Origin of the sequence: Bradyrhizobium guangzhouense (assembly GCF_004114955.1) — a bacterium.
Taxonomy (GTDB): Bacteria; Pseudomonadota; Alphaproteobacteria; order Rhizobiales; family Xanthobacteraceae; genus Bradyrhizobium; species Bradyrhizobium guangzhouense.
The window spans coordinates 6,550,001-6,779,241 of the sequence record NZ_CP030053.1; the positions used below are offsets into that span (position 1 = coordinate 6,550,001).

The following is a 229,241-nucleotide window of genomic DNA, read 5'->3' on the forward strand; positions in this document are numbered from 1 at the left end:
GCCTCTCAGCGCCAAGGCATCCACCGAACACCCTTAAGGCACTTGATTGCTCTCATTATCAATGTCCACACACTCGGCAGAATGTTGTCTGTACGATTGCCAAGAGACCGAAATCTCTAAGGCACGCGCCCTCGATGAACGCTACGTACAGCCGGACAATGATTAGAAAGACCAGCTTGCTTCGTAAGATCGTTCCGATAGCGAGGCGGTCAAGCTTCGCTAAAAGGATCATTTTACAACTCGAGAGCCAACCTTGCGGTCGGTCATGAGCGCCGAAAATGATCCGGAGATAATGAAGGATTCGCGCAGCAATCTGCCACACGACCCAACTCGGATCGATCTCCTCTTTACGATGTCAGAAAACACGCATCTTGCTGTCTATCCAGACTAGCAGGATGCGAAGTGATGTTTCGCGGACGACGGTGCACAATCAGTCGATGATCAAACCATCTGGTGGAGCCAGACGGGATCGAACCGACGACCTCATGCTTGCAAAGCACGCGCTCTCCCAGCTGAGCTATGGCCCCGTAACCAGAAGACGAATGCTCACTCGATGAGTGTGGTGGGCCTGGGAAGACTTGAACTTCCGACCTCACGCTTATCAAGCGCGCGCTCTAACCAACTGAGCTACAAGCCCCTAACGCATATCCCGTCAAGGACCCCGGATCCTGCTGCGTGCAGGCCCAGCGCGTGTTCGTCCGCGAAGAAAGAGAAACGTAGACGGCGAAATCCCGCCAATGGAGCTCAACGATCTGGCGATCTGTTGGCCCCTGATGTTTCTAAAACAGCTCGATAGAAGCAAGCTTCTGAAGAGCCATCCTTAGAAAGGAGGTGATCCAGCCGCAGGTTCCCCTACGGCTACCTTGTTACGACTTCACCCCAGTCGCTGACCCTACCGTGGCCGGCTGCCTCCTTGCGGTTAGCGCACCGTCTTCAGGTAAAACCAACTCCCATGGTGTGACGGGCGGTGTGTACAAGGCCCGGGAACGTATTCACCGTGGCGTGCTGATCCACGATTACTAGCGATTCCAACTTCATGGGCTCGAGTTGCAGAGCCCAATCCGAACTGAGACGGCTTTTTGAGATTTGCGAAGGGTCGCCCCTTAGCATCCCATTGTCACCGCCATTGTAGCACGTGTGTAGCCCAGCCCGTAAGGGCCATGAGGACTTGACGTCATCCCCACCTTCCTCGCGGCTTATCACCGGCAGTCTCCTTAGAGTGCTCAACTAAATGGTAGCAACTAAGGACGGGGGTTGCGCTCGTTGCGGGACTTAACCCAACATCTCACGACACGAGCTGACGACAGCCATGCAGCACCTGTGTTCCAGGCTCCGAAGAGAGGGTCACATCTCTGCGACCGGTCCTGGACATGTCAAGGGCTGGTAAGGTTCTGCGCGTTGCGTCGAATTAAACCACATGCTCCACCGCTTGTGCGGGCCCCCGTCAATTCCTTTGAGTTTTAATCTTGCGACCGTACTCCCCAGGCGGAATGCTTAAAGCGTTAGCTGCGCCACTAGTGAGTAAACCCACTAACGGCTGGCATTCATCGTTTACGGCGTGGACTACCAGGGTATCTAATCCTGTTTGCTCCCCACGCTTTCGTGCCTCAGCGTCAGTACCGGGCCAGTGAGCCGCCTTCGCCACTGGTGTTCTTGCGAATATCTACGAATTTCACCTCTACACTCGCAGTTCCACTCACCTCTCCCGGACTCAAGATCTTCAGTATCAAAGGCAGTTCTGGAGTTGAGCTCCAGGATTTCACCCCTGACTTAAAAACCCGCCTACGCACCCTTTACGCCCAGTGATTCCGAGCAACGCTAGCCCCCTTCGTATTACCGCGGCTGCTGGCACGAAGTTAGCCGGGGCTTATTCTTGCGGTACCGTCATTATCTTCCCGCACAAAAGAGCTTTACAACCCTAGGGCCTTCATCACTCACGCGGCATGGCTGGATCAGGGTTGCCCCCATTGTCCAATATTCCCCACTGCTGCCTCCCGTAGGAGTTTGGGCCGTGTCTCAGTCCCAATGTGGCTGATCATCCTCTCAGACCAGCTACTGATCGTCGCCTTGGTAGGCCATTACCCTACCAACTAGCTAATCAGACGCGGGCCGATCTTTCGGCGATAAATCTTTCCCCGTAAGGGCTTATCCGGTATTAGCACAAGTTTCCCTGTGTTGTTCCGAACCAAAAGGTACGTTCCCACGCGTTACTCACCCGTCTGCCGCTGACGTATTGCTACGCCCGCTCGACTTGCATGTGTTAAGCCTGCCGCCAGCGTTCGCTCTGAGCCAGGATCAAACTCTCAAGTTGGACTTGAACTTTGAACCGGCTGATCACAACGTTTGACGAGGTCCCACCATTGTCGACCGAAATCGACTTGCTGTCTGCGATTCACATCGCGGACAACGATGGTGTTTCCTTTGAAACGTGTACCGCCGAAGTCTTTCGTCCGGTCTCGATCAGAAAAGCCGAAGCTTTCCCGAAGCGAGACCCGCAAGGACTCCGCCGTCCACGTTTCTCTTTCTTCATCTTCACTTGTCAAACAGCACGGGACCGTGGAGGCCCCAACCTTCCGGAGTGGAAGGGTTCCGACACCCTTACCGACGTCGAATGACTCCAACCGATTGTGTCGGCTGTTGTGTCACTCAACAAGGTGAGGAGCATCAGTGGCGCGTTCGCTCGCCTTGGTCAGTGACCCGGCGGCGCCGCGCTCAGTGGTTGGGGTTATAGGCCCCACCTTCCGGGCTGTCAACGCCAATCGTCAACAAATCGTCGCACAGTGGATCGTCGTGAAAAATCGAGCGATTCCAGCCAATTAGAGGGGCGACGAGCGAGCGGCGCCGCTCCGCTCGGCAAAAAATCTGAAAAAAAGTTTGGCCCCCAGCGCCCTCCCGAGGGGCCCGGAAGGGGCTCCCCAGGGTGTGTCGGAAGCGGCCTTGCGCGCCCCCTGGGCCCAAGGCCGCTAAGGCTCCCGCGACCGGCCGTTCAGGAAACTTTTTCCATGGGGGGCGCCGTACTAGAGCCACAATCCCGCGGCGTTCTGGTATGACACAAGCTTGAATCGCGGGGTGCCAGTGGGGGCTGCCAGCGATTTTCATGGGGTTCAGAGAAGGCGATCTGACGATGACGCGGCCTTCTTCGGACATTCGAAAGACATCGAGAGACCTTCACCTGTCTAGCTGTTCGTAATTTCGGCCGGGCCTCATCCGGGGCCTTCTGAGTGCGAGCACCTGTGCGATAAGGCTTTTTCCGCGATGCCCCTGCAAGAGGGCGACCGGGGAGAGGCTGGGAACGCGAAGGGTTCGGGTCGTTGATTGGGGGACTTGGGTTGAACCAGAGGACGTCACGCGGCGCTTACGGGCGTGAGACCGGGATCATCGATCTCGGCCACGAGCCGCCGCTGTCCGTCGATGGTTCCGAGGCCGCCGTCATCGATCGCCGTCGCGTCTCGGTGCAATGGTTCAGCGGCACAATTCTGACCGGACTCTGCGGCGCGGCCCTGATCGGCGGCGCCGTTTTCGCATCTCTCGACGGCGAAATGACCTTCGCCAAGGTGCCGGAGCGGGTCGAGGGCGCTCTGCGTGGCGCGTTCGGCGCGGCCGATCGCACCGCGACGCTGCACAAGAGCGATCGCCTGCCGCCGCCCAGCGACTCCACCGCCTCGCGCAACATCGTCCGCGTCTCGACGGTTACCCGCGTCGGCAACCGCGACGTGATGCGGGTGCGCCCCTTCATCCGGATCGCCGGCAATCTGTCGATGACGACGAGCGATCTGTCGGCGAAGATTCCGCCGTTCAACGCGCAGCGCATGCTGACCGACGTCGGCTCCGATCCGAAGACCGCGACCGACGATCCGAACAATCCCGAAGCCGTCGAGCCCGACGCCGAGGTGTCGTTCGTCACCAAGGATCTCGCGCCGGTGCTGCCGAAGGCCAAGATTTCCGCGGTGGTGGCGCTCGACGACATCCTGATGCGGGTGCGCGATGCCGCCAATTGGCGCGGCAATGGCGGGGTGCGCTACGCCTCGCTCGCCAACGCGACCGCCGACGTCTCCAGCGCGGCCGGCGCATCCGACATGAAGATGGCCTACGCCACGGAAGCCTCGTCGTCCGATCCCTATGCCGGTTTCGAGACCCGCGTGGTGCCGGAAAACGTGACGCTGCTGCCGAAGACCAAGGAGCAGATCACCGGCGGCAATCCCACCGGCGAGCGCGTCCATCTCGTCAAGAAGGGCGACAGCGTCGGCTCCGTGCTGCGCGATCTCGGCGCCACGGCCGAGGAGATCAAGGCGATCACGGCAACGCTCGGTCCCCGCGGCCGCGACGGCGGCCTGAAGGAAGGCGAAAAGCTTCGCATCCTGATGGCGCCGGCGAGCCCCGGCGCAAGGTTGCAGCCCTACCGCGTCGTCGTCGCCAACGACACCGTGGTCGAGGCGGTGGCGGCGCTGTCCGATCTCGGCAAATACGTCGCGGTCGACGTCTCCAGCATGAACACCGTCGCCGACGCCACGGCCACCGCCAGCAGCGAAGACGATGAGGACGATGACGGCAGCGGCGTGCGGCTCTACCAGAGCATCTACGAGACCGCGATGCGCAACAAAGTGCCGATGCCGGTCATCGACGACATGATCAAGATCTACTCCTACGACGTCGACTTCCAGCGCAAGGTGCAGCCGGGCGACTCGTTCGACGTGTTCTATGCCGGCGAAGACGAGGGCTCGGCGGCGGTCGACAAGAGCGAGGTGCTGTTCGCATCCCTCACGGTCGGCGGTGAAACCAAGAAATATTACCGCTACCAGAGCCCCGACGACGGCGTCGTCGACTATTACGACGAGACCGGCAAGAGCGCGAAGAAGTTCCTGGTCCGCAAGCCCGTCAACACCGCCATCATGCGCTCCGGCTTCGGCGGCCGCCGCCATCCGATTCTCGGCTACGTGAAGATGCACACCGGCGTCGACTGGGCCACCGCCTATGGCACGCCGATCTTCGCCGCCGGCAACGGCGTGATCGAGAAGGCGCAGCTCGAAGGCGGCTACGGCAAATACGTCCGCATCAAGCACAACAACGGCTACGAGACCGCCTACGGCCACATGTCGGCGTTCGCCAAGGGCATGGAGCCGGGCAAGAAGGTGCGGCAGGGCCAGGTCATCGGCTTCGTCGGCTCGACCGGCCAGTCGACCGGCCCCCATGTCCACTACGAAATCCTCGTCAACGGCCGCTTCGTCGACCCGATGCGCGTGAAACTGCCGCGCGGCCGTTCGCTGGAAGGCGCGGTGCTCGCCAGCTTCGAAAAGGAGCGCGACCGGCTCGACGCCATGATGAGCGGCCGCAACGGCGCCATCGCCCGCATGTCGGACGCGACGGGTGGGCCGTTGCAGGTCACGAACCGGTAAATTTCTTCAGATCAGACAACAAAAAACGCCCCGGAGAGGCATGGCCTTTCCGGGGCGTTCTTCATGTCGTGTCGGGCATCAGTTCAGCTTGCGCTTCGACACCGGCGCTTCGAATTGGGCAATCTCCGCGGTCTGCGGCGCCTTGCCGTTGAAGGTCAGCACGTTGCCCTCGGACGAGATTGCGACGCTGTCGCCATCCCTGACGTCGCCGGCCAGGATCATCTCGGCGAGCGGATCCTGCAGGTAGCGCTGGATCACCCGCTTGAGCGGCCGGGCGCCGTAAGCGGGATCCCAGCCCTTGGCGGCGAGCCAGTCGCGCCCCGCAGCATCGAGCGTCAGCACGATCTTGCGATCGGTCAAGAGCTTCTGCAGCCGCGCGAACTGGATCTCGACGATTCGGCCCATCTCGCTCCGCTGCAGGCGATGGAACAGGATGATCTCGTCGACGCGATTCAGGAACTCGGGCCTGAAGTGTCCCCGCACCATCCCCATCACCTGATCCCGCACGGCCGAGGTGTCCTCGCCCTCGGGTTGATTCACCAGATATTCCGAACCGAGGTTCGAGGTCATGATGATCAGCGTGTTGCGGAAATCGACGGTGCGGCCCTGGCCGTCGGTCAGCCGGCCGTCATCGAGCACCTGCAACAGGACGTTGAAGACGTCGGGATGCGCCTTCTCGATCTCGTCGAACAGCACGACCTGATAAGGCCGGCGCCGCACGGCTTCGGTGAGCGCACCGCCCTCATCATAACCGACATAGCCCGGAGGCGCGCCGATCAGCCGCGAGACCGAGTGCTTTTCCATGTACTCGGACATGTCGAGGCGGACCATCGCGGTCTCGTCGTTGAACAGGTACTCCGCAAGAGCTTTGGTCAGCTCGGTCTTGCCGACGCCGGTGGGCCCCAAGAACATGAACGAGCCGGTCGGCCGGTGCGGGTCCTGCAGGCCTGCACGCGAGCGGCGCACGGCGGTCGCAACCGCTCGCACGGCCTCGGCCTGGCCGACGACGCGCTGTCCGAGCTGCTCCTCCATCTTCAGGAGCTTCTCTTTCTCGCCCTCCAGCATCTTGTCGACGGGCACACCCGTCCAGCGCGAGACCACCTGCGCGATGTGGTTGGCGGTCACCGCCTCCTCCATCATCTCACCTGAGCCTTCGCGCGCCTCGATGTCGGCGAGCTGCTTCTCGAGCTGCGGGATCCGGCCATAGGCCAGCTCGCCCGCCTTCTGGAATTCGCCGCGCCGCTGCGCGTCGGCCAGATCAACGCGCAGGGCGTCGAGCTCCGACTTCAGCTTCTGGGCATTGGAGAGCTTGTTCTTCTCCGCACTCCAGCGCGCCGTCAGCGCCGCAGACTTCTCCTCGAGCTCGGCGAGTTCCTTCTGGAGCGACTCCAGACGCGACTTGGAGCCGAGATCGCTTTCCTTCTTGAGCGCCTCCTGCTCGATCTTGAGCCGGATGATCTCACGGTCGAGCGAATCCAGCTCTTCCGGCTTGGAATCGACCTGCATCTTCAGCCGCGCCGCGGCCTCGTCCATGAGGTCGATCGCCTTGTCGGGCAGGAAGCGGTCGGTGATGTAGCGGTTGGACAGGGTCGTGGCGGCCACGAGCGCGGAATCGGTGATCCGCACGCCATGGTGCTGCTCGTACTTGTCCTTCAGGCCGCGCAGGATCGAGATGGTGTCCTCGACCGAGGGCTCGCTGACGAAGATCGGCTGGAAGCGCCGCGCCAGCGCCGCATCCTTCTCCACGTGCTTCTGATACTCGTCCAGCGTGGTTGCGCCGATGCAATGCAATTCGCCGCGGGCGAGCGCAGGCTTCAGGAGATTGGACGCGTCCATCGCGCCGTCGCCCTTGCCCGCGCCGATCAGCGTGTGCATCTCGTCGATGAACAGGATGAAGCTGCCCTCACTGGCGGTGACCTCCTGGAGCACGGCCTTCAGCCGCTCCTCGAACTCGCCGCGGTACTTCGCGCCGGCGATCAATGCGCCGAGGTCGAGCGACAGCAGCTTCTTGTCCTTGAGGCTCTCGGGCACGTCGCCGTTGACGATGCGCAGTGCGAGGCCTTCGGCGATGGCGGTCTTGCCGACGCCGGGCTCACCGATCAGGACGGGATTGTTCTTGGTTCGGCGTGACAGCACTTGAATCGTGCGACGGATCTCCTCGTCGCGGCCGATGACCGGATCGAGCTTGCCGTCGCGCGCAGCCTGGGTCAGGTCGCGGGCATATTTCTTCAGCGCATCATAGGCGTTCTCCGCCGTCGCGGAATCCGCGGTGCGGCCCTTGCGCAGCGCCTCGATGGCCGCGTTGAGGTTCTGCGCCGTGACACCGCCCTTGGCGAGGATGCTGCCTGCCTCGCTGGTCTTCTCCAGCGTGAGGCCAAGCAAGAGCCGCTCGACGGTGACGAAGCTGTCGCCCGCCTTCTCGCCGGCCTTTTCGGCCGCGTCGAAGGTGCGCGCGAGCTCGGGCGCGAGATAAATCTGGCCGGCACCGCCGCCAGAAACTTTCGGCACCTTGTTGAGGGCGTCCTCGGTCGCCTTCAGGATTGCACGGGAATTGCCGCCGGCGCGGTCGATCAGGCCGGCAGCCAGCCCGTCATTGTCGTCCAACAGCACTTTCAGGACGTGAAGCGTCGAAAACTGCTGATGCCCCTCGCGCACCGCAAGCGACTGCGCGGACTGGATGAAGCCCCTGGAGCGTTCGGTATATTTGTCGATATTCATGGTCTTTTCTGTCCCTCGGCCTGCCCTTGGGGCCCTCTAAGGCACCCCAAACGGCATCTTCATTGGGTTTCCGCCTGATGCGTTGACGTTCCTCAACCAGCAAGCGGTCGTTATCAGCCGACGCTGGCGCCGGCCTGATCCAGATGTGGGAAGCGTGCCTTCGGATCGGAAGAGGCGCGTTCACAATTTCGTGCGCTCGGCAGCCGGCTTGGCGGGTACCGGTCGAATCCCCTAAGTAGGCCCATGAACTTTAGCTCAGAGCCACCCGGCCCGATCGCCAAGATCACCGGCCTTTACCGCTACCCGATCAAGGGCCTGACGCCGGAATCCCTGCCCCGGGTGCCCTTGCGGTCGGGCCAGACCCTGCCCGCCGACCGCCGCTATGCCATCGAGAACGGCCCCAGCGGGTTCGACCCTGAAGCCCCCGAGTGGAAGCCGAAAATCCAGTTCCTGATGCTGGCGCGCAATGAGCGCCTGGCCTCTCTCGACAGCCGCTTCGAGGACGCGACCAATCGCCTGACCATCCGCAAGGACGGCCAGATCGTCGCCAGCGGGGATCTCGAGACCGTAGCCGGGCGCGCGGCGATCGAGGCCTACTTCACCGAAAATTTCCAACCCGAGCTGAAGGGCCCACCGAAGGTCCTGTCCGGCCGCGATCACAGCTTCTCCGACGTCGCCCGCAAGGTCGTGTCGATCATCAATCTCAACAGCGTCCGCGCCATCGAGACCATGCTTGGTGGCATCGCCGTCAACCCGCTGCGCTTCCGCGCCAATCTCTACGTGGATGGATGGCAGGCCTGGTCCGAACTCGAGCTGGTCGGCCAGACGCTCGCGATCGGACAGGCACGGCTGAAGGTGGTGAAGCGCATCGTCCGCTGCCCGGCCACGAATGTGGACCCGGTGACCGCGAAGCGCGATCTCGAGATACCGCCGACGCTGTCGCGCCATCTCGGTCACATGGACTGCGGCATCTATGCCGAGGTGGTGGCCGACGGCGAGATCGGCGTGGGGGATGCGGTCGCGGTGGAGCAGCCGACACTGGTGTGAGCCGACGGCTGCTCAACACACTCCGTCATTGCGAGCGCAGCGAAGCAATCCAGGAATGCATCCGCGGAGACAGTCTGGATTGCTTCGTCGCAAGAGTTCCTCGCAATGACGGCGCTAATTCGGCATCACATACGCATAGATCCGGCCGCGCGAGATCGGGGCTTCGCGGACACGGTTGCCGTTGTTGCCGGAGATCATGATCGGATTGCCCTGCGCGTCGATGCCGGTGATGATGCCGACATGACCACCGCGACGACCGCGCGACATCACCGCGATGGCGCCAACCTGCGGGCCGGAGACGCGTGTACCGTAATGCGCAAACGAGCTCGCCATGTCGGAGCCGGTGCCCTGATGCCCGGTCTTCTGCAGCACCATGTTCATGAAACGCGCGCACCATAGGCTGCCGCGCCCCGTGGGGTTGCCGCCGAGATAGCGCCGCGCCTCGGACACGAGGCCTGAACCACCGCCGAAGCCGCTCGTGCCGGCGCCGCCGCCGCTGTTGGCACTGGTGCTCGGATCATAGCTGGCCTGGGTGTTGGCGAATCCACTTGCCTGCAACGCCGCCGCGCTGCGCTCGAAGCGCGAGCTGCGGGCCGAGTGCCGGTAGTGATGATGATGTCTGCTGGCGTGATGCACATGAGCGTGCCGCTCTGCGCTGTGACGATGATGAGGCCGCGCCGAGGCCGGAGAAACGAACGCGGCAAAAGCCGCGAAGAACATCGCCAGCGCGACAACACGACGCGACAGGCGAGACGCAAACAACTCAACCATTCTTCATCCTTCGTTGACACCCCCACTTCCCAAAGTCGGCCCGTGCGATGGCCAACATCGATAGGGCCGTTAAGCCGTCCGATGTGGCGAGAAAAAGACGCGGCGCCCGCGAATAGCTGCGATGATTTGGCGGCAATGCTCTGATCGAGCTGCCTTATTGCGGACATCTGCATTAACTGCGATCCTGAGATCACGGCTCGAAGAGAGGGAAACGGTTAATGCCCCACGCCACGACCAGGGACGATGTCCGCATCTATTTCGAAGAGGCTGGTCAGGGGACGCCGATCATTTTTCTGCACGAGTTCGCGGCTGACTACACCAATTGGGAGCCGCAGATGCGCTACTTGTCGCGCGGCCACCGCTGCATCACCTATTCCGCACGCGGCTACGCCCCGTCTGACGTGCCTGATGGCGAGGTCTATACCTACAAGCACTTCTATACCGACGCGCTCGCGGTGCTCGATCATCTCGGAATCGAGCGCGCGCATCTCGTCGGCCTCTCGATGGGCGCGTACTCGTCGCTTCAGATCGGATTGAATGCGCCGCAGCGTGCGCTGTCGATGACGCTCGCTGGCGTCGGCTCAGGTTCCGAACTCGAGACTCTCGACGCCTGGCGCAAGCAGTGCCGCGCCAATGCCGAGCAATTCGAGACGCTGGGCTCTGCGGAAGTCGCAAAGATCACGCGCGAGGCACCGAGCCGGATTCCCTTCCTGGTGAAGGACCCGCGCGGCCATGCGGATTTTTATGTTGCGCTGGCGCGGCATGATGCCAAGGGTTCTGCCAACACGATGCGCGGCTTCCAGGGCGGCCGGCCGTCGATCTACACGCTGGCGGATGCGATCAGGAAGGTGGCAACGCCGGCACTGATCATCTGCGGCGACGAGGACGATCCTTGCATCGGCGCGAGCCTGTTCCTGAAGAAACACCTGCCCGCGGCGGGGCTCGCGATGTTTCCGAAGTCGGGCCATGTGCTCAATCTCGAAGAGCCCGCGTTGTTCAACGAGAGCGTGGAGCGGTTCGTGACACTGGTGGAAGCGGGACGCTGGCCGGTGCGCGATCCGAGGTCGCTGGTGGCGCATTAGTCGGCATTCCGGGATGCGCCGGCAGGCTCCGGCCCGGAATCCATTCAGCCACAGAAACTGAGGCGCAATGGATTCCGGGCTCGATGCTTCGCATCGCCCCGGAATGACGGAGGCTATTACTTCCCGCCGCGCGTGAGCAGAAACACACCCTGCTCGCCGAACAGATTCCACACCCACCAGGGCAAGCGCAGCCGCAGCGGGCGGCCGTAGAGATCGAGCGCTTCGGCGCGCTCCATCTTGACGTGGATCTCGTCGCAGAGCTCGACGAAATCCTTGATGGTGCAGAAATGGATGTTGGCGGTGTCATACCAGCTCGCCGGCAGATTCTCCGTGCGCGGCATGTGACCGCCGATCAGGAGCTGGAGGCGCATCCGCCAGAAGCCGAAATTGGGGAACGAGACGATGGCGCGGCGGCCGATGCGCAGAAGGTTCTCCAGCACGACCTTGGGCTGACGCGTCGCCTGCAGCGTCTGCGACAGGATCACGTAGTCGAATGCGTCATCAGGGTAATTGACGAGGTCGGTGTCGGCATCGCCCTGCACCACAGCGAGGCCCTTGGCCACGCAGCGATTGACGCCCTCACGCGACAGCTCGATGCCGCGGCCGTCGATGCCGCGGGTCTCCAGCAGTTGAAGCAGATCGCCGTCGCCGCAGCCGACGTCGAGCACCTTTGAGCCCGGCTTGACCATCTCGGCGACCAGCAGATGGTCGGCGCGAAATGGGCCCGACTGGTCGCCCGCAAGGCCATTCAGAGGCAGCACTTCCTGTACAGACATTGCGAGCCGTCCTCGTTAGCCATTCTTGCCGGTGAGCCCGCGCGCCTTGCCTGCCGACTGCAGGAAGGCGCGCGAAATGTCGAAGAACTCAGGCACGTCGAGCAGGAAGGCGTCGTGGCCGCGATCGGTCTCGATCTCGGCGAACGACACCCGCGCGCTCGACGCATTCAACGCGTGCACCAGCGCGCGTGATTCAGAGGTCGGGAACAGCCAGTCGCTGGTGAAGGAGACCACGCAGAACCGGGTCTCGATCCCCGCGAACGCTTTCGCAAGCACGCCACCATGGTCGGCGGCGATGTCGAAATAATCCATCGCGCGGGTCAGGTAGAGATAGGAATTGGCGTCGAAACGCTCGACGAAGGACGAGCCCTGGTAGCGCAGATAAGACTCGACCTGGAAATCGGCGTCGAACGAGAAGGTCGGCAGCTCCCGGTCCTGCATGCGCCGGCCGAACTTGCGATGCAAAGCGGCGTCTGAGAGATAAGTGATGTGCGCGGCCATGCGCGCGACCGCGAGGCCGCGATGCGGATGGATGCCCTGATCGGCATAGGCGCCATTGTGCCAGTCGGGATCGGCCATCACGGCCTGGCGGCCGAGCTCGTGGAAGGCGATGTTCTGCGCCGAGTGCCGCGTCGAACAGGCGATCGCGAGCGCGGAATAGACGCGGCTCGGATAGGCCGCGGTCCATTGCAGCACCTGCATGCCGCCCATCGAGCCGCCGACGACGGCGAACAGCGTGTCGATGCCGAGCCGGTCGATCAGCATCGCCTGCGCGCGCACCATGTCGGGAATGGTGATGACGGGGAAATCGAGGCCCCACACCTTGCCGGTGGCGGGATTGATCGAGGCAGGCCCGGTCGAGCCCATGCAGCCGCCGATCACGTTGGAGCAGATGATGAAATACTTGCTGGGATCGAGCGGCCGGCCGGGACCGACCAGCGTCTCCCACCAGCCTGATTTGCCGGTGACCGGATGCACATTTGCGACGTGCTGATCGCCGGTCAGCGCATGGCAGATCAGCACGGCATTGGAGCGATCGGCGTTGAGCTCGCCATAGGTCTTGTAGGCGATCTGGAACGGGGTGAGATCGACGCCGCAATCGAGCCGCAGCGGCTGGTCCGCGCCGAACAGCGCGACCTCCGAGCTCGGATGATCGACCTCATGCGACCGATCGTCGGCACTGATCGTGGGACTTGGGATCGTAGGACTTGGGACAGACTTGACGCCAACCATCTCTGACCATCGACCTCGTTAGCGATCGGACTTTCTGATCGCGACTGACATCAGGCCATGAAAAACCCGGCCTGAACGATAGGTTCGGCCGGGATCGAAAGCGTCCCCGGCCTGTTTAGCGAGTTTTTTAACGTGGCTGCAAGCCGGCCGGCTCAAATGACCACGGAACGGGCAAAAACCTACTGGCTTGGGCCGAATTCGTCAAGTCGCGGTCTGGCTTCGCCAAAATCGTCTCTTAACCGGCAGCCTTGCAGGACGTCATTTCTCTTTGCTTTCGCCGGCCTGACTGCCTAATCAGGACATTCTCCGCAGCCTCGCAACCGCCCAGTCAGATATGTCCCAACGTCCGCCCGCGCCACCATCGCTCCAGGAATTGCGCAAGGAGATCGACGCGATCGACGAGGCCATGCATCGCCTGTTGATGCAGCGCGGCGACATCATCGACCGCCTGATCCAGGTGAAGCAGACCCAGGAGGTCGGCTCGGCGTTCCGGCCCGCGCGCGAGGCCTCGATGATGCGCGAGATCGTGCAGCGTCATCGCGGCATTCTGCCGCTCGACACGGTCGAGAGCATCTGGCGCGTCATCATCTCGACCTTCACCTATGTCCAGGCACCGTTCTCCGTGCATGCCGACATCTCGGCAAGCGAGCCGGCGATGCGCGATTCCGTGCGCTTCCATTTCGGCTTCACGGTGCCTTACGTCGCGCATTTCAGCGCGCAGGCGGCGGTCGAGGCGGTGGCGAAATCCAAGGGCGACCTCGCGCTGGTCTCGGCGACCTCCAGCCGCACACCGTGGTGGCTGGAGCTGGAAGCGATGGGCGCGCCGAAGATCATCGCGCGCCTGCCCTTCGTCGAACGCGCCGACCATCCGGCGTCGCTGCCCGTGTTCGCGATCTCGCGCGTCGCCGACAGCGCCGTCGTGACGGAGGTCGAGACCTTCAGCGTGCGCGTATCCGGATGGAATGCCGAAGTCGCGCGGGCGCTGTCGCCGCTCGCCGACATCGTGGCGGTGCCGGATACCGCCTTTGACGGCGCGGCGCTGCTGGTTTCGGTTACGTCAGACACCAGCATCGACAAGATCAGGGCTGGCCTGATCGAGGCGGGAGCCTCGGTGCGCTCCACGGCCCTCGTCGGCAGCCACGCAACGCGCTATACGGTGACCCCGACCGGGCCAAAATCGTAAATCGCGTACCGCCTAAGCTACTTTCGGAGTTGAAGATGTCCCGCCCCGTGCCGAATCCCGGCATTCTCGATATTGCGCCCTATACGCCCGGCAAGACCCCGGTGCCGGAGCCGGGCCGCAAGGTGTTCAAGCTCTCGGCCAACGAGACGCCGTTCGGACCCTCGCCCAAGGCGATCGAGGCCTTCAAGCACGTCGCGGATCATCTGGAAGACTATCCTGAGGGAACCTCGCGCGTGCTGCGCGAGGCGATCGGCCGCCACTACGGCCTCGATCCAAACCGCATCATCTGCGGCGCCGGCTCGGACGAGATCCTCAATCTGCTCGCCCACACCTATCTCAGCCATGGCGACGAGGCGATCTCGACCACGCACGGCTTCCTGGTCTACCCGATCGCGACCATGGCGGTCGGCGCCAAGAACGTCGTTGCGGCCGAGAAGAACCTCACCTGCGACGTCGACGCGATCCTGAAAGCGGTGACGCCGAAGACGAAGCTGGTCTGGCTCGCCAACCCCAACAACCCGACCGGGACCTATATCCCGTTCGACGAGGTCAAGCGCCTGCGCGCGGGCCTGCCCTCGCACGTGCTGCTGGTGCTGGATGCCGCCTATTGCGACTACGTGTCCCGTAATGACTATGAAATGGGGATCGAGCTGGTCGCCACCACCGAGAATACCGTGGTGACGCACACCTTCTCCAAGATCCACGGCCTCGCCGCGCTGCGCGTCGGCTGGATGTTCGGCCCCGAGCACATCATCGACGCGGTCAACCGCATCCGCGGTCCCTTCAACGTGTCGACGCCGGCGATGTATGCCGCGGTCGCCGCGATCGAGGACACCGCGCATCAGGCGATGTCGAAGCAGTTCACCGAGACCTGGCGCAACTGGCTCAGTGAAGAGATCACCAAGCTCGGGCTGAAGGTGACGCCCGGCGTCGCCAATTTCGTGCTGATCCACTTTCCGCAAGAAGGCAAGACGTCCGATGCGGCCGATGCCTATCTCACCAGGCGTGGCCTCGTGCTGCGCGCGCTGAAGAACTATGGCCTGCACCATCAGCTGCGCATGACCATCGGCACCGAGGAGGCCAACCGCCTCGTCGTCGACGCCTTGCGCGACTTCATGGCCGGCAAATGAGCGTGGACCCGCACTTCCAGCGCGTCGCCCTGATCGGCTTCGGCCTGATCGGCGGCTCGATCGCGCGCGCTGCGAAGCTTCAAGGCCTGGCCGGCGAGATCGTCACCACCGCGCGCTCGGAGAAGACGCGTGCGCGGGTGCTCGAGCTCGGCATCGTCGACGAAGTCGTGGCGACCAATGCGGAAGCGGTGAAGGATGCCGATCTCGTCATCCTCTGCATACCCGTCGGCGCCTGCGGGCCGGTGGCGCAGGAGATATCGGCGCATCTGAAGCCCGGCGCAATCATCTCCGACGTCGGCTCGGTCAAGGGCGCTGTCGTCAAGGACATGGCGCCGCATCTGCCGAAGGATGTTCATTTCGTGCCGGCGCACCCGGTGGCGGGCACCGAGCATTCGGGTCCGGATTCCGGCTTCGCCGAGCTCTTCATCAACCGCTGGTGCATCCTGACGCCGCCTGAAGGCACCGACACTGATGCCACCGCGCATCTGCGCGCCTTCTGGGCGGCGATGGGCGCCAAGGTCGAGGTGATGACGCCGGATCATCATGATCTCGTGCTCGCCATCACCAGCCATCTGCCGCATCTGATCGCCTACACCATCGTCGGCACCGCCGACGAGCTGGCGCAAGTGACGGAGTCCGAGGTGATCAAATTCTCGGCCGGCGGCTTCCGCGACTTCACCCGCATCGCCGCCTCCGATCCGACGATGTGGCGCGACGTCTTCCTCGCCAACAAGGACGCGGTGCTGGAGATGCTCGGCACCTTCACCGAGGATCTTGCAAAACTCACTCGCGCGATCCGCCGCGGCGACGGCGAGGCGCTGTTCGACCATTTCACCCGCACCCGCGCCATCCGCCGCGGCATCGTCGAGATCGGCCAGGATTCGGCCGCCGCCGACTTCGGCCGCCAGCACGGGCAGCTCGGCAAGAAGCAGGGCTAGAAGCCGATCAGAACAGCGGCGGGATCTGGCCGACCTTGAACGGGCCGAGCAGCACGGCGCCGTCGACGAATTTCAGCGGGAAGCTGCGCGCCTTCTTGCCTTCGAGCGTGCTCTCGGTGCCGATCGCGTTGATGCCGGCGGCAACGCCGGCATTGGCGTTCTGCTTGATGACCTTGCCGAGGCCGGGAACGGCACGGTCGAGCGCGCCGAAGAGATTGTTGAGATCCTGCGACTTCACGCCGGGCGCGACGCGGTCGAGGGTTGCCTGGGGCACGCCCTCCTCCAGCATCTTTTCGATGCCGAGCGCCGGGATGACACGTTCGAGGCCGGTCACGGTCATCTGCAATTCGCCGTCCAGTCGGCCATTGGCCGAGAGGCCCAGCGTGCCGGCCGCGACCGCGATCATCTCGCCTTGCTGGATGCGCGACTGCACGATCTCGATATGACCGCCGGCGGCCTGGATCTCACGGAAGCGCTGCGGCCAGGGCTTTGGCGTGAGATCGGAGAGGCCCGTGATCTTGGCGCGCGTGTCCGCTTCGAACGGCTCGGCGAGCAAGGGATGAACACCCTGGATGCTGCCCTGCGAGACCTGGAGCACGGTCTCGATCACAGGATGAGCCGACGTCGATCCATCGGCGAGACGCCCGTGCAGCTCGATCTGCCTGGCGCGCGCAAGCGGCACCTGCACGGAGCCATCGAGCCTGTTGAGGCTGGGATCGTCGAACACGATGGAGGCGCGCTCCGGGATCGCCGGCAAGCCAATCACGCTGCTGCGGCCCTTGCTCCAGTTCACCACGAAGGTGTTTTGCGTCACGCCGTCGACCAGCGTGGCGGGCGCCGTGAATTCCGCAATGACGTGCTTGGGATCGTAGATCTGCCCGACGACCAGGATGTTGTCGAGCTTGGCCGTGAACGGCGTCTTGCTCGCATTCTGCGAGACCAGAGCGACGCTGGCGCCGGAGCACCGGACCTCGAAGCGGAACGGGAAGCCCGCGATCGAGCGCTTGGCGCAATCATAGATGCGGCCGGCCTTGGCCTCCTGCGCGCGCCAGGCATCGACGGCGGTCCCGGCCTGCGAGGCCGCATAGAACCAGAAGCCGCTCCAGGCGACCGCGAGGATCAGGAGGAGGACGGGGGCAATGAAGAGCCCCCAACGGGAGCGCCGGCCTGCGGCAATGGTCATATCGGACATGCGGCGACCCTTTGGCCCGAGATTTTGTCAAATGTAAGCGAGGCTGGGCTCTGACAAAAGGCGGAGAATTCGCTTCGCTTGGACGCGTGGTTCTGGTAGCCGTGCCCGAAATGTCCGAAATCACCCTTCCCACCATCACATCAGCCAAGGGCGACCTCTGGGTGTTCGGCTATGGCTCGCTGATGTGGCGGCCGGGCTTCGAATTCGAGGAGCGCATTCCGGCGCGGCTGGTCGGCGAGCACCGCGCGCTCTGCGTCTATTCCTTCGTGCATCGCGGCACGCCGGAGCAGCCGGGCCTGGTGCTGGGGCTCGACCGCGGCGGCGCCTGCCGCGGCATCGCCTTCCGTGTCGCCGAAAAGAACCGCGCCGACGTCGTCGCCTATTTGCGCGCGCGCGAGCAGGTGACATCGGTCTATCGCGAGGTGATGCGCTCGGTCTGGCTGGAGAACGAAGCGCGCGAGCGTGTCTCGGCGCTCGCCTATGTCGTCGACCGCGGCCATGTGCAATATGCCGGCCGGCTGTCGCTTGCCGAGCAGCACCGCCACGTGCTCCAGGGCCACGGCCAGTCCGGCGCCAATCGCGACTATGTCACGGCGACCGTGAAGGCGATCGAAGCCGAAGGCTTTCGCGACACGCAATTGCATCAGCTCGCAATCATGCTGCACGGCGAGGCGCATTCATCGCACGCGTCGGCTCCCGACGAAAACCGGGATAGCCGCTGAAGCGAGATCGCGTCACGTTCGATCGGCGTCGGTGACCACCTCTCCCCGACGGGGAGAGGTCGGATTGCTTTGGCGCGCCATCGCGCGCCTGAGCAATCCGGGTGAGGGGCGCGGCACCCAATGAGACCAGATCCCCTCACCCGGACCGCATCTACGATGCGATCCGACCTCTCCCTACGGGAGAGGTGTTCCGAGCCCCGCGGACTACATCGATTCAACAAAAAATATTAGCTCCCCGACGGAGCATAGCTCGGCGCGCTGCCGATCGACTGCTCCTGCTCTTTCCGACCGGCTTCGACAAGGCGGCCGGTCGCATCCTCGATCACGGTTTGCACGCGCGACAGAAACTCATCCTTGGGCAGGCCCGGCGGCAGCGGATCGAGAAACTCCACCACCAGCGTACCGGGATAGCGCATGAAGGTGCGGCGCGGCCAGAACAGGCCGGAGTTGAGCGCGATCGGCAGGCATTGCACGCCGCAGGATGAATAGATCTGCGCAAAGCCGGTCTTGTAATCCGGCGGCGCCCCTGGCGCGCGGCGGGTGCCTTCGGGAAAGATGACGAGCTGGCCGCCGCCGCGCACCGCCTCGCGCGCGCGCCGCGTCATGTCGAGCAACGCCTTCACGCCGGCCTTGCGGTCGATCGCGATCATCCCTGTCTTGACCAGGAACTGACCGAACACCGGGATCTGCATCAGCTGGCGCTTGAGGATGAAGATCGGGCGATGAAAGAAGCCCGGCAGCACGAAGGTCTCCCAGAACGACTGGTGCTTGGCGACGATTACCAGCGGCCCTTGCGGAATCTTCTCCAGCCCACGGAATTCGACCTTGATGTTGCAGACCACGCGCATCAGGAACAGCGTCGCCTTCGCCCACCATTGCGCAACCGTCAGCATGGCGCGCGGCGGCAACGCGAAGGTCGGCAGCGCCACGATCGCAAGGCACACCAGCACGGCGTAGAACAGCACGTTGAACAGCAGCGAGCGCAGGAAAATCAGGAACATCAAGAATCCGATCAATTGGCCTGTGCGGTGGCGGGCCGCCTGGATTGCAGGCCAAGAGGCTGCTCCGACATCTCGGGCGAAAGGTCAATCCCGAAATCCTCCAGCCGCACCCTCACCTCGGCGGCGATGTACTTGACATATTCGGACAACAGCAGCCGCAGGGTCGAGGCCGAGGTCCACCACGGCTCCTCGCGCCATTTGTCACCGACCACCGCGAAAGGAACCAGCGTCGTCTCCGGCATCGCATGCGAGAATTCCACGAGCGCGCGCGGCATGTGATAGTTCGAGGTGACCACGATCAGCGATTTGAAGCCGCGCCCCTCGGCCCAGCGCCGCGCCTCCGCCGCGTTGCCGCGGGTCGTGAGCGCGGTGCGGTCGAGATCGACGCAGCAGGTCATGAAGGACTGGTTCTCCGGCAGCGTGCGGGAGATATCGTTCGCCGTCGAGGTCGGGTGCACGCCCGAGATCAGGAGCCGCTTGCCGTAGCCGGCCGCGAGCAGCTCCATCGCGTCCGAGACCCGCGAGGAGCCGCCGGTGAGGACCACGATGCCGTCAGCCTTGCGATCCGGTGCGACCTCCGCGCCGCGCAATTGCGACAGGAAGGCGATGAAGCCTGCCGCCGCGCCGACAAAGACGAACGCGATCGTCGACACCACGGTCGCACGGAGCCAGCCGCGCGGCAGTTTCGGCGATCGGTCGTCGGTCGGCGAGGTCATGTGATGTCGGTGATCCCTTCCCCGGATGATTTTAAGACGTTTTGAGGCGAAGTGGAGTCCGGTTTCTTCACCCTCTCTCCTTGTGGGACCCCTTGTGGGAGAGGGTGGCTTCGCGAAGCGAAGCCGGGTGAGGGGTCTCTATCCTCACGAATAATCGTGCGAGGGGAAAGAACCCCTCATCCGGCGCTTCGCGCCACCTTCTCCCACAAGGGGAGAAGGGAAGACAACAAACGTCAATCCACGTCATTCAGCGTCGCGAACAGGGTTTGGCGCGAGGCGACCGCGGTGATTGCGCCGATCAGGACGGCCTGCACCGCGAGCACGACATAGCCCGAAGGCCGAAGCGAGAAAGTGCCGAGCAGCGCCGCGAACTGATCGCCGACCGGGGTGCCGGAGAACCAGCCGGCGATCGACTCGGAGAAACCAAACAGCAGCATGGCGACGCCGCCGCCGATGACGCCGCCTTCGAGACCGAGCCGGAGGAAATGCCGCAGGAAATGATTGGCGATGTAGCGGTCGCCGGCGCCGACGAAATGCAGCACTTCGACGATCGGGCGGTTCGCGGCCATCGCACCGCGGGTCGCGAACGAGACCGAGATGATGGTCGCGACGATGACGAGCGCGAGAATGCCGATGCCGGCAAACACGGTGGCGTTGGTCATCGAGCGCATCCGTTCGATCCAGGCGCGGTGATCGTCGACGCTGGCGCTCGGCGCCACCTGCGTCACGCGGGCGCGCAGCGCGGCGAGGTCGAGCGCGGTGCCCGGCTGCACGCGCGCGATGATCATGCGCGGCACCGGCAAATCGTCCATCGAGAGGCCGGTGCCGAGCCAGGGCTCGAGCAGCTTGCCGCTCTCCTCCTTGGTAAAGGGCTTGACCTCGACAATACCCGTTTGCGCGCGCATCGCCTCGGTGACGGCGACCGTGTCGCGCTCGATGTCGCGTCCGGATTGCGGGCGGACCTGGATGGTGATTTCGCTCGCGACATCCGACTGCCATTCCGCGGCCGAGGCGCTCACCAAAAGCACCGTGCCGGTCGTCATCGAGGCCAGGAAGGTCATGATGGCGACGACGGCGACCAGCGCGCGGCCGTGGATCGAGGCGCGCGGCACGATCGGCGACAAATTGCGCGCCCTGGCCGGCAGCGGCGGACGCTCCTGTCCGAGGTCGACCAGCACGCCGCGCTCGTCGGTCCTACTCATAGACGTGCAGCCGGCCCTGATGCAGCACGAAGCGGCGGGCTTCGTACTGGTCCATCAGCGCGATGTCGTGGGTGGCGATGATGACGGCGGTGCCTGACTTGTTGAGCTCGATGAAGAGCCGCAACAAGCGTCGCCCGAGCGTCGGATCGACGCTGCCGGTCGGCTCGTCCGCGAGCAGGAGCTGCGGCCGCGAGATCACCGCGCGCGCGATCGCCGCGCGCTGCTTCTCGCCGCCCGACAGGATGGGCGGCAGCGCATCCATGCGGTCGCCAAGGCCAACCCAGCGCAAGAGGTCGATGACCTCCTTGCGGTAGCTGGATTCGCTGCGGCCCATGACGCGGAACGGCAGCGCCACGTTCTCATATGTCGTCATATGATCGAGCAGGCGGAAATCCTGCAGCACGATGCCGATGCGCTTGCGCAGATCGGCGATCTCGTCCTTGCCAAGCTGGGAGATGTCGTGGCCGAACAGATTGACGAGGCCTCGCGTCGGTCGGTGCGACAGGAACAACAGGCGCAGCAGCGACGTCTTGCCGGCGCCGGACGGGCCGGTGAGGAACTGAAAGGAATGCGCCGGGATCTGGAAACTGAGGTCGCGCAGGATCTCCGGCCCCAGACCGTAACGCAATCCGACATTTTCGAACCGAACCAAAGCTCAGCTCCGTTCGAGGGGACTCGAGGCCGCATCGCCAGCGAGGCTTCGCCGCATGCGATCGAGGGGTTGTGCGACCGTTATGGTTTCCGGTTCGTTAACGGTCGCCCTGTAGCATCCCCGGCAGCATCCTTAGAAGTCCCTTCTCGAGAGAACCTTTAGCATCGGGTTCCCCACGAGGAGGTCATCGTCGAGGCCGTCCATGCATATCGTCTGCCCCCATTGTATGACATCCTACGCCATCAAGCTTGCGAGCCTTGGGGCCAATGGGCGGACGGTCCGCTGCTCCCGCTGCAAGAAGACCTGGATCGCCCATCCCGAGGACGCCATCGAGGAGGCCGCCGTGCCGGCCATGGCCGCAGCCAGCCAGGCCGACGACCAGTCCGACCTCGCGGAGCAGTGGAACAGCTACGCCAATGACGATAGCGCCACCGAGACGCCGGTGGTCGACAGTCCCTCGATCGCCAGCGACTGGCCGACCGAGGATGCCGCGGAGGCCGAGGACGAGTGGTCGGCTGCGGCCCGGGCCGCGGAAGAGGAAGTCGTCGGCGCCCGGCACCAATCCTGGTTCAGCGGCCTGTTCAGCCGTCGCGGAGCCAGGGTGAGCCGGCCGCAGCCCGCGGTCGCCCCGCGCAAATCTTACTACGGCTTGCCGATCACCTGCGCCGCCATGGGCGCGCTGGTGATGGCATTGGTGATCTGGCGCGGCGACATGGTCCGCCTGCTGCCGCAGACCGCGGCTTTCTACAGACTCGTCGGGCTGGAAGTGAACCTGCGCGGGCTCGCCTTCAAGGACGTCAAGCTCTCGACCGAGACCGTGGACGGTAAGCAGGTGCTGGTGATCGAGGGCGTGATCGTCGGCCAGGGCAAGAAGCCGCTCGATATTCCCAGGCTCCGCTTCGCCGTACGCGACGCGCAGGGCGCCGAGATCTACGCCTGGAATTCGGTGCTGGAGCAGACCGTGCTGCAACCCGGCGAGCGCGCCTTCTTCCGCTCGCGCCTGGCCTCGCCGCCTCCGGAGGGCCGCAATATCGACGTTCGCTTCTTCAACAGGCGCGACATCGCCGGCGGCAGCGTATAATCAGCCTGCAAACGTCCCGCACGGGAGGATTCGTCGCAGGAATCGTCCCAAGGATCGTCTCATGCCAAAAGTGTTGATCGCCGACGACGAGGATTCGATGCGCCAGCTGGTGGCGCGCGCCATCGCCATGGACGGCCACGAGACCGTCACCGCCCAGGACGGTGCCGAGGCGCTGGAGATCCTGACCCGCGAGGACGGCGCGTTCGATCTGTTGCTCACCGATATCCAGATGCCCGTCATGGACGGCATTGCGCTGGCGCTTTCCGCTGCGCGCGACTTTCCCGACCTGACCATTCTCTTGATGACCGGCTTTGCCGACCAGCGCGAGCGCGCGTCGAATTTGAACGCGCTGGTGCATGACGTCGTGACCAAGCCGTTCTCGGTCGCGGATATCCGCACGGCGGTGGCGGATGCGCTTGCGGCGAAGAAGGGATGACGCGAGGGTGTCGCCACACATTCTGACGTCATGCCCCGCGACCCGGCTACGCCAAGGCTTCGCCGAGGTTGCGGTCCAGGGGCGCCGAAGCTTTAGCGAAGGCGGCAGGCGGGGCATCCAGTACGCCGCGGCCTCTCGATTCAATCACAACTGACTCTGGAATACTGGATCGCCCGATCAAGTCGGGCGATGACAGCGAGATTGTGGTGAGAGGTGCAAGCCAGTTGTAACTTGCGTAACGACTTCGCCACTCAAAAATCCTTCAGCAGCCGCTCGATATAATCGAGCTCGATCTGCGGACGCGAGGGGTCGCTGAGGCGGCGGCGGAGTTCTTCCAGAATGCGGCGGACGCGCTGGACGTCGATCTCGCCGGGGATCCTGACCGTGTAATCGTCGCCGAATTCGTGGCCACGCAACGGACGGCCGAGCGGGTCGGTCTGGTTGCCGCCGCTCTGCTGGCGACCGGCACGGTTGCCGGGACCGTCGCCCTGGCCATCGCCGTCACCCTGCTGCATCGCCTCGGCCATCTTCTGCGCACCCTTGCGCATCGCCTCCAGGGCCTTGCCCTGGGAATCCACCGCGCCGTCGGCATTGCCTTCGCCGAGCTTCGAGCCCGCATCACCCATGGCATTGTCGGCGGAATCGAGCCCGCCATCATCATCGCCCTGGTCGGCATCCTGATCGCCGTCCTGGCCGGACTGCGCCTGATCGCCTTGCTGGCCTTCCTGGCCCTTTTGTCCCTGTTGGCCTTTCTGGCCCTTCTGCGAGAGGCCGCGCTTGGCCATTTCGTCCTGGAGCTTCTTCAGTCGATCGCGCAGCGCCTGCTGGTCCTGCTGCAGGTCCGACATCGACTGGTCGCCCTGCTGCTGCTTGCCGCGCATCCGATCGCGCCGGGAATCCTGGCCCTGCTTGTAGGTCTTGTCCCGCAATTGCTGCTGCTTGCGGATCATGTCGCCGAGCTCGTTGAGCGCCTGCTCCATGTCGCTCTCGCCGGATTGTCCCGGCTGCGCCATCTGGAGGCCCTCCAGCATCTGCTGGAGCTGGTCGAGCAGCTGCTTGGCCGCATCCTTGTCGCCCGAGCGCGACAAGCGCTCCATGCGGTCGATCATGTTCTGCAGGTCCTGCTGGCGCAGGATCTTGGTGTTGGGATCGAGCGGACGCGCGAGATTTTGCGCATCCTTGTTGTTGCGGAACTGCTCGGCAAGCTGGCGCATGAAATTGTCCAGCGCCGCCCGCAGATCCTGCGTGAGCTTCTTGATCTCCTCGTCGCTGGCGCCGCGGTCGAGCGCCTGCTTCAGCGCGTCCTGCGCTGCGCGGAGCGCCTTTTCGACGTCGGAGATGTTGCCGTCCTCGATCGTCACCGCGAGCGCCCACAGGCTCGCCACGACCTCGCGCAGCGCATCATCGGTGCGCGCCGCCTCAAGCTGCCGGGTGACGCTGTAGAGGCCGAGATATTGCCCGATCTCCTGCGTGAACAGTTCGGGCGCGATCATCAGCGCGTCGAGCGCGGTGTAGACGTCGGAATTCTTGTTGGCGTCGAGCGCGAGGATGCGGCGCTGCTCGATCAACGCGCGCGCGAGCGGCTTGGTGAAGAGCCGCTCGGGCAAACGCATGTTGAACGGCTCGCTTCGCGCCTCGTTGCCGGCCTCGTCCTTGGCCGTGAGCGTCAACGTGACATCGGCACCGGCGTAAGGATCCTCGCTGAGATCCTTCACCGTCTGACCGACACCGTTACGGGTGCGCGCATTGGGCAGCACCAGAGGAAATTGCGGCGGCTGGAACAGCGGTCGCGCGGCCGTCTTGCCGTCGCTGCCCTTGCCGGCTTCATTGGTGCGCGCGGCGACTTGCGCCTCGGCGCCGGTGACGCCGTAATCGTCCTCCATCTTGTAGACGAGCTGAAGTGCGCCGCGCGCCTGGCGCTCCGGATCCTTGGCGAGCGCGATCGTCGGCGGGCGGTCCGGCGTCGCCGCAAAGGCCCATTGCGGCTGACCCGAGGGCGCCCGGACATGCGCGGTGCCGTCGCCGGTGATGGTGAAATGCTTTTCGTTGGTACCCTTGGGCGCAGCTTCCTTGGGCTCGGCCTCCTTGAGGCCACCGGAGACCACGACATCCAGGCTGCCGCCGGACGAGCGCACGATCAGGGTCGAGCCGGCGGGAACGGCAAGCGGGCCCGAGGCCGGAAGGGCTGCGGCCTCCTTGTTGGCGGCCGACAGGATCACCGGCGGCTTTCCGGTGTAGAGCGGTGGCGTGACCCAGGCGTCGACGCGGATATTGGTCGGCGCCAGCACACCATTCCAGTCGAACGCCGCGCCGAGCCGCATCGCGCGCTCGTCGCCCGCGGCAAAGAAGGTCGCGACCAGCATCACCATCACCAGCGCACGCAACGCCCAGGGATCGTGGATGGCGAGGCGCGGGTGCGGCAATCCGGCGCGGATGCGCTTGAGCGAGGCCAACGTACGCTCGCGCTGCGCCTGCCAGAGCGCCAGCGCAACCGGATCCTGCGAGGTCAGCGTGTCCGTCAGCGTGGTGGCAGGACGGTGGCGAATGCCCGAACCGCGGTCGAGCCGGGCGAGCGCCTCTTCTCGGCTCGGCCAGCGAAACCGAATCAGCGGGAACAGGGCCGCAGCCGCTAATCCTGCGAAAATCACGAGACCAATGGCGCGGGCGACAGAGGGCAGCGCCAGCCAGAGACCGGCCCAGGACACCACCAGAAACAGGCCCGCAACGGTAAGAACACGCGCCAAGCCCGGCCAGGCACGCTCCCACGCGATGGCATAAGTGGACCGCTCGAGGGCCTGCGCCAGCTTCAGCCGCGACAGAGCATCGCCATCACGGATCGGGTCTGACGGGTCGGGGGTGACGCCGTTCAATCAACTCTCCAGGTTGCCCGGTAGAGCGAAGCGTACCACAACGGCAGCACTGAGGCATCCGTTCCTGTACGGGAGACACCCCTTTTCCCGCATAACACGAGGACGTGACTGGCGATGGGCAACCCCGTAATTTCCGCGGCGCCAATCCCGAGATGAATACCCAAGGGGAATAGAGGAAACGCCATGGACAAGAAGATGCACGACAAGGGCCTGGAAGTCCGCAAAGCGGTGCTGGGCGAGGCTTATGTCAACAATGCACTCAAGAACGTCGACGACTTCAACCGTCCGTTTCAGGAGATGCTCAACGAATATTGCTGGGGCACGGTGTGGGGCCGCGAGGAGCTGCCGCGCAAGACCCGCAGCATGCTCAACATCGCGATGATCGCGATCCTCAACCGCCAGCACGAATTCCGTGCGCATCTGAAAGGCGCGCTCACCAACGGCGTCACCCGTGACGAGATCCGCGAGATCCTGATGCAGGTCGCGATCTATGGCGGCATGCCGGCCGCCGTCGACAGCTTCCGCATCGCGCGCGAGGTGTTCGCGGAGATCGATGGGAAGGCGTGAGGGAGCACGAGTGAGAGAGGCAACCTGCCTCCCTCGTCGTCCTGGCGAAAGCCAGGACCCATAACCACCGACAGATGTGATGCGAAGGCTGCTGGTGACCACCGCGCTCAACGGCTCCTCCCCGGGGTAATAGGTCCTGGCTTTCCGCCAGGACGACACCGAGGGTGCGTGGCGCCGATCAACAAACAACAAACAAAGGAAACACCATGGACATTGGATTCATCGGCCTCGGCAACATGGGCTTCCCGATGGCGCGGCGGCTGATCGAGGCCGGCCACAAGCTCGTCGTGTTCGACACTCGCAAGGAGGCCGTCGACAAGCTGGTCGCACGCGGGGCGACCGCTGCGACGTCGCCAAAGGATGTCGCCGACAAGGTCGAGACGGTCATGGCGAGCCTGCCGTCGCTAAAAGCTTCGCTCGCGGTAGCCACGGGGGCGAACGGCGTGATCGAGGGCAGCCGAATCAAACGCTTCATCGACCTCTCGACGATCGGCTCGGCGATGGCTGCGAAGATTCACGGCCTGCTCGCACAACGCAACATCGTGCAGATCGACTGCCCGGTGTCGGGCGGCGTCGGCGGCGCCGAGAAGGGTACGCTGGCGGTGATGGTCTCAGGGCCGAAGGCGGAGTTCGAGCTGCTCAAGCCTGTTCTCGACGTGATCGGAAAGGTGTTCTTCATCGGCGAGAAGCCGGGCGCTGCGCAGACCATGAAGCTCGCCAACAATTTCCTCTCGGCCACCGCCATCGTGGCGACGTCGGAAGCCGTGGTGATGGGCGTGAAGGCCGGACTCGATCCCGCCGTGATGATCGACGTCATCAATGCGGGCTCGGGCATGAACACCGCGAGCCGCGACAAGTTTCCGCGCTCGGTGCTGCCGCGCAGCTTCGACTTCGGCTTCGCGACCGGCTTGATGGTGAAGGACGTGCGGCTGGCGCTGGAGGAGATGAAGCAGCTCGGCCTGTCGATGGAGGTCGCGGACGCGGTCGGACGTCTCTGGGAGACCGTGATAGCAGCGGAAGGCGCCGAGTCCGATTTCACCGCGGCAATCAAGCCGATCGAGAAGAAGGCCGGAGTCGTGGTCGGCGGCAAGGGCGGTGGCTTGGCGGGGAAGTAGCGCCGCCTTCTCCGCGGTCGTCCCGGACAAGCGAAGCGCAGATCCGCGACCCATACCCACCGGGAGATCTTTGGCGACGACTCGGAGTGGGGAGCTTTGCCCCACACTTTGTCCTGGGGTTATGGGTCACGGCGTTCGCCGGGACGACACCTCGTTTGTTGAGGCCGCATCGCACCTCACCACCACCTGCATCTCGCAACCGGCGCGCGAGAACATCAATCATCTCGCGACACGATGCTTCATCCTTGAGTTGTATTTGATGTAGGCTATCCTGTCCTCTCTACGACTACAAAAAAATCAGGGAGGACGGAATGAAGCGTCATCGACACTTACTTGTCGGTGCGACCACGGCCCTGTTTGCCTGTGTCGCACTCGGCACCTCGCCCGCCATGGCGACGGCGTGCACCAATCTTCGATCTCTGCAATTCCAGCACACGGTGATCAATTCGGCTGACGACAACACGACGGGCACCTTCGTCCCGCCCGGTGGAAGCGCGATCACCGGCCTTCCCGCGTTCTGCCGCGTCACCGCAACCCTGATTCCCAGCTCGGACTCCGCGATCAAGATCGAGGTCTGGCTGCCTGAAACGAAGTGGAACGGCAGGTTCCTCGGCACCGGCGGCGGCGGTTTCCAGGGCTTGATCACCTACAACGAGCTCGCCATCGGCATCCAGGCCGGCTTTGCTTCGACCAACAGCGATCTCGGCACGGGATCGTCCGGATGCAATCCGCTGTTCTGCGGCTCGGCCGGCAACATGGGCAACCAACTCGCCGCGGAGTTCGGCGATCCGACGGCGCCGTCGACCGGCCTGTTCGGACATCCCGAGCGGATCAAGGATTTCGGCTACCGCGCGATCCATTTGATGACCGAGCGCGGCAAGGAGATCGCCAGCGCGTTCTACGGCCATCGATCGCAGCGCGCCTATTTCGCCGGCTGCTCCACCGGCGGCCAGAACGCCCTGATGGAGGCGCAGCGCTTCCCCAACGATTATGACGGCATCCTCGCCGGCGCTCCCGCCTTCAATCGCACCCACCTGCATATGGCCGGACTCTATGGCTGGCAGAACGCGCATGCGAGCCCCGGCCGGCTCATCCAGCCCGGCCAGATGACGCTGATCAACCAGGCTGTGCTCAAGCAATGCGTCGGACAGGACGGCGGCGCCAAGACCGATCAGTTCCTGACCGATCCGCGCGATTGTCACTTCGATCCGAAGGTCCTGCTCTGCACCGGCGGCAACGCGCCGCCGGCGTGCCTGACCTCCGATCAGGTCACGACCATGCAGCGCTATTACGCCGGCACGCTCGATCCGGTGAACGGACAGCTCGTCAATCCGGGCTCCGAGCGCGGCAACGAGACCGACGACATCCTCGCGCTTGGCCTCGCGTTCCAGGAGCAACTGCCGGAGCCGGCCTTCGACGGCCTGTTCTACTGGGTGTTCGGGCCGAGCTTCGGCTATCCGGGAAGCACGACCAACTTTGCCAATTTCGATTTCCACCGCGACATCGACAAGGTCGACGATCAGCTCGCCGCGGTGCTGAACGCGACCAGCACCGATCTCGGCGACTTCCGTGCCCATGGCGGCAAGCTCTTGATGTACCACGGCTGGGCCGACCCGCTGATCCCGTCACAGAGCAGCATCAACTACTTCCTGGCTCTGGTCGGAAATGAGGGTCCAGGATCTCAGCAAGGCGCCCAGCCGGTCGGCTTCTTCGGCGGCAATCCTGCGCTGCAGCGGACCCAAAGCTATGCGCGTCTGTTCATGGTGCCCGGCATGTACCACTGCTCCGGCGGCCCCGGCCCCAACTCGTTCGATGCGCTGATGCCGCTGGTCAAATGGGTCGAGGGTGGCACGGCGCCGGAGACGATCCTCGCCACGAAATACGTGGCCGATACGCCGCCGGCGGTGCAAATGACGCGGCCGCTCTGCGTCTTCCCGAAAGTCGCGAAGTACAACGGCAGCGGCGACACGAATAACGCAGCGAACTTCACCTGCGTCGCCGACGAGACCGACTTCAATCAGAAGCCGGCTCCGAAATACGGGCCGTAACACATACGCTGCGTCGGCGAGCTTGAGCTCGCCGGCGCCCTCACAGCCACGGCGCTGGCTTATCCATCGCTATCAGCTGCTCGACCTCGATGCGCGGGCGGACCACCGCATATTGATCGCCCTTGACCAGCACCTCCGGCACCAGCGGCCGCGAGTTGTAGGTACCGGCCTGCACGGCGCCGTAGGCGCCTGCGGTCATGATGGCGATGAGATCGCCCGGCTTCGGCATTGCCAGCGTGCGGTCGAGCGCGAGATAGTCGCCGGTCTCGCAGACCGGGCCGACGACGTCGGCCACGATGGTCGCCGCACCCATGGCCGGCTGCGTCACCGGCACGATGTCGTGATGCGCCTCGTACAGCGTCGGACGGATCAGGTCGTTCATGGCGGCGTCGATGATGACGAAGTTCTTGCCGTCGCCCTGCTTCACATAGATGACCTTGGCGACCAGGATGCCGGCATTGCCGACGATCATGCGGCCCGGCTCGAACATCAGCGTGCAGCCGAGATTGTGACTGACCCGCTTGACCATGGCGGCGTAGGCATCGGGCGCCGGCGGCGCCTCACGGTCCATGTAATAGGGAATGCCGAGGCCGCCGCCGAAATCGACATGGGAGATGTTGTGGCCGTCGCTGCGCAAGGTCTGCACGAAATCGGAGAGGATGCGGAACGCCGTCTCCATCTTGGAGAGGTCGGTGATCTGGCTGCCGATATGCACGTCGGTGCCCGTGACCGCGATGCCGGGCAGCTTCGCGGCGCGGGCGTAGACCTCGCGCGCGTGCACGATCGGAATGCCGAACTTGTTCTCGGACCTGCCGGTCGAGATCTTGGCATGCGTGCCGGCATCGACGTCAGGATTGACGCGGATGGAGATGCGCGCGGTCTTGCCCATCTCGGTTGCAAGGCGCGACAGCAATTCGAGCTCGGGCTCGGATTCGACGTTGAGGCAGAGGATGTCGGCAGCGAGAGCGGCGCGCAGCTCGTCTTCCGTCTTGCCGACGCCGGAAAACACGATCTTGCTGCTGGGGATGCCGGCGGCCTGCGCACGCTTCAATTCACCTCCTGAGACCACGTCGGCGCCGGCGCCGAGCTTGGCGAGTGTGCGCAGCACCGACTGGTTGGAGTTCGCCTTCATGGCGTAGCAGACCAGCACCTTCTCGCCGGCAAAGGCTTCAGCGAAGACGCGGTAGTGGCGCTCCAGCGTCGCGGTCGAATAGCAATAGAACGGCGTGCCGATTGTCGCGGCCAGCTCGGACAGGTTCACCTCCTCGGCGTGCAGCACGCCGTTGCGGTAGTCGAAATGGTTCATGGCGTTGGCTCAGCTATGCCGGCGCGTTACCTGCCGGCTGGTTCGTCCAGGAGCGGGTCGAGGATAAACGATTTCTTCCTGCCCTTGGTCGCCGCCGGCGGCGCGTCGGCGCCATAGGTCGGATTGAACACGCTCGGCGTCTTCTGGGCTTCGGTCTCTGTGTCGGTGGGCGCGGCGACGTTGGCCGTGGAGGCACTGGAGGCGGTCGGCGGCAGGTCGAGCGGGCCTCTGCGGCCACAGCCGGCGAGCGCGAGCGCCGTCAGGCTAAGGACAATGATGGCCCACCCCGAGCCGGCCGGGCGAAACTGTGACGTCACGACGAAATCCCCACTAAGCGGCCGCACCATACAGAGATTGGCCCCCGCTGGCGAGTGCCGGAAGGCCACGGAGGTCCGGCGAAATTTCGGCCTTCAGCCCAATTTTCGCTCTTTTTCCAGCCGCTTGGCCCAGGCCTTGGCCTGTGCCGTCACGTTCTTCGGTGCTGTGCCACCGTAGCTGGTGCGGCTCTTGACCGACGATTCGACCGAGAGCACGCCGAGCACGTCCTTGGTGATTTTGGGCTCGATCGCCTGCATCTCCTGCAGCGGCAGCTCATGCAGCGCCACGCCGCCCGCGGCGGCCTTGGCGACGATGCGGCCGGTGATATGGTGGGCCTCGCGGAACGGCATTTTCAGCGTCCGCACCAGCCAGTCGGCAAGATCGGTCGCGGTGGCATAGCCCTCCCCCGCAGCAAGCTTCATCTTGGCCTCGTCAGGTACGAGGTCGCGGACCATGCCGGTCATGGCGCGGATCGCCAGCGACAGCGCGGCAAAGCCCTCCATGGCGCCCTGCTTGTCCTCCTGCATGTCCTTTTGATAGGCGAGCGGCAGGCCCTTCATCACGATCAGGAGGCCGTTGAGCGCGCCGATGACGCGGCCGGTCTTGGCGCGGACGAGCTCGGCGGCGTCAGGATTGCGCTTCTGCGGCATGATCGAGGAGCCGGTGGTGAACTTGTCGCTGAGGCGGATCATGCCCACCAGCGGCGAGGTCCAGATCACGATCTCCTCGGCAAAGCGCGACATGTGCACGGCGCAGATCGAAGCCGCCGACAGCGTTTCCAGCACGAAGTCGCGGTCGGAGACTGCATCGAGCGAATTCGCCATCGGGCGATCGAAGGCCAGCGCCTTCGCGGTGGCATGACGGTCGATCGGGAACGAGGTGCCGGCCAGCGCGGCCGCGCCGAGCGGCGATTCATTGAGCCGCTTGCGCGCATCCTGGAAACGGCCGCGATCGCGCGCGGCCATCTCGACATAGGCGAGCAGATGGTGGCCGAAAGTGACGGGCTGCGCGGTCTGCAGATGCGTGAAACCGGGCATCACGGTTCCGGCGTGTTCCAGCGCGCGCCCCACCAGCGCCTGCTGGAACGCGGCAAGCGCCGCATCGGTCTCGTCGACGATGTCGCGGACATAGAGGCGGAAGTCGGTCGCGACCTGGTCGTTGCGCGAGCGCGCGGTGTGCAGCCGGCCGGCGGCGGGCCCGATCAGCTCCGACAGGCGGCTCTCGACATTCATATGAATGTCCTCGAGCGCGCGCTTGAACGCGAAGCCGCCCTTGCCGATCTCTGACAAAATCGTGTCTAGACCCTTGCCGATATTTTTCGCATCAGAGGCCGTGATGATGCCATTCGCGGCAAGCATCGCGGCGTGGGCCTTGGACGCGGCAATGTCCTGGGCATAGAGGTGACGATCGACATCTATGGAGACGTTGATCTCTTCCATGATCTCATCGGGACGTTCCGAGAACCGGCCGCCCCACATCTTGTTGCTCATGATCCCCTGCTCACGCCTTGCCTTGCCGCATGTTTGCCGGCCGAGGCCAGCCGTATTAAGAGGCCCCTGATAGCCATATCTGCGACCGGATGACAAACGATATGCTCGACCAGAAGCCCTCCGCCACGCGCCGGATCCCCATCGTCATCGCCACCGTGGTGATCGGTGGCCTCGCCGGCTTCGCCGCGCTGTACGGGCTTGGCCTGAACCGGGCTCCGTCGGGCGATCCGAGCTGCAAACCGGCGGTGGCAACGGCCCAGAAGATCGCCCCGCTCGCCCGTGGCGAGGTGGCGGCGCTGACCATGGCGAGCGCCCCCCTGAAGCTGCCGGACCTGACCTTCGAGGACGGCGACGGCAAACAGAGGAAACTGTCGGATTTCCGAGGCAAGACCCTGCTGGTCAATCTCTGGGCCACCTGGTGCGTGCCCTGCCGCAAGGAGATGCCGGCGCTGGACCAGCTCCAGACCAAGCTGTCGGGCCCTGACTTCGAGGTGGTGGCGATCAATATCGACACCCGGGACCCCGAGAAGCCGAAAAATTTCCTGAAGGACGCCAATCTGACCCGGCTCGGTTATTTTACCGACCAGAAAGCCAAGGTTTTCCAGGATCTTAAGGCGATAGGCCGGGCGCTGGGCATGCCGACCTCGGTGCTGGTCGACCCGCAGGGATGCGAGATCGCGACGATCGCAGGTCCGGCGGAGTGGGCGAGCGACGACGCGCTCAAGCTGCTTCGGGCAGCGTTAGGCCCGGCTGCTGCGTCGCTTTAATTAGGCCGAGACGTTGAGGTTGCCGCCGACGCCAGCGCCAACATTGGCAAGGGAAGGCTGACCGGCGCCCAGCAGCGTCAGGACGGCGGACTTCTCCGCATCCGCGTTCTGCTTCATCAGCGTCGCCGAGATATTCGACTGTAGCGCGCCTTGCTGAGAGGCCAGCATGGTGCTGACCATCGCCATCGTGTCCATTACGCACACCCTCGTACCGGCGCGAGCCTAGGCGCGAGGGGTTAACACGACATGAATTGTCACAAGATCGATTTACCGCGTCGGAACCGGCTTGGCGCCGCGGTAGTCGTAGAAGCCACGCTGGGTCTTGCGGCCGAGCCAGCCGGCCTCGACGTATTTCACCAGCAGCGGGCACGGCCGGTATTTGGAGTCGGCGAGGCCCTCGTGCAGCACCTGCATGATCGACAGGCAGGTATCGAGACCGATGAAATCGGCAAGCTCGAGCGGGCCCATCGGATGGTGGGCGCCAAGCTTCATCGCCGCGTCGATCCCCTCGACATTGCCGACGCCTTCGTACAGCGTGTAGATCGCCTCGTTGATCATCGGCAGCAGGATGCGGTTGACGATGAAGGCCGGGAAATCCTCGGAGACCGCGACCTGCTTGCCCAGCTTGGCGACGAATTCCTTGGAGGCCTCGAAGGTCTGGTCGTCGGTGGCAATGCCGCGGATCAGTTCCACCAGCTCCATCAGCGGCACCGGATTCATGAAGTGAATGCCGATGAAGCGCTCGGGCCGGTCCGTGGCGGCGGCAAGGCGGGTGATGGAGATCGAGGAGGTATCGGAGGCGACGATCGCCTCCGGCTTCAGCACCGCGCAGAGCTCGTGGAAGATCTTGCGCTTGACCTCTTCCTTCTCGACCGCGGTCTCGATCACGAGATCGCAATCGGCGAGGTCGTCGAGCTTCTCGGCCAGCGAGATGCGCGCCATCGCCTTCGTCTTGTCGTCCTCGCTGACGGCCTTCTTGGAGACCTGGCGCGCCAGATTGCCGTTGATGGTGGCCATGCCGGACTTGAGGCGGTCAGCCGAGACGTCGTTGAGCACCACGTCGAAGCCGGCCAGGGCCGCGACATGCGCGATGCCATTGCCCATCTGACCCGCGCCGATCACGCCGACCTTCTTGATCACTGCCGCCATAATGTCATCCACCGGAACGGCGCGCATATCGCGCCCTGCCTAATCCCCCGAGCCGGGAGGTCCGATTTAATCAGAAGCTCGATTAGATCAGAATCCTGGCCCGAAACCTAGATTGGATCGCTTCGAAGGCGTGCCCCACGCCAAAGAAAACGCCTCAGAAATGAAACACCGGCCGGAGTTTATACCTCCGGCCGGTGTTTTTATCGCGTTTTACTTGCCGAGCTTGCCGAGTTCGGCGGTCAGCTCCGGAACCGCCTGGTAGAGGTCGGCGACTAGGCCGTAATCGGCCACCTGGAAGATCGGCGCGTCCTCATCCTTGTTGATCGCGACGATCACCTTGGAGTCCTTCATGCCGGCCAGATGCTGGATCGCGCCGGAAATGCCCACCGCGACGTAAAGCTCGGGGGCCACGACCTTGCCGGTCTGGCCGACCTGCCAATCGTTCGGCGCATAGCCGGCGTCGACCGCCGCGCGCGAGGCGCCAACGCCGGCGCCGAGCTTGTCGGCGAGCGGCTCGATGTACTTGGCGAAGTTCTCGCGGCTCTGCATGGCGCGGCCACCGGACACGATGATCTTGGCCGAGGTCAGCTCGGGACGGTCGCTCTTGGCGACTTCCTCGCCGACGAAGGTCGACAGGCCAGGGTCCGCCGCTGCCGCGACGCTCTCAACCGGCGCGCTGCCGCCGGCAGCTGCCGCCGCGAAGGTCGAAGTACGGACCGTAATGACCTTCTTGGCGTCCTTCGACTTCACCGTCTGAATGGCGTTGCCGGCATAGATCGGACGCTCATAGGTGTCGGGCGCGACCACCTTGATGATCTCCGAGACCTGCATGACGTCGAGCAGGGCTGCGACGCGCGGCATCACGTTCTTGAAGCGCGAGGTCGCGGGCGCGACGATCGCGTCGTAGGACGGGGCCAGCGAGACGATCAGCGCGGCCAGCGGCTCGGCGAGATCGTGCGCGTAGGCTTCGCCTTCGGCGACCAGCACCTTGGCGACACCGGCAAGCTTCGAGGCCGCCTCGGCCGCAGCCTTGGTGCCCTGCCCGCCACCGGCGACCAGCACGTGGACGTCGCCGCCGAGCTGGGAGGCCGCGGTCAGCGCCTTGTTGGTGGAGTCCTTGAGGACCTCGTGTTCGTGTTCAGCAATCAACAGCGCAGTCATCAGAGCACCCCGGCTTCGTTCTTGAGCTTCGACACCAGCTCGGCGACGTCCTTCACCTTGACGCCGGCCTTGCGGCCCGCGGGCTCAGCCGTCTTCAGAACTTCGAGGCGTGCCGCGACGTCGACGCCGTAATCGGCGACGGTCTTCTCAGCGATCGGCTTCTTCTTGGCCTTCATGATGTTGGGCAGCGAAGCATAGCGCGGCTCGTTGAGACGCAGATCGGTGGTGACGATCGCCGGTCCCTTGAGCTTGACAGTCTGCAGGCCGCCGTCGACTTCGCGGGTGACCTTGAAGTCGGAGCCTTCGACTTCGAGCTTCGAGGCGAAGGTCGCCTGCGACCAGCCGAGCAGCGCGGCCAGCATCTGACCGGTCTGGTTGCTGTCGTCGTCGATCGCCTGCTTGCCGAGGATGATCAGGCCGGGCTGCTCTTCTTCAGCAACCTTCTTGAGGATTTTGGCGACGGCGAGCGGCTCCACGGTGCCCTCGGCCTTCACCAGGATGCCGCGATCGGCGCCCATGGCGAGACCCGTACGGATCGTCTCCGACGCCTGCGCAGGTCCGATGGAGACCACCACGACTTCGGTCGCCTTGCCGGCTTCCTTCAGGCGCAGCGCTTCCTCGACCGCGATTTCGTCGAAGGGGTTCATCGACATCTTGACGTTGGCGAGTTCGACGCCCGATCCATCGCCCTTGACGCGGACCTTGACGTTGTAATCGACCACCCGCTTTACCGGCACTAAGACCTTCATCGATCCTCTTTCACTCAATTTGGGAGGGGGGTTATTCAACTGGCGCGGAACCTAAAGGCCTGATCCGGCCCGGTCAACGCGCGAAGGGGCCTAAATTTAGCCCCCTGAAATGCTGATCTCAATGGGTCAGCGATTCTGGCCCGGAACCCAGAGCACGTCGCCGGCACCATCATGGTTGGCGGCGCGGCTGGCCACGAACAGGAAGTCGGACAGGCGATTCATATACTGAATGCCAGCGGCGCCGACCGTCTCGCCGGGCTGCGCGGCCAGTTCCACCATCACCCGTTCCGCCCTGCGGCAAATCGTGCGCGCGACATGGAGGTAGGCGGCGGCCGGCGTGCCTCCCGGGAGCACGAAGGAGGTGAGCGGCGCAAGCTTGTCGTTGAGCGCGTCGATGTCGTGCTCGAGCCGCTCGACCTGGCTCGCGACCACCCGCAGACGCTCGGCCTTTTTGGTTCCTTGGCCCTCCCGCTCCGGCACGGCGAGATCGGCGCCGAGATCGAACAGATCGTTCTGGATGCGGCCGAGCATCGCATCGAGCACCAGTGCATCCTTGGTGTGAAGGCGCACCACGCCGATCGCGGCATTGGTCTCGTCGACGGTTCCGTAAGCTGTGATGCGCAGATCGTATTTTGGACGGCGCTCGCCTGACCCCAGCGCTGTCGTGCCGTCGTCACCGGTCTTCGTATAGATGCGGTTCAGAACAACCATGTTTACCGCCCCATCGCCCAGACCGCGATCATGGCGATGACGATCGCGACGAACTGGAGCAGCACGCGCAGGCGCATCAGCTTCTGCGATGTGTTCGGCGAGCCGCCGCGCATCATGTTGACGAGGCCGAGCAGCAGCACCACCGCCACGGCGGCCACGGCGATCGGCAGGATGAAAGTACTGAGGAGAGATGCCATTGGAGGGTGATAACACCGTGTGCGGCGCTTCGCCATGGCGTCGCGGCAACCGCCGTCATTCCGGGCGCGCGCAGCGCGAGCCCGGAATGACGGCGGGGCGCTTCGCGATCTGGCTTTTCCGTCAATAATATCAGATGGTAGGGAGATGATTTCCGGTCCGTGCAAATTGCCCGGCTTCTTTGCCTCTCCCCGCGCGCCGGGCGAGCGAATGACAGCTGTCGTGTAGGTCGCGCTTGAAAGCCATCCGCACCATCTATGTCATCGTAGAGGACGCCTTCTACACGTTCCTGGCCGACGACGGCTGGGCGATCGCGAGCCATATCGCGCTCTCGACACTGATGGCGCTGTTCCCGTTCCTGATCGTGCTGACCTCGCTGGCCGGCTTCTTCGGCTCCAAGGAGCTTGCCGACCAGGCAGCCGGGCTGATGCTCGAGGTCTGGCCGAAGCAAGTGGCCGATTCCCTATCCGGAGAGATCCACGACGTGCTGACCACGACCCGCACCGGGGTGCTGACGATCGGCGCGGTGCTGTCGGTCTATTTCGCCTCCAACGGCGTCGAGGCGCTCAGGGTCGCGCTCAACCGCGCCTACGCGGTGGTGGAGATGCGGCGCTGGTACTGGCTGCGGCTGGAATCGATCGGCTATACGCTGGTTGCGGCCTTCACCGCGCTCGCGATGGCGTTTCTGATCGTGCTCGGCCCGCTCTTCATCGAGGCGGCGCGGCGCCATATTCCGCTGTTCGTCGAGTCCAATGAAAGCATTCTCACCTGGCTGCGCTACGGCATCACCATCGGCGCGCTGGTGGTGGCCCTGTTCATCCTGCACGCCTGGCTGCCCTCGGGACGGCGCACCTTCTTCCAGATTCTGCCCGGCATCGTCTTCACCATGGTGGCATCGCTGATCTCGGGCATCGTGTTCGGCCAATACCTGGCGCGCTTCGCCAACAATTACGTGACGATGTATGCGGGGCTCGCCTCGGTGATCATCGCCCTGGTGTTTCTGTATTTCATTGCCGCGATCTTCGTCTTCGGCGGCGAGCTCAACGCCGCGATCATCAAGTCCCGACTTCCTCACGGCGTGTCGCTTCAAGCAGCGCAGTCGCTAAAGCCCGCGGGGACACAGGCTTGACGAGGAAGGCGTCGGCGCCGGCCTCGCGCGAGGCCGCCTCGTCCTCGCCACGACCGGACACGCCGATGATCGGGATCCGAGCCAGCGGCGCCTGCATTGTCCTGATACGCCTGATGGCCTCGACACCGTCGATGCCCGGCAACACCATGTCCATCAGCACGACATCGAAGCCGCCCTGCGCAAGCCGGCTCACCGCATCCTCGCCGCGTCCTATGAACTCGGCATGATGGCCGAGCTCGGTCAGGATCGTGTTGAGCACGACGCGGCCGAACGGATTGTCCTCGACGCTGAGCACGCGCAGTGCCGCCAGCGCCTCCACCTCGCCGCCTTCGGTCTTGCGTGCCTTGGTCGGCCCGGCCGCATCGAGCGTGACGGTCAGGGTGAAGGTGGCGCCGCCGCCCCGTCGCGGCGCCACCGTGATGTCGCCGCCCATCGCGCGGGCCAGTTGCTTGACCGAGGACAGACCGAGGCCGGCACCGCCGAAGCGCGAGGCGATGGTGACATTGGCCTGGGTGAACGGACGGAACAGGCGCTTGATCTCGGCCATGGTCAGCCCGATGCCGCTGTCGGAGACCGAGAAGGCGACACCGACCCGGCGCTTGTCCTTGGCTTTGCCGCTTGTTTTGCCTTTGGCCGGACGCCAAGGCGCGGCCGAGATGGCCACAGTACCCTGCTCGGTGAATTTGACCGCATTGTCGATCAGGTTCTCGAGTGCGGCGCGGAGGCGAACGGGATCGCCGACCACCAGACCCGGAAGCTTGTCGGAGATATCGACCTCGGCCTGAAGGCCCTTGGCAGCGGCGCGACCGGCGAGCGAATCGCCGGTGCTGCGGGCGAGCGCGCGCAAATCGAACAGATCCTGCCGCAGTGTGGCGCCGCTCTTGCCGGCGCCCTTGCCGGTCTTGGCGGCATCGACGAACAGCGTGGCGAGGTTCGCCAGATGCTCGGCACCGGCCTTGATCGTATCGGCCCAGCGCCGCTCGCGCTCGCCAAGGTCGGAAGTCGAAAGCAGGTCGCTGATCGCCAGAATGCCGGTCAGGGGCGTTCGGACCTCGTGGGCAAAAGCAGCGAGCGCCGCCTGAATCACATCGGGCTCGACATTCCCGTTGCTACGCCTGCGCACATGGCCAACCGCCCCGGACCGCTTCCGAGGCGGTCGCCTGGACTTTCGCGTCGTGCGCGCTGCACGCGTTCTCGCCGCCATAAATCCCCTTCGAAGTATCCTCTTCGAACCCCCGGGCTCAAAGGTGAGCATGGCACGACGGCCGCCCCGGAGTCACGGCGCTGCCGTGCTAACCCCCAGAGAAACTTAGCCTAATCCCACGGTCGTGCGGATGCCGGCGGGCGAGACGCCGGCCGCACGCAATTCCCGGAGGCCAGTCGAGCGATCCGATTTGGACAGCTTCCGGCCATCGGTGCCGCGAATCAGGCCGTGATGGCGGTAGACGGGCTCGGGGAGGCCGAGCAGAGCCTGAAGCAGCCGGTGGACCGAAGTAGCGTGAAACAGGTCCTGGCCCCGTACGATCTCGGTGACGTCCTGGAGCGCGTCGTCGACCACCACGGACAGATGGTAGCTGGTCGGCGTCTCCTTACGGGCCAGGATCACGTCACCCCATGCCTCCGGCCACGCGGAGACCGGGCCATGCTCACCGTCAGGTCCCTCACCCAATTCGTTCCAGGCCAGACCGGAGACCTGCCGGCAGGCCGCCGCCATATCGAGGCGCAAAGCGTAAGGCGCGCCGGAGGCGATCAGGCGCGATCGCTCGCTGGCCGGCAGCGATTTTGCGTCGCCAGGATAGCGCGGCGCACCGTCGGGGTCGCACGGCCATGGCCCATCCGCCTCGCGCGCGACGACCAGCCGCGCGATCTCCGCGCGGCTCTCGAACGCGGGATAAACGAGGCCGAGCGCGGAGAGCTTTTCCAGCGCGGCGCGATAGGCGGCGAGATGCTCCGACTGCCGCCGCACCGGCGTCTCCCATGTGATCCCGAGCCAAGCCAGGTCTTCGTAGATCGCGATCTCATATTCCGGCCGGCAGCGCGTCGTGTCGATGTCCTCGATGCGGAGCAGCAGTCGTCCGCCGGTCTCGCGCGCGCGGTCGAAATTGAGCAGCGCCGAATAAGCGTGGCCGAGATGCAAATGGCCGTTCGGGCTGGGGGCAAATCGGAAAACGGGTGGCGGCATTTGGCAAGATCTCGTCATGGCCAAGACTCTGTTACGATAGGAGATGGATCCGCGGGTCAAGCCCATGCGTGAAAAGTAGAGCGACGATGACCATCCACCTCGAATCTCAGTCCGACCTCGAAGAAGCTGTGCACGCGCTGGTCAAGCGCGATCCGCGCCTCAAGCCCGTGCTCGAGATCGCGGGCATGCCGGCGTTGCGGCGGCGCGAGCCGGGCTTTGCGGGGCTTGCGCATATCGTCTGCGGGCAGCAGCTGTCGACCGCGAGCGCGGCGGCGATCTGGGGACGCCTGTCCGCGGCCTTCGATCCGTTCGACCATGAGGCGGTGCGGCGCGCCCGCGCCGACCGGCTGGGGCGGCTCGGACTATCAGCGGCCAAGATCAAGACGCTGAAACATCTCGCGCGCGAGATCATCGCCGAGCGGCTGAATCTCGACGTGCTCGCCGAAGAGGATGCCGATGCCGCGCATCACACGCTGGTCTCGCTGCCCGGCATCGGACCGTGGACCGCCGACGTCTATCTCTTGTTCTGCCTCGGCCATGGCGATGCCTGGCCCGCCGGCGACCTCGCCGTGCAGGAGGGCATCAGGATCGGCCTCGGCCTGAAGGCGCGGCCGACGGAAAAGCAGATGGCACCGCTCGCCGAACCCTGGCGCCCGCTGCGTGGCGCCGCCGCACATCTGTGGTGGAGCTACTACCGCGCCGTGAAGAATCGCGAGGGCGTCATCGCCGGCGAAACGAAGGCCGTTTCAAACAATGTTGCTGTTGCAAAGCGCGCAACCGCCAAGGAGAAGATGCCGGCGCGGAAAAAGCCGGGACCTTCACCATGACATCGACCGACTTCGTCGTCGCACGCAACGATCTCGCGCAATACAAGCTGATCGAATGCACTCTTCCCGATGCAGCGCTCAAGGCGCATTCCGCCTGAGCAGGGCCATATGCTTTCCCTGCTCGGGTAAAGCGCTTTTGACGCCGATCGAACCGGTATAGCGTCAACCTCAGAGGAAACGCCGCGAAGACGGCCACGAGGTCGCGCATGCTGGATCGCACGAAAGATATGGCCGTGTCCGCGCAAGCCTGGCTCGATGAGTTCGAGCGCGATCTGGGCCAGCCCGATCGCGTCGCGCTGAATGATCTCTTCCTGGCTGACTGCTTTTGGCGCGATGTGCTGGCGCTGAGCTGGAACCTGCAAACGCTTGCAGGCCGCAATGCAGTCGCTCAGGCGCTGACAACGCTGGCGCCCAAGGCGGCGCCACGCAGTTTCAAGATCGCGCCAAACCGCGCGGCGCCGCGCTGGGTGACGCGCGCGGGCACCGCCAACATCGAAGCGATTTTCAGTTTCGAAACCGCGCTCGGCCGAGGTAGCGGCATCGTCCGGCTCGTGCCTGACGTTGCCGACAGCGATCGGCTGAAGGCCTGGACGCTGCTCACCGCGCTCGAAGAGCTCAAAGGCTTCGAGGAACAGCTCGGCACCTCACGGCCGCGGGGGCAGGCCTATTCGCGCGATTTCCGTGGTCCGAACTGGCTCGATCTGCGCAACGCCTCGCGCGACTATGCTGACCACGATCCGGCCGTGCTGGTGGTCGGCGGCGGCCAAGCCGGACTTGCGATCGCAGCGCGGCTGAAGCAGTTGCAGATCGACACGCTGATCGTCGATCGCGGGGCGCGGATTGGAGATGTCTGGCGCAAGCGTTATCACGCACTGACGCTGCACAACCAGGTGCAGGTCAATCACATGCCTTACATGCCGTTCCCGCCGAGCTGGCCGACCTACATCCCCAAGGACAAGCTCGCCAACTGGTTCGAGGCTTACGTCGAGGCGATGGAGCTGAATTTTTGGACCGGCACCGAGTTCGAGGGTGGCGCCTATGACGAGACCGGGGGCCGCTGGACGGTAGCGCTGCGCCGTGCCGATGGCAGCCCGCGCACCATGCATCCGCGCCATGTGATCATGGCGACGGGCGTCAGCGGCATCGCCAACATCCCTGACATTCCGACGCTCGATCGCTTCAAGGGCATGCTGCTGCATTCGAGCCGTTACGAGGACGGCGAGACCTGGACGGGGAAGCGCGCCATCGTCATCGGCACCGGCAATAGCGGCCACGACATCGCGCAGGATCTCTATTCCAGCGGCGCCGAGGTGACGCTGGTGCAGCGCTCGCCGACGCTGGTCACCAATATCGAGCCGTCGGCACAACTGGCCTACGCGACCTACAATGACGGCACGCTCGAGGACAACGATCTGATCGCCGCTTCGATGCCGACGCCGCTGGCGAAGAAGACCCATGTGATGTTGACCGAGCAATCGATGGAGCTCGACAAGGAACTGCTCGACGGCCTTCGCAGCGTCGGCTTCAAGCTCGACTTCGGCGAGGGCGGCACCGGCTGGCAGTTCAAATACCTCACCCGCGGCGGCGGCTATTATTTCAACGTCGGATGCTCGAACCTGATCGTCGAGGGCGCGATCAGACTGAAGCAGTTCGAGGACATCGAGAGCTTCACGGAAGACGGCGCGCGGATGAAAGACGGCACGGCCATGCCGGCCGATCTCATCGTGCTCTCGACCGGCTACAAACCGCAGGAATATCTGGTGCGAAAGCTGTTCGGCGATGCGGTCGCCGACCGTGTCGGCCCGGTCTGGGGCTTTGGCGACGGCTTTGAGCTCCGCAACATGTATGCGCGCACGAAGCAGCCCGGCCTTTGGTTCATCGCCGGCAGCCTCGCGCAATGTCGGATCAACTCGAAATTCCTGGCGCTCCAGATCAAGGCGATCGAGGAAGGGATGTTGGGGCGGTCGTGACTACAGCCGTCATTCCGGCGCGCGCGTCAGCGCGAGCCCGGAATCCATCAACCCACAAAATGTGCTGCAAAATGGATTCCGGGTTCACGCTTCGCGTGCCCCGGAATGACAGAAGGAGAGACCACCCATGCCAGCCATTCTCGGCACCGGCGAGCACCGCTACCGCGTCGTCGAAAACTTCGCGAAACTGCCCGACGGCTGGCAGCTCACCGACGTCGCCTCCGTCGCGGTCGACAGCAAGGACCGTGTCTATGTCTTCAACCGCGGCGAACATCCGATGGTGGTGCTCGATCGCCAGGGCAATTTCCTGCGCAGCTTTGGCGAAGGCCTGTTCGCGCGCGCGCACGGCCTGCACATCGATGCCGACGACAATCTCTACTGCACCGACGACGGCGACCACACTGTGCGCAAATGCACCATCGACGGCAAGGTGCTGCTGACGATCGGCATCCCCAAAAAGCCGGCGCCCTTCATGAGCGGCGAGCCGTTCCATCGCTGCACCCACACTGCGCTGTCGCCGAAGGGCGAGATCTATGTCTCGGACGGCTACGGCAATGCACGCGTTCATAAGTTTACGCCGGACGGCAAGCTGATCAAAAGCTGGGGCGAGCCCGGCACCGACCCCGGCCAGTTCAACATCGTGCACAATATTGCCACCGATGCCGACGGCTGGGTCTATGTCGCCGACCGTGAGAACCACCGCGTGCAGGTGTTCAATGGCGAAGGCAAATACGAAACGCAGTGGAACAATCTGCATCGGCCCTGTGCGCTGTGCCGTTGCGGCGGAAGCAAGAGCCCGACCTTCGTGATTGGCGAGCTCGGCCCCGGCCTCGACGTCAATCGCAATGTGCCCAATCTCGGCCCGCGGCTGTCGATCGTCGATGCCAAGGGAAGGCGCATCGCGCGGCTCGGCGGCGAGGAAGGCGCGGGCGTTGCGAGCGGCAAATTCCTCGCGCCGCACGGCCTGGCCGTTGATTCGAGGGGCGACATCTATGTCGGCGAAGTCGGCGTCACCAACTGGAAAGCCAGCTTTGGGGACCGGGACATGCCGGCGGAGGTGCGCGCGACGCGGTGCTTGCAGAAGCTGGAAAGGGTGCCGGAGTAACTGCTGCGGCAAAGCCCCAAGAGAAAAGCTCTCCCGCGCCAGCTCCCTGCCGCCCGTCCGAAAATCGCGGCGTTTCTGGGCCTTTTGCCACCCTGCCGCCGCATTGCATGCACCTGAATAAGTCGCTCAACGGGCTTCACAATCCCGTCACGCTGCATGTAGTATGTCAGTACATGCTGCTTCGCAGCGTATATTGGAGGCCGGGAGCGTTACTTGAACGCACATGTCTCGCAAGGCAGTTGGCCGGTGCTGGTCCTGAACGCGGACTTCCGGCCGCTGAGTTACTACCCACTGTCTCTGTGGTCGTGGCAGGACGCGATCAAGGCGGTGTTCCTCGACCGCGTCAATATCGTCGCGCATTACGACCAGGCGGTTCACAGTCCCACGCTGCAAATGCAGCTGCCGAGCGTGGTTTCGCTCAAATCCTTCGTCAAGCCGACGACGCATCCCGCCTTCACCCGGTTCAACGTGTTCCTGCGCGACCGTTTCGCCTGCCAATATTGCGGCTCGCCCGAAGACCTCACCTTCGATCACATCATCCCGCGCAGCAAAGGCGGCCAGACCACATGGGAGAACGTGGTCGCGGCGTGCTCGCCCTGTAACCTGCGCAAGGGCAATCTGACGCCGGCGCAAGCAAAAATGTTTCCGCGCCAGAACGCGTTCGCGCCGACCGTGCACCAATTGCACCGCAACGGCCGCCTGTTCCCGCCGAACTATCTGCACGACAGCTGGCTGGACTACCTCTACTGGGATACGGAGCTGGATCCGTAGGACAGCGCGCTGCGTCGTCTTTCGCCGGCGCAATCCGGGTCCGACGCAGCGGTCGCGGCAGGCGTTCCGCCGAAATCCTTCTTTAATCGTTACCGTCCCTTAAACCTCCGATGGCAGTTTGGCCGGGATCTGCGGACCTGCATGCCGCCGATCGGTCAGGGTCGGGTCGTCGCTCATGTTTGCCGAGGCGCTGGAAGCGGTTCAATTGTCGTCATCGAAGCGGACCGCCTATGTCCGCTTCGTGATGGCAGCGCTGGCCGTGATGGTGCTGTTCAAGACGTTGAGGTTTGGGCGCTGGGGCGTCTTGCAGATCCGCGAACTCTCCGATTTCGACGCCTTCTACATCGCCGCACAGCAGGTGTGGCGCGGCCAGGTCGATCTGGTCTACCGGTTCGAAACGCTGATGAAGCTGCAGGCCGAGGCCGCGCACGGAGCGACGGGCTTCATGCCCTGGACCTACCCGCCGCAGTTCAACCTGCTCGTGGCACCGCTCGCGCTGCTGCCGACCGGCATCGCCTACCTCCTGTTCATCGCGGCAACGCTCGCGGCCTACCTCCTGACGCTTCGCGCCATTGCAGGGGCGAGTTTCGCGCATGTCCTGGTCGCACTGTTTCCGGCGCTTGCGATCACGATCGGCGGCGGGCAGAACGGCTTTCTCACCGGCGCCCTGGTCGGCCTGGTCTGCCTCAACGTGGAACGGCGCCAGCTTGTCGCCGGTCTCGCGCTGGGTGCGATGGTGGTCAAGCCGCATCTGGCCATTGCTGTCGGCGTCTACATGCTGGCGACACGCCGCTGGATGGCACTCGCGACCGCTGCTGCGGTCGTGCTGGCGAGCTCCGTCGTCTGCACAATGGTATTCGGCTGGCAGATCTGGACCGCATGGCTCGGCGCGATCAGGGAATCGGCGAGCTTTCTCGAGCAGGGCATCTATCCGCTGCTGCGAATGATCTCGACCTACGCGGCGCTTTCCCGTGCGGGCGTTCCGCCGGCTATTGCCTTCTGGGCGCAGGCGGCCGTCGCGAGCCTAGCGCTGGGCGCGGTGGTGCTTGCCGTCCGGCTCGGCGCGGCGCGAAACATGTCTCCCAGATTTGCACTCGGCATCACCGCCATGGTCTCGGTGATGATCAGCCCCTACGCCTATGATTATGATCTACCCATGGTCGGCATAGGCCTCGCCATGCTGCTTCCGAATCTCGCGCTGCTCGCGAGCGCGCGCGAACGCAGCGTCATCTATGGGCTGATCCTGCTCGCCGGCGCATATGGCATGCTTCAATCGGCGCGGCTGGCTGCGCAGTTCGGCGAGGAACAGGCTTATCTTGCCGGACTGACCGACAGGTTTGCACCGGCCCTCGGCGGCTTTGCGATGATGGCCCTGCTGGTCCTGCTGCTGCGGTTGCTCTGGCGCGGAATGCAGTCGGCGGCCGTGCTACCCCAAGCCGCAGAGGCCGCGGAATAGCGGCCATGGCGTCCGCTGCAGAGCCAGCATCACGCCGCCCCGCGACGGAACCGGAACGGCCGGCACCCGTTCAATTGGGAGCCCATCCGGCGGCGAACGCCGCCGGGCAACCCCAGGGAGGCACGCCATGTCCGCAGCCGAGAAGGATCATGTTTACAAGATCCTGGAACTGGTCGGATCGTCCGAGACCTCGATCGAAGATGCCATCAAGAACGCGGTCAGCCGCGCGTCCAAGACCATCCGCGAGATGAAATGGTTCGAGGTGGTGCAGACCCGTGGCCACATCGAAAACGGTACGGTGCGTCACTACCAGGTGACGCTGCGCGTCGGGTTTACGCTGGAAGGATGATCCCGGCTTGCCTCGACATCAGGCCAGGTCGACGCCGCGCCGCTCCGGGATCAGCATGAGCAGCGCGACGATGTCGACGAGGTAGAGCAACGCAAGACCTGCGATCGCGGTCGGAAAGCCGTAGGCAGCACTGACGATGCCGACCACCAGCGGGCCGAAGCCGGCGACCGCCCGGCCGATGTTGAAGAACACGTTCTGCGCGGTGGCGCGCGCCGCGGTCGGATAGAGCTCGCTCATGAGCGCGCCGTAGCCGCCGAGCATGCCGTTGACGAAGAAGCCCATCACGGCGCCACCGACCAGCAGCGCACCGGCGGATGTCAACTGCGAATAGACCACCACCATGATGGCCGCGCCCAGCATGTAGGTGAGGAACGCGGGACGACGGCCGAAACGGTCGGCCGCATGGCCGAACAGGAAGATGCCGAGCGCCATCCCGGCAATCGTGACCGCGGTCCAGAGCGCCGATTGCGTCAGGCCATAGCCGAACCGCGTCGAGAGATAGTTCGGCAGCCAGATCATGATGCCGTAATAGCCGAAATTCTGCACCGAGCAGAGGATGATCATGCCGATGCCGGTCCGGGTCGTCTCCGCATCGGCCACGAGCGCACGAAGCGACGAGCCGGCATCCGCCGCCTTCGCCTTTTGCGCGATGAAGACGTCAGGCTCGGGCAGCTTGCGCCGGATCACGTAAGCGATCGCCGCCGGAAGCACGCCGAGCGCGAACATGCCGCGCCAGCCGATGATCGGCAGCAGCACCGGCGTTACAAGCGCCGCCATGAGCACGCCGAACTGCCAGCCGAGCCCCACATAGGACGTTGCCCGCGCGCGCTTGCTTGCAGGCCAAGCCTCCGCCACCAGCGCCATGCCGATGCCGAACTCGCCGCCGAGACCGATGCCCGCGACGGCCCGGTAAGCCAGCAGGTCCCAGTAGCCCTGCGCCAGCGCGCAGAGGCCGGTGAAGATCGCGAACAGGACGATGCTCCAGGTCAAAACCCGGACGCGGCCAAGCCGGTCCGACAGCATGCCGAAGCCGAGGCCGCCGACAACCGCGCCGACCAATGTTCCCGTTACCAGCGAGGCCGCCTGCGGCTGCGTGAGATGGAGGTCCTTCGAAATCGCCGTCAGCATGAAGCCGAGGATGAGGAGGTCGAAACCATCCATGGCATAGCCGAGCGCCGATCCCCACAGCGCCCGGCGCGCTTCGGCATCGCGGTCGGTCACGGCCGCATCAATCGCGCCGAGAGTGACGTCCTGTAGCTGGCTCATACGTCCCCCCTACGCCGGCCGGTCCCTTGCGATCAAGGCCTCCGAGGACCTATGCACCGCGCAACTTCAGGCCAGATGACACGCCACGAAATGCCCGCCCGCGCCTTCCTTCAGCTCCGGCGCGCTTTCCGCGCAGCGCGGCTGGGCGATCGGACAGCGGGTGTGGAAGTGGCAGCCTGACGGCGGCTTCATCGGGCTCGGCACGTCGCCTTTGAGGCGGATGCGGTTGCGCTTGAGCTTGGGATCCGGCACCGGCACGGCAGAGAGCAGCGCCTTGGTGTAGGGATGCTGCGGATTGCGATAGAGGTCGCTCGCCTTCGCCAGCTCGACGATGCGGCCGAGATACATCACCGCGACGCGGTCGGAGATGTGCTCGACCACCGACAAATCGTGCGCCACGAAGAGATAGGTGAGGTTCAGCTCGGCCTGGAGATCTTCCAGGAGGTTGATGACCTGCGCCTGGATCGAGACGTCGAGCGCCGAGACCGGCTCGTCGCAGACGATCAGCTTCGGTTCGACCGCGAGCGCGCGCGCGATCACGATGCGCTGGCGCTGGCCGCCGGAGAATTCGTGGGGATAGCGGCGCATATGCTCCGCCTTGAGGCCGACCTTGACCAACAAGCCCGCGACGCGGTCCTCGCGCTCCCTGGAGTTGGCGGCGAGATTGTGGATGGTGAAGGCCTCGCCGAGGATCGAGCCGACCGTCATGCGCGGATTGAGCGAGGCGAACGGATCCTGGAACACGAGCTGCATGTTCCGCCGCATCGCGCGCAGATCGTTGCCGCCGAGCTTGCCGACGTCCTGACCGTCGAACATCACCTCGCCGTCGGTCGGCTCGATCAGGCGCAGCACGCAGCGCCCCGTCGTCGACTTGCCGCAGCCGGATTCGCCGACGAGACCGAGCGTCTCGCCGCGATCGACCGAGAAGGACACGCCGTCGACCGCATAGACGGTGGCGACCTGGCGCGACAACAGGCCACCGAGCACGGGGAAATATTTCTTCAGGCCGCTGACGCGGAGCAAGGGCTCGCTCATGCCGCGCCTCCCAGCTGCGGATCGCCGAGATGACAGGCCATCCGGTGGCCCGGCGCGATCTCCCGCAATAGCGGCTCCTTCGCGGTGCAGACGTTCATGGCGAACTTGCAGCGCGGCGCGAAGCGGCAGCCGACCGGCGGATTGATCAGGATCGGCACCGTGCCGCCGATCGCCTCCAGCCGCGTCTTGTGCTCGCTGTCGAGATCGATGCGCGGGATCGAGCGGATCAGCCCCTGGGTATAGGGATGGCGTGGATCGGCGAACAGAGCGTCGACGCCGGCCTCCTCCACCACCTTGCCGGCATACATCACGACGACGCGCTGGGCTGTTTCGGCGACGACGCCCATGGCATGGGTGATCAGCATCACCGCCATGCCGAAGCGCTCCTTCATGTCCTGGAGCAAGTCGAGGATCTGGGCCTGGATGGTGACGTCGAGCGCGGTGGTCGGCTCGTCGGCAATGATCAATTTGGGCTTGCAGGCCAGCGCCATCGCGATCATCACGCGCTGGCGCATGCCGCCGGAGAACTGGTGCGGATAGTTGTGCACACGGCCTGCGGCGTTCGGGATCTGCACCAGCTTCAGCATCTCGATGGTGCGCTCGAGCGCCTGCTTCCTGGTGACGTTCTCATGGCGGCGCAGGCTCTCGGCGATCTGTTCACCGACGGTGAGCACCGGATTGAGCGAGGTCATCGGCTCCTGGAAGATGAAGCCGATCTCCTTGGCTCTGATGTCGTCGAGCTGCTTGCTCGTCAACGGCACCAGGTCGCGGCCCTCGAAGATGATCTCCCCGGCCGCGATGCGGCCCGGCGGCATCGCAATCAGCTTCAGGATCGACATTGCAGTCACGGTCTTGCCACAGCCTGACTCGCCGACGACGCAGAGCGTCTCGCCCTTGTTGATGGTGATGTCGACGCCGTCGACGGCCTGGAGGATGCCATCATCGGTTGAGAAGTGGGTCTTGAGACCCTTGATCTCGAGCAACGGCACCATCAGATCACCCGCCGCGCATCGAGCGCATCGCGCAGACCATCGCCGATGAAGTTGATGGCGACGACCGCGACGAAGATCGCGCCGCCCGGAAACAGGGCCCAATGCGGGCCGATATCGAGGAAGTCCTTGGCGTCGAACAGCAGCCGACCCCAGGTCGGGGTATCAGGCGGGAAGCCGAGACCGAGAAAGGACAGTGTCGATTCCGCGATGATGGCGGCGGCGACGTCGATGGTGCCGGCGATGATCACCGGGCCGAGCGCATTGGGCAGGATGTGCTTCACCACCTGCCGCACCGGGCTGGCGCCGAGCGCACGCGCGGCCTCGACGAACTCCTTCTCGCGGATCGACAGGAATTGCGCGCGGACGAGACGCGCCACCGGCATCCAACGCAGACCGCCGATCACGAGCACGATCAGGATGAAGATGCCGCCCTCGGGACCGAACATCGCTTTCAACCCGTCCCGAAACAGATAGATGAGCATCAGCAGCAGCGGCAGCTGCGGCAGTGACAGGAAGAGGTCGGTAAGCCACATCAGACCGTGCCCGAGCGCGCCGCGCGACATGCCGGCCAGCGCGCCGACCAGGGTGCCGATGAAGACCGACACCAACATCGCGGCAAGCCCGACGGCAAGCGAGATGCGCCCGCCATAGATCATGCGCGCGAGGATGTCCTGGCCGAGATCGTCGGTGCCGAAGGGATGGGCGAGCGACGGCCCCTGTAGACCGGCGACAATATCGATGTCGTCGATCTTGACGCGCCAGATGAAGGGGCCGACGACGACTGCGAGAATCAGCACGAGAAGCAGGAAGGCGCTGACCACGGCGAGCTTATGGCGGCTATAGCGCCGCCACGTCTCGCGCCAAGGCGAGTAGACGCCCCGCTTAGCGGAGGGAGATGCGAGGGTCAAGCCAGCCATACAGGACGTCCGCGATGAGATTGAACAGCACCACAAGGCACGCGAAGACGAAAGTGACGGCCATCACCACGGGCGTGTCGTTGGAGAGGATGGAGGAGATCAACAGCGATCCGATGCCAGGGATACGGAAGATCTGCTCGGTGACGATGGCGCCGCCGAACACCGCAGGCATCTGCAGCGCGATCAGCGTGACCACCGGAATCATGGCGTTGCGCATCACGTGCTTGACGATGACCTTGGCTTGGCCGAGGCCCTTGGCGCGCGCCGTGGTGACGTAGTCGAGCCTGACAACGTCGAGCATCGCCGAACGGACAAAGCGTGTCATCGATGCCGCCTGGAACAGGCCGAGCACGGCCACCGGCATGATGGCCTGACGGATCATCTCCAGCACCCAGTGGATGCCGGTGGCGTTGATGTCGGTGGTGTAGACGAAGGGCAGCCAGTCCAGCGTGACCGAGAAGATCAGGATGAACAGGAGACCGGTGAAGAAGGTCGGCAGCGAGAAGCCGATGAAGGCGAGCGTGTTCGCGATCTGGTCGAACAACGAATAGGGCTTGGTGGCGGCGTAGACCCCGACCGGGATCGCGATCAGGAGCGCCAGGACCTGCGCCGAGCCGATCACGTAGAGCGTGGTCGGCAGGCGCTGGAGGATCAGCGTGTCGACGTCCATCCTGCTGACGAAGGAGAAGCCCCAATCGCCATGCGCCATGGCAAAAAGCCAGTGCAGGTAGCGAAGATAGATCGGATCATCGAGGCCGAACCTGGCCCGAAGTGCAGCCTGCACTTCGGGTGGCACGTTCGGATTTGTCGCCAACTCCGAAAACGGATCGCCGGGCGCAAGAGCCAGCACGAAGAACAGGACCGCCGAGATGCCGAGCAGGCTCGGAATAGCGATCAGAAGGCGACGCAGGACATACTGGCTCATGGGGGAAGAATCCCGTCTATGCCCGCGCGATCAAGCTCCCCTGTACCAGTCCTGGATGTTGTCGGTCCGGTTGGCCCAGCCCGAGATGACCGGCTGCAGCGTGGTGGCGCAGGCATCCACCGTGAGGCGGTGCATCACCGGGATGAACACGGTGTCCTGCCACAGCATGTCATTGCACTTGATGTAGAGCGCGGCTCGCTTGACCGGGTCGATCTCGGTCTCCGCCGCCTCGATCGCAGCGTCGTAATCCTTGTTGACCCAGCGCGGGAAGTTCTGCCCCTGCCATTTGTTGTCTTTGGTGGCCACCTGGCTCGAGATGTAGCGCTTCATGTGCAGCGCCGGATCCGGCTGGGTCATCGGGATCTGGAACTCCTCGATGTCGGTGTAGAACTTCGAATAGGTGTCGGGATTGGCGACGTCGGAGGAGAAGAACACCGAGGCGACGACCGATTTCAGCTCGACGTCGATGCCCGCCTTCTGGCAGGCCTGCTTGACGATCGCTTGAGTCTTCTGACGCGGACCGTTGATCGAGGTCTGGTAGACGAACTTCAGCTTCTTGCCGTCCTTCTCGCGGATGCCATCGGCACCGGCCTTCCATCCGGCCTTCTCGAGCAGCGCGATCGCCTTGTCGACGCTGAACTCCCATTTGGTGTTCTTGGAGACGAAGTCGTCGGGACCATTGAGGTAGTTCGCGGTGGTGCGACCGGCACGGCCGTAAATCGCCTTCTTCACGGACTCGCGGTCGACGAGCAACGCGAGCGCCTGACGCACCGTGGGGTCCGACAGGGTCGGATGCTTGGTCTTCATCGAGGACCGTTCACCATCGACCTCGGTGTTCGGATCGGTGAAGTTGATCGCAATGAACTCGATGTCGCCGCCCACGGCATAGGTGGTCTTGCCCTTGCCGCCCTTCTCGAGACGCAGCAGCACTTCGTCCTCGACCTGCATGTTCCAGGCGAAATCGAATTCGCCGGTCTGGATCACCGCTCGCGCCGCCGAGACGGCATCGCCGCCTCCCTTCATCTCGATGGTGTCGAAATGCGGACGGTTGGGCATGTGGTAGTCGGGATTGAGCTCGCCGCGGATCAGGTCGCCCGGCTTGAACTCCACGAATTTGTAGGGGCCGGTGCCGACCGGAGCCAGATTGGCCGGCGCTTCGCGGGACTTCGATCCTTTGTAGTCCGCAAACAGATGCTTCGGGAGAACGCATCCATAGGCGCCGACAAACGCATTGGCCCAGAACGGCGTCGGCTTGTCGAACACAAGCCGGATAGTCAGGTCATCGATCTTTTCGACCTTCAGGTCGCTGTAGGCCGTGATGGAGACCGCCGCCGTGGCGGGGTCGTTGGCATAGGCCCAGGTAAAGACGAAATCGTCGGCCGTCAGGGGTTTGCCGTCGTGCCATTTGACACCGGGCTTGATCTTCCAGGTCACCGACTTGCCGTCGGCGGTAAGGCCGCCATTCTTGATCGACGGGATCTCGGCCGCGAGAATCGGATTGAGCTGGCCGTCGACATCCCAGCTGGCGAGCGGCTCATAGAACAGGCGCGAGCCGTCCTGATCCTTGGTGCCCGTCGCGAAATGCGGATTGAGCAGGGTCGGCCCCTGCCACCACAACAGCTTGAGCGGCCCGCCGCCACCTCGCTTCGTCGGCGGATACGGCGACGGGCTCTGGGCCATGGCGACATCGCCGATGGCGAGGATCTGGTTCGCCATGGGGGCAGTGAGACCGACGGCGGCAAGGCGCTGAATGAAGGCGCGGCGATCCATCCGCCCGTCCTTCACCTTCCCGATCATCGAACGCAGTTCTTTGTCCAGCATGGTTGTCCCCCGTCTGGTTCCCATATGCTTGCGGGCGGCCGCGGAACGGCCGCCGGGTTTTGGCTGCGGTAGATGGCACACTGATTAGGCCGCACGTCAACTGCGGCCGTGTGTGTGCAAACGATGTTCTGGCTGTCTGTTGGGCAAAACCTCGTTCCGCAGCCCAACGGTTCGGCATTCCAGCGTCAAAATCCGCTGGAAACCTAGTTGCACTGCGAAAAATTTGTTCGCGAGATCAGACGAAGTATCGAGATGGAATTCTACGCTACGGACATATCGAGCGGCGGCGCGACGTGATCCGGCAGCGGGCAGACATAAGGTGTCTTCGCCGTCCGCTTCGTGAGATCGGCCTTCGCGGCCTTGATCAGTTCCGGCTCGGTCAATGCCTTGATGCCGAGGCCGGCCATGGCCTTGGCCGCCTGCACCATCGCCTTATGGGCATGCCCGCTCTTGCCCTGCGCCACCACCTGCCAAGTGTGGAACGGCGTGCCGATTGCAACCGTTGGTGCGTGAACCTGCACGGTCGGCACCACCCAGCTCACATCGCCCACGTCGGTCGAGCCGACCAGCGGGTTGCGCTTGGCATCCAGCGGCACCAGGAAATCGGCCAGCGGCCGATCCGTCGGCTCCATGCCGATCGCGTAATAGACCGACGCGATGTCCTTGTCGGTGAGCGTCGCGCGGATCTGGCTGGCAAAGCCCTTGTCGGTGTCGTCGAAATGCGGCGGTCCGAGCTCTTCCATGACCCGATGCAGCGCCTGCTCCAGCGGCGTATTCGGCAGGATGTTGGAGACCGCGGAGATGATCTTCATCTCGACCCTGGTCTCGGTCATCAAGGCCGCGCCCTCCGCGATCTTGCTGACGCGCCCGACCAGCTCGTTCATGCCAGGAAGATCACGGGCGCGAATGGAATAGCGCACGCGGGCATGGGCCTGCACCACGTTGGGCGCAATGCCGCCGGTGTCCAGCAGCGCGTAATGGACGCGCGCATCGCTCGGCATGTGCTCGCGCATGTAGTTCACGCCGACATTCATCAGCTCGACCGCGTCGAGCGCGGAACGGCCGAGATGGGGCGAAGCTGCCGCATGCGAGGTGCGGCCGGTGAAGATGAAGTCGGCACGGGTGTTGGCAAGCGACGGCGTCACCGCGACTTCCCAGAAACTGTGCGGATGCCAGGTGATGGCGATATCGGCGTCCTCGAACGCACCCGAACGCACCATGAAGGCTTTGGCCGCGCCGCCCTCTTCCGCCGGGCAGCCGTAATAGCGCACGCGGCCGGGCACCTTGTTCTCGGCGAGCCAGTCCTTGACCGCGGTCGCAGCGAGCAGCGCGGCGGAGCCGAGCAGATTGTGGCCGCAACCATGACCGTGACCGCCGGTCTCGACCGGACGGTGTTCGGCGACACCCGCCTCCTGGCTGAGGCCTGGCAGCGCGTCGTATTCACCCATGAAGGCGATGACCGGGCCGCCCTCGCCCCATTCGCCCATCACAGCCGTCGGAATGCCCGCCACCTTCTCGGTGATGCGGAAACCCTGGTGGCGCAGCTCAGCGAGATGCTCGGCGGAGGAGCGCGCCTCGGTGTAGCAGACTTCCGGCATACCCCAGACCTTGTCGCTGAGATCGATGAAACGTCCCTTGATCGTGTCGATGCCACGCCAGATGTCGCTGCGGTTATCCATTGCTTTGGTCCGTGATCTCTTGGTCCAACGAAGCGGCAATGGTTAGCAGCTTCATTGAACCCCGCCTAGCATCTCGCGGGACACCAGCCATGCGACCGGTGCCGGATCGGGCAACCGCCACCGACTTTAGGCGAACAATTTCTGTCAACTTTGGAAATCGGCGTCACGACACCTGGAATAGTTGCGGTCAAGTCTTTCAAGATGGCCTCCTCCGGCCTAAATTGTGCTTGCTTCGCGCGTTGTTCCGCAGCCACAGCGGAGTGATGCTCTCAGCCAGGAGAACTCCATGACCGTTCTGACCGAATGGAGAGTGCCACCGGCCAATCAGCCGCGTGCGAGCGACTACGGCTTCGATCTGGACCGTGCGCTCGCTTCCGTCGTCGGCCTGCACGCCATCATCCCATCGGACGCCTTCAGCGCGGAAACGCTCGGCACCGAGCGGGCCGGCAACGGGGTCGTGATCGATGATGGGCTGGTGCTCACGATCGGCTATCTCATCACCGAGGCGGAATCCGTCTGGCTTCATCGCGGCGACGGACATGTGGTGGAAGGACACGTGCTCGGTTTCGATGCCGTCACCGGCTTCGGCCTGGTGCAGGCGCTCGGCCGGCTCGACATCGAGCCGCTGCCGCTCGGCTCGTCGGCGGACGTCAGGCTCGGCGACCGCGTCGTGGTCGGCGGCGCCGGAGGCCGGACGCGATCGGTCGCGAGCCAGATCGTCGCCAAGCAGGAATTCGCCGGATACTGGGAGTATCTGCTCGACGAGGCCTTGTTCACCTATCCCGCCCATCCGAATTGGGGCGGCACGGGACTGATCAACGAGCGCGGCGAATTGATCGGCATCGGCTCGCTCCAGCTCGATCGTGAACGCGGCGGCAAGGCCGAGCACGTCAACATGGTCGTGCCGATCGACCTGTTGAAGCCGATCCTCGACGATCTCCGCAAGTTTGGCCGCGTCAACAAGCCGGCACGGCCATGGCTCGGGCTCTATTCGACCGAGATCGACAACCGCGTGGTGGTGATCGGGATCTCCGCCAACGGTCCGGCTGCTCGCGCCGAGCTCAAGACCGGCGACGTCATCCTCGCCGTTGATGGCGAGAAGGTCACGACCCAGACCGCCTTCTACAAGAAGATGTGGGCGCTTGGCGCCGCCGGCGTCGACGTGCCGCTCACCGTACACCACCAAGGCAGTGCGCATCATGAAGGCGTCACCTTCGACGTCACGGTAACCTCGACCGACCGCTTCAAGCTGTTGAAGGCGCCGAAGCTGCACTGATCCAGTCAAAGGAAGCGGAAATGACCGAGGCCGTGGTGGACGACATCGTGGCCGTGCTGCCGCCATTGCTCAACGCGCTGGAAGCGCTAGGCTACTTCGCCCGGCATTTGCATCCGCCGGCTTTCGGCTCGGTCATGAACGCGATCGGCACGCCTGATGACGTGCTGCAAACCGCGCGCGCTGCGATTGGAGAATGGCCGGAGCAATTCGCCGGGCTGCGCGAGCGGCTCGATCTCGCCTGCAACGAGGCGCTGTCGGCCTTTGCCGGCATCCGCGACGTCGAGCGCGGCAATGGCGATCTCGGCGCGGTCTTCCGCGCGCTGCGCCATCTGCCTCGCGCGCAGGAGGCGCTGTATCCGCTGTCGACACAATTTCCGCCGGTCAGCAACTTCTTCCTCAACGCCGCCAATCGCGAGAATGGAGCGTTGCTGTCGCGGCTGGGGGCCGGGGCGAGCGAAGACACCGGCATCTTCCATGATCACAACGAGCCCGGCAGCCGGGGCGGCTTCTCGGTCTATGTGCCCGAATATTACACGCCCGATCGCGCCTGGCCGCTGGTGATTGCGCTGCACGGCGGCAGCGGCAATGGTCGCGGCTTTCTGTGGAGTTGGCTGCGCGACGCACGCAGCTTGGGCGCGATCCTGGTGGCGCCGACGGCGACGGGGCAGACCTGGGCGCTGATGGGTGATGACACCGACACGCCCAATTTGATGCGCATCCTCGAAACCGTACGCAGCCGCTGGACCATCGATGCCTCGCGCATGCTGCTATCTGGAATGAGCGACGGCGGCACCTTCTGCTATGTCAGCGGCCTCGACGGCGCCTCGCCCTTCACCCATCTTGCTCCGGTGTCCGCGACGTTCCATCCGCTGATGGCGGAGATGGCCGACGCTGAGCGACTCAAGGGCCTGCCCGTCTTCATCACCCATGGCAAGCTCGACTGGATGTTTCCGGTGCAGACTGCGCGGCAAACGCAAGCGGCATTGACCGCCGCTGGCGCCGATGTCTTCTATCGCGAGATCGACGATCTCAGTCACACCTATCCGCGCGAGATCAACGCCGAGCTGCTGCAATGGCTGAACGCGGGATGAACGAGGCGTCCTCGTCGGCGCCGCACTGTCGCGGAACCATCGCTCCGGGCCGACGTTATCCGCCCGACACACCGGAGGGTTCGCCATGCAGACTTTTCTCGGAATGATCCTGGGCGCGCTGCTGCTCGTCTGCGGCGTCTATATCTATGATTCCATGCAGACGTCGTCAGTCGCCAATGGCGAGGTCGCGATCGCCAATCGCACGATCGTGAACTGGGACGTCGCGAAGGCCGATTGGGACCTGCTGCGCGATCGCGCGCACAAAGACTGGGTCCGGATCTCGTCGAAGTAATTCGATCCGCCAGGCATGAACAAGGCGCCGTCGCGGGTTCGCGGCGGCGCCTTCGTCTTGGCTAGGACCGGCGCATGGCGATATTCAGTTCATCTTGGCCTTGCGGGCGTCGGCGATGACCTGCTCGAACTCATTGATGGTGAGCACGCCTGGAACGCGGTACTTGCCGACGATGAAGGACGGCGTGCCGTTGAAGCCGAAAGCTTCGGCCTGCTCGTTGTTGCGCTTGAGGATCGCGTCGATGTCCTTGGCGTGCGCGCCGAGGTCGCTCTTGAGACGATCCATGTCGACGCCGGCCGAGGCAAGCAGCTCGTTGATGCGCGATTCGGTCAGGCGCGAGCTGACGCCCATCATGGCGTCATGGGCCTTGTGATACTTGTCCTGGTATTTGGCGGCGAGCGCGATACGGGCGGCCGTCACCGAGACCGGCCCGAGGATCGGCCAGTCCTTCAAAACGAGCCTCACCTTGCCATCGTCCTGGATGACCTGGCGCAACTCCGGCTCGAGCTTGCGGCAATAGGGGCAATTGTAGTCGGACCACTCGATGATGCTGATGTTGCCGTCGGGATTGCCGGCAACGGGAACGTCGGGATCACGCAGCACCTTGGCTTCGGTCAGCACCTCGTCACCACCGGTGGCCGCACGCGCCAAAGTCGTCCCGGCCCACGCGAAGGCACCCGCGCCCATCATCGTCAGCGCCGTTCGGCGCGTCGGGATGAGTCTCTTATTCCTATATCCAGCCATATCTCGTCCCGTTTCGGTCCCATCTCCGCAAATACGCGTTGAGACCTCCAGTTGTTACGTCTCATATAGAGTGTCGCGGGGACGATGTCATCGCACCAGCAGCGTGACCATCAGGGGGACCAGGAACGAGGTCACCAGAGCGTTCAGACTCATGGCAATGCCGGAGAAAACGCCGGCGATCTCGTCGACCTGGAACGCGCGGGCTGTCCCGATACCATGTGCGGCGAGCCCGGCAGCAAAACCGCGGGCGCGGAAATCGGTCACGCCGGTGCGATTCATCAGCGGTGTCACGATAATGGCGCCCATGATCCCCGTGAGAATCACCGCAACCGCCGTCAGCGATGGATCCGCGTGCAGGGATTCCGCGATGCCCATGGCAACGCCCGCCGTGACCGATTTCGGTGCTAGCGACAGTACGACATCGCGTGGGAGGCCAGCGAGTTCCGCCAGCAGCACGACCGACACCACGGCCGTCACCGAGCCCGCAACCAGCGCGACCAGCATCGGCACGATGGATGAGACCACGCGCTTGCGGTTCTCGTAGAGCGGCACGGCGAGCGCGACTGTGGCGGGCCCGAGCAGGAAGTGCACGAACTGCGCGCCTGCGAAATAGGTAGTGTAGGAGGTCCCTGTTACCAGCAGGAACGCACCGATGATCCACATCGCGTGCAGCACCGGATTGGCGAACGGATGACGCCGCGTCGCCAGCGACACGGCATCCGTGGTCGCATAGACCAGCAGCGTCACCGTCAGCCACAGCAGCGGTGATTGCGACAGATAGACCCAGAGAGAGAACGAATTGTCCTTCATTGGACGTCCTGTTGTCGCAACAGACGGCTGACCAAGCGGAAGGTCAGGACGGTCACCAGCAAGGTCACGACCACCGAGGCCGAAAGGATCAGAATGATGGCAACGCCATGAGAGGCGAGCAGATCGAGCTTTTGCACGACGCCGACGCCGGCGGGCACGAACAGCAGCGACAGATGCGCCAGCAGCCCCTTGCTCGCGGTCTCCACGCCGTCGTTCCGCAGCGGCCCGCGGGCGAGCAGTGCATACCGGTCGCGGCCGAGCAGCAGGATCAGAAGCAGGAGCAGGCCGAGCACGGGCCCCGGCAGCGGCAGGCCGAGGCTACGGACCACGGCCTCGCCGATTAATTGGCAGAGCAGGAGAAGGCTGAGACTCGCAAGCATGACGCATCAAGGAATGCGCCGCAGGGCTTGTCAATGTTGCTAGAGTCGGGCCGCGCGCGGTTCGAGCGAAGCTCTTGCGCGAGGCAACATCGCCATCAGCGTGCCGGTCATCGCGGCGATCTGCGTGGTCTTGCCCTCATGTTCGGCAAAAGCTCTTGCTTCGCAGAAGGTGAGCGTACGACCGGGCTTGACCACTTCGGCCTTGAAGACGAAGCGTTCGCCGCGGGCGGGTGCGAGCAGCGTGGTCTTGAATTCGACCGTGAGGATATCGGCCTCCGACGGCATCAGGCTGAAGGCGGCGACGCCGCAGGCGTTGTCCAGCCCCGCGGTGATGATGCCGGCATGGACAAAGCCGTTCTGCTGCGTGAAGGCGGCCGAATGCAGCATGGCGAGCTCGACCTCGCCTGGCGCGAGGCGGACGATCACGATGCCGAGCGTACGCATCGCCGGCTGTCTCTCGAACATCGCGATCGCCGCCGCGCGATAGCCGGGGTTCTTCGGCTCGAACGCAGCCATGTCTCAGGCCTCGACCGGTTCGACAAGATATCGCAGCGCGGTCTCGCGGATGGCTTCCGCGAACGGGGCGGATTTGCGCAGGCCGCGGTCCATATGCACGGCCGTGATCTCGCAGAACGCAGCGATCTCGCCGGTCTCGGCGTTGGTCATGTCGTGCCGGAAACGGATCGACTTGTCGCGCAGCTCGAGCAGGTGACTGCGGACCTGGACGATGTCGCCGGCGAGCAGCTCGCGCCTGTAGGTGATGTTCTGCTGCACCGCCGCCATGCCGCGACCGGACGAACGCAGGAAGCTTGGCGTCAGTCCGAGCCGGGCGAACAGATTCCAATTGGCCTCGTCGAATTTGCTGACATACCACATGATGTTCATGTGGCCGACATGATCGCATTGCCAGGGATAGACCGTGCCGCGATAGGTCGCCTCCTGCTCCATCATCAGCCCCCCCGCGCGCGCGTTCTGATTTTGATACGGTAGCGTATCAAGCGCCGATCGCGTTAGCAATACGGCAGCGTATCAAGAACCGGTGAGGCTTCCTTCATGAACGACGGCAAGGGCGACGTCTGGGTCGAGGCAGGGTTCAAGGAGCTTGCCCGCGCAGGTGTCGAGGGTGTCAGGGTCGAGGTGCTCGCCAAGAATCTCGGCGTCACCAAAGGCGGCTTCTACCGCCGCTTCGCGGACCGCGCCGCGCTGCTCGAGGCCATGCTGCTGCACTGGCGCGAGGGCCGCTCGGCCTCGATCGCCCAGCAGACAAGCCTCGATGGCGAAGCGCCCCGCGAGCGGCTGAAGGCGGTGATCCAGCTCTATTCCGAGCGGCTCAATCCTGAAGGCATGGCCATCGAGCTGGCAATCCGGCAATGGGCGCGTTCGGACGAGAGCGCCGCGGCGGCGGTCGCAAGTGTCGATGCGGCGCGGCTCAGTCACGTTGCCGAACTCTATCGCGCGACCGGCCTTGCGGCCGAGGAGGCCGAGGCGCAGGCCTTCCTGTTCTACTGCTTCATCTTTGGCCAGAGCCTGTTGTTCGTCGAGCGCGGCCCGCGCAAGCGGTCTCAGCTCGTGGCGAGATCGGCCGAGAAACTGCTGGACTGAAACAAGAGGCCGGAGCTTGGCTCCGGCCTCCGCGTCATCACGAAGCTCAGGCGGCGCCCTTCAGCTTCTTGTTGCATTCGCTGTAATAGCCGCCGCCCTTTTCGATCCACTTCATGCCACCATTGCCGTTGGTGGTCTTGTTGGCATTGTACTGATCGACGCACGTGTGGAGGCGAGCCTTGCCGGCGGTCTCCTTGGCGTATTTCGGATCGACGGCGTTCGGGAAGATCGCCGGGCCGGCCGGCATGGTCGGCGCCGGAGCAGCAGCCGGGGCGGCTTCCTTCTTCGCCGTCGTGGTCGGCGCAGGCGGAGGTGCCGCCGGTGCAGCTGCGGTCGGCGCAGCAGCAGGCGTCGCATCGGCGCCGCACTGGGCCTTACGGAAGTCATTCCACTTCATGGTACCGAGCGAGCCGTCCTTCTTGGCGGCCTGATATTTCGCGCTGCACTCCTGCGAGGTCAACGCCTGGGCCGGTGCGCTCGCCACCAGCGCGGCAACGCCCGTTACCGCAATTGCACACAACAATTTCGCTTGAATGGTCATCCTTGGTCTCCCTCAGGGAAGCAAAACGAGGATTGCTATCCTAGCGTGCCGGCGACTTCGGACAAGGAAGCGATGGTGGTCGGGGCCAAAATATAGTGGCCGCTCCGTTCGGGTTATTCATGTGGCGTTCAGCAAGGCGGGCCGACGTTCGCGACCCTCCGCAACTCTCGCAAGAAGAGCCACATCATGACCCTCGCCTCCCGTCTTGCCGTCGTCGCGATCGCCTCCCTGTTCGCCACCGGCACCGCCTTCGCGCAAACAGCGGCGCCGGCGGCCAAGACCGATGCTGCCACCACCACCGACAAGAAGGCGCCGAAGGAGCACTCGGCCGAATCGCTGGAATGCTCCAAGCAGGCGGACGCCAAGGGCCTGCATGGCAAGGAGCGCAAGAAATTCCGCTCCGAGTGCATCAAGACCGCGAAGGCCGGCGGCGCTGCTGCGCCTGCGCCCGCCGCCGACAAGAAGTAAATCCGTCACAATCCTTTCCTCGCCTTCGGCGAGAGGCGTACGCATTGCGGCATGACGTGCCTGCAATTGTGCGCCTCTCGCCGATTTGCGATAAGGCGGCGTGAAGCAAATCACCGCCTCCCTTCCGTTCGTATGGCCGAGCCGTGCCAGGGTTTTGAGCACTGCGGAGACGCTTATCATCGGCGCAGCCGGTGGACTGGCGTTCCTTGCCCTGGGCTTGCCGGGCGGGTTGATCTCCGGATCGATGATCGCGGTCGGGATCGCCGCGATTGCGGGACGTCAGCTCTCGGTACCGCCGCTCCTGACCCAGACCGTGCTGGTGCTGCTCGGCATTTCGCTCGGCTCGGTCGTCTCGCGCCACCTGATCCAGCAGGTCAGCGCCTATCCGCTGACCATCGGGCTTCTGGCGCTGGCGACCTTCTGCTCGACCTTCGGCTCCAGCTATTACCTCCAGCGCGTCCATGGCTGGGACCGCACCTCGGCCTTCCTCGCCGGCAGCCCCGGCGCGCTCTCGCAGATCACCATCCTGGCGGTCGAGCGCGGCGCCGATTTGCCTGGTATCGCGGTGGTGCAGACCATGCGCGTGATTATCCTGACCGCGGCGCTGCCGATGGTTCTTGCGATCGCAGGCCTCGCGCCCTCCGCCTCGCCGTCTCTGACGGCAACGATCGCCTCGCCGCTCGATCTTCTGGAACTGGTTGGCGCTTCGCTGGCGGCGTCGCTGGTGCTACGGCTGATCAGGTTTCCGGCAAGCTGGATGTTCGGGGCGATGATCGCCTCCAGCGTGCTGCACGGCGCGGGCTGGGTCGATGGCGGCCTGCCGAACTGGGTACGCGGCGTGTCGCTGGTCGGCATCGGCGCACTGATCGGCAGCCGCTTTTCCCGGATGCGGATCAAGACGCTGGCCGGCCACATCAATGCTGCGCTCGGCTCATTTGCCGTAGCGATCGCCGTCTCAGCCATCTTCGTCGGCATCGTCGCACTCACCACGCAGGTGAAGTTTTCGGACGTCGTTGTTGCCTTCGCGCCCGGCGCGATGGACGCGATGCTGGCACTGGCGCTCACGCTGCACATCGACCCGATCTTCGTCGGCGCCCATCATCTGTCTCGATTTGTGTTCGTGACGATTGCGACGCCCGGCATCGTGCACCTGTTCGGCCGCACGCAGGACGACGTGGACGACTAGCCGCCCTTTGCGGCCGTCTGTCCCTTCAGCGCGGCAATCTGCGCCTCCAGCTCCGCAATCCGTTGATCCCTCGCGGCCAGCGCCGCCGCGACATCCGGGGCGTCGAACTTTTGCGGAATGTGCTGCGGGCAGTTGGTGTCCCAGGCCGCGATCTTGAAGAGAATCACCTGCTCGGGCCGGGCTCGATAGCCCTTCGGCATCAGCGCGTCCGTCAGCGCATCGTCATCCTCGACAACGCGCGCCTCGCCCCAGATCTTCACCCGGCGACGGTGGGCGTAATCCATCACGAAGATATAGGCCTTTGGGTTCTCGGACAGATTGCCCTGGGTCAGATATTGCTGGTTGCCGGCATAATCGGCGAAGGCCAGCGTCTGCTTGTCCAGCACCTTCAAAAACCCCTTCGGACCGCCGCGATGCTGGATATAGGGCTGGCCGTCGGCCGAGGCGGTGGCAAGGTAGAAGCTGTTGGCTTCAGCGAGGAAAGCCTCGAGGTTCTCGTCGACCTCGGTGCGCCAGCCGCGCTGCTCGACGCGGCCATAGGCCTCGCGCGAGCCCTTGCGCGCCTGGATCGCCTTCACCGCGGGGGTGAAAGCAACGTCGCTTGCATAGGTATGAACTGCAGTCATCGGAATATCTCCTGAAAATTCCGGCGCATCTCTGCGTATCTCCTGGCGTAAAATGGACCTTCCAGCGTTCAGAACAATCAGACGGCTTGACACTTCATAATTGCAATATATGCAATAATGCTCATGGACCGCCTTGATGCCATGCGCGTCTTCGTCACCGTCGCCGATATGCACGGCTTTGCGCCGGCGGCACGTAAGCTGCGGCTGTCGCCTTCGGCGGTAACGCGACTGATCGCAGCGCTGGAGGACCATCTCGGCGCGCGGCTGCTGCAGCGGACCACGCGGCAGGTGAGGCTGACCGACGTCGGCACACGCTATCTGGAACGTGCCCGTCGGATCCTTGCCGATGTCGAGGAGGCAGACGGCTCGGCCCGGGAGGAGCGCAACCGGCCGAGCGGGCGGCTCGTGGTATCGGCGCCGGTCGGTTTCGGCCGGCTGCATGTCGGCCCCGTGATGACCGACTATCTCAAGCGCTATCCCGAGGTGGCGGCCGAGCTCAGGCTGTCGGACAACCTCGTCAACCTCGTGGAAGACGCCGTCGATGCCGCGGTGCGGATTGGTCATCTCGCCGATTCCTCGCTGGTCGCGCGCCAGGTCGGCGAGATGCGGCGGGTCACGGTAGCAACGCCGGGCTATCTCAAGCGCCACGGCGAGCCGAAGACGCCGGAGGCGCTGGCCGGCCACCAGACCATTCTGTTCGGTCCAGCAACGGCGTGGCGCTTCGCGCAAGACGGCCGCGACATCGAGGTGACGCCGACCCCGCGTTTCACCAGCAACAGCGCCGACGCCGCCCTGCAATATGCCGAAGCCGGGGGCGGCATCACGCGGGTGCTGGCCTACCAGGCAGCCGAGGGCCTCAAGCGTGGGCGGCTGAAGATCCTCTTGGCGAAATACGAGCAGCCGGCGCTCCCCATCCACATCGTCTACCCGACCTCGCGCCTGCTCTCGGCCAAGGTGCGCGCCTTCATCGATCTCGTGGTGGAGAAGACCCAGTGGAAATTTGGCTAGGCTCAGCCGTTCTTTGGCACCACGCGGAACGTCCCGCTCGCCCGCGCGATCGCAGCGCCGTCGGCCTTGATCAGGCTCTGGGCAAAGCAGATCGTCTTGCCTGACTTGATCACGTCGCTCTCGATCGAACACCATTGGCCGACCTCGGCGGAGCCGACGAAATCGATCGAGAGCGAGACCGTCACGAACGAGGTGGTCCAGCCTGTCGCCTGTGCGCAGCTATAGCCCATCGCGTTGTCGGCGAGCGCTGTGATCAGGCCGCCGTGGATCAAGCCACGGCCGTTGGTGTGCGGCCTTGCCAGATGGAGGCCAATGACGACGGAGCGGTCGGTCTTCTTTGCGTAGAGCGGCTCCCAGGGTTGGGTGAGCGGGCTCTTGCGGGAGAGCGGCTCGAAGCCTTCGGGAATGGCGATGCTGGTCATGTGCGTCTCACGTTGCCGATTGCCAGCATTGAACGCGATGGACGTGACGGACGCATCAATTACAAAGTTTTAAACGGAGTTTGCGCGCGTGTTTGAAACCGACGGCGCCGCCGCCTCGGCACCACTGTCATCGCCCGCGAAAGCGAGTGATCCAGTATTCCAGAGGCGGCGCGGCCAGAATCGAGAAGCCGCAGCCTACTGGATGCCCCGCTTTCGCGAGGCATGACAGCGAGGGTCAGAACGGCAGTCCCACATAGTTCTCCGACAGTGACGTCATGGCGGCCTGCGACTGCGTGACATAGTCGAGCTCGGCGAGCTGGATGCGCGCGCCGATGCTGCCATTGTCGGGGAATTTGTGCAGCATCGAGGTCATCCACCAGGAAAACCGCACCGCCTTCCAGACGCGCGCAAGCGCCCTGGCGGAATAGGCATCGATGCCGGCGCTCGATTTCTCGTCGTAGAACTCACGGAGCGCACCTGACAGGTAATGCGCATCGCTGGCGGCGAGATTCAGCCCCTTGGCCCCGGTCGGCGGCACGATGTGGGCGGCATCGCCGCACAGGAACATTTTGCCGAAGCGCATCGGCTCGGCGACGAAGCTGCGCAAGGGCGCGATGCTTTTCTCGATCGAGGGGCCCGTGACGAGGCTGTCGGCCGCCTCCTGGTCGAGCCGGCGCTTCAACTCGTCCCAGAAACGATCGTCCGGCCACTGATCGACATGGTCGTCGAGCGAGCACTGCACGTAATGCCGGCTGCGCTTCATCGAGCGCATGGTGCAGAGCGCAAAGCCGCGGGCATGGTTGGAATAGATCAGTTCGTGGCTGACCGGCGGCGTCTCGGACAAGATGCCAAGCCAGCCGAATGGATAGACCCGCTCGAACTCCTCGACCGCCGTATCAGGCACGCTGGCGCGGCTGACGCCGTGAAAGCCGTCGCAACCGGCAATGAAATCGCAATCGAGCGTGTGGGTGACACCATCCTTGAGCCAGGTTACACGCGGGTGACTGCCGTCGAAATCATGGGGCTGCACGTCCTTGGCCTCATAAACGGTGGTGAGACCGGCGGCCTTGCGCGCATCCATGAGGTCGAGCGTGACCTCGGTCTGGCCATAGATCATCACCGTCTTGCCGGTGGCGGCCTTCATGTCGATGCGGTGACGACGGCCGGCAAAGGCGAGTTCGATGCCTTCATGCAACAGGCCTTCGGCATGTGCTCGTGCGCCGGCGCCGACCTGATCCAGCAGTGCAACAGTCCCTTCCTCGAGAAGGCCCGCGCGGATGCGACCGAGCACGTAATCCGGGCTCTGCCGCTCGAGAATGAAATTGTCGATGCCGTATTGGTGCAGAAGTTGCCCAAGCAGCAAGCCCGCCGGCCCGGCCCCGATGATTGCGACTTTTGTCCGCAATACTTGCTCCTCCCGATCCTGTAGGCTTTCGCCGCGGCTCGCTTGTCGCGTTGATCCGCGCAGGATAATTATAACATATAACGGTTGGGCAAAAGGGGAGGCTGGTCGCCCGGGCAGCGGCAAATCCATGCGACATCGCTGACTTAGATGACGCAGCAGATCCGGCTTGAACGCGCCGGCCAATTAGATAACATGTTAACTAACGAGACCGGGCCATCGAAGCCCGCCGTCACAAAGAGGGAGAGAACGAGATGAGGAAGGCCTGTCTGGCTTTGCTGCTGGCAGCAAGCGTGAGCCCTGCGTTCGCGCAGGACAAAACTGTTGACCTGAAAGTCTCGCACTGGGTGCCGGCGTCGCATCCCCTGCAAAAGTCGCTCGAAGACTGGGTTGCAGCAGTGAACAAGGATTCCGGCGGCACCATCACCGGCAAGGTGTTTCCCGCCCAGCAGCTCGGCAAGGCGTTCGACCATTACGACATGGCGCGCGACGGCATTGCCGACGTCACTTACGTCAACCCCGGCTACCAGCCCGGCCGCTTCCCGATCATCGGTGCCGGCGAATTGCCGTTCCTGATCTCGGATGCAAAGGGTGGCTCGGAAGGTCTGGACGCCTGGTACCGCAAATATGCCGAGAAGGAGATGAAGGACGTCAAGTACTGCCTCGCCTTCGTCCACTCGCCTTCGTCCTTCCACTCCCGCACCAAGAAGATCGTGATGCCGGAGGACGTGAAGGGCATGAAGATCCGCCCCGCGCACGCCACCATGGCGAATTTCGTGACCTCGCTCGGCGGCACCAACGTGCAGTCGTCCGCGCCTGAGGTGCGCGACATCATCGAGCGCGGCGTCGCCGACGCGGTGACCTTCCCCTGGGGTTCGCTGGTGCTGTTCGGCATCGACAAGGTAACCAAGTACGACATGGACGCGCCGCTCTACACCACGACCTTCGTGTTCGTGATCAACAAGGACAAATACAATGCGATGTCCGACAAGCAGAAGGCCGCGATCGACAAGAACTGCTCGACCGAGATGGCCGGCGTGGTCGGCGAGTATTGGGGCAAGTTCGAGGACGGCGGCATCGACAAAGTGAAGGCGGAGTCGGATCACGAGGTCTACAAGCTGACTCCGGACCAGACCGCCGCCTGGAAGAAGGCCGCCGAGCCGCTGGTCAAGACCTGGGGTGAGGGCGCCAAGAAGGCCGGCATCGATCCCGACGCGGCGCTTAGCGAGCTGAAGGCGTCGCTGAAGAAGTACAACGCGCTGGCGGAATAGTTTCCGTCGAAACAGAGGCGGCGGCGGGAATCGTTCCGCCGCCGTTTTCCTGCAAACTTGAGGACCCTTCACCCATGAAGCGCTCATGGATGGACCGCGTGATCGATTCGATCGAATGGATCGCCGCCGCGTTCGTCGGCATCGTCGCGCTCGACATCTTTCTGTCGGTGCTGCTGCGCAACACGCTGAACTATTCGATCCCCGACTCCTTCGACATCGGTCGCATGCTGCTCGGCATCCTGATCTTCTGGGGTATCGCGGCGACCTCCTATCGCGGCACCCACATCACTGTGGACCTCGTCTGGGGCAATGTCGGACCGCGCTACCAACGCTGGATCGACGTGTTCGCGACGCTGGTACTGTTGTTCGTCGTCACGGTGCAGACCTGGACGCTGTTCGACAAGGTGCGCGGCACCTACAACGACAATGTCGAGACCTTCGACATGCACATGCCGACCTGGCCGTTCTTCGCAATCGCCTGGATCGGCGACGTCTCGGCCGTTCTGCTGATCGCGATCCGCACCTACCGACTGATCTTCCATCCTGAAGAGATGCACGACCCCAAGTTGAAGGCGACCGAATAATCATGAGCACCGATGCCGTCGCCGTAATCGGCTTCATCTCCCTTTTCGCCTTGATGCTGCTGCGCGTGCCCGTCGGCATGGCCATGGGTCTCGTCGGCGTGTCCGGCTTCTCCTATCTGGTCGGCGCAACGCCGGCGCTGAAACTGGTCGGCCAGACCTCGATGCGCACGGTCACCGACTACACGTTCGGCGTCATCCCGATGTTCCTGCTGATGGGCTCCTTCGTCAGCAACTCCGGCATGAGCCGCGAGCTGTTCCGCGCCGCCAACGGTTTTGTCGGACACCTACGCGGCGGGCTCGGCATCGCGACCGTCGGCGCCTGCGGCGGCTTTGCCGCGATCTGCGGCTCCTCGGTGGCGACCGCCGCGACCTTCTCCGCCGTTGCCTATCCGGAGATGCGCCGCTTCGGCTATCCGCAATCGTTTGCCACGGGCGTGATCGCAGCCGGCGGCACCCTTGGCGCGATGCTGCCGCCCTCCACCGTGCTCGCCGTCTACGGCATCATCACCGAGCAGGACATCGGCAAGCTCTTCATCGCCGGCATCATCCCCGGCCTGCTGGCGATGACCATGTACATGATCACGATCTTCCTGATCGGCTATTTCCGCCCCGACTTCCTGCCCAAGGGCAAGGTGCTGCCCTGGCGCGAGCGTTTCGCCGGGCTGAAAGACATCTGGGCGCCGGTGCTGCTGTTCGTGTTCGTGATCGGTGGCCTCTACGGCCTGCCGTTCCTGCCGCGTTTCACCCCAACCGAGGCCGGCGGCGTTGGCGCGACCGGCGCGTTCATCATCGGCGTGGTCACGGGACGGCTCGATCGGGAGAAGATCCTGGCTTCGCTGCTCCAGGCGACGCGCACCGCGGCCGCAGTGTTCACCGTGCTGATCGGCGCACTGATTTTCGGTTATTTCCTGACGGTGACGCAGACACCCCAGAAGGTGACCGAATTCCTCACCGGTCTCGGCCTTGGCCCTTACGGCGTGCTGGCGCTGATCATGATGATGTATCTCGTGCTCGGCTGCCTGATGGACGCCATGGCGATGATCATCCTGACCGTGCCGATCATCTTCCCCGTGGTCACGCATCTCGGCTTCGATCCGATCTGGTTCGGCGTCATCATCGTGATGACCGTCGAGCTCGGCCTGATCCATCCGCCTGTGGGCATGAACGTCTTTGTCATCAAGAGCGTGGTGAAGGACGTCTCCTTCTCCACGATCTTCAAGGGCGTGATTCCGTTTGTAGCGACGGATCTCGTGCGCCTGGTGATCCTGATCGCCTTCCCGCTGCTGGCGACTTGGCTGCCGACGCGAATGATGGCGCACTAGCGAGGCGAAGCGATGACCACACCGACGCTCGAGACCAAATACGTCTTCACAATCACGGCGAAGATTAGCGACGTCGTCACCGTCGGCGAGACCGGCATCGGCGTCCGCCGCATCATCCCGATCATCGGCGGCGAGGTGAAGGGCGCGATATCAGGCAAGGTGCTCCCCTTTGGCGCCGACTTCCAGACCATCCGGCCCAACGAGCTGATCGATCTCGAAGCCAAATACGCGTTCGAGACCGACGACGGCGCAATCGTCTATGTCGAGAACAAGGGCATGCGCTTCGGCCCGGTCGAGCTCTTGCAAAAGCTCAAGCGTGGCGAGCCGGTTGATCCAAAGCTGATCTATTTCCGCACCGTGCCAAGATTCGAGACGGGGGACGAAAAGTATCGTTGGCTGATGGAGCACGTCTTTGTCGGCTCAGCGGCACGCCATGCTGATCGCGTGGTGATCGACGTTCATCAGGTGGTGTAACAACGTATCGACAAAATCTCTCGATGTGTATAAATACACACCATGAATTGCCGGGAGATTATCTCGGCCCTTCAAAGGGATGGCTGGGTCCAAGTGGCTCAAAAGGGGAGCCACGTGCAATTCAAGCACCGGTCGAAACCGGGCCGCGTGACCGTCCCTCATCCGAAGCGAGATATGCCGTTTGGAACTCTGAGAGCATCGAAAAGCAATCCGGCCTGAAGCTGAGGTAAGCGCCGTGCGTCATTATATCGGTTTGATCCACAAGGATACCGACAGCGATTTCGGAGTATCTTTTCCCGACCTGCCTGGAGTCGTGACCGCGGGAACCACGCTCGACGAAGCGCGCGATATGGCCGAGGAAGCACTGGCACTTCACCTGGAAGGCATGGCTGAAGACGGGGAAGCGATTCCCGAGCCATCATCGCTTGAAGCGATCATGTCGGACCCTGAGAACCGATCAGGCGTGGCCATTCTGGTTTCGGTCAAGAGCGACCAGCCAAAAATCGTGCGCGTCAATGTCACCCTGCCCGGTGACATCCTCGAGCAGATCGACAAATACGCCGAGACGCATGGGTACACCCGTTCCGGCCTGCTCGCTCAGGCTGCCAAGAAGATGATCGCGGAAATGGCCTAAGCCCTTCTCGCACACCATACTGGCCCATCTCGCGCGTCAGCGCCGCCTTTGCACATGCCATTGCGAGGCGCAGCATATTGACTCCTCCCAAATTCGTTATACAACATAACTATTCTGACAAGGACGCAAATGACACAGGGAAACGCCGAGACCGCTGGCGCGGGCGCCTCCGGGCTGCTTCAGATTGAGAGGGTGAACCGGGTTCTGACCGTGGGTCTGAACCGGCCGGCCAAACGCAATGCGCTCAATGACGGCATCATCCTCGAAATCGGCGAATGCTTTGCGTCCCTGCCCGAGGATATCGGTGCGGTGGTCATTCACGGCCTCGGCGACCATTTCTCCAGCGGGCTCGACCTCTCCGAGCTTCAGGACCACGACGCCACAGGCGGCCTTCTCCATTCCCAAATGTGGCACCGGGTGTTCGATCGCATCCAGTATAGCCGCGTCCCCGTCATCGCTGCGCTCAGGGGCGCCGTGATCGGCGGCGGGCTGGAGCTTGCCTGCGCGGCGCATATCCGTGTCGCCGAACCCTCGACCTATTTTGCCCTGCCCGAGGGGCAGCGCGGCATCTTCGTCGGCGGCGGCGGCTCGGTGCGGCTGCCGCGACTGATCGGCGTCGCCAGGATGATGGACATGATGCTGACCGGGCGCGTCTATAGCGCGACCGAGGGCGCATCCTACGGCTTTGCGCAATATGTCACCGAGGCCGGCAACGGGCTTCCCAAGGCGCTGGAGCTTGCGACCAAGATCGCGTCCAACGCACCGCTGACGAATTTCGCCGTGCTACAGGCACTGCCGATGATCGCGGAAGCCAATCCGCAGACGGGCCTCTTGATGGAATCGTTGATGGCCACCGTTGCGCAGAGCGACAAGGAAGCAAAGCGCAGGATTCGCGAATTCCTCGAGCACAAGACCGCCAAGGTGAAGCCGAAATCATGAGCGTGCAGCCGTCCTCTTCCAGCACAGAGCGCGGCGCGAGCCATTCTCCGCTGCGGCCCATTTCGTTCGGCGATCCCGTCGTCAATATCGAACGGCGCGACGACGGCACGATCTATCTGCGGCCGAAGCAACCGTTGGGCAACTATCCCGTCCGCATCACCGATCGTCTGCATCACTGGGCGACGACGACGCCGGATCGCATCTTCATGGCGGAGCGCGAAGGCGGCCGCGGCTGGCGCAAGATCACCTATGCCGAGCTACTCACCGCGAGCCGGCATATCGCCTCAGGCCTGGTCCAGCGCGGCCTGTCGGCGGAGCGGCCGGTCGTCATCCTCTCCGGCAATTCGATCGACCATGCGTTGCTGGCCTTCGGCGCCTTCTATGCCGGCATTCCATTCTGCCCTGTATCACCGGCCTATTCGCTGGTGTCGAAGGATTACGGCAAGCTCGCATATTTGATGAAGCTGCTGACGCCGGGCCTCGTTTTCGCCGAGGATGCCGAAAAATTCGCGGATGCGCTCGCCGCCAATGTCTCGCTCGGCACCGAGATCGCAGCGTCCTACGGCCATGTGCCGGGCCGCGACGTCACCCTGCTCGCCGATCTCGTGGCAACGCCCGTTCGCAGCGACCTCGATGCGCTGCATGAGAAGATCGGCCCCGACACGATCGCTAAATTCCTGCTGACGTCGGGCTCGACAGGCAATCCCAAGGCCGTGATCAACACCCAGCGCATGATCTGCGCCAATCAGGTGATGCTGCGCGAGACGCTTGCCTTCCTCAAGGACGAGCCGCCTGTCATCATCGACTGGTTGCCCTGGAATCACACCTTTGGCGGCAACCACAATATCGGGCTGACGCTCTACAATGGCGGCTCGATGTATCTCGATGCCGGCAAGCCGATACCCGGCGGCATCGAGGAGACCGTGCGCAATCTCCAGGAGATTTCACCGACGGTCTATTTCAACGTGCCCAAGGGCTATGAGTCGCTGCTGCCTTATCTGCGCGACGACCAGGGCCTGCGGGCAAAATTCTTCGACCGGCTACATGCGATGTTCTTCTCCGGCGCTGCGCTGTCGCCGTTCGTGTGGAACAGCCTCGACGAGCTTGCGGTGAAGGAAAAAGGCTACCGTGTGCCGATGCTCACCGGCCTCGGCGCGACCGAGACCGCGCCATTCTTCATGTCAGTCAATCCGCGCACCAGCCGCTCCGGCCATGTGGGCCTTCCCGTTTCGGGCAACGAGGCCAAGCTGGTGCCGAACAACGGCAAGCTCGAAGTCCGCGCCAAAGGGCCGAACGTGATGCCCGGCTATTGGCGCCAGCCCGACATCAGCGCAAAGTCCTTCGATGAAGAGGGCTTTTACAAGATGGGCGACGCGCTCAAGCCCGCCGACGCTGACGATCTCAACGCCGGCTTCGATTTCGACGGTCGTGTCAGCGAGGACTTCAAGCTCGCGAGCGGCACCTGGGTCAGCGTCGGGCCTTTGCGGGCGCGCCTCACCGCGGCCTGTGCGCCGCTGGTGCGCGATGTCGTCATCGCCGGCATCAACCGCGACGAGGTGTCCGCACTCGTCGTCCTCGATCTCGACGGTTGCCGCCTGGTCAACCCGACGCTGCCATCAGACAATCTCACCGTCACCGCGCGCGACCGCCTGGTGCGGGAGGCTTTTCGCGAGCGACTGACGCGCTTCCTCAGCCAGGCCACCGGCTCCTCGACGCGTGTCACGCGCGCGATCCTGATGGACGCACCGCTCTCGATCGACAAGGGCGAGGTTACCGACAAGGGCTCGATCAACCAGCGCGCCGTGCTCGAGCATCGCGGCGCCCTGATCGAGGAGCTCTACGCTGCCAATCCGTCTGACCGTGTGATATCGGTCGGCTAAGAATTTATCGAAGGAGAACGCCATGTTGTTGAAGGATCAGGCAGCCATCGTCACGGGCGGCGCATCGGGACTGGGCGCTGCCACCGCACGAAAGCTGGCGGCGCAGGGTGCCAAGGTCGCGGTCTGCGATCTCAATGCCAAGCTCGCGGAGACCGTTGCCGCCGAGATCAAGGGCGTTGCCGTCACCTGCGACGTCTCCGACGCGGCCTCCGCAGAGGCTGCGATCGCGCAGGCGACCAAGGCCCACGGCCCGGCCCGCGTGCTGGTCAATTGCGCCGGCATTGGCGTGGCAAAACGCGTGGTCGGCCGCGACGGCCCGATGGCGCTCGCCGATTTCGACAAGGTGATCAAGGTCAACCTGATCGGCACTTTCAATATGTTGCGCCTCGCGGCGACCGACATGTCCAAGCTCGAGCCGCAGCCGTCGGGCGAGCGCGGCGTCATCATCAACACGGCCTCGGTCGCCGCCTATGACGGCCAGATCGGCCAGTCGGCCTACTCGGCCTCGAAGGGCGGCATTGTCGGCATGACCTTGCCGATCGCGCGCGAACTCGCCCAGTTCGGCGTTCGCGTGCTGACCATCGCGCCCGGCCTGTTCCTGACGCCCCTGCTCGCCAATCTGCCGCAGGAAGCGCAGGACTCGCTCGCCGCCGCCATCCCGTTCCCGCGCCGCCTCGGCAACGCCGACGAGTTCGCCGCGCTCGCGCTGCACATGGTCGAGAACTCCTATCTCAACGGCGAAGTCGTGCGCCTCGACGGCTCACTGCGCATGGCGCCGAAATAAGGCGCTCAACGCATGTTCGTGAACCGGCGCGACGTCCAGATCCAGTGGGGTGACTGCGACCCCGCCAACATCGTCTATTATCCGCGTTATTTCGCGATGTTCGACGATTCGACGTCGACGCTGTTCGAGGTCGCCGGCTTCTCCAAGCAGGACTTGGTCCGCAAATACGGCCTCGTGGGTATTCCCATGGTCGACACGCGGTCCAAGTTCTACATCCCCTCGACCTATGGCGACTGGATCACCATCGAAACGCGGATCGAGAGCATCAAGCGCTCGAGCTTCGAGGTGAAGCACAACGTCTACAAGGGCGAGGCGCTCGCCATCGAAGGTTTTGAGACACGCGTCCTGGTCGGCCGCGACCCCGTTAACCCCGACAGACTGAAATCGGCACCATTCCCTCCGGAAATGGTAGCCAAATTCACAGGGAGCTAGTCCGGAGCTAATCGCCGCATCGCCAAAAGACGGGGCTGAATTCATCCCCGATTTCTGCTTTCAAAGAAAAACGTCAAGGGAGGAATTGATGAAACGCTTTTACCTGACTGCCGCCATCGCGGCAGCAACGCTGGCGCTGCCGGCTTTGCCCGCGCTCGCCCAGACCAACGAAATCACCATCGGCATCAGCGTGACCACCACCGGTCCCGGCGCCGCCCTCGGCATTCCCGAGCGCAACGCGCTGGAATTCGTACCCAAGGAGATCGGCGGCGTGCCGCTGAAGGTGATCGTGCTCGACGACGGCGGCGACCCGACCACCGCGACCACCAACGCGCGTCGCTTTGTCACCGAGTCCAAGGCCGACATCATCATGGGCTCCTCGATCACTCCGTCGTCGATCGCGATCTCCAACGTGGCGAACGAAGCCGGCATTCCGCATTTTGGTCTCGCGCCGTTCCCGATCACGCCCGAGCGCGCCAAATGGTCGGTGTCGATGCCGCAGCCGATCCCGATCATGGGCAAGGTGATCTACCAGCACATGAAGGCCCACAACGTGAAGACGGTCGGCTATATCGGTTACTCCGATTCCTATGGCGACCTGTGGTTCAACGACTTCAAGGCCCAAGGCATTCCGATGGGCATGACCATGGTCGACGAAGAGCGCTTCGCCCGTCCCGACACATCGGTGACCGGACAGGTGCTGAAGCTCGTCGCGGCTAACCCTGATGCCATCCTGGTCGGCGCCTCGGGCACGGCCGCGGCACTGCCGCAGACCGAGCTGCGCGAGCGCGGCTATCAGGGCCTGATCTACCAGACCCATGGTGCGGCCAGCATGGACTTCATCCGCATCGCGGGTAAGGCCGCCGAGGGCGTGCTGATGGCGTCTGGTCCGGTGATGGACCCGGAAGACCAGCCCGACAGCGCCCTCACCAAGAAGCCCGGACTGGCGCTCAACGCCGCTTATGAAGGCAAATACGGCCCGAACAGCCGCAGCCAGTTCGCAGGCCATTCCTACGACGCTTTCGAGGTGCTGAAGCGCGTCATCCCGACCGCGCTGAAGACTGCCAAGCCCGGCACGCCGGAATTCCGCGAGGCCATCCGCCAAGCCTGGCTGACCGAAAGGGACATCGCGGCAAGCCAGGGCGTCTATAACTTTACCGAGAAGGATCGCTATGGCCTCGACGACCGCTCGCGCATCCTGCTCACGGTCAAGGACGGCAAATACACGCTCGTGAAGTAAGCAGCGCCGATCTCCGATACGACGAGAGCCGGCCCATCGGGCCGGCTCTTTTCTTTGCGTCCAGCACGCTTGCGTCAGGCGGCCTGGCGCTGCGGCATCCAGGCGAACTCCGGATAGTAAGTATCCATCATCCGGTCCACATAGGCGGTAAGGTTCGGAAATCCTTCGGCGCGGTCGCGCAGGCTGGACTCGAAGAACGGCGTCAAGATGCCAGCGAGCGCGCCGAACGCGGTCGCATCGACACCGCTGGGCTTGTTGCCCATCAGATAGGATTTGTCGCCAAGCTGCACCGACAGTGCGAACAGCGAACGCACCGCGAGATCGACATCGTCGTCAGGTCCGTGGCGACCAAGACCGGACAGCAGGTAGTTCTCGGCGACGCGGAACTGCGCATCCTCTCGCAGTTTCTCGCGATTGTGCTCCGGCGCACCGTCGAAAAAATGCGCGGGCCCCTTGGCAAAATTGACCGGATCGACCCAGCGTGCGCCGATCAGCGCCCAGTAGACGTGATGCTCGATCATGCGCTCGAACGCCCAGGCCTGCGCGCGCTCCGCCAAGGAGAGGCCTGCGTCGAAGTCAAAACCGTAACGGCGCTCGATATGAGCGCGGATGAAGGTCGAATCGGCTACAGCCTCGCCGCCATCGTCGATAAAAGGCAGCTGCCCCTTGGGGGACGCCGGCGGCATGGCTCGCTCTTTCCGGTAGGGCAGTCCGGCCATCTTGAGCTGCACCTCGGTCTTTGTGACGAACGGGCTGATTTCCGGGAGGCCGAAACCGGTGCCAAAGCCGTAAAGCGTGATCATGCGAGCTCTCCTGAACCTGCCGAAAGAGTTGACGGAACTTAGTGCCGGGCTGCTGCCACCATGGTGGCAGCAGCCGTGATATCTTCTGCGAAACGGGCCCCCCGCCAGGCGCGGCCCATCACGTGGCTGACCAACGCGTCCGCAGCCTGGACCAGCGAACGTGCCACCACGGTTGCGATCGCGAGGCGGAGGTCGACGGCAGTGAGTTCGAGCCACGTGAAGCGGCCGAAGACCCTGGCATGCAACGAGGCCTGCGCTCGCCACAGCGGACCAGCCAGGCCAAGATGGAGTGGAGTGATCATGGACAAACCCTCTTCAGTCGATGTGTCGTCCCGGTATAGAACTCCCCTGCTGCCAACATCCTGTCAGCAGCCGCGCGCCGATTTCTGATCCGCCGTTCGATGAGAGAATTGTCATGAGACGCGCCGACCGGCTGTTTCAGATCATCCAGGTGCTGAGGCGCACCCGTAAGCCGCTGACGGCGGACGCGATTGCGGCTGAGCTCGAGACCTCGAAGCGCACCATCTATCGCGACATCGCAACGCTGATGGGCCAACGCGTGCCGATCCGCGGCGAAGCCGGCATGGGCTACATCCTGGAAAAAGGATTCGACCTGCCACCTCTCATGCTGACACCCGACGAGATCGAGGCGGCGGTGCTGGGCGCGCAATGGGTCGCAGGCCACGCCGATTCCGCGCTGGCACGCGCGGCCGAAGATTTGATGGCCAAGATCGCCGACACCGTGCCTGAGCGGCTTCGCCCCTTCGTGCTGGAGCCGGCGAGCCGGGCGCGGCCAAGCTGGAACAGGGAGCCTGATCGTCTGGACATGGCGCGCACGCGCACGCAAATCCACGAAGGCAAGAAGATCATGCTGCGCTACCGCGACGAGCAGGGTCGTCCCAGCGAGCGCATGATCTGGCCGATCTCGGTCGGCTATCTCGAAGCCGTTCGCCTGCTCGCAGCCTGGTGCGAGCTGCGCAGCGACTTCCGCAGCTTCCGCACCGACCGCGTCGTGGAGGCGACCTATCTCGACGAACGATATCCTGAAAGACGCGACGTGCTGCGCGCGAAATGGCGGCAGAGCCTGGTCTGGGGCCCGCCGAAAGACACATGACGCCGATGGAAGAGATCGATCAGTCGAGCTGCTGCCAGAGCTGCGGCGCCTGCTGCGGCTATTCGCAGAACTGGCCGCGCTTCTCGATCGAGAGCGACGAGGAACTTGCGTTGATTCCTTCGGGCCTCGTCAACGAGCGCCAGTCCGGCATGCGCTGCGAAGGCGATCGGTGTTCGGCGTTGCAGGGAAACATCGGCAAGGCGACCAAGTGCGGCATCTATGCGGTGCGGCCGGAGGTGTGCCGCACCTGCATGCCTGGCGACGCCGAATGCGCGATGGCGCGACGGAAATTCGGGCTGCCTCCGATAGAGACCGCTTAAGCGGGAACGGCTTCGCTGATCTCGTCGTCGATTTCATCGTCCAGCGGTGCGAGCACCGAGAGCGGCTTGGTCGACAGCGTGATCGGCTTGCGGCCCCCCGACAGCGACGGAGACGATTTGGCCGAGCCTTCGCGCGACAGCGCATAGAGCGTCGAGCCGACACGGCCACCGTTCTCGATCAGGTCGCGCTCGCTGCAACTGCTCGCGATCGCGACGGCCAGCGAGTGCAGATGGCTGCGGCGATAGCAAAACAGCGCCAGCCTGGCGCGGACGTCAGGGGAAACACTCTCAACCAACCTCGGCAGGCCGCTTTCATTGGCGCGGTACATCTCGCCAAGAAGCTCGTCGCGAACCGGGCAGAAATCGCTTTCAAAAGCGTCGCGGCTTGAAAACATTGCAGTTCTCCCTCGTGTCAGGAAGATGCCGCGCAATTCTCTAATGAAAGGTTAACCACCCTGGGCGGTAGTCACCCGGTGTCCTTGCTCTTATGCCGCGAATCAGAGCGCGCCACCCCTACCGGGTTGAGAACGGGGTCGACGGCGGGCGTTGCGGCCGTCCGTCAAGATCCCCGCCAATGGCGGGCACCTCGGGATGGAGCTCTCAGCCTCAATTCGCCGCCATGAAAATGGAGAGGCCGAACCCGGTCAGGTGGTGCAGCGCCTGGTCGACACCAATCAGGGTCCAGAACCAGGGGTGCTCCTGATTGACGCCGAAATTGGCCGAGACAAATCCCTTGGCGCGATCGATCGTGATGTGAATGACGAAGTCGATCAGCGCCACGAACCAGAATTTCGGCGCCACGATCAGGATCAGCGGCAGCGCAACCGCAAAGTGAATCAGGCAATGCACCAGAAGCGGCAGAGCCCAACCGTGCTTCTGGTCCTTGCCATGGGCCATCCAGGCCGTTTGCAGGACGAAATCGGCGATGATGTGCTTGAAGGTCAGAAGCAACATCCAGCCAATGAGCGCTTCAACCGGAACCGCCGATGACAGAGGTGGAAACGACAAAGCTGACGCCCTCGTTGACTCGAAAGGAAAAAATGGAGCGTTCAGCGCAACTTCTTCTTGGACCCGTCGAACCATCGGGACCGGTGATTTATGACATTTCCCGCGCCGGAATGCAGCCAGGGGGAACCGGAAAATCGTCAAGTGTGGCTAAACGGTGATAGGATGTTCAACCACAAGGGTTGGCCCGAGTAAGGTTACCTCCGGCGCAGAATTTGCTTTCCGGAACTGGAGCGCTATCATCCTGCGGTAGAGGATTATCGATCTTTTTTAAACGCTTACGAAATTTTCTCGCGGGCCGCCGGCGATGGCCGTGCCGCCCGCCATTCAATAAGGCCAGGTGCTGCCATGAGTGCTGAAGGCCCGACCTCGTCGACCGAGCCCCCGCCGCCGCGGCGTCCCAAAGTGATCAAGACCAATCAGCAGCAAGTGTTCTTGTATGTCGTGCTGACCCTGCTGCTGTCGCTGGCGACTGTCTGGGCGGGCCGCACCTGGGTGCACAATTCGGAGACGCTGACTTTTGCTGTTGGCAGCCCCAACGGCGACGAGGCCCTGTTCGCGAACAAGCTCGCCACGCTGCTGAAGAACAACGGCTCACGTTTCCGGATCAAGATCGTCAACAACCCTGACAACGCCAAGGCGATCGCGCAATTCGATCACAGGCAGGCCGATCTCGCCATCCTGCGCACCGACGCCAAGGTGCCGGTGCGCGCACGCGCGCTGGCGCTGTTGGAGCACGATTTCGTGCTTCTGCTTGGTCCCGGCAACAAGAAGATCAAGTCGCTGGCCGAGCTGAAGAAGAAGAAGGTCGCGGTTTTCGCCGACAGCGAGTCCTCGCTCGTCTTCGTCCGCAGCCTCCTCGATATCGCCCCCGACAGCCCCGACGCCGCCAAGATCCAGATGGCACCGCAGGGCACGACCCTGGACAAGCTGTTCGCGCCGGCCAGCGGCTTCAGCGCGGTGATCGCCATCGTCCACGCCTCCAGGGCGGTGCGCGACAAGGCCTACGAGCAGGTCGCCAAGCGTGGCGGCTTCACGCTGAATGCGATCGATGAGGCCAAGGCGCTGGCGCTCAAATTCCCCGGTATTTCCGACGAGACCCTGACGGCCGGCACGCTGTCTGCGTCGCCCGAGATTCCCGACGACGATCTCGACACGATCGGACTCGAATGGCTCCTGGTCGCGCAATCCAAGATGTCGGGGACCACCGCCGGCGACATTGCGCGCATTGTCTACGAGAACAAATCCGCGCTTGGGCTCGACAACGGCTTTGCGACCCACATTGAGCCGGCTTCCGTCGAGAAGGACGCCTACGTGATGGCGCATCAGGGAGCGGCCGACTACATCAACGACGACACCAAGTCGTTCATGGATAAATACAGCGACATGATGTATCTGGGCGCTGCCGCGCTCAGCGTCATCGGCTCGATCTTCGCCGCGATCTACGCCAAGATCACCCGCATCGCGCCGGAAAAGGCGAGCGAGCTCTCCACCGCCATCCTCTGCATCGGCGAGCGCATCGAGCACGCCCATTCGCTGGATCAGCTCGAATGCCTCCAGGACGAGCTTGAGAGCATCTTGCGCGGCGCGGTGATCGGCTTGCGCGACGGCACGATCAGTACCGACGGGCTCGATACCTTCAAGCTCGGTTACGAATTTGTCCGCGACGAGATCGGCATGCGCCGCGACTACCTCAAGCGCCACGCCAACGAGCTCGAGAAGGGCACCCGTCAGGCCCTCCCTCCCCCGCATGACGACACCAATGTCGTGGCGGTGAAGACAGCTCAGAGTGCCTGACCTATCGAACCGCGCCCGGGGCTCCCGAAGGCCGGGTTTTCTGACAAATCGCGGCCGGTCTCCGGCGGAACCGTGTCCCGAAGCAACCGTTGGTTAGGGGCACAACCGGAGAACGCACCATGCGTATGCTCCTTCTCGTCGTCTTGCTGGGGATGCTGGTCGCGGTTGGTTATTTCGCCTATTCGGCCATGTCAGTCGGAGGCGACCCGATCCCGACGGAAGGCTATGTGGCACTGGCGCTCGGAGCGGGGTTTTCCGTGGTCGTCGGCATCGGCTTGATGATGCTGCTGTTCTTAAGTAGCCGCCGCGGCTATGACGAGCCACCACATTTCAAGTGACCGCCTGATCTGCCCAGATTAGCCACCCTCGTCGAAGGCTGGCGCCTGTCGTTGACGGCCCCCGTGCGGACGGGCACTTTGGCGCCGAAGTCCCAACCCGGGGACCGCAAGAGCCAAGACCGAGCCGCCATCCCGCATGTCGAAGCCGATGTTTCCCGCCCTGGCCCAGTTCGTGGCCGCGACCGCCGGCCGCAACATGACCAAGGCGGCCTATGTGGCCGTGACCGTCGGCGTGCTCAGCATGGTGCTGCTGACGCTCGACCCGGCCTATGACACGGCACATCGCTGGGTCGATTTTCTGCTGTGGACCAGCCTCGTCTATTTCGTGTTCGAATGGCTGGTCCGGCTGCGCCATATGGCGCGGCAGGGGCGGCTGGGACTGTATATGTCCTCCTCCGCCGGGCTGGTCGACACCGTCGGGGCGCTGGCCGTGCCGGTCGCGCTCGTCCTCGGCGCCGAGCCCAAGACGGCCTGGTTGCTGAGCGTGCTGTGGGTATTGAAGGTCGTGCCTGGCATTCCCGGCCTGCGCCAGCTCCGCCGCGTGCTCGTGCTGGAATCGGGGCCGTTGCTCAGCGTGCTCGTGATTTTCCTGATGGTGGTCTTTCTCGCCTCCGTCGCCGAGTACTTCCTGGAGCGGGACGTGCAGCCGCAAACATTCGGCAGCGTCCCCGCCGCACTGTGGTGGGCGGTCGTCACACTGACCACGACAGGCTATGGCGACGTCGTGCCAGTCACGCCGCTCGGCCGCATGGTGGCGGCGCTGGTCATGATCTCGGGCCTCGGCGTGTTTGGCCTCTGGACCGGTATCCTGGCGACGGGGTTCGCAGCGGAGACGCGGCGCGATAATTTCCTCAAGACCTGGGAATCCGTCAGCAAGGTGCCGTTCTTCGCGGCGCTGGGCCCGGCGGCCATCGCCGACGTCACCCACATGCTGCGCACCATGGAGCTGCCGGCGCGCACCATGATCATCCGCAAGGGTGCGCAGGGCGACTGCATGTATTTCATCGCTGCCGGCGAGGTCGAGGTCGACCTGCCCGGCAAGAAGGTCCAGCTCGGGGAAGGCGCCTTCTTCGGCGAGATGGCGCTGCTCGGCAACAACATGCGCGGCGCCAATGTGTCGACCACGAAAGTGTCGCGACTCCTCGTGCTCGACCTCGTCGACTTCCGCGTCCTGATGGCACGGCACCCCGATCTCGCCGAAACCATCGACGCCGAAGCCAAACGGCGCACGCTGGAAAACAGGTAGTGGAGACAAGAATGTCGGAGACAGCCGACGCGGCCTCTGGCCCCGTGCTCGAAATCGACGGCGGCCGCGCGACCATCCGCCTCAACCGGCCCAAGCATCTCAACCGGCTTCAAGCCGAAGACCTTGGCGAGCTCGTCCGGGTGTTCGACCGGATCGAGGCCGATCCTGATATCCGCGTCCTGGTGCTGACCGGCACGGGACGAGCGTTCTCGGCCGGTTACGATCTCAACTCGGTCGCCGAGCGGGCGGTGAGTGCCAATGAGCAGCAGAGCGCGGGCTCGGCCTTCGAGGTCGTCGTCAACCGGCTCGAGGATCTCGGCGTGCCGACGATCTGCCGGCTCAATGGCGGTGTCTATGGCGGCTCGACCGACCTCGCGCTCGCCTGTGATTTTCGTATCGGCGTCGACACTGCCGAGATGTTCATGCCGGCGGCCCGGCTCGGGCTGCATTATTACAGGAGCGGCATCAAGCGCTACGTGACCCGGCTCGGCGTCGACAACGCGAAAAGGCTATTCCTCACGGCGCAGAAGATCAGCGCGCCGGAAATGCTGCGGATCGGCTACCTCACCGCCATGGTGGCGGTCGAGTTTTTGGACGAGGAAGTCGACAAGCTCGCCAACATCCTCGCCGGCAACGCGCCGAACGCGATGCGCGGCATGAAGCGCGCCATCAACGAATTCGCCCGCGGTGAGCTGGATGAGCGAGCGGCCGACCAGCGGCACCGCGACAGCATGCGGGGTGACGAGATCAAGGAAGGTATCAAGGCGTTCGCAGAGAAGCGGGCGCCGAGGTTTTGAGGGTCACTTCCGCTTCGACCGCATCGCGCGCGTTTGTACGAGCTTTGAATCGTGCGACAGCGCTTGATAGCGTTCGCCGTCGACAGCGTAGATCGCGATACGGCCTTCCCTGTCGGCATGCACGCCCCAGCCGTAGCGCTTGCCGAGGCCCGAGGCCCGCATGCAGGCCTGCCCCCGCGAGAAGAAGGCAGCGCGGGCGGCGTTCCGTTCCGACTTGGACGCCTTGGCTCCAAGCCCGCGCCCTTGCGCCGAGGTCGCAAAGATCACGTCGTCGGACGTGTACTTGTAAGGCGCGTTCGCGATCATCGCATATTGCAGTCCGGCCACCGTCGGCCGTCCCGCTCGCATCGGCGGCTCCTCACCCGAGCGCGCCGGACAATCCTCAGCAACCCGAATGAACGTGTCGACACAATTCGTCGTATGGATCGGCTTGGTCACGTGAACTTCGAGCCTCTTCATGCTCCCGCAGCCGCGGCATGCTGCACGGCCATCTCATCGTCCGCCGCACTGATGCGCTGGAACGCCGGTCGCAACGTAATGCGCTCGGAATAACGGACGAAGACGTCCTTTTTCGGCACGATGCCGAACATCATGGTCCAGCTGAATGCAACACCCCACAGAATATCGGCGGCAGTCATCCGCTCGCCAAGAAGATAAGGGCCGCCCGCGAGTTGTGCCTCGAGGGCACCCAGCATGGTGTCGTAATCGGCATAGGGCGACTGCGTGATCGGCGCCGGGTCGCGTTGCATAAACTTGTCGATCAAGGCGGGCTCAAAGGAAGAGCCGTAATAGGCGATCCAGCGCAGGTAAGGACCGCGCAGCGGGTCATTGGGCGCGGGCGCGAGGCCGGCCTGAGGAAAAAGGTCTGCAAGATAGATATAGATCGCGACTTGCTCGGTCACGAGCGCCTCGCCGTGCTTGACAGCCGGCACCTTCCCGAGCGGATTGATGGCGAGGTAGGGAGGCCTTCGCTGCTCGCCCGCCTTCATGTTGAGGACGTGGAGATCGTAGGGCGCCCCCAGTTCCTCCAGCAGCACGCGTGTGCCGGTGGCCCGGCTCTGCGGCGCATAATACAGCGTGATGCGGTTCGGATCGGTCATGGCGGGGCCTCTCGTCTAGCCGGCTAGCGATGGAGCCAATCTTTAAACGACGATACCTGACATCTAGTGTCAGGTATGGTTTAAGGGGCCATGCGCGCGAGCCGAATGTTGTCGATCCTCACCACTCTTCAGGCCAAGGGACAGGTCACTGCGCCCGAACTGGCGGAGGCCTGCGAGGTCTCGGTGCGCACAATCTACCGCGACATCGACGCGCTCGCGGCGTCCGGTGTCCCTGTTTATGCCGACCGCGGTGCGGAGGGTGGTTACCGCTTGCTCGATGGTTATCGCGTGCGCTTGAATGGGCTGTCTCAAAGCGAAGCGGGTGCGCTTTTCCTCGCAGGGCTCCCGGGGCCGGCCGCGGCGCTGGGGCTGGATGCTGCGATGATCGCCGCACAGAATAAGCTGATGGCGGCGCTGCCGGCGAATTTGCGCGAAGACGCCGGCCGGATGCAGGAGCGTTTTCATCTGGACGCGCCGGGCTGGTTTGGCGAAACGGAGGAGCCAAAGCATCTGCGCACCATCGCTGGCGCCGCGTTGCGCGGGACATTGATCAAGATTCGCTACCAGAGCTGGCGTGCGGAGAAGCAGCGTCACGTCGCTCCACTCGGCCTCGTGCTCAAGGGCGGCAGTTGGTATCTCGCAGGCCAGGTCGACGGCAGCGTGCGCACCTATCGCATCGCACGCGTGCTTGACTGCAGGGCGCTCGACGACCGCTTCGATCGCCCCGCCGATTTCGACCTCGCAGCTTACTGGCGAGACGCGACGTTGCGGTTAGAGGCCGAGATGCACCCGAACGTCGCGGTCGTGCGGCTCTCGCCATTCGGCGTAAAGCTGCTCGACGCGCTGAGCCAACCCTACGTCAGGGCGCGCACGCAGATTGAAGAAGTCGCTGACGCGGACGGTTGGCGCATCGCCAGAGTCCCGACGGGCAAGACATCATGGCATGCTGCGGCGGAATTGCTGCGGCTCGGTGCCGAAGCCGAAGTGTTGGAGCCCGCCGATCTCCGCGAGAAGATGGCCGAGATGACGCAGGTGATGGCGGCGCGCTATAGCGCGGCGCGCAAAGCCTGACGGCGTCGCATTTCGCCGCGACTGACGAAGCAGTTCTGAAACACGATTCTCACCTCGCCGTGTGAACGCAATCGCACTTCGGCTCGACCGAGAAGCAGGGACACAACACCGGCCTCGCGCCACACTGGAGAATGAGAATGTTTCGTAAGCTTGCACTTGGTCTGATCGCCGCCGGCTCGCTCGGCGCTGCCGCTCTTGCGCCCACCGCTGCTTCGGCCCACGGCTTCCACCACTACTGGGGTCCCGGTTGGGGATTCGGCGGCATCTACGTCAACACCGGCGTCAGCAACTGCTATCAGGAGCGCGTGGTCCAGACCCGCCACGGCGCACGCGTCCGCGTCGTGAATGTCTGCGGCTACGGAATCTACTGAGAACGACTGCTTCGATTGGCGTAACCCCGGCTGCTTCGCGGCCGGGGTTCGTCGTCTCAGCTCGCAAGCGCCGTCTGCGATGGGGAGGAGGCCAGTTCGGCCGCGCTGGCATTGCGCTGCGATATCCATCGCTCCGCGCGCGAACGTCGGAGGGACGGTGCAAAGAAGAAGCCCTGGGCAACATCGCAGCCGATGCGGCGTATGATCTCGAGCGCTTCGGGACTTTCTACTCCTTCGGCCACGACCTTCATGTTGAACGCCTTTGCCAGCGCCACCGACGCGTCGACGATCTTCATCATGTCCTCGTCGGATTCACAGCCTTTGATGAACGACTGATCGATCTTGAGCTCGCTGAAGGGCAGCCGCGCCAGCGCCGCAAGCGACGAATACCCGGTGCCGAAATCATCGATGGCCGTGCCGATCTTCTTGATCCGTAACCGTACCAGGATGTCGTTGGCGCGATCGACGTCGGCCATCGCAATTGTCTCGGTGATCTCCACCGTCAGCGCAGACGGAGGGATGTTCTCGCGGCGCAGGGTCTCCTCGATCCGCTCGGGCAGCGTCAGATCCGACATCAGCGAGCCCGAGATGTTGACGGCGATGGTGAAGCCCGGATTGCGCTCGATCAGCTTGCGGCCCTGCGACATCGCCGATGAAAGGATGCAGTCGGTCAGTTCGCTCATGAGACCGCCTTCCTCGGCAATCGGAATGAAAACCAGCGGCGACACCATGCCGAATTCAGCGCTGCGCCAGCGCGCCAGCGCCTCGGCGCCGATGACCCTCCCGGTCTGCAGTGCGATTTTCGGCTGGAACTCGACGAAAAACTCGCCGGCGGCGAGGCCATGCGCGATGCCGGCCGGCGTGACCGGGAGCAACGGCGAAGCCGATGTTGCAGCCCGGGGCGAGCGCTGCGGCAATTCGAGCGCGCTGCGCAGACGATTGAGATCGAGCGGCTTGGTCAGGCAGCCGCCGACCAACAGCTTCAGACCGTTTGCGACCCGGCGGGTCGCCTTCATGATACGATCATCGCAACCGCTGATGATCACGATCGACATCGCTTTGAGGTTTCGCTCGGCGACGAAGCGCAGCAGCTCCACCCCGTCCCGCTCTCCGAGTGACAGGTCGAGCGCCATGGTCTGGAAGGTTTCTCGGGCCAGGAGTTCGGTTGCAGCCTCGAAGGACGGCGCGACAACGGTGTCGTAGCCGAGCTTCGCACCGATCTTACTGATCAGAACCCGTTGCACCAGATCGTCGTCAACCACCAGAAGACGGCTTCTCGTCGCGCTCATTGCCCATCGCTCCAAACATCGAATGTTTTGATGGACGCAACGCTAGGACAGCGGGCTCACCCGGCCGTGAATACAAAACTGCTAAAACTTTCTCGATCCGGAAGGACTCGTTAGCCATGTTTTATCGGCCAACAGACCATTGATTTCATTTTGTATTCTTGCTTCGCCCGACAGGGATTGGCCGCGTGGTACTGGAGTGATCCTTGCCATCGCTACGTGCGATGAACACGCAGTAAAGCCCCCTATCGAAAGCCGGCAAACGCCCCACAGGCTTCGAAAAAGCCACTCCTCATGCAGCTTTCGCGGGGCCACCCTCCAGCTGCCGACGAAACCAGGCCCAGGTCTCGCGCGTCGTTTGAATATAACCGCGGCCGCGATAGACGATCTCGTCGTCGACGATGCCGTTCAGTTTGGGTAGGGCGTGAAACGGGATCGAGGGGTAGGCGTGGTGTTCGACATGGTAGGGCATGTTCCACGCAATCCATTTGACAATCGCGGCGGTGTAGGTGGTGCGGGTGTTCTGGAAGGCGCTGCGGGTACGCTCGCAGCCTGTGTGCTCGGCCAGGAGATAGGGCCGCAGGAAGAATTGCCCGATGATCAGCGGGACGATCCAGACCTCGAGCAGCAGGGTCGAGGAGAACCACAGTGAGAGCGCGAACAGCAGCACATAGACGAGGGCATAGACGCGTGCTTCGGTCACGATGATGGCGCGCTTGTTCTCGGGGATCCAGGGCACCGTGACCTTGCCGGTGACGGCATGGCCGAGCATGAGACGGAGGCGGCCCGCAACCTGGAGCAGACCGCTATAGGCAAGCGCGATCTGGGTCTCGGATTTCGGCTTCACGCCGACGATCAGCTCCGGATCCTTCTCGGGATCCTGAGTGTAGCGATGATGGTCCCAATGGAACAGGCAATAATATTCGTAAGGCTGCCCGATGATGAAGGCCGATAGATAGCCGACCGCGAGGTTGAGACCGCGGCTCCTAAACGCGGTCTTGTGTGCGGTCTCGTGCAACGCCATGAACAGGAAGGCGACGAGATAGCCCTGTATCGCCATCAGCGGCAACGCCCAAAGCACGCCATGGCTCGAGCTCACCTTCCAGATCAACGACCCAATCAGTACGACCATTGCGTAGTGGCAGAGGCTGCGCAGCGCGCCCTTGAGATCGGAGCGAACCGACAGTTCGCGCAGCATCGCCGGTGTCAACGGCTTCAAGCGGTGGCCGGGTTCTGGAGCGGAAACGGTCGCATCAGTCATGATCAGGGACCTGCATTACTTATTTAGAAGTTCTGCGATCTCGGCCTTGAGGAAGGCCCGGTCGCTCGGATTGTTGACGGGATTGCCGGCGCGGTGGCCGTGCAACGACGGGATCGGATGCAGCACCGCGGATTTTGCATTGATCAGCTTGCCGAGCTCGTCCTCATTGTCGCGCGCATCGAAGTAGCGATCGGTTGCGCCCGGCATCAGCAGCATATGGGCCTTGATCGCCGCCATCGCGCGATCGAGATCGCCGCCGAAGGCTGCGCAGCGGCTGATGTCGCCGCGCTGCCAAATTCCGATCTGCGCCAGCAGATCGTTGGCGTCGCGCCGCGCGAACACGGCGTCCCATGCGCGGACGAGATAGTCTTCCAACGAAGTGAAGCCCGCCTCACGCCAGAGCTCGTCGCGATAAAAGCCGTGCGACATCGCCCAGCCGGCGTAAACGCGACCCATGGCACGATAGCCGGCAATGGGCTTCTCGACGAAACGGCCGTCGCGAAAGGCAGGGTCGCCTGATAGTGCAGCCTTGACGGCTTCCAGAAACACGTAGTTGTACGGCGCGCATCGGCCGCTGCCGCAGACGACCGCAGCTCGCTCGACCATATCGGGGTGAAGCGCGGCCCAGTGGTATGCTTGCATGCCACCCATCGACCAACCGTAAACCAGGGCGAGCTTTGTGATGCCGAAACATTCGGTCAGCAGGCGATGCTGGACCGCAATGGCGTCGTGATAGGTGAGCTGCGGGAATGGCCAGTTGCCCGAGTTTGATGGCGAGGTCGACAGGCCGTTGCCGAATAGATTCGGAATGATGATGAAATAGCTGTTGGGATCGAGCACGCCGTCGGGCCCGATCAGCCACTCGGTGTCGTAATGTTGCGCGCTGAACGAGGTCGGATAGAGAACGACATTGTCCTTGGCCGCGCTGAGCCGACCGTAGGTCTTGTAGGCGAGCTTGAGCGAGGGAAACACCGTGCCGGACTGAAGCACGAAATTGCCGGCCTCAAAGATCTCGTAGTCGCGCTGCCCGGTCATGCGTCTGACTCCCGCTCACACGGCCACAAAACGCGGCCGCCGAAGCAACGATGCATTGATCGTGCCGGACCAGCAAACGCATCGTTGCGTCGCGCCTAATATCTGTACTTATAGTACAGATATTAGCGAAAAGCAACGGCCATCCCGACCGGCTCAGGCGATGGCGGCGATGTATCGCTCGACCGATGCCGCGAAAGCGGCCTTCGCACCGCTGGCGATGTTGCGGCCCCACCAGGCGCCATAAATGCGGTCGAAGGCGAGAGGCTCGACCGCAGCCGCAATCCGCCGCACCGCGGCGGCGTTGAGCGGCATGTAGTTCGGATAGGAGTACATGAAGCTGACGAAGCGGCGATCCATCGTAACCTGCGCAATGTCGCCGGTCAGCAGCACGCCCTTGCCGTCGGCACCAGCCGCATCGTGCAACATGGTCGCGCCGGCGAAATGGCCGCCGGCCCGCAACAGCAGCACATCGTCAGAGATGCGATGCTGATCGCCGCTCCAGTGCACGATGGCTTGATGCGGACGCGTTACCCATTGGCGGTCGTCGGCGTGCAGATAGACCGGCACCCCGCCGAACGCTTCGCTCCAGTCCGCGAGCGCTCCATAGTAATGCGGATGCGAGATCGCGATCGCTGTCAGGCCGCCGATCGATTTGACATGAGCGATCGCCTCCACCGTTGCCAGCGGAATGCAGTCCCACATCACGTAGCCCTCGCCATCGGGGACCAGCAGCGCGCGCTGAGCGATCGCAAAGCCGGGCTCGAGCGCGATGCCGGTGAGGCCGAGATCGTCGCGCCAGACGAGGCGGTGACGCTCTGTCAGCGCATCTCGCGTGAGGAAAGCCTGGCCTTTCCAGTTCACATATTGTCGCTCATCTTCGCAAATCGGGCAGAATGCCGGTGGCTTTCCGGCGTCCGGAAATTGTGCGCCGCAGGTTTCGCAGGTCCAGAGGGGCATAGCGTGATCCAGAACGAGAGGGGACGCCGATGAGGTGACGTCGCGCCCCTCCAATTGCAAGTCTGGAGGAACCAAACGCTGACAGCACATGTTACTTTTCGGACCGCTCCGGCACGCGGCCGGCCATTTCCACCTGCACGAGACTTCATGCGATCGGCAGCATCACGTTCAGCGTTTCGATGACATCGCGCCCGTCCCGCATCTGGCCCCTGTTTGCCGTCAATTTCTTCATGGCCGACATGCAGTCCGGCATCGGGCCGTTCGTCGGCGTCTTCCTGCAGGAGCGCGGATGGGCCACCGGCTTGATCGGCACGGCGCTGACGATCGGCAATGTCGCGGGCATGTTGGTGACGACGCCGATCGGTGGCTTCATCGATTCCAGCCGCAACAAGCGGCTGTGGGTGGTCATTCCCGGAATCTTTGTCGTCCTCGCCTCCGCCATCATCCTGATCTCGCAGAATTTCTGGGCGGTGACGTTTTCGCAAGTCGCGCAATCGCTGGCGAGCGCTGCAATCGTCCCGGCGGTGACCGGCATCACGCTCGGCATCGCCAAGCAAAAGGGCTTCAATGCGCTGAACGGACGCAACCAGGCCTTCAACCACGCCGGCAACATGGTCGGTGCGGCGCTGTCGGGCTATCTCGGTTACGTCTTCGGCTATGTCGCGGTGTTCGTGCTCGCGGCCGTGTTCGGTGCCATCGCAATCGCCTGCGTGCTGATGATCCCGGCAAAGGCGATCGACGACCGTCAAGCCCGCGGCGGCAAGGAGGACGAGAGCAAGAACCCGCCGGATGCCATGTCCGTCCTCCTCAAGCACAAGCCACTCCTGGTTCTGGCGCTTGCGCTTGCCATCTTCCATCTCGGCAATGCAGCCATCGTCCCGCTCTATGGCCTCGCGGCGGTGGCGCAAGAACAGGCCAACGGCCCGAGCTTCGTTGCGACCACCGTCGTCGTTGCGCAGGGCGTCATGGCGGTGACGTCGCTGGTTGCCATGCAGGTCGCGGGAAGGCGCAACTACTGGCCGGTAATCCTGGTCTCCTTCATGTTCTTACCCGTACGCGGCGTGCTTGCGTTCTTCGTGACGGGATGGTGGGGCGTGGTCCCAATGCAGGTATTGGACGGGATCGGCACCGGATTACAGACGGTCGCCGTCCCCGGCATGGTCGCGCGCTCGCTGGACGGCACCGGCCGCATCAATCTTGGCCAGGGTGCCGTCATCACCGTGCAAGGCGTTGGCGCGAGCTTGAGCCCTGCGCTCGGCGGCTGGATTGCACAATGGATCGGCTACGGCCCGACGTTTTTGCTGCTTGGGAGCTTTGGCCTTGCCTCGACAGCCCTGTGGCTGGCGTTCGGCGCGCACGTGAAAAAGTATTGAGGCAACGGCCTTACGGATACTCCACCACGATCTTGCCGAAATGCCCACCCTTCCGCATCAGCCGCAACGCGTCGGGCACGGCATCGAAGCCGAACGCCCGATCGATCGTGGGCTTCATCCCGTTACAGCCGATCGCGGCAGCCATCCCCTCAAACATGCGACGGCTGCCGACGGACAGGCCGATGACGTGCAGGTTCTTGGAGAAAAGGGTCGGGATGGCAACTTGCTGCGAGAAGCCGGAGAGCACACCGATCACGAGAATGGTGCCGCCGACCCTGACAGCCTCGAGGGATTGAGCAAACGTGTCCTTGCCGCCGACCTCGACGACATGGTCGACGCCGCCGGTCCATTCCGCCGCCGCCTTGCCCCACTCCGGCACCGAACGATAATTGATAGTGTGATCGGCGCCGAGCGCCTTGGCGCGTTCGAGCTTCGCATCACTTGACGAGGTCACGATCACGCTCGCGCCAGCGAGCTTTGCGAATTGCAGCGCGAAGATCGAGACGCCGCCGGTACCTTGCACCAGCACCGTGTGGCCGGGCTGCACCTTTGCCTCTTCGAACAGCGCGCGCCAAGCAGTGAGTCCGGCGCAGGGCAGCGTCGCGGCTTCCTGGAAGGAGAGATGCGCTGGAATGCGGCTGACGCCCTCGGCATCGAGCACCATCACCTCCTGCAACACGCCCGGCCGAGTGCCGCCGAGCGCATAGCGGCGGGCAGCCGCCGATACATTTCCATCGATCCAGGATTGGAAGAACATCGGACAGACCCGATCACCAACTGCGACGCGGCTAACGCCGTGGCCAATCGCGATCACCTCACCAGCACCGTCCGAGAACGGGATCAGCGGCAATCGGGTGACGCCGCCGTTGCCCTGGATCGTGAGCAGATCGCGATAGTTCAGTGATGCCGCCTTGATCCGAACAGCAACTTGGCCCGGGCCTGGTACCGGTTCAGGCAGATCGGTCAGCTCCATCCCCTCGATCGACCAGTCACGCGCGACTTGCCAGGCTTTCATGGCGATCACTCCAACTCAGGTGCCGAAGTTCTTCTGGATCGCCTTGTCGAGCGTCTCGCCGCCGACGAAGCGCTGGCGCAGTTCGCGCTTGAGCAGCTTGCCGCTCGGGTTCTTCGGCAGGCTATCCACGAAGATCACGCGCTTCGGCACCTTGAAAGACGCCATCTGGCCGGAGCAATGCCGGATGACGGCGTCCTCATCCAGCTTCTCCCCGGTCTTGATCACGACAATGGCCGTGACTGCCTCGATCCAACGCGGATCAGGCAAGCCGACGACCGCAACCTCGGAAACCGCGGGAATGCGGTAGACCATCTCCTCGACCTCGCGGCTGGCGACATTCTCTCCGCCGGTCTTGATCATGTCCTTGACGCGATCGACCACGGTGATGTGGCCCTCTTCATCGACGGTGGCGAGATCGCCGGAGTGAAACCAGCCGCCCGCGAAAGCCGCCGCGGTCTTCGCGGGATCGTTGTAATAGCCCGACAGCAGATGCGGCGAGCGGTGCACGATCTCGCCGACCTCGCCGATCCCGACGTCCTCCATCGACGTGTTGACCACGCGCGTCTCGACATTGAGCACCGGCTTGCCGGCCGAACCGGCCTTGCGCAACTGGTCCTCCGGACGCAGCACGGTCGCGAGTGGCGCGATCTCGGTCTGGCCGTAGAAGTTCCAGAATTTTACGGCGGGCAGGCGACGCTGCAGTTCGAGCAAGACTTCCACCGGCATGATTGAGGCGCCGTAATAGCCCTTCTGCAACGTCGACAGATCGGTCTTATCAAAGTTCGGCGAACGCAGCATCGCGATCCAGATCGTCGGCGGCGCGAAGAACGACGTGATCTTGTGTGCCTGGATCAGCGCCAGGATGTTGTCGGCAGTCGGCTTGCCCGTGATGACGCCGGAAGCCCCGAGATAGATCTGTGGCCCGAGGAACACGTCGAGCTGGGCGCAGTGATAGAGCGGCAACGCATGCAAGAACTTGTCGTCGACGCCCATGCCGCCGTCGATGATGCAGCTGACATACTGCCACATCACGGCCTCATGGGTCAGCATCGCGCCCTTGGGCAGGGACTCCGTGCCGCTGGTGTAGACGATCTGCGCGAGATCGCGGCTATCGACGGAGGCCTCGAGGTACGAGCCATCGGCATCAAGCAAGTCATCGAAACTGGTGAGTCCCGCGGGCGCGGTGGCGGGATCCTCGCCCGGCAGCCAGATCATTTTCTCGACGGCGCAATTCTTGGCTGATGCGGCGCGGGCCGGCTCGACGAAGTCAGGGCCAGTCACGAGCAGCCTGGCGCCGGAGCTCTTGAGGATGAAATTGATCTCGTCCGGATTGAGCATGAAGTTGATCGGCACCAGCACCGCGCCGATCCGCGCCACGGCAAAGCGCAGCGCCGCGAAGGCATGGGAATTGCGCGAGAGCACGGCAAGGCGATCGCCCTTCTTGACGCCAAGCCCGAGCAGGCCGCGGCCGAGCCGGTTGCAGATCTCATCCATCTCCGCGAAGGTCCAGCTCACGCCGCCGCAGCTCACCGCGAGCCTGGCCGGTTCGCGGCCTGCGGAGCGACGCAAGAGATCGCCGATGGAATGCTCGCGCGCTTTCGAGATAGTGGCTGCAATGTCGCCGGTCATGTGTCCCTCCGTGTGATATCTTGATTTGTTCGATTTCTTGTTTGAAATCTTGCGTCTTGTGGGTTTGCGCCATCTGTGCCGAGCCGCGTAGGCGTGCTCGCTGCCAGCGACGAACCTGACATGCCTCGCGTGTTAAAAGTCCGCTAGCGGCGCCGCAAGTCCGACGGGCTGTGCCCGAACTTCCTGCGAAACGCCGTGCTAAAATAGGACGATGAATTGAATCCCAACTGGTAGGCGACCTCGGTGATCGACAGGGACCGTAACTCGGGACGCGTCAAGACGTCGTAACAACGCTGAAGCCGGCGATCCAAAATCCATTCGGACACGGAGACATCGGTGAGCCGGAAGAGATAGTGCAGGTGCCTGAGCGAGACGCCATTGCTCTTCGCGATCCTCTCCAGCGACAGATCGGCGTCGGTGAGGTGCTCTTCGATCCAGGTCTTGACCGAGCGCAGACGGGCCTGCTGGGCGCTCGCGTCCTCGGAGAATTCATCCCGATCGCCCATATCGAGCGTCAGCGCCAGCACATCCATCAATTCGCAGCCAAGGCGTGTCCTGGCGGTCTCGTCCAGGGACGCACCTTCCGCGGCAAGGGTCGCGCAGAATTCGGCGGCGATCCGCCCGAGACCGCGGCTCGTCGCCATCGTGGTCACGACGGGCAGACGCCCCTCGCTGAAGCGGTCCGAAAATTCCTTGCGAGGGATCTCGAGATAGAGTGACCGGACCCTGCCGACGCATTCGAGATCATAGGCTTCTGACGCCGAGAAAATTGCGCCGACGCCCGGATTCGACAGCAATGTCTGGCCGGCCTGCAGCACGTTGACCCTGCCCTGCTGGACGAATTCGACGTAGTAGCAATCCTTGTCGAGTTTTGCGATGTGCCGCTCGCGCCGCGAGATGCGTTGCTCCGACAGCAGCACATCCGTCATCGTGACCGCACCGAAGTGCGCCTCGCGGATGAAGCCGTGATAGTCGGACCGCTCCTCGGCATTCACGTCGACATGAACGTAGACATCGCAGATGGCGCCTTGCCAGGCGGCATATCGCTTCGATGGCTCCAGATCGTCTGTCGAGAACACCAGGTTCATCGTCCGCCCACCCGTCAAACAGCCATGATGAACGCCGTTTGTGCATTGCACAAGCTGGCTTGTCGGCGAGATTCTAGATCGCCGCCGCCTACACGCAAGACCGGTTTGCGCGGACAAGCAAAAGCTTTGCGCTCCGGAGCAAGCAGGGCTCGGGCATGTGGCCTATGAAGAACAAAAACCGGTCAACGAGCTAGGCAGGAAACGTTCGCTTGCGTCAGGACAGATCAGCTGCTGCGCAATCCGTCGTGTTGCTTGAATGGCGATGCCCGTGAGCGCGACCTGGCCCTCGCCGATCACGACGCGGTACACGCAGCCGATCCAGACCATCGCCGACATCGAGGCGCGGGAACGGCAGCCGTACGATTCCCTGATCCCTGCCCGCAATCTGCATGATCTGTTCGAGGCCACCGCGCGCCTGCACCCGGATCGGCCCGCGCTGACGGTCCTGAACAAAGGCGCACGCGAGCCCGGCGACGTCACGCTGACGCATCGGCAATTGCGCGCGCAGATCACGCGGGCGGCAAACCTCTTTCGGTCGCTCGGCATCGACGTGAATGGGGGTACGATCGCGTTTCTCTGCCCAATCCTGCCGCAGCTTTTCCCAGCTCTGCTGGGCGCCCAGATCGCGGGCGTCGCCAGCTCGATCAACTATCTGCTGAACGAAGATGCCATTGCCGACCTGCTCGGAGCACAGAACGCAGCCGTTCTCGTGATTGCTTCCGAAGCGGCCGACCGTGCGATCTGGACCAAGGCGGCCAATATCGTGAGCCGCGTCGCCTCGCTCAAGACGGTTTTCGTGATGGGAGCGCACGGTCGCCTGGCCGGCCGTGCCCTCAACTTCGACGAGGCGGTCGCGACGATGCGCGACACCATGGACTTCGAGCCATCGCAGGATCGCGAAACGGTCTATGCGCTTTTCCACACCGGCGGCACGACGGGACGACCCAAATTCGTCCGCTTGACACATGGCAACCAGATCCACGCAGCCTGGAGCTTCGCACAGGTTCATGGACTTGATGAGCTGGATGCCGCCATCAATGGCTTCCCGCTGTTTCACGTCGGCGGCACCATGACCGTCGGCCTGTCGATACTGGCGGCTGGCGGCCACGTGATCATTCCCTCGCCCGACAGCCTCAGGAGCCCGGATGCGATCCGCGACTATTGGCGCACGGTCGAGCGGTTTGGCGCGACCATCGTCAGTGGCGTGCCGACCTCGATCGCGGCGCTAGCCGAAGTGCCGATCGGTTCATCCGATATCAGCTCCGTTCGCATGGCCCTTACCGGTGGGGCGGTGGCGCCGAAAGCCGTCAGCGAGAGGTTTGAGGCCCGGACCGGCATCACGCTGTTCGAGACCTATGGCATGACGGAGACCGCGGCGGCGATTGCGTTCAATCCCGGCCGCGGCACATCCGTGCAGGGTAGCGTCGGCTTCCGGGCGCCGTTCGCGCAGACGAAAATCGTCGCGCTAACCGATGCGACCCTCAAGACGGAATGCCCGCCACTCACCAGCGGCCTCGTTCTCGTCAGAGGACCGCAGGTATTTCCAGGCTATCTCGATCCCCAGCACAATAAAGGCGTGCTCACCGACGACCATTGGATTGTCACGGGCGACGTTGGCTATCTCACGGCCGATCAGCGGCTGGTGCTCACGGGCCGCGAGAAGGACCTGATCGTCCGCAGCGGCCACAACATCGACCCTGCCGCCATCGAGGACGTCGCAAATGCCTTCCCCGGTGTCCAGATGAGCTCGGCCGTCGGCATGCCGGACGCCTATGCCGGCGAGGTGCCTATTCTGTTCGTTGTCCCGTCTCCCGGAAAGAATGTCGACATGCCGCAGCTATGCGCGCATCTCGAACGCAACGTCAACGAGCCTCCTGCCAGGCCGAAGCGCGTCGTCCTGCTCGAGGCCCTTCCCGTCACGGCGGTCGGCAAGATCTTCAAGCCTGCACTTCGGGATCTTGCTGTTCAGGAGAAAGTCAGATCCGAGATCGATCGTATCTTCGGTCGGGAGACCGGGGCAGACATTCTGGTCGACAAAGATGCCAGGTTGAATACGCTGGTCACCATTTCGATCTGCTCCAACGACCAAGAGCGGGTGAAGGCGCTGACCGAGAGCCTGACACCCCTTCCACAGACCTATCGCGTCGAGACCCGATCGTCATGACGGACCCGCAGAAGCCGACGCCGAAGAAAGGCAATTTGGGGATGAAGCGCCTCCGGTTCAACCAGCAAGAGATCGTCTTTGCCGTCTTTGCCTTGCTGTTCGTGGTCTTCTCGATCTTCCTGAATGGCTTTTTGACGGCCGAGAACATGCTGACGCTGCTCCAGAACGTGGCAGTGCTCGGTATCCTCGGCCTCGCCATGGCGATCGTCGTGATCGGTCGCGGCATCGACATCTCGCTGATCGCAGCGCTCGCGGTGCCTCCCGGGCTCGTGCTGCAAATGGTGCAGAACGGCCATTCACTCCCCTTCTCCTTGCTGATCGCCGTCCTGATCACCATCGCCTTCGGCGTCGTTAATGGCTGGCTGATCGCCTATGCCGAGGTCCCCTCGCTGTTTGCAACGCTCGCAACAGGCCTGTTGCTCGCCGGTCTCGGGCAAGCCGCCTTGTTCCAGCTCGACGTCGTGCAGTGGAGTTCGGGCATGAACGGCTTCGAGCGGCTCGGTCAGGGCACCATTCTCGGCATTCCCACATCGATCGTGATGTTCGCGATCGCCTGCATCGTGGTTGCCGTCCTGCTGCGCCAGACGCGTTGGGGGGCCTACATCTACGCGATCGGCGACAACCCTTACGCCGCACGTGTCACCGGCATTCCCTCCCGCCCGATCATTGTGCTGCAGTACGTGATCGCGGCCCTGATCGGCTGCTTCGCCGGTCTTGTGATGGCCGCATCGGTCAATTCGATGCCGACGCGCGTTTTCAACTCGACGCTGATCTACGACGTGATCCTGGTGGTCGTGCTGGGCGGCATCGGCCTCTCCGGCGGTCGCGGCGGCGTCTTGAACGTCATCATCGGCACGCTGCTGATCGGCACCATGCTCAACGGCATGACCATCATGGACATCTCCTACGCCGGGCAAAACCTGATCAAGGGCGTCGTCCTGCTGCTGGCCGTCATCACGGACTCCTTCCTGAATCCGCGCAACGAAGAAACGGCACAGCAAGGCGATATCTGAACGACCAACAATAACGAAAATTACAACCAAGGAGGAAGCAATGACCAACCTTACAAAGGCTACACTCGCCGCACTGGCACTCGCGGCACTGACCGCACCGGCCCTGGCCCAGCAGGGCCTGGACGAGCCGTTCCAGAAGCCGTTCAAGGAAGCCCTCGCCGGCAAGACCGTGGCCTATGTGCCGGTGGCGATGAACTTCGATCTCACCGAGGGCTGGTACGCTGGGCTGAAGAAGGAGCTCGAGCCATACGGCGTCAAGTTCGTGATCCGCGATGCCAACTGGAACACCAATGCCGGCGCGCAGGCCGTGACTTCGCTGATCACCGAGAAGCCGGCCGTGATGGTCGTCCATAATCCGGACGTGCAGACTTACGCCAAGCTGCTCCAGCGCGCCGAAAACGAGGGCATCTACGTCATCCAGATCAACATGGGCTCGGCCTATCGCAGCTCCGCCTTCGTCGGCGCCAACTGGGTCGAGATCGGCGAACGCCAGACCGAGGCCGTGGTCAAGGCCTGCGAGGGCAAATCGAACAAGATCGCGATCGTGCAGGGCGCGCTCTCGGCCGCCGCGAGCGCCTACACGCTCAAGGGCGTCGAGAACGTTCTCGCCAAGCATCCGGAGATCAAGGTGGCATCGAGCCAGGCCGCCGACTGGGACGCCGCTAAGGCGAAGGCGATCACGCAGACGGTGCTGAAACAGAATCCCGATCTGTGCGGCATCGTCGGCCTCTGGGACGGCATGGACATCGGCACCGCTGCCGCAGTGAAGGAAGCTGGCCTCACCGGCAAGGTGTTCCTCGCCACCTCGGGCGGCGGCGAACGCAAGGGCGCCTGCGAGCTGGTGAAGTCAGGCGCGTTCGATCTCGACATGAGCTACGACGTGCCGACCCAGGCGGCGCAGATGGCCGGCACAATCAAGTGGTTGCTGTCGTCGGGCGCCAAGCCTGGCTCGATCAAGGGTTCGGAATACACCACGCTGATTCCGATCACCAAGGAGAACGCCGATAGTCCGACGGCCTGCTGGAATCTCAGCGACCTCAAGAAATAGTCCGCTCCAGAGCTCGTGGTCCCCGGGATCAATGCCCGGGGATCTCGCCCTCAATATCCCTGCCCCTGCTGGAATGCCGATGCGCGACACAATCACAAGCCTGCGTTACCGCTACTGGCCTGATCATCTTCTCGGTGAGATCCTGTCCAAGCGGTGGACTGAGACGGCCATCCCGGTCATCCTTCTCTTGATCGTCGGCTTCGCATTCAGCCGGTCCATCGACAACTTCTTGTCGCCGGCGAGCCTCGCCGACACCGCGCGCCAGGCGGGTGAGATCGGCTTCATCGCGCTCGGGCTTGCGCTGGTCGTCATCGTCGGGGGCATCGATCTGTCGGTCGGATCGATCTTCGCACTGACCGATTTCTGCGCCCTCTATCTGCTCGACGTCGCCGGCTGGCCTGTTCCAGCCGTTGTGATCGCGACGCTGCTCTGCGGCGCCATGCTCGGTGCCGTCAACGGAATCCTGGTCGGATATCTGCGGTTGCGCGCCTTCATCACCACGTTGATCACGCTGATCATCTACCGTTCGGCCTACGATCTTCTGATCCAGCGCTACTCCAACGCGATCGCTTCGGCCTTCCCCGATATCCCGTCCTGGGACTTCATCGGCGCCGGTTCTGTTCTTGGCATTCCCACAGTGGCACTGGTCTATATCGTCATCGCGATCTTCGGCCACATCTTCATGACCCGTTTGCGCCCGGGCTGGCACATCACCGCGATCGGCGGCTCGCGCCGCTCGGCCTACAATTCGGGCATTCCCGTTCGTCGCACCATCGCGCTCTGCTACGTCGCGAGTGGTGTGTTGACCAGCATCGGCGCGCTGTTCTTCGCCTCCCGGCTCGGCACCGTCGGCGGCGACATCGGCGTCGGCCTCGAGGTGATCGTGCTGACTGCGACCGTGCTCGGCGGCATCACGCTCGGCGGCGGCAAGGGCTCGGTCGCCAAATCGGCCGTGGGTGTGCTGATCGTGCTCCTGATCACCAACGGCCTCACCACCATGAACGCACGCGGGGGCGTCAACCGCATGGCGCTGGCCGGCATCCTGCTCGTCGCCGCGATGGTTGACATCCGCTGGCAGAAGAACCGGACCCGCATCATCAGCAAGGTCTATGTCGCGCCGACCTACCACGAGTTACCGCCGCCACCGCCGACCGAAATCGGACAAGGTGGACCATTCGAGCAGAACGACAAGCTGCGCGACGTTGAGGCGATCGGCCTTGGCCGGATCGAGGCGCCGGAAGACGTCATCCTCGATCGCCATGACAATCTCTATGCCGGCTCGCGCCACGGCGACATCATGCGCTTCCTCGCGCCGGACTATCAGAAAATGGAGGTGTTCGCCCATATCGGCGGCCAGCCGCTCGGCATGGCCTTCGATCGCGAGGACAATCTCTACGTCTGCATCGGCGGCATGGGGCTTTATCGCATCAAGCCCGACGGCACCGTGGAAAAGGCGACTGACGAGACCAACCGGAGCCTACGCTCGGTCAACGACGACAGCCGTCTGCGGCTCGCGGACGACCTCGACATCACAGATGATGGCCTGATCTTCTTCTCGGAAGCCACGGTCCGTTACGAGATGGACGAATGGCCGATCGATGGCTTGGAGGCACGCGGCAATGGCCGCATCATCTCCTATGATACCAAGACCGGTGCGACACGCACAGAGCTGCGCGGCCTCAAATTCCCCAACGGCATCTGCGTCGCCAGCGACGGCCAGTCGATTCTGTTCGCCGAGACCTTTGGTTGCTCGATCAAGCGCTATTGGTTTGCCGGCCCGAAAAAGGGCGCGGTCGAGGTCGTCATGGACAATCTGCCCGGATACCCCGACAACATCAATCTCGCCTCCGACGGCAATTATTGGCTGGCGCTGGTCGGCATGCGCAGCCCCTCGCTCGACCTTGCCTGGAAGATGCCGGGCTTCCGCCGTCGCATGGCCAAGCGCGTTCCCGTCGACGAATGGCTGTTCCCCAACATCAACACCGGCTGCGTGGTCAAGTTCAACGAGCAGGGCAAGATCGTCGAGTCGTTCTGGGATCTGCATGGCGAAAACCATCCGATGATCACCTCGATGCGCGAGCATCGCGGCTATCTCTATCTCGGCGGCATCCTCAATAACCGGATCGGCCGCTACAAGCTCGACAATGCCGATCCGAATTTCGTCCAATATGACAAGCGGTGGGGGAAGCAGTCGTGATCGCGGCCGTCAGAGACTTCGCCAACCGCTTTCTCGGACGCGGCGACGCAACCATCACAGTGCCATCCTTCGACGGCGCGCTGAAGCCGAACCAGAAGCTTGAAGCCGCCGAGATATTGCTGACCTGCGAGTCGCCAGCGGATCTTGCGACTGACGGCAGCACGCTCTTTATTGCAGACGGCCGGAGGCTGTTGTCGCTGAACGGCGACTCGGCTTCGGAATTGCGCAGCTTCGAGCAGCCGATCTCTGCGCTCTGTGCCCTGCCGGGCGGCGGCCTTGCCGTCGCGCTCGGAGGGCGCGAGGTGCGCATTTACGACGGCCCCTCGGCCGGGCAGCCGAGCGCAACCTTTGCCGATGCGGCGTTCAATGCGATCAATGCGCTCGCTCTGGCGGGTGACAACTCGCTGATTGCGACGGACGGCTCGGCGACATGCAATGTCGACGATTGGGCGCGTGACCTGCTGGAGCTCAACCGCAGCGGCCGCGTGTACCGGCTCGATCCCGGCAGCAGGACCGTGACGCTGATGGCTCAAGGCCTCGGCTATGCCTTCGGTGCCTGCGCCCATGGCAACGCCATGCTTGTCAGCGAGAGCTGGCGCCATCGCCTCGTTCTTGTCTCACCCGGTGCGTCGCCGAAGATCGTGCTCGCTCACCTGCCCGTCTATCCATCACGGCTGTCAAAGGCCTCGGGCGGCGGTTACTGGCTCACCGCATTCGCCGCGCGGACTCAATTGGTCGAGTTCGTCCTACGCGAACCCGGCTACCGCCGCCGCATGATGGCCGAGATCGCGCCAGAATATTGGGTCGCGCCGCGGCTGCGCTCAGGGCGCTCGTTCAAGGAGCCGATGCAGGGCGCGCATATCAAAACCATGGGCGTCATCAAGCCGTGGGCGCCACCGCGCTCCTACGGCCTCGTCATCCGTCTCGATGCGGACGGGCAGCCGCTCTATTCGCTGCACAGCCGGGTCGACGGCATCAACCACGGTGTCGTCGCGGCTGTCGAGCTGGGCGGCGATCTTGTCCTGATCGCCAAGGGACCTGGCCGCATCCTGAAACTGTCCCTTGCCGGCCTTGCCGAGGAGATCAGGACATGAGCGACATCGCACTTTCGCTGCGCAAGGCGACGAAGCTCTACGCCGGCGTCCCCGCCATCGACGGGGTCGACTTCGATCTGCGCCGCGGCGAGATCCACGCGCTGGTCGGCGAGAACGGTGCCGGCAAGTCGACCCTCACCAAGGTGATGGCCGGCGTGGTGACGCTGACGTCGGGGACCATGGCGGTCGACGGTGCCGAAGTCGCGCCGAAGACGCCGCTCGAGGCGCGCAATCTCGGGATCGCCATGGTGTTCCAGGAAAACAGCCTGGTACCGACCATGACGGTGGCGCAAAACCTGTTTCTCGGACAGGAGAAGTTCTACAACCGCCTGCGCGGCATCTACATCGCCGCGCAGCAGTTTCTGCAATCGCTCAATTTCGATGTCACGCCGACCGCGACCGTCAGCGGCCTTGGCGCGGCCAAGAAGCAGATGGTCGAGATTGCGCGCGCGGTCCTGCACCGTGCCAAAGTCATCATCTTCGACGAGCCGACCGCATCGCTGACGCCTGAGGAGAAGAAATATTTCTTCGACCTTGTCCGCGATCTCAAGAAGCGCGGGGTCTCGATCGTCTTCATATCGCACGCGCTGGAAGAAGCGCTGCTGCTCGCCGACCGCATCACGGTGCTGCGCGACGGCAAGCATGTCGTCACCGACGATGTCGCCAAGTTCGACCGCGCCGCGATCGTGCAGGCCATGGTCGGGCGCGACCTCTCCAACACGCTCTATGGCACGCGCAAGAGCAGCGTGCGGCCGGTCGGCGCGCGGGTGCTCACGGTGCAGAACCTGAAGATGGCGCCGATGGTGAAGAACAACTCGCTGTCGGTGTTTTCCGGCCAGATCACCGGCGTATTCGGCCTCGTCGGCGCGGGCCGCACCGAAACGTTCAAGATCGTCGCCGGCGTGCTCAAACGCGACTTCTTCCATGGCGGCGAGATCCTGCTACACGACCAGCCGGTGCGCTACCGCGTGCCGGCGCCGGCGGTGAAGGCCGGCATTGCCTATGTCACGGAGGATCGCAAGGTCGAGGGCTTTTTCGAGACCTCTTCCATCGCGCGCAACATCTATCTCGGCCTGCTATCGAAGTTTCCGCGGGGACGCATGATGCTGTCGCGGCGGGAGACCGATGCGGTCGGCAAGACCTGGATCGAGCGGCTGAAGGTTCGCGCCATCAGCAACGACGGCAAGGTGGTCGAACTGTCGGGCGGCAACCAGCAGAAGGTCGTGATCGCGAAGTCGCTGGTGCAGGAGCCCGAGTTGATCATCTTCGACGAGCCGACCCGCGGCGTCGACGTCGGCGCCATCGTCGAGATCCACGAGCTGATCAACCGCCTCGCCGACGAGGGCAAGGCGGTGGTGGTGATCTCGTCCTATCTGCCCGAGATCATGGCGCTGTCCGACCGCATCCTGGTCTCGCGCCAGGGCAAGGTGGTGGAAGAGTTCTCCGCGCTGGAAGCGACGGAAGAGAAGATCATGTACGCGGCGATCCACTGAGGACGCTTACAGCTTGTGCCCTTTCTGGCGCAGCGCCTCGATCAGGCGTTGCTTCAATTGGTCGGAGGCCTTCTGGCTGACATCCTGGGCGATCTGCGCGCTCGCCTGCGCCAGCGCGTCAGATTGCGCCAGGAACTTCTGTCCGGCCGGTTGGGCGTAGAACGCCTCGATCTGGCGCAACTCGTCCAGTGTGAAGCTTGCGGCATAGATGGCGGCGATCTGGTCGACCATCGCGGTGAAGAATGGCGCGTAGATTTCGGCGCCCGGCGCCGTCATCGCATCATAATCGCGCTCGATCTCCGGCCTGTCCTGCGCCACCACCGGCCGCAGCTTGAGCAGCAGCTGGGGCAGCAGCGTGCGATATTGATCGGCGACCTTCAGCGTCGCCACGAGCTTGCGCGCCGCATTCATCGCCTCCGGCGACGGCGCTTGCGCGAAAGCGCTGCCGACGAGGAGCAGGAGGATACCTGCGATCGCGAGCAAACGTCTGGACATGGACCTCTCCCCTCAGCGGCGCGCCGGCGCGGCAGGCACGATCTCGACGGCGGCGGTTTGGGGGTCTTCGACCTCCGACACTTTTACAAACAGGTTCGGCACACGCTCGGCGCGATCGAGCAGCCAGGCGACGCCGATCATGATGATGATGCCGAGGAAGGAGACCGCGAGCTGCTCCCAGACGCCCTTGGTGTATTGCGTCAGGATCCAGTGCGCGGAGAACGACAGGAACACGCCGAGACAGAAGATCGGCAGCGAATGCTGGCCGCAGAGGATGATCGGACGCAGCCACGCCGTCTGCAGTGCCTTCCAGTTGCGCGGGAGGAAATACGTTACCCAGATCGCCAGCGCCAGGAAATGCGTGAGGCGCAGCATGTCGAGGTCGGTCTTGTCAATCGGGTAGATCGCCTTGATCATCCATTTCGGGATCATCGCCTCGAGCGTATGGATGTGCCAGGTCATCACAATGATGAAGGCGAAGACGAGCCAGGCCGCGGCCAGCGTCATGGCGGCCTTCGACCACACAAATTGGCTGATCTTCTCGATCTGGCCGATGCCGCACCAGGCGGCGAACACGAACATCAGCTGCCAGCAGAACGGATTGAAATACCAGGTCGTGCCCGGCGGGTAGGAGGCGACGTTCCAGTCGAACCAGCGCGACAGCAGGTAGAGCACCACGGACGCCGCCAGCGTCAGGTTCGGCCGGCGCACCAGGCACCAGACGATGAAGGGCGAGGCGAACACCAGCGTGATGTAGAGCGGCAGCACGTCGAGATTGACCGGCTTGTATTTCAACAGGATCGCCTGCCCGATCAGTTCGTCCGGATGCGCCAGGAAATTGAAGACGTTGAACTCGTGCTCGTACATCGGATTGTCGAAGCGGCGCGCGGTGCGGGCGATCTGCGCGGTGAACAGGAGGAACAGCATGATGTGCGCGACGTACATTTCCGCCGTTCGCGTCCACAGCCGCTTCAGCGCGGCGAGGAACCAGCCGCCGGCGATGATCGGCCCGTAGATCCAGCCGACCAGATAGCCGGAAATGAAGACGAAGAACTCGGCGGCGTCGCTGAAGCCGTAATTGCGCAGCGTCAGCCAGGCCACGACGTCGTGGGGAATGTGATCGAGGAAGATCATCCACAGCCCGATGCCGCGGAAGAGGTCGAGCCGCAAGTCGCGCTCGACCGGCGCCAACAGTGCTGCCTGGTCCCGTATGATCATGGCCCCGCCTCGTCTGGTGGGCGTCGCGCCGTCGCGGCGCCGGCGAAATCAGATGCTAAAAAAGATCAATCAAAAGGTCACCTAACCCTGCGGTTAGAGCGCCAACGGTAACCGACCTTGGCGCCCGCGCAAGGGACTTTGTCGTCACAGCGTCCCGGCAGCACGCGCAAAGCTCAGAACAACCCCATGCACAGTAGCTAAATCCTTGCATCGCCAGCAAGAATCGTTCGGCCCGTCGGGCAAGCGCGCGGCGAGCCCGATTCCGCCTCAGGCGAGTTGATCGCCACCGGCGAGCATGCTGTTCAGCATCGCCTCGGCTTTCTCCCGCAGCGGCTTTGCACCGCTTTCCGAGGCGATGGCGATCGCAGCGCGGAGCGCAGCGAGGATCATGGTCCGGTCCTCGCTCGCGGGCGGCGTCACCACGGCCTCGCCGAACAGGGCCTCGGCCTCGAGGCCGGAAAAGCCCTGCTGCCGCGCGGTGTTGCGCGCCTCGCGCAACATGTTCTGCGCCGCCCGGACATCGCCGAGCTGGTTGGTCGCAAGCGCCAGGTAGATCGAGGAGCGCAGCACCGCCGAGGTATAGCCGACGGCGCGCGCCTCTTCGCGCGCTTCAGTCAGCATGCGGCGCGCCCGATCGAACAAGCCCTGCTCCAGATAGGCCATGCCGAGATGGCAGGCGAGCACCGGCACGAACAGCCGGATGCCATGCTTCTGCGCCAGCACAAAACCGTCTTCGAGAACGGTGGCGGCCGCTGCCGCATCGCCCCGGCCCAGCATCAGCCAGCCGCCGCTATAGGCGGCAGCGACGCGATCGTAGGGACGGCCGGTCTCGTCCGCGATCGCGGCGGCCTCGCGCTGAAGCTGCTCGGCGGCGTCGAACTCCCCCAGGACGGTGTGGGTGATGCTACCCATCATGCAGCAAAGGACCAGGAGAGACTGCGGCGTCGTCCCGATCGGCGCACTGGCTGCCGGGCCGGCGAGATGGGCGCCAGCCGTGGCCAGCATCTCTTTGGCGCCACGGTACCGGCCGGCCAGAAAATAGGCCTGACCGAGACCGTATTGCGCGAGATTACGCCAACCGGGATGACCGGAGCTTTCTGCCAGAGCAACGACCTCTTCACCGATCGCAACGGCCTCGACCGGGGCGCCATAGAAGTTCTGGGCGCCGGCCCTTACCGTCATGGCGGCGACCTTCCGTCCGATATCGTCGATCGCGCCGGCGCGCCGTTCGGCCTCTTTTCCCAAGTCCAGCCATTCGGCGACCTGACCGGATGCGATGAACGTTGCCCGCGCCTCCATCCGAAGATCGATGGCGTCGATCTCCCGCATGCGGGTCGCCGGTGTCTTGTCGAGGGCGACCATCGCAATCTCGAAATAATTGGCGGCATCAGCGAAAGCCGAGCGGCCTAGCCATTTTCTTCCTGCGCTTCTGCCGTGGTTGAACGCTTTGTACCAATCCTTGGCCCGCACAGCGTGATAGCAGAGCGTATCGGGCTCATCGGCACGGCTTTCGTCGCTCTCCAGCGTCGCAAGAATGCGCGCGTGAATATCGTCGCGCACCTTCTCGACCATCGATTCGTAGGTCACCTGGCGAACCATCTCGTGGCGAAACTCCAGCGAATCCTCCAATTCGCTGTCGATTCGAACCAGCAGCTCGGCGCGATCGAGAGAGACAAGACAGCCGCGTAAGGCGTCCTCAGGCAAGAGCGAAATGTTCCGCAGCGTGGCCTCGCTCGCACGCGCCCCCAGTGCGGCCGCGACCTGCAAGACGGAGCGCTCCTGCTTCGGCACCCGGTCAAGGCGCGCCGCAATCACACCCTGAATGCTGCTGGGAATGCCGAGCTCGTCGATCGGGCGCACCAGCGCGAGGTCGCCCCATTCGCCGCGCAAGGTGCCGCTGTCCTTCAGCCCGCGGCAGACCTCCTCGATGAACAGCGGCACGTTGGCCGTGTGGGAAATGATCCGGCTCTTCAGATCGGCATTGGTCGCCGAGGACCCGAGCATGTCGGACAACATTTCCAGCCCGGAATCGTCGTCGAGCGGCCGCATCGCGACGACCTCGGCGCGGCAGCGTGCAATCCAGACGGGCATCCCGTTCGGGCGGGTGGTGAGAAGCACGAGGAGGCCGGGCACCGGCAGCGATGCGATGGCGGCCACAACGCCGTCGCTCGCGCGGTCGATCCAGTGCAAATCCTCGAGCAGGAGCAACGTCCGCTGGCGACGAGCCATGGCCGCGACGACGGCACAGCTTGCATCGGAGATCGCGCGTCCCCGCGCGTGAGGCTCCAGCTCGCTCCATCGCTGATTCGAGATCGGCACATCGAGCACCGCGTCGAGTGCGCATTGCTGTATCTCTGGAAGGTTCCTCCTGGGATCTGTCGGACTTTCGGTGCCCTTGGCAATCGTGTCCAAAGCAGTAAGCAAAAACCGCTTGAGCGTGCTGAACGGAGCCCCCTGGAGGTTCGGGCTGCACTCGGCGTCGATCAACCGCCAGCCGTTGGCCTTCTGCGCCTGGGCAAATTCATGAGCGAGCCGCGATTTGCCAATACCGGCATCGCCGAGCAACAGAACCGTCTGACGGGTCGCCCCGGCCCCCTCCGCAGCGCGCGCCAGAAGTGCCCGCTCGGTCGCGCGGTCGACAAAGCGGGAGACGCTGCGCGCCCGTCGCACTCGCCAGCTCGACAGGTCGCTCGCGCCCACAATCCGGTACACCGGCACGGGCTGGCTGAAGCCGCGCAACAACTTGCCACCCAGAAACTCGAAGCGGACATGCCCTTCGGCGAGTGCCTGACAGGCTTCCGACACGTAGATCTGATTCGCCTCAGCCGCCGCCTCGAGGCGCGCGGCCAGATGCTGAGCCGGCCCCCCCATCTCGTAGACCTTGGAGAACTCGCTTGCGACCATGTAAGCGACAACATGGCCGGAGTGGACGCCCACGCGCACCTGAAGCCCTGCATCGCCAAGACCTGCAACACGCCGGACCAGCTCGATCGCCGCATGGCAGGCCAGCGGAGCATGATTGTCGTCCGCAATCGGAGCCCCGAACACAGCCGCAACTCCGTCCCCTAGCTCCTTGCTGACGATGCCTCCGAACTGACGCACCGCACCTCTCATCGCGACCAGGGCCGGCTCCAGGCGCGAGACCGCCTCCTCCGGGTCTAGCTCGGCTATGAGCCCCGTCGAGTCGATGACGTCGGCGCGAAGAATCGTCACGAACCGGCGTTCGCTGTCCGGCTCCGAACGACGCACAGGCTCCCCGCATTTGGAGCACCAGTTATCGCCTGGATCGATCTTCGACTGACACGCGACGCATTGCATTTCTGTGCCTTCCGAGGTCCATGCGCCAGTCTACGTTGATCAGCGCACGCGAAAACCTTGGCGCAAGATTACCTATCGGAAGATTCATGGCAATCGAACTCGAAAGAAGTATCGCAACATCCAGGCAGCCCGTCTGGACGAAGCATGGTTGCGAATGGTAGCTTTTACGCGCGCGAATATGGGGCCGCGCATTCTGGGGGCGCCGAGGCTTTCGTTCCGGCCAACGAGCTTTGCTGGGCTGCACGTTGCCCTGATTAAACAGATCACAGCGAAGGACTGGGCAATGGGCGGACGGACGTACAACGGCAAAGCTTTCAAAGACTTGATGAATAGCAACTACTACCCGCTGAGCAACATGAAGAAGAGTGTGGCCAAACTCAAGGCCTCGGAAGACATTGATCTGCCTACCCTGGAATACGGACAGTACCATCTAATTCTGACGCCGGCTTCGAAGTGGCCGCAAGGCAGTGCCAAATACTGGCACAAGGAGAAGGGCCGGGCTCGCGTCGACCTCAGTACCCAACCCAACACCGCGCCCCTGTCCAAGGACGAGCCCGGCGTCATACCTCTGACCCGGTGCGACCTGCTCGATGCCTGCGTCCGGAAGTGCTTCAACTCCGAGCCGCCGATCCCGATGAAGACCAACATCATCACCCACGCACCGAGCGATGCCTATGCCCATAGGCACGAGATCCGCTTGGAGTGGGAGTACAAGAAGGGCTCGGACAAGCCGACGCTGCTGCATCTGACGATGGTCTGTCCGTACAGGCCAGAGAGGGATTGAGCTTGGGCTGATCCTGGGCCGGCAGATCGACGAAAGGGAGGATTCGTTGCCGCAGCCCGCTCGCCAAACCGCGAAAGAGCTGCTCGACGGACCGATTCTGCCGACGCTGCTCTCACTTGCCTGGCCGAATGCGCTCGGGTTTTCGGCCGGAGCGCTCGTTGCGATCGCCGAGACTTCATATATCGGCAGATTGGGGATCGAAGCGCTGGCCGCGATGGCGCTGGTATTTCCCCTCGTGATGTTGACCATGAGCATGGCCGGCGCAGCCATGGGCGGCGGCGTAGCGGCAGCTATTGCTCGCGCACTCGGTGCCGGCGACCGTGACCGGGCCGAGGACCTAGCGACGCACGCGCTCCTGATTGCGATCGTCTTCGGCCTCGCCTTCATGTTGGGCATGCTGGTCGGCGGCCGGCGATTGCTCGAACTATTGGGCGGCCGGGGCGACGTGCTGGAGCAGGCAACCGCGTATAGCCGAGTTTATTTCGGCGGAGCGGTGCTGATCTGGCTGGTCAATATTCTAGCCGGTGTCTTGCGCGGCACAGGCAACATGAAACTGCCGTCGCTGTTGGTCATCAATTCCGCGATCTGCCAAATCATCCTCGGCCGCACGCTGGGTCTTGGTCTCGGGCCGGTGCCGCAGTTCGGAATGCCGGGCGTCGCGACGGGATTGCTGATTGCCGGAACCACAAATATTGCGGCGATGTGCTGGTATCTGTTCTCTGGCCGAGGTCGCATCGCGCCGCGCCTACGCGGATTTCGCATGCAATGGGCATTGTTTGCCGACATCCTCAAAGTCGGCGTCGTCGCCTGTTTCTCCCCGCTGCAAAACGCACTGATCAACCTCATTCTCGCTCACCTTCTGGCCGCGTTCGGCACCGCTACCCTTGCGGCCTACGGCATCGGCACGCGCCTTGAATATGTGCTCGCGACCATTGCCTTCTCCTTCGGCGTCGGCTCAGTGCCGATGATCGGCGTCGCGATCGGCGCAGGGCGCACGGCGCGCGCTCGCAGGGTGGCCTGGACGACGGGGCTCGTGGCCTTCATCGTGATCGGCGCACTAGCAGGCGCCGTCGCGCTGGTCCCAGACCCCTGGATAAGTCTCTTCATCGACGACGCCAGCGCACATGCCGCCAGCCGGCAATTTCTCCGGACCGTCGCACCTTTCTATGCCCTTATCGGACTGGCCTCGGCGATGTACTTCTCGTCGCAGGGCGCAGGTAACGTGCTTGGCCCAGTGCTGGCGCAGACGGTGCGCCTCATCTTCATCGCGCTTGGCGGCTGGTATTTAATGTCAAAGGCGGCAACCCCAGGAAGCTTCTTCGCGCTGATCGCCGCATCGATGATGTTGCTCGGTACCCTTTCTTGCGTAGCAGTTGCGCTTACGCGCTGGGGACCGAAGGCCGATACGAAGCGTTAGCTGAACTTGGCGAGCGGCGTCCCATTCCTATCGGCAACTCCTCGGCGCGAGGTCGAGCAAGGCGCTGCATAGTTTGCTGACCAGCGATTCCTGATCTGGACAACTCACTCTTAAGTAGTATCATTCCAGTGTCATGCGAGGCGCAGGCTTCAAATCGAGGGACGATAGGCTCTCGTTCAAGCCGAAACGTTTTGCGTGCGGCGTATCTTTTCCACGGAAGCCATCGAAGGGGTCGAATGCATGGGTATGGTAGCTTACAGAGGCCGACCGTTTAGGGACCTGATGAACGCGAACTATTATCCTTTGGAGAACATGAAGAAGAGCGTCAAGAAGCTCAAAGCCTCGCCAAACATTCACCTGCCGACACTGGAATACGGCCAATATCAGCTGATACTAACGCCGAAGAGCAAATGGCCGCAAGGCAGCGCGAAATATTGGCACAAGGAGAAGGGCCGCGCCCGGGTCGATCTCGAGGTCCAGCCGAACACTACGCCCCTATCCAGGGACGAGCCCGACGTCGTTCCGCTGACCCGATGTGCGTTGCTCGATGCCTGCGTCCGCAAGTGTTTCAATTCGGAGCCGCCAATCCCGATGAAGACCAATATCATCACGCACGAGGAGAACGATCCCGGCGCAAACACCCATGAGATCCGACTGGAGTGGGAGTATGAGGGAGACAGCAATACGCCTTCGTTGCTCCACCTCACGATGGTCTGTCCGTATAAGCCAGCGCGCGATGCCCGGGTTCAATCTATCGAAGCCGGCGAAGGTCTGAGCCTGGGCTAGATCGCGGAACCCTTGGATCTAGGCTCGGCGAGAGTCTTCGAAGACATCAAGGCGCGGGCCGGCATGTTACCGGCCCGCTTCTGTCGAACCAGAGGGGATCACTGGAGCGGCGACCGGGCTCAATCGAGCCGCCATTGCTGCCACTGGCCCCGTGCCTCAGGCGGTGGGTTTCGCAAGAGCTCAAAGCCATCGTGCGAGCTGGGCCGCTGGAGCATCTCTACTCGCTAGCGAAGGCCGCCGGTGACGTGAAGTGTCTCGCCGGTGACGTAGGACGCATCGTCGGATGCGAAGAAGGCCACCGCGGCAGCGATCTCCTCGACCTTGCCGATGCGGCCAAGCGGGGTCGTGGATTCGATCCACTTGCGCATGTCGCCCTCGTGCAGGCCCGCCGACACGACGCCTTCTGTTGCGATCATGCCGGGATTGACGGCGTTGACGCGAATCTTGCGCGGCGCGAGCTCCTTCGACAGCACGGCGGAGATCGCATCCACCGAAGCTTTGGTCGCGGTGTACACGGCGGTGTTTGCCGGCGCGATGGTCGATACGCCGGAAGAGATGTTGATGATACTTCCACCACTGGCGTTGAAGTGCTTCGCCGCTTCACCCGAAATCAGCAGCAGGCCGAGCACGTTGAGGTCGAAATGTTTGTGGAAATGCTCGGGCGTGATGGCCTCGAGCGGGGCGAACTCGTAGACGCCGGCATTGTTGACGAGGATGTCGATCGCACCGAACGCCTTCACCGTCTCCGCGACGACGTTCTTCACGTCCTTAGGCTCGGCCAGATTGCCATGGACCGCGACGGCTTTGCCGCCCTTGGCGGTGATGGCGGCGACCACCCGGTCGGCGGCCTGCTTGCTGGAGCTGTAATTGACGGCAACCGCCGCACCCTCGGCCGCGAGCCGGGCGGAGATTTCGGCACCTATGCCCTTGGATGCGCCGGTCACCAGCGCAACTTTGCCTTCGAGTCTCTTGGTCATCGCATGTCTTCCATCGTTCGGCGGGATGCCGATATTCAATAGTTCAATACTAGTGAACCATTGAACTCATTCAAGGGAGGTGCTATATTTTTGAGCATGGCGCAGTTCGTTCACCCGGCGCGGGAGGAGATCACACTGGCCGGGGTGCTTGGCGCGCTGGCCGATCCCATGCGGCTGCGTATCGTCAAGAGTCTGGCCACGCAGAAGGATTGCATGTCGTGCACCGAGGCGGCGCCTTGTCCCGACATGGCGAAATCGACCCTGTCGAACCATTTTCGCATTCTGCGGGAGGCCGGCCTGGTCCGGACGTCAAAGCAAGGCGTCCAGCACCGCAACGTCCTGCGCGAGGAAGACATCAACGCGCGATTTCCGAAGCTGCTCAAGATGATCCTGAGCTTTCCGGAGTGAAGCATTCGCGCTGGACGCGGAGGCTTATTCGCGCGTGGCGAGTGAGGGTTCTTCCTCTTGTGGATTGTCCCGTTGCGGAGACACCCTCTCCCCGACCCTCTCCCGCAAGCGGGAGAGGGAGTATAGTGCCGATGCCGCCGCATCGTGCAACCATATGCGATAACTCTCCCCGCTTGCGGGAGACGGTCGGCCGCAAGCAGCGATCGATTCAACCCAAGCCGTTCCGCTTTAGCTCTCGAAGAAGCCGGGATGCTTCTCCACGAAGGCCTGCAGCTCGCGTGCGACGCGGTCGAGATGGTTCGCCATCTCGCGTCTGGCCTTTTCCGGATTGCGATCTGCAATGCCGCGGAAAATCGCCTCGTGCTCCGTGTAAGTGCCTTTGGGGCGACCCGGCTCGGGCAGCAGCGTGCGGCGAACACGCTCGAGGTGAGTTCGGATCGGGTCGAGAACCTCGCCGACCCGCGCGAGGCTCAGGCTCTCGGTCATCTGGCGATGAAACCTGGTATCGAGCTCGTGGAAGCCTTCGAGGTCTCCACTCGCGATCGCAGCTTTTTGATAAGCGAGATTCTGACCGAGCGTGGCGATCGCATCATCCGACATGCTGGCCGCGCAGACGCCGACGATTTCGACCTCCAGCGCGCGACGCATCAGCATCCACTGCCGGACATCCTCGAGATGAATCTTGGCGACGTAGGAGCCGCGCTGCGGCTCGACCACGACCAGGCCCTCGAAGGCGAGCCGGTTGACCGCCGTCGTGATCGACAGCTTCGACACGTCGAAGCGCGCGCACCATTCGTTCTTGTCGATCGGCGTTTCCGGTTGAAGCGCGCCCGAGACGATGGCGCGCTTCAGCGCAAGATAGGCCTGATCGACTTTCGAGCCGCCGGTGCTGCGCCCGCGCGCCGCCCTCGCGCCGCCACTGAACCCGCCGATTGAATGCATGCTGTGTTCCCCCGGCCGATCTACACATTTCGTTGCCGCGATGCCAATCGCGCGGCCAAAAGGCTTGACGAGCATCAACTGATATAACTAGCATATCAGTCAACAAACAAGATCGTCACCTGCGGCTCGATGTCTTCTCTGGGACCGACGGCACGCCGGGAGGAAAGCCAATGGAGCCACGTTTCGGCGCGCTCGGGGCGGACGAAGAGCGCGGTGCGTCGCGCTCGTCTCGCGTGGTCGAACTCGGCAGCCGCGCCGGCGTGCCTGAAAGCCACGCCGTCCTCCGCGCGGAGCGGATCTCCAAATCCTTTGCCGGCGTGAGGGCGCTCCACGACGTCGACTTCGAGCTGCGCCACGGCGAAGTGCACGCGCTGATGGGCGAGAACGGTGCCGGCAAGAGCACCCTGATGAAAATCCTGGCCGGCGTGCACACGAGCTACGCCGGCACCATTGCGGTCGAGGGCCAGGCTGCGGCCTTCAGCGGCGTGCGCGATGCCGAAGAGGCGGGCGTTGCCATCATCCACCAGGAGCTCAACCTCGTTCCCGAGCTGAGCGTCGCCGACAATATCTTCCTCGGCCGGGAACCGCTGATCGGCGGCGTCTGGATCGACCGGCGCCGGATGGTCAGAGCCGCCGAACGCCTGCTGACGCGCCTTGGCGTCGCCATCGCGCCTGATACCAGGATATCGGGCTTGCGCGTCGGCGAGCAGCAGCTCGTCGAGATCGCCAAGGCGCTGTCGCTCAACGCGCGCATCCTCATCATGGACGAGCCGACCTCGGCGCTGTCGTCGTCGGAATGCGAGACGCTGTTCAAGATCGTGCGTCAGCTCGCAAGCGAAGGCGTCGCGATCATCTACACCTCGCACCGCATCGAGGAGGTGATGGAGCTTGCCGACCGCGTCACCGTGCTGCGCGACGGAAGGGGCGTGGTGACGGCCCCAATCGACGAGCTCTCGCGCGGCGCCATCATCTCGGCGATGGTCGGCCGCGAGATGGCTGCGAACGAGCGCGGCATAGCCGTGAAGGATGGCGCGGTCGTCCTTGCGGTCGCAGACCTGACGCTGGATACGCTCGGGCCGCACGGATGGCGGCGGACGCTGCACGGCGTCAGTTTCGAGCTGAAGCGCGGCGAGATCCTCGGTATCGGCGGCCTGCTCGGGTCCGGCCGGACCGAGATTCTGGAATCGATCTTCGGCGTGGCGCGCGGCTGGCGGAGCGGCCGCATCGCGATCGAGGGTGCGGCGGTCGAGATCGCCTCTCCCGCCGACGCCTATCGTCTCGGCGTCGCGCTCGTCAGCGAGGACCGCAAGGAGCGCGGGCTGCATCTGGCCGCCTCGATCTGCGACAATGTCGCGCTGCCCTCGATCGGCGCGCTCTCGCGATTTGGCCTGCGCGCCTTCGCCAGGGAGCGCGCACTCGCCGCCGACATGGTCAAGCGATTGTCGGTTCGCTGCACCGGCATCGGCCAGGAAGCCGCCGCGCTGTCCGGCGGCAACCAGCAAAAGGTCGTGATCGGCAAGTGGCTGGCGACCGAGCCGCGCATCCTGCTCCTCGACGAGCCGACCCGCGGCATCGATATCGGCGCCAAGCAGGAGATCTACCGCTTGATCTTCGATCTCGCCGCACAAGGGCTCGGCATCATCGTGGTCACCTCGGAAATGCCCGAGCTGCTGCTGTTGTCCGACCGCATCCTCGTGATGTGCGAGGGACGGCAGACCGGGATCCTCGCGCGCGAGCAGGCGACGCAGGAGACTGTGATGCGCCTTGCGGCGCCTGGCATGGCGAACTGGTCGCAGGAAGCCGTATCATGAAAGCCTTGTTCCGCCTGCTCTCCCGCACCAAGCTCTATTGGGGTCTCCTGCTGATCTGCCTGATCGGCGCCCTGATCTCGCCGCACACCTCGTCCGGCCACAACATCTTCCTGTCCTACGGCAATCTGACCGACGTGCTGCGCCAGGTCTCGATCACCGGCCTCGTCGCGACCGGAATGACCATGGTCATCCTGCTCGGCGGCATCGATCTGTCGGTCGGCTCGGTGATGGGCTTTTCGACGGTGATCTGCGCGATGCTGCTGACCAAGCCCGGCTGGACCTCGGCGTCCGTCCTCGGCGTGCCGGCGGCGATCCTCGTTGGCGGCACTGCTGTGGCGCTGGCTGCGCGCTTCGTGTTCTCCGGCCTCGCGCGTGGCCGCGACGTCAGTGCCGGACGGCGACGCGAGATCTCGCTGCCGCGCTGGCAGAGCATCGGCCTGCCGGGATTGCTGGGCCTCCTCGCCGCCGTCGCGATCGGCTGGTGGACGATCAACCAGGTGCCGGGCAAATTCGGCGTTCTCGGCGTGCTGGTGATCGCGCCTTGTCTCGCGATGCTGCTCGGCGGCATCAACGGCCTGTTGATCGTCGCCGGCCGGCTGCAGCCGTTCATCGCCACGCTCGCGATGATGGTCAGCGCACTCGGCATCGCGCGACTGACCGCGGGGTCCGACAATGCAGTGGTGCCCGTCTACACCGGCACCAATGCGACCGAGGCCTTCGAGCTGCTGCGCTCGATGCTGTGGGGCGTGTTGCCGGTTCCGAGCGTGTTCTTCCTCGCGGCGATCTGCCTGTTCGGGGCGATCCTGCGTTTCACCACCTTTGGGCGCTATGCCTACGCGATCGGCGGCAATGTCGAGGCTGCAAAGCTGTCCGGCATCAAGGTCGCGCAGGTGCAGCTCACGGCCTATTTGCTGTCGGGCCTGCTCGCGGGGATCGCCGGCGTGCTGTTCGTCGCGCAATACCGGCAGGGCAAGCCCGACGCAGGCACCGGCCTCGAGCTCGACGCCATCGCCGCCGTGGTGATCGGCGGCACCAGCCTGATGGGCGGCCGCGGCGGCCTCGCCGGCACCTTCGTCGGCGTCCTGATCTTCGGCCTGCTCTCCGACATCCTGCAGCTCCAGAACATCGACTCCAACGTCCAGCTGGTGATGAAGGGCTTGATCATCGTCTGCACCGTGCTGGTGCAGGAACAGAATCTCGGCCAGCTCGCCGCACGATGGCGGCACCGCAAATCGGGCGAAGCACAGGCCGATCCGAGAACGGTCGAAACCCATCGGCCGCCAAGCGCCGCAAAGGCTGAACTCGCAAGGGAGGATCTCGATGAAGCGTCGTGAATTCTTGAAGCTGTCGACCACCGCGGCAGGTGCCGCAATGACGATCTATCTGCCCGCCGGCTGGACGCCGGCCAGGGCTGCCGGCAAGTCGAAAGTCGGTTTCAGCCAGTGCACCACGCTGGAGCCGTGGCGCGTGCAGTTCAACAAGGACATCCAGGCTGAAGCCAAGAACCATCCCGACATCGACCTCATCATCACGGATGGCCAGGACAAGACCGAGAAGCAGGTCGCCGATTGCGACAATCTGATCGTGCAGCAGGTCAACGTGCTGCTGATCTCGCCCAAGGAATCGGCCGGCCTGACCGGCGTGGTCGAGAAGGCCATCGACGCCAAGATTCCGGTCATCGTGCTCGACCGCAATGTCGACACCAAGCGCATCACCCAGTTCATCGGCGGCGACAATGTCGCGATCGGCAAGGCGGCCGGCGAGCACGCCGTGAAGCTGCTCGGCGGTCCGGGCAAGGCCGCCGGCAACGTCGTCGAAATCTGGGGCGGCATGGGCACCCAGCCCGCGCACGACCGCCACGACGGCTTCCACGCCTTCACCGACAAGGAGCCCGGCATCAAGTACCTGCTCAACAACCAGTCGGGCGACTGGAAGCAGGACAAGGCCTACGACATCATGACGACGGCGCTGCGCAACAACGAGAAGATCGACATGGTCTATGGCCATAACGATCCGATGGCCTATGGCGCCTATCTCGCCGCCAAGGACGCCGGCCGCGACAAGGACATCAAGTTCATCATCGGGATCGACGGATTGCCTGATGAAGGCGTCACCTGGGTCTCCAAGGGCCAACTCACCGCGACGTTCCTCTACGCAACGCCAGGCGCGGAAGGATTGAGGCAGGCGGCAAAGCTGCTCAAGGGCGAGAAGCTCCAGCCCGTCATCACCCTGCCGACGATGCTGATCACCAAGGAGAACGCGCCCGACATCCTGAAGAAGAACGGGCTGCTCTGATTTGGCCACACTGAAATGCGTGTTGGAGAGCCGGGTGCGTCGTTGCGCATTCGGCTCTCTGTTCGTCTTGCGGCTGTCTTGCCGCAACAGCTCGACATCAGGCGGTGTCGGCCATTTTCCCCGAGGTTCGACATGAGCGCTGACATCTTCGCCAGGCAGGATGGCGTCTGGCTGAATGAACCGAAACGCTGGACCGCGCAGGGCGACAGCCTCGCGCTCGTCACCGACAAGGCCACCGATTTCTGGCAGAAGACGCACTATGGGTTTTGCCGCGACAGCGGCCATTTTCTGGGCTTTCCGACCGCGGCGGCGTTCACCGCCGAGCTGCGGATCCAGGGCGACTTTCAGGAGCTCTACGATCAAGCCGGCATCATGGTGCGCATCGATGCGCAGCACTGGCTCAAGGCCGGAATCGAGTTTTCGGACGGCCGCGCGATGCTCTCGAGCGTCTTGACCATTGGGCAGTCGGATTGGGCAACCGCGCCCTATGAGCACGATGCCGGCGATTTCCGGATGCGCGTCACCGTCGCCGACGGCGTCGTTCGATTGCAGGCGTCGGCTGACGGCAGGACCTGGCCCCTCGTCCGATTGGCGCCGTTCGCCGCGGCGCGATCCTTTCTCGTCGGGCCGATGGCTTGCACACCGGAACGCGAGGGATTGCCGGTCAGGTTCACGGGATTTTCGCTGAAATCGCCGCTCGGCAAGGATCTGCACGATCTCAGCTAGCGAAGCCACCCTCTCCCGGCGGCGGCCGGCGCCAGAAACACCGCTCGCGCCGGCGATTCAAACCTGCTATGTTTCAACCATAGATTTCGAGCTCGATTTCATTGTAGCCGCGATTGCGGCGGCGAAACGTCCGCGATGGGCGTCCAGATAACTCAAATACCGGTGTTCAGGGCCGAAGGGTAACCGAAGCGATTGATCAGGCGGAAGCGGCCGTCTGCCCTCGAGGCGGATCAACGCCGCACGCAAAACACGAGGGCAGTGCCATGCTGGTTCGGAAGAACGTCTGGGAATTAGGCGGCGACTGGGCTGATCCGATTCTCTGGTATGCGCGCGCGGTTGGCGCGCTGAAGCCCAAGCCGATCAGCGATCGAACCAGCTGGCGCTTCTGGGCCGGCATGCACGGTTACAACCAGGGCCTGTGGGAGTTCTATGGCTACAAGGCGGCCAAGGAAAAATTGCCGGCGAAGGCTGATTTCGACGAATTCTGGCAGCAATGCCAGCATGGCAGCTGGTATTTTCTCCCGTGGCATCGCGGCTATCTGATCGGGTTCGAGAAGCTCATTCGCGCGACCGTCGTCAGCCTCAAGGGACCGGCCGACTGGACCTTGCCCTACTGGAATTATTTCAAATCCGGCCAGAACGGCTTGCCGCCGGCGTTCGGAAGCCCGGACTGGCCCGACGGCAAGGGCAACAACCCTCTCTTCGTCGAACAACGGTGGGGGCCTGACCCCAAGAAGCCCGGCAAGGTCTTCGTCCCGCTCAATGCGGTGAACCTGGATGCGATGGGCATTCACGAGTTCACGGGTGTGGCCAGTGGCGGCGATCGCGGCTTCGGCGGCGTCGACACCGGCTTCGAGCACGGCGGCACCAAGCATGGCGACATCGAAAGCCAACCGCACGACCAGGTTCACGGCCTGGTCGGTGGGGAGAAGATGTTCCCGAAAGCGAGCCCCCGGCCATTGCCCGGATTGATGTCCGCACCGGATACGGCGGGCCTCGACCCGATTTTCTGGCTGCACCATGCGAACATCGATCGGCTTTGGCAAAGCTGGCGGCTGAGCGACCACAGAAACACCGATCCGGAAGAGAGCAGCTGGAAGAAGGGGCCTGCCAGCCACGGCAAGCACCAATTCGTCGTGCCGTTGCCGGACGGTTCACCCTGGGTCTACACGCCGCAACAGATGTCGGACTTTGCCGGCGTAGGCTATACTTACAGCGATTTCTCGCCGGCCGGCACGCCGCTGGCAGCAGTTGCCAGCGCGACGGCGGCACCGTCAGGAGCGGCTACGATGGCGAAATCGACCGGAGCGGCAGTCGAGGTGGTTGGCGTCAGCGCAAAGGCGCTTGCCGTTGCAGGAAACGGTGCGCAGACCTCCGTCCCGGTCGAACCGCAGATGCATGCGAAAGTCGCGAGCAAGATGGCCACCACGGCCGCGCCGGGTGCGCGGGAGGAGCGGGTCTTCCTCAATCTGGAGAACGTGCGCGGCTATTCGGATGCGACCGTCCTGCAGGTCTATGTGCACTTTGCGGGCAAGGACGGCACGCCGTCCGCGGAGCGGCAAGTCGGAAGCATCGGGCTGTTCGGCATCACCAAGGCGACCGAGACGGATGCCGGGCATACGGGCGGCGGCTTGTCCTACGCGCTGAACATCACCAAGCCCTACCAGGAGTTCGCCGGTTCGGCGAATGTCGATCTCGCGAACATCGGTGTTCGTCTGGAGGCCGTCGCGCCGGTGCAGCAGTCGGCCGAGGTGAGTGTCGGCCGCATCAGCATCGTGCGGCAAGGCGACTGACGGCAGCACCATGACGCCCGCGGCCTATGAGCGTCTGCAGATCCGAATCCCGCTTGCCATCGCCGCTGCCGCCGCGTGGGCGGCGGCCGCGCTGTCGCATGAACGCAAGCTCGTCGCTTTCTGCAGCAGCGACGTCTGGACCGCGATATCGCTCGACCAGTTTGCGCTGGCCATCACGTTCTCTTCGCCTGCAAGCCTCGCCGGCGAATGGATGCTGATGGTCGCCGCGATGATGATGCCGATGCTTGCCGGCGCCGTGGGACACGTCCGCGCACGAAGCCTGCCTCGCCGGCGCAAGCGGTCGCTTGCGCTCTTCGTGATCGGATATTGCGCGATCTGGGGCGCTTGCGGCATTCCGATCGTGCTCGCAATGCTGACGCTCCGACTCATGCAGCTGTCACCGGTGGTGACGATCGCGCTGGTGGGAAGCCTAATTCTGATCTGGCAATTTTCGCCCGCGAAGCAACTCTGCCTCAATCGCTGTCACGACCAGCCGCCGCTCGCAGCCCATGGGATCGCGGCGGACCTCGCCGCTCTCGGATATGGCGTCACGCAAGCGATCTGGTGTTGTGGAACATGCTGGGCGCTGATGCTCGTTCCGTTGATGGCGCAGGACGGGCATCTCTTCGCCATGGCCGCAACGAGCGCCTATTTGATCGCCGAACGCCTGGATCCGCCGCGGCGTCCCGCCTGGGAGATACGCTGGCCATCGACCATCGTCAGACTGCTGTGGTTCCGGCTCAGCCTTTGGCGACGCTCGGACAACGCGGGACGTGTCCGAGCCTGATCTGCGGGATCGCCCCGGTTGCACTGGCAAAAAAACCCGGCAATCCGTTCAGATTGCCGGGCTCCATTTGGTTGCGGGGACCCGCAGCAGACGCATCCCAAGACTCCCGCAAATCGTCATTTCTCTAAGCCTTTGAGAGCTAGGTCACTTCACCCATCACGTCGAAGCCCGCGTAGCAGGTGCATTAGAGGTTAGCGACCGAGTTCGTCACGAATCGATGTTGACAACGGCCCTCTGAAAGGACAACATTAGCGTGTATTATGGGCATTGTACTATCACGAGAGATTAAGGGAGAGAAACATGGCTACCGGTCCTCACGTACAATTAAAGCCGGAAGAGATTACCATCGACAAGGACGGGAAAGTGGTGATCAACAACCATTCGTTGTCTTCACAGCTGTCGTCTGAATTGCAGAAGATCAAGAACGGCGGCCCTGTCACAACCGGCTTTATCAAGATCGATATCATTTGTTGATCGTCACCGCGCGTAGACCGCATCGCGCCGGTTAGCCGCTTGCGGTCTGCGACACGCTCAATGCCTTACGACATGACAATAGACTTTTTTCTCGGTTTGCCATCTCGAGGTTCCGAGCATGTTAGATGCTGGCTTTTATCAGACCGATGCTTTCCGCTTTGCGATCAATGATAGAATCCTAGAACTTATCTTGCTCCCTACAGAAGCGTGTAATTTTCGCTGCACATATTGTTACGAAGATTTCTTGCACGGTCAAATGAAAGACGAAATTGTGACGGGGATCAAGGCCCTGATTTCACGTCGGATAAATGATCTCGACTGTTTAAAAATCAGCTGGTTTGGCGGTGAGCCGCTCCTCGCTCGGTCCACCGTTTTAGAAATTTCGAAGCACGGCAATGATTTGTGCGCGGCCAACGGCTTAGTGTTCATATCTGACATCACGACTAATGGAGCTCTACTCTCACGCAGTCTGGTCAACCAGTTGTGGTCTGTGGGGGTGAGAGATTTCCAAATATCACTAGATGGTCCGAAGTATAGACACGATGGCACTCGTCTACGCGCAAACGGGCGGGGATCCTTTGATCAAATCTGGGCCAATTTGCTAGGAATAAAGGAAAGCGGCTTAAGGTTGAACGTGACGTTGCGGGTTCATGTCACCACTGACAACCTTGGAGATATGCCTGATTTTTTTACAGAGCTTGATCGCACATTCCTGAACGAGGACGACCGATTCTCTGTGATCCTAAAGCCGATCGAGCGCCTCGGCGGAAAAAATGATAATGCTATTGGTGTATTGTCGGCTGCGCAACGCAACGACCTAATCGCTACCTTCGGGCAATTGGTCCAGGCAAAAAGGTCATCCAGCGTCACCAAGAAGAACGAAGACCATTTAATCTGCTACGCTGCAAGACCAAATTCCCTCGTTATTAGATCTGACGGCCGAATCGCCAAATGCACAGTAGCGCTTAGAGATCGGCGCAATGTGATAGGAATGCTGTCAGAGGATGGTTTTTTGCAGGTTCAAAACGATAAACTGGCGCCTTGGGTTCGTGGCCTCGCCAGTCTTGATCCTTCGGAGCTAGAGTGTCCTTGGGCCAATTTTCCAATCACTGGATAATTTTAGGATAAACGCTTGCCCCACATCGATGTCGACACAGATCAGCTGGATCAGTGTCGCTCACGGATTCTATCCGCGTGCGCATGCATCATGACGGGGTCTCGCGGGTGGCCAGCGGTCATTTCAGAGCTGGAGCCTTTTCCGCGAAAATGGCAGCTCTTTGTTCTAAGAAATGTTTCTAGCGAATTGGCAACGGCAATGTTGCTTAGTAATACGGGCCTACAGATTGCACCGTACTTGGTTGAAAGCTTTCGGGCGTTTCCGCGTTCTGCTCTAACGGGAGCTAGAGGTTATGCCGCCAACTATGTCACTGCTGAACTATATCGAAGAGCCTGCGGCCAAGAACTTCTTAAGGCAGACATTGGCATCTTTCCTCTCCCTCCAAAAGGATTGGATGCTTTATCAGACTGGGCGAGCGACGCTGTGTCACTTGCTCTCCCGATGTTTGCAGACGTACACCAACAATTTCGACTAGACGCAACATCTTTGGCGCGCTGCGCGTGCCTTTCCGCCATGCGTGAGAATTTGCTAAACGCGGTCGCTTGCCTCCGCTGGTTACGACTGATGGTAGCTAAAGGCGAATTCCAAACCTTCGACAAACAGCTTACACAATATTTGACTCGGCCCGGACAGAGGGGAGACGTCCGCTTTCAACTCTCGATCCTGTATCATGCTAGTGCGCAGACCAGCGATTGATACACCATCTCGTGTTGCCCTTGCGCAACGCGTGCTTGGATGGATCATAGCGCGAAAGGACTTATTCCGCTTAGCGATATCTGATGACGCTAGTCGCGTGCGGCTGGTGAAGCCGCTCGGCGAACTGACCATTCTCGCCGGCACTGCTAAGATGCTGTCCAAGCAAACGATAATTCCTAACGCTCTATCGGACCAGTTACTCCAATTTTGTTGGGACGAATTGAATGGGGGCGATCTGCTTGCCGAACTCATTCGGCGTTATCCATCCTGTCTCATTTTCGTGTCTGTCTATGCCGTGTTATTTTCTAACGGCTTCTTTTGCGAGCGATTGCATGCAGCAATATTAGAGAAGACGAGCGTTAGAGGATATTGTGAAATCGAGCTTCCAGCTTGGCAGCAATTAGATGTAGGAGTTGCCCTCGACGAACTTGGTATTACATCTCCTTGGAACGTTACTGAGCTTTACGAACGTACTTGGCTCGGGCAGAGACTCGAACCTTGGTCTGCATGGCCAGGGGCAGCGTATTCTGTTACTCATACCGTGTTCAGCGTCACACGAATGGGGCGAGCCACCGACAAACTTCCAGAAGCGTCCCAAGAGTATCTTCGTTTATGGATGCCCGTGTGGCAGGTCTTCTACGCCCAGCTGCAACAATTTGACTTACTTTCTGAGCTCGTAGCGACAGCACATTGCGCAGGCTTTCAATGCGACGACGTCGACTTTTTTGAGATTCTTAAATCGCATCAATGCAAGGATGGACATATCCCCTCTCCAGAAGGAGCAACTCGCTCGGTTTGTATTGGTGAGACGGCCCCCGAAAGAATCTATTTCTTAGAGCAGTATCACACATCAATAGTTGCGCTTCTTGCGATGCTATTTGAGCTAGAGCACGGGGCAGAAAGACCGGACAAATGATTTTCGCCGAGGGCGAGAAGAGGTTTCTCACGCCGTGCGATCGACCTACCTTTTTGCCGTTTATCGATGAGGCCCAAAAGCTATCCGAATTTTACGATTGTAAAGCTTCTCTATTTGATAGGAGCGACCGCAGTCTGGAAGAGATATTTTGGTTCCTTAATAGAGTTGCCCTTGTCTGCCATAGGGCAAGCGAGACACGATTAGCGCGAAGATTGTGTTGTCAAGAGCTCAAGCTGTCTTCGAGTTTATATTCCGCGACCACTCGGGACTGGCCTCTCAAATTAAGTCTACAGCCGTGGATAAATCTCGCACGCTTGGATTTCTCTGCCGGGCATCTGGACACCGCTGTTTTTCGACTGAGGAAGCTTCAGTGGTGGAGCGAAGGCATTTGCTCATTCAAGCTTGGCCGCATTGAGGTGCCAAGCGAGTGGATTGACCGAATGGAGCAGATCGAGCCGGGACTACGGGCTTTTCTTGAGAACGCAACTACCGTTGAGATGCTTTGGTTTCTCGCAAAGTCGAACCGCTGGGATAGAGTTGTCTCACTGGTTGAGCTGTTACCCGAAAAGCTATCAAAGCTATCGGTGGCGCAGGAGGCCTATGTATTGGGCTTAACGGAAACGGCCGGCATTCAGCGTGGCCTGAATAGAGCGATAAAAAAGGTCAACGAAGAAACAGGCTGGGGTCGATTAGTCTTCGCTGTACGAACCGCTCAGCTGCTGCAGAAGAAAGCAGACCCTTCTACCGGCATCTACGTTCTCGGTTTAATTGAAGCTGTGTTCGAGACACTTCACGGCTCCTTATCAGCCGAACAGGTGAAAATATTGCTCCAAGTTGCGCGGCTCGCCTTGGAGACAAAACTCTCCAGCGAATTAATAGAGCGATTTAATGTGGAACTGCTCAATCTCTGCCTCAATACAAAGGACGTACTTGTCGTGGCCGAAGCACGGGAATTTTTCCTGCGCTGCACCGATGTCGATAAATCAGCTGTGAACAAATTGTGCGAGGGATGGCGTGCGAACACTGAAGCAGTGGGATCTAACATCGTCCTTGAGCAGCTTCTCCATCGGGCTCGAGAATGCGTCAATCTTGTCAAACTACCATTGGACTCGTGAATCCAGCGTTGATCCGTAGCGGAGATCGTAGCAGGCACCCCAGACCTGCGCCGATTGAAATTTTCTCCAATTGTCGGGCTTTACTCGCCTTCGACAGCCAACCTCGCCTTGGCTGACGGTCAAGTCGTGAAACCGTTGAAGGCAGGCACCTCTCCTCCGATGGTCTAGCACGAGGTACTCATGATCCGTGCCGAGCGCGCCGCTAGCGCCCAGTGCTGGAGGTCCTTGGCGACGTGACGCTAGACGACGCCGCTTCGGGCGAACGCAACCGAGGCAAAGGAAGGACCTTCGTTGTCCTTCGTTCGTCGTCGCTGTTGGTTGCGAGTTCAGAGGTAGCAGAAGACAAAAAGCCCTCGAAATCAAAATGATTTCAAGGGCTTAATGTTTTTTGGTTGCGGGGATAGGATTTGAACCTATGACCTTCAGGTTATGAGCCTGACGAGCTACCGGGCTGCTCCACCCCGCGTTAAACCGTTGCGCGCCTTCTGAAAGTGCCGGGGACGGTGGATTGAGGGCCAGCGCGGTGCGCGCGGCTTGCTTCTCCCGTCCCGAAGGCTTCCCTGGAAGGCAACCCCGGGCAGAGCCCGTCGGGTGCGGGGGGTATGTACCAACCCGGGCTGTCTTTGGAAAGGGCTGTGGGGACGTTTTTTTCGACTTTGTGACAGCTAACGGGTGCCGATTCCGGCCGATTTGCCGCACACTTGCCAGAAGTTCCACAAACCGCCAGCTTGCGGCAACAAAACAGCGGCCAGACGCCGGACAGGGAGGAGCGCCATGGACAAGATTGTGGACCGCCCCCCGGCGAGCGCCCCGCTGGCTGCGCTGACGGACGCCTTCCAGGCCATGGTTGCCCGCTCGCGGGCCGAGGCGCCGGCCGATTGCGCCGAGCGGCTCGACCGGCTGGCGCGGTTGCGCGCCGTGGTCGCCGACAATGAAGAGCGTTTCCGGCAAGCGATCTCCGCCGATTTCGGCCACCGTTCGGCGGTCGAGACCACCATTGCCGAGGCGATGCTGGTATTCTCGGAAATCCGGCACGCCGCGAAGCATTTGAAGACCTGGATGGCGCCGCAGCGCGTGGCAACCGCGCTGCAATTCCTGCCCGCACGCAACCGGCTGATGCCGCAGCCGCTCGGCGTCGTCGGCATCATCGCGCCCTGGAATTACCCGCTGCAGCTCACGCTCGCGCCCGCGATCGGCGCGATCGCGGCCGGCAACCGAATCATCATCAAGCCGAGCGAGCTCGTGCCGCACTTTTCGGCGTTGCTGAAGGAGACAGTCGCCGAGAAGTTCGATGCCGGCGAGTTGCTCGTCACCGGCGTCGAGGACGAAGTCGCGAAGGGTTTCGCACATCTGCCCTTCGATCATCTCGTCTTCACCGGCTCGACCCGGGTCGGGCGGCTGGTCGCGGAAGCCGCCGGGCGCAATCTCACGCCTGTCACGCTCGAGCTCGGCGGCAAGTCGCCCGCGATCATCGATGCGTCAGCCGATCTCGACGAAGCGGCCGAGCGCATCGCCTATGGCAAGCTGCTCAATGCCGGGCAGACCTGCATCGCGCCCGACTATGTGCTGGTGCCGGAATCCACGATGCAGGGTTTCGCCGAGAAGGTGCGTGCCGCGATGCGGCGCATGTTCGGCGCTGACCCCGCCAACAAGGACTACACCTCGATCATTTCCGACCGGCACTATGCACGGCTCGAGGCGCTGGTCGCTGAAGCAGCGCAGCATGGCGCAAAGATCCTGCAACCGGCGAAGGCCGACGATCCCAACTGGAAGGCGCACCGCAAATTTCCACCGACACTGATCCTCGGCGCGACCGAAGACATGGCGGTGATGCGGGAGGAGATCTTTGGTCCCGTGCTGCCGGTGCTGGGCACGCGCGAGCCGGCCGACGCCATCACCTTCATCAACCGCCGTGACCGGCCGCTCGCGCTGTACTGGTTCGGCAAGGATCGCGCGGCCCGTGACGAAGTGCTGACGCGCACCGTCTCCGGCGGCGTTACCATCAACGACTGCCTGTTTCACTTCGCGCAGACCAACCAGCCGATGGGCGGCGTCGGCGCATCGGGCACCGGCGCCTATCACGGCGAATGGGGATTCAAGACCTTCAGCAAGCTGAAGCCGGTGTTCTATCGCTCCAAGTTCAACCGCCTTGCCGATCTCTATCCGCCCTATGGCGGCAAGATCGCGCGGCTGGAGAAGATGATGCGGTTCATGTCGTAGGTCTCAACGCTGTCATTGCGAGCGCAGCCAAGCAATCCGGACTGTCACGGTGGAGGGATTCTGGATTGCTTCGCTGCGCTCGCAATGACGAAAAACAAAGAACCTTAATGGGGGGAAAATCAGTGACTGACACATTCGATTTCATCGTGGTGGGCGCGGGTTCCGGCGGCTGCGCCGTGGCGGGGCGGCTGACGGAGGATGCGGCGACATCAGTGGCGCTGCTCGATGCCGGCGGGCGCAACGACAGTTGGCGGATCACCACCCCGTTCGGGCTCGCGCTGCCGTACAGCGCGGCCAACTGGGCCTTCGATACCGTGCCCCAGAGGGGCTTGAACGGCCGCATCGGCTATCAACCGCGTGGCAAGGGCCTTGGCGGCTCCTCGGCGATCAATGCCATGGTCTATATCCGCGGTCACCAATGGGACTACGACCACTGGGCCTCGCTCGGCAATGACGGCTGGTCGTATGCGGACGTGCTGCCCTATTTCAAGCGCTCGGAGAACAATTCCGATTTCGACGGCGAATATCACGGCAAGGGCGGCCCGCTCCATGTCAACCGGCTGCGCTCGGACAATCCGATCCATGACATCTTCCATCAGGCCGCGCGCGAGGCGCAATTCCGCATCCGCGACGATTTCAACGCGGAGGACCACGAAGGCCTCGGCAGCTACCAGGTGACGCAGCACAAGGGCGAGCGCTGGAGCGCGGCGCGCGCTTATGTGAATCCCCACCTGGACAAGCGCACGAACTTACGCGTCGAGACGGGGGCGCACGCCACGAAAATCCTGTTCGAGGGTGGACGCGCGGTCGGCGTCGAATATGTGCAGGGCAAGCAAAGGAAGCAGCTGCGCGCCGGCCGCGAGGTGATCCTCGCCGGCGGCGCGTTCCAATCGCCGCAACTCCTGATGCTGTCGGGCATCGGCGATGGCGAGGCGCTGGGCAGGCACGGTATCGGCGTCACGCATCATCTGCCGGGCGTCGGGCGCAATCTTCAGGACCATCCGGATTTCGTGTTCGTCTACGCCTCCGACTATCCGCACTTCGTTCACGCCTCGCTCGGTCGATTGCCATCGCTGCTGCGCGGCATCCAGCAGTACCGCAAGGAGAGACGTGGCCTGATGACCACCAATTTCGCCGAGTGCGGCGGCTTTCTGAAGACGCGGCCCGATCTCGACGTGCCTGACATTCAGCTCCACTTCGTCATCGCGATGCTCGACGATCACGGCCGCAAGAAGCACAAGGAGGCAGGCTTCTCATGCCACGTCTGCCTGCTCAGGCCGAAGAGCCGCGGCAGCGTGTGGCTCAGAAGCGCCGATCCGCTCGCTGCACCGATGATCGATCCGAATTTTCTGGGCGAGCCGGAGGATCTCGAGTCGATGGTCGCGGGCTTCAAGACCACGCGGCGGCTGATGGAGACGCCTGCGCTGCGCGCGCTGCAGAAGAAGGACATGTTCACGTCGGACGTGCGCACCGATGACGACATCCGCAACGTTTTGCGCAACCGCGTCGACACGGTCTATCACCCCGTCGGCACCTGCAAGATGGGCACCGACGCCATGGCCGTGGTCGATCCGAAGCTGAAGGTGCACGGCGTGGACGGCTTGCGCATCGTCGACGCCTCGATCATGCCGACGCTGATCGGCGGCAACACCAATGCGCCGACGATTATGATCGGGGAGAAGGCGGCGGATATGATCAAGGGAGAGATGCGGTAGCGCGCGGCTGTCGCGTCATTCTCCGCTGTCGTCCCGGCGAAGGCCGGGACCCGTGGCCACAGGGAGTAGTTTGGCGAAAACTGGTCGTGGCGCGGTATTGTCACCTACGCTTCATCGATAGATAACGCGGTATGGGTCCCGGCCTTCGCCGGGACGACAACCAAAGATATTTTCTTTACCGACGTTGAATAGTCATGGAGCGGATGCAGTCTTTCAGCCACGGAGCCGCAAAATACAGACGATTTTAGCGATCTGAAACCGGAACGATCGGTTCGGCGTTCATTCGTTCCATGGCAGGGTTTCGCTCATGAACAGTTTCGATCTCGCGGTCTATGCGGCGCTCGCAATCGCCATCGGCTTCGGCTTCAGGACCGGCCTGCTCGGCAGCGCCATGACCATCCTCGCTTATCTCCTCGCGGCTCCCATTGCGGTAGCGCTGATGCCGCTGATCGTGCCGCAGATCGCCGGCAATCCGAACGCGCCGCTCGTTCAAAACTGGACCTGGTTCTTCGGCATCTTCATCGTCGTCGGCATGCTGTTCGGCTATATCGGCCGCCTCGCGCTGAGCGACACGATCCGTGACGCCGGCATCGGCGACCGTCTCGGCGGCGCCGCGCTTGGCGCCGTCAGGGTCGGGCTCGTCGCCACCACGCTGGTGCTGGTGTTCGACCAGATCGTGCCGCCGAACCACCAGCCGCCCTTCCTCGTCGGCTCGCATCTGCGGCCGCTGTTCTCGGCGGTCGGGCAGATGGGCTTCAAGTCGCTGCCGCCGGAAGCCGCCGAGGCGATCGACCGCCTCAAGCAGGAGCGGCGCATCTAGTGCATCGCCGCAGCTCACGCCATGCATTTTGACGCGGGCATTTCCCTTATCAGCGGCGCTGATGTTGGCTAGAGTGCGCCCGTTCAAAACCTGCTGCTATTTTCGGGAGTGAAACAGTGGATCTTGGGATCAAAGGTCGCCGCGCCATCATCTGCGCATCCAGCAAGGGCCTGGGCCGCGCTTGCGCCTTCTCGCTGGCGGACGCCGGCGTCGATGTCACGCTGACCGCGCGCGGCGCTGACGCGTTGAAGAAGACGGCCGACGAGATCCGGAAGGCCTATCCAAACGTGAAGGTCACCGAGATCGTCGGCGACATCACGACGCCTGCGGGGCGCGAGGCCGTGCTCAAGGCCTGCCCCGAGCCCGATATCCTGATCAACAATGCCGGCGGCCCGCCGCCCGGCGATTTCCGCAACTGGACCCGCGACGACTGGATCAAGGCGATCGACGCCAACATGCTGACGCCGATCGAACTGATCAAGGCGACCGTCGACGGCATGATGGCGCGCAAGTTCGGCCGCATCGTCAACATCACCTCGGCCGCGGTGAAAGCGCCGATCGACATTCTCGGCCTCTCCAACGGCGCGCGCGCCGGCCTCACCGGCTTCATCGCCGGCCTGTCGCGCAAGACCGTGATCAACAACGTCACCATCAACGGCCTGTTGCCGGGCCCGTTCGAGACCGATCGCCTGACCGGCACCGCGAAGGCCGAGGCCGACAAGCGCGGCACGACGCCGGAAGCGATCCTGGCCGAGCGCGCCAAGCTCAATCCCGCCGGCCGCTTCGGCCAGCCCGACGAGTTCGGCTATGCCTGCGCCTTCCTCTGTGGCGCCAAGGCCGGCTTCATCACCGGCCAGAACATCCTGCTCGACGGCGGTGCCTTCCCCGGCACGCTGTGAGAGCGGTCTGGTCCGAGCAGACGGGACCGGCGGTCGACGTTTTCACCCATGGTGAGATGGCGACGCCGGTCGCAGCCCCGGGCGGCATGACGACCTGACGTCCATCGATGGCTACGCTACCGGCGTCGTCCGCTCGTCGCTCCAGTCGATGCCGAGTTCGTCCATGCCGTCGGCAAGAAGATCGCCCAGCATCGGCTCGCCCAGGAGGTACTGCACCGCCTCGCGGCGGGGCGCCTTGTATTCGGCGCGAGCCTCGATGGCGCGGGCGCGGAGATCGTCCCACTCGTCGACATCGCCATCGCCGCGGCCGAGCCACATCAGCGTGACGAGGTCAAGCTGCTCGTCCTCGTTCAGCGCCTGAATGAAGCCGGAAAGCTCGGCTGCGACCGGATCGGACGAGCTATCTTCGAGCACGTCGATCTCGTCATCATCAGAGGGATTCGATCCCGAGTCCGGGTCGGAGGCCCCCTCCTTGACGTCGAATTCGCGGGCCTTCTCGATGATGAAGGCGACCTTGTCGGCGGAAATCGCAAGCTCTGGCATGGGCTCCCCCTGGGATTTCGATGGGTTCCTCACATAACGCAACATCGCGACAGATGATCCATTGCGTTCGCCCGCGGAAGACCGCATCTTTCGCGAAAGCAAGAAAATGGGGGCGCGCCGCATGCCATGGACAGTGGGCAAGGTCAAAATCACCAAGGTCGTCGAAATGGAGACGGTCGGCTCGACCCGCTTCATCCTGCCGGCCGCGACCAATGATGAAATCCTCAAGCTGCCCTGGCTGATGCCGCATTTCGCCACCGAGGAGGGCCGGCTGAAAATGTCGATCCATTCGCTGGTGGTGGAGACGCCGGCGCGCCGCATCGTGGTCGACACCGGCCTTGGCAACGACAAGCAGGGCCGCGGCGTCCCGGCCTGGAATAGCCGAAATACGCCGTTCCTGGAGATGATGACGGAAGCGGACTTTCCGCCCGAGAGCATCGACACGGTGCTGTGCACGCATCTGCACGTCGATCATGTCGGCTGGAATACGAAGCTGGTCGATGGCAAATGGGTGCCGACGTTCCCCAATGCGCGCTACCTGTTCGGTAAGACCGAATATGACTATTGGCGTGACTATACGGCCGAGCCGGACAAGGTCGCGGTGTTCAACGATTCCGTGAAGCCTATCGTCGATGCAGGCCTGGCCGAAACGATCCCGAGCGATCACCGGATCTGCGAGGAGGTCAGCGTGATCCCGACCCCGGGCCATAGCCCAGGGCATATGAGCGTCCTGATCGACTCCGGCGGCGAGCAGGCACTGCTCAGCGGCGACGTCGCTCATCACCCCTGCCAGATGGCCCATCTGGACTGGTGCTCGGTCGTCGATACCGACATCGTTCAATCGGCGGCGTCCAGGCACAAGGTATTCTCGCGCTTTGCCGACACTCCGACGCTGGTGATCGGCGGGCACTTCTCGGCCGGGCACATCAAACGGGACGGCGACGCGTTCAGGTTCGAGGCGCTGCAATCGTAGGGTGGGTTAGACCTGCGGCTGCGCGAAGCGCAGTCGAGGGCGTAACCCACCCTACGATCCGGGGCCACCCTACAATGTAAGGGCTGCAATGCACCCCTTTTCGGCGGTTGAATTTCCCGCCGCGCTGTTCCATGAAGCTGTTTAACCGATCAGTCCATCTCAAGGGAGAAACGAGAATGAAGCTTGTTCGTTACGGCGAAAAGGGTGCGGAAAAGCCCGGCCTGATCGACAAATCCGGCCAATTGCGCGACCTGTCGGCGCATCTGAAGGACCTGACCGGCGAGGCCTATTCGCCTGATACCCTGAAGAAGCTCGCTGCCATCGACCCCGCCTCGCTGCCCGCCGTCTCCGGCAAGCCGCGCTTCGGCGCGCCCGTCACCGGCATCTCGAAATTCGTCGCGATCGGCCTCAACTACAGCGACCACGCCAAGGAGACCGGCGCCGCCATTCCGACCGAGCCTATCATCTTCATGAAGGCCAACACCTCGCTGTCAGGCCCGAACGACAACGTCGAGAAACCGCGCGGCTCGACCAAGCTCGACTGGGAGGTCGAGATCGCCGCCATCATCGGCACCCGCGCCAAATATGTCTCTGAAGCCGATGCGCTGAACTACGTCGCCGGCTATTGCGTCTGCAACGACGTCTCCGAGCGCAACTTCCAGACCGAGCGCCTGGGTCAGTGGACCAAGGGCAAGTCGCACGACACGTTCGGCCCGCTCGGCCCCTGGCTCGCCACCAAGGACGAGATCAACGACGTGCAGAACCTGTCGATGTGGCTCGACGTCAACGGTCAGCGCCGCCAGACCGGCTCGACCAAGACCATGATCTTCTCCATGGCCAAGTGCGTCTCCTACGTCTCGCAGTTCATGACGCTGCTGCCGGGCGACATCATCACCACGGGCACCCCGCCCGGCGTCGGCCTCGGCATGAAGCCGCCGACCTTCCTCAATGTCGGCGACGTCATCACGCTCGGCATCGAAGGCCTCGGCGAGCAGCGCCAGGAGATCGTTGCGGCGTAAGGCTTTGCTCTCTCCCCGTCATTGCGAGGAGCCCGCGACAAAATTGCGAAGCAATCTTGCGCTGGCGACGAAGCAATCCAGACTATTTCCACGGAGACGGACTGGATTGCTTCGCTTTGCTCGCAATGACGGAAACCAATTGTCGGTCATCGCCGAGGACATTTCCCATGAAACTCTCCTTCTCCGCCGCCTCGCCCTTCGCCCGCAAGGTGCGCATTGCCGCGATCGAACTCGGGCTGATCGACAAGATCGAGTTCACATCGGCGACCGTCGCACCTGGCACGGTCAACGAGGACTATTCGAAGATCACCCCGCTGAAGAAGCTGCCGGTGCTGATCACCGATGACGGCGACGTCATTCTGGATTCCTACGTCATCGTCGAATATCTCAACGAGATGGCCGGCGGCAGCCTGATCCCGGACTATGGTCCGCGGCGCTGGAAGGCCAAGACCAATCATTCGCTGCTCAACGGCATGCTCGATTCCATGCTGCTGTGCCGCTACGAGAAGATGGTGCGGCCGCAGGGGCTGCAATGGCAGGCGTGGTCGGACGACCATTGGAACCGGGCCTGGACCGGCATGGCGCGCTTCGAGAACATGCCCGAGGTGCTGAACGGGCCGTTCGACATTTCGCAGATCGGCCTTGTTTGCGTGCTCGGCTATGCCGACTTCCGCTTCGCCGATTGCGGCTGGCGCAAGGCCTATCCGAAGCTCGACGCCTTCCATCAGAAGATGCTGGAGCGTCCCTCGGTGAAGATCTCGGTGCCGCCGGCCGCCTGAAGCGAGATGATGATCGTCTCGCTTTAGGCTTGTTGTTTGAGCATGATCTTGTCGGAAAACCGCGGCACACTTTTCCGGATCATGCCGTAACCAGCGGGTGTTCTCATGAGCCTGAAATACGCGGTCGGCAATCTCACCATTCAGCGCATCATCGAGCAGGAGACCTCGTTCGTCCCGGCCCTGGAAATGTTGCCGGGATTGACGCCGGAAATCCTGGCCGAGAACCGGGCATGGATGCGGCAGGCACGCGCGCTCGACGATCAGGACGTGCTGATGCTGTGCTTCCAGTCCTACGTGGTGAAGACGCCGCACCACACGATTTTGATCGACAGCTGCATCGGCAACGACAAGCCGCGGCCCAATCGGCCGAAATGGAACATGAAGACCGACGATACGTACATGCGCGCGCTCGATGCCGCAGGCGTTTCGGTCGATGACATCGACTTCGTGATGTGCACGCATCTGCATGTCGACCACGTCGGCTGGAACACGCGGCTGGAGAACGGCCGCTGGGTGCCGACCTTCCCAAGGGCGCGGTACCTTTTCGCCAAGCAGGAATACGACCACTGGTTCGCGGAGAATGCCAAGGCCGAGATACCGCCCTTCGCCGACAGCGTGCTGCCCGTGGTCGAGGCCTCCAGGCACGAGCTGATCGGCAATGATCATCAGATCGGCGACCATGTCCGCATCGTGCCGACGCCGGGCCATACGCCCGGCCACGTCGCCATCGCAATGGGACGGGGCAAGGACGATGCGGTGTTTTCAGGCGATCTCATGCACTCGCCCGTGCAGACGCTCTATCCTGAGCTGTCGATCAAGTTCGATGTCGATCCGGCCAAGGCGGCCACGACGCGGCGCAGCTTTCTCGAGCGTTATTGCGACACCGACACGCTGTGCTGCACCGCGCACTTCCCCTCGCCGTCGGTGGGCAAGATCAAGCGCAAGGGCAGCGCGTTCGTGTGCGCGGCGGTGTGATTTGGCTGAGATGCCGAAGGGTGGGTTGGCTCTGCGGCTGCGCGAAGCGGAGACGCCGAGCATAACCCGCCTCTTTGGGTTCTGCGGAGACAGAAGTGGTGGGTTACGCCCCGCGCCGCGCAATCCGCGGGGCTAACCCACCCTACGATTCCACCCGTGTGGAGACAGCGATGACGACACTCCCCGACATTCCCCTCCCGGCCGGCATCCGCTCGCGTTATGTCGACGGCATCAACGGCCTGCGCATGCATGTGCTCGAGGCCGGCTTCGAGACCAAGGGCCGGCCCTGCATCCTGCTGCTGCACGGCTTTCCCGAGCTTGCCTTCTCCTGGCGCAAGGTGATGCCGACGCTGGCCGAGGCCGGCTATCATGTGCTCGCACCGGACCAACGCGGCTATGGCCGCACCACCGGGTGGACCGCAGACTACGATGGCGATCTGACGCCGTTCTCGCTCCTCAATCTGCTGCGCGATGCGCTCTCCCTGGTCTCTGCGTTCGGCTACAAGCAGGTCGATCTCGCCGGGCACGATTTCGGCAGTCCGGTAGCTGCCTGGTGTGCGTTGGTCCGCCCCGATGTGTTTCGCTCGGTAACGCTGATGAGCGCGCCCTTCGGTGGGGCGCCGTCGTTACCTTTCAACACGGTCGATGCTCCGGCCAAGCCTGCCGTCGAAGATCCCGTGCATCGCGAGCTCGCTTCGCTGCCGCGACCGCGCATCCACTATCAATGGTACTATTCGACACGCGCGGCGAATGCCGACCTGCTGCACGCACCGCAAGGCCTGCATGATTTCCTGCGCGCTTATTATCATCACAAGAGCGCTGACTGGGCGGACAACAAGCCGTATCCGCTGAAATCATGGTCGGCGAGCGAGCTTGCAAAGCTGCCGACCTACTACGTGATGGACCTTCACGAGACCATGCCTGAGACGGTCGCAAAGGAGATGCCATCGCGCGCCGCGATCGCTTCCAACCAATGGCTGCCGGACAGCGACCTCGCTTTTTACGGCGCCGAATATAGCCGCACCGGATTCCAGGGCGGGCTGCAATGGTATCGCTACGGTACGTCGGGGATGCTCAATAGCGAGATGTGCCTGTTTGCCGGCCGCAGCATCGACGTGCCCTCCTGCTTCATCTCGGGCCAGCAGGATTGGGGCACATATCAGCGCCCCGGCGTGTTCGAAGCGATGCAAGCCGGCGGGTGCACCAAAATGCTCGGCTGCCATCTCGTCGACGGCGCCGGCCACTGGGTGCAACAGGAGCAGCCGGCCGAGGTCAGCCGATTGCTGCTGCAATTTCTCCGCCGCGCCGCAGCAGCCTCCGCGAACTGACCAACGCCACCCTCCCGCCACAAGGCATTAATCTGCAGTTCAGGGAACATTCGGCAATGTCTGACGTTGCGGGATACCGGAGCTGCGTCCGGCGACCATGGAGACGACAATGGACAAGAAGATCGCTGGACTATTGGGAGCGGTGGCGACGCTCGGAACGCTCGGTGCCGCACAGGCTGCGCCGGCGCCGACAGACGCCCTGCAGGCGAACTCATACGCCGACCTGCTCGAGCCGATTGCGAACGCGAGCGCGTTGCTGCAAGCCATCGATGAATCGGCTCCGCCAAAAACGAGCGAAAATGTTCAGCTCGCTCAGTTTTTCTATCACCATCATCATCACCACCATCACCATCACAGCTTCTATCGTCGTCGCTATTACGATGCGCCGGTCGTGGTGGTCCCGCGCTATCGGCGGTACCATCACCATCATCACCACCACCACCATCATCACAGCTTCTATCGCCGCGACTACTGAGGTCGCAGCGGGCCGGGAATGGACGAACAGGACCTGCGGGTCCTGTTTGCTTTTGGTGACGGGAAACCGGGAAAGCTCGGCAGGTCCGCAGCAGGACCGGAAACGATTATCCGTTTCGAGCCTTGTCCTTCGCCGCGCGGTGCAGGTGCCGGTAAGTGCCATCGAATACCGTATCGGATGACGACGTCCACTCGGTGCCGGCCGCCAGTTTGGGCCGATTGGCGTAGATCCGGCGGGCCTGCAGCTCGCGCTCGGCTGCTTCCTCCTCGCCCATGGGCTCGAGCTCGAAATTCGCTTCCTCGGGGATGACGATGATCTGAGCGAAAGGCTCGTTGGGCCTGAAGATGTGGGTTCGGCCCTCGGCCGGCGCCTTGAAGACGCAAAAGAACATCATGGGCCACCAATTGCGGATCAACGCAGGGACGGCAATCGGCACGGTGTCAGTCGGATCGGCATAGAATCGCGGATGCGGCTCGGTGCGAACAGCCATGCCTTTTGCGACCTTGAGATCGAGCAGGATCTGATAGGTGTAGAAGGCGTCACCAAACTTGCGAAACGGCGGCCATTCCGCGCCGCCTTCAGGCGGCTCACCCCAATCGGCCTCGAGCACCAGGTGGCCGTCCCTGGTCGTGACGTGAAGCTCGAAATCATAGGGATAGAACAGCTCGATGCCGTATTGCGCGCCCTCGGAAAAGGGCACGCAGTGCCAGACCTGCTCACGCGAACCGTCAGCGCGTGGTTCGCGCTTGCCGGCCCATCCGGGAATCTCGAGCTTGGTCCGGCGCGGCGCCAGCCGCGGATCATTCAGACGAAATTTGACCTTGTCCATCATTTCACCCGTCCACCCACATTCAAAGCTTCGAACCTGTACTTCGGGACCTGGTTCCATGCACCCACGCGTCGTTGTGACGGCCCTTGGGATGCAAGCCTTCGCGCGGCTCGCGTGAATTGACCCTGAACGAATTGCAGCCTATATCGATTTAGAACGTTTCTAAACTACATCAGGCACCGTCAGTGAAGAATTTTGCCGATTTGACCGAGCGTGAAGTGCTGGCGGTCGCGATTTCCTCCGAAGAGGAGGACAGCCGCATCTACATGACTTTCGCCGAAGATCTCAAGGAGCGCTATCCGGATTCGGCCAAGCTCTTCGAGCAGATGGCCGAGGAGGAGCGCAGCCATCGCCACATGCTGCTGGAAATGTACGAGCAGCGCTTCGGCCAGCATCTGCCCCCGATCCGCCGCGAGGACGTCAAGGGATTCCTGAAGCGCCGCCCGGTCTGGCTTACCAAGAACCTGCCGCTCGACACCATCCGCAGGGAGGTCGAGACCATGGAATTGCAGGCCGAGCGCTTTTACGTGAAGGCTGCCGAACAAGCCCAGGATGTCGGCGTGCGCCGCCTGCTCGGCGATCTCGCGGAAGCCGAGAAAGGCCACGAAGAGACCGCTGCCAAACTGACAGACCAGATCCTGAGCTCCGACGTGCGCGCGGAAGAAGACCGCACCAACCGCCGTATGTTCGTGCTGCAATATGTGCAGCCGGGCCTCGCCGGCCTGATGGACGGCTCGGTCTCGACACTGGCGCCGTTGTTCGCCGCGGCCTTCGCCACGCACCAGAACTGGCAGACGTTCCTGGTCGGCCTTGCCGCCTCGATCGGTGCCGGCATCAGCATGGGCTTTGCCGAAGCGCTGTCCGACGACGGCTCGCTCACAGGGCGCGGATCCCCCTGGCTGCGCGGTATCACCTGCGGCGCGATGACGACGCTCGGCGGGCTCGGCCACACCGCGCCCTATCTCGTGCCCGACCACTGGGCCAACGCATTCTGGATCGCGACCGGTATCGCCGGCATCGTCGTGTTCTTCGAATTGTGGGCGATCGCCTTCATCCGTGCCCGCTACATGGATACGCCGTTCCTTCAGGCCGTGTTCCAGATCGTGCTCGGCGGCGCGATCGTGCTGGCGGTGGGAATATTGATCGGGGCGGCATAGGCGATGGCGTTGAAGCTGATACGCTCATACATTGCGGTCGCGAACCTGACCGGCGCAATGGTCCTGCTTGCGTCGAACGCCCATGCCACCGACGAGATTCAGGTCTACAATGCCGGCATCGCCGAAATCGGCCAATTCACCATCCAGCAACACCTCAACTATGTCGCGCTTGGACAGAAGGATCCGCCGTTTCCCGGCGGCCTCGCCTCCAACCACAGCCTCAACGGCACCCCGGAATTCGCCTACGGCGTGACCGATTGGTGGGAGGTCGGGCTCTATCTGCCGTTCTCCGTTCAGGACGAGCGCTTTTATTCGGACGCCTTCAAGCTGAGAACGCTGTTCGTTTCGCCGCACGCCGAGCAGCGCAATTTCTTCTACGGTGTGAACTTCGAATTCAGCAACGAGACGCCGCCTTTCTCCCAATCCCGTTTCTCGATGGAGATTCGCCCCATCATCGGCGTGCGGAACAGCGACTACGAATTCATCGTCAATCCGATCGTCGACGTCCATTTCGGGAAATTCGCGGAACAGCATTTCACTCCGGCCGCTCGCATTGCGCGGAAGTTCGGCGACGATTTGTTCGCGGGATTCGAGTACTACAGCGATCTCGGCCAGATCGGAAATTTCGACAAGCTCTCCGACCAGCAGCACACGCTGTTTGCCGTCACCGACTTCAAAGCCGGTGTGTTCGATGTGAACTTTGGCGTCGGCTACGGGTTGACACCGGCGTCCGACCGGCTCGTGGTCAAGACCATCATCGGCTACGCCTTTCCCGTGCCGGGGCAAAAGCCGGACGGCTCCACGCGGATGAGCAGCGGGCCGATCAATCCGTTCACTCATGCCGCAGCTCGGAGCTTCCAGCCCTGACCGGCGCTGCACCAACCTCAGGTCTCCTCCATGATGCGCCACCTCCAATACGGCACTCCGGCCAAAATCTTCCATTGGTGCATCGTCGCGCTGCTTGCCGTGCAATATCCGATCGGCTGGCTGATGCCCGATCTCCATCGCGGTATGACCCCAGGTGCCGGCATGACGTTCCATGTGTCGATCGGGATCACGATCCTGGTGCTGACCGCTCTCCGCCTTGTCTGGCGGCTCACTCATCCGGTCGCGCCCGAAAGTTCTCTTCCCGCCTGGCAGCGCCTGAGCTCCGAGGTCGTGCACTGGCTCCTCTACGCGCTGGTGCTGGCGACGACGATTTCGGGCTGGCTGTTTGCCTCCTTCCGCGGCTGGACCTTGTCATTCTTCTATCTCGTGCCGCTACCGATGCTGGCGTCCGACAACGCCGCGGCGGGCCGGACCATCGACGGCCTGCACCAGGCGATGGAATGGGCGCTCCTCGTCACCATCGTTGTTCACATCGCGGCCGCGCTGGCGCACATCTTCTTCTATCGCGACCGCGTGATGCAGCGAATGCTCCCCGGATAGCGCCCAAGACAGCATCGGGACAGCGTCAGGACAGATCAACCGCGATCAAACGGCGGTTGCGGCATCGGTTAAAACTGCGCATCATCGCAACCAATGAAGCGCAGGAGCATGTCGTGGCGAAATCGGAATGGAGTTTCAAGAGCGCGCTCGAGCTGTCGGCCGCATTGAGGGCGAGGAAGGTCTCCGCCGTCGAGCTCACGCAGGATGCAATCGGTCGCATCGAACGTCACGACGGCAAGGTCAACGCGATCTGCGTCCGGGATTTCGACCGTGCGCTCGATCAGGCACGCGCGGCCGACGCGGCGCTGACCCGCGGCGAGCGCAAGCCGCTGCTCGGCCTGCCGATGACGGTGAAGGAATCCTACAACATTGCCGGCCTGCCCACGACCTGGGGCAATCCGGCGCAGAAGGATTTCATCGCCAAGGAAGATTCGCTGCCGGTCACGCGGGTGAAGGAGGCTGGCACCATCGTGCTCGGCAAGACCAACGTGCCGCTCGCGCTCGCGGACTGGCAGAGCTACAACGACATCTACGGCACCACCAACAACCCCTATGACCTCGGCCGCACGCCGGGCGGCTCCTCCGGCGGCTCGTCTGCGGCGCTCGCCGCCGGCTATGGCCCGCTTTCACTCGGTTCGGATATCGGCGGCTCGCTGCGCGTGCCGGCCTTTCACTGCGGTGTCTACGCGCACAAGCCGAGCTTCGATCTGTTGCCCTCGCGCGGCCATACGCCGCCGCCGGCGCCGCCGCTGGCTTATGAGCGTGATCTCGCAGTGATCGGCCCGATGGCGCGGAGCGCCGGCGATCTATCCTTGTTGCTCGACGTCATGGCCGGCCCGGACCCGCTCGACAACGGCAAGGCCTACAGGCTCGAGCTGCCTGCGGCACGTCACGGCACGCTGAAGGATTTCCGCGTCCTCGTGGTCGATACCGATGCGGTTCTGCCGACCGACGCCACCGTGCGCGGGAGCATCAATACGCTCGCCGACAATCTTGCCAAGGCCGGCGTCAAGATCGAGCGCAACAGTCCGCTGCTGCCGGATTTCGCCGCGTCCTCGCGCCTCTATATGCGCACGCTGCTGTCGTTCCTCGCCGCCAGCTTCACGCCCGAAGTCTACGCGGGCGCAGTTGCAACGGCAGCCACATTGCCGGCCGGCAACGATAGCCTGCAGGCCGAACGCCTGCGCGGCATCGCGCTCAGCCATCGTGACTGGCTGATAGCGCGCGGCGGCCGGACACGGCTGCGCGCGCAATGGCACGAGCTGTTCAAATCCTTCGATGCAGTGATCTGTCCTATCATGCCGACACCGGCGTATCCCCACGATCACTCGGAGGACCAGGAGCAGCGCCGGATCAGGATCGACGGCAAGGAGCACGTCTATACCGACCAGCTCGCCTGGCCCGGCATCGCCACGCTGCCCGGCCTGCCCTCGACTGCGATCCCGACCGGCTTTGCGCCTGATGGGCTTCCGGTCGGCGTCCAGATCGTCGGCCCCTGGCTGGAGGACCGCACGCCGCTCAAGCTGGCCGAGCTGATCGAACGCGAGTTCGGCGGGTTCGTGCCGCCGAAGATGTTTGATGATTGACGTCGCCTGAGGAGAGCACCATGAGCCGGGACCTCGAACAGCTCACCGCACTCAACCGCACCTATGTCGCTTCCGTGCAGAACTGCGACGTCAAGCGCTTCGACGAGATCCTGGCGCCGGAGTTTTACTGCTCCAACCCTGATAAGACGCTGGTCGACCGTGCCGCCTTCCTGGAGCAAACCGCGCGGCCGATCGCGATCCGGAACCTGCACGCATTCGACGTCATCGTCCGCATCATGGGCGACTTCGCCATCATCCATGCGGCGACGAGCTACACCACGGCGGACGGCCAGCAGGCGACCGGGCGATATACCGATTGCTGGGCGAAGAAGAACGGGACGTGGCTGGCGGTGTCGGCGCATGTGTCGCGGTGATGTAAGGTAACCCCTCCCCGCACTCCGCTGTCATGCCCCGCGAAGGCGGGGCATCCAGTATGCCGCGACGGAAATTGGGTCACACAGCTATCGCCGCGGCGTACTGGATCGCCCGGTCGAGCCGGGCGATGACACCGTCATCGTGGCAACTAGTTGTCAAACACGATCACGCTGCGCAGCGTCTTGCCGGCCTTCATGTTGGCAAAGCCCTCGTTGATCTCGGAGAGCTTCAGCTTGGCCGAGATCCAGTCCTCCAGGTGCAGCCGGCCGCGCAGGTAGAAATCGACCAGGCGCGGCATGTCGACGCGGAAATGGTTCGAGCCCATCGAGGAGCCCTGGATCCGGCGCTCCCTCAGGAAGTCGAAGCCGTGCAGCTCGATCTTCTGGCCGAACGGGATCATGCCGACGATGGTGGCGGTGCCGCCGGAGGCCAGCATGGCGAAGGCCTGCTCGGCGGTCTCCTTGCGGCCGAGCACCTCGAAGGAATGATGCACGCCGCCATTGGTGAGATCGCGCACCTGCTTCACCACATCGCCGTCGGCCGGGTTGATGATGTCGGTCGCGCCCAGCTTGGTCGCGAGCTGAAGTTTTGCCGGATTGGTATCGATGGCGATGATGCGGCCGGCGCCGGCGATCTGCGCGCCGTTGATCGCTGCCATGCCGACGCCGCCGCAGCCGATCACCGCCACGGTCTCGCCGGCCGTGACCTTCGCGGTGTTCACCACCGCGCCATAGCCGGTGATGACGCCGCAGCCGATCAGCGCGGCGAGATCGAGCGGCATCTCCTTCCTGATTTTGACGATGGCGTTTTCATGCACCAGCATCTGCTCGGCGAAGGACGAAAGATTGAGGAACTGGTGCAGCTTCTCCGGCTTCGACCACTGCATCCGGTCTGAAACGCCGGGCAGCATCTTCACCGTGGTGTCGGTGCAGAGCACGGTGCGGCCGGTGGTGCAATTGTCGCAAGTGCCGCAGAACACGGACAAGCAGGTGACGACGTGGTCGCCGGGCTTCACATAAGTGACATCAGAGCCGACCTGCTCGACGATGCCGGCGGACTCATGTCCGAGCACCGCGGGCAGCGGATGCGGATACAGGCCTTCCATGAAGTGCAAATCGGAATGACAAAGCCCGGCGACAGCGGTGCGGATCAGGACCTCGCGCGGCCCCGGCTTCGGCAGGCTGACATCCTCAATGACCAGAGGCTTGTTGACTTCATAGAGGACGGCGGCCTTCATCGAGCACTCCCTGTCGCTTTTCTTGGTTGGTGGCGCGCAGCCTACGCTGACAGAACGAGTTCGCCAACCTCGCTCATGCCGGCTGAACTGTCGCCGAGCAGGAGCGATCCGATCCTCGCCTGCACGACATTTTCCGTCAGCCGGAACGGATCGCTCGGCGACACCCGGTGATCGATCACCAGCCGCGACAACAGCAACCGGCGCGCATCGCCGCGCATGTCGTGGATGCGATGCGCCTCCCAGGCGAGCGTCACCGCACTGGCGACATGATAGAGCAGGCTGGTGGCGCGGCGCGCATCGGCCTCGTTCTCGGACTTGCCCGCGACCTCCCGCGCGAAGCCGACCGCGCGATCGACGAGGCCGCGCAGATGATCGCGCCAGGCTTGCGGCACCGAGGCACTGTCATCGAGACGCGCATGCAGATCAGCCGCAAGCGCAGCTTCGGCGCCGTGGCGGCCGACCGCGCGCCGGAGCGCATCGATGGCGACGATGTTGCCGGTGCCCTCCCAGACCGAGCCGAGATGCGCGTCGCGCAGCAGTCGGGGCGTCGCGAACTCCTCGATATAGCCGATGCCGCCGCGCATCTCGAGCGCATCGCCGCAGACCTTTCGTGCATCGCGCGTGGCGCGGAACTTCAACGTCGGCGTCAGGATGCGGAGCAGCGCCGCCGCATCCTGGCTGCCGGCCTCGGCGCGGTCGAGCGCATCGGCGGTGAGGAAGCTCATCGACAGTGCCTGCTCGACCGGCAGCATGATCTTCAACATCTGGCGGCGGCCGAGCGGAAGATCGATGATCCGGCGGCCGAACACGACACGGTTCTTCGCCACGATCATCGCGTCATGACAGGCGCGGCGCATCAGCGCGGTGGATTTGACGCCGTTGGAGAGCCGCGAGGAGTTCACCATCTCGGCCATCTGCACGAAGCCGCGATCGAGCTTGCCGACGGCGTAGGCGATCGCTCCTTCGAGCTTGATCTCGCCCGAAGCCATCGAGCGGGTGCCGAGCTTGTCCTTCAGGCGGACGATCCGGTAGTGATTCTGCGAACCGTCATCGAGGAAGCGCGGCATCAGGAACAAGCCGACGCCCCGCGTGCCGGGGCCGGCGCCCTCGGGGCGCGCCAGCAGCATCACGACCTTCGCGTCGGCGTTCGAGCAAAACCATTTTTCGCCGTAGAGGCGCCAATGATCGCCTTCCTGCACCGCGCGCGTCGTCAGTGTGCCGACGTCCGAGCCGCCTTCCTTCTCGGTCATGAACTGGCCGCCTTGCGTCAGCTTGCTCATGTCGGTCGAGGTCAGGCCGTCGAGATACTTTGCCTTCAATGCTTCGCTGCCGAAATTGGCCAGCAGTTTTGCGCAGCCGTCGGTGACGTTGATCGGGCAGCCCATGCCGAATTCGGTCTGGTTGAACAGAAACGTGAAAGCGTGCTTGGCAACCACAGGATATTTGTCCGGCCAGCCCATGATGCCCGTGGCGATCGAGAGCGCATGGATGCCGAACTCGCCGAAGGCGGCATTCTCCAACTCGCGATAGGCCGGATGATATTCGATCCACTGCACGTCGCGGCCGAATTTGTCGCGCTGGTGCAACACCGGTGTGTGCCGGTCGGCGAGCCGCGCACATTCGTCGAGCCGGCCGCCGGCGAGTTCGCCGAGGCGGTCGAGATGCGGCTCGATGTGACGGAAAAGCGCCTCCGGCAGATGGATGCGCAGGAGGTCCGTCAGCGCCTGGTCGGCGCGGTAGAAATTCATGCCCGACGTATCGGGCGCCAGCAGGCCGGGTTGCTCGGCCGCGATATCGTTTGGCTGCGCTGCGACCGGCGTGTGCATGGCCGTCCTCTTGGTTTCCGCCCGGCGGCGATTCTTATCGCTTGCCGCTTGAGATGATGTCGATCATGCTCCCGTCGCGAGAGGCGATAAAGCCGCAAATTGTCAGGGAGGCATGATCGCCGTGAAGGAGCAATTCGCTCTGCGGAATTGTGATCGGCCCCGCTGGTTGTCCGCGATGGCCATGCATAGATCAACGCTATCCCGTCCCCGAGAGATCACATCATGGAACATCCGAAATACAAGATCGCGCTCATTGTCGGCGCCGGCGAAGGCCTGAGCGCCTCGCTGGCGCGGCTGCTCTCCGCGCAGGGCATTCGCGTCGCGCTGGCCGCGCGCAAGATCGAGAAGCTGGGTGCGCTCTGCAGCCAGACCGGCGCCAAGGCCTATGCCTGCAATGCCATCGAGCCTGAGGAGGTCGAGCGCCTGTTTGGTCTCGTCGAACGCGAGATCGGCACGCCCGACCTCGTCGTCTACAACGCCAGCGGCCGCTCGCGCGGGCCGTTCGTCGACCTCGTCCCTGCCGACGTCGCCAACGCCATCGCCGTCAGCGCCTATGGCGGCTTCCTGGTCGCGCAGCAGGCCGCCAAACGCATGCTGCCGAACCAGCACGGCGCGATCCTGTTCACCGGCGCCTCGGCCAGCGTCAAGGGGTACGCGCAGTCGGCTCCGTTCGCGATGGGCAAGTTCGCGCTGCGCGGCCTCGCACAGAGCATGGCGCGCGAATTGTCTCCGCAAGGCATTCATGTCGCGCATTTCGTGATCGACGGCGGTATCCGCAGCGCGGCGCGCACGGAAGCAGCGGATAGGCCGGATTCGATGCTCGACCCCGATGCGATCGCGGAGAGCTACTGGAACGTGCTGCAGCAGCCGCGCAGCGCCTGGAGCTGGGAGCTCGAGCTGCGGCCCTGGGTCGAGAAGTTTTGAAATGATAACGTAACCACAACCGTCATTGCGAGCGAAGCGAAGCAATCCAGGAATATCTCCGCGGAAACAGACTGGATTGCTTCGTCGCTTCGCTCCTCGCAATGACGAGAGGAGAAAGCGGAATGACCACCGAAACCACCGTCGACACCGGCACCAATGAGCTCCTCTGCGTCATCCGTGACCGCGTCGCCATCATCACGCTGAACCGGCCCGACGCCCGCAATTCGCTGTCGGATGCGCTGACGCCGGCGTTGCGCACGATGATCCGCAGATGGGGCGAGAGCCCTGACGTCGGCGCGCTGCTCATCACCGGCGCGGGCGAGGCGTTCTGCGCCGGCGGCAACGTCAAGGGCATGGGTGCGCATCGCGATCCCAGGAAACTGGAGATGTCGCAGGAAGAGCGCATCGCCGATCTCCAGGAGCGGCAGCGGCTGCTCACCGGCGCGTTGGTCTCGGTGCGCAAGCCGACCATCGCCGCCCTGCCCGGCCCCGCAGTCGGCGCCGGGCTCGCCATCGCCATGGCCTGCGACATCCGCATCGCCGCGCAATCGGCCTTCGTCGCCACCGGCTATGCGCGCATCGCTCTGTCGGGCGATTACGGCATCGCATGGCTGCTGACGCGGCTGGTCGGCACCGCGCGGGCGCGCGAGCTGCTGTTCACCGGCGACCGCGTCGACGCCGCGCGTGCCGAAGCCATCGGTCTCGTCAACCGCGTCGTGCCCGACGATAAATTGCAGACCGAAGCGTTCGCATTGGCAAAGTCGCTCGCCGAAGGCCCGCGCCTGGCGCTGCGCTACATGAAGGACAATCTCGACGAGGCTCTGCTGTTCGATTTCGAGACCGCCAGGGATCACGAGGCCGAACGGCTGGTGCGCCTGACCACGACCGCCGATCACAAGGAGGCGGTGCAGGCGTTCATCGAGAAGCGGAAGGCGGTGTTTACGGGGAAGTAGGACCGTAACAAGGACCGCCATTCCGGGGCGATGCGCAGCATCGAGCCCGGAATCCATTGGGCTGCAAAACGCGCGGCGAAATGGATTCTCAGGTGCGCAATTGCGCACCATAGATTCGCGCTACGCGCGCCCCGGAATGACGATAGGTGAGGACCGCAAAAACAAAAAAATGCCCGGCGCTGGCTTGGCCAGGCCGGGCTTGGAGTGGTGTCAGGCCGAGGCTGAGGGGCGTTCGACCTGACGGGAAAGCGCGGCGAGACGCCAGCTCGCGCAAGGAATGTCAATTGGCGCGATATCGATCTCCTTGTCGAAGCGCACCAGCTTCCAGTCGTCGGGATGATTGACGAAGGCAAAACCGGATTTGCGCGCAAGCGAGATCATGGTCTGGTTCGAGCGCAGCGTGTCGCCGAAGATGTGCTCGGCGCCGAGCGCCGCAGCGCGGCATTCGAGGTTCTTCATCAGCGCGGTGGCGATGCCGTTGCCTTGCCAACGATCGTCGACCGAAAGGCCAAACTCGAGCGTCGATGTCTCGGCGTGGAAGGCGTAGCGCGCCTCGGCAACGATCGTCTCGAAGCCATCGACCATCTTGGTTACGACCACGGTAAAACGCTCGCGCGTTCCGACGTCGAGAAACTCGTTCAACAGCCCGTTCGGCAGTTCACTCAGCGCGCCGAAGAAGCGGTTGTAGCGGGAGCGTGTCGTCAGCGAACGGAAATAGTGCTGAAGCTCGTCGGTGTCACCAGGCTCGACGAAGCGCACGTTGAGCGGCTCGCCCTGCCGGGTGTGCAGCGTATCCGAGTATTGCTTCAGATCTTCCAGGCGATAGGTGCTCATGACACGAGACCTCGAAAGAGGGACCGCCGGCGCCCCTGTGAACAGGCGGCGCCGGCCTGACGGCCTATCAGGCCCGCCAGAAGGGTTTGTCGGCCTCATAGGCAATGTCGGTCCAGGACAGGCCGACGTCGTGGAGATCGCGGGCGGTCCAGTTGGTCAGCTCGCGCCGGGTGCGGTAGCGCTCGTGCCAGACATGGAGGGTCTCGCTAACCTGCTGGATCAGGCCAGGTGCATGATGATTTGTCATCGAATTCTGGGTCAACGTAGACATTTTCAGCTCCTTGAGCTAACTTGACGGCTAATATCTGCCTTCGAGTGCGCTGCGACAAACGACAATTTGTACCTCTTCGCATGAAATAAACTCATGCATCCTGTTGCCAAATGACTGCCAGATTGCCGTCCCTGAACGGATTGCGGGCGTTCGAGGCTGCCGCGCGCCATCTCAGCTTCACGCTGGCCGCCGGCGAGCTGAACGTGACCCAGACCGCGATCAGCCATCAGATCCGCAGGCTCGAGGAGGAGCTCGGCGTCCGTCTGTTCATCCGGCAGAACCGCGCGCTGGCCTTGACGCCGGAGGCGCGCGACTATCTCCCGGGCGTTCGCGCCGCCTTCAACGACCTTCGCCTGGCCACCGACAGGCTGCTGCGCAAGGACGACGACAAGGTGCTGACGGTCTCAACGATCGCTTCGCTCGCCGCGAAATGGCTGCTGCCGCGCCTGACCGATTTCCAGGAGACCCATCCCGGCATCGACGTCCGCATCACCACCTCCACCAGCCTCGTCGACTTCCAGCGCGACAATGTCGATGCCGCGATCCGCTACGGCAGAGGCCAGTGGCCCGGCGTGCGCGCCGACTGGCTCATGGCTGACGAGCTGTTTCCGGTGTGCAGCCCTTCTCTCCTTCGCAACGACAAACCGCTGCGCACGCCGGAGGACCTGAAGGATCATGTACTGCTGCACACCAACAACGGTGATGACTGGCGTCTCTGGCTGACGGCGGCAGGCCTGTCGACCGGCATCTCGCGGCAGCCCGGCATCACCTTCGACATGACCTTCGTGACGGTGCAGGCTGCGATCGACGGCATGGGCGTGGCGATGGGACGAACCTCCTACGTCAAGGACGACATCGCCAAGGGCCGGCTCGTGGTTCCCTTCAAGATCGCGCTGCCGGCCGACGCCGGTTTCTATCTCGTCTCCCCGGAGGGCCGTCGCGAGGCGCCGAAGCTTGCCGCCTTCCGCCAATGGATGATTGCGGCAACGCATAATAAAGCCTGAAAAATCATCAGCTTCCGGAGCAAAATGGGTTGACTCGCAAAGCCTCGCGCGAGAGGGGTTAGTCAGATTGTCGCAGCAACAATCTGTCGCCTTGCCGTGAAAATGAGTTCCGGTCCGGCCACGTCTTCCAGGGGAGCAACGTCATGGCTGGACCAGCAGCATCATCAAATCCGGTAGAGCTCAGGTCGCGCCTCGGCGCGATCCTGCGCGCAACATCAGGTAATTTCCTCGAGCAGTTCGACTTCTTCCTGTTCGGCTTCTATGCGCAGGATATCGCAAAGGCGTTCTTCCCCGCCGCGGACGACACTGCGGCCCTGCTCAACGCTTACGGCGTGTTCTGGCTTGGCGCGCTGATGCGCCCCGTCGGCGCCATCGTCCTCGGCTCCTATATCGACCGTATCGGCCGCCGCCAGGGCCTGATCGTCACGCTCGCGCTCATGGCGCTAGGAACCGTGGTGATCGCCTTCTGCCCGTCTTATGCAGCGATCGGCGTTGCCGCCCCGGCCATTGTGCTGATTGGCCGGTTGATTCAGGGTTTTTCCGCTGGCGTGGAGCTGGGCGGTGTCTCCGTTTATCTGTCCGAGATCGCAACACCGGGCAATCGCGGCTTCTACACCTCCTTCCAGTCCTCCAGTCAGCAGGTCGCGATCTTCGTCGCGGCGATCCTCGGCTTTATCCTGCGGGAAGCCATGCCCGGTGACACCTTCCTGGATGTCTTCGGGGGCGTCGCGAAGTGGCGCATCCCGTTCTTCGTCGGCTGCATCATCATCCCCGTGATTTTCTTCCTGCGGCGTTCGCTCGAGGAAACGCCGGCGTTCCTGGCCATGAAGAAGCATCCGACCGCACGCGAGGTGTTCGCGTCGGCGATCGCGAACTGGCGCATCGTCATCCTCGGCATGATGATCGCGGTGCTGACCACGACGACCTTCTACTTCATCACGGTGTATGCGCCCGGCTTCGGCAAGCAGCTCAACCTCTCGCCGACCGGAACATTGCTCGTGACCCTGCTCGTTGCGGTGACCAACTTCATCTGGAATCCGGTCGGGGGCGCACTGTCCGACCGGATCGGCCGCAAGCCCGTGCTGGTGACCATCGCGGTCCTGTCATTCCTGACCGCCTACCCCGCGCTGTCCTGGCTCGCGGCAGCTCCCACGCTGGGGAAACTGCTGGCCGTCCAGATGATGTTCTCGTTCTACTTCGGCGTTTACAGCGGCACGATGCTGGGATGTCTGGTCGAGATCGTGCCGGCCCATGTCCGGACCACCTGCTTCTCGATCGCCTTCGCGCTGGCTGCCGGCATCTTCGGCACGTCGACCCCCGCCGTCGCGACCAAGCTGATCAGCATGACCAACGGCGACAAGGCCTCGCCGGCGTACTGGCTCATGTTCGGTGCCGCGCTCGGCATCATCGCCGCGCTGATCGTCTATCGCGGCGGCAGGCAGAGCGTGCCGGTCTATGATACGGCCGTCGAGCCGGCGACAGGGCATTAGGATGGTGTCATTCCGGGGCGCGACGAAGTCGCGAACCCGGAATCCATTTCTCCAAGCATTCCTGACGCGCGATGGAGTCCGGGCTCGATGCTTTGCATCGCCCCGGAACGACGGCGGGACCTACAGCTCCACCACCACGTAGTCGCTTTCGACCTTCACGGGTATCGTCTCCGCGACATACGGACCCTTCACCACACTCGCGCCCGGCTCGACATGGGCGGGATAGGCCTTCACGCGGAAACGGCGAGGGTCGCAATAGGACTGGCCGGTGCGGATGTCGAACTCCCAACCATGCCAGGGACAGCGGATGATCTCACCCAATTTGGTGTATTCGATCTCGCCGGGATCCTTTGACTGCGCGAGACCGATCAGCGGGCCCTCGCACAAGGCCGCACCCTGATGCGGGCAGCGGTTCATCAGGCCGAAATACTCGCCCTTGATGTTGAAGACCGCGATCGGCCGTCCGTCGATCTCCAGAAATTTTCGCGTGCCGGGCGGCAATTCGTCGACCGCGGCAACCACATGCCGCGCCATCAAGCAATCCCGTACAGCTTCTTGGCATTGCCGAGATAGAACGCCTCGCGATTGGCTTCGCTGACACCTGCCGGCAGCACGCGCGACGGCTCGTCATAATCCCAATGCGGATAGTCGGTCGCGAACAACAGACGGTCCCAGCCGATCCACTTGATGACGTCGAACAGATCCTCGCGGTTTTCAGGATCCTCCATCGGCTGTGTGGTCCACCACACCTGCTCGCGGATATATTCCGACGGCGGCCGCTTCACATGCGGCACTTCGCTCCTGAGCCGCTGCCAGACCTTGTCGAGCCGCCACGCCAGTGACGGCGCCCAGCCGAAGCCGGCCTCGATCATCACCATCTTCAGTTTCGGGAAACGCTCGAACACGCCCTCCAGCACGAGGCTCGCCAGCGCCGATTGCTGGCACTGCGAATGGCCGACCATCTCCTCGATGTAGTAGGACGGCCAGCCCGATGGCGTGATCGGATTGCCGCCGAAGCCGAAGGCGTGGACGCCGACCGGAAGCCCCGCCTCTTCCGCGGCCTGATAAATCGGCCAGTAGCGGCGCTGGCCGAGCGGCTCGACATTGCGGCTGAGCAGCAGCACCTGAACGAAGTTCTTGTCGCCGGCTCGCTCGCGAATCTCCGCAGCGGCCGACAGCCCGTCCTCATTGCCGACGACAATGGACGCCTTCAGCCGCTTGTCCTTGCTGGTCCATTTGTCGATCTGCCAGTCGTTGATCGCCGAGCACAGAGCCGCCGAAAGCTCGTGATTGCGGATGCCCTGCCCGGTGTTGAGCGGATTGAGCACACCTAACTGCACGTTGTTGGGATCGAGCAGTTGCTTCTGCATGAAGGAGAGTGAGGAGCCCTGCGGGCCGCCTTCGGGCGGATAGGCATCGCGGCGCGAGGCGTTTGGCTGGGCCTTCGGGTAGGGAGGGCCTTCCATCATGCCCTGATAGGCATGGACGCCGTAGATCTCGAGATGATGCTGCCAGCGTTTGGCGAGGTAAGGATAAAGCTCGGTCCGGGTCGCGCGTGCCGGATGGATGTCGCAGTCCGCGATCGCGGTCTTTGTCGTCGGAGGGGAAGCGGCTTCTAGGCTCTCGCGGAACTGGATATTCATCGCCTTGCCTCCTTTGGCAGCGGGCTCATTTCAGGCGGGGATAGGTAGCGAGCGGATTGTCGATCATGATCTTGCGCACGAGATCGGGGGTGAGACCCTCGGGCAGCGCGTCCTGGCCGTCGAACTGCCAGTGCGGATAGTCCGTGGAGAATAGGACCAATTCGTCGGACTGCATATGATCAAACAGGCGAATTAATGTCGCCTGGTCCGGCGGCGCATCAAATGGCTGTAATGAGAAGCGGATGTTGCTGCGCACAATGTCCAGCGGCGCGCGATCCACCCAAGGCGTCTCCATCCGCACTCCGCGCCAGAACTTGTGCAGGCGCCAGAGATAGGGCGAGATCCAGGAGACGCCGGACTCCAGCATCACCATCTTCAGCCGCGGATATTTTGCGAACACGCCCTCGACGATCAGGCTGGTGAGCTGGGTCTGGAACGCCTGGGCCTGACCGACATAGTCCTCGATGTGATAGGAACCCCAGCCGACGGCGGTCGGCGGATTGTGATAGGCGGAACCGGCGTGGATGCCGACCGGCAGGTCGAGCCGCTCCGCAGCCTCGTAGATCGGCCACAGCGCGCGCTTGCCGAGCGGGATGTCGCCCATGACAAGCATCAGCACCTGTACGAAGCGCTTGTCCTCAGCACAGCGCTCGATCTCGGCGACCGATTTCTCGACGCTTTGCGTCGGGATCACGATCGAGCCCCGCAGCCGGGAGTCGCGATCGAGCCATTCCCTGGCGAGCCATTCGTTCAGCGCGCGGCAGAAGGCGGCCTGCATGTCTTCGGAGAACACCATCTGCACGCCGTAAAGCGGATTGCAGATGGCGTGCTTGAGTTGGAAGGGATCGAGCACGTGGCGCTGCATGTCCTCCAGGCTTCCGCCCGGCTTGCCAGTCTCGGGACGCCAATCGGGCCGCGCCACGATCGGCGAGTTCTTCGGATAGGATTGCGAGACGAGGTCGACCATCCCGCGCGTCGTCACCTGGTCGCGCCAATAATCGTTCAGGTAGGGCAGCAGGCTGGTCAGATGCGGCACGGCCGGATGCACATCGCAATCCACCGCGCCGGCGATCAGGGACGCCATGACGTCTCCCTTCTCACGTTTTCTCGTCTTGTCTTGTCTTGTCTCGTCTCGTCTCGTCTTGTCTTGGGCAGCGCTTGGCCGCCCCGCTTTGTCAGCCATTCAAGCAGGCCTGACCCTCGCCTGCAACTCGGCCAAAACAGCTGTCATATGCTAGGAAGGCTGAGCTCGGTTGCCAAGGGAACAAGGGGTGCGGGGATGAAAGAGCTCGTCGGCATTGCGGAACAGGTCGCTGCGAAACTGATCGCGCGCCAACAGACCATTGCGGTTGCGGAATCCTCGGCCGGAGGCCTGATCGCTGCAAGCCTGCTCGCAGTGCCCGGAGCCTCGGCCTATTTCCTCGGCGGCGCCGTGGTCTACACCCGCGACGCCAGACGCGTGTTGATGGATATTTCGGACGACGGCATGAAGGGCTTTCGCTCGTCCTCGGAGCCCTACGCAAAACTCCTCGCCGAGCAGATGCGCGGCCGCTTCGGCGCCGACTGGGGCTTGTCCGAGACCGGTGCAGCCGGCCCGACCGGCAACCGCTACGGCGATGCCGCCGGCCACAGCTGCATGGCGGTGGCGGGACCAGCGACGGACGTCATGACGCTGGAGACGGGCAGTCATGATCGCTTCGCCAACATGCAGGTGTTCGCGGCGACGGCGCTGAAGTTGTTGCTGAAGAAGCTGGAGGGGTGAACTGCTCTTGCGGCTCTCGTGAGTCGGGACGCTATCGCCGCATACTCTCTGTCATGCCCCGCGAAGGCGGGGCATCCAGTACGCCGCGGCTTATCGATTCAACAGCGGAGTATGGCGCGATAGCTACCGCCCCAAATGCCGCACAAAAATCCGCACCACATAGCCTTTGAACCGCGGCGCCTCGTCGTAGAGGTCTGATGCGATCCGTTCGATGGTTTCGCGTAGCGAGGTGAACTGCGCTTGCCGGGCGCTGCTTTCAGTGCCCTGCATGCCCGCGAGCTCATCCATTGCAGCGTCGCTGATCTGGCAGTCCACGACGTCATCATCATTCAACATGGTGAAACGGAAGGCCAGACGTTCGAGGTCGTGGCCGATGATCCTGTCGCTCAAAAGCGGCATGCAATTGTCCCGTTCGCGCCCCCGAACGGGACAATGCTGAAATTTACGTGACTTGTCACCTCGCTGGTGGTTCATAGCCGGCCTTCCTGGCCGACTTCAGTACGCGAGAGCAGTTCCAGTGGGCTTGTTCAACGCGGCTGCCAGGGACTTGTACTCCTCGCAATCCGTCCCGCAGATGGCCGCGATCCGGCTGAGATGAAACATCGCTTGCTCGCGATTGCCCTGCTCGAGCTGCCACAGACCATAATATTGCCAGGTCAGCACGTGGTTCGGGTCGATCGTCAGCGCGTGCTCGTACCAGATCTGCGATTGTTTGTAGTCACCGAGCTTGCGGTAGGAGTAACCGATCAGGTTCGCGACATTCGCATTGTCGTCGTGGCCGAGCGACTTCAACTGGGCGATCGCAGCCGTGTAGTCGTTGCGATCGTAGATGGTGTCGTAGGCGACGCGATATCCGGCGGCAAAAGCCGGATCATCGATACTCGACTGGTTGTTGGCCTTCTTGCCCTTCTGGGTCGCTTTGGTGTGGCTGCGCCCAGGATAGGTCGGGGCCGGCGTGTTCTGGCTGGAAGCGGGATGCGCGAAGGGATCCATACCGCCTCCGCCACCACCACCACCGCCGCCTCCACCTCCGCCGCCTGCGGCCCAAACAGGTGCAGATCCGGCTGCGGCAACGAGCGCCGCGAGATACGCGCCGCGAACGGCAAGCCTGATGATCGGACTGACCATTGTGGTCTCCTGATGTCTGCTCAAACACGCCCCGGACGAGATGATAACCCTGCTTCGGCAAGGATATTCCCGCGACAGGCACGCGGGCACACCACGAGCGCGGCACGACAGGCGTGCTGCCATTGTTAGGCAGCCCGGGCCGGCTTACTGGAACGCGACTTCGGCAAAGCTACGAAGCTTGCGCGAATGCAGCCGCTCCGATTCCTGCTGTTTGAGCCGTTCCAGTGCCTTGAGACCGATTTCGAGATGCTGGCCGACGCGGCGGCGATAAAATTCGCTGGCCATGCCGGCAAGCTTGATCTCGCCGTGCAGCGGCTTGTCGGAGACGCAGAGCAGCGTGCCATAGGGCACGCGGAAGCGGTAACCGTTGGCAGCGATCGCGGCCGATTCCATATCGAGCGCGACCGCGCGCGATTGCGACAGGCGGCGAATGACCTCGGACCCCGAGATCTCCCAATTGCGGTTGTCGACGCTGGCCACTGTCCCGGTACGCATCAGACGCTTGAGCTCGAAACCTTCGAGACCCGTGACGTCCTCAACCGCCTGCTCCAGCGCGACCTGCGTCTCGGCCAGCGCCGGGATCGGCACCCACAGCGGCAGCTCGCGATCGAGCACATGGTCCTCCCGCACATAGCCATGCGCGAGCACGTAGTCGCCGAGCCGTTGGGTGTTGCGCAAGCCGGCGCAGTGTCCGAGCATCAGCCAGGCATGCGGCCGCAGCACCGCAACGTGATCGGTGACGTTGCGCGCATTGGACGGACCGGTGCCGATGTTGATTAATGTGATGCCGCGATAACCGGGCGCGACCAGATGGAAGGCCGGCATGTTCGGCGTGCGTGCAGGCGCGGCCCCGGTCGTGCTTCCGTCGCCGCGCGTGATGACGTTGCCAGGTGCAACGAACGCGTCGAGCCCGGCTTCGCCGGACTGCAGCCGCTGCTGGCAGAGCTCGGCGAAGGCATCGACATAGAATTGGTAGTTGGTAAAGATCACAAAGTTCTGGAAATGCTCGGGGTCCGTGCCGGTGTAGTGGTAGAGCCGGCGCAGCGAGTAGTCGACGCGGGCGGCGCGGAACAGCGAGAGCGGCTCGGGTGCGCCTGCCTGAAGCTGGAACGTACCGTCGGCGATGGAATCGTCCATCGTGCCGAGATCAGGAACGTCGAACGCGTCGCGCAGCGAACGCGTGACCGGTGAATTCTCGCTGGTGGTGATGGCCGCTTCGATGTTGATGTCGCGGCGATAGGCGAAATGGATCGGGATCGGCTCCGCGGATTCGCCGATCTCGACGGGCACGCCGTGGTTCTGGATCAAGAGACCAATCTGTTCGGTGAGATAGGCCCGGAACAGATCCGGCCGCGTCACGCTGGTCTCGTGCACGCCCGGTCCCGCGACGAAGCCGTAGGAGAGACGCGAATCCAGTCGCGCATGCGTCGCGGTGGTGAGACGGACGAAGGGATAGTAGGCCCGCACCCGCGTCGTGATCGCCTCGCCCGAGACATAGGCCTCGAACCGGTCGCGCAGGAATTTTGTGTTGCGCTCGTAGATCTCTTCGAGGCGCGCGACGGCCGCGGATGCATCGGAGAAGGACTTCGTGGCGATAGCGGACGGGGTTTGCATCGTTCGACCGGCGGGATGTTGGACCTGAGTCGAACTATAGCAAGAAGCAGGTGCCGTAGGGTGGGTTAGCGCAGCGTAACCCACCACTTCCGCTTCGGCGGATAGAGAATTGGTGGGTTACGGCTTCGCCTAACCCACCCTACGAGATCGGCGAGATCGATCTACGGCGCGCGTCACTTCTCGCGGAAGGCCCGCATGAACTGGTCATGCAGCGGCTTCAATAGGTAGGACAGCATGGTGCGGTCGCCGGTCTGCACGAAGGCCTCCACCGGCATGCCGGGGATCAGCTTGGAATCACCGAGCTTGGCGACCTCTTCCGCCGACATCGAGACGCGGATGGTGTAGTAGCTCTGGCCCGTGCGCTGGTCGGTGGTGACGTCGGGCGAGACGCGGCTGACGACGCCAGTGAGCTCCGGCGTGGTGCGCTGGTTGAAGGCGGACAGACGCAGCAGCGTCTTCTGGCCGATCTGCAGCTTGTCGATATCGACCGGATTGACCTTGGCCTCGACCTGGAGGTCGTCGGTCTGCGGCACGATCAGCATCAAGGTGTCGCCGGCGGTGACGACGCCGCCGACGGTATGCACCGTCGATTGCAGCACCATGCCGTCCTGCGGGGCGCGGATGTCGACGCGCCGGAGCTGGTCTTCGGCCGCAACCTTGCGCTCGATCAGCTCGCCGCTCTTGTCGTTGGTCTCGCGCAGATCCTTGGAGACCTCGCTCACCATGTCCTTGTCGACCTGGATGATCTGCAGCTCGGTCTCGGTGATCTTGCCCTTGGCCTGCGCCCGCGAGGCGATGTACTGCGCGCGCTCGCCGTTGAGGCGGGCGGAGTCGCGCTCCAGCGTGGTCAGGCGCGAGATCTGCACCAGGTGCTTGTCGTAGAGATCGCGCACGCCCGTGAGCTCCTGCTGCACCAGCGCGATCTCCTTGTCTTTGGCTTTCTCCTGCGCGACGAGGCCTTCGATCTCCTCGTTGAGCTGCTGGATGCGCTCGCGAAGCTGGGCCTTCTGGCCGGCCCTGCCGTTGACGCGGACGTCGAAAAGCTTGCTTTCGCTGTCGAGCAGCGCCTTGACGTCGGGATCGTCGGCGCGATCAAGCAGCGAAGCCGGGAATTGGATCTTGTCGAGACCGCGCTGCTCGGCCTGGAGGCGTGCCGCACGCGCCTGCGCGGCATCGAGATTCTTGGTCACGATGGCGAGATTGGCCCTGGTGACGGTGTCGTCGAGCCGCACCACGATATCGCCGGCCTTGACCACGTCACCGTCGCGGGCGCGCACCTCGCCGACGACGCCGCCGGTCGGATGCTGCACCTTCTTGACGTTGGATTCGACCACGATCTGACCGGGCGCGATCAGCGCGCCCGAGATCAGCACCGTCGAGGCCCAGCCGCCGAGGCCGACGGCGAGAAACGCCACGATTCCGAGCCCGAGCAACAGGTGAAACCGGATCGAGTCCCGCACGGTCTTCGTCGCGGCGGGCTTTGTCCCGCCAACCGTCATCGTGCTCATGCTTTGGCCACTCCGCCTTCGCTGACGACCTTGATCGGCGCCGGCGGCGCGACGCGGGGTTGCAGCACCTGGGCGAGCACCTGCTCCTTCGGACCGAAGGCCTGCATGCGACCGTCGCGCAGCACCAGGATCTGGTCGACCGCCTCGACGCCGATGGGACGGTGCGCCACCACGATGACGATCGCGCCGCGCTCGCGCGCGCTGCGAATGGCACGGGTCAGCGCTTCGTCGCCTTCGGTGTCGAGATTGGAATTGGGCTCGTCCAGCACGATCAGGAACGGATGGCCGTAGAGCGCGCGCGCCAGCGCCACGCGCTGGGCCTGGCCGGCCGAGAGCGAATTGCCCTGCTCGCCGACTTGGGTGTTGTAGCCCTCGCGCATCTTGATGATCATCTCATGCACGCCGGCCTCCTTGGCCGCCGCGATGATGCCGTCGGAGCTCGCCTCGGGATCGAACCGGCTGATGTTCTGCGCGATGGTGCCGCCGAACAATTCGACGTCCTGCGGCAGATAGCCGATGTGGCGGCCGAGCACGTCACTCGACCATTGGTCGAGCGCCGCGCCATCGAGCCGGACCTTGCCGCGGACCGGTTGCCAGACGCCGACCAGCGCGCGGATCAGCGAGGATTTGCCGGAGCCGCTCGGCCCGATCACGCCGAGGCCGTTGCCGGCTTCGAGTGCAAAATTGACGTCCTGGACGATAAGGCGCTGGTCGCCCGGCGCCACCATGGCAACGCCTTCGACCGAGAGGCGGCTGGTGGGCGCCTGCAGCTGGGTCGGAATCGTCTGCGCCGGCATCTGCTCCAGCAGACGGCTGAGGCGGTGCCAGCTCTGGCGCGCGGCGACGAAGGATTTCCAGTGCGCGATCGCGAGATCCACCGGCGCCAGCGCGCGGGCGGACAGGATCGAGCCGGCGATGATGATGCCGGCGGTCGCCTCCTGCTTGATGACGAGCGTGGCGCCGACCGCGAGCACGGCCGATTGCAGCATCATGCGCAGCACTTTGGCGATCGCGCCGAGGCCGCCGGAGACGTCGCTCGCATGCTGATTGCCGGCGAGGTATTTTTCATTGGCCGCGCTCCAGCGCGCGTTGAGCCGGCCGGCCATGCCCATCGACACCAGCACTTCGGCGTTGCGGCGGCTGGATTGAGCGAGGTCGTTGCGCTGGGCGGCAAGGCCCATGGCCTCCTTCGCCGGCTGGCGGGACAGGAACTCGGTGACGAGCGTCAGGCCGACCAGGATGGTGGCGCCGACCAAGGCGGTCAGGCCGATCCAGACGTGGAAGGCGAAGCAGATGCCGAGATAGAGCGGCAGCCAGGGCAGGTCGAAGAACGCGCTCGGTCCCATGCTGCCGAGGAAGGAGCGGACATTGTCGAGGTCGCGCAGCGGCTGCAGGCCTTCGTTGCGGTTGCCGACCACGAGCGGCAGCCGCACGATAGTGTCGAACACGCGCTTGTTCAGGGCTTCATCGAGCGCGGTGCCGACCCGTCCCAGGATGCGGCTGCGGATCATGTCGAGCACGCCCTGCGCCATATAGAGGCCGCCGGCGAGGACGATCAGGCCGACCAGGGTCGGGATGCTGCGGCTCGGCAGCACCCGGTCGTAAACCTCCAGCATGAAGATCGACCCGGTCAGATAGAGCAGGTTGATCATGCAGCTCATGAAGGCGACGCCGACGAATGCGGTGCGGCAGGCACGCAGCGCGTCACCGAGCTCTGAACGGCGGAGGCCGGGAACGGCTGCCATCAGTCTGATCTCTTTCGGGTGTGGGGCAGAACCCCTGAATTCAAAGGCAAATCGAGGCGTACGCGCCGCGGATTAATATCGGGTTCTCCCCGCTTGCAATGCAATCAAATTCATCCGGGCCTCGCCACATCTACTGCGGTCAGCCCAATCCGCAAGTCCGGTATTTCACAGTCATTGCGGCTTTTTCGAGTAAAGACAAGCGCCTCCCGCCAAGGGCGCTGGAAGGCGCGCGGGGGAGAGGCGCAAGGTTCCGATCGATCGAACCGCTAGAGCCGGCCGCCGCCGCGGACCAGCCGGACCACCAGCAGCAGGATGATGGCGCCGATGGCGGAATAGATGATCTCCGAGACCAGCCCGACGCCGATATGGATGCCGAGCCTTGGGAACAGGAAGGTCGCGACGAACGCACCGGCGATGCCGATCACGATGTCGCCGATGATGCCGAACCCGGCGCCGCGCACAACCTTGCCAGCGAGCCAGCCGGCCACCAGGCCGACGAACAGGATGACGATGAGGCTTTGACCTGAAATGTACATAAGATGAAGTCCCTCTCCGTGAACGCCGCCATGGAACCGGAACCGGGATGAATGGGGTCTGAATGCCCCCCCGGAGGCCCCCTCACGGCAAAATCGCGAAAACAACCCCATGCACAGTAGAAATGGCCTTGCCGCGATGCGCGGGGCGGATTGTGCCAAGGGCGTACCGGCGCAAGGGATTTTTGGATTCAGGAGGGCACCGGCTCCGCCAGCACGCACCTTGCCGTCCTCCCCGGACCGACCTCGACATTGTCAGGCAGCTGCTCGAGGCAGCGGGGCTGGGCTACGGCGCAGCGGGGCGCGAAGGAGCAGGTGTGCGGCTTTTCGGCCAGCGAGGGCGGGGTGCCGGGGATGGTTTCGAGCCGCTGGCCCCGGCTGGCGCCGTGGATGGTCGAGGCGAGCAGGCCCCTGGCATAGGGGTGCACCGGGGTGCGGACGATATCGCGAAGAGTCCCCTGCTCCACGATCTGGCCGGCATACATCACCGCAACGCGGTCGCAGATCTCGATCGCGACGCCGATGTCGTGGGTGACGAAGATGACGGACATGCCGAACTCGCGCTGCAATTCGCGCAGCAGCAGCAGGATCTGGATCTGCACGGTGGCATCGAGCGCGGTGGTGGGTTCATCCGCCAGCAGGATCCTGGGACGGCAGGCGAGCGCGAGCGCAATCATCGCGCGCTGGCGCATGCCGCCGGACATTTCGTGCGGATACGCATCGAGCCGGCGCTTTGCCGAGGGGATGCGCACGATGTCGAGCATCTCCAGCGCGCGTGCGCGCCCTTCCGCATGAGACTTGCCCTCGTGGCGCACCACGCTTTCGGCGATCTGCGCGCCGATGGTGTAGACAGGGTCGAGCGCGAGCGCCGGCTCCTGGAAGATCATCGACACGGTCTGGCCACGGAACGAGGACAGCTCCTCGTCGCTCATCGCGAGCACATCGCGGCCCATGACGTTGACCTTGCCCGCGATCTGCGTGCGCTTCTTCGGCAATAGCCGCATCAGCGCGCGCAGGGTCACGCTCTTGCCCGAACCGGACTCGCCGAGCAGGCCCAGCACCTCGCCGTCACCGAGCGAGAGATTGAGATCGTTCACGGCATAGACCGTGCGCTCGCCGGTGAAGCGGATGTTGAGGCCTGAGATCTCGACGAGCTTTGTCATGACGGCAGTTTTGGCAACCTCTCGTGATAGTCGGTGGCGCGCTGGAACGCGGCGCCGATGGTCAGCAAAGTCGCCTCATCGAAGGAGCGGCCGATCAGTTGCATGCCGACCGGGAGGCCGCTTCTGGTAAAGCCTGATGGCACCGTCAGCGACGGCAGGCCCAAGAAGTTCACCGGGCGCGTGAACAGCGCCAGCCGCTGCAACAGTGCCGGCGCATCCGGTCCGCCGCCGACATCGCTCTCCTCGATCGTCGGCGCCGGCACCGGGGAGGCGGGCGCGATCACCGCGTCGACGCCGGCGGTCGCCGCATTGTGCGCAGCGAGCGCCGGGCCACGCCAGCGCATCGCCTCGAGATAGGTGATAGCGGGAACGGCAAGGCCGTTCTGAAGCCGCATCAAGGTTTGTGGGCCATAGTCCTGCGGCCGCTCGATCATCCAGCGCTTGTGGAAGGCGGCCGCCTCCACGGCGAGCACGAGCTGGGCTGCGGCCTGCAATTGCCGCTGATCCGGCAGTTCGACCTTGACGATGTCGGCGCCCTCGCGCTTGAGCACCGCGATGGTCTCGTCCAGCACGCGCGCGACCTCGCCGTCGAGATCATCGACATAGTAGGATGCTGGCACGCCGATCTTGAGACCTTTGAGCGAGCCCTTGGTCGCGGCGACGTAGTCCGAGAGCGGCTCCTGGCTCGTGGTCGAATCCTCGGGATCGGGACCGGCGATCAAGGCCAGCAGCAGCGCGCAATCTTCCGCGGTGCGGGCGAGCGGGCCGACCGTGTCGAGCGATTGCGACAGCGGCATCGCGCCGGCGCGGCTGACACGGCCGACCGTGGTCTTCAGCCCCGTGACGCCGCAGAAATGCGCGGGGAAGCGGATCGAGCCGCCGGTGTCCGAGCCGAGCGCCGCATAGGTCAGACGCGCGGCGACCGCCGACCCGGAGCCCGAGGACGAGCCGCCGGTGATATGCGCAACGTTCCAGGGATTGCGCACCGGGCCGTAATGGGCGTTGTGGCCGGTCGGGCCATAGGCGAATTCGGCCAGATGCAGCGTGCCGAGCCTGACCTGGCCGGCGTCCTTCAGCCGCTGCAACGCCGTCGACGTCACTGATGGCACGAAATCGCGGCGGATCAGCGAGCCGCAGGTCGCGACCTTGCCGGCATCGTAATACATGTCCTTGTGGGCCAGCGGCACGCCATGCAGCGGGCCACGCACCTCGCCTTTCGCAAGCTGGGCGTCGGCAGCGTCAGCCGCCTTCAGCGCGGCTTCAGACTCGATCGACATGAAGGCATTGAGATGCGGCTGCCACTGCGCAATGCGATGCAGCAGCGCGCGCGTCACCTCATGCGAGGAGACCTGCTTCATCGCGATCGCACGCGCGACCTCGGTGAGCGTCATCAGGGCGGGCTCAGTGCTCATTTCGACACCTTCGTGGCTTGCGCGAGCGGATAGAGCGCGGGCTCGAGATCGAACGGCAGCGTGCCGGCGATGGCCGCAAAGCCTTCGAAAGCAGGCCCGATGGAATTGGAGATGCGCGTCGCAATCTCCTCGTCCACGGGGACGCCGGCGACTTGCGTCGTCGCCTGGATTTCCTTTGCCGTTGGTCTCGTCATGCGGTTTCCTCTCTGGGGGCACGGCTATGGCCTGATCCCGGAATGGCCATGTAGCAGGCGGCCTCATGGCCCATTCTATCCAGCGCGGTGAGCTTTGGCGTCGCATTTGCGCAGAGCGGCTCCGCAAAGGGACATCTGGTGTGGAAGCGGCAGCCCGTGGGCGGGTCGATCGGATTGGGCGGATCGCCCGAGATCGGCGGCTTCTCGGTGCGGCGGTCGGGGTCCGGGGACGGCATCGCAGCAAGCAGCGCGCGCGTATAGGGATGCGCAGGCGCATCCCAGACCTGGTCGACCGGACCGAGCTCGACGACCTCGCCGAGATACATCACCAGCACACGGTCCGAGATGTAGCGGACGACGTTGAGATCGTGGCTGATGAAGAGGTAGGTCAGCCCGAACTCGCGCTTGAGGTCGGCGAGCAGGTTGAGCACCTGCGCCTCGACGGATTTGTCGAGCGCGGAGACGGCCTCGTCCAGGATCACCAGCCGCGGCGACAACGCCAGCGCGCGGGCGATGTTGACGCGCTGGCGCTGGCCGCCGGAGATCTCGTGCGGATAGCGATTGGCGAAATTTGCCGGGACCAGGCCGACCTTGCCAAGCAGCTCGCGCGCCAGCGCGCGCGCCGCGCCATCGGCCATGCCATGGACCTTGGGGCCGAACGCGATCGACTCCTCGATGGTCAGGCGCGGATTGAGCGAGGCATAGGAGTCCTGGAACACCATCTGCATGCCGCGGCGCAGCTCGCGCAAGGACAACGACTGTCCGACGGTCATGCCGTCGTAGATGATGTCGCCGTCATCGCGCGGCATCAGATGCATCAAGAGGCGCGCGGTGGTGGACTTGCCGCAGCCGGATTCACCGACGATGCCGACCGTCTCACCCTTGGCGACGGAGAAAGAGACATTGTCGACGGCGCGCACGGTGCGCTTGGCGGCGAACAGGCCACCACGCACCGGGAAGTGTTTTGTCAGCCCGTTGACCTGCAACAGCGGCTGCGCGACGCCGCCGACGTCCTCGACCGGCTCCAGCATGGCGACAGATCTTGTGGTCTCAGTCATCGCGGCGGTCTCCCACCTCTCCCCGACGGGGAGAGGTCGCGCCGAAGGCGCGGGTGAGGGGGCGCGGCAAACTCGGTGGAGCGTAACCCCTCACCCGGATTGCATCTTGCGATGCAATCCGACCTCTCCCTTCGGGAGAGGTGTACGGAGGACCCCGCGCCAGTGTGCATCTGCGTCATCACTCGCTAGTTCCTGATGTCCATGGCGCTGCGCAGGCCGTCCGAGAGCAAATTGAAGCAGATCGAGACCGCGAAGATCATCGCGCCCGGCAGTGCGGCCACCCAGGGATTGACGTAGATCGCGGTCCTCAGCGTGTTGAGCATCAGGCCCCATTCCGGCTCCGGCGGCTTGGTGCCGAGGCCGAGGAAGGAGAGACCGGCCGCCAGGATCATCGAGACCGAGATGAGGCTGGTGGCATAGACGAAGATCGCGCCGAGCACGTTGCCGAGGATGTGCACGCGCATGATGGTGAGCGGCCCGGCGCCGGAGGCGCGCGCGGCTTCGACGAAATCCATGACGCGCACGCCCGTCGTGACGCTCTCGGCAACGCGGGTGATCTGCGGCACGAACACGATGGTGAGCGCCACGATGGAGTTGAGGATGCCGGCACCCAGCGCACCGGAGATTGCAATCGCCAGCAGCACGGAGGGGAAGGCGTAGAACACGTCCACCGTGCGCATGATCGCGGTGTTCAGCTTGCCGCCGACATAGCCGGCAATGATGCCGAGCGAGGTGCCGATGCCGAAGGCGAGAATCACGGGCAAAATGCCGATCATCAGGGACAGCCGCCCGCCATAGACCAGCCGCGCCAGCATGTCGCGGCCGAGCTCGTCGGTGCCGAGAGGATAGCCCGATGTGCCGATGTGGCGGAGCCGGCGGATCATCGAGCCCTTGTAGGGATCTTCCAGGCCAAGCCAGGGCGCGAGGATCGCGGCGACGAAGATCAACAGCAGCACGATCGCGCAGGCCATGCTGACCTTGTCGCGCAGGATACGACGGCCGACGGTCGCCCAATAGCCGCGCGCCTTGGTCGCGGGCGCGCCCTGCAGCGCGGCGGCGGCGGATAGCGGGAACTCGCTCATGGCCGCGCTTCCATCGCGTGAAGTCGGTGGAAGCCGCGGGCTCGCCTAACCTCTCCCGCTTGCGGGAGAGGTCGGCGCGCAGCGCCGGGTGAGGGTTTTCTCCTCTGGGGGGATCTCGCGAGAGGAGACACCCTCTCCCCAACCCTCCCCCGCAGGCGGGGGAGGGAGCGCACCTTTTGCGTGGTTACAACCGGGTTCATCCCGCTAGCCCCGCTTGATGCGCGGATCGATCGCGGCTTGGGCGATGTCGACCAGGAGATTGAGAAAGACGAAGAACAGCGCCAGCACCAGGATCGTGCCCTGCAACAGCGGCAGATCGCGCTGGAAGATTGCGGAGTTGAGCAGGAAGCCCGAGCCCGGCCAGGAGAACACGGTCTCGATCAGGATCGAGCCGCCGAGCATGTATCCAAGCTGAAGACCCATCACGGCCAGCGCGGTGGGCGCGGCGTTCTTGATGACGTGGCGGAAGACGCCGCGCTCATGCAGGCCCTTGGCACGCAGCGCCTCGACGAAATCCTGACTGAGAATATCGCCGGTGAGCGCACGCACGGTGCGGGTGACGATGCCCATCGGGATGACCGACGTCGTGATCGCGGGCAGCACCAGATATCTCAGATGCGCCCAGTCCCAGCCCCAGGAGTTGGAGCCGTTCGGCCCGGCCCCGACCGCGGGCAGCCAGTTCAGCTCCACCGAGAAGACGATGACGAGCACCATGCCGAGCCAGTAATGCGGCACTGAGACGCCGGCGATGGCGAACGATGTCGCGAGCTTGTCGATCCAGGTCTCGCGGAAATAGCCGGCGATCAGGCCGAGCAGGATGCCCATAGTGAAGCCGATGACGGCGGCCGCAATCGCCAGCGTCACGGTGTTGCCGACCGCGCGCATGACTTCGGCGAGCACGGGGCGCCCCGTGGCGATGGAATTGCCGAGATCGCCATGCAGCGCGCGCAAGAGCCAGAGGCCGAACTGCACCGGCAGCGGCCGGTCGAAGCCATAGGCGGCGCGGAGCTGCGCCGCGAGCTCCTGCGAGGCATCGGCGGGGAGCACCGCGACCAGCGGATCGCCCGGCGTGATGTGCACGAGCAGGAAGCACACCAGGGCCACGCTGATGACGATCGGGATGACATAGACGATGCGTCTGGCGATGTAGGCGAGCACTTTTTTCTTCTCTTCCCTTCCCCCTTGTGGGGGAAGGTGGCGCGAAGCGCCGGATGAGGGGTATCTATCCGCGGATACAGCATCATCAAACAAGAGAGAGGGCCATCCGCGGAGAGATACCCCCTCACCCGGCTTCGCTTCGCGAAGCCACCCTCTCCCACGAGGGGAGAGGGTGCACCGAGTTCGTTGCTACACTTACGGCACCATCGTAATCGGCGAGAAGTCGATGAACCAGCTCTTCGGCTGGATCACGCCTGTCACTTTCGGGCTCATGGCGCGCGGGCCGACGTCGTGGGCGACGTAGAGGAAGGCGGCGTCATCGACGGAGGCTGCGTGCAGCTCGGCGAGCGCGGCGTCGCGCGCGGCGGGATCGAAGGTCTGCCGCGCCTTCTTGACCAGCTCGTCGAACTTGGGATCGTTGATGAAACCCCAATTGTTCGAGACCGGCGGGGCCATGCCCGATTGCAGGAAGCGCACCAGCGCGAAGAACGGGTCCATCGCCGCATAGGTGACGTTGATCGCGTTCGCGCCATTGGCGCTGGGGTCCTTGGCGCCGCGGCGCCAGTTGGTGAACAGCGTGTTCCACTCGATGACGTCGAGCTGCACGTCGAAATAGCATTCGGCGAGCGCCTGCTGGAGGTATTCGTTCATCGGCAGCGGCTGCATCTGGCCCGAGCCTGACGCAGACGTCTGGATCTTCACCGTCAGCTTCTTGTTCGGACCGAAGCCCGCCTCCTGCATCAGCTTCTGCGCGGCCGGCTTGTCGTATTTGATCTCGAAGGTCGGCTTACCCCGCCAGGGATGGCCGGGCTCGAACGTGCCCGTCGCCGGCACCATCAGGCCCGCGAGCAAGCCGTCCCTGAGGCCTTCGCGATCGATGCAGAGATTGGCGGCCTTGCGGACGCGGATGTCGTTCCAGGGCGAGCCTTCGACGCGCGAGAACTGCCACGGCCAGACATGCGGCTGCTCATTGGCATAGAGCTTGAAGCCGCGCTGCTTGAGCTCGGGCAGCGCATCGGGCGCCGGCGCCTCGATCCAATCGACTTGACCGGACAACAGGGCCGCGGTGCGGGCATTGGCCTCCGGCATCGGCAAGAGCACCATCTTGTCGATCTTGGGCACGCGGGCCTTGTCCCAATAGTCAGCGTTCTTGACCAGCTCGAGCCGCTCGCGCGGCGTGAAGCTTGCCATCTTCCACGGGCCGGTGCCGGCGGCGTCCTTGGCAAAGGCGGCCCAGGCGGCCTGCGACTTGGCCTTGGCGTCCGCGCCTTCCGCCTTGTCATAGAAGTGCTGCCACTTCGCCGGGCTCGCCATGAAGAGATTGGTGAGGTTGATCGGCAGGAAGCTGTCGGGCTCCCTGGTGGTGAGCTCGACCGTCATGTCGTCGATCTTCCTCGCGGAGGCCAGCGTCGGCATGCGCGAGGCCGTGACGCCGACCTGGCTCGGATCGAATTGCGGCGCGTCCTGCTTCAAGACCTTGTCGACGTTCCACACCACGGCATCGGCATTGAACGGCGTGCCGTCATGGAAGGTGACGCCGGGTCGCAGCTTGAAGGTCCATCTGGTCTTGTCTGACTCGTCGACCTTCCATTCGGTGGCAAGGCCTGGAATCACCACGCTCGGCTTGTCGGCGGAGGACAGGTCCCAGCCGGTGAGCGCGTCATACATGGTAACGCCGGTGAAGCGGTTGCCTTCAAAACCCTGATCGGGCTGGCCGAGCGTGCGCGGAATGTCCGCCGCGGTCATGCCGATGCGCAGCACGCTCTCGGCGCTGGCCGCGCGCGGCCATGCGGCCGCGGTCGCGAGGGCGAGCGCAGCGATCAATGCTGCACGCGCCGTTGTTTTGATAAGCATTGCCGTCGTCCTTTTCCTGGAAACGATGATTATTTTTGATGCAAACGTATGCAATGGCTATGCCAGCGGGGACACTTATTCTGCAAATTGCCCCTGCGACGACAAGTCCTTGTGATCCCGCGTGTGCATGGGCATCGCGCTGCCTATTCTGGCATCAAGATTGCAACGTTTGAGCCCGACCTCTGCTTGAGTTTTCGCTCGAGTTTTCGCTTGAGTTTTTCCTGGGAGCTTTGGGCCATGCGTATTCGTTTAACGACCTGTCTCGCCGCGTTTGCGCTGGCGATATCAGCACTCTCGGCGCGCGCCGAAACGGTGGTGCGCTACGGCATCTCGATGGCGGATATTCCGCTAACGACGGGCCAGCCCGATCGCGGTGCCGGCGCCTATCAGTTCACGGCCTACACGATCTACGATCCGCTGGTGGCGTGGGAGATGGACGTCGCTGACCGCCCGGGCAAGCTGGTGCCGGGGCTCGCGACCGAATGGAAGGTCGACGACACGGACAAGACCAAGTGGCGCTTCACCCTTCGCAAGGGCGTGAAGTTTCACGACGGCAGCGACTTCAACGCCGATGCGGTGATCTGGAATCTGGACAAGGTGCTCAACGACAAGGCGCCGCAATTCGACAAGCGCCAGAGCGCGCAGGTGAAGACCCGCCTGCCCTCGGTCGCCAGCTACGCCAAGATCGACGATTTCACCGTGGAGATCACCACCAAAACCGTCGATTCCTTCTTCCCCTATCAGATGCTGTGGTTCCTGGTCTCGAGCCCGGCACAATATGAGAAGCTCGGCAGGGATTGGGACAAGTTCGCAAGCCAGCCCTCCGGCACCGGTCCGTTCAAGCTGACCAAGCTGGTGCCGCGCGAGCTCGCCGAGCTCAGCAGGAATCCGGACTATTGGAATCCGAAGCGCATTCCCAAGGTCGACAAGATCGTGCTGGTGCCGATGCCGGAGGCGCTGACGCGCACCAATGCGCTGCTTGCCGGTCAAGTCGACCTGATCGAGACGCCGGCGCCGGACGCCGTGCCGCAGCTCAAGGCCGCCGGCATGAAGATCGTCGACAACGTCACGCCGCATGTCTGGAATTATCACCTCAGCGTGCTGCCGGGTTCGCCCTGGACCGACATCCGGCTGCGCAAGGCGCTCAACCTCGCGATCAACCGCGACGAGGTCGTCGGCCTGATGAACGGGCTTGCCAAGCCGGCCAAGGGCCAGGTCGACCCGTCGAGCCCGTGGTTCGGCAAGCCGACTTTCGACATCAAGTACGATCTCGCTGCGGCAAAGAAACTGGTCGAGGAAGCCGGCTATTCAAAGGAAAAGCCGCTGAAAACCACCTTCATCATCGCGCAAGGCGGCACCGGCCAGATGCTGTCGCTGCCGATGAACGAATTCCTGCAGCAGAGCTTCAAGGAGATCGGCATCGACATCGACTTCAAGGTGGTCGAGCTCGAGACGCTCTATACGCATTGGCGCAAGGGCGCGGCCGACGAGATGAACGCCGGCATCACCGCCAACAACATCGCTTACGTCACGTCCGATCCGCTCTACGCCATCGTGCGCTTCTTCGCCTCCGACCAGATCGCACCCGTCGGCGTCAACTGGGGCGGCTACAAGAACCCGGAGGTCGATGCCCTGATCAACCAGGCCAAGCAGACCTTCGACACCGCCAAGCAGGACGAGTTGATCGCGAAGGCGCATGCGCTCGTCGTCGACGACGCCGCGCTGGTCTGGGTCGTCCACGACACCAACCCGCACGCGCTGTCGCCGAAGATCAAGCAATTCGTGCAAGCGCAGCACTGGTTCCAGGATCTGACCACGATCGGGGTGGAGTGACGGGCGGCAAGCACAGGTGTCGTAGGGTGGGTTAGCCGCAGGCGTAACCCACCTCTTCTGTCCCCGCGGAAACCAAAGTGGTGGGTTACGCCTTACAGACGCGCTTCGCGCATCTGCAAGGCTAACCCACCCTACAAACCACATCCCCTACTTCGTCAGCAGCGCGTACGCCCCGGTCCAGTCCTGCGGTGGCGGATTGGCCTCGAAATTCCTGATGCGCGCTTCGTACAGCTTGAACAGCTTTTCCAGCGTGTCGGCGTCCTCGCTGCGGCGGCCGCGCTCGATGGCGTCGAGTGCGCCCTGCCAATCGCGGTTGCGGTAGCAGCCGAGCATCTCGATGGTGATGTTGCGCAGGCGCTGGAACGCGGCCGAATGCATCACATCCTCGCGGCCGGCGATGGCATAGATCACCTCCGGCTCGGTCTTGCCCTTGACCATGATGAAGTCGAGCTCGAGGATCGCGAACTTGTCCTTGGCGGCCAGCGCCGTGCGGGAGCCGACGATGATGGGGAAGCCGTATTCCTTGGTCTGGCCTTCCAGGCGCGAGGCGAGGTTCACGCTGTCGCCGAGCACCGAATAGTTCTTCTTCAGGTCGGAGCCCATGTTGCCGACCACGCCGATGCCGGTGTTGAGGCCGATACCGACATTGAGCGGGATGTAGACGTGGCCGCCGTCGGCCGCTTCCTGCTCGCGCTCCTTGTTGACGACGTCGATCTTCTCCAGCATCTGGATCGCGGCCTCGCAGGCGTGGACCTGATGCCCGGCATCGTCGAGCGGCGCGTTCCAGAACGCCATGATGGCGTCGCCCATGTACTTGTCGACGTAACCCTTCTGTTCGATGATCACGTCCGTGAGCGGAGTCAGGAAGCGGTTCATCAGCGTGATCAGGCCTTGCGGATCGTGCTTGTAGCTCTCCGAGATCGTGGTGAAGCCGCGCACGTCGGAGAACATGATCGTCATCTCGCGTTCCTCGCCACCGAGCACGACCTTCTCCGGCGATTGCGCGAGCTGCTCGACCAGCACCGGCGACATGTACTGGGCGAAGATGCCGCGGATCTGCACGCGCTGGCGCTGCTCGCGCACGAAGCTCGAGAAGATGAAGGTGAGGTAGATCGCCGTGGTCGACAGCAGCGGATAGGTGAAGTCGATGAGATAGCGGTACTTCGCGTAGAAGAACCAGGACACGCCGATCAGGATCGCGGCGAACAACGCGCCTGCCAGCACCAGTCTGACAGGTCCGAGGTTCGGCGTGAAGATGATGACGAGGATGCCTATGATCAGCGCGGTGATCAATTCGACGCCGAGCGCATAGTTCGGCCGGGAGATCGCGGCGCCGGTCAGCACGCTTTCGAGCACCTGGGCGTGAATCTCGACACCCGGCATGGCCCGCGACACCGGCGTGGTCTTGATGTCGTTCAGGCCGACCGCGGAGGTGCCGATCAGCACCAGCTTGCCGGCAAGCTTGCCCCGCGACACCGTGTTGTCGAGCACGTCCGCCGCCGAGACGTAGATCGAGGGGTCGTGGCGGGCATAATGCACCCAGAGCTGGCCGTTCTCGTCGGTCGGAATCTCGACACCCTTGATGCGGATGGCGCGAATACCGGTCTTGTCCGTGCGCACCAGCAGTGTCGGTGTCCCCGTGACCACGCGCAGGATCTCGAGGCTGAGCGACGGCATGGTCTGGCCCTGCGCGCGCATGATCATCGGCACGCGCCGGATCAGGCCGTCACGTTCAGTTCTGATCGTGAACAGGCCGCGGCCCGCCGCAACCTGCTCGATGATCGGCACGTTGCGCAACAGGCCCGGAAATTCGAACAGGAAACGCTCGGCACCGGCCTCACCGACCGTTGCCACGCCGGTGAAGGGAAGCGTCTTGTCGATCTCCGACGTGATCGCCGACTGCCCGGTCTCGCCCAGCACCACACGTGAGCGCTTGATCGCCTCCGAAAGGACTTGGTCGTTGCTCGGCAGCTCGCGCAGCCTGGTGCGGGTAACGTCGTCGAGATAGCGCATCTGGCTGGCGACCAGATCCGGATTGAGCCGGTCCGGTTCGGAAAACACCACGTCGAAGCCGATCGCCACCGCACCGTTGTTGGTGAGGTCGGTGATCAAGTCCGCGATCCGCGTGCGCGGCCATGGCCATTGGCCGAGTTTGGCGAGACTCCTGTCGTCGATGTCGACGATGGTGACCGGCCGCACCCCCTTCTTGTCGCGCGGATCGACCAGCTGGAACATGTCGAAGGTGCGCAGCCGCAGCTCCTGGACCGGCGGCGGATCCCAGACGCGCAGACCTGCGAAGACGACCAGCAGCCCAAGGCACAGCAGCCGCGCCAAGCCGAACTTTCGCGCAAACCACCGGCGCAGGATCTTGAGACGTTTCATGTCAGTCGCGCTTCCTGCCGCGCATCGCCTCCGATCGACCGATCATGGAGCCTCTCTGCGCGGTTGGCCATTGCCTGATGCGGAGGATTATGGATTTTTTGCCGCGGTCAAGCTTCGCGTTCATCGCCGGGCCGGTCCGGCGCTCATCAGGTGATGTGGAAGATGAAATCGCTGGCCTTGAGATTTGCGGTCAATTTCGACAGCAGAAGGGACTCATGTTCCGTCACCGAGCCCTCGCCCGCGCTGATCTGCTGCTGCCAGGTGACCAGCGTATCGCCGGACTGCTGGGCGATCGTGAGATCGTGGATCGAGCCGACGTCCGAGAACTGGCGCAGGTCGATCCTGTCGACGCCCTCGATGAAATCGGTGATGGTGTGCGCGTAGTCGGCGACGGGATGCCCTTCGCCGTCGAACCCGGCCGAGCCCGGCGCGAACACGAACTGATCCTGGCCGCCGCCGCCGGTCAGCGTGTCGCCGGTCGTCGGCGCAAAGATCACGTCCTTGCCGCTGGTGCCGGTGAGGGTGATGCCCTGGCTGGTATCGCCAGCCTCGTCGAAGATGAAGTTGACGGTGTCGTGGGCACCGGTGGTCTTGTCGGTCACCGTGAGCGTGATCTGGTCCTGGTCGGGGGCCGGATCACCCGGTGAATAGGTGACACCGTCCGCCAAGCCGAGATTGATGGCGCTCAGCGAGCCCGATGTCGTCGGGAGATGGACGCTGCTGGTGTCGGTCGAGGGCGTGGGCGAGGTCGTCGCCGTGAGCGTGAAGGTGTCGGTCGAGGCGCCGGCATCGCTGTCGACAACCGACAGATCCTTGATGGTGTCGGTGCCGAGGTCTCCGTTGTGCGAGACGGTGAAATTGTCGGTGTCGATGACCGGCCCGCCACCGTCGACCTTGACGGCGACATCGCTGGTGAACGTGTTGGTGTCGCTCAGCGGCCCGGAGAGGCCGGTTGCCTGATCGACCACGGTGCCGCTGACATGCAGGCTGAACTCGCCGGTGTAGTCGGCCGGCGCCGTCATCGTCAGCGGAGAGGCACCGAGCGAATCGATATCCGCCGAACTGATCAGCCAGTGGCCGGCCTCGGCGCCGGTCCCGGGCTGACCGACCGAGAACGTCGCGCCATCCGGGAAGCCGGACAGGTCCAGCGACATGTGCTCCGACCCGTCGGTATCGGTGACCGCGGTGAGGCCCGACAGGGCGATGGGCACGCCGTGCTCGCCCTCGAAGGCATTGGAGATGGTGACGTTGCTGACCGTGGCGTCGTGCTGGCTGTCGTTCGCCTCACGGTTGGTGATGGTGACGAGATTGCCGGCCGCGTAGTCGCTGAAATCGGATGTATAGCTGCCGACGGCCTCGCCGGTGCCGTGATCGACGATCACCACCGTTTGATGCGAGCCGTCATCGGTGATGGTCGCGTCGTAGACCGTGCCCTGGCTGAGGCCAGCCGTCAGGTTGACGTTAGCGCCGGTGGCATTGTTGGTGATGATCAGGCCTTGGCCCCAGCCGAACATGAAGGACAGGCCGTTGGCCGGTGAGCCGAACGCGCCGGTCGTCCCGTCGGTGCCGTCGGTGACCGCGACATAGGGACCGATGCCGTCGTCGAGGCTGAAGCTCAGGCTGACATGCAGCGGCGTGGCTGCCGTCGGGGTGAAGCCTGACGTCGTCTCCAGATAGCCGTGATCGTGCAAGACCACGCCGTTGGCCGTTGGCGTCACCGACGCATCATCGGCGGTGCCGGGCACCGACGGCAGGACGACCTGCCATTTCGTCAGGTCGATGCTGTCACCGGTCAGGCTGTCCGCGACATAATTCACCGCGAGCGCCTTGAACGCCGGCGGGTCGGTCACCGGAGTGACTTCAGTGTTGAGCGTGGCCGGCAGGGTCGAGACGCTGGAGCCGATCGCGGGAGACGTGATGTCGATCAGGACGGGCGTGGCGCCACTGGCGCCGCCGACATAGGTGTCATCAAGGGCGTGCACGTCGAGACTGCCCGGCACGCCGCTGTAGTTCGCTGCTGGCACGAAGCGGAGCAACGTGTCCGTGGCCAGGACCAGCGCACCGGTGTCGCTGACGCCGGAGACATCGATCCACTGATTGCCGCCCGCAACCTCGTACTGCCAGACGCCCTGCGCGGCGGTGGCGTGGTCGGCCGTGATGGCGACAGCTTTGAGGCTCGCGCCGTCGTCGACGTCGTGGAAGCCGGCGGCGAACAGCTTGCCGACGCTGGACCCGGCCGGCGCGGCGGTATCTTCGCTGACCGCGGCGAGCGTCGCATTGTCGAGCGTCGGCGCATCGTTGCTGCCGGCGATGTTGATCGTGACGACGCCGTTGCCGGTGCCGGTCGGCGCGTGGCCGTCGTCGGGCACGATGGTGTATTGCAGCGACAGCGTGTGGCCCGCGGCGAGGAAGTCGAAGGCCTGGCTGCCGGAATTGAAGTTCCAGGTAAACTGGGCGTGGGTTGCGGTGCCGTTCAGGATGTCGCCGGACTGCACGGTGAGATAGTTCAACAGGTCTGTATTCGACAGCCCGTCGATGCCGTCGGCTTGCAGGGTGCCGTCGAGATAGACCGAGACGTGATCGCGCGCCACGGTGACGTGATCGGTGGCGTCGGGGTCGGACACGGTCAGCGTGCCGTTCGTGCCGAGCCCCGCATTGGTCTCGCTGAGATCGGCACCGGCGCTGTCGCCGGCCTTGGCCGCGATCGCGGGGGCGTCGTTCGCGCCTGAAATCGTGACGGTGATCTGGGTCGTGTCGGTCTTGTGGCCGTCATCGAGCGTGACGGTGGAGACCACCGTCGCGGTCTGGTCCTGCCCGAGGAAATCCAGCGCGCTGTCGGCGATCGAATAGCTCCAGCCGACGGTGCCGTTGTTCTTGCCGCTCAGCTGCAGCGACAGGGCGCTTTCGAGTGCGCTGATCTGGTCCGGCGTCAGCGTCAGAGCGGTGTGGTCGCTGTTGAGCCAGGTCACATCCTGGTGGGTGACATTCACCGTCGGCCGATCGGTCAGGTCGACGTCGGTGAAGGCGATCGAGCCGGTCGCGGCAGGCGACGGATCGTATGTCGTGGAGGCACCGGTGGTGTCCGCGAGCTCGGCGAAGCTCGCCGTCAGCGTGGCGCCGTCGGTTGTGAATTTCGGCGCGTCGTCGGCGGCGTTGACCGTGATCAGCGTATGATGCGAACCGTCATCGCTGCCCGCGAAGACCGCGTGGCTGTAGTCGGCGCCGGTCAGGGTCAGGCTGATGTGATTCCCCGCGGCATCGGTGATCGTCAGCGTACCGCCGGTGCTGGCGTCGTCATTGGCGAGATAGACCGCGCTGGTGCCGGGGCCGTAGTCGATGCTCGACAGGTCGATCTTGTCGGTGGCAGCCAATCCCGCGATCGATCCGCCGAAATCCGTGGTGTGGATGTCGAGCTCGGCGCCGGTGCCGCCGAAGGTGATTGTCTGCGACACCGCGGCGTCGACCACGAGCGTCGCGCCCGTATCGATCGTGACCGAGCCGGAGCCGGACAGCGAACCGAACAGCGACAGGGTTCCGTCGGTATGGATCTCGATCGTGTTGGTGTTGGTGATATTGCCGGTGATCGAGGCGGAGCCCCAACTCTCGATCTTGCCGGAATTGGTGATGCCAAAGGTCAAACCGTCCGCGCTCGAGACCAAGGCGCCGTCGTGGAGGTCGATCTCGCCGGCATTGTCGATCTTGGACAGCGTGCCGAACGCGCTGGTGCCGGACACGGTCCAGATGCCGGCCGCCTTGTTATCGAAGGTGGCGCTGGCGACCCAGATGTTGCCGTCGATGTGCCCGCTGTTGTTGATCGCGATCGCGCCGCCGGTCTCGACGATGGCGTAGGTCGTCGATGCAACCGATGTGGCATCGACGGGCCCGATCGTGCCGGTATTGTCGATCGTCGCGATGCCGGTGTCGCTCGTATTCTCCTGGATATAGATCGCAGCATGGCCGTCGGCGCCGACCACGTAGCCGTGGTTGGTGATGTATGTTGCGCCGGTCGCATTGTCGTCGTTCTGCGTGACGCTGATGCCGGTCGCGCCTGTACCGGTGAGATGGCCATCATTGACGATGGTGATATTGCCGGCGCCGGTGGCAAGGGCGGACAGGCCGACGGCACCGGTAGCCGAGCCCTCGTTGGTCACACTGACGTCGCCGCCGCCGTGATCGGAGGCACGGATCGCGGTGCCGGCGGCGGTGATCGACGAGGTCTCGCCGGTCGAGACCGTGACATTGCCGGCGCCCCAGGTGAATGCCTGGATGCCGTAGCCGGCGTCGGCCGTGATCGTGGCATCGCTGTCGACGATGACATCGCCATTGACCGCGCCCGAGAAAGTAGCGTTGCCGCCCGGCTTGTAGCCGGCGATGATTCCGCCCGGCGTGGCGCCGTCGTTGTTCGGCGTGGTGCCTGAATGGATCGTACCGTGGGCCTCGACCGTGATCGCGCTGTGCAGATCGCCGTCGATCGCGGTCGCGTAATTCACTGCGACGATGCCCGAGCTGTCCGCCGTGATGCTGTCGCCCGTCGCCAGCGTGACGGTGATGTCGCCGGCATCGATGCTGTAGGCCTTGATGCCGTAGGCCGTTGCACCCGAGATCGTGACGCCGGTGCCCAGCGTCACCGCGATGTCGCCGGTGCCGCCGCTGAGGGCGGAGGCCTGAATGCCGTAGCTCTTGGTGCCGGAGACAGAAATCGAGGTTCCGGCGAAGCTGTTCACCGTGACGTCGCCGTTCCCGTAATTGTAGGCGTCGATGCCCGAGCCTGCCCCGGCGGTGATGTCGGCGTAATTGTTGACGACGACCGTGCCGCTGACGCCGGTATTGGCCGCGCTGCCATTCGTCGAGCCGGCATAGCCGGCCTGGATGCCGGCCGGCGGATTGCCACCGAGGTTTGTCGTGCCGCCGGAATGGATCGCGCCGTGCGCATTGACCGTGACCGTGCTGTCGTCGCCACCGTCGAGCGAGGTCGCGCGATTGACCGCCACGATGCCGGAGCTGCCCGAGGTCACGACACTGCCGGCCTCGGTGGTGACGGTTATGTCGCCGGTGCCGTAGCTGCGCGCCCGGATGCCATAGATCGAGGTCCCCGTGATATCGCCCCCGGCATCGATGCCGACGTCTCCGTCACCTTGGGTCGTCGCGTCGATGCCAAACGCGCCACCGGCGGCCCCGCCGAGCTGGGTGATCGAAATGTCGCCGGCGTTTGCGGCGTTGAAATTCTGGACGAGGATGCCTTCGGAATTCGCACCGGTCCCGCTCGCCTTGCCCGTGACGTTGTTGATCGTGATGTTACCTGCGCCGGTCACATCATCGACCAGATAAATCCCGCGGCCGGAAACACCGGCGATGTCTCCATTCACGGTGAACGAGATGGCGTCGCCCGCAGCAAGGCCGGTAATGTCTCCGGTCGCCGTCAACGAGATGTCGCCGGTGCCATTCTGGGTGACGGCGACGCCGCTGGCCGCTCCCGTCAGCGTGCCGGTCGGCGTTATCTCGATATCAGCGCGGCTGTCGCTCGTGCCGCCCGACGCCGTGAAGTCGAGGGCGTCGCCACTCGACGTGGCGATGTCGGCATCGCCCGTGACCGTGAATGTGCCGCCGGTCGACGACTGGCCGGCAATGGTGCCGGTGAAACCGAGACTGGTGTGGTCGAGCTTGAGCGTATCGGCGCCACCGGCAAAGGTGACGGTCTGGGCGTCCGCGCCGGCAAGCTCCAGCGTCGCCTTGTCGTCGATCACCAACTGACCGACGCCGGTGAGGCCGCCGGAGAGGTTCAGCGAGCCGGCCTGCACCTCGATGGTGCCGGTATTGGTCACGGCGGCCGAGATCGAGTTGGCGTTGGAGACGCTGAAGAGATGGCCGGAATTGCTCAGCTGACCGCCGTTGATCGCGACGATATCCGACAGATACAGCTTGGAGGTGCCGTCGACGGTGACAGTCCCGCCGTCGTTGGTGACGGTCAGCGACGTGAGCTTCAGGATGCCGCCGCCAACGGCCTTGAGATCGGCGGTGTTGACGATCAGCTCGCCGGAGATGTCCAGTTCGCCGCCATTGGCCTGGATCAGGTGGCTGTTGATGATCTTGTGGCTCACGAGGGGATCGATCGTCAGCTTGCCGCCGGTGACGGTGATCGTTCCGGTGTTGGTGATGTCGGCATTGCTGATGGCGCTCGTGCCGGTGGATTCCAGCGTGCCGGCAATCGTCACGGTGCCGCCGTCGATCGTCGCGGTGGAGAGATCGAGTGTCGAGCCCGACTCGATCGACACGGCGCCGTCGGTGTTGGTCACATCAGTCGAGATCAGCTTCAGCGTGCCGTCGTTGATCGCAGCCAGCGTGCCGGTGTTGGTGACGGCCTCGGTGTTGATGTCGAGCTCGGCGTTGTTGGCCCTGATCGTGCCGCCGTCATTGGTGATCAAAGGGGTGGAACTCGTCGCCACCAGCGTCAGCAGTCCGCCGAGCGTCGATTCCAGCAGATAGAGGTTGGAGATGTTGGCGTCGGTAATCGTGGTCGTGCCGGACGAAGCGAGCGTCCCGACGATCGTGAGTGCGCCGCCTGTCAGGGTGGCGTCGGCCAGCGTCAGCTTCTTGCCGGTGTCGACCTTGACGGTGCCACCATTGGTGATCTTGCTCGCCGACACCGTGACGTCGTCGAGCTTGAGCGTGATGTCGCTCGCAACCGTCACGGCCCCCTTGTTCAGGCTTGCGTTGCCGTCGATCGTGCTGTCGCCCGTGACGTTGATCGTACCGCCCGAGAGGCCGCTGTAGATGTTGACGGTGCCGCCTGATATCTCGGTGCCCGAGAGGGTCAGGGTCTGGCCATCATCGACCTGCACCGTGTCGTTGTTGGTGACGATGTCGTTGAGCAGGGTTGCCGCGCCCGATATCTCCAGCGTGCCGTTATTGGTGACCGGGCCGCCCTGGATCTTGGCGCTGGCCTCGAGCTTGACGACGTCGTCGAGCTCGAGGCCGGCATTGTCGGTGATGACAGAGCTGGACACCGTGATGCCGTCCAGCGTCAGCTTCGCATTGGCGATGACTGCGCCGGTGCTCAGCGTCGCGCCGCCATCGATCTTGCTGGCGCCGGTGACATCGATCGTGCCGGCGCCGTTGACGGTGCCGCCAATGATCTCTGTGCCGGAGAGCTGCAGCGTCTGGCTGCCGTCGACCTGCACCGAGCCGATGTTGGTGACGATATCGTTGAGCAGGGTCGCGGCGCCTGAGATCTCCAGCTTACCGTTGTTGACGATCGGGCCGCTGCCGCCGACCGAGGGACCTTCGGCAAATTCGACCGGGCCGATTGCGAAATCGTTCGGCGAATATGTCGCGCTGGTCAGCACAAATTTGACCATGGCGATGTCGGCGCTGCTGCTGATCAGGTCGATGAAGATCGCCGAACCGTCTGCGTTGCCGTTGCTCACGCCACCTTCAGTGACCGTGCCGATCACGTTGCCGCCGAGGTCGTACGCGATGATCTCGGCGGTGAAGCTGCCGTAGTAGTCGGCCTGTATCTGCGCACCCGCCGAAGAGACCGGCGTTGCGAATTTGATGGTGATGTCGGGCCCGTTCTGATCGTCCCACAGGAGGTGGGTTCCAGGCGCAAAATTCCCCGACCAGCCCGAACTTTGATCGAGCCGCGCAAAGACGCCGCCAGCGGAAGAGACCGTGCCGCCGGTGCCATCGGTCGCGACGATTTGGCGCGGACTGCCGACTATGGTGTATGGGGTGCCGAGTTGTCCCCAGTTGAACTCCGCCGTGGCGGGGCCCCCACCCGTGGGAGCGAAAACGCTCGAACTACCCTGGATCACTGCGCCGCCGGTGAGCTTCACGGTGCCGTCGATCGTGATGCTGCCCTTGTCCGAGATCGTCGCGCCGTCGACCGTTGCGGTATCGAGCGTCAGGGTTGTGCCAGCCTCGACTGTTACCGCGCTCGTGCTCAGCGTCGCGCCGCCGTCGATCTTGCTGGCGCCGACGATGTCAATCGTGCCCGTGCCGTTGATGGCGCCGCCTGAAATCTCCGTGCCCGACAACGTCAGCGTCTGACCGCCGTCGACCTTGACCGTGCTGTTGTTGGTGACGACATCGTTCGACAGCGTCGCAGCGCCTGATATCTCCAGCGTGCCGTTGTTGGTGACCGGACCGCCCTGGATCTTGGCGCCACCCTGAAGCTTGACGGTGTGATCGAGCTCGATGCTGGAATTGTCGGCGATGACGGAGCCGGACACCGTGATGCCGTCCAGTGTCAGCTTGGCTTCGGCCGTGACTGCGCTCGTGCTCAACGTGGCGCCGCCGTCGATCTTGCTGGCGCCAGTGACGTCGATCGTGCCTGTGCCGTCAATGGCCCCGCCGGATATCTCGGTGTTCGACAGCGTCAGCGTCTGGCTGCCGTCGACCTGCACCGTGCCTTGGTTGGTCACGACGTCGTTGAGGAGCGTCACGGGGCCCGCGATCTCCAGCGCGCCATTGTTGGTGACCGGGCCGCCCTGGATCTTGGCGCCGCCCTCGAGCTTGACGGTGTCGTCCAGCTCGATGCTGGAATTGTCGGTGATGACGGAGCCTGACACCGTGATGCCATCCAGCGTCAGCTTCGCATCGGCCGTGACCGTGGCGACGGTGAGCGTGGCAGCCTTGTCGATTTTGCTGGCGCCGGTGACGTCGATGCTGCCGTCGCCCTTGATAGTGCCGCCGCTGAGCGTGGCGCCGTTCAGGGTCAACGCGGCATCGACGATGACGTTGCCGCTCGAATTGTCGACAACCGAGCCCGGACCGATCGCGAGTGCGCCTGCGAGCACCTCGATGGTGCCGGCATTGGCCACTTGCTCGCCGTCCAGCGCATTGCCGGTACCGGTAACGTTGAGGGTGCCGTTGTTCGTCAGGTTGCCGTTGCTGAGCACTCCGTCGCCGGTGAGGTCGAGCTCGCCATTGTTGGTGACGGTACCGCTCGTCGAGCTGTAAATGAAGGTGAACGTGCTGCCGCCGCCATCGCTCTCGGCATTGACCAGCACCGGTATCTCGGTGACGACGGTAATCGCGCCGCCGTCGATCGTCGCGCCATTGACGGTCAGCTTGCTGTTGGCATCGACCTTGACGTCGCCGGCATTGTTGATGTGGGAGCCATGGTCGATCGTCAGCGTGTCATGCGCAAATACTTCGATGACGCCACCGGCGTTGTTGAAGCCGGTTTCGTCGGCGAACTCCGCCGCACCCTTGACATTGACCACGCCGGAATTGTTCAGCGTGCCATTCTCGATCAGGTTGATGCCGTCGAGCTCCAGCGTGCCGGAAATATTGACCGTGCCGCCGTCAATCGTCACGGCGTTGGCGACCAGCGTCGCGCCGAAGCCGACCTTCACGGTACCGCCCGTGTTGGCGATGCCGGTATCCAGCGTCAGCGTGCCGCCGGAAAGGTTGATGGTGCCTGAATTGACAATGGTGGTCAGGGTGTCGATCACGCCGCCCGCTTCCAGCGTTAGCGTGCCGGCGTTGTTGATCGCGGCGGTATTGGGGACGACCACGTTGGACTTCGGCCGGGTGATCGTCTCGACATCGATCGCGCCGCCGACGAAAACGGTGCCATCAGTCGCATTGGTGAACCGCGCGTCGGCATTGAGCGTGAGCGCCCCTGCAAGCGTCAACGTGCCGTGGTTGACCACCTGCGGCGCCGTGTGGTGCACCGTCGTGTCGTAATCATCCATCGTCAGCGACTTGCCGAATGCCGCGACGTCGATCGTGACGGGATAGGACGGGGTCAGGCCATGCAGCTGATCGGTAATGACGATGACATCGTCGCTGCTGGTCGGGACCGTGCCGGTTTCCCAGTTCGCGGCGTCCTTCCAGAAACCGCCCGAGGGCAGGTTCGTCGCGATCCAGACCACCGCCGGGGCGTCCGTGCCCGTGATCGTGACGGTGATGGTCTGCGTTGAGGTCGCGTTGTGCTCGTCGGCGACCGTCACGGTGTAGACCAGCGTCAGCACCTCGCCCTTGGGAATGAAGTCTGCGAGGTAGACGGGCAGATCGGCCAGCGACCAGTTGATGGTGCCGGTACCGGTGCCGGTTGAATCGAGGCCGCTCGCGATCGCAACCGACATGGCGTTCTGGAACGCGGCAAGCGGGCCCGGCGGCACGGTGGTGCCATCAGGCAGGCTCGCACCGGTCAACGCCACCGATACGGTGTGGGTGTCGGTGAGGTCGACATCCGTGAACGTGAGCGTGCCAGTGGTCGGAACGTTGGTGGTGAGCGGCCCGCCCGGCACGCTGGTGCCGCCGGAGAAGGTGATGGTCGGCACGCTGGTCGTGATCACCGGCTTGTCGTTGCTGCCGGTGATCGTGATGGTGATCGGGATCTGCCTGATTTCGGGTTGGACCGAGAAATTGTTGTTGACGCTGACGATGTAGGTCAGCGTCAGCGTTTCGCCGTCGGCGAGGAAGTCGAAGGCGTGGTCGGCGATCGAGTAGGTCAGGGTCGCAGAACCGTTGTTGTTGTTGCCGCCGTCGGCAACCACGGCAATCCTGATCTGCGTCGCGGCAATATCCTGCTTCTGCAGAGCGGTGAGCGAGGGGGTGACGTCGTGATGCCCCGAGTCGGTATAGGTGAATTTCGACGGATCGACGTCCACCGACACCGTCGGCCGATCGCCCAGGTTCTGGTCGAGGAAGTTGATCTTGAAGATGATGATATCGGCAGGCACGGCATCGCCGGTGACGTCGGCGCGGTCGCCGGTCGCGTGCGCGTGCTCAGGCATGACGAACGCGGTCACCACATTGCCGTTGGCGTCGAGGACGCTCGCGAAGGGCGCGCCGGGAATGCGGTCGACTCCCTTGTCCGATCCGCCCTGCGCCAAATTGCCGCCGGTGCTGACGGTATTGACGAAGGTCGCGGTTGCGGTGGCACCGGTGTCCGTCTTGATCAGGACAATGTCGCCGTTCTGCGTGATCGAGTCGGTAGAGTTGTTGGTGAGCTTGGTGTTGGTGTTGTTGTCGGTGAACTTCAGCGTGAACACGTCATTGATCAGCTTCTGCACGTCAGGCGACAACAGCGCATTGGTGACCGAGACGTTGCCGCCGCTGATCTGGATCATCTGGCCGGCCTGGTTGACCGTCGCGATCGGCAGCAGCGTCAGCTTGTCGAACAGGATGTAGGAGCCGGTGGTGCCGTTCGGCTCGACCAGCACCTGGAAGTTCGCCTGCGGCTGCGGATCACCGCCGCCGGCGGGGACGACGAAATTGATCTCGGTCAGCACCGCCGTACCGCGGATGCCCATGGTCGCGACCGGCGTGTCGATCTTCATGTCGCCGTGCTTGGCGGTCTCGCCGGCGACGAAGGTGATGGTGCCCGCGACCAGGCTGAGCAGCGAGGAATTGTTCGACCCATTGGGGTCGTAGACCATCTCGTTCAGCACCATCCGCGCGTTGGAGGACAGGCCGAACACGGTGCCATCGATGAAGGTGATGCCGAGCGTCGAATCCGAGCCGGTCGAGACCACGTCGCCCTTCTCGACGTTGTCGCCGTTGTTGAGGATCACCGAGACGCCGTTGCGGACCACGGTCGCGCTGCCGGTCAGCTTGGTGACGTGGCCGATGACCTGAGCCACTGCGGCGCCGGGCGCGGCCTGCGCGACCTGGACGTAACCGGTGAGCGCACTGACAATGTCACCGGTGAGATGAGCGCCATCGGGCGAGGCGATCGCCGCGCGCTTGTCGCCCCTGAAATAATCGTGAACGACGAAGTCGTGGCCGTCGCGCGAGAGCACGAGATCGAGTCCGGCGCGCTTGAAGTCGCCGTGGAAGATCAGATTGGGGTCGGCGATGACGACCGCGCCGTCAGGCACGTGGCCATGTGCCGTTGCAGTAAAAGACTTGGCGGTAAACGAATCGACGTGATCAGAGGCGGACGAACGAAAGCCTTGGCCATCCAAAAAGCCCTGGCCATCCGAGGTGAGCGCGGCGTCAAATTTGCCAGCGTAATTCAACCGGGCACCGTGAAAAGGGTTAAAATCTAAGTAAGTATCGACCGCCTAAGCTTGCATAGCATTACCAAGTCCTTAGCGAAACCATCTATTGCTTGTGTGATTTCGTATCACTTGGCGGCGGAAGCCTATGCCTACGGCGACATCAAAAGATAAACCGAAGTAAATCTTGCAGAGATTTCAGGTAAATCGTCGCTGGCTCAAGTCTATATTCCACTAGATTATGCTTTCCAAGGTATTAACCATTTGGCGGATACTTGCGTCATCTTTTCTTCGTAGTACCCCGCGCGATACTGCGGCAAATACGGAGCTAAATCTGTGACCCAACTAACAGAACCCGCAAAATAGCTGGTCATTAGCCATAGAAGCAGAATCGGCCGCCCCACAACTTCCGACTGCAATTCAGTCGATTTCGCGGCGGCAAAGGCCCCGCTCCAGGCCCGTAAAATTTTACGCAGTCCGGGAAGGGCCGGTTGAGCCTGTCTCACGCTATTGAGCGCCCTGCCGAGCGCGTTAAGCAGAACAAAACGGCCCGTCTCGCACTATCTCCGCGAAAGCAACAAGCCCGGCACGTTCAGGTCGAGGGGGACCAAAGCGAAGCCGGATAAGGGGATGTCAGATGGAGACCGCTGCTCGCTCGCGCGCCTGGCGCGCTATCCTTGTGCTGTGCGGAGTGATCCTGCTCGGATCCGCCGCCGATCTTCGCGCCGCCAATTTGCTGTCGCCGGGCGCCGGCGTGCTGATACGCAAATCTGCCGAGCCCTTCGGCGTGTTCGCCTTCGCGATTTCCAGCGGAGGGATGCGGCAGAAATGGCTGGGATTGAAGGAAAAATTCGACGACGACATGGTGCAGCTGGCGCTGTGCGACGGCGACCGCGACAATTGCGCCTCGCCCGCGGCCTTGAGGCTGCTCGCCATCGTCGACGAGGCCCGCAGCCGCGACGGCCGCGCGCGGCTCGGCGAGACCAATCGCGCCATCAACCTCGCCATCCGCGCCGAAAGTGACGGCGCCGTCGACATCTGGAGCTCGCCGCTCGAGACCTTCCAGCGCGGCGCCGGCGATTGCGAGGATTACGCCATCGCCAAGCTGGCCGCATTGCGGCTTGCCGGCGTCGCCGCCGAGGACCTTCGCCTCGTGGTGGTGCGTGACATCAGGAGCGGCGAAGGGCATGCAATTGCCTCCGCAAGGCTCGACGGCCACTGGCTGATGCTGGACAACCGCCGCATGGCGATGGTCGAGGATGACGAGGCGCGCAACTACCAGCCGCTATTCGTGCTCTACCAGTCCGCCGTGCTGAGATATGTCGGCGAACCCGTGCGGCTGGCGGGCATCGACAGCCAGCGCGTGTCGACCGAGGCGCATTGATCCATCCGGCCAGGGCCCTTCACGTAGGCCGCCCCGCCGCACCCCATTCCGTCAGGCGGCCTGGAACTGCTAGCATGGTGCCAACCATGCTGGGGATTTCTGGAATGCGGTTCATCGCGTTGACTGTGCTTGCGCTGCTGGCGTTGCCTGCGGCGCCAGCTTTGGCCCAAACCGGCGCGTCCGCTCCCTCCATCGCCGACAAATTGCCCCTGTTCGCCAGGAACAATTGCCAGCAGATCAGGGATCCCGGCAATCAATTGTTCTGCGGCGATGCCGAGCTCTCGGCCGCCGCCGAGAAGCTCTCGACCGCGGTGGAGGCGCGGCTCGCCCGCCTGCCCGATCGCCTGCCCGCGATCGAGGAGAACGCGATCTGGATCCGCCAGCGCAACCTCGGCTGCGGGATCGTCGGCCAGACCGCGGTGCGCGATGACGAATTCGAACGCGTCAAGGCCTGCCTGCTCAAGGTCACCGAGGATCGCGCGGCGATCGTGCGGGATCCGGATTTCGACTGCCTCGCGGCCAACACCGCGGCCGGCGCGCTGATCTGCGCGGACCCGTCGCTGGCGCTCACCGAGACCGAGCTCAACAGCCAGGTGCTCGCACTGATCGGCAGACTGGACCCGACCGCGGCGCGCTTTGCCTTCGCGGAATACGGCCGCTGGACGCGCGAGCGCGACCGCAAGTGCAATCTGGTCGGCAAGGAGAACGTGCCGCTCGAGGAGCTCGGCTCGGCGGAAGATTGCCTTGCCGACTATCTCAAGCACAAGACCGACGAGATCGCCGCCGCCAAAGGCGACCCGAAGAAGGTGTTCGGCCGGCAGGTCGCAGCCAAGGAGCCCGACACCGATGCCATCGACTTCTGCGCCGCGCGCATCCACGCGGCCAATTCATGCCGCAATTTCCTTCGCATCAACCGCGTCTACGCGCTCGACAGCCAGGTGAATGACGGGGAGGCGCAGGTCACCGGCGAGATCGAGATGGTCGTGCTGGCGCCCTTCACCACCTGCAGCAGGGTCGCGTCCGCCTGTACCGGCACCTGCTGGGACGCCAGCACCGGCCGCCCGCAACCCGGGGCCACCAACAGGGAGCGCTCCGCTGCCGCTTTCAATGTCACGCGCCGCCTGCGGATCCAGCGCACCTTCGCGTTCGTGAAGGCAGCCGACGGCTGGCGTTGCCGCGAAGACGAGCTGGCACCGGTGAATTCGGGCACCGCGGGCGGGGGATCGTAGGCGCTCTTTACGGATCGCTGCCGCGCTCCCATTTGCAGGTGACGCTGCAAGCGACCGCATTTGCGGCAGCGCGATTCACGGGGCCGAAACATGTTCGGGTCATGGTCGCGACCGATGCAGAACCTGTTGGTGTGGCCGTCATGAAGCCGGACAGCTCGGCGCTCGAAGTCCGAGGGTTAACGAAGCGTTTTGACCGCCTGGCGGTCGATAGCCTCGATCTCACCATTCATGCCGGCGAATTCTATGCGCTGGTCGGCCCCAATGGCGCGGGCAAGACCACCACGCTGCGCATGGTTGCGGGCCTGCTCAGGCCCGATGACGGCGGCGTCTCGATCTTCGGCATCGACGCGCTCGCCCATCCCGTCGCGGCCAAGCAGGTGATGGCATGGGTCTCGGACGAGCCGATGATCTATGACAAGCTCACCCCGCTCGAATATCTCGAATTCGTCGCCGGCCTCTGGGGCATTGCGCCCTCGGTCTCGAAGCCGGTCGCCGAGGAGCTGGTGAGCTCGCTTGGGCTCGCGCCGCACCGGCACGAGCGCTGCGAGGGTTTCTCCAAGGGCATGCGCCAGAAGGTGGCGCTCGCCGGCGCGCTGGTGCACGATCCCCGCCTCATCATTCTCGACGAGCCGCTCACAGGCCTCGACGCCGTCTCGGCCCGCCATGTGAAGGGACTGCTCGGGGAGCGCGTCCGTGCCGGCTGCACCGTGATCATGACGACGCATATTCTCGAGGTCGCCGAACGCATGGCCGATCGCATCGGCGTGATCGCCGCGGGCCGCCTCGTCGCCGAGGGCACGCTGACCGAACTGCGTCAACAGAACGGCCATGCCGACACCAGCCTGGAAGATCTCTTCATCGCGCTGGTGACGCTCCAGGACGCCGCATGAGCTCGGCGACCGCGCTGTCCTGGTTTGCCCGTCACGAGCTCCGCCTCGCCTGGCGCGAATGGTTCGCCATGATGACCGGCGGCCGGCGCCGGCGCGCCCGTGCCGCGGTGATTGGCCTCCTGTTCTTCGCCGCACTGCTGCATGTGCCGGCCTGGGCCGTGATCGGCCGCTTCGCCAATCTGCAGCTGCCGCTCGACAAATCCTCGCTGATCGTGATCTCGGCGACGATCCTCCTCGCCTGGACCTTGATGCTGTCGCAGGCGATCGAAGCGGTGACGCGGGTGTTCTACGCGCGTGCCGATCTCGATCTCATCATGTCCTCGCCGGCAACGCTCGCCAATCTGTTCTCGGTGCGCATCGCCGCGATCGCGCTCAGCGTCACGATGATGGCGCTGCTGTTCTCGACGCCGTTCATCGACGTGCTGTTGATCGGCGGCGGCGTGCGCTGGCTTGCGGCCTTCGGCGTGGTCATCGCGATGGGCCTGTCGGCGGCGGCAATCGCGATCGCGATCACCATCCTGCTGTTTCGCCTGATCGGCCCGGCGCGGACGCGCTTCGTGGCCCAGATCCTGGCTGCGATCATCGGCGCGGGTTTCGTGATCGCGCTCCAGGTCGCGGCGATCATCTCCTACGGCACGCTGTCGCGCTTCACCATCCTGACCTCGGGCACCCTCGCCGCGCACGCGCCCGACGTGGACAGCATCTGGTGGTGGCCGGCGCGGGCGACCATGGGCGACGTCGAGGCGCTGCTGCTGCTTCTCGCGCTGGGGCTGATGCTGCTCGGATGCGTGATGGCGATCTTCTCCGGCCGCTTCGCCGACACCGCGATCGACGCCGCCGCCTATGGCACATCCAGCCGCAAGCGCGCCAGGGAACGGCCGTTCCGCGGCGGCTCGCGGCAGCAGGCGCTGCGGCGCAAGGAGTTCGTGCTGCTCTGCCGCGATCCCTGGCTGATCTCGCAGACCCTGATGCAGCTGCTCTATCTGGTGCCGCCGGCGCTGCTGCTCTGGCGCAGCTTCGGCGACAGCTCCGCGGCACTGACGCTGATCACGCCCGTGATCGTGATGGCTGCGGGTCAGCTCGCCGGCGGGCTCGCCTGGCTGACGATCTCGGGCGAGGACGCGCCTGATCTCGTCGCGACCGCACCGCTGACACCCGCGAGCGTCATCCGCGCCAAGATCGAGGTGGTGCTGATCGCGATCGCCGCCATCTTCAGCCCGCTGGTCGCGGCGCTGGTTTTCGCGTCGCCGTTCCAGGCTGCGATCACAGCCACCATGATCATCGTCAGCGCGGCCTCGGCCACCGCGATCCAGCTCTGGTTCCGCGTCCAGGCCCGGCGCAGCCAGTTCCGCCGCCGCCAGACCTCGTCGCGGCTTGCGACCTTTGCCGAAGCCTTTTCCTCGATCGGCTGGGCCGCCACCGCCGCGCTGCTGCTCACGCTGCCGACCGCCGGCATCGTCAGCGGATTGATCACCGCGGGCCTTGTTGCCGGCACCTGGAAGTTCAGCCCAAGGCGGGAGTGACGGTGCGATATTGACGCGCTGTTGATCGCATCCTGTTGGCGACGCACTGGATTGCACGCTAGACTTTCCCTTGAAGTCATCGGGGACGGGATCATGCGGCGATTGATTTCGGCGGCATTTGCGCTGTTGAGCGCTTGTCTCTCACCCGCCCTCGCCCAACAGCCATCACGCAGCGAATGTCTCGCAATGGCGAACGCCGCGCCCCGAGCCCTGCCCGTAGCCTTCCGGCAAACCGCGGCGGCGCCGGAAGTCGAGATCACCTATGCCGGCCACTCCACCTATTTCATCGACACGCCGGGCGGCGTGCGCATCGCGACCGACTACAGCGGCGCCTATCAGGTCGGCCGCCTGCCTGACGTCGTCACCATGAACCGGGCGCACAGCACGCACTATTCTCTCAATCCGGACAAGCGCATTCCGCACGTGCTGCATGGCTGGGGCGAGGACGGCAAGCCGGCGGCCATTTCGGAGCGCGTCGGCGACACCTTCATCCGCAACGTCACCACCGACATCCGCCGCTATTTCGGCGACGATTCCGGCACCGACATGATCCGCGACGGCAATTCGATCTTCATCTTCGAGGTCGCCGGTCTCTGCATCGGCCACCTCGGACATCTCCACCACAAGCTCGACGACAGCCACTTTGCCCAGATCGGCCGGCTCGACATCGTGATGGTGCCGATCGACGGTACCTACACCATGTCGCTCGATGGCGTCTCGGAGATCACCAGGCGCCTGCGCGCCTCCGTGGTGTTGCCGATGCACCGCTTTGCGACCCCGCTCGACGAGTTCATGCAACGCATCGGCAACCAGTTCGAGATCGACCGCCGCACCGAGCGTTCCTTGCGGATCTCGCGGGACACGCTGCCGGCGACACCGACGGTGATCATCCTCGACGGGGTCTGACGCAATTTTCTCCAAGTCGGCGCCGGTCTGTTCGTGTTGATCTCCGCGCGACAGGAGATCGACATGACCGACTTTAAGAGATTGTTGCACGCGGACGGCCCCAACCCCGAGCACACGGCGGCGCTTCAACTCTACGGCCGCTTCGTCGGCGATTGGGACGCCGAGATCACCGCCCACGGCGCTGATGGAGCCAAGCACACCGCGCCCGGCGAGATCCATTTCGGCTGGGTGCTGGAGGGGCGCGCGATTCAGGATGTCTGGATCATTCCCCGTCCCGCCGATGGCTCCGCCTTCCCGATAGCCGGCAATTGGTACGGCACGACGCTGCGGGTCTACGACCCCACCATTTCCGCATGGCGGATTTCATGGGTCGATCCCGGACGCTGTGTGTTCCGCCAGCAGATCGGCCGTCCGCGCGGCGAAGACATCGTGCAGCAAGGTACGACCGAAGCCGGCGACCTCACGCGCTGGAGTTTCGTTGAGATCACGGCCGATTCCTTCCACTGGCTCGGCGAGATCAAGCCCGCGACAGCGACCGATTGGCGGCTGGTGGCCGATGTGAGGGCGACGCGGCGCAAGGGCTGACGAAACTTTCGCCGTGCGCGCGACGGAGGGCGCAGTTGCGCAAGGCGCGCTGCTGCGTGACGAGATCAGGTGCTAGGCTCCCGCCATAAAAAACCAGAGGGAGTGAGCGTCGATGGCTGCAAGCGGTCTGCCCGCCAACACCAGCGGGCTCTTCGTCGAGCCCCGCGAGGACTGGCTCGCGCAATATCAGGAAGAGATCATCGATCCCTCCAGGCCGATCGTCGATCCGCATCATCATCTCTGGAATCGCGGCCATCGCTATCTGATCGAGGAGATGGCCGCCGACATCGCCTCCGGCCACAACATCATCGCCACCGTCTATGTCGATTGCCGCTCGATGTACCGCGCGCACGGACCCGAGGCGTTCCGGCCCGTGGGCGAGGTCGAGTTCGCCAACGGTGTCGCCGCGATGAGCGCGAGCGGCGGCTACGGCAAGGCCGCGATCTGCGCCGGCATCGTCAGTCATGTCAACTTGCTGCTCGGCGATGCGGCGAGGCCCGTGCTGGAGGCCGAGATCGCCGCCGGCAACGGGCGCTTCCGCGGCATCAGGCATTCCTCCGCCTGGGATCAGGACCCCGTCGTCGCCGGCATGTATGCAAGCCGGCCGAAGGGACTGTTGCAGGACCCGGCCTTCCGCAAGGGCTTTGCCTGCCTTGCGCCGCTTGGCCTCAGCTTCGATGCCTGGCTGTTTCATCCGCAGATCGGCGAGCTAACTGAACTGGCCCGCACCTTCCCCGACACCAAGATCGTGCTCGACCATTGCGGCGGGCCGGCCGGGGTCGGCCGCTTTGCGGGACGGCGCGAAGAGGTGTTTCCGGAGTGGCGTGCCTCGATCCAGGAGATCGCGAAATGCGAGAACGTGGTGGTGAAGCTTGGCGGACTCGCGATGTGCCTGCTCGGCTACGACTTCCATCTGCGCGAGAGGCCGCCCTCATCGGAGCAGCTGGCCACGGCGTGGAAGCCTTATATCGAGACCTGCATCGAGGCGTTCGGGCCGAAGCGCGCGATGTTCGAAAGCAATTTCCCGCCCGATAAAGGTCAATGCAGCTATCAAGTGATCTTCAATGCGTTCAAGCGCATCGCAGCATCCTCGAGCGATGCGGAGAAGACGGCGCTGTTCTCCCAGACTGCCAGGGACTTTTACCGGCTCGAGCTGCCGTCATGACGCAAAAGAGGGGCCGGGATGTTGGTCCCGCCCCCTCTTCCGTCGTGGCCGCTGGGAAGCGTCCTTGAATTTGATGAGGACTAGCCCGCGCCCATGAGCGTCGCCGGACGGCGCTCGCCGGGCGACAGGAACATGCGCTTGAGCTTGTTGATGACGCGGATCATGAAGCCGATGACGGCGGGGTTGGTCTTGCGGCAGAATGCGATCTTCTTGACGTGGCCTTCGACATGCCACTTGGCATGCGCACCGTCGCGGAAGAAGATGACGTCGCCGACGCCGTAGCGCTTCGGCGGCATGCCGTCGCTCTCGAGCACGATCGATCCTTCCAGGATCATGATCGTCTCGTCGAAATCATAGTACCAGTTGAAGCGGCCTTCGGTGCAGGACCAGATGATGGTCGAGGAGGTGCCGTCCGAACTGGTCGAGAGGATGTGCGAGCGCGACACCGGGTTGCCTTCGATGATCCAGGCCGGCTCGATCGGCCGCAGCTCCAGATCCACATCACAACTACCGATTTCAATCAATGCCCGCGACATCTGCTTCCCCAGGAGGTACAATATGATTAACCGGGGTTAATCCCGGATTGTTTCGAAAGATGTTAGGAACGCTAGTCGCCGGCTTTTAATTCTTCCTTACGCAGGCACCGATAATCCACCGCAAGTTGCAGATGCGCACCTGATAACGTCCCGATTCTCCTGCAAATTCGTGCACATGAACCCATCTTTTCCGGGGTGCGACAAAGTGCGCGGAACGACCTGAGAAGGAGCCCGTGATGCCCCTGACCCCGGAGGTCCTGACAGTCCATGGCGACGTCGTCGCCTGGCTCGGCAGCCTTGATGTCTCATTCGCACCGGACGAAGAATCCTGGTTCACCGTCGACGGCGTCGAAAGCCCCCGGCAGATCGGAATTGACGCCTCAGGCGGCGCCTTCGTGCAGCTGCCGTCGCAAAATGTGCTCTACGTCTCATCGGAAGGTCGCGCGGGTATCATCGCCCGGAGCTTCGAGGCGTTCATCCAGCTCGTCGTTGCCCGCCCCTATTGGCTCGACATCCTCAAATTCTCCGCAGGCGGCGATCTCCCACAAATGCGGCGCGCGGCGGATGCGCTCGAGGCGACGCTCGAGGACGAGGACGACGTCAACGAGGCGAGAGAGGAAATCCGATCGCGCCTCGACCTGCCGGAGGCGGACGATCCGGTCGGCGCGCTCTACGATGCGGTCGCGGCGTCCGACGCCATCGTGCGAGCCATGGACGGCTGCCCGTTCACGACGCTGTTCAACCGCTTCAACATCGACAACAACCCGATGCTGCGCAACGCGGCGGCGTGAGTGACCGGGACGTTGGCTCGTTGTTCACCTCTCCCCCCGGGAGAGGTGTAGAACGCCGGAGGCGCACGACCTGCTTACTTCGCCCACTCGCCCTTGCGGAATACCGGCACCTTGCTGCCATCGGCCAGGATGCCGTCGATGTCGGTCTCGGCCGAGCCGATCATCCAGTCGATATGGATCAGGCTCTGATTGCCGCCTTGCGCGGCGATCTGCTGCGGCGTCAGCTGAGCGCCATTGATGAAGCACTTCGAATAGCACTGGCCGAGCGCGATGTGGGAAGCCGCATTCTCGTCGAACAACGTGTTGTAGAACAACAGCCCGCTCTGCGAGATCGGCGAGGAATGCGGCACCAGCGCCACTTCGCCGAGCCGACGCGCGCCCTCGTCGGTGTCGAGCACCTTGTTCAGCACCTCTGCACCACGCGAAGCCTTGGCATCGACGATCTTGCCGTCCTCGAAGCGCACCGCGATGTTGTCGATCAGCGTGCCCTGGTAGGACAGCGGCTTCGAGCTCACGACATGACCGTAGACCCGCCGGCAATGCGGCGTGGTGAACACCTCTTCGGTCGGAATGTTGGCGTTGCAGCTGATGCCGTTCTTGGAGAGCGAGGCGCCGCCTTCCCATTCATGACCGTCGGCAAGGCCGATGGTGAGGTCGGTGCCGGGACCTGAATATTGCAGCGCGCGGAAGCGCTGGCCGTTGAGCCAGTTGGTGCGCTCGCGCAGCACCGCATTGTGGCTCGCCCAATTCGCCATCGCGTCCTCGCGATCGACACGGGATGCCGCGAAGATCGCGTCCGCGAGCTTGCCGATCGCGACCTCCTCGGGATCTTCAGGGAACACCTGCTCGGCCCAGGACGGGCTCGGATAGGCGATGATGTTCCAGTTGGTGTCGAAATTGACGATCTTCTCCAGCGCCGGCTGATAGGCCATGGAATTGGCCTTGCTGGCGCGCGCGACCTTGGACGGATCCTCCCCCGACAGCAGCATCGGATTGTCGCCGACAATGGCGAGCCGCGCGGTGTTGTCCGAGAACGCCTTGGCCATGCCCTCGTAGAGCCAGTTGGCGGCGCGATCAAAGCTATTGTCCTGGCCGTAGCGGTAGCGCGCCAACGTCATCTCTTCGTCGGAGAGGATCGGCGTCACGATACCGGCGCCGGCCTTGTAGGCGTGGACCGCGATTCGCCGCACCAGCGGCAGCGCGATCGCAGGCGCCGTGAGAAGAAGATCCTGTCCCGGCCGCAAGCCCAGTCCCACCTTCACCGCTACCTCGGCCAGCCGGTCGAGCTTCACGGGATCGATGGACGTGGCGGAATTGCGTTGATCGGTCATGCCGGGCCCTCTGTCGGAATCTACAGTTCAATCTAAGTCTAGCATCACGGGGCACAAGTGTGCGAGCGCCTTGCGCGACCTGAAAGATACGCAGTTTCACGCATCTTGGTTTTCAACGCGTTGCCGATCTCAGCACCCGATCGACCATTTCAGGCGCAAGGCCGAGGTAATTTTTCGGTGAAGTGAGGGCCTCAATTGCGGCGCGATCGATCCTGACGGAGACGCGGGTGTCGGCCGAGAGCGCGTCTGCGAGGGTCAGACCCTTCTCGTTGGCGAGCCGGCAGGCATCGTAGACCACGTCGTGCGCCTCCTGCCGTCCCATCTGCGGCGCCAGCCCCATCATGACCGCTTCGGCCACAATCAGACCGCGACTAAGGGCGAGGTTGTCGTTCATCTTCGCCTCGTCCACGATGAGGCCGGCGAGCGCGAACTTCGCCTGGTGCAGCGCGCCTGCGGTCAGCACGAAACTCTCGGGGATCGCCATCCATTCGGCGTGCCAAGGACCGGTGGCACGCTCGAAATCCTGCACCATGGCATCCAGCATCAGGCCCGCCTGCTGGCGCACGGCCTTGCTTGCGGCAAGCATCAGCTCCGACGAGATCGGGTTGCGCTTCTGCGGCATGGTCGAGGAGGCGCCGCGCCCCTTGACGAAGGGCTCGTAGACTTCGGCGAACTCGGTCGAGGCCATGATCATGATGTCGAGCGCGATCTTGCCGAGCGAGCCGGTGACGAGCGCGAGGAAATTCACGGCTTCCGCAAACCCGTCGCGCGCGACATGCCAGGTCGAGGCGGGGACACCGAGCTCGAGCTCGGCGCAGAGCGCCTCCTGCACCTCGAACCCCTTGTCGCCGAGCGAGGCCAGCGTGCCGGCTGCGCCGGCAAACTGGCCGACTAGAACGCGCGGCTTCAGTTGAGCAAGACGCTCGGCATGACGGTCGAACATCGCAAGCCAGATCGCGGTCTTGTAGCCAAAGGTCACCGGCAGCGCCTGCTGGAGATGGGTACGGCCGGCCATCGGCGTGTCGCGATGGCGCCGCGAGAGATCCGCGAGGATCTTTCGCAGCTCGGCGATGTCGCGTTCGATGATCTCGAATCCGGCGCGCAACTGCAGCACCACGGCGGTATCCATGATGTCCTGCGTGGTCGCGCCCCAATGCACGTAGCGGCCGGCCTCTCCGCATTGCTTCACCATCTGATGCACCAGCGGGAGGATCGGATAGCCGACGATGTCGGTTTCCTGCCGCAACAGATCGAAGTCGAGCGCTGTGACATCGGTCCGCGCCGCGATCTGATCGGCGGCCTCCCGCGGGATCACGCCGCATCGCGCCTCCGCCTTCGCCAGCGCCACCTCGACCTCGGCGTAGCGTGCGACCAGCGCGACGTCGGAAAACACCTCGCGCATCGCAGGCGTGCCAAAGGCATCGCGGAACAGCATAGAATCGAGCACGGTGGTCGAGGCGGAAAAAGCGGGCATGGGCGTTTTCTTTATGGTTGGCGCTTGGGTGGGGTAGCTTACGCGGGAGGTGGCATTCGGCAATGAGCATTCATTGCTCGACACACGTTCTCGGTGTTCGCCCATACGACAGATGTCGTCCTGGCGAAAGCCAGGACCCATTGCCCCAGAGAGGGCTTGGCGAAAACTGGGAGCTGGTATCGATACCGACCTTCATCCGCCCCCACTCGGCCACGGGGCCTGATCGCAATCTCCAGAAGCTGCATCCACCCTGCTCCCTGACAGGACAGGGTGGATTGCTTCGACAGATCGGACGTGCCGCCCTCTACTCTTGCATCATCTCGCCGCTGCCGCCGAACTCGGCTGGAAAATCCTTCAGCTTCGGCAGACCGTCGCGCATCGGCAGCACGGTCTCGGCATAGTTGACGTGGACGCCGGGCGCGAATTTGAGCGTCGGGATCGTGGCGGTGAAGACGTCGATCATGCCGAGCGGCGGATGATTGGTCATGAGATGGCCGCCGCACTTCTTGCAGAATTTGCGCTCACTGAGCGGCGTCTTGGCGTAGGTCGCCACATGCTCGGCGCCTTCAGTGACGCGCACGGCTTCCGGCTTCCACAGGCTGAACGCATTCACCGGACCGCCCGACCAGGAGCGGCAGGACCGGCAGTGGCAATATCCCATGGCTTCAGGCTCGCCCGTGACCTCGAGCGCAACCGCGCCGCAGAAGCAGTTCCCGACATGTGTCATCGTGATTCTCCGTTTATTTGTCTTTGAAAGCAGGCAGGTTCCTCCGTGCCTTGGTGCCACATCCTCCTTTCGAAGGACACGGTCGAGGCACGCGAAGGTTACACTGACTTTCGCCAGGGAATAAGCATCGACACCCGCTGTTTGCGCCGCCGGTACTCGTCGCCGAAGAGATCGTCTTCGCCATGCAGGACGAGATCATCGGGTACATCGTCACGGCGATCGAACCGGCTCCGGAGCCCTTGAAAGGTGAAACAGGACGCGCTGTACATTTTTTGTGCTGACACTGTCGAGACTTTCATCTTGCGGCACGGAACGGGACCGTGTGAGCCTCGCGCCCGGATGGGGACTGGGATGGGTCGGCCGTCGCTTCTCGCGCGAGGACGTCGCGAAGCGCTTGCGGCCGGTCGCGCTTGAGAAAGATACGACATGTCGAAACGAGTGTTGCTTGGTCTCCTCCTCGCTTGCGGGCTCACGGCCTCGGCGCTGGCGCAGGAGCCGAAGACGGGCGGCGTGATCAATGCCGTGATTCAGCCCGAGCCGCCCGGCCTGATGCTGGCGATGATCCAGAATGGTCCGACCCAGATGGTGTCGGGCAACATTTTCGAAGGCCTGTTGCGCTACAGCCCCAAGCTCGAGCCGGAGCCGGAGCTCGCCGAGAGCTGGAGCGTCAGCGAGGACGCCAAGACCTATACTTTCAAGCTCCGCAAGGGCGTCACCTGGCACGACGGCAAGCCCTTCACCTCGGCCGACGTGCTGTTCTCGATCGAGATGCTGAAGCAGACCCACGCACGCGCCCGCAACAACCTCGCGCAGGTCGACAAGGTCGAGGCGCCCGACGATTACACCGTCGTGTTCACGCTGAAGCAGCCGTTCGGCCCGTTCCTCGGCATCTTCGAGGTCGGCTCGATGCCGATGGTGCCGAAGCATCTCTACGAAGGCACCGACTGGAAGACCAATCCTTACAACAACGCGCCTGTGGGCACCGGCCCCTTCATGTTCAAGGAATGGCAGAAGGGCTCGTTCATTCGCCTCGTCAAGAATCCGAACTATTACGAGAAGGGCAAGCCCTATATCGACGAGATCTACTGGCAGATCATCCCCGACGCCGCCGCGCGTTCGGTGGCCTATGAAACCGGCAAGGTCGATGTGCTGCCCGGCGGCTCGGTCGAGAATTTCGACGTGCCGCGGCTGTCCAAGCTGAAGGACACCTGCGTCACCGGCGCCGGCTGGGAGTTCTTCTCGCCACTGGCCTGGCTGTGGCTCAACAACCGCCAGGGCCCGCTCGCCGACAAGCGCGTGCGGCAGGCGATCATGTACGCGATCGATCGCGATTTCGCCAAGGACGTGATCTGGAACGGGCTCGGCAAGGTTGCGACCGGCCCGTCGGCCTCGACCATCAAGTTCTACACCGGCGACGTGCCGAAATATCCTTACGATCCCGCCAAGGCCAAGGCGCTGCTGAAGGAGGCCGGCTACAAGGGCGAGAAGATCCGCCTGTTGCCGCTCGCCTATGGCGAGACCTGGCAGCGCTGGGGTGAAGCCGTGAAGCAGAACCTGATGGACGTCGGCATGAACATCGAGACCATCTCGACCGACGTTGCCGGCGGCAACCAGAAGATCGGCGACTGGGACTACGACATCGCCTTCACCTATCTCTACCAGTACGGCGATCCCGCGCTCGGCGTGGGGCGCAATTACGTCTCCAGCGCCATCGCCAAGGGCCAGGTGTTCAACAACGTCGAGGGTTACTCGAACCCGGAGATCGACAAGCTGTTCGCCGACGGCGCGGTCGCAACGCCCGATACCAAGCGCAAGGAGATCTACGAGAAGGCACAGAAGATCCTGGTCGAGGACGTGCCGGTGGCCTGGATGCTCGAACTGCAATTCCCGACCATCATGCGCTGCAAGGTCAAGAACCTGATCACCACGGCGATCGGGGTCAATGACGGCTTCAAGGACGCATGGCTCGACAAGTGAGGGTGAGCGCTGAGGCATCGGCGGTGCTCACCTCTCCCGTAGGGAGAGGCATAGGCCGCCATTGGCGGCCGTTTTCAAGAACGCCGAAGCAAAGCTTCGGCTATGTCGCATCGCAAGATGCGATCCGGGTGAGGGGCAGCGTTCCCTCGTGGGACCTGATCCCCCTCACCCGCGGCTTCGGCGCGACCTCTCCCCGTTGGGGAGAGGTGTCCCTCGCGGCGAGACTACCTCAATCAACTGGCATGCAAATCTAAATGCTCTCCTTCGTCGCTCAGCGTGTCCTCAAGGGCGTGATAGTCCTGCTTGCGATCATCGTCCTCAATTTCTTCCTGATCCGGCTGGCACCCGGCGACCCCGCGGTCGTGATGGCGGGCGAGGCCGGCGCCAGCGACCAGGTCTTCGTGCAGCAGCTCCGGGAAAAATTCGGCCTCGACAAGCCGCTGCCCGAGCAACTGTTGATTTACGTCAAGGGCATCGCGACCCTCGACCTCGGCTTCTCCTTCCGCCAGCAGGCGCCGGTCGCGAAGCTGATCGCGGAACGGCTGCCGGCGACGCTGCTATTGACGCTGACCGCTTTCGCGATCTCGCTGGTCCTCGGTGTCCTCTTCGGCACCTTCGCCGCCCGGTTCGCCGGGACCTTCCTCGACACCGGCATTACGATCTTCGCATTGATCTTCTACGCCATGCCGATCTTCTGGGTGGCGCTGATGGGCATCCTGCTGTTCTCGGTCACGTTCGATTGGCTCCCGAGTTTTGGCTACGAGACGGTCGGCGCCAATCTCACGGGCTTTGCCCATATTGTCGACGTCGCCAAGCACCTGATCATGCCGGCGATGACGCTCGGCCTGTTCTTCATGGCTACCTACACAAGGATGACGCGCGCCTCGATGCTGGAGGTGAAGCGGCTCGACTTCGTCAAGACCGCGCGCGCCAAGGGCCTTTCCGACGCATTGATCCAGCGCCGCCACGTGCTGCGCAACGCGCTGCTGCCCGTGGTGACGCTCGCCGGCGTCCATGCCGGCACGCTGATCGGCGGCGCCGTCATCACCGAGACCGTGTTCGCATGGCCCGGCATCGGACGGCTGATGTACGACGCGTTGCTTCAGCGCGACTACAATCTGCTGCTCGGCGTGTTCGTGACCTGTTCGGTCATGGTGCTGATCTTCAACCTCATCACCGACCTCGTCTATCGCCTGGTCGACCCGCGCATCGAATTCGCCGCATGAAACAATTCTGGACATCGATGCTCAAAAGCCCGAGCGGGGTGATCGGGCTGATCATCCTCCTGCTCGCGATCTCGGTCGCGGTGTTCGGACCGTTCCTGTTCCCGAACTCACCCTGGCGCATGGTGCAGCGGCCGTTCCTGCCGCCCTTCACGCTCTCCACAGTGCCGCTCGGCACCGATGCGCTCGGCCGCGACGTGTTCGCCGGCATGATTTTTGGCGCACGCGTCTCGCTCCTTGTCGGCCTCGTCTCGACGCTGGTTGCACTCGTCGTCGGCGTTCCCATCGGCGCCATGGCCGGCTATTTCGGCGGCAAGGTCGACGACGCGCTGATGCGCTTCACCGAGTTCTTCCAGACCATTCCGAGCTTCGCGCTCGCGATCGTGCTGGTCGCGATCCTGCAGCCGTCGATCTACTCGATCGTCGCCTCGATCGCCGTGGTGAGCTGGCCGCCGGTCGCGCGCCTCGTCCGCGGCGAGGTGCTGTCGCTGCGCACGCGCGAATACGTCCAGGCCGCCGTGGTCACGGGGCAGTCCCACAGCTGGATCATCCTGCGCGAGATCCTGCCCAATGCGCTGTCGCCGGTGATCGTGCTGGCCTCGCTGATGGTGGCGACCGCGATCCTGTTGGAGTCTTCACTATCCTTCCTTGGCCTCGGCGATCCCAATATAATCTCCTGGGGCTACATGGTCGGCGCCGGCCGCACCGTGATCCGCCAGGCCTGGTGGATCACCGTCTTTCCCGGCGTCGCCATCCTGATCTCGGTGCTCGGCCTCAACCTGATCGGCGAAGGCCTCAACGACGCGCTCAATCCGCGGCTCTCGCGGGAGGGACGCTGACGATGACCGCCCCACCCGCCGTCTCGATCAAGAACCTCAGGATTGCCCTGCCCAAAGGCGCCGAACGGCCCTTCGCCGTCGACGGTGTGTCGCTGGACTTGCGGCCCGGCAAGATCGTCTGCGTGGTCGGCGAATCCGGCTCCGGCAAGTCGATGTGCGCGCACGCACTGATGGGCCTGCTGCCGGACACGGTGTCCATTGCCTCAGGCGAGATCCAGTTCGAAGGCCGCGACCTGCTCGAGCTCGATGACAACGGCTGGCGCGACCTGCGCGGCCGCCGTCTCGCAATGATTTTCCAGGAGCCGATGACCGCGCTCAATCCGTTGATGCGCATCGGCGACCAGATGGCCGAGATGTTCGAGGCCCACGACCTGCTGACGCCCAGGGAGCGACGCGCCAAGGCGCTGTCGCTGGCGCGCGAGGTCGGCCTGCCCGACCCCGAGCGCATCGTGCGTGCCTATCCGCACCAGCTCTCCGGCGGCCAGCGGCAGCGCGCCATGATCGCAATGGCGCTCGCGCTCGAACCCGCCGTTCTGGTCGCGGACGAGCCGACCACCGCGCTCGATGTCACCACGCAGGCGCAGATCCTCAAACTGATCCGCAACCTCCAACGCAACCGCAACATGGCGGTGATGTTCATCACCCACGACTTCGGCGTCGTTGCAGATATTGCCGATCAGGTCGTGGTGCTCCGCCATGGCAAGGTGGTCGAGGAAGGCCCCGCCGCGACTGTGTTTGACAATCCGCAGCACGACTACACCAAGGCGCTGCTTGCCGCCGTGCCGTCGATGCATCCGCCGGCGCGCGCGCCGCTCGACGATCGGGCCAAAGCCGTCGAGGTGATCGGCCTGGACAAGACTTACGTCACCTCGGGCGGCTGGTTTCGCGAAGACCGCCGCGTCGATGCTGCGCGCGCGGTCAACTTCAACATCCTCAAGGGCGAGACGCTGGGCCTGGTCGGCGAATCCGGTTCCGGCAAATCGTCGGTCGCGCGGCTCGTGATGCGGCTGATCGAGGCCGATCGCGGCACGGTTCGGATCGGCGACACCGACCTCAGCTCACTTTCCGGCAAGGCACTCCGCGCTGAACGCCATCGCATCCAGATGATCTTTCAGGATCCGTTCGCCTCGCTCAATCCGCGGCGCAAGATCGGCCACATCATCGCCGACGGCCCGATCGCATCCGGCCTCGATCCGAAAGTCGCGTTCGACCGTGCCCGAAATCTCCTCAAGATGGTGGGCCTCGATGCCGGCGCACTCGAACGCTATCCGCATGAATTCTCCGGCGGTCAGCGCCAGCGCATCGGCATTGCGCGGGCGCTCGCGCTCGAGCCCGAGATCATCGTCGCCGACGAAGCCGTCTCGGCGCTCGACGTCTCGGTGCAGACGCAGGTGCTCAAACTGCTCGAAGATCTCAAGGCGCGCCTCGGCCTCTCGATGCTGTTCATCACCCACGATCTGCGCGTGGCCGCGCAAATCTGCGACCGCATCGCGGTGATGCAGCGCGGCGGCATCGTCGAGCTGAAGCCGACGGCACAGCTGTTCGCCGCGCCGGAGCACGCCTATACGCGCGAGCTGCTGGCCGCGGTGCCGGGGCAAAGGGAACGTGCGCCGACCGCGTGAGGCGCAGTTCCGTCCGGTATCCCGATCCGCTTAGGAACAGATCGGTCACGGGCATTTTATCTGATGTGACCGACTGCCCGGCTGCAACGATGAAGCCGGCGCCCCACATCCGAATGAAATGATTTCCATCATCTGATGATGGATTGGACACCTATTGGAGACCGAAATGGGCCAGATCATTCAGTTTGTTTCGAAGTCCGAGCGCGAGCGTCTTCGCCTCATCCAGGAAGCGCGCGCGATCTACGATAGCATTTTTCCGCCGGCAGATTCGGCGGGCGAGCAGTCGAGCGGAGTTGCTGCGCGGCAGAGCGACAGGGGCAACCTCGCATGATCAAGATCATTGCCGTGCTTTGCAGCCTCGCTTCTCCGTCCAATTGCCATGAGCAACTCGTTACCAGCTCCGACTTTGCGCAGGTCTCGGTTCAGTCCTGCCTGATGGGCGCGCCGCAGCTCGCCGAATGGATGAACCAGCATCCGGCCGAACGCCTGGCGGCCTGGCGCTGCGTGATCGGCCAGCAGGACGGCCGGGGAATTTAACGCCGCAGGGCCGCCCCTCAGGGACGATCCGGCTGAACCGTGACGAGCATTCCTCGCCGAGCTAGAGTGGCGAAGTTGCTCGACAGAGGGGACGCCGGATGGAGGTCGCCAGCCTCGTTCTTCCCGTATTCGCGATCATCGTCACCGGATGGCTCGCCGGGGCGTCGGGCTATCTCTCGCGCTCGCTCGCCGACGCGCTGGTGCATTTCGCCTACAATGTCGCGATGCCGGCGCTGCTGATCGTCACGATCGCGCAGGAGCCCGCACGCAATCTCCTGGAATGGCGTTTCTTGCTCGCCTTCGGTGGCGGCTCCCTGATCTGCTTCGCACTGGTCTTCCTGGCGGTCCGTGCCGGCGGCCAAAGCGATCTCGCCAGCGGCACGATCCAGGGCATGGCGGCGGCAATGACCAATACGGGTTTCGTGGCGCTGCCGATCCTGCATGCGATTTACGGCCAGCCCGCCGTCCTGCCTGCCGCGGTGGCAACAGTGTTCGTCGCGGCCGTGATGTTTCCGATCACGGTCATCCTGCTGGAACGGGGCGCGCGCGGCACCGCGCATGTCGGCGGGCTCGCAAAGCAGATCCTGCTCAATCCGATGGTGCTGTCGACGCTCATCGGCCTCGTCTGGGCGACCACGGGCCTGCCGATTCCGGCCGCCGTCGCGACCTATCTGAACATGATCGCCGCGGCGCTCACGCCGTGCGCGCTGTTTGCCATCGGGCTCGGCCTTTCGGTCGAAAGCCTGCGCTCCAGTCTCGGGACATCGTTCGCACTCGCGGCCGTGAAGCTGGCGGTGATGCCGCTGATCGTCTACGGCCTCTGCGTGATGACAGGCCTCAATCCGCTCTACACCGTCGCCGCCGTGATCTGCGCGGCCGTGCCGACGGCGAAAACCGTTTACGTGCTGGCGCACGAGCACAAGGTCGAGGAGAAGCTGGTTGCGGCCACGGTCTCGATCACGACGATGCTGTCGGTTGCGACATTGCTGGTCGCGCTCTATCTCCTCTCGGGCCTTGCGGCCGTTGCGCGCTGAAGGCGGCAGAAGCCGCCCTTGTCTCGCGTGGGCCGAGCGGCCTTCCTCTATCTCTTGTCAGACCGACACGGCGTGCCGTTCGATCAGATCGGCTATCGCGTCGATCGAATCCAGGCGTGTCAGATCGAAATTGATGTCCGCGAAGTTGATGCCGTGGTCGATCTCGATCGTCATCACGATCTCGACCGCGTCCAGCGAATCGAGTCGGCCGCTGGAGAACAGCAAATCGTCGTCGCGCAGCGGGCTCGTGTCGCCCTTCATGTCCAGCCGCTGCCGGATATAGCCGCGCATCCGCGAGCGTACGTCGTTACTCATGCATTGACTCCCAGGAGGTAGAGGAAGAACTGACCACGCTGCAGGATCGAATGCTGGCGGTCCAATGGTGCGTCGAACACGTGCAGTGCGCAGAAGAAGAGGACGACGCCGGCGCAGGGCAGCGCGCGGCCGCGCAGCCATCCCTGCTGCGCTCGTGCCGTGCGGGTCCGCAATTGCGACAGCCCGAGGCCGGTCGCCAGAAGCAACGTGTAGACCGCGTGCGAGGCCTCGCCGGCCAGGGCGTTCGAAAGCCCCATCTCCGCGACGAGCCTGATGTCCCGGATGAAATGAAACAGCAGATTGCCGAGACAGGCCGCTGCGAAGGTCGCAAAGAACATCCGCAGCTTCCGATGGGTCCTGAAGTACCGGAGGAAGGTCGGATAGAAGAAGTGGTCGACCAACAGTTCCTTGTAATAGAAATAGTAGCGGTTCCAGAACTCGATGAGCGTCGTCGCCTGCAACGGACGGTACGTGTTGCGCAACAACCCGAAGCCCGCCAGGCGCGCACAAGCGACGATGATGCCGCTCCAGATGGAGATGCTCAAAACGTCCTCGGCGAAATTGTCGAGCAGGCTCGCATAGCAGAGGACGCGCGGAAAGCTTGCCCCTGACAGAAAATTCAGGAACGCCTGGTCGAACTCGGGCACTCCGAGTTGGGTGTGAACGACAGTCTTGAGTGCGCTCAGGCAGGCGAGAAGCAGCAAGACCCAGACGAGGAGCTTCAGAGCCTTGAGCTGCGTGACTGCGAGCTCTTCGGCATTGCGGGCCTCGAACTTGCGCAGGTAGGATACGCTCTTGCCGAACGGCGTCAGCGTCGATCCCCAGAACGGATAGAACACGCCCAGCTGCAGCGCCACCGCGGGCGGACTGACCGCCGCGGCCTCGTTCAGGGCATAAGCGAGAAACCAGATATAGGGCAAAAGGGTCGCGAGGAACGACCAGAGCAGCAACCGCGGCATTCCCGCCGCGATCGGCGTCTCCGCGACCAGCACCAGACCGACGAAGCCTGCGCTGAGGAACAGCGCCGGCCAGCGAAACGGCGTGAGCTTGACGAGATGGCGATAGGCCTTGAGGAGGCCCGTACAGGCAACGACGACGACGGCGATCATGCCGGCCGCAAGCCATGTTTGATCGACGCCGGCAATCCTCTCCTGGCTCGCAACGCGTGCAACCAGTTCAGTGTCGACGAGAAAGCCCGCGCGGCAGAGCATCAGCAGGGTGGCCGCGGGAATGACCTGCCAACGATAACCGCCTGCATAAGCGCAGGCTGCGGCCGGCAGCCCGACCAGAGGATCGAAGCCGAGAAGAGCAAGCAATGCAGCGAAGACGGCGACGAGCAGGATCCGGCCCGGCCAAGTCTGCGCCAGCGCGCGGATAGCGGGGTCCTGGTCGATCGCGGGTACGACGCGCGGCGACAGCCATTTGCGTTGCAAGCGGCTTGTGCGTTGCAAGCGACTTGGCGCCGCTGCGCCCTCTGTGACGATGGGTTGGGTCACTGGATGCCAACCGATCAGGACGCCTTGGCGAGGGCATGACCGGGCCCGAGCAACTCGGCGACGGCGCGCCGGTCGGCCTTGCCGTTCGCGTTGGTCGGCATGGCTTCGAGCCGGACGAAGCGGGAAGGAACCATGTAGCCAGGAAGCCGCGCCTTGCAATGAGCGAGCAGATCGGCCTCAGGCAAGTCTGCGCCTGAATACGCCGCGACGAGACGCCCTGGGCCGGCTCCGTCCCGAAACACCACCGTCAATGCGCGCGTAACGTCCGGATGGGAGGCGATGGCGTGATCAATCTCCTCGAGCTCGATGCGGTAGCCGTTCAACTTCACCTGGTTGTCGGCGCGGCCACGAAAGCGCAGCACACCGGTGCGCGCGTCGGATTCGACGAGATCGCCGGTGCGGTACAGCACGGCGCGATGGCCGCCGGTGACTGGATCCTGGCGAAACCGGCGCGCAGTCTCCTCGGCATTGTTGATGTAGCCGAGCCCGACACAGGGCCCGCCGAGCCACAGCTCGCCGACGTCGCCGGGCGCCACGACCTTCAACTCGTCATCAAGGATGCGGTAGCTGAAATTGGGATTCAGCCGGCCCAGCGGCGGCAGCCCGTCTGCAGTCTCGAACACATCCGCGGTGATCTCGAAGCCACTACAGATGCAGCTCGTCTCGGTCGGGCCGTAGCAGTTGACGAGCTGTGCCTTGCCGGCAAAGGCCGTGAAGAAGCGGCGCAGCCGCGCGAGCGGAAAGCCTTCGCCACCGAACATGAAGCGCTTGACGCCCGGTAGCCGGTCGGGCGTCAGCAGGTTCATGGAATCGAGATACATGAAGAGGGTCGGCACCGCGAAGAAGAAGGTGCAGCCTGCCCTCGTGATCTCCTCGACCAGATCGGCGGGCCGTCGTCCCTTGAGAGCATCGAGCGCGACAATCGCCGCGCCGTTGAGAAGGCCCGCATAAATGTCGAGCACCGAATTGTCGAAATAGATCGGATTGACGTTGGTGAGGCGCTCGCCTGGCCCGATATGCAGATCGGATCGAGCCCAGTCCGCCAGGTGCAGCACGCCCTGATGCGGGATGACGGCACCTTTGGGTTCGCCGGTCGATCCCGATGTGAACATCACATAGGCAGGATCGGCGCCGGTAATGGCCCTGGTCTCCGGCATGTCGTCGCTTGCAAAGCCTGCCAGCTCTTCATGCAGCCTCGCACGCGCCGGCTCATCGCCGATCACCACCCGCGTGCCGTCGCCCTCGCGCGTGCTGACGATCAGCACCGGCGCGCATCGGCCAAGCATCCGTCGGGCCCGCTCGGCGGGCGCTGCGGTATCGAGGAAAGCGTAGGGCGCACCAATCTTGAGGCAGGCCAGCGCCAGCGCATAGGCTTCGACCATCTTCGGCAATTCGATGCAGACGACTTGGCCAGCTTCGACGCCGCGGCCACCCAGCCAGCGCGCGAGACGATTGGCCATGATATTGAGAGTCTGGAACTCGTAAATCCGCCCCTCGCACAACAACGCAGGGGCCGAAGGCGAGGTCTTAACGATCTCTTCAAACCTCAATCCGAGATTGTAGGCCGGCACCGGCATCTGACTTCCCGTCTTGTTCTGCCGGAGAACGTCCGGGACGGACGAGCCACGGCGGCCACTGTGGTGGCCTTCCTTGTTGCGCCGGAGCGTCGATGCGCAATTCAATCAAAAGATGTTTTCTGATCAGAAACAATTCTAAGGAGAGAATCTTTAACGGATCGTGAAGCGCCGATCCCGTTGGCAAGTTTCTGATTGGAACCGGCGCGGGCGCAATGGCACTCGGCGTCAGCGATGATGGCAGGCAGCCTCATTTGGGATTGGTATTGCTCCAGGTCGGGACCGCGTTGGTGACGCCGACCGACGGCCAACTGTAAGTTCCGATCGATGGCGCCGTGACTGTGCCGACCGTCTGACCCGACGACCCGTATGACGGCCTCGGCTGGGCCGCGGTCACGCCCGGACTGCCATAGGTTGGAGCCAGCACGCTCGTGCTGTGGTGGCTGCTGGATCTGTGCTTCTTCGCTTCGGCTGCAAAAGGCGCCGCCACCAGCCCGATGGTGACGAACGCCGCGATGGCGAATTTGATACTTGTCATGGCCGATCCCTTCGTCGTCAGGGCCCATTTTGCCATCTGTTCATGTCGCGGACGATTTTCCAGAGGGACGCATTCATAACTCCGTGCGCACGTGAAAAGTGCCGGAGGCTGGCGCCGCAAGGACTGGCGCCGCGCGATACGCGCCTTCGGATCGACCCGAATCAGCGCTAGGGCATGGCACTGACTTTTCTGGACACGAGTGACATGACCGGCCCCGAGCTGAAGCAACTCCGCAACGACCTCTCAGACGCCATCGAGCGGAAGCTCACCGCGGCCGACATGGCGAAATTGTGCGCGCTGCCGGAGCAGGGCGGCGCCGACACCATCCGGCGCTGGGAGGTGAGCGGACCGACGCCGGCCGCGACCAAGGTGCTGCGTGTGCTGGCGATGGCAAGCGAGCGCTATGCGATCCTGGAGAAGTTCGACATCTTCGATCGCCACGACGTGCGCGTGGAGGACCGCCCCGCGAAGCGCGCGGCGTTCCGCGCGCAGATGCGTGACGAGGTGCGGCGGCGTCTTGGTTAACAAGATGCGCGCGCAGGTTACCGCAAACTGCGCGAATTAAGCCTTCCTTCACCACTTCTTAAGCCGCCATTAAGCACGAAAATCATTTGCAGCCCAATAAGTTAGGTTGGGCACTGCTGTGCCACGCATGTGACAGCATTTTCATCAAAAGCGAGCTATGTGCAAAACCAACGCGGCGCGGACTGCGCGCCTGCCGGGGACCTGAAGTGTTGGAGTTCAAGACTATGAAGAAGATTCTGTTTGCGACCGTTGCGCTGCTCGTGGTGGGTGCGGCTGCGCCGGCGATCGGTGCCGATCTCGGCGCCCGCCCCTATTACAACAAGGCGCCGGCCTATGCCGCGCCGATCTACAACTGGACCGGCTTCTACATCGGTGCGCATCTCGGCGGTGCGTTCTCCAGCGACAATAACTTCAACGGCCTCTCCACCGGCAACAACGGCAACGGCCGTTTCCTCGGCGGTCTGCAGGCCGGTGCGGACTGGCAGGTCAACCCGAACTTCGTGGTCGGCGCCGAAGCCCAGTATTCCTGGCTCTCCGGCAATGTCGGCGCGGTGTTCCCGGGCGGCGTGGCCTACACCAATAACCAGCGCGGCCTCGGTTCGATCACCGGCCGCGTCGGCTACACCTGGGGCCCGGGCCTGGTCTACGTGAAGGGCGGCTACGCCTATTCCGACAACAATGAGAAGGTGACCGTTGGCGGCGTGCCGACCGGCTTCATCATCTCTGGCGATCACAGCAACGGCTACACCGTCGGCGCCGGTCTCGAATACATGTTCGCACCGAGCTGGTCGGCCAAGGCCGAGTACCAGTATTACAATTTCGGCGACGCGCACTTCACCGCGGGTCCGCTCGTCGGCACCGGCAACTTCACCACCGACGACCACACCTTCAAGGCCGGCGTTAACTACCGCTTCAACTGGGCAACCCCGGTCGCCGCACGCTACTGATCGCGCCTGAAAAACGCTGATCGAGATCAAGGGCCGGCATCGCTGCCGGCCCTTTCATTTTTCGCTCTGCGGAACTGCCAAGCATTTGTGCAACTTGCGATTTTTTAACCCGCGCCGCGGATACTGCGCAGCGAAAATAAGAGATCACGGGTGTGGGGGATTTTTCGATGGCAATCCGTCTGAGCTTGGGCCGTTTCAAGCCGCGCTTCAAAATGCCGAAATGGGGATTGCGTGGCAGCCTGATCGCGGCCTTCGCCGTGATCGCGGGCATGGGCCTCGTGATCGCAGCCGGCGCCGGCTTCGTGTTCAACCATCTCGGCTCGACCATGATGGATTTGAGTGGCCGCGATATCCCGCGCCTCGCCGCCAGCCTTCAGCTCGCCTCGCAGAGCGCGACGCTCGCAGCACAGGGCCCCGGCCTGCTCGCATCGCCCACCGACGACGCGCTGAACGATCGCACCAAGAACGTGAAGGACATCCAGCAGCAAGCGATGGCCAAGCTCGGCGAGATCATCGAGCTCGGCGCAGACCAGCAGACTGCGACTGCGCTCCGCGACACCGCCAAGAGCATCGATGACGCCACGCAAAGCCTCGTCTCGGCGGCGCGCGAACGGCTCGACACCGGCGCACTGCACGAGAAGCAGTATGAAGCGCTGCGCAAGGCCCAGGTCGCCTTCGTCGGCGCCGCCGGCCCCGCGATGCTGGATACCCAGACGCGCCTGAACGCGATCCTCGGTTCGGCGGAAGTGTCGGCCGATGACGCCACCGAGGCCGCGCGCACTGTCGCCCAGGTCTCGACCATCTCCGCCAACGGCAATCTGATGGCCGCCGACATGATGGCGGCACTCTCGGCCAACAGCAGCGACACGCTCGAAGCGATCGAGAAGGAATTCAAGACCACCCGCGACCGCGTCAAGTCCAACCTCGAGGACCTCCCGAACATTCCCTCGATGCAGGCGGTGCGCGGCGCCGTGGAGAAGCTGTTCACCTTCGGCGAAGGCAAGACCGGCGTGTTCAAGATCCGCCAGAAGGAGCTCGATTCGATCGATTACGGCCAGACCATCCTGGACGAGACCCGCAAGCTCAATGTCGGTCTCGGCATCAGCGTGCAGGCGCTCGTCGACGGCGTGCAGAAGGAGACCAACGCCTCGACCTTCGGGGCTCGCCAGGAGATCTCGCTCGCCACCACCGCAATGCTGGCGCTGGGCGGACTGACGCTGATCGGCTCGGCGCTGTTCGTCTGGCTCTATGTCGGCCGCAACATCCTGCGCCGCATCCGTGAGCTCCAGCGCGCGATGCAGCTGCTCTCCGCCGGTGACCTCGACACCGAAATCGTCCGCTCCCGTCAGGACGACGAGATCGGCGCGATGAAGGAGACCCTGACGGTGTTCCGCGACAGCATGATCGAAGCCCGCTCACTTGCGGGCGAGCAGGACAAGGATCGCGTCGTCAAGGCCGAGCGCGCCGCACACATGGAGGCGAAGATCGCGGAGTTCGAGGGCACGGTGCGCGCCGCGCTCGACAATCTCGCGCAATCGGCCAATTCGATGCAGGCAACGGCGCAGAGCATGTCGACCACCGCTGACCAGTCCAACGCGCTGGTGAACGCGGTTGCCTCCGCCGCGGAGGAGACCTCGGTCAACGTGCAGACCGTGTCGTCGGGCACCGAGCAGCTGTCTTCGTCGATCGAGGAGATCAGCAAGCAGGTCGTCACCTCGGCTGCGATCGCCAAGAAGGCGGTCGACGAGGCCGGCGCCACCGACACCACGGTGCAGAGCCTTGCCGACAGCGCAAGCCGCATCAGCGTCGTGGTCGACCTGATCCAGACGATTGCGTCGCAGACCAATCTGCTCGCACTCAATGCCACCATCGAGGCAGCGCGCGCTGGCGAAGCCGGCCGCGGCTTCGCGGTGGTCGCGTCCGAGGTGAAGAGCCTCGCCAGCCAGACCGCGAAGGCGACGGAAGAGATCCGCACCCAGATCGTCAGCATGCAGCAGGTCACGACCTCCGCCGTCGGCGCCATCCAGGGCATCGGCCGGATCATCGGTGAGATCAACGACGTCACCACGACGATCGCAGCTGCGGTCGAGGAGCAGGGTGCCGCGACCCGCGAGATCGCCCGCAACATCCAGCACGCTGCGGGGGGTACCAGCGAGGTCTCCAGCAACATCGTCGGCGTCTCCACGGCTTCGGCCGAGGCCGGCGCTGCGGCCACCGAGGTGCTCAGTGCATCGGATGCGCTGCGCCGCGAGGCCGACATGCTGCGCGGGGAGATCGACGCGTTCCTCAACAACATGCGGGCGGCTTGATTGTCGTTCCGGGCGCCTCGAAGAGGCGAACCCGGAATCTCGCGCAACAATCTCCAGATTCCGGGTTCGCGCTTTCGCGCGCCCCGGAATGACGTGCCTTCTGGCCTTGCGCTCCATCCGGGCTACGGAATACGGCCGGAATGTCCGCCATGCAGGCGGGCTGCGCGTCCTTTTTCGGCTGGCGCCCCGCCCGCGCTGGGTTTAAGCGGGTACCATGAACGCAAAAACCGATACCGTGCAGTCCTCGGCCGAGGCGCTGCGCTATCCTTGGGACCAGCATCCTGGCCACGACCAAGTCGTGGAGATCAGGCCCGGCGTGTTGTGGGCGCGGCTGAAGCTGCCGTTCCGCCTCAACCACGTGAACATCTACCTGCTCGCCGACGGCGACGGCTATGCCATGATCGATGCCGGCTTCGGCAACGAGGAGACGATCGAGGCCTGGACCAAGCTGTTCGAAGGCCCGCTGAAGGGCGTCAACATCACGCGCCTGATCGTCACGCACTCCCACCCCGACCATGTCGGTCTCGCGGGCTGGATCGTCGAGCGGTTCAAATGCCCGCTGGTGATGTCGCAGGTCGAATATCTGCAATCGGTCTATCACCAGAACCGCGGCACCGAGGAGCGGCGCGAGGCGCAGCGGCTGTTCTTCCGCCGCCACGGCATGGACGAGTCGCTCACCGAGAAGCTGCTCGGCCGCGGCCAGGATTATCTCAAGCGCGTCTCGGTGCTGCCGCCGTCCTACCGCCGCATCTCGCATGGCAACGAGGTCGTGATCGGCACGCGCCGCTTCAAGGTGATCACCGGCGGCGGGCATGCGCTCGACCAGGTGATGCTCTATTGTGCCGACGACAAGCTGTTCCTGTCCGCCGACCAGGTGCTGAGCAAGATCTCTCCGAATGTCAGCGTGTGGGCGGTCGAGCCCGACCAGAATTCGCTCGGCGAATATCTGGCCTCGCTCGCAAGCCTCACCACCACCCTGCCCTATGATTTGCTGGTGCTGCCCGGCCACGGCGTGCCGTTCTACGGATTGAAGACGCGCATCAAGCAGCTCGCCGATCACCATGAGGAACGCTGCCGCCTGATCGCGGAAGCCTGCCGCGAGGTGCCGCAGACCTCGCGCGCGCTGGTGCCTGTCGTGTTCAACAAGCACGTGCTGGACGAGCACCAGATGGGCTTTGCCGCCGGCGAGCTCGTCGCCCACGTCAATTACATGATCGTCGAGGGCCGGCTGACCGCCGAGACCAAGGACGGCGTGCTGCAGTTCAGGACGACGTGAGTGGTCACCGTCGTGGCCGGGCTTGTCCCGGCCATCCACGTTCTCTTACATGAAAGCAAGTTCGTGGATGCCCGGGGCATCTGGCGCGAAGACGCGCTTCGCGCTTTTGCCCGGGCATGACGAGTTTGCGGAAGCATCTCACTTCATATTCGCGATCGCGTGCAGCGCCGCGATGTAGCCGAACGGGCCGAGTCCGCAGATCACACCCGTTGCGACGAACGAGATCTTCGAGTGGCGATGATATTCGTCACGGGCGTGGATATTGGAGATGTGGACCTCCAGCACCGGACCTTCGAACGTCTTGATCGCGTCCATGATCGAGACCGAGGTGAAGGACAGCCCGGCCGGATTGATGACGATAGCGTCGGCATCCTGCCGCGCCGACTGGATCAGATCGACCAGCACGCCCTCATGGTTGGACTGGTGAAAGGCGAGCTTGAGCCCAAGCCGGCCCGCCGCCTCCTCGCAGCTCGCATTGACCGCTGCGAGGGTCGTCGTGCCATAGATGTGCGGCTCGCGAATACCGAGCATATTGAGATTGGGACCGTTCAGGATCATCACGCGCTTCATGGATAGGCCCTTTTGGGTTAACCGCCGGACCGCTTGCCGGCCCTGCGAGGGAATACCGGCGGGAGCGCCGCTCGAGGAGCGGCCAACCCGGCACATGCGGCAGATATTGCACAGCACCATCGAGCACTGTCGCGAACTTGATCGGAATCAAGTTTCAGATCGCACGATAGGGCATTTTGCCCAAATGCCCCTCACGGCCAAATGTGGGATAGCGCATAGACATTAGAGCTGGAAAAGCTCTAAGGATGTGGGCCCTTTTGGTCAGTTCCGTCACAGGTTGCACCGATGGATTACGCCGAATTCTTCAATTCCGCCCTGGATCGCCTCCACACCGAGCGCCGCTACCGCGTGTTCGCCGATCTGGAGCGCACCGCCGGCCGGTTCCCGCATGCGGTCTGGCACTCGCCGAAGGGCAAGCGCGACGTCGTGATCTGGTGCTCCAACGATTACCTCGGCATGGGCCAGCACCCGAAAGTGGTCGGTGCCATGGTCGAGACCGCAACGCGCGTCGGCACCGGCGCTGGCGGAACCCGCAACATCGCCGGAACGCACCATCCGCTGGTGCAGCTCGAGGCCGAGCTTGCCGACCTCCACGGCAAGGAAGCGGCGCTGCTGTTCACCTCGGGCTATGTCTCGAACCAGACCGGCATCGCGACCATCGCCAAGCTCATTCCGAACTGTCTCATCCTCTCCGATGAGCTCAACCACAATTCGATGATCGAGGGCATCCGCCAGTCCGGCTGCGAGCGGGTCGTGTTCCGCCACAACGACCTCGCCGATCTCGAAGCGAAGCTGAAGGCTGCGGGCCCGAACCGGCCGAAGCTGATCGCCTGCGAGAGCCTCTATTCCATGGACGGCGACGTCGCCCCGCTCGCCAGGATCTGCGATCTCGCCGAGAAGTATAATGCGATGACCTATGTCGACGAGGTTCATGCCGTCGGCATGTACGGCCCGCGGGGCGGCGGCATTGCCGAGCGTGACGGCGTCATGCATCGCATCGACATTCTCGAAGGCACGCTGGCGAAAGCATTCGGCTGCCTCGGCGGCTACATCGCCGGCAACGGCCATATCATCGACGCCGTGCGCTCCTATGCGCCGGGCTTCATCTTCACCACCGCACTGCCGCCGGCGATCTGCTCGGCCGCAACGGCTGCGATCAGGCATCTGAAGACCTCGAGCTGGGAGCGCGAGCGCCACCAGGACCGCGCCGCCCGCGTCAAGGCGATCCTCAATGCCGCAGGTCTGCCGGTGATGTCGAACGACACCCATATCGTACCGCTGTTCGTGGGCGATCCCGAGAAGTGCAAGCAGGCCTCGGACATGCTGCTCGAGGATCACGGCATCTACATCCAGCCGATCAACTATCCGACCGTCGCCAAGGGCACCGAGCGCCTGCGCATCACGCCCTCGCCCTATCACGACGACGGCTTGATCGATCAGCTCGCCGAAGCCCTGTTGCAGGTGTGGGACCGGCTGGACTTGCCGCTGAGCGAGAAGTCGCTGGCGGCGGAGTAGGCGTCTCCGACCCCAACTTTCACCGTCCACGTGGCTACCCCTCTCCCCGACCCTCCCCCACAAGGGACCCACAAGGGGGGAGGGAGCGAGAGAGGAGTGCCGACCTCACTTTGATTTTGCACACCAAGCTTTGTTTTTCGCCGCGACAATCGACACTCTCTCCGTTCCCTCCCCTGTTGTGGGGAGGGTCAGGGAGGGGGGGTGCCGCACGGGGATTCTCTCGGCGGCCCTCAAGCTGCGCAGCTTAACGACAACCCCAGTTCCCGCTCTCGCCGGCCATTTCGCTGTCGCCTCCACTCCGCTAAAGCGCTAGATTTGCAGCGAAAATGAGATCGGGCGCTAGCGCGCCATGGGAGAAGCACGCTCGCCATGCTGCACGATTGGGGCGTGATCGCCGCCGCCTTCGGCTATATCGGCTTCCTGTTCCTGGTGGCGAGCCATGGCGACCGCCGCTCGTCGGCCAAGCCCGGCCGCGCGTCCGGGCTGATCTATCCGCTGTCGCTGGCGATCTACTGCACCTCCTGGACCTTCTTCGGCTCGGTCGGCTTCGCCACCCGCACCTCGACCGACTTCCTTGCGATCTATGTCGGCCCGATCCTGATGATCGGGCTCGGCGCCGGCGTGCTCCGCCGCGTGATCCAGCTTGCCAAGGCGCACAACATCACCTCGATCGCCGACTTCATCGGCGCGCGCTACGGCAAGAGCCAGGCCGTGGCGGCGACGGTGGCGCTGATCGCGATCATCGGATCGGTGCCCTACATCGCGCTGCAGCTCAAGGCCGTGGCGTCCTCGCTCGAAGTCATCCTGAGCGAGGACCAGGCGTTCTCCCACATCCCGATCCTCGGCGACATCGCGCTGATGGTGACGCTGGCAATGGCGGCCTTCGCGGTGCTGTTCGGCACGCGGCAGACCGACGCCACCGAGCATCAGCACGGCCTGATGCTGGCGGTTGCAACCGAGTCCACCATCAAGCTGGCTGCCTTCCTCACCGCCGGCATCTTCGTCACTTTCTGGATGTTCTCGCCGCATGAACTGATCGAGCGCGCGATGAAGACGCCGGAGGCGGTGCGCGCCATCGACTATTCGCCGTCGATCGGCAACTTCCTCACGATGACGGTGCTGTCGCTTTGCGCGATCATGCTGCTGCCGCGGCAGTTTCACGTCAGCGTCGTCGAGAACTCCAGCGACGCCGAGGTGAGCCGCGCGCGCTGGCTGTTCCCGCTCTATCTCGTCGCCATCAATGTGTTCGTGATCCCGATCGCGCTCGCCGGCCTCATCACCTTCCCGTTCGGCGCGGTCGACCCCGACATGTATGTGCTGGCCTTGCCGATGGAGGGCGGCGCGGGACTGCTCAGCGTCGCCGTCTTCGTCGGCGGACTGTCGGCCGCCACCGCAATGGTGATCGTCGAATGCGTCGCGCTCTCGATCATGGTATCGAACGACCTCGTGGTGCCGCTGGTGCTGCAACGTCGGCCCGAGGGGCGCGCGGGCGCCACCGATTTCGGCGACTTCCTGCTGCGCTCGCGGCGGCTTGCCATCTTCGCCATCATGGTGATGGCCTATTTCTACTACCGCGCGCTCGGCAATGCTCAGCTCGCGGCGATCGGCCTGTTGTCCTTTGCCGCCATCGCGCAGTTGGCGCCCGCCTTTTTCGGTGGCCTGTTGTGGCGGCGAGCGACCGCGCGCGGCGCCATCGGCGGCATGCTGGTCGGCTTCGCGGCGTGGCTCTACACGCTGTTCCTGCCGAGCTTCATGGACACGTCGACATCGGGCCTGTTGCTGCTCCAGCATGGCCCGTTCGGCATCGAGGCGCTGCGACCGCAGGCGCTGTTCGGCGCCGATTTGTCGCCGCTGATGCACGGCGTGGTCTGGTCGCTCTCGCTCAACGTCCTCACCTACGTGCTGCTGTCGCTGGCGCGGCAACCTTCGTCCATCGAGCTGGTGCAGGCCGATCTGTTCGTGCCCAATACGCTCGCCCCGATCGCTCCGAATTTCCGCCGCTGGCGCACCACCATCACCGTGCAGGACATCCAGGCCACGGTCGCGCAATATCTCGGGCCCGAGCGCGCCCAGCATTCGTTCGAAGCCTTCTCGGCGCGGCGCAATATGCGGCTGGAGTCCGGAGCGCCCGCGGATTTCGAGCTGCTGCAGCACGCCGAGCACCTGATCGCCTCTTCGATCGGGGCCGCGTCCTCGCGCCTGGTGATGTCGCTGCTGCTGCGCAAGCGAACCGTGTCTGCGAAAGCCGCGCTGAAACTGCTCGACGATTCCCATGCGGCACTTCACTTCAACCGCGAGATCCTGCAGACCGCGCTCAACCATGTGCGCCAGGGCATCGCGGTGTTCGACGCCGATCTGCAGCTGATCTGCTCCAACAGGCAGTTCGGCGACCTGCTCAACGTGCCCCCGCATTTCATCCAGTTCGGCACGCCGCTGCGCGAGATCCTGGAATTCATGGGCGTGAGCGATCCCGCCGACCATTCTGACCGTGAGGCGATGATCGAGCAGCGGCTCGTGGCCTACACCACCGACAGCGAGCCCTATCTCGAACGCCTGCCCGAACGCCACATGGTGATCGAGGTGCTCACCAACCGGATGCCCGGCGGCGGCTTCGTCATCACCTTCACCGACGTCACGCCGAGCTTCGAGGCGGCGGAAGCGCTGGAGCGCGCCAATGCGACGCTGGAAAAGCGCGTGCGCGACCGTACCGAGGAGCTGACGCGGCTGAACTCGGAGCTGGCGCTGGCCAAGAGCGCGGCGGAGGACGCCAGCATCTCCAAGACGCGGTTCCTCGCAGCCGCCAGCCACGACATTCTCCAGCCACTGAACGCGGCGCGGCTCTATGTCACGAGCCTGGTCGAGCGCCAGCACAGCGGCGAGGAGACGCGGCTGGTCGAGAATATCGACGAATCGCTGCAGGCCATCGAGGAGATCCTCGGCGCGCTGCTCGACATCTCCCGCCTCGATGCCGGCGCAATGGCAACCTCGATCTCGAGCTTCAAGATGGCCGATCTGATGCGCTCGCTGGAGATCGAGTTCGCGCCGATTGCGCGCGCCAAGGGCCTCGATCTCACCTTCGTGCCGTGCTCGCTGCCGGTCGAGTCCGACCGGCTGCTGCTGCGGCGGCTGTTGCAGAACCTGATCTCGAACGCGATCAAATACACTCCGCGCGGACGGGTGCTGGTCGGCTGCCGCCGCCGCGGGGACTCGCTCGCGATCAACGTCTACGACACCGGCGTCGGCATCCCCGCGGCGAAGCGCGGCGAGATCTTCAAGGAGTTCCACCGCCTCGAGCAGGGCGCCAGGATCGCACGCGGACTCGGACTGGGGCTCTCGATCGTGGAGCGGCTGGCGCGCGTGCTGGGCCACAGCATCGCCATCGACGCCAATGCGAGCGGCGGCTCGCTGTTCTCGGTGACGGTGCCGACGGCAAAGGCCGTGACGTTGACCGCGGCGGTGACCAGCGCAACGCCGCTGGCGCGCACACCGATCTCGGGCGCGCTGATCGTCTGCATCGAGAATGATGCGGCGATCCTCGACGGCATGCGGACGCTGCTGAAGGCCTGGGACGCCGAGGTGATCGCGGTCGCCGACCCCGAAGGCGCGATCAATGCGATCGAGGCCGCCGGCAAGCGCGTGACCGGGCTGCTGGTCGACTACCACCTCGACCGCGGCAACGGCATCGCCGCCATCCGCGACATCCGCCGCCGCTTCGGCGACGGCATCCCCGCGATCCTGATCACCGCCGATCGCAGCCCCGCGGTGCAAAGCGCGGCGCGCGATGAGAAGATCGCGGTGCTGAACAAGCCGGTGAAGCCGGCCTCGCTGCGCGCCCTGCTCGGACAGTGGCGCACGCAGCAGATGGTGGCGGCGGAGTGAGACGGGCCGCCGCCATCGACAGTTCTCAGGCGGCCCCGTCAACATCGATGACGGCCTTGGCAAAGGCCTGTGGCGCTTCCTGCGGCAGATTGTGACCGATGCCACCGGTGATCAGGCGATGGTCGTGGCGGCCCGAGAACTTCTTGGCGTAGGCGCTGGGATCGGGGTGCGGCGCGCCGTTGGCATCGCCCTCCATCGTGATGGTTGGCAAGCTGATGATGGGAGAAGCCGCCAGCTTCTGTTCGATCTCCTGGTACTTCGCCTCGCCCTGGGCAAGCCCGAGCCGCCAACGGTAATTGTGGATCGAGATCGCGACGTGATCCTTGTTCTCGAAGGCTTTCGCGCTGCGATCGAAGGTGGCGTCGTCGAACTTCCATTGCGGCGAGGCCAGCTTCCAGATCAGCTTGGCAAAATCATGCGTGTACTTCTCGTAGCCGGCGCGGCCGCGCTCGGTCGCGAAATAGAACTGGTACCACCATTGCAGCTCCGCCGCCGGCGGCAGCGGCGCGCTTCCCGAGGCCTGGCTCGAGATCAGATAGCCGCTGACCGACACCAGCGCGCGGCAGCGCTCGGGCCACAGCGCGGCGATGATATCGCAGGTGCGCGCGCCCCAGTCGAAGCCGGCAAGGACCGCCTTCTTGATCTCGAGCGCATCCATCAGCGCGATGATGTCGACGGCGAGCGCGCCCGGCTCGCCGTTGCGCAGCGTCTCGCTGGAGAGGAAGTTCGTCGAGCCGTAGCCGCGCAAATACGGGATGATGACGCGATAGCCGGCCTGCGCCAGGATCGGCGCGACATCGACGAAGCTGTGAATGTCGTAGGGCCAGCCGTGCAGCAGGATCGCGACCGGGCCGGTCGCGGGGCCTGCTTCCGCGTAGCCGACATCGAGGACGCCGGCATGAATCTGCTTGATCGTGCCGAAAGATGCTGATGTTGCCGAGGACTGCGGCGCTTCCGTTGCAGCGCGCGCCAGGTCGATCGCGCCGAGGCCCAAGGCGGCGGTTCCGGCTGCGATGCCAAGGAACCGGCGGCGATGCGGGTCGATCATCTGTGTCATGGTCAGGTACCTTCTTGATAGTTTTTGGCGGCATCCGATCCGATCGGCGGCAGCCTTGCGGTCATGCGACTGCCTATCAGCGCCGGTGGCCGAAAGCCCGTTTGGACTTGTGAGAAGTTGTGAGGCCGGCGGAAATCCGATTGCAGGATCTGCATATGTGCGCTGCTGCGCAGAGCCGGGATCCAGAAAAGCGGCACGGCATCCGGCGAAATGGGCCCCGGCTCTGCAGCGCACCGTCGAAGAGACGCTGCGCTGCGTCCGGGGCACGGGAGCACAATGTCGCACAGGTCTTTCCACATCGTCATTGCGAGCGCAGCGGCGCCAAGATCTACCTTCTCGCGGCTGATCTCGCCCGAGTTTTGCTGTTCGCTTCACGCCCCTCTTCGCCGGATCAGGATGGGCGAAACATGCGACAAATCCGAATTTCGGCAAAGTGGAATCTTTTGGCGAGCAGCGATTGACCCTGCAATGGGTGTTTTGCCCAGCGAACGGCCCAAGGCGTTGGGGATGCCCGTGGATCCTTCGACAGCGGCATTGAAGCGGACATCGTCGAATGGCCGGATTGAGCCCCAGAGGAACATCGCTGACTATTCGATCACCTCGTCGGCCAGCGTCAGCAAGTCCGGGGGGACCTTGATTCCGAGTTGTCTTGCCGTCTTGAGATTGATCACCAGCCAGAATTTACTGGCCTGCTCGATCGGCAGATCACCGGGATTGGCACCCCGGATGATTTTGGCCGCATAGGCGCCCGCGCGTCGAAAGCCATCGACGGCATCGCTGGAATAGGTCAGGAGCATGCCGGCATGCGCCCAATCGGGGTAAGAACCAAATGTCGGCTTACCCGTCGCCAGAAGTCGGGGCATCACGACCGAGATCCTGAAAGTCAGAGCCGGATCGCCGGAAATGTAAAATGCTTCGACACCATGGCCCAAGGCCTTCGCGAGGGCCGCGTCGAGATCGTCGAGATTGGAATGGATCTCGTAGCTGTCGAAGCCGATCCCCGATTGTGCCGTGATCTTGCGCAACGCCTCTTGTTCGGAGGTCTCAAGACGCGCCACCCCGTAGTCCGCAACGCCGATCATCCCAAGCCGCCGAACGTTCGGGACCAAATCCCTGAAAAAGCCGAGGCGCTTCGCCGTCAGGCTCTCTTCCCCGCCGACTGCGTTCATGACATTGCCGGTGGCCGTCCCGCCGGGCCTCGCATAACTCTCGGCAAGACCGACCGCGATCGGATCAACGGCGACGGCGGTAAACACCAGCGGTGCGTCGGGTCGTAGTCGGCGCAGAGTGCCAACCGCCTGGGCCGCGCCCACGAAGAGCCGAGGCTTCAACGCGTCAAGCTCCTCGGCGAGGCGAGGCAATTGTGAAAAATCGCCATTCGCAACGCGCGATTCGAGGACATAGTCGCGGCCTTCGACCATTCCTTCGTCCTTCAGGCCGTCACGCACGGCCGCCAATCTCGGCTTGAAGAAATCGTCAGTACCGGGAAACAGCACCGCCACCAACGGCAGCTTCGCGTCTTTTGCCCATGCATGCACCGGCCATGCGATGGCCGTGCTTCCCACCGCGTGCAAAAACGCGCGTCGCTTCATGCGTTGCCGGCGCTCCGTTCGGTTCGACCCTGCTATCAAAGCACGCGAAACAACGGACTGTCAGCACCGTTTGGGCATGAAGCCACAGTCGGACATGTTGAGCGACCGGGCGCCCTACCCCGTCGGCGTGCCCTGCTTCCACTGGCCGCCGGCGATCTTGGCGGCGGCGATCACGGCCTGGGTGCGGCTCTCGACGCCGAGCTTTTGCAGGATGGCCGAGACATGCGCCTTGATGGTCGCCTCGGAGACGCCGAGCTCATAGGCGATCTGCTTGTTCAGCAATCCCTCCGACAGCATCATCAGCACCCGCACCTGCTGCGGCGTCAGGGTCACCAGGCGGTCGCGCAGCTTGGTCATGTCGGGGTCGGCGGCGGCCGTCAGGTCGGTGTCGGCGGGAACCCAGACATCGCCCTCCATCACCTTGAGAATGGCATCGCGCAACGTCTCGACGCCGAATCGCTTCGGGATGAAGCCGGAGGCGCCAAAATCGAGCGAGCGGCGGATCGTGGCGCTGTCGTCGGAGGCCGAGACGATCACGACCGGGATCGCCGGATATTGCGCGCGCAGGTAGATCAGGCCGGAGAAGCCGGAGATGCCGGGCATCGAGAGGTCGAGCAGGACCAGGTCGACGTCGGAGGTCTGTTCCAACAGCTTAGTCAGATCCTCGAACGATCCGGCCTCGTCGATCTTCGCCGTCGAGAGGACGCCCGCCACCGCCTGCCGCAGTGCATCACGGAACAACGGATGATCGTCGGCAATGACGAGATGGGTGGAGGGAGCGTTCATCGATCTCTTGCTGTCGTTCACGTCAGCGCCAGTAATCCTGTCAGGCGCGATGGTCAATTCTTTCCCGGCCAGCCGTGGCATGCAAGGGCACAATATTCCTTTGCCGGAAGGGGGTTAATCCGCAGGCGCCGCCTGCGGCGCGGCATTATAAATCCGCCTCGTCAGTTGCTTGTCAGTGCGCACGGCCGAAAGTCGTATTGGGACGGGTTTCACGCCGATGTTACCTTAGGGGCAAGACCAGGGTTGATCCGGCAGGCCCGGACAGCTGGGACGTGAGGAAACGAAATTCGGGGAGCGCATTCACAATGTCCACAATGGCTGCAACGTCGGCTCGGCCGATCGGGATGACGAAGGATGAGAGGTTCGTCATCCTCGCATCGTCGCTCGGCACCGTCTTCGAGTGGTACGACTTCTATCTCTACGGGTCGCTGGCCCCGATCATCGGCGCGCAGTTTTTCTCGGCCTATCCGCCGGCAACCCGCGACATCTTCGCATTGCTGGCCTTTGCCGCAGGCTTCCTGGTTCGCCCCTTCGGCGCAATCGTGTTCGGTCGCGTCGGCGACATCGTCGGCCGCAAATATACCTTCCTCGTGACCATCCTGATCATGGGTCTGTCGACCTTCATCGTCGGCCTGCTGCCCAGCGCGGCAACCATCGGCTTTGCCGCCCCGGTGATCCTGATCGCCTTGCGCCTGTTGCAGGGCCTGGCCCTCGGCGGTGAGTATGGCGGTGCTGCGACCTATGTCGCCGAGCATGCCCCGCATGGCAAGCGCGGCTATTACACCTCCTTCATCCAGACTACGGCGACCATGGGCCTGTTCCTGTCGCTGCTGGTGATCCTGTTCACCCGTACCGCGACCGGCGAGCCGGACTTCGCGGCCTGGGGCTGGCGCATCCCGTTCCTGGTTTCGGTGCTGCTGCTCGGCGTGTCGGTGTGGATCCGGTTGCGCCTGAATGAATCGCCGATCTTCCAGAAGATGAAGGAAGAGGGCAAGAGCTCGAAGGCGCCGCTGACGGAAGCCTTTGCCAACTGGCAGAACGGCAAGCTCGTGCTGCTGGCGCTGCTCGGCGGCACCATGGGCCAGGGCGTGGTCTGGTACACTGGCCAGTTCTACGCACTGTTCTTCCTGCAATCGATCCTCAAGGTCGACGGCTATACCGCCAACCTGCTGATCGCGTGGTCGCTGCTGTTCGGCACCGGCTTCTTCGTCGTGTTCGGTGCGCTGTCCGACAGGATCGGCCGCAAGCCGATCATCCTCGGCGGCTGCTTGATCGCGGCGCTGACCTTCTTCCCGATCTTCAAGATGATCTCCAGCAACGCCAACCCGGCGCTGGAAAAGGCGATCGAGGCCACGAAGGTCGAGGTGGTGGCCGATCCCGCGGGCTGCGGCGACCTGTTCAATCCGGTCGGCACCCGTGTCTTCACCGCGCCTTGCGACACCGCCCGCGCCTTCCTCGCCGCCTCGTCGGTCAAGTATTCGACGAGCGCCGGCGCGGCCGGCTCCGGCGTAAAGGTCATGATCAACGGTAAGGACATCGCCTATCCCGACGCGAAGGCGGGCAACCCGGCGATCACGGCTGCGATCGCGGCAGCGGGCTATCCCAAGGCGGGCGACCCCGGCATCGTGAAGATGTCCAACCCGTTCGACATCTTCCGTCCGCAGGTGGCGGCGATCATCGGCCTGCTGTTCATCCTGGTGATCTTCGTCACGATGGTCTACGGCCCGATCGCGGCGATGCTGGTCGAACTGTTCCCGACCCGCATCCGCTACACCTCGATGTCGCTGCCCTACCACATCGGCAACGGCTGGTTCGGCGGCCTGCTGCCGGCGACCGCGTTCGCGATCGTGGCCTCGACCGGCGATATCTACGCCGGTCTCTGGTACCCGGTGGTGTTCGCGATCATCACGGCCGTGGTCGGCTTCCTCTTCGTCCCCGAGACGAAGGACGTCGACATCACCAAGACCTGATCGCGCGTCGCAACAGATCAACAGAGCCGGCCGCAGAGCGATCCGCGGCCGGTTTCTTTTGCGGAACGCTACTAATTGCCGCCGATGAATTGCAGCACGACCTCGCGGCGATGCGGCCGCGCGCGGTGCTCGACCAGGTAGATCGCCTGCCAGGTGCCGAGCGCCAGCTTGCCGCCCAACACCGGCACCTGCAGCGAGGTCTGCGTCAACATCGTCTTCACATGCGCGGGCATGTCGTCCGGCCCTTCGGTGTCGTGTGTCCACGGCACGCTTTCGGGCGCGAGCCGTGACAGCGCAGTGGTGAGATCGACCAGCACGGACGGATCGGCGTTTTCCTGGATCGTCAGCGACGCCGAGGTGTGGCGGATGAACAGCGTCAGCGCGCCGTCGCGGGCGTGGGCCTCATTGATGAATTTTGCGACCTCGCCGGTGAGATCGGTGAAGCCGCGGCCGGGCGTCTGCACGGTGAGCAGCGACGACACGATCGTGGTGGCTTGCACGGAGGACGGCGCGGAGCGGGTGATGGATTTGGATGACGTCATCAAAACTCTCTCATTACGTCGTCCTGGCGAAAGCCAGGACCCATTACCCCGAATGCCTGTGACTACGAGAGATCGTGACTGCCATCGAGAAAAACAGCGGGGCCGCGGCGTATGGGTCCTGGCTTTCGTCAGGACGCAGAAGTGTCAAATCTTCCCCGACACGTCCCTCTGTACGCGGTTGGCCATGTCGATCAGCCGGCGCCAGGCTTTTTCCAGGAACGACATCATGCGGTCCATGTCCTGGTCGCTCGGCAGCGGAATCTCGAGCTTGCGGTCGCCCTCGGCGACCTTTGGCTCGGCCTTTTTCAGCGGGTCGGACTTCGGCAGCGCCTCGTCGATCTTGCCCGATACGGTCGGCCCTGCGGCCAATTGCCCCTTCAGCTTCTCGACCTCGGCCTGGAGGCGGCCGATCTCGGCATCGAGCGCTGAGCGCTCGTCGGGCACGGCGTAGCAGGCCCAGCCGGAGCCGTTCTTGCTGCAGGTCGAGACCCTGCCGGTGCGGGTGTCGAGCCGCAGCACGCCCTCGGGGATCGGCGTCATGGTGTAGCGGCCATTTTCGCCCTCAGGCGCCGATTGCGCGGCAACCAGGCTGCCGCTGACGGAAGTCGCGACGACGATCGCCGCCGCCAGCCATGATGTTGTGGATGATTTCGCCG

Annotated in this window: 202 protein-coding genes, 3 tRNA genes, 2 rRNA genes, 1 pseudogene and 1 riboswitch (2 of these 209 running past the window's edge); of the genes and pseudogenes, 110 read left to right on the forward strand and 98 right to left on the reverse strand. The window is 63.7% G+C overall.

Translation table 11 applies throughout. The features are described 5' to 3' along the window. From XH91_RS31215 to XH91_RS31230, 4 genes are all read right to left on the reverse strand, one after another. A 23S ribosomal RNA gene (locus tag XH91_RS31215) occupies window positions 1-48 on the reverse strand (it extends 2,799 nt beyond the left edge of the window). Window positions 49-451: 403 nt separating this feature from the next. Continuing rightward, a tRNA-Ala gene (locus XH91_RS31220) sits at window positions 452-527 on the reverse strand. A 33-nt stretch (window positions 528-560) separates the two neighbouring features. Beyond that, window positions 561-637: transfer RNA gene (locus XH91_RS31225), tRNA-Ile, on the reverse strand. A gap of 187 nt (window positions 638-824) precedes the next feature. Beyond that, window positions 825-2,311 (reverse strand): 16S ribosomal RNA (locus tag XH91_RS31230). Together the 16S and 23S rRNA genes with 2 tRNA genes alongside form the textbook arrangement of a ribosomal RNA operon. Window positions 2,312-3,329: 1,018 nt before the next feature. On the opposite strand from XH91_RS31230, the gene XH91_RS31235 reads away from it, so the two are divergent. Next, window positions 3,330-5,393: a M23 family metallopeptidase gene (locus XH91_RS31235; RefSeq protein WP_128954159.1), complete on the forward strand. Its 2,064-nt coding sequence runs from the start codon at window positions 3,330-3,332 to the stop codon at window positions 5,391-5,393. A 78-nt stretch (window positions 5,394-5,471) separates the two neighbouring features. On the opposite strand, the gene clpB is transcribed toward XH91_RS31235, so the two are convergent. Then, window positions 5,472-8,111 carry an ATP-dependent chaperone ClpB gene (gene clpB / locus XH91_RS31240; protein WP_128954160.1) on the reverse strand — a complete coding sequence of 880 codons (2,640 nt, stop codon included), beginning with the start codon at window positions 8,109-8,111 and terminating at the stop codon, window positions 5,472-5,474. A 243-nt stretch (window positions 8,112-8,354) separates the two neighbouring features. Here clpB and XH91_RS31245 point away from each other — a divergent pair, with 243 nt between their 5' ends. Then, window positions 8,355-9,158 carry an MOSC domain-containing protein gene (locus tag XH91_RS31245; RefSeq protein ID WP_128954161.1) on the forward strand — a complete coding sequence of 268 codons (804 nt, stop codon included), beginning with the start codon at window positions 8,355-8,357 and terminating at the stop codon, window positions 9,156-9,158. Window positions 9,159-9,272: 114 nt separating this feature from the next. On the opposite strand, the gene XH91_RS31250 is transcribed toward XH91_RS31245, so the two are convergent. Continuing rightward, window positions 9,273-9,929: a TIGR02594 family protein gene (locus tag XH91_RS31250; RefSeq protein ID WP_128954162.1), complete on the reverse strand. Its 657-nt coding sequence runs from the start codon at window positions 9,927-9,929 to the stop codon at window positions 9,273-9,275. Window positions 9,930-10,147: 218 nt separating this feature from the next. Here XH91_RS31250 and XH91_RS31255 point away from each other — a divergent pair, with 218 nt between their 5' ends. Further along, complete coding sequence (locus XH91_RS31255) at window positions 10,148-11,011, forward strand: alpha/beta fold hydrolase (RefSeq protein ID WP_128954163.1); 864 nt, start codon at window positions 10,148-10,150, stop codon at window positions 11,009-11,011. A 116-nt stretch (window positions 11,012-11,127) separates the two neighbouring features. On the opposite strand, the gene metW is transcribed toward XH91_RS31255, so the two are convergent. Beyond that, on the reverse strand, window positions 11,128-11,787 hold the full coding sequence (gene metW / locus XH91_RS31260; RefSeq protein ID WP_128954164.1) for a methionine biosynthesis protein MetW: 660 nt from the start codon (window positions 11,785-11,787) through the stop codon (window positions 11,128-11,130). Between the two features lie 15 nt (window positions 11,788-11,802). Then, a complete protein-coding gene (gene metX, locus XH91_RS31265; protein ID WP_128954165.1) occupies window positions 11,803-13,020 on the reverse strand; it encodes a homoserine O-acetyltransferase MetX in 1,218 nt (405 codons plus the stop codon). Between the two features lie 94 nt (window positions 13,021-13,114). Next, a riboswitch (SAM riboswitch) is annotated at window positions 13,115-13,194 on the reverse strand. A gap of 160 nt (window positions 13,195-13,354) precedes the next feature. Here metX and XH91_RS31270 point away from each other — a divergent pair. From XH91_RS31270 to XH91_RS31280, 3 genes are read left to right on the forward strand one after another with little or no spacing between them, the layout of a single operon-like run. Continuing rightward, complete coding sequence (locus tag XH91_RS31270) at window positions 13,355-14,203, forward strand: chorismate mutase (protein WP_128954166.1); 849 nt, start codon at window positions 13,355-13,357, stop codon at window positions 14,201-14,203. Window positions 14,204-14,238: 35 nt separating this feature from the next. Beyond that, a complete protein-coding gene (gene hisC / locus XH91_RS31275) occupies window positions 14,239-15,333 on the forward strand; it encodes a histidinol-phosphate transaminase (protein ID WP_128954167.1) in 1,095 nt (364 codons plus the stop codon). Next, entirely contained in the window at window positions 15,330-16,271 is a 942-nt protein-coding gene (locus tag XH91_RS31280; RefSeq protein WP_128954168.1) for a prephenate/arogenate dehydrogenase family protein, read from the forward strand. Before hisC ends, XH91_RS31280 begins: the two co-directional genes overlap by 4 nt. A 7-nt stretch (window positions 16,272-16,278) precedes the next feature. Here the strand turns inward: XH91_RS31280 and XH91_RS31285 are convergent, their stop codons facing one another. Next, complete coding sequence (locus tag XH91_RS31285) at window positions 16,279-17,463, reverse strand: DUF2125 domain-containing protein (RefSeq protein WP_128954169.1); 1,185 nt, start codon at window positions 17,461-17,463, stop codon at window positions 16,279-16,281. Between the two features lie 110 nt (window positions 17,464-17,573). Between XH91_RS31285 and XH91_RS31290 the strand changes: the two genes are divergently transcribed. Continuing rightward, complete coding sequence (locus XH91_RS31290; RefSeq protein ID WP_164933515.1) at window positions 17,574-18,185, forward strand: gamma-glutamylcyclotransferase; 612 nt, start codon at window positions 17,574-17,576, stop codon at window positions 18,183-18,185. Window positions 18,186-18,412: 227 nt separating this feature from the next. Here the strand turns inward: XH91_RS31290 and XH91_RS31295 are convergent, their stop codons facing one another. The 4 genes from XH91_RS31295 to ftsE form a co-directional block, all read right to left on the reverse strand. Further along, window positions 18,413-19,186, reverse strand: coding sequence for a lysophospholipid acyltransferase family protein (locus XH91_RS31295; RefSeq protein ID WP_128954171.1), 774 nt, complete (start codon window positions 19,184-19,186; stop codon window positions 18,413-18,415). A gap of 11 nt (window positions 19,187-19,197) precedes the next feature. Further along, window positions 19,198-19,902, reverse strand: a complete 705-nt coding sequence (locus XH91_RS31300; protein ID WP_128954172.1) for a YdcF family protein — start codon at window positions 19,900-19,902, stop codon at window positions 19,198-19,200. Between the two features lie 233 nt (window positions 19,903-20,135). Continuing rightward, window positions 20,136-21,104, reverse strand: coding sequence for a cell division protein FtsX (locus XH91_RS31305; RefSeq protein ID WP_128954173.1), 969 nt, complete (start codon window positions 21,102-21,104; stop codon window positions 20,136-20,138). Further along, on the reverse strand, window positions 21,097-21,756 hold the full coding sequence (gene ftsE, locus XH91_RS31310; RefSeq protein ID WP_128954174.1) for a cell division ATP-binding protein FtsE: 660 nt from the start codon (window positions 21,754-21,756) through the stop codon (window positions 21,097-21,099). The genes XH91_RS31305 and ftsE overlap by 8 nt, the downstream gene beginning before the upstream one ends. A 202-nt stretch (window positions 21,757-21,958) precedes the next feature. On the opposite strand from ftsE, the gene XH91_RS31315 reads away from it, so the two are divergent. Together XH91_RS31315 and XH91_RS31320 are read left to right on the forward strand one after the other, a co-directional pair. Next, a complete protein-coding gene (locus XH91_RS31315) occupies window positions 21,959-22,837 on the forward strand; it encodes an MJ0042-type zinc finger domain-containing protein (RefSeq protein ID WP_128954175.1) in 879 nt (292 codons plus the stop codon). A 61-nt stretch (window positions 22,838-22,898) separates the two neighbouring features. Next, window positions 22,899-23,273, forward strand: coding sequence for a response regulator (locus XH91_RS31320; RefSeq protein WP_128954176.1), 375 nt, complete (start codon window positions 22,899-22,901; stop codon window positions 23,271-23,273). Between the two features lie 251 nt (window positions 23,274-23,524). Here the strand turns inward: XH91_RS31320 and XH91_RS31325 are convergent, their stop codons facing one another. Beyond that, on the reverse strand, window positions 23,525-26,143 hold the full coding sequence (locus tag XH91_RS31325) for a TIGR02302 family protein (RefSeq protein ID WP_128954177.1): 2,619 nt from the start codon (window positions 26,141-26,143) through the stop codon (window positions 23,525-23,527). Between the two features lie 183 nt (window positions 26,144-26,326). On the opposite strand from XH91_RS31325, the gene XH91_RS31330 reads away from it, so the two are divergent. From XH91_RS31330 to XH91_RS31340, 3 genes are all read left to right on the forward strand, one after another. Further along, window positions 26,327-26,710 carry a carboxymuconolactone decarboxylase family protein gene (locus XH91_RS31330; protein WP_008567285.1) on the forward strand — a complete coding sequence of 128 codons (384 nt, stop codon included), beginning with the start codon at window positions 26,327-26,329 and terminating at the stop codon, window positions 26,708-26,710. A gap of 206 nt (window positions 26,711-26,916) precedes the next feature. Continuing rightward, window positions 26,917-27,825 carry an NAD(P)-dependent oxidoreductase gene (locus XH91_RS31335; RefSeq protein WP_128954178.1) on the forward strand — a complete coding sequence of 303 codons (909 nt, stop codon included), beginning with the start codon at window positions 26,917-26,919 and terminating at the stop codon, window positions 27,823-27,825. Window positions 27,826-28,136: 311 nt separating this feature from the next. After that, window positions 28,137-29,873 (forward strand): tannase/feruloyl esterase family alpha/beta hydrolase, encoded by a 1,737-nt coding sequence (locus tag XH91_RS31340; protein ID WP_128954179.1) that lies wholly within the window; start codon window positions 28,137-28,139, stop codon window positions 29,871-29,873. A gap of 40 nt (window positions 29,874-29,913) precedes the next feature. Here XH91_RS31340 and lysA read toward each other — a convergent pair whose 3' ends face one another. From lysA to argH, 3 genes are all read right to left on the reverse strand, one after another. Then, entirely contained in the window at window positions 29,914-31,179 is a 1,266-nt protein-coding gene (lysA, locus tag XH91_RS31345) for a diaminopimelate decarboxylase (protein ID WP_128954180.1), read from the reverse strand. 26 nt (window positions 31,180-31,205) lie between these two features. Further along, on the reverse strand, window positions 31,206-31,496 hold the full coding sequence (gene lptM / locus XH91_RS31350; protein ID WP_128954181.1) for an LPS translocon maturation chaperone LptM: 291 nt from the start codon (window positions 31,494-31,496) through the stop codon (window positions 31,206-31,208). A gap of 93 nt (window positions 31,497-31,589) precedes the next feature. Then, a complete protein-coding gene (argH, locus tag XH91_RS31355) occupies window positions 31,590-32,987 on the reverse strand; it encodes an argininosuccinate lyase (RefSeq protein WP_128954182.1) in 1,398 nt (465 codons plus the stop codon). Between the two features lie 101 nt (window positions 32,988-33,088). Here argH and tlpA point away from each other — a divergent pair, with 101 nt between their 5' ends. Continuing rightward, complete coding sequence (tlpA, locus tag XH91_RS31360; protein ID WP_128954183.1) at window positions 33,089-33,754, forward strand: thiol:disulfide interchange protein TlpA; 666 nt, start codon at window positions 33,089-33,091, stop codon at window positions 33,752-33,754. Here tlpA and XH91_RS31365 read toward each other — a convergent pair whose 3' ends face one another. From XH91_RS31365 to XH91_RS31390, 6 genes are all read right to left on the reverse strand, one after another. Further along, complete coding sequence (locus XH91_RS31365) at window positions 33,755-33,949, reverse strand: hypothetical protein (RefSeq protein WP_128954184.1); 195 nt, start codon at window positions 33,947-33,949, stop codon at window positions 33,755-33,757. A gap of 72 nt (window positions 33,950-34,021) precedes the next feature. After that, on the reverse strand, window positions 34,022-34,903 hold the full coding sequence (locus tag XH91_RS31370; RefSeq protein WP_128954185.1) for a 3-hydroxybutyryl-CoA dehydrogenase: 882 nt from the start codon (window positions 34,901-34,903) through the stop codon (window positions 34,022-34,024). Between the two features lie 210 nt (window positions 34,904-35,113). After that, window positions 35,114-36,064 carry an electron transfer flavoprotein subunit alpha/FixB family protein gene (locus tag XH91_RS31375; RefSeq protein WP_128954186.1) on the reverse strand — a complete coding sequence of 317 codons (951 nt, stop codon included), beginning with the start codon at window positions 36,062-36,064 and terminating at the stop codon, window positions 35,114-35,116. Beyond that, complete coding sequence (locus XH91_RS31380) at window positions 36,064-36,813, reverse strand: electron transfer flavoprotein subunit beta/FixA family protein (RefSeq protein WP_128954187.1); 750 nt, start codon at window positions 36,811-36,813, stop codon at window positions 36,064-36,066. The genes XH91_RS31375 and XH91_RS31380 overlap by 1 nt, the downstream gene beginning before the upstream one ends. A gap of 126 nt (window positions 36,814-36,939) precedes the next feature. After that, complete coding sequence (locus tag XH91_RS31385) at window positions 36,940-37,524, reverse strand: cob(I)yrinic acid a,c-diamide adenosyltransferase (protein WP_128954188.1); 585 nt, start codon at window positions 37,522-37,524, stop codon at window positions 36,940-36,942. 2 nt (window positions 37,525-37,526) lie between these two features. After that, window positions 37,527-37,721, reverse strand: a complete 195-nt coding sequence (locus XH91_RS31390; RefSeq protein WP_128954189.1) for a twin transmembrane helix small protein — start codon at window positions 37,719-37,721, stop codon at window positions 37,527-37,529. Between the two features lie 233 nt (window positions 37,722-37,954). On the opposite strand from XH91_RS31390, the gene XH91_RS31395 reads away from it, so the two are divergent. Next, entirely contained in the window at window positions 37,955-38,848 is an 894-nt protein-coding gene (locus XH91_RS31395; RefSeq protein ID WP_128954190.1) for a YihY/virulence factor BrkB family protein, read from the forward strand. On the opposite strand, the gene XH91_RS31400 is transcribed toward XH91_RS31395, so the two are convergent. After that, complete coding sequence (locus XH91_RS31400) at window positions 38,775-40,052, reverse strand: ATP-binding protein (protein ID WP_128954191.1); 1,278 nt, start codon at window positions 40,050-40,052, stop codon at window positions 38,775-38,777. The genes XH91_RS31395 and XH91_RS31400 overlap by 74 nt on opposite strands. 105 nt (window positions 40,053-40,157) lie before the next feature. Further along, a complete protein-coding gene (gluQRS, locus tag XH91_RS31405) occupies window positions 40,158-41,030 on the reverse strand; it encodes a tRNA glutamyl-Q(34) synthetase GluQRS (RefSeq protein ID WP_128954192.1) in 873 nt (290 codons plus the stop codon). An 86-nt stretch (window positions 41,031-41,116) separates the two neighbouring features. Between gluQRS and XH91_RS31410 the strand changes: the two genes are divergently transcribed. The 6 genes from XH91_RS31410 to XH91_RS31435 all read left to right on the forward strand — a co-directional run bounded on the left by XH91_RS31410 (window position 41,117) and on the right by XH91_RS31435 (window position 47,508). Then, window positions 41,117-41,857 carry a DNA-3-methyladenine glycosylase family protein gene (locus XH91_RS31410; protein ID WP_128954193.1) on the forward strand — a complete coding sequence of 247 codons (741 nt, stop codon included), beginning with the start codon at window positions 41,117-41,119 and terminating at the stop codon, window positions 41,855-41,857. 206 nt (window positions 41,858-42,063) lie between these two features. Further along, window positions 42,064-43,827 (forward strand): flavin-containing monooxygenase, encoded by a 1,764-nt coding sequence (locus tag XH91_RS31415; protein WP_128954194.1) that lies wholly within the window; start codon window positions 42,064-42,066, stop codon window positions 43,825-43,827. Window positions 43,828-43,954: 127 nt separating this feature from the next. After that, window positions 43,955-44,932: a peptidyl-alpha-hydroxyglycine alpha-amidating lyase family protein gene (locus XH91_RS31420; RefSeq protein WP_128954195.1), complete on the forward strand. Its 978-nt coding sequence runs from the start codon at window positions 43,955-43,957 to the stop codon at window positions 44,930-44,932. A 213-nt stretch (window positions 44,933-45,145) separates the two neighbouring features. After that, window positions 45,146-45,703, forward strand: a complete 558-nt coding sequence (locus XH91_RS31425) for an HNH endonuclease (RefSeq protein WP_028134115.1) — start codon at window positions 45,146-45,148, stop codon at window positions 45,701-45,703. 175 nt (window positions 45,704-45,878) lie between these two features. Then, entirely contained in the window at window positions 45,879-47,159 is a 1,281-nt protein-coding gene (locus XH91_RS31430) for a glycosyltransferase family 87 protein (protein ID WP_128954196.1), read from the forward strand. Window positions 47,160-47,286: 127 nt separating this feature from the next. Further along, window positions 47,287-47,508 carry a dodecin gene (locus XH91_RS31435; protein ID WP_128954197.1) on the forward strand — a complete coding sequence of 74 codons (222 nt, stop codon included), beginning with the start codon at window positions 47,287-47,289 and terminating at the stop codon, window positions 47,506-47,508. A gap of 18 nt (window positions 47,509-47,526) precedes the next feature. Here XH91_RS31435 and XH91_RS31440 read toward each other — a convergent pair whose 3' ends face one another. The 7 genes from XH91_RS31440 to XH91_RS31470 form a co-directional block, all read right to left on the reverse strand. Next, window positions 47,527-48,774: an MFS transporter gene (locus tag XH91_RS31440; protein ID WP_128954198.1), complete on the reverse strand. Its 1,248-nt coding sequence runs from the start codon at window positions 48,772-48,774 to the stop codon at window positions 47,527-47,529. 66 nt (window positions 48,775-48,840) lie between these two features. Next, window positions 48,841-49,809 (reverse strand): ABC transporter ATP-binding protein, encoded by a 969-nt coding sequence (locus XH91_RS31445; protein ID WP_128954199.1) that lies wholly within the window; start codon window positions 49,807-49,809, stop codon window positions 48,841-48,843. Further along, the gene (locus XH91_RS31450; protein WP_128954200.1) at window positions 49,806-50,801 is read right to left on the reverse strand and encodes an ABC transporter ATP-binding protein; all 996 of its coding nucleotides are present in this window, start codon (window positions 50,799-50,801) and stop codon (window positions 49,806-49,808) included. Before XH91_RS31450 ends, XH91_RS31445 begins: the two co-directional genes overlap by 4 nt. Further along, entirely contained in the window at window positions 50,801-51,718 is a 918-nt protein-coding gene (locus XH91_RS31455) for an ABC transporter permease (RefSeq protein WP_128954201.1), read from the reverse strand. The genes XH91_RS31450 and XH91_RS31455 overlap by 1 nt, the downstream gene beginning before the upstream one ends. Then, window positions 51,684-52,643, reverse strand: coding sequence for an ABC transporter permease (locus tag XH91_RS31460; protein ID WP_128954202.1), 960 nt, complete (start codon window positions 52,641-52,643; stop codon window positions 51,684-51,686). Before XH91_RS31460 ends, XH91_RS31455 begins: the two co-directional genes overlap by 35 nt. A gap of 30 nt (window positions 52,644-52,673) precedes the next feature. Further along, window positions 52,674-54,464, reverse strand: a complete 1,791-nt coding sequence (locus XH91_RS31465) for a peptide ABC transporter substrate-binding protein (RefSeq protein ID WP_128954203.1) — start codon at window positions 54,462-54,464, stop codon at window positions 52,674-52,676. Window positions 54,465-54,724: 260 nt separating this feature from the next. Continuing rightward, window positions 54,725-56,143: a M20 family metallopeptidase gene (locus XH91_RS31470; RefSeq protein WP_128954204.1), complete on the reverse strand. Its 1,419-nt coding sequence runs from the start codon at window positions 56,141-56,143 to the stop codon at window positions 54,725-54,727. 286 nt (window positions 56,144-56,429) lie between these two features. On the opposite strand from XH91_RS31470, the gene XH91_RS31475 reads away from it, so the two are divergent. From XH91_RS31475 to XH91_RS31485, 3 genes are all read left to right on the forward strand, one after another. Next, window positions 56,430-57,419, forward strand: a complete 990-nt coding sequence (locus XH91_RS31475; RefSeq protein WP_128954205.1) for a S1C family serine protease — start codon at window positions 56,430-56,432, stop codon at window positions 57,417-57,419. A 20-nt stretch (window positions 57,420-57,439) separates the two neighbouring features. Next, the gene (locus XH91_RS31480) at window positions 57,440-58,510 is read left to right on the forward strand and encodes a carboxylesterase family protein (protein ID WP_128954206.1); all 1,071 of its coding nucleotides are present in this window, start codon (window positions 57,440-57,442) and stop codon (window positions 58,508-58,510) included. 85 nt (window positions 58,511-58,595) lie between these two features. Next, entirely contained in the window at window positions 58,596-58,802 is a 207-nt protein-coding gene (locus XH91_RS31485; RefSeq protein ID WP_128954207.1) for a hypothetical protein, read from the forward strand. Between the two features lie 84 nt (window positions 58,803-58,886). Here XH91_RS31485 and XH91_RS31490 read toward each other — a convergent pair whose 3' ends face one another. The 5 genes from XH91_RS31490 to XH91_RS31510 all read right to left on the reverse strand — a co-directional run bounded on the left by XH91_RS31490 (window position 58,887) and on the right by XH91_RS31510 (window position 61,684). Continuing rightward, on the reverse strand, window positions 58,887-59,546 hold the full coding sequence (locus XH91_RS31490) for a DsbA family protein (protein WP_128954208.1): 660 nt from the start codon (window positions 59,544-59,546) through the stop codon (window positions 58,887-58,889). 87 nt (window positions 59,547-59,633) lie between these two features. Then, on the reverse strand, window positions 59,634-60,356 hold the full coding sequence (locus XH91_RS31495; RefSeq protein ID WP_128954209.1) for an LrgB family protein: 723 nt from the start codon (window positions 60,354-60,356) through the stop codon (window positions 59,634-59,636). Further along, window positions 60,353-60,736 carry a CidA/LrgA family protein gene (locus XH91_RS31500; protein ID WP_128954210.1) on the reverse strand — a complete coding sequence of 128 codons (384 nt, stop codon included), beginning with the start codon at window positions 60,734-60,736 and terminating at the stop codon, window positions 60,353-60,355. The genes XH91_RS31495 and XH91_RS31500 overlap by 4 nt, the downstream gene beginning before the upstream one ends. 39 nt (window positions 60,737-60,775) lie before the next feature. Then, on the reverse strand, window positions 60,776-61,252 hold the full coding sequence (locus tag XH91_RS31505; RefSeq protein WP_128954211.1) for a PaaI family thioesterase: 477 nt from the start codon (window positions 61,250-61,252) through the stop codon (window positions 60,776-60,778). Between the two features lie 3 nt (window positions 61,253-61,255). Next, window positions 61,256-61,684, reverse strand: a complete 429-nt coding sequence (locus XH91_RS31510; RefSeq protein ID WP_128955054.1) for an acyl-CoA thioesterase — start codon at window positions 61,682-61,684, stop codon at window positions 61,256-61,258. 105 nt (window positions 61,685-61,789) lie between these two features. Here XH91_RS31510 and XH91_RS31515 point away from each other — a divergent pair, with 105 nt between their 5' ends. Beyond that, a complete protein-coding gene (locus tag XH91_RS31515; RefSeq protein ID WP_128954212.1) occupies window positions 61,790-62,338 on the forward strand; it encodes a TetR/AcrR family transcriptional regulator in 549 nt (182 codons plus the stop codon). 46 nt (window positions 62,339-62,384) lie between these two features. On the opposite strand, the gene XH91_RS31520 is transcribed toward XH91_RS31515, so the two are convergent. Then, the gene (locus XH91_RS31520) at window positions 62,385-62,879 is read right to left on the reverse strand and encodes a hypothetical protein (protein WP_128954213.1); all 495 of its coding nucleotides are present in this window, start codon (window positions 62,877-62,879) and stop codon (window positions 62,385-62,387) included. 186 nt (window positions 62,880-63,065) lie between these two features. Here XH91_RS31520 and XH91_RS31525 point away from each other — a divergent pair, with 186 nt between their 5' ends. After that, complete coding sequence (locus XH91_RS31525; RefSeq protein WP_128954214.1) at window positions 63,066-63,347, forward strand: PsiF family protein; 282 nt, start codon at window positions 63,066-63,068, stop codon at window positions 63,345-63,347. Between the two features lie 100 nt (window positions 63,348-63,447). Continuing rightward, window positions 63,448-64,533, forward strand: a complete 1,086-nt coding sequence (locus tag XH91_RS31530) for an AbrB family transcriptional regulator (protein WP_128954215.1) — start codon at window positions 63,448-63,450, stop codon at window positions 64,531-64,533. Here the strand turns inward: XH91_RS31530 and XH91_RS31535 are convergent. Next, complete coding sequence (locus tag XH91_RS31535; RefSeq protein WP_128954216.1) at window positions 64,530-65,159, reverse strand: pyridoxamine 5'-phosphate oxidase family protein; 630 nt, start codon at window positions 65,157-65,159, stop codon at window positions 64,530-64,532. The two genes, XH91_RS31530 and XH91_RS31535, sit on opposite strands and share 4 nt — an antisense overlap. Window positions 65,160-65,282: 123 nt before the next feature. On the opposite strand from XH91_RS31535, the gene XH91_RS31540 reads away from it, so the two are divergent. Beyond that, window positions 65,283-66,167, forward strand: a complete 885-nt coding sequence (locus tag XH91_RS31540; RefSeq protein WP_128954217.1) for a LysR family transcriptional regulator — start codon at window positions 65,283-65,285, stop codon at window positions 66,165-66,167. 2 nt (window positions 66,168-66,169) lie between these two features. Here the strand turns inward: XH91_RS31540 and XH91_RS31545 are convergent, their stop codons facing one another. Together XH91_RS31545 and pobA are read right to left on the reverse strand one after the other, a co-directional pair. Continuing rightward, window positions 66,170-66,589: a PaaI family thioesterase gene (locus XH91_RS31545; protein ID WP_128954218.1), complete on the reverse strand. Its 420-nt coding sequence runs from the start codon at window positions 66,587-66,589 to the stop codon at window positions 66,170-66,172. A gap of 235 nt (window positions 66,590-66,824) precedes the next feature. Next, window positions 66,825-67,994, reverse strand: coding sequence for a 4-hydroxybenzoate 3-monooxygenase (pobA, locus tag XH91_RS31550; protein WP_128954219.1), 1,170 nt, complete (start codon window positions 67,992-67,994; stop codon window positions 66,825-66,827). A 251-nt stretch (window positions 67,995-68,245) separates the two neighbouring features. Here pobA and XH91_RS31555 point away from each other — a divergent pair, with 251 nt between their 5' ends. The 11 genes and pseudogenes from XH91_RS31555 to XH91_RS31605 all read left to right on the forward strand — a co-directional run bounded on the left by XH91_RS31555 (window position 68,246) and on the right by XH91_RS31605 (window position 77,551). After that, on the forward strand, window positions 68,246-69,262 hold the full coding sequence (locus tag XH91_RS31555) for a TRAP transporter substrate-binding protein (protein WP_128954220.1): 1,017 nt from the start codon (window positions 68,246-68,248) through the stop codon (window positions 69,260-69,262). Window positions 69,263-69,336: 74 nt separating this feature from the next. Beyond that, window positions 69,337-69,846: a TRAP transporter small permease gene (locus XH91_RS31560; protein WP_128954221.1), complete on the forward strand. Its 510-nt coding sequence runs from the start codon at window positions 69,337-69,339 to the stop codon at window positions 69,844-69,846. A gap of 2 nt (window positions 69,847-69,848) precedes the next feature. Beyond that, the gene (locus XH91_RS31565; RefSeq protein ID WP_128954222.1) at window positions 69,849-71,168 is read left to right on the forward strand and encodes a TRAP transporter large permease; all 1,320 of its coding nucleotides are present in this window, start codon (window positions 69,849-69,851) and stop codon (window positions 71,166-71,168) included. 12 nt (window positions 71,169-71,180) lie between these two features. Continuing rightward, window positions 71,181-71,642 (forward strand): DUF3237 domain-containing protein, encoded by a 462-nt coding sequence (locus XH91_RS31570; protein WP_128954223.1) that lies wholly within the window; start codon window positions 71,181-71,183, stop codon window positions 71,640-71,642. Window positions 71,643-71,684: 42 nt separating this feature from the next. Beyond that, window positions 71,685-71,872, forward strand: a pseudogene (locus tag XH91_RS31575) (type II toxin-antitoxin system HicA family toxin). 5 nt (window positions 71,873-71,877) lie between these two features. Then, the gene (locus XH91_RS31580) at window positions 71,878-72,276 is read left to right on the forward strand and encodes a type II toxin-antitoxin system HicB family antitoxin (RefSeq protein WP_128954224.1); all 399 of its coding nucleotides are present in this window, start codon (window positions 71,878-71,880) and stop codon (window positions 72,274-72,276) included. A gap of 129 nt (window positions 72,277-72,405) precedes the next feature. Then, the gene (locus tag XH91_RS31585; RefSeq protein ID WP_128954225.1) at window positions 72,406-73,215 is read left to right on the forward strand and encodes a crotonase/enoyl-CoA hydratase family protein; all 810 of its coding nucleotides are present in this window, start codon (window positions 72,406-72,408) and stop codon (window positions 73,213-73,215) included. Continuing rightward, complete coding sequence (locus XH91_RS31590; protein ID WP_128954226.1) at window positions 73,212-75,095, forward strand: feruloyl-CoA synthase; 1,884 nt, start codon at window positions 73,212-73,214, stop codon at window positions 75,093-75,095. Before XH91_RS31585 ends, XH91_RS31590 begins: the two co-directional genes overlap by 4 nt. A gap of 22 nt (window positions 75,096-75,117) precedes the next feature. Then, window positions 75,118-75,879, forward strand: coding sequence for an SDR family NAD(P)-dependent oxidoreductase (locus XH91_RS31595; protein WP_128954227.1), 762 nt, complete (start codon window positions 75,118-75,120; stop codon window positions 75,877-75,879). Between the two features lie 12 nt (window positions 75,880-75,891). Further along, window positions 75,892-76,311: an acyl-CoA thioesterase gene (locus XH91_RS31600; protein ID WP_128954228.1), complete on the forward strand. Its 420-nt coding sequence runs from the start codon at window positions 75,892-75,894 to the stop codon at window positions 76,309-76,311. Window positions 76,312-76,399: 88 nt separating this feature from the next. Next, entirely contained in the window at window positions 76,400-77,551 is a 1,152-nt protein-coding gene (locus XH91_RS31605; RefSeq protein ID WP_128954229.1) for an ABC transporter substrate-binding protein, read from the forward strand. Between the two features lie 74 nt (window positions 77,552-77,625). On the opposite strand, the gene XH91_RS31610 is transcribed toward XH91_RS31605, so the two are convergent. Both XH91_RS31610 and XH91_RS31615 read right to left on the reverse strand, forming a co-directional pair. After that, entirely contained in the window at window positions 77,626-78,354 is a 729-nt protein-coding gene (locus tag XH91_RS31610) for a glutathione S-transferase family protein (protein ID WP_128954230.1), read from the reverse strand. A gap of 38 nt (window positions 78,355-78,392) precedes the next feature. Continuing rightward, on the reverse strand, window positions 78,393-78,656 hold the full coding sequence (locus tag XH91_RS31615) for a hypothetical protein (RefSeq protein WP_128954231.1): 264 nt from the start codon (window positions 78,654-78,656) through the stop codon (window positions 78,393-78,395). 113 nt (window positions 78,657-78,769) lie between these two features. On the opposite strand from XH91_RS31615, the gene XH91_RS31620 reads away from it, so the two are divergent. Continuing rightward, on the forward strand, window positions 78,770-79,468 hold the full coding sequence (locus XH91_RS31620) for a helix-turn-helix transcriptional regulator (RefSeq protein WP_128954232.1): 699 nt from the start codon (window positions 78,770-78,772) through the stop codon (window positions 79,466-79,468). Window positions 79,469-79,473: 5 nt separating this feature from the next. Continuing rightward, window positions 79,474-79,788: a YkgJ family cysteine cluster protein gene (locus tag XH91_RS31625; RefSeq protein WP_245470667.1), complete on the forward strand. Its 315-nt coding sequence runs from the start codon at window positions 79,474-79,476 to the stop codon at window positions 79,786-79,788. On the opposite strand, the gene XH91_RS31630 is transcribed toward XH91_RS31625, so the two are convergent. Continuing rightward, the gene (locus XH91_RS31630) at window positions 79,785-80,183 is read right to left on the reverse strand and encodes a hypothetical protein (protein WP_128954234.1); all 399 of its coding nucleotides are present in this window, start codon (window positions 80,181-80,183) and stop codon (window positions 79,785-79,787) included. The two genes, XH91_RS31625 and XH91_RS31630, sit on opposite strands and share 4 nt — an antisense overlap. 211 nt (window positions 80,184-80,394) lie before the next feature. After that, window positions 80,395-80,742, reverse strand: a complete 348-nt coding sequence (locus XH91_RS31635; RefSeq protein ID WP_057746865.1) for a DUF3307 domain-containing protein — start codon at window positions 80,740-80,742, stop codon at window positions 80,395-80,397. A gap of 399 nt (window positions 80,743-81,141) precedes the next feature. Here XH91_RS31635 and XH91_RS31640 point away from each other — a divergent pair, with 399 nt between their 5' ends. The 4 genes from XH91_RS31640 to XH91_RS31655 all read left to right on the forward strand — a co-directional run bounded on the left by XH91_RS31640 (window position 81,142) and on the right by XH91_RS31655 (window position 84,971). Beyond that, window positions 81,142-82,590: a TAXI family TRAP transporter solute-binding subunit gene (locus tag XH91_RS31640; protein WP_128954235.1), complete on the forward strand. Its 1,449-nt coding sequence runs from the start codon at window positions 81,142-81,144 to the stop codon at window positions 82,588-82,590. Between the two features lie 119 nt (window positions 82,591-82,709). Beyond that, on the forward strand, window positions 82,710-82,928 hold the full coding sequence (locus tag XH91_RS31645) for a hypothetical protein (protein ID WP_128954236.1): 219 nt from the start codon (window positions 82,710-82,712) through the stop codon (window positions 82,926-82,928). Window positions 82,929-83,064: 136 nt separating this feature from the next. Continuing rightward, on the forward strand, window positions 83,065-84,174 hold the full coding sequence (locus XH91_RS31650) for a cyclic nucleotide-gated ion channel (RefSeq protein WP_128954237.1): 1,110 nt from the start codon (window positions 83,065-83,067) through the stop codon (window positions 84,172-84,174). Between the two features lie 11 nt (window positions 84,175-84,185). Then, window positions 84,186-84,971 carry an enoyl-CoA hydratase/isomerase family protein gene (locus XH91_RS31655; RefSeq protein ID WP_128954238.1) on the forward strand — a complete coding sequence of 262 codons (786 nt, stop codon included), beginning with the start codon at window positions 84,186-84,188 and terminating at the stop codon, window positions 84,969-84,971. A 3-nt stretch (window positions 84,972-84,974) separates the two neighbouring features. Here XH91_RS31655 and XH91_RS31660 read toward each other — a convergent pair whose 3' ends face one another. Then, a complete protein-coding gene (locus XH91_RS31660) occupies window positions 84,975-85,430 on the reverse strand; it encodes a DUF6157 family protein (protein ID WP_128954239.1) in 456 nt (151 codons plus the stop codon). Beyond that, complete coding sequence (locus XH91_RS31665; protein ID WP_128954240.1) at window positions 85,427-86,071, reverse strand: glutathione S-transferase family protein; 645 nt, start codon at window positions 86,069-86,071, stop codon at window positions 85,427-85,429. Before XH91_RS31665 ends, XH91_RS31660 begins: the two co-directional genes overlap by 4 nt. Window positions 86,072-86,161: 90 nt before the next feature. On the opposite strand from XH91_RS31665, the gene XH91_RS31670 reads away from it, so the two are divergent. Continuing rightward, a complete protein-coding gene (locus XH91_RS31670; RefSeq protein WP_128954241.1) occupies window positions 86,162-87,142 on the forward strand; it encodes a helix-turn-helix transcriptional regulator in 981 nt (326 codons plus the stop codon). Window positions 87,143-87,279: 137 nt separating this feature from the next. Continuing rightward, complete coding sequence (locus XH91_RS31675) at window positions 87,280-87,513, forward strand: hypothetical protein (RefSeq protein WP_128954242.1); 234 nt, start codon at window positions 87,280-87,282, stop codon at window positions 87,511-87,513. Between the two features lie 56 nt (window positions 87,514-87,569). Here the strand turns inward: XH91_RS31675 and XH91_RS31680 are convergent, their stop codons facing one another. The 4 genes from XH91_RS31680 to XH91_RS31695 all read right to left on the reverse strand — a co-directional run bounded on the left by XH91_RS31680 (window position 87,570) and on the right by XH91_RS31695 (window position 92,052). Beyond that, a complete protein-coding gene (locus tag XH91_RS31680; RefSeq protein ID WP_128954243.1) occupies window positions 87,570-88,802 on the reverse strand; it encodes an EAL domain-containing response regulator in 1,233 nt (410 codons plus the stop codon). A 289-nt stretch (window positions 88,803-89,091) separates the two neighbouring features. Continuing rightward, window positions 89,092-90,060, reverse strand: a complete 969-nt coding sequence (locus XH91_RS31685) for a fatty acid desaturase (protein WP_128954244.1) — start codon at window positions 90,058-90,060, stop codon at window positions 89,092-89,094. 15 nt (window positions 90,061-90,075) lie between these two features. Next, entirely contained in the window at window positions 90,076-91,095 is a 1,020-nt protein-coding gene (locus XH91_RS31690; RefSeq protein WP_128954245.1) for an alpha/beta fold hydrolase, read from the reverse strand. A gap of 153 nt (window positions 91,096-91,248) precedes the next feature. Further along, entirely contained in the window at window positions 91,249-92,052 is an 804-nt protein-coding gene (locus XH91_RS31695) for an MBL fold metallo-hydrolase (RefSeq protein WP_128954246.1), read from the reverse strand. A gap of 179 nt (window positions 92,053-92,231) precedes the next feature. Between XH91_RS31695 and XH91_RS31700 the strand changes: the two genes are divergently transcribed. Then, on the forward strand, window positions 92,232-93,425 hold the full coding sequence (locus XH91_RS31700) for an MFS transporter (protein WP_128954247.1): 1,194 nt from the start codon (window positions 92,232-92,234) through the stop codon (window positions 93,423-93,425). 10 nt (window positions 93,426-93,435) lie between these two features. On the opposite strand, the gene XH91_RS31705 is transcribed toward XH91_RS31700, so the two are convergent. From XH91_RS31705 to XH91_RS31715, 3 genes are all read right to left on the reverse strand, one after another. Continuing rightward, window positions 93,436-94,440, reverse strand: a complete 1,005-nt coding sequence (locus XH91_RS31705) for a zinc-dependent alcohol dehydrogenase family protein (protein WP_128954248.1) — start codon at window positions 94,438-94,440, stop codon at window positions 93,436-93,438. Between the two features lie 15 nt (window positions 94,441-94,455). Beyond that, on the reverse strand, window positions 94,456-96,069 hold the full coding sequence (locus tag XH91_RS31710; RefSeq protein WP_128954249.1) for an acyl-CoA synthetase: 1,614 nt from the start codon (window positions 96,067-96,069) through the stop codon (window positions 94,456-94,458). A 143-nt stretch (window positions 96,070-96,212) separates the two neighbouring features. Continuing rightward, window positions 96,213-97,157 carry a helix-turn-helix domain-containing protein gene (locus tag XH91_RS31715; RefSeq protein WP_128954250.1) on the reverse strand — a complete coding sequence of 315 codons (945 nt, stop codon included), beginning with the start codon at window positions 97,155-97,157 and terminating at the stop codon, window positions 96,213-96,215. Between the two features lie 262 nt (window positions 97,158-97,419). Here XH91_RS31715 and XH91_RS31720 point away from each other — a divergent pair, with 262 nt between their 5' ends. From XH91_RS31720 to XH91_RS31745, 6 genes are all read left to right on the forward strand, one after another. Then, the gene (locus tag XH91_RS31720; protein ID WP_245477371.1) at window positions 97,420-99,321 is read left to right on the forward strand and encodes an AMP-binding protein; all 1,902 of its coding nucleotides are present in this window, start codon (window positions 97,420-97,422) and stop codon (window positions 99,319-99,321) included. 41 nt (window positions 99,322-99,362) lie between these two features. Continuing rightward, on the forward strand, window positions 99,363-100,334 hold the full coding sequence (locus XH91_RS31725) for an ABC transporter permease (RefSeq protein ID WP_128955056.1): 972 nt from the start codon (window positions 99,363-99,365) through the stop codon (window positions 100,332-100,334). A gap of 40 nt (window positions 100,335-100,374) precedes the next feature. Further along, on the forward strand, window positions 100,375-101,382 hold the full coding sequence (locus XH91_RS31730) for a sugar ABC transporter substrate-binding protein (RefSeq protein ID WP_128954251.1): 1,008 nt from the start codon (window positions 100,375-100,377) through the stop codon (window positions 101,380-101,382). A 73-nt stretch (window positions 101,383-101,455) separates the two neighbouring features. Next, on the forward strand, window positions 101,456-103,579 hold the full coding sequence (locus XH91_RS31735; RefSeq protein ID WP_128955057.1) for an ABC transporter permease: 2,124 nt from the start codon (window positions 101,456-101,458) through the stop codon (window positions 103,577-103,579). Then, complete coding sequence (locus XH91_RS31740) at window positions 103,576-104,673, forward strand: SMP-30/gluconolactonase/LRE family protein (protein WP_164938308.1); 1,098 nt, start codon at window positions 103,576-103,578, stop codon at window positions 104,671-104,673. The genes XH91_RS31735 and XH91_RS31740 overlap by 4 nt, the downstream gene beginning before the upstream one ends. Beyond that, a complete protein-coding gene (locus XH91_RS31745; protein WP_128954253.1) occupies window positions 104,670-106,166 on the forward strand; it encodes a sugar ABC transporter ATP-binding protein in 1,497 nt (498 codons plus the stop codon). The genes XH91_RS31740 and XH91_RS31745 overlap by 4 nt, the downstream gene beginning before the upstream one ends. Before the next feature lie 6 nt (window positions 106,167-106,172). Here XH91_RS31745 and XH91_RS31750 read toward each other — a convergent pair whose 3' ends face one another. From XH91_RS31750 to XH91_RS31760, 3 genes are all read right to left on the reverse strand, one after another. Next, complete coding sequence (locus XH91_RS31750; RefSeq protein WP_128954254.1) at window positions 106,173-106,661, reverse strand: DUF2059 domain-containing protein; 489 nt, start codon at window positions 106,659-106,661, stop codon at window positions 106,173-106,175. A gap of 12 nt (window positions 106,662-106,673) precedes the next feature. After that, a complete protein-coding gene (locus XH91_RS31755; protein WP_128954255.1) occupies window positions 106,674-107,879 on the reverse strand; it encodes an OpgC domain-containing protein in 1,206 nt (401 codons plus the stop codon). 267 nt (window positions 107,880-108,146) lie between these two features. Beyond that, the gene (locus XH91_RS31760) at window positions 108,147-111,197 is read right to left on the reverse strand and encodes an ATP-binding protein (protein ID WP_128954256.1); all 3,051 of its coding nucleotides are present in this window, start codon (window positions 111,195-111,197) and stop codon (window positions 108,147-108,149) included. Between the two features lie 283 nt (window positions 111,198-111,480). Here XH91_RS31760 and XH91_RS31765 point away from each other — a divergent pair, with 283 nt between their 5' ends. The 3 genes from XH91_RS31765 (at window position 111,481) to XH91_RS31775 (ending at window position 114,184) form a co-directional block, all read left to right on the forward strand. Next, window positions 111,481-111,981, forward strand: coding sequence for a hypothetical protein (locus XH91_RS31765; RefSeq protein ID WP_128955058.1), 501 nt, complete (start codon window positions 111,481-111,483; stop codon window positions 111,979-111,981). A 46-nt stretch (window positions 111,982-112,027) separates the two neighbouring features. Further along, window positions 112,028-113,398 (forward strand): MATE family efflux transporter, encoded by a 1,371-nt coding sequence (locus tag XH91_RS31770; protein WP_245470664.1) that lies wholly within the window; start codon window positions 112,028-112,030, stop codon window positions 113,396-113,398. Between the two features lie 240 nt (window positions 113,399-113,638). Further along, the gene (locus tag XH91_RS31775) at window positions 113,639-114,184 is read left to right on the forward strand and encodes a hypothetical protein (RefSeq protein ID WP_128955059.1); all 546 of its coding nucleotides are present in this window, start codon (window positions 113,639-113,641) and stop codon (window positions 114,182-114,184) included. Between the two features lie 224 nt (window positions 114,185-114,408). Here the strand turns inward: XH91_RS31775 and XH91_RS31780 are convergent, their stop codons facing one another. Next, complete coding sequence (locus XH91_RS31780) at window positions 114,409-115,161, reverse strand: SDR family NAD(P)-dependent oxidoreductase (RefSeq protein ID WP_128954258.1); 753 nt, start codon at window positions 115,159-115,161, stop codon at window positions 114,409-114,411. A 96-nt stretch (window positions 115,162-115,257) separates the two neighbouring features. Between XH91_RS31780 and XH91_RS31785 the strand changes: the two genes are divergently transcribed. Next, window positions 115,258-115,569: an ArsR/SmtB family transcription factor gene (locus tag XH91_RS31785; protein WP_128955060.1), complete on the forward strand. Its 312-nt coding sequence runs from the start codon at window positions 115,258-115,260 to the stop codon at window positions 115,567-115,569. A gap of 228 nt (window positions 115,570-115,797) precedes the next feature. On the opposite strand, the gene XH91_RS31795 is transcribed toward XH91_RS31785, so the two are convergent. Further along, window positions 115,798-116,511 (reverse strand): GntR family transcriptional regulator, encoded by a 714-nt coding sequence (locus tag XH91_RS31795; protein WP_164933517.1) that lies wholly within the window; start codon window positions 116,509-116,511, stop codon window positions 115,798-115,800. A 170-nt stretch (window positions 116,512-116,681) separates the two neighbouring features. Between XH91_RS31795 and XH91_RS31800 the strand changes: the two genes are divergently transcribed. From XH91_RS31800 to XH91_RS31840, 10 genes are all read left to right on the forward strand, one after another. Beyond that, a complete protein-coding gene (locus XH91_RS31800) occupies window positions 116,682-118,322 on the forward strand; it encodes a sugar ABC transporter ATP-binding protein (protein WP_128954261.1) in 1,641 nt (546 codons plus the stop codon). Next, window positions 118,319-119,656 carry an ABC transporter permease gene (locus tag XH91_RS31805; protein WP_128954262.1) on the forward strand — a complete coding sequence of 446 codons (1,338 nt, stop codon included), beginning with the start codon at window positions 118,319-118,321 and terminating at the stop codon, window positions 119,654-119,656. Before XH91_RS31800 ends, XH91_RS31805 begins: the two co-directional genes overlap by 4 nt. A gap of 37 nt (window positions 119,657-119,693) precedes the next feature. Then, window positions 119,694-120,617: a substrate-binding domain-containing protein gene (locus XH91_RS31810; protein ID WP_430644517.1), complete on the forward strand. Its 924-nt coding sequence runs from the start codon at window positions 119,694-119,696 to the stop codon at window positions 120,615-120,617. A gap of 132 nt (window positions 120,618-120,749) precedes the next feature. Next, entirely contained in the window at window positions 120,750-121,343 is a 594-nt protein-coding gene (locus XH91_RS31815) for a DUF1349 domain-containing protein (protein WP_128954264.1), read from the forward strand. A gap of 263 nt (window positions 121,344-121,606) precedes the next feature. Next, window positions 121,607-123,136, forward strand: coding sequence for a tyrosinase family protein (locus XH91_RS31820; protein ID WP_128954265.1), 1,530 nt, complete (start codon window positions 121,607-121,609; stop codon window positions 123,134-123,136). Further along, window positions 123,099-123,923, forward strand: a complete 825-nt coding sequence (locus XH91_RS31825) for a DUF2182 domain-containing protein (protein ID WP_128954266.1) — start codon at window positions 123,099-123,101, stop codon at window positions 123,921-123,923. Before XH91_RS31820 ends, XH91_RS31825 begins: the two co-directional genes overlap by 38 nt. A 300-nt stretch (window positions 123,924-124,223) precedes the next feature. Next, window positions 124,224-124,397, forward strand: coding sequence for a hypothetical protein (locus tag XH91_RS39115; protein WP_164938309.1), 174 nt, complete (start codon window positions 124,224-124,226; stop codon window positions 124,395-124,397). Window positions 124,398-124,515: 118 nt separating this feature from the next. Then, window positions 124,516-125,514 (forward strand): radical SAM protein, encoded by a 999-nt coding sequence (locus XH91_RS31830; RefSeq protein ID WP_128954267.1) that lies wholly within the window; start codon window positions 124,516-124,518, stop codon window positions 125,512-125,514. A 670-nt stretch (window positions 125,515-126,184) separates the two neighbouring features. Further along, window positions 126,185-127,126: a DUF6895 family protein gene (locus tag XH91_RS31835; protein ID WP_430648529.1), complete on the forward strand. Its 942-nt coding sequence runs from the start codon at window positions 126,185-126,187 to the stop codon at window positions 127,124-127,126. A 314-nt stretch (window positions 127,127-127,440) separates the two neighbouring features. After that, window positions 127,441-128,241, forward strand: coding sequence for a hypothetical protein (locus XH91_RS31840; protein WP_128954269.1), 801 nt, complete (start codon window positions 127,441-127,443; stop codon window positions 128,239-128,241). A gap of 389 nt (window positions 128,242-128,630) precedes the next feature. Here the strand turns inward: XH91_RS31840 and XH91_RS31845 are convergent. Next, window positions 128,631-128,707 (reverse strand) — tRNA-Met (locus tag XH91_RS31845). 308 nt (window positions 128,708-129,015) lie between these two features. On the opposite strand from XH91_RS31845, the gene XH91_RS31850 reads away from it, so the two are divergent. The 4 genes from XH91_RS31850 to XH91_RS31865 all read left to right on the forward strand — a co-directional run bounded on the left by XH91_RS31850 (window position 129,016) and on the right by XH91_RS31865 (window position 133,895). Next, the gene (locus XH91_RS31850; RefSeq protein WP_128954270.1) at window positions 129,016-130,461 is read left to right on the forward strand and encodes a coniferyl aldehyde dehydrogenase; all 1,446 of its coding nucleotides are present in this window, start codon (window positions 129,016-129,018) and stop codon (window positions 130,459-130,461) included. 122 nt (window positions 130,462-130,583) lie between these two features. Continuing rightward, window positions 130,584-132,176, forward strand: a complete 1,593-nt coding sequence (locus XH91_RS31855; RefSeq protein ID WP_164938310.1) for a GMC family oxidoreductase — start codon at window positions 130,584-130,586, stop codon at window positions 132,174-132,176. 307 nt (window positions 132,177-132,483) lie between these two features. Beyond that, a complete protein-coding gene (locus XH91_RS31860) occupies window positions 132,484-132,996 on the forward strand; it encodes a CvpA family protein (RefSeq protein ID WP_128954272.1) in 513 nt (170 codons plus the stop codon). A 116-nt stretch (window positions 132,997-133,112) separates the two neighbouring features. Continuing rightward, entirely contained in the window at window positions 133,113-133,895 is a 783-nt protein-coding gene (locus tag XH91_RS31865; RefSeq protein WP_128954273.1) for an SDR family oxidoreductase, read from the forward strand. A 111-nt stretch (window positions 133,896-134,006) separates the two neighbouring features. On the opposite strand, the gene XH91_RS31870 is transcribed toward XH91_RS31865, so the two are convergent. Next, window positions 134,007-134,438 carry a DUF3775 domain-containing protein gene (locus XH91_RS31870; protein ID WP_164933519.1) on the reverse strand — a complete coding sequence of 144 codons (432 nt, stop codon included), beginning with the start codon at window positions 134,436-134,438 and terminating at the stop codon, window positions 134,007-134,009. 121 nt (window positions 134,439-134,559) lie between these two features. Between XH91_RS31870 and XH91_RS31875 the strand changes: the two genes are divergently transcribed. From XH91_RS31875 to XH91_RS31900, 6 genes are all read left to right on the forward strand, one after another. Continuing rightward, window positions 134,560-135,411: an MBL fold metallo-hydrolase gene (locus XH91_RS31875; RefSeq protein WP_164938311.1), complete on the forward strand. Its 852-nt coding sequence runs from the start codon at window positions 134,560-134,562 to the stop codon at window positions 135,409-135,411. A gap of 176 nt (window positions 135,412-135,587) precedes the next feature. Further along, window positions 135,588-136,430 carry a fumarylacetoacetate hydrolase family protein gene (locus XH91_RS31880; RefSeq protein WP_128954276.1) on the forward strand — a complete coding sequence of 281 codons (843 nt, stop codon included), beginning with the start codon at window positions 135,588-135,590 and terminating at the stop codon, window positions 136,428-136,430. Between the two features lie 167 nt (window positions 136,431-136,597). Next, window positions 136,598-137,209 (forward strand): glutathione S-transferase family protein, encoded by a 612-nt coding sequence (locus XH91_RS31885; RefSeq protein WP_128954277.1) that lies wholly within the window; start codon window positions 136,598-136,600, stop codon window positions 137,207-137,209. Window positions 137,210-137,314: 105 nt separating this feature from the next. Then, window positions 137,315-138,184 (forward strand): MBL fold metallo-hydrolase, encoded by an 870-nt coding sequence (locus XH91_RS31890; RefSeq protein ID WP_128954278.1) that lies wholly within the window; start codon window positions 137,315-137,317, stop codon window positions 138,182-138,184. 170 nt (window positions 138,185-138,354) lie between these two features. After that, a complete protein-coding gene (locus XH91_RS31895) occupies window positions 138,355-139,512 on the forward strand; it encodes an alpha/beta hydrolase (protein WP_128954279.1) in 1,158 nt (385 codons plus the stop codon). A 109-nt stretch (window positions 139,513-139,621) separates the two neighbouring features. Next, window positions 139,622-139,987 carry a hypothetical protein gene (locus XH91_RS31900; RefSeq protein WP_128954280.1) on the forward strand — a complete coding sequence of 122 codons (366 nt, stop codon included), beginning with the start codon at window positions 139,622-139,624 and terminating at the stop codon, window positions 139,985-139,987. A 106-nt stretch (window positions 139,988-140,093) separates the two neighbouring features. Here the strand turns inward: XH91_RS31900 and XH91_RS31905 are convergent, their stop codons facing one another. Then, window positions 140,094-140,816 (reverse strand): hypothetical protein, encoded by a 723-nt coding sequence (locus tag XH91_RS31905; protein ID WP_128955061.1) that lies wholly within the window; start codon window positions 140,814-140,816, stop codon window positions 140,094-140,096. A 185-nt stretch (window positions 140,817-141,001) separates the two neighbouring features. Here XH91_RS31905 and mbfA point away from each other — a divergent pair, with 185 nt between their 5' ends. From mbfA to XH91_RS31930, 5 genes are all read left to right on the forward strand, one after another. Next, window positions 141,002-141,973, forward strand: coding sequence for an iron exporter MbfA (gene mbfA, locus XH91_RS31910; RefSeq protein ID WP_128954281.1), 972 nt, complete (start codon window positions 141,002-141,004; stop codon window positions 141,971-141,973). A 9-nt stretch (window positions 141,974-141,982) separates the two neighbouring features. Continuing rightward, window positions 141,983-142,840, forward strand: a complete 858-nt coding sequence (locus tag XH91_RS31915) for a hypothetical protein (protein ID WP_245477252.1) — start codon at window positions 141,983-141,985, stop codon at window positions 142,838-142,840. Between the two features lie 30 nt (window positions 142,841-142,870). Next, on the forward strand, window positions 142,871-143,401 hold the full coding sequence (locus XH91_RS31920; RefSeq protein ID WP_128954282.1) for a cytochrome b: 531 nt from the start codon (window positions 142,871-142,873) through the stop codon (window positions 143,399-143,401). Window positions 143,402-143,514: 113 nt separating this feature from the next. Then, window positions 143,515-144,987 carry an amidase gene (locus XH91_RS31925; RefSeq protein ID WP_128954283.1) on the forward strand — a complete coding sequence of 491 codons (1,473 nt, stop codon included), beginning with the start codon at window positions 143,515-143,517 and terminating at the stop codon, window positions 144,985-144,987. 20 nt (window positions 144,988-145,007) lie between these two features. Further along, entirely contained in the window at window positions 145,008-145,361 is a 354-nt protein-coding gene (locus tag XH91_RS31930) for a nuclear transport factor 2 family protein (protein ID WP_128954284.1), read from the forward strand. Window positions 145,362-145,510: 149 nt separating this feature from the next. Here XH91_RS31930 and XH91_RS31935 read toward each other — a convergent pair whose 3' ends face one another. Both XH91_RS31935 and XH91_RS31940 read right to left on the reverse strand, forming a co-directional pair. Beyond that, a complete protein-coding gene (locus tag XH91_RS31935; protein WP_128954285.1) occupies window positions 145,511-146,599 on the reverse strand; it encodes a Zn-dependent alcohol dehydrogenase in 1,089 nt (362 codons plus the stop codon). Between the two features lie 41 nt (window positions 146,600-146,640). Further along, window positions 146,641-148,425 (reverse strand): acyl-CoA dehydrogenase family protein, encoded by a 1,785-nt coding sequence (locus XH91_RS31940; RefSeq protein WP_128954286.1) that lies wholly within the window; start codon window positions 148,423-148,425, stop codon window positions 146,641-146,643. 222 nt (window positions 148,426-148,647) lie between these two features. Here XH91_RS31940 and XH91_RS31945 point away from each other — a divergent pair, with 222 nt between their 5' ends. Together XH91_RS31945 and XH91_RS31950 are read left to right on the forward strand one after the other, a co-directional pair. After that, window positions 148,648-149,349, forward strand: coding sequence for an SDR family NAD(P)-dependent oxidoreductase (locus tag XH91_RS31945; protein ID WP_128954287.1), 702 nt, complete (start codon window positions 148,648-148,650; stop codon window positions 149,347-149,349). A gap of 122 nt (window positions 149,350-149,471) precedes the next feature. Further along, window positions 149,472-150,302, forward strand: a complete 831-nt coding sequence (locus XH91_RS31950; RefSeq protein WP_128954288.1) for an enoyl-CoA hydratase — start codon at window positions 149,472-149,474, stop codon at window positions 150,300-150,302. A gap of 210 nt (window positions 150,303-150,512) precedes the next feature. Here XH91_RS31950 and XH91_RS31955 read toward each other — a convergent pair whose 3' ends face one another. Together XH91_RS31955 and XH91_RS31960 are read right to left on the reverse strand one after the other, a co-directional pair. Next, the gene (locus tag XH91_RS31955) at window positions 150,513-151,136 is read right to left on the reverse strand and encodes a GNAT family N-acetyltransferase (RefSeq protein WP_128954289.1); all 624 of its coding nucleotides are present in this window, start codon (window positions 151,134-151,136) and stop codon (window positions 150,513-150,515) included. 67 nt (window positions 151,137-151,203) lie between these two features. Further along, window positions 151,204-151,407, reverse strand: coding sequence for a DUF1127 domain-containing protein (locus tag XH91_RS31960; protein ID WP_128954290.1), 204 nt, complete (start codon window positions 151,405-151,407; stop codon window positions 151,204-151,206). 110 nt (window positions 151,408-151,517) lie between these two features. Between XH91_RS31960 and XH91_RS31965 the strand changes: the two genes are divergently transcribed. Both XH91_RS31965 and tcuC read left to right on the forward strand, forming a co-directional pair. Further along, entirely contained in the window at window positions 151,518-152,411 is an 894-nt protein-coding gene (locus XH91_RS31965; protein ID WP_128954291.1) for a transcriptional regulator GcvA, read from the forward strand. Window positions 152,412-152,554: 143 nt separating this feature from the next. Beyond that, the gene (tcuC, locus tag XH91_RS31970; protein WP_128954292.1) at window positions 152,555-153,901 is read left to right on the forward strand and encodes an MFS transporter; all 1,347 of its coding nucleotides are present in this window, start codon (window positions 152,555-152,557) and stop codon (window positions 153,899-153,901) included. Between the two features lie 120 nt (window positions 153,902-154,021). On the opposite strand, the gene XH91_RS31975 is transcribed toward tcuC, so the two are convergent. Genes XH91_RS31975 through XH91_RS31985 form a run of 3 tightly spaced genes read right to left on the reverse strand, consistent with a single transcriptional unit; the run spans window position 154,022 to window position 156,628 of the window. Next, window positions 154,022-154,435, reverse strand: a complete 414-nt coding sequence (locus tag XH91_RS31975; protein ID WP_057746215.1) for a Rieske (2Fe-2S) protein — start codon at window positions 154,433-154,435, stop codon at window positions 154,022-154,024. Further along, window positions 154,435-155,544, reverse strand: coding sequence for an amidohydrolase family protein (locus XH91_RS31980; protein ID WP_128954293.1), 1,110 nt, complete (start codon window positions 155,542-155,544; stop codon window positions 154,435-154,437). Before XH91_RS31980 ends, XH91_RS31975 begins: the two co-directional genes overlap by 1 nt. A gap of 25 nt (window positions 155,545-155,569) precedes the next feature. After that, window positions 155,570-156,628, reverse strand: coding sequence for an amidohydrolase family protein (locus tag XH91_RS31985; RefSeq protein WP_128954294.1), 1,059 nt, complete (start codon window positions 156,626-156,628; stop codon window positions 155,570-155,572). Between the two features lie 195 nt (window positions 156,629-156,823). Between XH91_RS31985 and XH91_RS31990 the strand changes: the two genes are divergently transcribed. Beyond that, entirely contained in the window at window positions 156,824-157,306 is a 483-nt protein-coding gene (locus tag XH91_RS31990) for a CinA family protein (RefSeq protein WP_128954295.1), read from the forward strand. A gap of 123 nt (window positions 157,307-157,429) precedes the next feature. Here XH91_RS31990 and XH91_RS31995 read toward each other — a convergent pair whose 3' ends face one another. From XH91_RS31995 to XH91_RS32060, 13 genes are all read right to left on the reverse strand, one after another. Then, window positions 157,430-157,705, reverse strand: coding sequence for a DUF1488 family protein (locus tag XH91_RS31995; protein ID WP_164938312.1), 276 nt, complete (start codon window positions 157,703-157,705; stop codon window positions 157,430-157,432). A 96-nt stretch (window positions 157,706-157,801) separates the two neighbouring features. Continuing rightward, window positions 157,802-158,434: a tetratricopeptide repeat protein gene (locus XH91_RS32000; RefSeq protein ID WP_128954297.1), complete on the reverse strand. Its 633-nt coding sequence runs from the start codon at window positions 158,432-158,434 to the stop codon at window positions 157,802-157,804. A 144-nt stretch (window positions 158,435-158,578) separates the two neighbouring features. After that, on the reverse strand, window positions 158,579-160,048 hold the full coding sequence (locus tag XH91_RS32005; RefSeq protein ID WP_128954298.1) for an AMP nucleosidase: 1,470 nt from the start codon (window positions 160,046-160,048) through the stop codon (window positions 158,579-158,581). A gap of 173 nt (window positions 160,049-160,221) precedes the next feature. Beyond that, complete coding sequence (locus tag XH91_RS32010; RefSeq protein WP_128954299.1) at window positions 160,222-161,556, reverse strand: HlyD family type I secretion periplasmic adaptor subunit; 1,335 nt, start codon at window positions 161,554-161,556, stop codon at window positions 160,222-160,224. After that, a complete protein-coding gene (locus XH91_RS32015) occupies window positions 161,553-163,301 on the reverse strand; it encodes a type I secretion system permease/ATPase (RefSeq protein WP_128954300.1) in 1,749 nt (582 codons plus the stop codon). Before XH91_RS32015 ends, XH91_RS32010 begins: the two co-directional genes overlap by 4 nt. 266 nt (window positions 163,302-163,567) lie before the next feature. Continuing rightward, entirely contained in the window at window positions 163,568-163,837 is a 270-nt protein-coding gene (locus tag XH91_RS32020) for a GlsB/YeaQ/YmgE family stress response membrane protein (RefSeq protein ID WP_128954301.1), read from the reverse strand. A 188-nt stretch (window positions 163,838-164,025) separates the two neighbouring features. Then, on the reverse strand, window positions 164,026-164,997 hold the full coding sequence (locus XH91_RS32025; RefSeq protein WP_128954302.1) for an ABC transporter ATP-binding protein: 972 nt from the start codon (window positions 164,995-164,997) through the stop codon (window positions 164,026-164,028). Then, the gene (locus tag XH91_RS32030; protein ID WP_128954303.1) at window positions 164,994-166,409 is read right to left on the reverse strand and encodes an amidase; all 1,416 of its coding nucleotides are present in this window, start codon (window positions 166,407-166,409) and stop codon (window positions 164,994-164,996) included. The genes XH91_RS32025 and XH91_RS32030 overlap by 4 nt, the downstream gene beginning before the upstream one ends. Beyond that, entirely contained in the window at window positions 166,406-166,603 is a 198-nt protein-coding gene (locus XH91_RS32035; RefSeq protein WP_128954304.1) for a hypothetical protein, read from the reverse strand. Before XH91_RS32035 ends, XH91_RS32030 begins: the two co-directional genes overlap by 4 nt. After that, window positions 166,600-167,661 (reverse strand): ABC transporter ATP-binding protein, encoded by a 1,062-nt coding sequence (locus XH91_RS32040; RefSeq protein WP_164938313.1) that lies wholly within the window; start codon window positions 167,659-167,661, stop codon window positions 166,600-166,602. Before XH91_RS32040 ends, XH91_RS32035 begins: the two co-directional genes overlap by 4 nt. Window positions 167,662-167,846: 185 nt before the next feature. Continuing rightward, window positions 167,847-168,743 carry an ABC transporter permease gene (locus XH91_RS32045; protein ID WP_128954305.1) on the reverse strand — a complete coding sequence of 299 codons (897 nt, stop codon included), beginning with the start codon at window positions 168,741-168,743 and terminating at the stop codon, window positions 167,847-167,849. A gap of 204 nt (window positions 168,744-168,947) precedes the next feature. Next, window positions 168,948-169,901 (reverse strand): ABC transporter permease, encoded by a 954-nt coding sequence (locus tag XH91_RS32055; RefSeq protein ID WP_128954306.1) that lies wholly within the window; start codon window positions 169,899-169,901, stop codon window positions 168,948-168,950. A 195-nt stretch (window positions 169,902-170,096) separates the two neighbouring features. Beyond that, on the reverse strand, window positions 170,097-171,755 hold the full coding sequence (locus tag XH91_RS32060) for an ABC transporter substrate-binding protein (RefSeq protein ID WP_128954307.1): 1,659 nt from the start codon (window positions 171,753-171,755) through the stop codon (window positions 170,097-170,099). Between the two features lie 237 nt (window positions 171,756-171,992). On the opposite strand from XH91_RS32060, the gene XH91_RS32065 reads away from it, so the two are divergent. Then, complete coding sequence (locus XH91_RS32065; RefSeq protein WP_128954308.1) at window positions 171,993-173,588, forward strand: ABC transporter substrate-binding protein; 1,596 nt, start codon at window positions 171,993-171,995, stop codon at window positions 173,586-173,588. A 147-nt stretch (window positions 173,589-173,735) separates the two neighbouring features. On the opposite strand, the gene XH91_RS32070 is transcribed toward XH91_RS32065, so the two are convergent. Then, the gene (locus XH91_RS32070) at window positions 173,736-175,970 is read right to left on the reverse strand and encodes a CHASE2 domain-containing protein (protein ID WP_128954309.1); all 2,235 of its coding nucleotides are present in this window, start codon (window positions 175,968-175,970) and stop codon (window positions 173,736-173,738) included. 146 nt (window positions 175,971-176,116) lie between these two features. Then, window positions 176,117-187,801, reverse strand: coding sequence for a beta strand repeat-containing protein (locus tag XH91_RS32075; RefSeq protein WP_128954310.1), 11,685 nt, complete (start codon window positions 187,799-187,801; stop codon window positions 176,117-176,119). A 757-nt stretch (window positions 187,802-188,558) separates the two neighbouring features. Between XH91_RS32075 and XH91_RS32080 the strand changes: the two genes are divergently transcribed. The 7 genes from XH91_RS32080 to XH91_RS32110 all read left to right on the forward strand — a co-directional run bounded on the left by XH91_RS32080 (window position 188,559) and on the right by XH91_RS32110 (window position 195,603). Next, on the forward strand, window positions 188,559-189,305 hold the full coding sequence (locus XH91_RS32080) for a transglutaminase-like cysteine peptidase (RefSeq protein WP_128954311.1): 747 nt from the start codon (window positions 188,559-188,561) through the stop codon (window positions 189,303-189,305). 104 nt (window positions 189,306-189,409) lie between these two features. Then, window positions 189,410-190,534 (forward strand): lysozyme inhibitor LprI family protein, encoded by a 1,125-nt coding sequence (locus tag XH91_RS32085; RefSeq protein WP_128954312.1) that lies wholly within the window; start codon window positions 189,410-189,412, stop codon window positions 190,532-190,534. A 140-nt stretch (window positions 190,535-190,674) separates the two neighbouring features. Further along, entirely contained in the window at window positions 190,675-191,424 is a 750-nt protein-coding gene (locus XH91_RS32090) for an ABC transporter ATP-binding protein (RefSeq protein WP_164933525.1), read from the forward strand. Continuing rightward, a complete protein-coding gene (locus XH91_RS32095) occupies window positions 191,421-192,947 on the forward strand; it encodes a permease (protein ID WP_128954314.1) in 1,527 nt (508 codons plus the stop codon). Before XH91_RS32090 ends, XH91_RS32095 begins: the two co-directional genes overlap by 4 nt. A 93-nt stretch (window positions 192,948-193,040) precedes the next feature. Further along, a complete protein-coding gene (locus tag XH91_RS32100; RefSeq protein ID WP_128954315.1) occupies window positions 193,041-193,853 on the forward strand; it encodes an MBL fold metallo-hydrolase in 813 nt (270 codons plus the stop codon). A 63-nt stretch (window positions 193,854-193,916) separates the two neighbouring features. Beyond that, window positions 193,917-194,438 carry a hypothetical protein gene (locus XH91_RS32105; RefSeq protein ID WP_164933526.1) on the forward strand — a complete coding sequence of 174 codons (522 nt, stop codon included), beginning with the start codon at window positions 193,917-193,919 and terminating at the stop codon, window positions 194,436-194,438. A 112-nt stretch (window positions 194,439-194,550) separates the two neighbouring features. Next, window positions 194,551-195,603, forward strand: a complete 1,053-nt coding sequence (locus tag XH91_RS32110; protein ID WP_128954317.1) for an amidohydrolase family protein — start codon at window positions 194,551-194,553, stop codon at window positions 195,601-195,603. 80 nt (window positions 195,604-195,683) lie between these two features. On the opposite strand, the gene XH91_RS32115 is transcribed toward XH91_RS32110, so the two are convergent. Continuing rightward, the gene (locus XH91_RS32115) at window positions 195,684-196,139 is read right to left on the reverse strand and encodes a cupin domain-containing protein (protein ID WP_164933527.1); all 456 of its coding nucleotides are present in this window, start codon (window positions 196,137-196,139) and stop codon (window positions 195,684-195,686) included. 236 nt (window positions 196,140-196,375) lie between these two features. Here XH91_RS32115 and XH91_RS32120 point away from each other — a divergent pair, with 236 nt between their 5' ends. Beyond that, the gene (locus XH91_RS32120; protein WP_128954319.1) at window positions 196,376-196,930 is read left to right on the forward strand and encodes a hypothetical protein; all 555 of its coding nucleotides are present in this window, start codon (window positions 196,376-196,378) and stop codon (window positions 196,928-196,930) included. Window positions 196,931-197,004: 74 nt separating this feature from the next. On the opposite strand, the gene XH91_RS32125 is transcribed toward XH91_RS32120, so the two are convergent. From XH91_RS32125 to XH91_RS32135, 3 genes are all read right to left on the reverse strand, one after another. After that, entirely contained in the window at window positions 197,005-198,261 is a 1,257-nt protein-coding gene (locus tag XH91_RS32125) for an aminopeptidase (RefSeq protein WP_128954320.1), read from the reverse strand. A 112-nt stretch (window positions 198,262-198,373) separates the two neighbouring features. Continuing rightward, window positions 198,374-199,735, reverse strand: a complete 1,362-nt coding sequence (gene pcaB / locus XH91_RS32130; protein ID WP_128954321.1) for a 3-carboxy-cis,cis-muconate cycloisomerase — start codon at window positions 199,733-199,735, stop codon at window positions 198,374-198,376. 304 nt (window positions 199,736-200,039) lie between these two features. Continuing rightward, a complete protein-coding gene (locus XH91_RS32135; RefSeq protein ID WP_128954322.1) occupies window positions 200,040-200,462 on the reverse strand; it encodes a GFA family protein in 423 nt (140 codons plus the stop codon). Window positions 200,463-200,888: 426 nt separating this feature from the next. On the opposite strand from XH91_RS32135, the gene XH91_RS32145 reads away from it, so the two are divergent. From XH91_RS32145 to XH91_RS32170, 7 genes are all read left to right on the forward strand, one after another. Further along, window positions 200,889-202,439, forward strand: a complete 1,551-nt coding sequence (locus XH91_RS32145; RefSeq protein WP_128954324.1) for an ABC transporter substrate-binding protein — start codon at window positions 200,889-200,891, stop codon at window positions 202,437-202,439. A gap of 254 nt (window positions 202,440-202,693) precedes the next feature. Next, window positions 202,694-203,665: an ABC transporter permease gene (locus tag XH91_RS32150; RefSeq protein ID WP_128954325.1), complete on the forward strand. Its 972-nt coding sequence runs from the start codon at window positions 202,694-202,696 to the stop codon at window positions 203,663-203,665. Then, window positions 203,662-204,501, forward strand: coding sequence for an ABC transporter permease (locus XH91_RS32155; protein ID WP_128954326.1), 840 nt, complete (start codon window positions 203,662-203,664; stop codon window positions 204,499-204,501). Before XH91_RS32150 ends, XH91_RS32155 begins: the two co-directional genes overlap by 4 nt. 2 nt (window positions 204,502-204,503) lie before the next feature. After that, on the forward strand, window positions 204,504-206,123 hold the full coding sequence (locus XH91_RS32160) for an ABC transporter ATP-binding protein (RefSeq protein ID WP_164933528.1): 1,620 nt from the start codon (window positions 204,504-204,506) through the stop codon (window positions 206,121-206,123). 166 nt (window positions 206,124-206,289) lie between these two features. Then, window positions 206,290-206,454, forward strand: coding sequence for a hypothetical protein (locus XH91_RS39120; protein ID WP_164933529.1), 165 nt, complete (start codon window positions 206,290-206,292; stop codon window positions 206,452-206,454). Then, window positions 206,451-206,660 carry a hypothetical protein gene (locus tag XH91_RS32165; protein ID WP_128954328.1) on the forward strand — a complete coding sequence of 70 codons (210 nt, stop codon included), beginning with the start codon at window positions 206,451-206,453 and terminating at the stop codon, window positions 206,658-206,660. The genes XH91_RS39120 and XH91_RS32165 overlap by 4 nt, the downstream gene beginning before the upstream one ends. A gap of 98 nt (window positions 206,661-206,758) precedes the next feature. Continuing rightward, complete coding sequence (locus tag XH91_RS32170; protein WP_128954329.1) at window positions 206,759-207,694, forward strand: AEC family transporter; 936 nt, start codon at window positions 206,759-206,761, stop codon at window positions 207,692-207,694. A gap of 57 nt (window positions 207,695-207,751) precedes the next feature. Here the strand turns inward: XH91_RS32170 and XH91_RS32175 are convergent, their stop codons facing one another. The 4 genes from XH91_RS32175 to XH91_RS32190 form a co-directional block, all read right to left on the reverse strand. Next, window positions 207,752-208,009, reverse strand: a complete 258-nt coding sequence (locus XH91_RS32175) for an acyl carrier protein (RefSeq protein ID WP_128954330.1) — start codon at window positions 208,007-208,009, stop codon at window positions 207,752-207,754. After that, a complete protein-coding gene (locus tag XH91_RS32180; RefSeq protein ID WP_245477253.1) occupies window positions 208,006-209,442 on the reverse strand; it encodes a hypothetical protein in 1,437 nt (478 codons plus the stop codon). The genes XH91_RS32175 and XH91_RS32180 overlap by 4 nt, the downstream gene beginning before the upstream one ends. A 77-nt stretch (window positions 209,443-209,519) precedes the next feature. Beyond that, window positions 209,520-211,082 carry an amino acid adenylation domain-containing protein gene (locus XH91_RS32185; RefSeq protein ID WP_245477254.1) on the reverse strand — a complete coding sequence of 521 codons (1,563 nt, stop codon included), beginning with the start codon at window positions 211,080-211,082 and terminating at the stop codon, window positions 209,520-209,522. Window positions 211,083-211,329: 247 nt separating this feature from the next. Then, window positions 211,330-211,617 (reverse strand): hypothetical protein, encoded by a 288-nt coding sequence (locus tag XH91_RS32190; RefSeq protein ID WP_128954331.1) that lies wholly within the window; start codon window positions 211,615-211,617, stop codon window positions 211,330-211,332. Window positions 211,618-211,821: 204 nt separating this feature from the next. Here XH91_RS32190 and XH91_RS32195 point away from each other — a divergent pair, with 204 nt between their 5' ends. The 4 genes from XH91_RS32195 to XH91_RS32210 all read left to right on the forward strand — a co-directional run bounded on the left by XH91_RS32195 (window position 211,822) and on the right by XH91_RS32210 (window position 216,674). Continuing rightward, the gene (locus XH91_RS32195; RefSeq protein ID WP_128954332.1) at window positions 211,822-212,142 is read left to right on the forward strand and encodes a hypothetical protein; all 321 of its coding nucleotides are present in this window, start codon (window positions 211,822-211,824) and stop codon (window positions 212,140-212,142) included. A gap of 224 nt (window positions 212,143-212,366) precedes the next feature. Then, complete coding sequence (locus XH91_RS32200; RefSeq protein ID WP_128954333.1) at window positions 212,367-213,089, forward strand: outer membrane protein; 723 nt, start codon at window positions 212,367-212,369, stop codon at window positions 213,087-213,089. Window positions 213,090-213,256: 167 nt separating this feature from the next. Continuing rightward, window positions 213,257-215,398, forward strand: coding sequence for a methyl-accepting chemotaxis protein (locus XH91_RS32205; protein WP_128954334.1), 2,142 nt, complete (start codon window positions 213,257-213,259; stop codon window positions 215,396-215,398). Between the two features lie 214 nt (window positions 215,399-215,612). Beyond that, on the forward strand, window positions 215,613-216,674 hold the full coding sequence (locus XH91_RS32210) for an MBL fold metallo-hydrolase (protein ID WP_128954335.1): 1,062 nt from the start codon (window positions 215,613-215,615) through the stop codon (window positions 216,672-216,674). 138 nt (window positions 216,675-216,812) lie between these two features. Here the strand turns inward: XH91_RS32210 and aroQ are convergent, their stop codons facing one another. Then, window positions 216,813-217,244, reverse strand: coding sequence for a type II 3-dehydroquinate dehydratase (aroQ, locus tag XH91_RS32215; protein WP_128954336.1), 432 nt, complete (start codon window positions 217,242-217,244; stop codon window positions 216,813-216,815). A gap of 285 nt (window positions 217,245-217,529) precedes the next feature. Between aroQ and hemA the strand changes: the two genes are divergently transcribed. Together hemA and XH91_RS32225 are read left to right on the forward strand one after the other, a co-directional pair. Next, entirely contained in the window at window positions 217,530-218,759 is a 1,230-nt protein-coding gene (hemA, locus tag XH91_RS32220; RefSeq protein ID WP_128954337.1) for a 5-aminolevulinate synthase, read from the forward strand. Window positions 218,760-219,128: 369 nt separating this feature from the next. Beyond that, window positions 219,129-222,638, forward strand: a complete 3,510-nt coding sequence (locus XH91_RS32225) for a PAS domain-containing hybrid sensor histidine kinase/response regulator (RefSeq protein ID WP_128954338.1) — start codon at window positions 219,129-219,131, stop codon at window positions 222,636-222,638. Between the two features lie 25 nt (window positions 222,639-222,663). Here XH91_RS32225 and XH91_RS32230 read toward each other — a convergent pair whose 3' ends face one another. The 3 genes from XH91_RS32230 to XH91_RS32240 all read right to left on the reverse strand — a co-directional run bounded on the left by XH91_RS32230 (window position 222,664) and on the right by XH91_RS32240 (window position 226,073). Next, the gene (locus XH91_RS32230) at window positions 222,664-223,695 is read right to left on the reverse strand and encodes an alpha/beta fold hydrolase (RefSeq protein ID WP_128954339.1); all 1,032 of its coding nucleotides are present in this window, start codon (window positions 223,693-223,695) and stop codon (window positions 222,664-222,666) included. 587 nt (window positions 223,696-224,282) lie between these two features. Continuing rightward, window positions 224,283-225,287 carry an ABC transporter substrate-binding protein gene (locus tag XH91_RS32235; RefSeq protein ID WP_128954340.1) on the reverse strand — a complete coding sequence of 335 codons (1,005 nt, stop codon included), beginning with the start codon at window positions 225,285-225,287 and terminating at the stop codon, window positions 224,283-224,285. A 114-nt stretch (window positions 225,288-225,401) separates the two neighbouring features. Further along, a complete protein-coding gene (locus tag XH91_RS32240; RefSeq protein WP_128954341.1) occupies window positions 225,402-226,073 on the reverse strand; it encodes a response regulator in 672 nt (223 codons plus the stop codon). A gap of 344 nt (window positions 226,074-226,417) precedes the next feature. Between XH91_RS32240 and XH91_RS32245 the strand changes: the two genes are divergently transcribed. Continuing rightward, entirely contained in the window at window positions 226,418-228,043 is a 1,626-nt protein-coding gene (locus XH91_RS32245) for an MFS transporter (RefSeq protein ID WP_206733080.1), read from the forward strand. A gap of 71 nt (window positions 228,044-228,114) precedes the next feature. Here the strand turns inward: XH91_RS32245 and XH91_RS32250 are convergent, their stop codons facing one another. After that, entirely contained in the window at window positions 228,115-228,585 is a 471-nt protein-coding gene (locus tag XH91_RS32250) for a secondary thiamine-phosphate synthase enzyme YjbQ (RefSeq protein ID WP_164935293.1), read from the reverse strand. A gap of 144 nt (window positions 228,586-228,729) precedes the next feature. Then, on the reverse strand, window positions 228,730-229,241 hold the 3' portion of the coding sequence (locus tag XH91_RS32255) for a hypothetical protein (protein WP_164933531.1). The gene runs 7 nt beyond the window's last position; only the last 512 of its 519 coding nucleotides appear in the window; the start codon falls outside the window, past its right edge; it ends in the stop codon at window positions 228,730-228,732.

What these genes read in the sequence shown, in the direction of transcription:
- clpB (WP_128954160.1), bottom strand. Translation starts at nt 8,111, where the DNA reads ATGAATATCGACAAATATACCGAACGCTCCAGGGGCTTCATCCAGTCC.
- XH91_RS31245 (WP_128954161.1), top strand. Translation starts at nt 8,355, where the DNA reads ATGAACTTTAGCTCAGAGCCACCCGGCCCGATCGCCAAGATCACCGGC.
- XH91_RS31250 (WP_128954162.1), bottom strand. Translation starts at nt 9,929, where the DNA reads ATGGTTGAGTTGTTTGCGTCTCGCCTGTCGCGTCGTGTTGTCGCGCTG.
- XH91_RS31255 (WP_128954163.1), top strand. Translation starts at nt 10,148, where the DNA reads ATGCCCCACGCCACGACCAGGGACGATGTCCGCATCTATTTCGAAGAG.
- metW (WP_128954164.1), bottom strand. Translation starts at nt 11,787, where the DNA reads ATGTCTGTACAGGAAGTGCTGCCTCTGAATGGCCTTGCGGGCGACCAG.
- metX (WP_128954165.1), bottom strand. Translation starts at nt 13,020, where the DNA reads ATGGTTGGCGTCAAGTCTGTCCCAAGTCCTACGATCCCAAGTCCCACG.
- XH91_RS31270 (WP_128954166.1), top strand. Translation starts at nt 13,355, where the DNA reads ATGTCCCAACGTCCGCCCGCGCCACCATCGCTCCAGGAATTGCGCAAG.
- hisC (WP_128954167.1), top strand. Translation starts at nt 14,239, where the DNA reads ATGTCCCGCCCCGTGCCGAATCCCGGCATTCTCGATATTGCGCCCTAT.
- XH91_RS31280 (WP_128954168.1), top strand. Translation starts at nt 15,330, where the DNA reads ATGAGCGTGGACCCGCACTTCCAGCGCGTCGCCCTGATCGGCTTCGGC.
- XH91_RS31285 (WP_128954169.1), bottom strand. Translation starts at nt 17,463, where the DNA reads ATGTCCGATATGACCATTGCCGCAGGCCGGCGCTCCCGTTGGGGGCTC.
- XH91_RS31290 (WP_164933515.1), top strand. Translation starts at nt 17,574, where the DNA reads ATGTCCGAAATCACCCTTCCCACCATCACATCAGCCAAGGGCGACCTC.
- XH91_RS31295 (WP_128954171.1), bottom strand. Translation starts at nt 19,186, where the DNA reads ATGTTCCTGATTTTCCTGCGCTCGCTGCTGTTCAACGTGCTGTTCTAC.
- XH91_RS31300 (WP_128954172.1), bottom strand. Translation starts at nt 19,902, where the DNA reads ATGACCTCGCCGACCGACGACCGATCGCCGAAACTGCCGCGCGGCTGG.
- XH91_RS31305 (WP_128954173.1), bottom strand. Translation starts at nt 21,104, where the DNA reads ATGAGTAGGACCGACGAGCGCGGCGTGCTGGTCGACCTCGGACAGGAG.
- XH91_RS31315 (WP_128954175.1), top strand. Translation starts at nt 21,959, where the DNA reads ATGCATATCGTCTGCCCCCATTGTATGACATCCTACGCCATCAAGCTT.
- XH91_RS31320 (WP_128954176.1), top strand. Translation starts at nt 22,899, where the DNA reads ATGCCAAAAGTGTTGATCGCCGACGACGAGGATTCGATGCGCCAGCTG.
- XH91_RS31330 (WP_008567285.1), top strand. Translation starts at nt 26,327, where the DNA reads ATGGACAAGAAGATGCACGACAAGGGCCTGGAAGTCCGCAAAGCGGTG.
- XH91_RS31335 (WP_128954178.1), top strand. Translation starts at nt 26,917, where the DNA reads ATGGACATTGGATTCATCGGCCTCGGCAACATGGGCTTCCCGATGGCG.
- XH91_RS31340 (WP_128954179.1), top strand. Translation starts at nt 28,137, where the DNA reads ATGAAGCGTCATCGACACTTACTTGTCGGTGCGACCACGGCCCTGTTT.
- lysA (WP_128954180.1), bottom strand. Translation starts at nt 31,179, where the DNA reads ATGAACCATTTCGACTACCGCAACGGCGTGCTGCACGCCGAGGAGGTG.
- argH (WP_128954182.1), bottom strand. Translation starts at nt 32,987, where the DNA reads ATGAGCAACAAGATGTGGGGCGGCCGGTTCTCGGAACGTCCCGATGAG.
- tlpA (WP_128954183.1), top strand. Translation starts at nt 33,089, where the DNA reads ATGCTCGACCAGAAGCCCTCCGCCACGCGCCGGATCCCCATCGTCATC.
- XH91_RS31365 (WP_128954184.1), bottom strand. Translation starts at nt 33,949, where the DNA reads ATGGACACGATGGCGATGGTCAGCACCATGCTGGCCTCTCAGCAAGGC.
- XH91_RS31370 (WP_128954185.1), bottom strand. Translation starts at nt 34,903, where the DNA reads ATGGCGGCAGTGATCAAGAAGGTCGGCGTGATCGGCGCGGGTCAGATG.
- XH91_RS31375 (WP_128954186.1), bottom strand. Translation starts at nt 36,064, where the DNA reads ATGACTGCGCTGTTGATTGCTGAACACGAACACGAGGTCCTCAAGGAC.
- XH91_RS31380 (WP_128954187.1), bottom strand. Translation starts at nt 36,813, where the DNA reads ATGAAGGTCTTAGTGCCGGTAAAGCGGGTGGTCGATTACAACGTCAAG.
- XH91_RS31385 (WP_128954188.1), bottom strand. Translation starts at nt 37,524, where the DNA reads ATGGTTGTTCTGAACCGCATCTATACGAAGACCGGTGACGACGGCACG.
- XH91_RS31390 (WP_128954189.1), bottom strand. Translation starts at nt 37,721, where the DNA reads ATGGCATCTCTCCTCAGTACTTTCATCCTGCCGATCGCCGTGGCCGCC.
- XH91_RS31400 (WP_128954191.1), bottom strand. Translation starts at nt 40,052, where the DNA reads ATGGCGGCGAGAACGCGTGCAGCGCGCACGACGCGAAAGTCCAGGCGA.
- gluQRS (WP_128954192.1), bottom strand. Translation starts at nt 41,030, where the DNA reads ATGCCGCCACCCGTTTTCCGATTTGCCCCCAGCCCGAACGGCCATTTG.
- XH91_RS31410 (WP_128954193.1), top strand. Translation starts at nt 41,117, where the DNA reads ATGACCATCCACCTCGAATCTCAGTCCGACCTCGAAGAAGCTGTGCAC.
- XH91_RS31415 (WP_128954194.1), top strand. Translation starts at nt 42,064, where the DNA reads ATGCTGGATCGCACGAAAGATATGGCCGTGTCCGCGCAAGCCTGGCTC.
- XH91_RS31420 (WP_128954195.1), top strand. Translation starts at nt 43,955, where the DNA reads ATGCCAGCCATTCTCGGCACCGGCGAGCACCGCTACCGCGTCGTCGAA.
- XH91_RS31430 (WP_128954196.1), top strand. Translation starts at nt 45,879, where the DNA reads ATGTTTGCCGAGGCGCTGGAAGCGGTTCAATTGTCGTCATCGAAGCGG.
- XH91_RS31435 (WP_128954197.1), top strand. Translation starts at nt 47,287, where the DNA reads ATGTCCGCAGCCGAGAAGGATCATGTTTACAAGATCCTGGAACTGGTC.
- XH91_RS31440 (WP_128954198.1), bottom strand. Translation starts at nt 48,774, where the DNA reads ATGAGCCAGCTACAGGACGTCACTCTCGGCGCGATTGATGCGGCCGTG.
- XH91_RS31445 (WP_128954199.1), bottom strand. Translation starts at nt 49,809, where the DNA reads ATGAGCGAGCCCTTGCTCCGCGTCAGCGGCCTGAAGAAATATTTCCCC.
- XH91_RS31450 (WP_128954200.1), bottom strand. Translation starts at nt 50,801, where the DNA reads ATGGTGCCGTTGCTCGAGATCAAGGGTCTCAAGACCCACTTCTCAACC.
- XH91_RS31455 (WP_128954201.1), bottom strand. Translation starts at nt 51,718, where the DNA reads ATGGCTGGCTTGACCCTCGCATCTCCCTCCGCTAAGCGGGGCGTCTAC.
- XH91_RS31460 (WP_128954202.1), bottom strand. Translation starts at nt 52,643, where the DNA reads ATGAGCCAGTATGTCCTGCGTCGCCTTCTGATCGCTATTCCGAGCCTG.
- XH91_RS31465 (WP_128954203.1), bottom strand. Translation starts at nt 54,464, where the DNA reads ATGCTGGACAAAGAACTGCGTTCGATGATCGGGAAGGTGAAGGACGGG.
- XH91_RS31470 (WP_128954204.1), bottom strand. Translation starts at nt 56,143, where the DNA reads ATGGATAACCGCAGCGACATCTGGCGTGGCATCGACACGATCAAGGGA.
- XH91_RS31475 (WP_128954205.1), top strand. Translation starts at nt 56,430, where the DNA reads ATGACCGTTCTGACCGAATGGAGAGTGCCACCGGCCAATCAGCCGCGT.
- XH91_RS31480 (WP_128954206.1), top strand. Translation starts at nt 57,440, where the DNA reads ATGACCGAGGCCGTGGTGGACGACATCGTGGCCGTGCTGCCGCCATTG.
- XH91_RS31485 (WP_128954207.1), top strand. Translation starts at nt 58,596, where the DNA reads ATGCAGACTTTTCTCGGAATGATCCTGGGCGCGCTGCTGCTCGTCTGC.
- XH91_RS31490 (WP_128954208.1), bottom strand. Translation starts at nt 59,546, where the DNA reads ATGGCTGGATATAGGAATAAGAGACTCATCCCGACGCGCCGAACGGCG.
- XH91_RS31495 (WP_128954209.1), bottom strand. Translation starts at nt 60,356, where the DNA reads ATGAAGGACAATTCGTTCTCTCTCTGGGTCTATCTGTCGCAATCACCG.
- XH91_RS31500 (WP_128954210.1), bottom strand. Translation starts at nt 60,736, where the DNA reads ATGCTTGCGAGTCTCAGCCTTCTCCTGCTCTGCCAATTAATCGGCGAG.
- XH91_RS31505 (WP_128954211.1), bottom strand. Translation starts at nt 61,252, where the DNA reads ATGGCTGCGTTCGAGCCGAAGAACCCCGGCTATCGCGCGGCGGCGATC.
- XH91_RS31510 (WP_128955054.1), bottom strand. Translation starts at nt 61,684, where the DNA reads ATGGAGCAGGAGGCGACCTATCGCGGCACGGTCTATCCCTGGCAATGC.
- XH91_RS31515 (WP_128954212.1), top strand. Translation starts at nt 61,790, where the DNA reads ATGAACGACGGCAAGGGCGACGTCTGGGTCGAGGCAGGGTTCAAGGAG.
- XH91_RS31520 (WP_128954213.1), bottom strand. Translation starts at nt 62,879, where the DNA reads ATGACCATTCAAGCGAAATTGTTGTGTGCAATTGCGGTAACGGGCGTT.
- XH91_RS31525 (WP_128954214.1), top strand. Translation starts at nt 63,066, where the DNA reads ATGACCCTCGCCTCCCGTCTTGCCGTCGTCGCGATCGCCTCCCTGTTC.
- XH91_RS31535 (WP_128954216.1), bottom strand. Translation starts at nt 65,159, where the DNA reads ATGACTGCAGTTCATACCTATGCAAGCGACGTTGCTTTCACCCCCGCG.
- XH91_RS31540 (WP_128954217.1), top strand. Translation starts at nt 65,283, where the DNA reads ATGGACCGCCTTGATGCCATGCGCGTCTTCGTCACCGTCGCCGATATG.
- XH91_RS31545 (WP_128954218.1), bottom strand. Translation starts at nt 66,589, where the DNA reads ATGACCAGCATCGCCATTCCCGAAGGCTTCGAGCCGCTCTCCCGCAAG.
- XH91_RS31555 (WP_128954220.1), top strand. Translation starts at nt 68,246, where the DNA reads ATGAGGAAGGCCTGTCTGGCTTTGCTGCTGGCAGCAAGCGTGAGCCCT.
- XH91_RS31560 (WP_128954221.1), top strand. Translation starts at nt 69,337, where the DNA reads ATGAAGCGCTCATGGATGGACCGCGTGATCGATTCGATCGAATGGATC.
- XH91_RS31565 (WP_128954222.1), top strand. Translation starts at nt 69,849, where the DNA reads ATGAGCACCGATGCCGTCGCCGTAATCGGCTTCATCTCCCTTTTCGCC.
- XH91_RS31570 (WP_128954223.1), top strand. Translation starts at nt 71,181, where the DNA reads ATGACCACACCGACGCTCGAGACCAAATACGTCTTCACAATCACGGCG.
- XH91_RS31585 (WP_128954225.1), top strand. Translation starts at nt 72,406, where the DNA reads ATGACACAGGGAAACGCCGAGACCGCTGGCGCGGGCGCCTCCGGGCTG.
- XH91_RS31590 (WP_128954226.1), top strand. Translation starts at nt 73,212, where the DNA reads ATGAGCGTGCAGCCGTCCTCTTCCAGCACAGAGCGCGGCGCGAGCCAT.
- XH91_RS31595 (WP_128954227.1), top strand. Translation starts at nt 75,118, where the DNA reads ATGTTGTTGAAGGATCAGGCAGCCATCGTCACGGGCGGCGCATCGGGA.
- XH91_RS31600 (WP_128954228.1), top strand. Translation starts at nt 75,892, where the DNA reads ATGTTCGTGAACCGGCGCGACGTCCAGATCCAGTGGGGTGACTGCGAC.
- XH91_RS31605 (WP_128954229.1), top strand. Translation starts at nt 76,400, where the DNA reads ATGAAACGCTTTTACCTGACTGCCGCCATCGCGGCAGCAACGCTGGCG.
- XH91_RS31610 (WP_128954230.1), bottom strand. Translation starts at nt 78,354, where the DNA reads ATGATCACGCTTTACGGCTTTGGCACCGGTTTCGGCCTCCCGGAAATC.
- XH91_RS31615 (WP_128954231.1), bottom strand. Translation starts at nt 78,656, where the DNA reads ATGATCACTCCACTCCATCTTGGCCTGGCTGGTCCGCTGTGGCGAGCG.
- XH91_RS31620 (WP_128954232.1), top strand. Translation starts at nt 78,770, where the DNA reads ATGAGACGCGCCGACCGGCTGTTTCAGATCATCCAGGTGCTGAGGCGC.
- XH91_RS31625 (WP_245470667.1), top strand. Translation starts at nt 79,474, where the DNA reads ATGGAAGAGATCGATCAGTCGAGCTGCTGCCAGAGCTGCGGCGCCTGC.
- XH91_RS31630 (WP_128954234.1), bottom strand. Translation starts at nt 80,183, where the DNA reads ATGTTTTCAAGCCGCGACGCTTTTGAAAGCGATTTCTGCCCGGTTCGC.
- XH91_RS31635 (WP_057746865.1), bottom strand. Translation starts at nt 80,742, where the DNA reads ATGTTGCTTCTGACCTTCAAGCACATCATCGCCGATTTCGTCCTGCAA.
- XH91_RS31640 (WP_128954235.1), top strand. Translation starts at nt 81,142, where the DNA reads ATGAGTGCTGAAGGCCCGACCTCGTCGACCGAGCCCCCGCCGCCGCGG.
- XH91_RS31645 (WP_128954236.1), top strand. Translation starts at nt 82,710, where the DNA reads ATGCGTATGCTCCTTCTCGTCGTCTTGCTGGGGATGCTGGTCGCGGTT.
- XH91_RS31650 (WP_128954237.1), top strand. Translation starts at nt 83,065, where the DNA reads ATGTCGAAGCCGATGTTTCCCGCCCTGGCCCAGTTCGTGGCCGCGACC.
- XH91_RS31655 (WP_128954238.1), top strand. Translation starts at nt 84,186, where the DNA reads ATGTCGGAGACAGCCGACGCGGCCTCTGGCCCCGTGCTCGAAATCGAC.
- XH91_RS31660 (WP_128954239.1), bottom strand. Translation starts at nt 85,430, where the DNA reads ATGAAGAGGCTCGAAGTTCACGTGACCAAGCCGATCCATACGACGAAT.
- XH91_RS31665 (WP_128954240.1), bottom strand. Translation starts at nt 86,071, where the DNA reads ATGACCGATCCGAACCGCATCACGCTGTATTATGCGCCGCAGAGCCGG.
- XH91_RS31670 (WP_128954241.1), top strand. Translation starts at nt 86,162, where the DNA reads ATGCGCGCGAGCCGAATGTTGTCGATCCTCACCACTCTTCAGGCCAAG.
- XH91_RS31675 (WP_128954242.1), top strand. Translation starts at nt 87,280, where the DNA reads ATGTTTCGTAAGCTTGCACTTGGTCTGATCGCCGCCGGCTCGCTCGGC.
- XH91_RS31680 (WP_128954243.1), bottom strand. Translation starts at nt 88,802, where the DNA reads ATGAGCGCGACGAGAAGCCGTCTTCTGGTGGTTGACGACGATCTGGTG.
- XH91_RS31685 (WP_128954244.1), bottom strand. Translation starts at nt 90,060, where the DNA reads ATGACTGATGCGACCGTTTCCGCTCCAGAACCCGGCCACCGCTTGAAG.
- XH91_RS31690 (WP_128954245.1), bottom strand. Translation starts at nt 91,095, where the DNA reads ATGACCGGGCAGCGCGACTACGAGATCTTTGAGGCCGGCAATTTCGTG.
- XH91_RS31695 (WP_128954246.1), bottom strand. Translation starts at nt 92,052, where the DNA reads ATGCCCCTCTGGACCTGCGAAACCTGCGGCGCACAATTTCCGGACGCC.
- XH91_RS31700 (WP_128954247.1), top strand. Translation starts at nt 92,232, where the DNA reads ATGACATCGCGCCCGTCCCGCATCTGGCCCCTGTTTGCCGTCAATTTC.
- XH91_RS31705 (WP_128954248.1), bottom strand. Translation starts at nt 94,440, where the DNA reads ATGAAAGCCTGGCAAGTCGCGCGTGACTGGTCGATCGAGGGGATGGAG.
- XH91_RS31710 (WP_128954249.1), bottom strand. Translation starts at nt 96,069, where the DNA reads ATGACCGGCGACATTGCAGCCACTATCTCGAAAGCGCGCGAGCATTCC.
- XH91_RS31715 (WP_128954250.1), bottom strand. Translation starts at nt 97,157, where the DNA reads ATGAACCTGGTGTTCTCGACAGACGATCTGGAGCCATCGAAGCGATAT.
- XH91_RS31720 (WP_245477371.1), top strand. Translation starts at nt 97,420, where the DNA reads ATGCCCGTGAGCGCGACCTGGCCCTCGCCGATCACGACGCGGTACACG.
- XH91_RS31725 (WP_128955056.1), top strand. Translation starts at nt 99,363, where the DNA reads ATGAAGCGCCTCCGGTTCAACCAGCAAGAGATCGTCTTTGCCGTCTTT.
- XH91_RS31730 (WP_128954251.1), top strand. Translation starts at nt 100,375, where the DNA reads ATGACCAACCTTACAAAGGCTACACTCGCCGCACTGGCACTCGCGGCA.
- XH91_RS31735 (WP_128955057.1), top strand. Translation starts at nt 101,456, where the DNA reads ATGCCGATGCGCGACACAATCACAAGCCTGCGTTACCGCTACTGGCCT.
- XH91_RS31745 (WP_128954253.1), top strand. Translation starts at nt 104,670, where the DNA reads ATGAGCGACATCGCACTTTCGCTGCGCAAGGCGACGAAGCTCTACGCC.
- XH91_RS31750 (WP_128954254.1), bottom strand. Translation starts at nt 106,661, where the DNA reads ATGTCCAGACGTTTGCTCGCGATCGCAGGTATCCTCCTGCTCCTCGTC.
- XH91_RS31755 (WP_128954255.1), bottom strand. Translation starts at nt 107,879, where the DNA reads ATGATCATACGGGACCAGGCAGCACTGTTGGCGCCGGTCGAGCGCGAC.
- XH91_RS31760 (WP_128954256.1), bottom strand. Translation starts at nt 111,197, where the DNA reads ATGCAATGCGTCGCGTGTCAGTCGAAGATCGATCCAGGCGATAACTGG.
- XH91_RS31765 (WP_128955058.1), top strand. Translation starts at nt 111,481, where the DNA reads ATGGGCGGACGGACGTACAACGGCAAAGCTTTCAAAGACTTGATGAAT.
- XH91_RS31775 (WP_128955059.1), top strand. Translation starts at nt 113,639, where the DNA reads ATGGGTATGGTAGCTTACAGAGGCCGACCGTTTAGGGACCTGATGAAC.
- XH91_RS31780 (WP_128954258.1), bottom strand. Translation starts at nt 115,161, where the DNA reads ATGACCAAGAGACTCGAAGGCAAAGTTGCGCTGGTGACCGGCGCATCC.
- XH91_RS31785 (WP_128955060.1), top strand. Translation starts at nt 115,258, where the DNA reads ATGGCGCAGTTCGTTCACCCGGCGCGGGAGGAGATCACACTGGCCGGG.
- XH91_RS31795 (WP_164933517.1), bottom strand. Translation starts at nt 116,511, where the DNA reads ATGCATTCAATCGGCGGGTTCAGTGGCGGCGCGAGGGCGGCGCGCGGG.
- XH91_RS31800 (WP_128954261.1), top strand. Translation starts at nt 116,682, where the DNA reads ATGGAGCCACGTTTCGGCGCGCTCGGGGCGGACGAAGAGCGCGGTGCG.
- XH91_RS31805 (WP_128954262.1), top strand. Translation starts at nt 118,319, where the DNA reads ATGAAAGCCTTGTTCCGCCTGCTCTCCCGCACCAAGCTCTATTGGGGT.
- XH91_RS31810 (WP_430644517.1), top strand. Translation starts at nt 119,694, where the DNA reads ATGACGATCTATCTGCCCGCCGGCTGGACGCCGGCCAGGGCTGCCGGC.
- XH91_RS31815 (WP_128954264.1), top strand. Translation starts at nt 120,750, where the DNA reads ATGAGCGCTGACATCTTCGCCAGGCAGGATGGCGTCTGGCTGAATGAA.
- XH91_RS31820 (WP_128954265.1), top strand. Translation starts at nt 121,607, where the DNA reads ATGCTGGTTCGGAAGAACGTCTGGGAATTAGGCGGCGACTGGGCTGAT.
- XH91_RS39115 (WP_164938309.1), top strand. Translation starts at nt 124,224, where the DNA reads ATGGCTACCGGTCCTCACGTACAATTAAAGCCGGAAGAGATTACCATC.
- XH91_RS31830 (WP_128954267.1), top strand. Translation starts at nt 124,516, where the DNA reads ATGTTAGATGCTGGCTTTTATCAGACCGATGCTTTCCGCTTTGCGATC.
- XH91_RS31835 (WP_430648529.1), top strand. Translation starts at nt 126,185, where the DNA reads ATGCTAGTGCGCAGACCAGCGATTGATACACCATCTCGTGTTGCCCTT.
- XH91_RS31850 (WP_128954270.1), top strand. Translation starts at nt 129,016, where the DNA reads ATGGACAAGATTGTGGACCGCCCCCCGGCGAGCGCCCCGCTGGCTGCG.
- XH91_RS31860 (WP_128954272.1), top strand. Translation starts at nt 132,484, where the DNA reads ATGAACAGTTTCGATCTCGCGGTCTATGCGGCGCTCGCAATCGCCATC.
- XH91_RS31870 (WP_164933519.1), bottom strand. Translation starts at nt 134,438, where the DNA reads ATGCCAGAGCTTGCGATTTCCGCCGACAAGGTCGCCTTCATCATCGAG.
- XH91_RS31875 (WP_164938311.1), top strand. Translation starts at nt 134,560, where the DNA reads ATGCCATGGACAGTGGGCAAGGTCAAAATCACCAAGGTCGTCGAAATG.
- XH91_RS31880 (WP_128954276.1), top strand. Translation starts at nt 135,588, where the DNA reads ATGAAGCTTGTTCGTTACGGCGAAAAGGGTGCGGAAAAGCCCGGCCTG.
- XH91_RS31885 (WP_128954277.1), top strand. Translation starts at nt 136,598, where the DNA reads ATGAAACTCTCCTTCTCCGCCGCCTCGCCCTTCGCCCGCAAGGTGCGC.
- XH91_RS31890 (WP_128954278.1), top strand. Translation starts at nt 137,315, where the DNA reads ATGAGCCTGAAATACGCGGTCGGCAATCTCACCATTCAGCGCATCATC.
- XH91_RS31895 (WP_128954279.1), top strand. Translation starts at nt 138,355, where the DNA reads ATGACGACACTCCCCGACATTCCCCTCCCGGCCGGCATCCGCTCGCGT.
- XH91_RS31900 (WP_128954280.1), top strand. Translation starts at nt 139,622, where the DNA reads ATGGACAAGAAGATCGCTGGACTATTGGGAGCGGTGGCGACGCTCGGA.
- XH91_RS31905 (WP_128955061.1), bottom strand. Translation starts at nt 140,816, where the DNA reads ATGGACAAGGTCAAATTTCGTCTGAATGATCCGCGGCTGGCGCCGCGC.
- XH91_RS31920 (WP_128954282.1), top strand. Translation starts at nt 142,871, where the DNA reads ATGATGCGCCACCTCCAATACGGCACTCCGGCCAAAATCTTCCATTGG.
- XH91_RS31930 (WP_128954284.1), top strand. Translation starts at nt 145,008, where the DNA reads ATGAGCCGGGACCTCGAACAGCTCACCGCACTCAACCGCACCTATGTC.
- XH91_RS31935 (WP_128954285.1), bottom strand. Translation starts at nt 146,599, where the DNA reads ATGAAGGCCGCCGTCCTCTATGAAGTCAACAAGCCTCTGGTCATTGAG.
- XH91_RS31940 (WP_128954286.1), bottom strand. Translation starts at nt 148,425, where the DNA reads ATGCACACGCCGGTCGCAGCGCAGCCAAACGATATCGCGGCCGAGCAA.
- XH91_RS31945 (WP_128954287.1), top strand. Translation starts at nt 148,648, where the DNA reads ATGGAACATCCGAAATACAAGATCGCGCTCATTGTCGGCGCCGGCGAA.
- XH91_RS31950 (WP_128954288.1), top strand. Translation starts at nt 149,472, where the DNA reads ATGACCACCGAAACCACCGTCGACACCGGCACCAATGAGCTCCTCTGC.
- XH91_RS31955 (WP_128954289.1), bottom strand. Translation starts at nt 151,136, where the DNA reads ATGAGCACCTATCGCCTGGAAGATCTGAAGCAATACTCGGATACGCTG.
- XH91_RS31960 (WP_128954290.1), bottom strand. Translation starts at nt 151,407, where the DNA reads ATGTCTACGTTGACCCAGAATTCGATGACAAATCATCATGCACCTGGC.
- XH91_RS31965 (WP_128954291.1), top strand. Translation starts at nt 151,518, where the DNA reads ATGACTGCCAGATTGCCGTCCCTGAACGGATTGCGGGCGTTCGAGGCT.
- tcuC (WP_128954292.1), top strand. Translation starts at nt 152,555, where the DNA reads ATGGCTGGACCAGCAGCATCATCAAATCCGGTAGAGCTCAGGTCGCGC.
- XH91_RS31975 (WP_057746215.1), bottom strand. Translation starts at nt 154,435, where the DNA reads ATGGCGCGGCATGTGGTTGCCGCGGTCGACGAATTGCCGCCCGGCACG.
- XH91_RS31980 (WP_128954293.1), bottom strand. Translation starts at nt 155,544, where the DNA reads ATGAATATCCAGTTCCGCGAGAGCCTAGAAGCCGCTTCCCCTCCGACG.
- XH91_RS31985 (WP_128954294.1), bottom strand. Translation starts at nt 156,628, where the DNA reads ATGGCGTCCCTGATCGCCGGCGCGGTGGATTGCGATGTGCATCCGGCC.
- XH91_RS31990 (WP_128954295.1), top strand. Translation starts at nt 156,824, where the DNA reads ATGAAAGAGCTCGTCGGCATTGCGGAACAGGTCGCTGCGAAACTGATC.
- XH91_RS31995 (WP_164938312.1), bottom strand. Translation starts at nt 157,705, where the DNA reads ATGCCGCTTTTGAGCGACAGGATCATCGGCCACGACCTCGAACGTCTG.
- XH91_RS32000 (WP_128954297.1), bottom strand. Translation starts at nt 158,434, where the DNA reads ATGGTCAGTCCGATCATCAGGCTTGCCGTTCGCGGCGCGTATCTCGCG.
- XH91_RS32005 (WP_128954298.1), bottom strand. Translation starts at nt 160,048, where the DNA reads ATGCAAACCCCGTCCGCTATCGCCACGAAGTCCTTCTCCGATGCATCC.
- XH91_RS32010 (WP_128954299.1), bottom strand. Translation starts at nt 161,556, where the DNA reads ATGAGCACGATGACGGTTGGCGGGACAAAGCCCGCCGCGACGAAGACC.
- XH91_RS32015 (WP_128954300.1), bottom strand. Translation starts at nt 163,301, where the DNA reads ATGGCAGCCGTTCCCGGCCTCCGCCGTTCAGAGCTCGGTGACGCGCTG.
- XH91_RS32020 (WP_128954301.1), bottom strand. Translation starts at nt 163,837, where the DNA reads ATGTACATTTCAGGTCAAAGCCTCATCGTCATCCTGTTCGTCGGCCTG.
- XH91_RS32025 (WP_128954302.1), bottom strand. Translation starts at nt 164,997, where the DNA reads ATGACAAAGCTCGTCGAGATCTCAGGCCTCAACATCCGCTTCACCGGC.
- XH91_RS32030 (WP_128954303.1), bottom strand. Translation starts at nt 166,409, where the DNA reads ATGAGCACTGAGCCCGCCCTGATGACGCTCACCGAGGTCGCGCGTGCG.
- XH91_RS32035 (WP_128954304.1), bottom strand. Translation starts at nt 166,603, where the DNA reads ATGACGAGACCAACGGCAAAGGAAATCCAGGCGACGACGCAAGTCGCC.
- XH91_RS32040 (WP_164938313.1), bottom strand. Translation starts at nt 167,661, where the DNA reads ATGACTGAGACCACAAGATCTGTCGCCATGCTGGAGCCGGTCGAGGAC.
- XH91_RS32045 (WP_128954305.1), bottom strand. Translation starts at nt 168,743, where the DNA reads ATGAGCGAGTTCCCGCTATCCGCCGCCGCCGCGCTGCAGGGCGCGCCC.
- XH91_RS32060 (WP_128954307.1), bottom strand. Translation starts at nt 171,755, where the DNA reads ATGCTTATCAAAACAACGGCGCGTGCAGCATTGATCGCTGCGCTCGCC.
- XH91_RS32065 (WP_128954308.1), top strand. Translation starts at nt 171,993, where the DNA reads ATGCGTATTCGTTTAACGACCTGTCTCGCCGCGTTTGCGCTGGCGATA.
- XH91_RS32070 (WP_128954309.1), bottom strand. Translation starts at nt 175,970, where the DNA reads ATGAAACGTCTCAAGATCCTGCGCCGGTGGTTTGCGCGAAAGTTCGGC.
- XH91_RS32080 (WP_128954311.1), top strand. Translation starts at nt 188,559, where the DNA reads ATGGAGACCGCTGCTCGCTCGCGCGCCTGGCGCGCTATCCTTGTGCTG.
- XH91_RS32085 (WP_128954312.1), top strand. Translation starts at nt 189,410, where the DNA reads ATGCGGTTCATCGCGTTGACTGTGCTTGCGCTGCTGGCGTTGCCTGCG.
- XH91_RS32090 (WP_164933525.1), top strand. Translation starts at nt 190,675, where the DNA reads ATGAAGCCGGACAGCTCGGCGCTCGAAGTCCGAGGGTTAACGAAGCGT.
- XH91_RS32095 (WP_128954314.1), top strand. Translation starts at nt 191,421, where the DNA reads ATGAGCTCGGCGACCGCGCTGTCCTGGTTTGCCCGTCACGAGCTCCGC.
- XH91_RS32100 (WP_128954315.1), top strand. Translation starts at nt 193,041, where the DNA reads ATGCGGCGATTGATTTCGGCGGCATTTGCGCTGTTGAGCGCTTGTCTC.
- XH91_RS32105 (WP_164933526.1), top strand. Translation starts at nt 193,917, where the DNA reads ATGACCGACTTTAAGAGATTGTTGCACGCGGACGGCCCCAACCCCGAG.
- XH91_RS32110 (WP_128954317.1), top strand. Translation starts at nt 194,551, where the DNA reads ATGGCTGCAAGCGGTCTGCCCGCCAACACCAGCGGGCTCTTCGTCGAG.
- XH91_RS32115 (WP_164933527.1), bottom strand. Translation starts at nt 196,139, where the DNA reads ATGTCGCGGGCATTGATTGAAATCGGTAGTTGTGATGTGGATCTGGAG.
- XH91_RS32120 (WP_128954319.1), top strand. Translation starts at nt 196,376, where the DNA reads ATGCCCCTGACCCCGGAGGTCCTGACAGTCCATGGCGACGTCGTCGCC.
- XH91_RS32125 (WP_128954320.1), bottom strand. Translation starts at nt 198,261, where the DNA reads ATGACCGATCAACGCAATTCCGCCACGTCCATCGATCCCGTGAAGCTC.
- pcaB (WP_128954321.1), bottom strand. Translation starts at nt 199,735, where the DNA reads ATGCCCGCTTTTTCCGCCTCGACCACCGTGCTCGATTCTATGCTGTTC.
- XH91_RS32135 (WP_128954322.1), bottom strand. Translation starts at nt 200,462, where the DNA reads ATGACACATGTCGGGAACTGCTTCTGCGGCGCGGTTGCGCTCGAGGTC.
- XH91_RS32145 (WP_128954324.1), top strand. Translation starts at nt 200,889, where the DNA reads ATGTCGAAACGAGTGTTGCTTGGTCTCCTCCTCGCTTGCGGGCTCACG.
- XH91_RS32150 (WP_128954325.1), top strand. Translation starts at nt 202,694, where the DNA reads ATGCTCTCCTTCGTCGCTCAGCGTGTCCTCAAGGGCGTGATAGTCCTG.
- XH91_RS32155 (WP_128954326.1), top strand. Translation starts at nt 203,662, where the DNA reads ATGAAACAATTCTGGACATCGATGCTCAAAAGCCCGAGCGGGGTGATC.
- XH91_RS32160 (WP_164933528.1), top strand. Translation starts at nt 204,504, where the DNA reads ATGACCGCCCCACCCGCCGTCTCGATCAAGAACCTCAGGATTGCCCTG.
- XH91_RS39120 (WP_164933529.1), top strand. Translation starts at nt 206,290, where the DNA reads ATGGGCCAGATCATTCAGTTTGTTTCGAAGTCCGAGCGCGAGCGTCTT.
- XH91_RS32165 (WP_128954328.1), top strand. Translation starts at nt 206,451, where the DNA reads ATGATCAAGATCATTGCCGTGCTTTGCAGCCTCGCTTCTCCGTCCAAT.
- XH91_RS32170 (WP_128954329.1), top strand. Translation starts at nt 206,759, where the DNA reads ATGGAGGTCGCCAGCCTCGTTCTTCCCGTATTCGCGATCATCGTCACC.
- XH91_RS32175 (WP_128954330.1), bottom strand. Translation starts at nt 208,009, where the DNA reads ATGAGTAACGACGTACGCTCGCGGATGCGCGGCTATATCCGGCAGCGG.
- XH91_RS32185 (WP_245477254.1), bottom strand. Translation starts at nt 211,082, where the DNA reads ATGCCGGTGCCGGCCTACAATCTCGGATTGAGGTTTGAAGAGATCGTT.
- XH91_RS32190 (WP_128954331.1), bottom strand. Translation starts at nt 211,617, where the DNA reads ATGACAAGTATCAAATTCGCCATCGCGGCGTTCGTCACCATCGGGCTG.
- XH91_RS32195 (WP_128954332.1), top strand. Translation starts at nt 211,822, where the DNA reads ATGACCGGCCCCGAGCTGAAGCAACTCCGCAACGACCTCTCAGACGCC.
- XH91_RS32200 (WP_128954333.1), top strand. Translation starts at nt 212,367, where the DNA reads ATGAAGAAGATTCTGTTTGCGACCGTTGCGCTGCTCGTGGTGGGTGCG.
- XH91_RS32205 (WP_128954334.1), top strand. Translation starts at nt 213,257, where the DNA reads ATGGCAATCCGTCTGAGCTTGGGCCGTTTCAAGCCGCGCTTCAAAATG.
- XH91_RS32210 (WP_128954335.1), top strand. Translation starts at nt 215,613, where the DNA reads ATGAACGCAAAAACCGATACCGTGCAGTCCTCGGCCGAGGCGCTGCGC.
- aroQ (WP_128954336.1), bottom strand. Translation starts at nt 217,244, where the DNA reads ATGAAGCGCGTGATGATCCTGAACGGTCCCAATCTCAATATGCTCGGT.
- hemA (WP_128954337.1), top strand. Translation starts at nt 217,530, where the DNA reads ATGGATTACGCCGAATTCTTCAATTCCGCCCTGGATCGCCTCCACACC.
- XH91_RS32225 (WP_128954338.1), top strand. Translation starts at nt 219,129, where the DNA reads ATGCTGCACGATTGGGGCGTGATCGCCGCCGCCTTCGGCTATATCGGC.
- XH91_RS32230 (WP_128954339.1), bottom strand. Translation starts at nt 223,695, where the DNA reads ATGACACAGATGATCGACCCGCATCGCCGCCGGTTCCTTGGCATCGCA.
- XH91_RS32235 (WP_128954340.1), bottom strand. Translation starts at nt 225,287, where the DNA reads ATGAAGCGACGCGCGTTTTTGCACGCGGTGGGAAGCACGGCCATCGCA.
- XH91_RS32240 (WP_128954341.1), bottom strand. Translation starts at nt 226,073, where the DNA reads ATGAACGCTCCCTCCACCCATCTCGTCATTGCCGACGATCATCCGTTG.
- XH91_RS32245 (WP_206733080.1), top strand. Translation starts at nt 226,418, where the DNA reads ATGACGAAGGATGAGAGGTTCGTCATCCTCGCATCGTCGCTCGGCACC.
- XH91_RS32250 (WP_164935293.1), bottom strand. Translation starts at nt 228,585, where the DNA reads ATGACGTCATCCAAATCCATCACCCGCTCCGCGCCGTCCTCCGTGCAA.